General features: G+C 53.7%; 173 protein-coding genes and 8 pseudogenes. 49 read left to right on the forward strand and 132 right to left on the reverse strand.

The genetic code is table 11. The annotated features are described in order from the left end of the window. The 12 genes from AC1MDE_RS12845 to AC1MDE_RS12900 form a co-directional block, all read right to left on the reverse strand. The coding region (locus AC1MDE_RS12845) for an IS4 family transposase (protein WP_480344589.1) at positions 1–996 on the reverse strand (996 nt) is incomplete at its 3' end. A gap of 129 nt (positions 997–1,125) precedes the next feature. Then, on the reverse strand, positions 1,126–1,443 hold the full coding sequence (locus AC1MDE_RS12850; protein WP_034830884.1) for a HigA family addiction module antitoxin: 318 nt from the start codon (positions 1,441–1,443) through the stop codon (positions 1,126–1,128). Beyond that, complete coding sequence (locus tag AC1MDE_RS12855; RefSeq protein WP_034830883.1) at positions 1,443–1,724, reverse strand: type II toxin-antitoxin system RelE/ParE family toxin; 282 nt, start codon at positions 1,722–1,724, stop codon at positions 1,443–1,445. Before AC1MDE_RS12855 ends, AC1MDE_RS12850 begins: the two co-directional genes overlap by 1 nt. Before the next feature lie 70 nt (positions 1,725–1,794). Further along, a complete protein-coding gene (locus AC1MDE_RS12860) occupies positions 1,795–2,544 on the reverse strand; it encodes a plasmid SOS inhibition protein A (RefSeq protein WP_480344590.1) in 750 nt (249 codons plus the stop codon). Further along, positions 2,541–2,987: a conjugation system SOS inhibitor PsiB family protein gene (locus AC1MDE_RS12865; RefSeq protein WP_480344591.1), complete on the reverse strand. Its 447-nt coding sequence runs from the start codon at positions 2,985–2,987 to the stop codon at positions 2,541–2,543. Before AC1MDE_RS12865 ends, AC1MDE_RS12860 begins: the two co-directional genes overlap by 4 nt. Positions 2,988–3,085: 98 nt before the next feature. Further along, positions 3,086–3,532 (reverse strand): RadC family protein, encoded by a 447-nt coding sequence (gene radC, locus AC1MDE_RS12870; RefSeq protein ID WP_480344737.1) that lies wholly within the window; start codon positions 3,530–3,532, stop codon positions 3,086–3,088. A 1,177-nt stretch (positions 3,533–4,709) separates the two neighbouring features. Then, a complete protein-coding gene (locus AC1MDE_RS12875) occupies positions 4,710–5,153 on the reverse strand; it encodes a DUF1380 family protein (RefSeq protein WP_480344592.1) in 444 nt (147 codons plus the stop codon). Positions 5,154–5,170: 17 nt separating this feature from the next. After that, positions 5,171–5,608, reverse strand: coding sequence for an antirestriction protein (locus tag AC1MDE_RS12880; RefSeq protein ID WP_480344593.1), 438 nt, complete (start codon positions 5,606–5,608; stop codon positions 5,171–5,173). 439 nt (positions 5,609–6,047) lie between these two features. Further along, on the reverse strand, positions 6,048–6,281 hold the full coding sequence (locus AC1MDE_RS12885) for a hypothetical protein (RefSeq protein WP_480344594.1): 234 nt from the start codon (positions 6,279–6,281) through the stop codon (positions 6,048–6,050). Between the two features lie 17 nt (positions 6,282–6,298). Beyond that, the gene (locus tag AC1MDE_RS12890; RefSeq protein ID WP_100701659.1) at positions 6,299–6,943 is read right to left on the reverse strand and encodes a DNA methyltransferase; all 645 of its coding nucleotides are present in this window, start codon (positions 6,941–6,943) and stop codon (positions 6,299–6,301) included. 349 nt (positions 6,944–7,292) lie between these two features. Next, on the reverse strand, positions 7,293–7,535 hold the full coding sequence (locus tag AC1MDE_RS12895) for a hypothetical protein (RefSeq protein ID WP_346303314.1): 243 nt from the start codon (positions 7,533–7,535) through the stop codon (positions 7,293–7,295). 34 nt (positions 7,536–7,569) lie between these two features. Then, on the reverse strand, positions 7,570–8,499 hold the full coding sequence (locus AC1MDE_RS12900; protein ID WP_480344595.1) for a DUF1281 domain-containing protein: 930 nt from the start codon (positions 8,497–8,499) through the stop codon (positions 7,570–7,572). Positions 8,500–9,190: 691 nt separating this feature from the next. Between AC1MDE_RS12900 and AC1MDE_RS12905 the strand changes: the two genes are divergently transcribed. After that, entirely contained in the window at positions 9,191–9,448 is a 258-nt protein-coding gene (locus AC1MDE_RS12905) for an XRE family transcriptional regulator (RefSeq protein WP_480344596.1), read from the forward strand. Positions 9,449–9,784: 336 nt separating this feature from the next. On the opposite strand, the gene AC1MDE_RS12910 is transcribed toward AC1MDE_RS12905, so the two are convergent. Then, positions 9,785–10,045 carry a helix-turn-helix transcriptional regulator gene (locus tag AC1MDE_RS12910; RefSeq protein ID WP_480344597.1) on the reverse strand — a complete coding sequence of 87 codons (261 nt, stop codon included), beginning with the start codon at positions 10,043–10,045 and terminating at the stop codon, positions 9,785–9,787. A gap of 492 nt (positions 10,046–10,537) precedes the next feature. Here AC1MDE_RS12910 and umuD point away from each other — a divergent pair, with 492 nt between their 5' ends. Beyond that, positions 10,538–10,954 (forward strand): translesion error-prone DNA polymerase V autoproteolytic subunit, encoded by a 417-nt coding sequence (gene umuD, locus AC1MDE_RS12915; protein WP_407075079.1) that lies wholly within the window; start codon positions 10,538–10,540, stop codon positions 10,952–10,954. 8 nt (positions 10,955–10,962) lie between these two features. After that, a complete protein-coding gene (umuC, locus tag AC1MDE_RS12920; protein WP_480344738.1) occupies positions 10,963–12,237 on the forward strand; it encodes a translesion error-prone DNA polymerase V subunit UmuC in 1,275 nt (424 codons plus the stop codon). Positions 12,238–13,435: 1,198 nt separating this feature from the next. On the opposite strand, the gene AC1MDE_RS12925 is transcribed toward umuC, so the two are convergent. From AC1MDE_RS12925 to AC1MDE_RS12940, 4 genes are all read right to left on the reverse strand, one after another. Continuing rightward, positions 13,436–13,672: a plasmid partition protein ParG gene (locus AC1MDE_RS12925; protein ID WP_480344598.1), complete on the reverse strand. Its 237-nt coding sequence runs from the start codon at positions 13,670–13,672 to the stop codon at positions 13,436–13,438. Positions 13,673–13,704: 32 nt separating this feature from the next. Then, complete coding sequence (gene parA / locus AC1MDE_RS12930; protein WP_480344599.1) at positions 13,705–14,325, reverse strand: ParA family partition ATPase; 621 nt, start codon at positions 14,323–14,325, stop codon at positions 13,705–13,707. Between the two features lie 382 nt (positions 14,326–14,707). Continuing rightward, positions 14,708–16,996 carry an AAA family ATPase gene (locus tag AC1MDE_RS12935; protein ID WP_480344600.1) on the reverse strand — a complete coding sequence of 763 codons (2,289 nt, stop codon included), beginning with the start codon at positions 16,994–16,996 and terminating at the stop codon, positions 14,708–14,710. A gap of 369 nt (positions 16,997–17,365) precedes the next feature. After that, positions 17,366–18,928, reverse strand: a complete 1,563-nt coding sequence (locus tag AC1MDE_RS12940) for an alpha/beta hydrolase (RefSeq protein ID WP_480344601.1) — start codon at positions 18,926–18,928, stop codon at positions 17,366–17,368. Positions 18,929–19,447: 519 nt separating this feature from the next. Between AC1MDE_RS12940 and AC1MDE_RS12945 the strand changes: the two are divergent. Both AC1MDE_RS12945 and AC1MDE_RS12950 read left to right on the forward strand, forming a co-directional pair. Further along, positions 19,448–20,185, forward strand: a pseudogene (locus AC1MDE_RS12945) (tyrosine-type recombinase/integrase). Between the two features lie 31 nt (positions 20,186–20,216). Continuing rightward, complete coding sequence (locus tag AC1MDE_RS12950) at positions 20,217–20,867, forward strand: hypothetical protein (RefSeq protein WP_480344602.1); 651 nt, start codon at positions 20,217–20,219, stop codon at positions 20,865–20,867. 759 nt (positions 20,868–21,626) lie between these two features. Here AC1MDE_RS12950 and AC1MDE_RS12955 read toward each other — a convergent pair. From AC1MDE_RS12955 to AC1MDE_RS12970, 4 genes and pseudogenes are all read right to left on the reverse strand, one after another. Then, positions 21,627–22,511, reverse strand: a complete 885-nt coding sequence (locus tag AC1MDE_RS12955) for a RepB family plasmid replication initiator protein (protein ID WP_480344603.1) — start codon at positions 22,509–22,511, stop codon at positions 21,627–21,629. Between the two features lie 750 nt (positions 22,512–23,261). Then, entirely contained in the window at positions 23,262–24,812 is a 1,551-nt protein-coding gene (locus tag AC1MDE_RS12960) for a KAP family P-loop NTPase fold protein (RefSeq protein ID WP_480344604.1), read from the reverse strand. Between the two features lie 38 nt (positions 24,813–24,850). Next, entirely contained in the window at positions 24,851–25,825 is a 975-nt protein-coding gene (locus AC1MDE_RS12965) for an Abi family protein (RefSeq protein WP_480344605.1), read from the reverse strand. 762 nt (positions 25,826–26,587) lie between these two features. Further along, positions 26,588–26,754: pseudogene (locus AC1MDE_RS12970) on the reverse strand (phage integrase family protein); the annotation flags it as partial. Between the two features lie 46 nt (positions 26,755–26,800). Between AC1MDE_RS12970 and AC1MDE_RS12975 the strand changes: the two are divergent. Then, the gene (locus AC1MDE_RS12975; protein WP_480344606.1) at positions 26,801–27,337 is read left to right on the forward strand and encodes a hypothetical protein; all 537 of its coding nucleotides are present in this window, start codon (positions 26,801–26,803) and stop codon (positions 27,335–27,337) included. On the opposite strand, the gene AC1MDE_RS12980 is transcribed toward AC1MDE_RS12975, so the two are convergent. Further along, complete coding sequence (locus AC1MDE_RS12980) at positions 27,269–28,102, reverse strand: GIY-YIG nuclease family protein (protein ID WP_480344607.1); 834 nt, start codon at positions 28,100–28,102, stop codon at positions 27,269–27,271. The two genes, AC1MDE_RS12975 and AC1MDE_RS12980, sit on opposite strands and share 69 nt — an antisense overlap. 309 nt (positions 28,103–28,411) lie before the next feature. Here AC1MDE_RS12980 and AC1MDE_RS12985 point away from each other — a divergent pair, with 309 nt between their 5' ends. Continuing rightward, positions 28,412–32,815, forward strand: a complete 4,404-nt coding sequence (locus AC1MDE_RS12985) for an ATP-binding protein (protein ID WP_480344608.1) — start codon at positions 28,412–28,414, stop codon at positions 32,813–32,815. 237 nt (positions 32,816–33,052) lie between these two features. Here the strand turns inward: AC1MDE_RS12985 and AC1MDE_RS12990 are convergent, their stop codons facing one another. Beyond that, positions 33,053–34,711, reverse strand: coding sequence for a hypothetical protein (locus AC1MDE_RS12990; RefSeq protein WP_480344609.1), 1,659 nt, complete (start codon positions 34,709–34,711; stop codon positions 33,053–33,055). Between the two features lie 378 nt (positions 34,712–35,089). Between AC1MDE_RS12990 and AC1MDE_RS12995 the strand changes: the two are divergent. The 5 genes and pseudogenes from AC1MDE_RS12995 to AC1MDE_RS13015 all read left to right on the forward strand — a co-directional run. Then, a pseudogene (locus AC1MDE_RS12995) lies at positions 35,090–35,605 on the forward strand (IS3 family transposase); the annotation flags it as partial. 184 nt (positions 35,606–35,789) lie between these two features. Then, on the forward strand, positions 35,790–36,881 hold the full coding sequence (locus AC1MDE_RS13000; RefSeq protein WP_480344610.1) for a protein kinase domain-containing protein: 1,092 nt from the start codon (positions 35,790–35,792) through the stop codon (positions 36,879–36,881). A gap of 12 nt (positions 36,882–36,893) precedes the next feature. After that, positions 36,894–38,558, forward strand: coding sequence for a tetratricopeptide repeat protein (locus AC1MDE_RS13005; RefSeq protein ID WP_480344611.1), 1,665 nt, complete (start codon positions 36,894–36,896; stop codon positions 38,556–38,558). A gap of 140 nt (positions 38,559–38,698) precedes the next feature. After that, positions 38,699–40,162 carry a hypothetical protein gene (locus tag AC1MDE_RS13010; protein WP_480344612.1) on the forward strand — a complete coding sequence of 488 codons (1,464 nt, stop codon included), beginning with the start codon at positions 38,699–38,701 and terminating at the stop codon, positions 40,160–40,162. 496 nt (positions 40,163–40,658) lie between these two features. Further along, positions 40,659–41,687, forward strand: a complete 1,029-nt coding sequence (locus tag AC1MDE_RS13015; RefSeq protein WP_480344739.1) for a tyrosine-type recombinase/integrase — start codon at positions 40,659–40,661, stop codon at positions 41,685–41,687. Positions 41,688–41,951: 264 nt separating this feature from the next. On the opposite strand, the gene AC1MDE_RS13020 is transcribed toward AC1MDE_RS13015, so the two are convergent. The 3 genes from AC1MDE_RS13020 to AC1MDE_RS13030 all read right to left on the reverse strand — a co-directional run bounded on the left by AC1MDE_RS13020 (position 41,952) and on the right by AC1MDE_RS13030 (position 44,894). Next, positions 41,952–42,737: an SDR family NAD(P)-dependent oxidoreductase gene (locus AC1MDE_RS13020; RefSeq protein WP_480344613.1), complete on the reverse strand. Its 786-nt coding sequence runs from the start codon at positions 42,735–42,737 to the stop codon at positions 41,952–41,954. 128 nt (positions 42,738–42,865) lie between these two features. Beyond that, positions 42,866–43,348: a hypothetical protein gene (locus tag AC1MDE_RS13025; protein ID WP_480344614.1), complete on the reverse strand. Its 483-nt coding sequence runs from the start codon at positions 43,346–43,348 to the stop codon at positions 42,866–42,868. Between the two features lie 28 nt (positions 43,349–43,376). Next, positions 43,377–44,894, reverse strand: a complete 1,518-nt coding sequence (locus AC1MDE_RS13030) for an efflux transporter outer membrane subunit (RefSeq protein WP_480344615.1) — start codon at positions 44,892–44,894, stop codon at positions 43,377–43,379. A gap of 89 nt (positions 44,895–44,983) precedes the next feature. On the opposite strand from AC1MDE_RS13030, the gene AC1MDE_RS13035 reads away from it, so the two are divergent. The 3 genes from AC1MDE_RS13035 to AC1MDE_RS13045 all read left to right on the forward strand — a co-directional run bounded on the left by AC1MDE_RS13035 (position 44,984) and on the right by AC1MDE_RS13045 (position 49,859). After that, positions 44,984–45,598, forward strand: coding sequence for a TetR/AcrR family transcriptional regulator (locus AC1MDE_RS13035; RefSeq protein WP_480344616.1), 615 nt, complete (start codon positions 44,984–44,986; stop codon positions 45,596–45,598). 75 nt (positions 45,599–45,673) lie between these two features. Then, complete coding sequence (locus AC1MDE_RS13040; protein ID WP_480344617.1) at positions 45,674–46,789, forward strand: efflux RND transporter periplasmic adaptor subunit; 1,116 nt, start codon at positions 45,674–45,676, stop codon at positions 46,787–46,789. Further along, positions 46,782–49,859: an efflux RND transporter permease subunit gene (locus AC1MDE_RS13045; RefSeq protein ID WP_480344618.1), complete on the forward strand. Its 3,078-nt coding sequence runs from the start codon at positions 46,782–46,784 to the stop codon at positions 49,857–49,859. The genes AC1MDE_RS13040 and AC1MDE_RS13045 overlap by 8 nt, the downstream gene beginning before the upstream one ends. Before the next feature lie 274 nt (positions 49,860–50,133). Here the strand turns inward: AC1MDE_RS13045 and AC1MDE_RS13050 are convergent, their stop codons facing one another. Both AC1MDE_RS13050 and AC1MDE_RS13055 read right to left on the reverse strand, forming a co-directional pair. After that, positions 50,134–50,649 (reverse strand): GrpB family protein, encoded by a 516-nt coding sequence (locus AC1MDE_RS13050; protein ID WP_480344619.1) that lies wholly within the window; start codon positions 50,647–50,649, stop codon positions 50,134–50,136. Between the two features lie 77 nt (positions 50,650–50,726). Then, complete coding sequence (locus AC1MDE_RS13055; RefSeq protein WP_480344620.1) at positions 50,727–51,185, reverse strand: GNAT family N-acetyltransferase; 459 nt, start codon at positions 51,183–51,185, stop codon at positions 50,727–50,729. Between the two features lie 287 nt (positions 51,186–51,472). Here AC1MDE_RS13055 and AC1MDE_RS13060 point away from each other — a divergent pair, with 287 nt between their 5' ends. After that, a complete protein-coding gene (locus AC1MDE_RS13060; protein WP_480344621.1) occupies positions 51,473–52,330 on the forward strand; it encodes a DUF4365 domain-containing protein in 858 nt (285 codons plus the stop codon). Between the two features lie 197 nt (positions 52,331–52,527). Here the strand turns inward: AC1MDE_RS13060 and AC1MDE_RS13065 are convergent. After that, positions 52,528–53,129, reverse strand: a pseudogene (locus AC1MDE_RS13065) (tyrosine-type recombinase/integrase). A gap of 125 nt (positions 53,130–53,254) precedes the next feature. Here AC1MDE_RS13065 and AC1MDE_RS13070 point away from each other — a divergent pair. Then, positions 53,255–54,364: a hypothetical protein gene (locus tag AC1MDE_RS13070; protein ID WP_480344622.1), complete on the forward strand. Its 1,110-nt coding sequence runs from the start codon at positions 53,255–53,257 to the stop codon at positions 54,362–54,364. A 203-nt stretch (positions 54,365–54,567) separates the two neighbouring features. On the opposite strand, the gene AC1MDE_RS13075 is transcribed toward AC1MDE_RS13070, so the two are convergent. From AC1MDE_RS13075 to AC1MDE_RS13120, 10 genes are all read right to left on the reverse strand, one after another. Then, positions 54,568–55,545 (reverse strand): FRG domain-containing protein, encoded by a 978-nt coding sequence (locus AC1MDE_RS13075; RefSeq protein WP_480344623.1) that lies wholly within the window; start codon positions 55,543–55,545, stop codon positions 54,568–54,570. Positions 55,546–56,050: 505 nt separating this feature from the next. Beyond that, positions 56,051–57,406 (reverse strand): C4-dicarboxylate transporter DctA, encoded by a 1,356-nt coding sequence (gene dctA, locus AC1MDE_RS13080; RefSeq protein ID WP_480344624.1) that lies wholly within the window; start codon positions 57,404–57,406, stop codon positions 56,051–56,053. Positions 57,407–57,476: 70 nt separating this feature from the next. After that, positions 57,477–58,418 (reverse strand): D-2-hydroxyacid dehydrogenase, encoded by a 942-nt coding sequence (locus AC1MDE_RS13085; protein ID WP_480344625.1) that lies wholly within the window; start codon positions 58,416–58,418, stop codon positions 57,477–57,479. Positions 58,419–58,429: 11 nt separating this feature from the next. After that, positions 58,430–58,813 carry a VOC family protein gene (locus tag AC1MDE_RS13090; protein ID WP_480344626.1) on the reverse strand — a complete coding sequence of 128 codons (384 nt, stop codon included), beginning with the start codon at positions 58,811–58,813 and terminating at the stop codon, positions 58,430–58,432. Further along, positions 58,810–59,793 (reverse strand): hydroxymethylglutaryl-CoA lyase, encoded by a 984-nt coding sequence (locus AC1MDE_RS13095; RefSeq protein WP_332959577.1) that lies wholly within the window; start codon positions 59,791–59,793, stop codon positions 58,810–58,812. Before AC1MDE_RS13095 ends, AC1MDE_RS13090 begins: the two co-directional genes overlap by 4 nt. Beyond that, on the reverse strand, positions 59,790–60,977 hold the full coding sequence (locus tag AC1MDE_RS13100) for a CaiB/BaiF CoA transferase family protein (RefSeq protein WP_480344627.1): 1,188 nt from the start codon (positions 60,975–60,977) through the stop codon (positions 59,790–59,792). The genes AC1MDE_RS13095 and AC1MDE_RS13100 overlap by 4 nt, the downstream gene beginning before the upstream one ends. A 193-nt stretch (positions 60,978–61,170) precedes the next feature. Continuing rightward, a complete protein-coding gene (locus AC1MDE_RS13105) occupies positions 61,171–62,091 on the reverse strand; it encodes a LysR family transcriptional regulator (protein WP_480344628.1) in 921 nt (306 codons plus the stop codon). Positions 62,092–62,634: 543 nt separating this feature from the next. Continuing rightward, positions 62,635–63,168 (reverse strand): aldo/keto reductase, encoded by a 534-nt coding sequence (locus AC1MDE_RS13110; RefSeq protein ID WP_480344740.1) that lies wholly within the window; start codon positions 63,166–63,168, stop codon positions 62,635–62,637. A gap of 200 nt (positions 63,169–63,368) precedes the next feature. Beyond that, the gene (locus AC1MDE_RS13115; protein WP_480344629.1) at positions 63,369–64,196 is read right to left on the reverse strand and encodes a universal stress protein; all 828 of its coding nucleotides are present in this window, start codon (positions 64,194–64,196) and stop codon (positions 63,369–63,371) included. Positions 64,197–64,214: 18 nt separating this feature from the next. Continuing rightward, positions 64,215–65,693, reverse strand: a complete 1,479-nt coding sequence (locus AC1MDE_RS13120; protein WP_480344630.1) for a SulP family inorganic anion transporter — start codon at positions 65,691–65,693, stop codon at positions 64,215–64,217. A 569-nt stretch (positions 65,694–66,262) separates the two neighbouring features. Between AC1MDE_RS13120 and AC1MDE_RS13125 the strand changes: the two genes are divergently transcribed. Together AC1MDE_RS13125 and AC1MDE_RS13130 are read left to right on the forward strand one after the other, a co-directional pair. Next, positions 66,263–67,165 carry a pyridoxal-phosphate dependent enzyme gene (locus tag AC1MDE_RS13125; protein WP_480344631.1) on the forward strand — a complete coding sequence of 301 codons (903 nt, stop codon included), beginning with the start codon at positions 66,263–66,265 and terminating at the stop codon, positions 67,163–67,165. Positions 67,166–67,453: 288 nt separating this feature from the next. Further along, the gene (locus AC1MDE_RS13130; RefSeq protein WP_480344632.1) at positions 67,454–68,167 is read left to right on the forward strand and encodes a biotin--[acetyl-CoA-carboxylase] ligase; all 714 of its coding nucleotides are present in this window, start codon (positions 67,454–67,456) and stop codon (positions 68,165–68,167) included. A 184-nt stretch (positions 68,168–68,351) separates the two neighbouring features. On the opposite strand, the gene AC1MDE_RS13135 is transcribed toward AC1MDE_RS13130, so the two are convergent. Together AC1MDE_RS13135 and AC1MDE_RS13140 are read right to left on the reverse strand one after the other, a co-directional pair. Further along, positions 68,352–68,615, reverse strand: coding sequence for a hypothetical protein (locus AC1MDE_RS13135; RefSeq protein WP_480344633.1), 264 nt, complete (start codon positions 68,613–68,615; stop codon positions 68,352–68,354). Positions 68,616–68,749: 134 nt separating this feature from the next. Further along, complete coding sequence (locus AC1MDE_RS13140) at positions 68,750–69,913, reverse strand: alpha/beta fold hydrolase (protein WP_480344634.1); 1,164 nt, start codon at positions 69,911–69,913, stop codon at positions 68,750–68,752. Positions 69,914–70,022: 109 nt separating this feature from the next. On the opposite strand from AC1MDE_RS13140, the gene AC1MDE_RS13145 reads away from it, so the two are divergent. Continuing rightward, positions 70,023–70,919 (forward strand): LysR family transcriptional regulator, encoded by an 897-nt coding sequence (locus tag AC1MDE_RS13145; RefSeq protein ID WP_480344635.1) that lies wholly within the window; start codon positions 70,023–70,025, stop codon positions 70,917–70,919. Between the two features lie 194 nt (positions 70,920–71,113). Here AC1MDE_RS13145 and AC1MDE_RS13150 read toward each other — a convergent pair whose 3' ends face one another. Next, the gene (locus AC1MDE_RS13150; protein WP_480344636.1) at positions 71,114–71,881 is read right to left on the reverse strand and encodes an AraC family transcriptional regulator; all 768 of its coding nucleotides are present in this window, start codon (positions 71,879–71,881) and stop codon (positions 71,114–71,116) included. A gap of 107 nt (positions 71,882–71,988) precedes the next feature. Between AC1MDE_RS13150 and AC1MDE_RS13155 the strand changes: the two genes are divergently transcribed. Then, positions 71,989–72,777 (forward strand): sulfite exporter TauE/SafE family protein, encoded by a 789-nt coding sequence (locus AC1MDE_RS13155; protein WP_480344637.1) that lies wholly within the window; start codon positions 71,989–71,991, stop codon positions 72,775–72,777. 169 nt (positions 72,778–72,946) lie between these two features. On the opposite strand, the gene AC1MDE_RS13160 is transcribed toward AC1MDE_RS13155, so the two are convergent. From AC1MDE_RS13160 to AC1MDE_RS13170, 3 genes are all read right to left on the reverse strand, one after another. After that, the gene (locus AC1MDE_RS13160; protein WP_480344638.1) at positions 72,947–73,759 is read right to left on the reverse strand and encodes a hypothetical protein; all 813 of its coding nucleotides are present in this window, start codon (positions 73,757–73,759) and stop codon (positions 72,947–72,949) included. Between the two features lie 96 nt (positions 73,760–73,855). Continuing rightward, entirely contained in the window at positions 73,856–74,203 is a 348-nt protein-coding gene (locus AC1MDE_RS13165; RefSeq protein ID WP_480344639.1) for a hypothetical protein, read from the reverse strand. Positions 74,204–74,629: 426 nt separating this feature from the next. Beyond that, positions 74,630–75,855, reverse strand: a protein-coding gene (locus AC1MDE_RS13170; protein ID WP_480344640.1) for an IS3 family transposase whose coding sequence is annotated in 2 segments (ribosomal slippage) — positions 74,630–75,513 and positions 75,513–75,855 — 1,227 coding nt in all. Because the reading frame shifts where the segments join, the coding sequence is not laid out codon by codon here. A gap of 270 nt (positions 75,856–76,125) precedes the next feature. Between AC1MDE_RS13170 and AC1MDE_RS13175 the strand changes: the two genes are divergently transcribed. Then, a complete protein-coding gene (locus AC1MDE_RS13175) occupies positions 76,126–77,001 on the forward strand; it encodes a RepB family plasmid replication initiator protein (RefSeq protein ID WP_480344641.1) in 876 nt (291 codons plus the stop codon). Between the two features lie 962 nt (positions 77,002–77,963). On the opposite strand, the gene AC1MDE_RS13180 is transcribed toward AC1MDE_RS13175, so the two are convergent. After that, on the reverse strand, positions 77,964–80,102 hold the full coding sequence (locus AC1MDE_RS13180) for an AAA family ATPase (RefSeq protein ID WP_480344642.1): 2,139 nt from the start codon (positions 80,100–80,102) through the stop codon (positions 77,964–77,966). Between the two features lie 453 nt (positions 80,103–80,555). On the opposite strand from AC1MDE_RS13180, the gene uraH reads away from it, so the two are divergent. Next, positions 80,556–80,969 carry a hydroxyisourate hydrolase gene (gene uraH, locus AC1MDE_RS13185; RefSeq protein ID WP_480344643.1) on the forward strand — a complete coding sequence of 138 codons (414 nt, stop codon included), beginning with the start codon at positions 80,556–80,558 and terminating at the stop codon, positions 80,967–80,969. A 283-nt stretch (positions 80,970–81,252) separates the two neighbouring features. Here the strand turns inward: uraH and AC1MDE_RS13190 are convergent, their stop codons facing one another. Further along, a complete protein-coding gene (locus tag AC1MDE_RS13190) occupies positions 81,253–81,816 on the reverse strand; it encodes a hypothetical protein (protein ID WP_480344644.1) in 564 nt (187 codons plus the stop codon). 323 nt (positions 81,817–82,139) lie between these two features. Here AC1MDE_RS13190 and AC1MDE_RS13195 point away from each other — a divergent pair, with 323 nt between their 5' ends. Beyond that, complete coding sequence (locus AC1MDE_RS13195; RefSeq protein WP_480344645.1) at positions 82,140–82,841, forward strand: hypothetical protein; 702 nt, start codon at positions 82,140–82,142, stop codon at positions 82,839–82,841. Between the two features lie 89 nt (positions 82,842–82,930). Beyond that, positions 82,931–83,419: a hypothetical protein gene (locus AC1MDE_RS13200; protein ID WP_480344646.1), complete on the forward strand. Its 489-nt coding sequence runs from the start codon at positions 82,931–82,933 to the stop codon at positions 83,417–83,419. 575 nt (positions 83,420–83,994) lie between these two features. Here AC1MDE_RS13200 and AC1MDE_RS13205 read toward each other — a convergent pair. From AC1MDE_RS13205 to AC1MDE_RS13215, 3 genes are all read right to left on the reverse strand, one after another. After that, positions 83,995–84,405, reverse strand: coding sequence for a hypothetical protein (locus AC1MDE_RS13205; RefSeq protein WP_480344647.1), 411 nt, complete (start codon positions 84,403–84,405; stop codon positions 83,995–83,997). A 386-nt stretch (positions 84,406–84,791) separates the two neighbouring features. Next, positions 84,792–86,021 (reverse strand): MFS transporter, encoded by a 1,230-nt coding sequence (locus AC1MDE_RS13210; protein ID WP_480344648.1) that lies wholly within the window; start codon positions 86,019–86,021, stop codon positions 84,792–84,794. A gap of 505 nt (positions 86,022–86,526) precedes the next feature. Further along, positions 86,527–86,736 (reverse strand): CsbD family protein, encoded by a 210-nt coding sequence (locus AC1MDE_RS13215; RefSeq protein WP_480344649.1) that lies wholly within the window; start codon positions 86,734–86,736, stop codon positions 86,527–86,529. A 264-nt stretch (positions 86,737–87,000) separates the two neighbouring features. Between AC1MDE_RS13215 and AC1MDE_RS13220 the strand changes: the two genes are divergently transcribed. Further along, positions 87,001–87,669, forward strand: a complete 669-nt coding sequence (locus AC1MDE_RS13220) for a hypothetical protein (RefSeq protein WP_480344650.1) — start codon at positions 87,001–87,003, stop codon at positions 87,667–87,669. Positions 87,670–87,893: 224 nt separating this feature from the next. On the opposite strand, the gene AC1MDE_RS13225 is transcribed toward AC1MDE_RS13220, so the two are convergent. Next, entirely contained in the window at positions 87,894–88,763 is an 870-nt protein-coding gene (locus AC1MDE_RS13225; RefSeq protein ID WP_480344651.1) for a tyrosine-type recombinase/integrase, read from the reverse strand. 265 nt (positions 88,764–89,028) lie between these two features. Between AC1MDE_RS13225 and AC1MDE_RS13230 the strand changes: the two genes are divergently transcribed. Beyond that, complete coding sequence (locus AC1MDE_RS13230) at positions 89,029–89,241, forward strand: hypothetical protein (RefSeq protein WP_480344652.1); 213 nt, start codon at positions 89,029–89,031, stop codon at positions 89,239–89,241. Between the two features lie 549 nt (positions 89,242–89,790). Here the strand turns inward: AC1MDE_RS13230 and AC1MDE_RS13235 are convergent. From AC1MDE_RS13235 to AC1MDE_RS13245, 3 genes are all read right to left on the reverse strand, one after another. Beyond that, a complete protein-coding gene (locus AC1MDE_RS13235; protein WP_480344653.1) occupies positions 89,791–90,576 on the reverse strand; it encodes a hypothetical protein in 786 nt (261 codons plus the stop codon). Between the two features lie 1,247 nt (positions 90,577–91,823). Then, positions 91,824–92,729, reverse strand: a complete 906-nt coding sequence (locus AC1MDE_RS13240) for a glutathione S-transferase C-terminal domain-containing protein (RefSeq protein WP_480344654.1) — start codon at positions 92,727–92,729, stop codon at positions 91,824–91,826. A gap of 166 nt (positions 92,730–92,895) precedes the next feature. Next, positions 92,896–93,438: an NADPH-dependent FMN reductase gene (locus AC1MDE_RS13245; protein ID WP_480344655.1), complete on the reverse strand. Its 543-nt coding sequence runs from the start codon at positions 93,436–93,438 to the stop codon at positions 92,896–92,898. A gap of 108 nt (positions 93,439–93,546) precedes the next feature. On the opposite strand from AC1MDE_RS13245, the gene AC1MDE_RS13250 reads away from it, so the two are divergent. Beyond that, positions 93,547–94,434, forward strand: a complete 888-nt coding sequence (locus AC1MDE_RS13250) for a LysR family transcriptional regulator (RefSeq protein ID WP_480344656.1) — start codon at positions 93,547–93,549, stop codon at positions 94,432–94,434. A 196-nt stretch (positions 94,435–94,630) separates the two neighbouring features. Here AC1MDE_RS13250 and AC1MDE_RS13255 read toward each other — a convergent pair whose 3' ends face one another. The 5 genes from AC1MDE_RS13255 to AC1MDE_RS13275 form a co-directional block, all read right to left on the reverse strand. Then, entirely contained in the window at positions 94,631–95,266 is a 636-nt protein-coding gene (locus tag AC1MDE_RS13255) for a GntR family transcriptional regulator (RefSeq protein WP_480344657.1), read from the reverse strand. 136 nt (positions 95,267–95,402) lie between these two features. Then, positions 95,403–96,335: a sugar kinase gene (locus tag AC1MDE_RS13260; RefSeq protein WP_480344658.1), complete on the reverse strand. Its 933-nt coding sequence runs from the start codon at positions 96,333–96,335 to the stop codon at positions 95,403–95,405. Between the two features lie 58 nt (positions 96,336–96,393). Continuing rightward, positions 96,394–97,050, reverse strand: coding sequence for an RraA family protein (locus AC1MDE_RS13265; RefSeq protein WP_480344659.1), 657 nt, complete (start codon positions 97,048–97,050; stop codon positions 96,394–96,396). Positions 97,051–97,075: 25 nt separating this feature from the next. After that, positions 97,076–98,035, reverse strand: coding sequence for a C-terminal binding protein (locus tag AC1MDE_RS13270; RefSeq protein WP_480344660.1), 960 nt, complete (start codon positions 98,033–98,035; stop codon positions 97,076–97,078). Between the two features lie 117 nt (positions 98,036–98,152). Beyond that, positions 98,153–99,493 (reverse strand): MFS transporter, encoded by a 1,341-nt coding sequence (locus AC1MDE_RS13275; protein ID WP_480344661.1) that lies wholly within the window; start codon positions 99,491–99,493, stop codon positions 98,153–98,155. A 741-nt stretch (positions 99,494–100,234) separates the two neighbouring features. Between AC1MDE_RS13275 and AC1MDE_RS13280 the strand changes: the two genes are divergently transcribed. Next, entirely contained in the window at positions 100,235–101,470 is a 1,236-nt protein-coding gene (locus tag AC1MDE_RS13280; RefSeq protein WP_480344662.1) for an L-dopachrome tautomerase-related protein, read from the forward strand. Between the two features lie 41 nt (positions 101,471–101,511). Here the strand turns inward: AC1MDE_RS13280 and AC1MDE_RS13285 are convergent, their stop codons facing one another. Then, positions 101,512–102,852 (reverse strand): MFS transporter, encoded by a 1,341-nt coding sequence (locus AC1MDE_RS13285; protein WP_480344663.1) that lies wholly within the window; start codon positions 102,850–102,852, stop codon positions 101,512–101,514. A 212-nt stretch (positions 102,853–103,064) separates the two neighbouring features. Between AC1MDE_RS13285 and AC1MDE_RS13290 the strand changes: the two genes are divergently transcribed. From AC1MDE_RS13290 to AC1MDE_RS13310, 5 genes are all read left to right on the forward strand, one after another. Further along, entirely contained in the window at positions 103,065–103,703 is a 639-nt protein-coding gene (locus AC1MDE_RS13290) for a bifunctional 4-hydroxy-2-oxoglutarate aldolase/2-dehydro-3-deoxy-phosphogluconate aldolase (RefSeq protein WP_480344664.1), read from the forward strand. Positions 103,704–103,877: 174 nt separating this feature from the next. Further along, entirely contained in the window at positions 103,878–104,417 is a 540-nt protein-coding gene (locus tag AC1MDE_RS13295; RefSeq protein ID WP_480344665.1) for a 2,4'-dihydroxyacetophenone dioxygenase family protein, read from the forward strand. Positions 104,418–104,487: 70 nt separating this feature from the next. Further along, positions 104,488–105,819, forward strand: a complete 1,332-nt coding sequence (locus AC1MDE_RS13300; RefSeq protein WP_480344666.1) for an MFS transporter — start codon at positions 104,488–104,490, stop codon at positions 105,817–105,819. Further along, a complete protein-coding gene (locus AC1MDE_RS13305) occupies positions 105,803–106,528 on the forward strand; it encodes an SDR family NAD(P)-dependent oxidoreductase (RefSeq protein ID WP_480344667.1) in 726 nt (241 codons plus the stop codon). Before AC1MDE_RS13300 ends, AC1MDE_RS13305 begins: the two co-directional genes overlap by 17 nt. A gap of 55 nt (positions 106,529–106,583) precedes the next feature. Continuing rightward, positions 106,584–107,300, forward strand: coding sequence for an IclR family transcriptional regulator (locus tag AC1MDE_RS13310; RefSeq protein WP_480344668.1), 717 nt, complete (start codon positions 106,584–106,586; stop codon positions 107,298–107,300). On the opposite strand, the gene AC1MDE_RS13315 is transcribed toward AC1MDE_RS13310, so the two are convergent. Further along, a complete protein-coding gene (locus AC1MDE_RS13315; RefSeq protein WP_480344669.1) occupies positions 107,297–108,196 on the reverse strand; it encodes a LysR family transcriptional regulator in 900 nt (299 codons plus the stop codon). The genes AC1MDE_RS13310 and AC1MDE_RS13315 overlap by 4 nt on opposite strands. 54 nt (positions 108,197–108,250) lie before the next feature. After that, the gene (locus AC1MDE_RS13320; protein WP_480344670.1) at positions 108,251–108,946 is read right to left on the reverse strand and encodes a type 1 glutamine amidotransferase domain-containing protein; all 696 of its coding nucleotides are present in this window, start codon (positions 108,944–108,946) and stop codon (positions 108,251–108,253) included. Between the two features lie 271 nt (positions 108,947–109,217). Between AC1MDE_RS13320 and AC1MDE_RS13325 the strand changes: the two genes are divergently transcribed. Next, on the forward strand, positions 109,218–109,730 hold the full coding sequence (locus AC1MDE_RS13325; RefSeq protein ID WP_480344741.1) for an SRPBCC family protein: 513 nt from the start codon (positions 109,218–109,220) through the stop codon (positions 109,728–109,730). Positions 109,731–109,733: 3 nt separating this feature from the next. Here AC1MDE_RS13325 and AC1MDE_RS13330 read toward each other — a convergent pair whose 3' ends face one another. Next, positions 109,734–110,600 (reverse strand): LysR family transcriptional regulator, encoded by an 867-nt coding sequence (locus AC1MDE_RS13330; protein WP_480344671.1) that lies wholly within the window; start codon positions 110,598–110,600, stop codon positions 109,734–109,736. Positions 110,601–110,693: 93 nt separating this feature from the next. Here AC1MDE_RS13330 and AC1MDE_RS13335 point away from each other — a divergent pair, with 93 nt between their 5' ends. Together AC1MDE_RS13335 and AC1MDE_RS13340 are read left to right on the forward strand one after the other, a co-directional pair. Then, entirely contained in the window at positions 110,694–111,194 is a 501-nt protein-coding gene (locus AC1MDE_RS13335; RefSeq protein ID WP_084931136.1) for a lactoylglutathione lyase family protein, read from the forward strand. Next, complete coding sequence (locus AC1MDE_RS13340) at positions 111,187–112,161, forward strand: alcohol dehydrogenase catalytic domain-containing protein (RefSeq protein ID WP_480344672.1); 975 nt, start codon at positions 111,187–111,189, stop codon at positions 112,159–112,161. The genes AC1MDE_RS13335 and AC1MDE_RS13340 overlap by 8 nt, the downstream gene beginning before the upstream one ends. Positions 112,162–112,680: 519 nt before the next feature. On the opposite strand, the gene AC1MDE_RS13345 is transcribed toward AC1MDE_RS13340, so the two are convergent. Further along, a complete protein-coding gene (locus AC1MDE_RS13345; protein ID WP_480344673.1) occupies positions 112,681–114,468 on the reverse strand; it encodes a tannase/feruloyl esterase family alpha/beta hydrolase in 1,788 nt (595 codons plus the stop codon). A 501-nt stretch (positions 114,469–114,969) separates the two neighbouring features. After that, the gene (locus AC1MDE_RS13350) at positions 114,970–115,638 is read right to left on the reverse strand and encodes a DUF3313 domain-containing protein (RefSeq protein WP_480344674.1); all 669 of its coding nucleotides are present in this window, start codon (positions 115,636–115,638) and stop codon (positions 114,970–114,972) included. A gap of 123 nt (positions 115,639–115,761) precedes the next feature. Between AC1MDE_RS13350 and AC1MDE_RS13355 the strand changes: the two genes are divergently transcribed. After that, a complete protein-coding gene (locus AC1MDE_RS13355; protein WP_480344675.1) occupies positions 115,762–116,256 on the forward strand; it encodes a hypothetical protein in 495 nt (164 codons plus the stop codon). A gap of 449 nt (positions 116,257–116,705) precedes the next feature. Beyond that, complete coding sequence (locus AC1MDE_RS13360; RefSeq protein ID WP_480344676.1) at positions 116,706–117,011, forward strand: hypothetical protein; 306 nt, start codon at positions 116,706–116,708, stop codon at positions 117,009–117,011. 310 nt (positions 117,012–117,321) lie between these two features. Here the strand turns inward: AC1MDE_RS13360 and AC1MDE_RS13365 are convergent, their stop codons facing one another. Continuing rightward, positions 117,322–117,939 (reverse strand): TetR/AcrR family transcriptional regulator, encoded by a 618-nt coding sequence (locus AC1MDE_RS13365; protein WP_480344677.1) that lies wholly within the window; start codon positions 117,937–117,939, stop codon positions 117,322–117,324. A 237-nt stretch (positions 117,940–118,176) separates the two neighbouring features. On the opposite strand from AC1MDE_RS13365, the pseudogene AC1MDE_RS13370 reads away from it, so the two are divergent. Together AC1MDE_RS13370 and AC1MDE_RS13375 are read left to right on the forward strand one after the other, a co-directional pair. Next, a pseudogene (locus tag AC1MDE_RS13370) lies at positions 118,177–119,532 on the forward strand (IS3 family transposase); the annotation flags it as partial. A 327-nt stretch (positions 119,533–119,859) separates the two neighbouring features. Beyond that, positions 119,860–120,207 (forward strand): annotated as a pseudogene (locus AC1MDE_RS13375) (PIN domain-containing protein). A 130-nt stretch (positions 120,208–120,337) separates the two neighbouring features. On the opposite strand, the gene AC1MDE_RS13380 reads toward AC1MDE_RS13375, so the two are convergent. The 4 genes from AC1MDE_RS13380 to AC1MDE_RS13395 all read right to left on the reverse strand — a co-directional run bounded on the left by AC1MDE_RS13380 (position 120,338) and on the right by AC1MDE_RS13395 (position 128,664). Beyond that, entirely contained in the window at positions 120,338–121,960 is a 1,623-nt protein-coding gene (locus AC1MDE_RS13380; protein ID WP_480344678.1) for an HNH endonuclease, read from the reverse strand. Between the two features lie 58 nt (positions 121,961–122,018). Beyond that, a complete protein-coding gene (locus tag AC1MDE_RS13385) occupies positions 122,019–125,036 on the reverse strand; it encodes a hypothetical protein (RefSeq protein ID WP_480344679.1) in 3,018 nt (1,005 codons plus the stop codon). 72 nt (positions 125,037–125,108) lie between these two features. Continuing rightward, a complete protein-coding gene (locus AC1MDE_RS13390; protein WP_480344680.1) occupies positions 125,109–128,396 on the reverse strand; it encodes an autotransporter domain-containing protein in 3,288 nt (1,095 codons plus the stop codon). Between the two features lie 19 nt (positions 128,397–128,415). Further along, positions 128,416–128,664 (reverse strand): hypothetical protein, encoded by a 249-nt coding sequence (locus AC1MDE_RS13395; protein ID WP_480344681.1) that lies wholly within the window; start codon positions 128,662–128,664, stop codon positions 128,416–128,418. 346 nt (positions 128,665–129,010) lie between these two features. Here AC1MDE_RS13395 and AC1MDE_RS13400 point away from each other — a divergent pair, with 346 nt between their 5' ends. The 3 genes and pseudogenes from AC1MDE_RS13400 (at position 129,011) to AC1MDE_RS13410 (ending at position 130,291) form a co-directional block, all read left to right on the forward strand. Further along, positions 129,011–129,571 carry a glycoside hydrolase family 19 protein gene (locus AC1MDE_RS13400; protein ID WP_480344682.1) on the forward strand — a complete coding sequence of 187 codons (561 nt, stop codon included), beginning with the start codon at positions 129,011–129,013 and terminating at the stop codon, positions 129,569–129,571. Positions 129,572–129,711: 140 nt separating this feature from the next. Further along, positions 129,712–130,131 (forward strand): annotated as a pseudogene (locus AC1MDE_RS13405) (Rpn family recombination-promoting nuclease/putative transposase); the annotation flags it as partial. Between the two features lie 22 nt (positions 130,132–130,153). After that, complete coding sequence (locus AC1MDE_RS13410) at positions 130,154–130,291, forward strand: hypothetical protein (RefSeq protein WP_480344683.1); 138 nt, start codon at positions 130,154–130,156, stop codon at positions 130,289–130,291. Positions 130,292–130,426: 135 nt separating this feature from the next. Here the strand turns inward: AC1MDE_RS13410 and cspG are convergent, their stop codons facing one another. Together cspG and AC1MDE_RS13420 are read right to left on the reverse strand one after the other, a co-directional pair. Beyond that, positions 130,427–130,639 (reverse strand): cold shock protein CspG, encoded by a 213-nt coding sequence (gene cspG / locus AC1MDE_RS13415; RefSeq protein WP_224234541.1) that lies wholly within the window; start codon positions 130,637–130,639, stop codon positions 130,427–130,429. A 793-nt stretch (positions 130,640–131,432) separates the two neighbouring features. Then, on the reverse strand, positions 131,433–131,603 hold the full coding sequence (locus tag AC1MDE_RS13420) for a hypothetical protein (RefSeq protein ID WP_480344684.1): 171 nt from the start codon (positions 131,601–131,603) through the stop codon (positions 131,433–131,435). A gap of 477 nt (positions 131,604–132,080) precedes the next feature. Between AC1MDE_RS13420 and AC1MDE_RS13425 the strand changes: the two genes are divergently transcribed. After that, complete coding sequence (locus tag AC1MDE_RS13425; RefSeq protein ID WP_480344742.1) at positions 132,081–133,082, forward strand: IS110 family transposase; 1,002 nt, start codon at positions 132,081–132,083, stop codon at positions 133,080–133,082. Beyond that, positions 133,012–133,827, forward strand: a complete 816-nt coding sequence (locus tag AC1MDE_RS13430) for a metallophosphoesterase (protein ID WP_480344685.1) — start codon at positions 133,012–133,014, stop codon at positions 133,825–133,827. The genes AC1MDE_RS13425 and AC1MDE_RS13430 overlap by 71 nt, the downstream gene beginning before the upstream one ends. 241 nt (positions 133,828–134,068) lie before the next feature. Here the strand turns inward: AC1MDE_RS13430 and AC1MDE_RS13435 are convergent, their stop codons facing one another. After that, entirely contained in the window at positions 134,069–134,590 is a 522-nt protein-coding gene (locus tag AC1MDE_RS13435; protein WP_480344743.1) for a GNAT family N-acetyltransferase, read from the reverse strand. A 195-nt stretch (positions 134,591–134,785) separates the two neighbouring features. Further along, complete coding sequence (locus tag AC1MDE_RS13440; protein ID WP_480344686.1) at positions 134,786–135,475, reverse strand: B3/B4 domain-containing protein; 690 nt, start codon at positions 135,473–135,475, stop codon at positions 134,786–134,788. Positions 135,476–135,518: 43 nt separating this feature from the next. On the opposite strand from AC1MDE_RS13440, the gene AC1MDE_RS13445 reads away from it, so the two are divergent. Further along, entirely contained in the window at positions 135,519–136,115 is a 597-nt protein-coding gene (locus tag AC1MDE_RS13445; protein ID WP_480344687.1) for an XRE family transcriptional regulator, read from the forward strand. Positions 136,116–137,462: 1,347 nt separating this feature from the next. Here the strand turns inward: AC1MDE_RS13445 and repA are convergent. The 18 genes from repA to AC1MDE_RS13535 all read right to left on the reverse strand — a co-directional run bounded on the left by repA (position 137,463) and on the right by AC1MDE_RS13535 (position 155,048). Next, positions 137,463–138,329, reverse strand: coding sequence for a plasmid replication initiator RepA (gene repA / locus AC1MDE_RS13450; protein ID WP_480344688.1), 867 nt, complete (start codon positions 138,327–138,329; stop codon positions 137,463–137,465). Continuing rightward, positions 138,322–138,393, reverse strand: coding sequence for a RepA leader peptide Tap (gene tap, locus AC1MDE_RS13455; RefSeq protein WP_071825190.1), 72 nt, complete (start codon positions 138,391–138,393; stop codon positions 138,322–138,324). Before tap ends, repA begins: the two co-directional genes overlap by 8 nt. Positions 138,394–138,624: 231 nt before the next feature. Then, entirely contained in the window at positions 138,625–138,879 is a 255-nt protein-coding gene (locus AC1MDE_RS13460) for a replication regulatory protein RepA (RefSeq protein ID WP_480344689.1), read from the reverse strand. 142 nt (positions 138,880–139,021) lie between these two features. After that, on the reverse strand, positions 139,022–139,555 hold the full coding sequence (locus tag AC1MDE_RS13465; protein WP_480344690.1) for a phospholipase D family nuclease: 534 nt from the start codon (positions 139,553–139,555) through the stop codon (positions 139,022–139,024). A gap of 149 nt (positions 139,556–139,704) precedes the next feature. After that, the gene (gene trbC / locus AC1MDE_RS13470; RefSeq protein ID WP_480344691.1) at positions 139,705–141,921 is read right to left on the reverse strand and encodes an F-type conjugative transfer protein TrbC; all 2,217 of its coding nucleotides are present in this window, start codon (positions 141,919–141,921) and stop codon (positions 139,705–139,707) included. Continuing rightward, the gene (locus tag AC1MDE_RS13475; protein WP_480344692.1) at positions 141,908–143,023 is read right to left on the reverse strand and encodes a thioredoxin fold domain-containing protein; all 1,116 of its coding nucleotides are present in this window, start codon (positions 143,021–143,023) and stop codon (positions 141,908–141,910) included. The genes trbC and AC1MDE_RS13475 overlap by 14 nt, the downstream gene beginning before the upstream one ends. Before the next feature lie 10 nt (positions 143,024–143,033). Then, positions 143,034–144,203, reverse strand: a complete 1,170-nt coding sequence (locus tag AC1MDE_RS13480; protein WP_480344693.1) for a secretion/conjugation apparatus DotM-related subunit — start codon at positions 144,201–144,203, stop codon at positions 143,034–143,036. A gap of 146 nt (positions 144,204–144,349) precedes the next feature. Next, positions 144,350–145,018 carry a plasmid IncI1-type surface exclusion protein ExcA gene (gene excA, locus AC1MDE_RS13485; RefSeq protein ID WP_480344694.1) on the reverse strand — a complete coding sequence of 223 codons (669 nt, stop codon included), beginning with the start codon at positions 145,016–145,018 and terminating at the stop codon, positions 144,350–144,352. A gap of 66 nt (positions 145,019–145,084) precedes the next feature. Beyond that, positions 145,085–147,220 (reverse strand): DotA/TraY family protein, encoded by a 2,136-nt coding sequence (locus AC1MDE_RS13490; protein ID WP_480344695.1) that lies wholly within the window; start codon positions 147,218–147,220, stop codon positions 145,085–145,087. A 71-nt stretch (positions 147,221–147,291) separates the two neighbouring features. Next, positions 147,292–147,585 (reverse strand): hypothetical protein, encoded by a 294-nt coding sequence (locus AC1MDE_RS13495; RefSeq protein WP_480344696.1) that lies wholly within the window; start codon positions 147,583–147,585, stop codon positions 147,292–147,294. Positions 147,586–147,660: 75 nt separating this feature from the next. Next, on the reverse strand, positions 147,661–147,864 hold the full coding sequence (locus AC1MDE_RS13500) for an Hha/YmoA family nucleoid-associated regulatory protein (RefSeq protein WP_024082761.1): 204 nt from the start codon (positions 147,862–147,864) through the stop codon (positions 147,661–147,663). A gap of 87 nt (positions 147,865–147,951) precedes the next feature. Next, positions 147,952–148,368: a hypothetical protein gene (locus tag AC1MDE_RS13505; RefSeq protein ID WP_480344697.1), complete on the reverse strand. Its 417-nt coding sequence runs from the start codon at positions 148,366–148,368 to the stop codon at positions 147,952–147,954. Positions 148,369–148,388: 20 nt separating this feature from the next. Continuing rightward, positions 148,389–148,802 (reverse strand): hypothetical protein, encoded by a 414-nt coding sequence (locus AC1MDE_RS13510; RefSeq protein WP_480344698.1) that lies wholly within the window; start codon positions 148,800–148,802, stop codon positions 148,389–148,391. Positions 148,803–148,814: 12 nt separating this feature from the next. Then, positions 148,815–149,387, reverse strand: coding sequence for a conjugal transfer protein TraX (traX, locus tag AC1MDE_RS13515; protein ID WP_480344699.1), 573 nt, complete (start codon positions 149,385–149,387; stop codon positions 148,815–148,817). After that, complete coding sequence (locus tag AC1MDE_RS13520; RefSeq protein WP_480344700.1) at positions 149,384–150,145, reverse strand: prepilin peptidase-dependent protein; 762 nt, start codon at positions 150,143–150,145, stop codon at positions 149,384–149,386. The genes traX and AC1MDE_RS13520 overlap by 4 nt, the downstream gene beginning before the upstream one ends. 18 nt (positions 150,146–150,163) lie before the next feature. Beyond that, the gene (traW, locus tag AC1MDE_RS13525) at positions 150,164–151,387 is read right to left on the reverse strand and encodes a conjugal transfer protein TraW (protein WP_480344701.1); all 1,224 of its coding nucleotides are present in this window, start codon (positions 151,385–151,387) and stop codon (positions 150,164–150,166) included. Positions 151,388–151,405: 18 nt separating this feature from the next. After that, positions 151,406–154,456, reverse strand: coding sequence for an ATP-binding protein (locus AC1MDE_RS13530; RefSeq protein ID WP_480344702.1), 3,051 nt, complete (start codon positions 154,454–154,456; stop codon positions 151,406–151,408). Then, positions 154,428–155,048 carry a conjugal transfer protein gene (locus AC1MDE_RS13535; RefSeq protein WP_480344703.1) on the reverse strand — a complete coding sequence of 207 codons (621 nt, stop codon included), beginning with the start codon at positions 155,046–155,048 and terminating at the stop codon, positions 154,428–154,430. Before AC1MDE_RS13535 ends, AC1MDE_RS13530 begins: the two co-directional genes overlap by 29 nt. A gap of 281 nt (positions 155,049–155,329) precedes the next feature. Here AC1MDE_RS13535 and AC1MDE_RS13540 point away from each other — a divergent pair, with 281 nt between their 5' ends. Then, positions 155,330–155,866: a hypothetical protein gene (locus AC1MDE_RS13540; RefSeq protein ID WP_480344704.1), complete on the forward strand. Its 537-nt coding sequence runs from the start codon at positions 155,330–155,332 to the stop codon at positions 155,864–155,866. Here AC1MDE_RS13540 and AC1MDE_RS13545 read toward each other — a convergent pair. The 33 genes from AC1MDE_RS13545 to mobA form a co-directional block, all read right to left on the reverse strand. Then, positions 155,861–156,226 carry a hypothetical protein gene (locus AC1MDE_RS13545; RefSeq protein WP_480344705.1) on the reverse strand — a complete coding sequence of 122 codons (366 nt, stop codon included), beginning with the start codon at positions 156,224–156,226 and terminating at the stop codon, positions 155,861–155,863. The two genes, AC1MDE_RS13540 and AC1MDE_RS13545, sit on opposite strands and share 6 nt — an antisense overlap. 10 nt (positions 156,227–156,236) lie before the next feature. Beyond that, the gene (locus tag AC1MDE_RS13550; protein WP_480344706.1) at positions 156,237–156,608 is read right to left on the reverse strand and encodes a hypothetical protein; all 372 of its coding nucleotides are present in this window, start codon (positions 156,606–156,608) and stop codon (positions 156,237–156,239) included. A gap of 105 nt (positions 156,609–156,713) precedes the next feature. Then, complete coding sequence (locus tag AC1MDE_RS13555; protein ID WP_480344707.1) at positions 156,714–157,151, reverse strand: hypothetical protein; 438 nt, start codon at positions 157,149–157,151, stop codon at positions 156,714–156,716. Next, positions 157,148–157,537 (reverse strand): hypothetical protein, encoded by a 390-nt coding sequence (locus AC1MDE_RS13560; RefSeq protein ID WP_480344708.1) that lies wholly within the window; start codon positions 157,535–157,537, stop codon positions 157,148–157,150. Before AC1MDE_RS13560 ends, AC1MDE_RS13555 begins: the two co-directional genes overlap by 4 nt. Positions 157,538–157,601: 64 nt before the next feature. Continuing rightward, complete coding sequence (locus AC1MDE_RS13565; RefSeq protein ID WP_480344709.1) at positions 157,602–157,988, reverse strand: DUF6750 family protein; 387 nt, start codon at positions 157,986–157,988, stop codon at positions 157,602–157,604. A 77-nt stretch (positions 157,989–158,065) separates the two neighbouring features. Then, entirely contained in the window at positions 158,066–158,605 is a 540-nt protein-coding gene (gene traQ, locus AC1MDE_RS13570; protein WP_479397835.1) for a conjugal transfer protein TraQ, read from the reverse strand. 9 nt (positions 158,606–158,614) lie between these two features. Continuing rightward, positions 158,615–159,388, reverse strand: a complete 774-nt coding sequence (gene traP / locus AC1MDE_RS13575) for a conjugal transfer protein TraP (RefSeq protein WP_480344710.1) — start codon at positions 159,386–159,388, stop codon at positions 158,615–158,617. Beyond that, positions 159,381–160,694, reverse strand: coding sequence for a conjugal transfer protein TraO (gene traO, locus AC1MDE_RS13580; protein ID WP_480344711.1), 1,314 nt, complete (start codon positions 160,692–160,694; stop codon positions 159,381–159,383). The genes traP and traO overlap by 8 nt, the downstream gene beginning before the upstream one ends. 2 nt (positions 160,695–160,696) lie before the next feature. Then, complete coding sequence (locus AC1MDE_RS13585) at positions 160,697–161,632, reverse strand: DotH/IcmK family type IV secretion protein (protein WP_480344712.1); 936 nt, start codon at positions 161,630–161,632, stop codon at positions 160,697–160,699. 7 nt (positions 161,633–161,639) lie between these two features. Next, complete coding sequence (locus AC1MDE_RS13590) at positions 161,640–162,332, reverse strand: DotI/IcmL/TraM family protein (RefSeq protein ID WP_480344713.1); 693 nt, start codon at positions 162,330–162,332, stop codon at positions 161,640–161,642. Between the two features lie 10 nt (positions 162,333–162,342). Further along, complete coding sequence (locus tag AC1MDE_RS13595; RefSeq protein ID WP_480344714.1) at positions 162,343–162,690, reverse strand: conjugal transfer protein; 348 nt, start codon at positions 162,688–162,690, stop codon at positions 162,343–162,345. Positions 162,691–162,715: 25 nt separating this feature from the next. Next, positions 162,716–168,163: an LPD7 domain-containing protein gene (locus AC1MDE_RS13600; protein ID WP_480344715.1), complete on the reverse strand. Its 5,448-nt coding sequence runs from the start codon at positions 168,161–168,163 to the stop codon at positions 162,716–162,718. Positions 168,164–168,192: 29 nt separating this feature from the next. Beyond that, positions 168,193–168,483, reverse strand: a complete 291-nt coding sequence (gene icmT, locus AC1MDE_RS13605; protein WP_480344716.1) for an IcmT/TraK family protein — start codon at positions 168,481–168,483, stop codon at positions 168,193–168,195. Next, on the reverse strand, positions 168,480–169,646 hold the full coding sequence (gene traJ / locus AC1MDE_RS13610) for a plasmid transfer ATPase TraJ (RefSeq protein ID WP_480344717.1): 1,167 nt from the start codon (positions 169,644–169,646) through the stop codon (positions 168,480–168,482). Before traJ ends, icmT begins: the two co-directional genes overlap by 4 nt. Beyond that, a complete protein-coding gene (locus AC1MDE_RS13615; RefSeq protein ID WP_480344718.1) occupies positions 169,646–170,470 on the reverse strand; it encodes a type IV secretory system conjugative DNA transfer family protein in 825 nt (274 codons plus the stop codon). The genes traJ and AC1MDE_RS13615 overlap by 1 nt, the downstream gene beginning before the upstream one ends. Further along, positions 170,467–170,946, reverse strand: coding sequence for a DotD/TraH family lipoprotein (locus AC1MDE_RS13620; RefSeq protein WP_480344719.1), 480 nt, complete (start codon positions 170,944–170,946; stop codon positions 170,467–170,469). Before AC1MDE_RS13620 ends, AC1MDE_RS13615 begins: the two co-directional genes overlap by 4 nt. 318 nt (positions 170,947–171,264) lie before the next feature. After that, a complete protein-coding gene (gene pilV, locus AC1MDE_RS13625) occupies positions 171,265–172,539 on the reverse strand; it encodes a shufflon system plasmid conjugative transfer pilus tip adhesin PilV (protein ID WP_480344720.1) in 1,275 nt (424 codons plus the stop codon). Beyond that, positions 172,539–173,195: a prepilin peptidase gene (locus tag AC1MDE_RS13630; RefSeq protein WP_480344721.1), complete on the reverse strand. Its 657-nt coding sequence runs from the start codon at positions 173,193–173,195 to the stop codon at positions 172,539–172,541. Before AC1MDE_RS13630 ends, pilV begins: the two co-directional genes overlap by 1 nt. Positions 173,196–173,213: 18 nt before the next feature. Further along, positions 173,214–173,678, reverse strand: coding sequence for a lytic transglycosylase domain-containing protein (locus tag AC1MDE_RS13635; RefSeq protein ID WP_097098525.1), 465 nt, complete (start codon positions 173,676–173,678; stop codon positions 173,214–173,216). Between the two features lie 92 nt (positions 173,679–173,770). Then, entirely contained in the window at positions 173,771–174,376 is a 606-nt protein-coding gene (locus tag AC1MDE_RS13640; RefSeq protein ID WP_480344722.1) for a type 4 pilus major pilin, read from the reverse strand. A 24-nt stretch (positions 174,377–174,400) separates the two neighbouring features. Then, positions 174,401–175,516 (reverse strand): type II secretion system F family protein, encoded by a 1,116-nt coding sequence (locus AC1MDE_RS13645; protein WP_479414288.1) that lies wholly within the window; start codon positions 175,514–175,516, stop codon positions 174,401–174,403. After that, positions 175,509–177,035, reverse strand: a complete 1,527-nt coding sequence (locus AC1MDE_RS13650; RefSeq protein WP_480344723.1) for a GspE/PulE family protein — start codon at positions 177,033–177,035, stop codon at positions 175,509–175,511. The genes AC1MDE_RS13645 and AC1MDE_RS13650 overlap by 8 nt, the downstream gene beginning before the upstream one ends. A gap of 5 nt (positions 177,036–177,040) precedes the next feature. Next, positions 177,041–177,607, reverse strand: coding sequence for a type IV pilus biogenesis protein PilP (pilP, locus tag AC1MDE_RS13655; protein ID WP_436363691.1), 567 nt, complete (start codon positions 177,605–177,607; stop codon positions 177,041–177,043). Then, positions 177,594–178,901 carry a type 4b pilus protein PilO2 gene (gene pilO2 / locus AC1MDE_RS13660; protein WP_480344724.1) on the reverse strand — a complete coding sequence of 436 codons (1,308 nt, stop codon included), beginning with the start codon at positions 178,899–178,901 and terminating at the stop codon, positions 177,594–177,596. The genes pilP and pilO2 overlap by 14 nt, the downstream gene beginning before the upstream one ends. 9 nt (positions 178,902–178,910) lie before the next feature. Beyond that, positions 178,911–180,545, reverse strand: coding sequence for a PilN family type IVB pilus formation outer membrane protein (gene pilN, locus AC1MDE_RS13665; RefSeq protein WP_480344725.1), 1,635 nt, complete (start codon positions 180,543–180,545; stop codon positions 178,911–178,913). 26 nt (positions 180,546–180,571) lie between these two features. Continuing rightward, the gene (gene pilM / locus AC1MDE_RS13670) at positions 180,572–181,009 is read right to left on the reverse strand and encodes a type IV pilus biogenesis protein PilM (RefSeq protein ID WP_480344726.1); all 438 of its coding nucleotides are present in this window, start codon (positions 181,007–181,009) and stop codon (positions 180,572–180,574) included. Next, a complete protein-coding gene (locus AC1MDE_RS13675; protein ID WP_480344727.1) occupies positions 181,009–182,046 on the reverse strand; it encodes a TcpQ domain-containing protein in 1,038 nt (345 codons plus the stop codon). Before AC1MDE_RS13675 ends, pilM begins: the two co-directional genes overlap by 1 nt. Before the next feature lie 337 nt (positions 182,047–182,383). Further along, positions 182,384–183,004 carry a hypothetical protein gene (locus AC1MDE_RS13680; RefSeq protein ID WP_480344728.1) on the reverse strand — a complete coding sequence of 207 codons (621 nt, stop codon included), beginning with the start codon at positions 183,002–183,004 and terminating at the stop codon, positions 182,384–182,386. 40 nt (positions 183,005–183,044) lie between these two features. Next, entirely contained in the window at positions 183,045–183,428 is a 384-nt protein-coding gene (locus tag AC1MDE_RS13685) for an HNH endonuclease (protein WP_480344729.1), read from the reverse strand. Positions 183,429–184,160: 732 nt separating this feature from the next. Then, the gene (locus tag AC1MDE_RS13690; protein WP_211729424.1) at positions 184,161–184,376 is read right to left on the reverse strand and encodes a TraY domain-containing protein; all 216 of its coding nucleotides are present in this window, start codon (positions 184,374–184,376) and stop codon (positions 184,161–184,163) included. Between the two features lie 227 nt (positions 184,377–184,603). Next, positions 184,604–185,167, reverse strand: coding sequence for a hypothetical protein (locus AC1MDE_RS13695; protein WP_480344730.1), 564 nt, complete (start codon positions 185,165–185,167; stop codon positions 184,604–184,606). Positions 185,168–185,276: 109 nt separating this feature from the next. Then, entirely contained in the window at positions 185,277–187,241 is a 1,965-nt protein-coding gene (gene traI / locus AC1MDE_RS13700) for a TraI/MobA(P) family conjugative relaxase (RefSeq protein ID WP_480344731.1), read from the reverse strand. After that, a complete protein-coding gene (gene mobA, locus AC1MDE_RS13705) occupies positions 187,241–187,582 on the reverse strand; it encodes a plasmid mobilization protein MobA (RefSeq protein ID WP_480344732.1) in 342 nt (113 codons plus the stop codon). The genes traI and mobA overlap by 1 nt, the downstream gene beginning before the upstream one ends. Before the next feature lie 243 nt (positions 187,583–187,825). Between mobA and AC1MDE_RS13710 the strand changes: the two genes are divergently transcribed. Further along, positions 187,826–188,149 carry a hypothetical protein gene (locus AC1MDE_RS13710; RefSeq protein WP_480344733.1) on the forward strand — a complete coding sequence of 108 codons (324 nt, stop codon included), beginning with the start codon at positions 187,826–187,828 and terminating at the stop codon, positions 188,147–188,149. A 39-nt stretch (positions 188,150–188,188) separates the two neighbouring features. Here AC1MDE_RS13710 and AC1MDE_RS13715 read toward each other — a convergent pair whose 3' ends face one another. The 7 genes and pseudogenes from AC1MDE_RS13715 to AC1MDE_RS13745 all read right to left on the reverse strand — a co-directional run. Beyond that, positions 188,189–188,644 carry a DUF5983 family protein gene (locus AC1MDE_RS13715; protein ID WP_480344734.1) on the reverse strand — a complete coding sequence of 152 codons (456 nt, stop codon included), beginning with the start codon at positions 188,642–188,644 and terminating at the stop codon, positions 188,189–188,191. A 1-nt stretch (position 188,645) separates the two neighbouring features. Further along, positions 188,646–189,056: a hypothetical protein gene (locus AC1MDE_RS13720; protein ID WP_479397781.1), complete on the reverse strand. Its 411-nt coding sequence runs from the start codon at positions 189,054–189,056 to the stop codon at positions 188,646–188,648. 11 nt (positions 189,057–189,067) lie between these two features. After that, positions 189,068–189,415 (reverse strand): hypothetical protein, encoded by a 348-nt coding sequence (locus AC1MDE_RS13725; RefSeq protein WP_436363709.1) that lies wholly within the window; start codon positions 189,413–189,415, stop codon positions 189,068–189,070. Between the two features lie 87 nt (positions 189,416–189,502). Beyond that, a complete protein-coding gene (locus tag AC1MDE_RS13730; RefSeq protein WP_480344735.1) occupies positions 189,503–190,075 on the reverse strand; it encodes a hypothetical protein in 573 nt (190 codons plus the stop codon). Next, a complete protein-coding gene (locus tag AC1MDE_RS13735; protein ID WP_211729416.1) occupies positions 190,072–190,221 on the reverse strand; it encodes a succinate dehydrogenase flavoprotein subunit in 150 nt (49 codons plus the stop codon). Before AC1MDE_RS13735 ends, AC1MDE_RS13730 begins: the two co-directional genes overlap by 4 nt. A gap of 368 nt (positions 190,222–190,589) precedes the next feature. Further along, positions 190,590–190,841: pseudogene (locus AC1MDE_RS13740) on the reverse strand (DUF905 family protein); the annotation flags it as partial. 437 nt (positions 190,842–191,278) lie between these two features. Next, positions 191,279–191,680 (reverse strand): hypothetical protein (locus AC1MDE_RS13745; RefSeq protein WP_480344736.1); only part of this gene is annotated, 402 nt, incomplete at its 5' end.

The following is a 191,680-nucleotide window of genomic DNA, read 5'->3' on the forward strand; positions in this document are numbered from 1 at the left end:
GCTTCTCAGCGTCAGCTCATTATTCAGCAGGTGTTGTTTCATCTCGCGGAACCCATGCTCTATTTCCCAGCGATGGCCGTATAAATCCACGACATCTGCTTTGGGATACCTCAGGGGGTCGCACATGGATGTCAGGATTTGAACCTTTTTTCCGTTGAGTTCTTTGCTGATAAGCCTTGCCGTCAGCGTGTCCGCAGCACCCTGCCATTTTTTCTTCGCCTGCGGCGACAGCTGTAATTCCACCAACTCCTGCCCGGCCCCTAAGCTACGGATTACACGGTACTGTGCTCCTTTGCGCAGCGGCAGCATCCAGTGTCTTTCCGTTCCCGCTGACTGCCAGGCGTGCAGCAGACCCAGCGCATAAAAACCTTTATCAAAGAGGGTCAGAGAGTGGTCGGGGGTCTGTGGGATAAGCTGAGCGGCAAGTTCGGCTTCGCCGGCAGCTGAGACGCTGTCGAACGCTGCTGCTGACAGCAGGTGACTGGTGACTTCCATCTGACAGACCATGCGCACCTGCGGCCACTCAGAGCGCTTATTAATATTGGCCGTTCGCCCGAAGGCGGCATCATTCTCTGGTGTGTCAGGGGTGCGCCATACGGTGCCATCCACCGCCATCAGAGTCAGTCCGTTCCAGTGCGACAGCGGTGTCTTTTCAAACCACAGGCGCTGCGTTTTCTCAAACATTAACCGGATAACATCTTCTCCAAATCGCTGTCGGGCCTGCACAACCGCGCTGGGCGCAACAAAGGGCCTTTTCCCCGGCAGAAGGATATCCAGGTGTGAGACGAGCTGGGTCATCGAATGGGAGCGAAAAAGTGCCATGCCGGTCACAGCCCAGACCATCATTTCCATCGATAACCGGCGCTTTCGTAACGTCACTGTGCCGGTATCAGCAAGACACTCATCAATGAGCTCAGGAGAAAGGAGATCAGAAAGCGTCGAGAATTCCTGAGGCGTAAAGTGATGAACGATATCGAGAGCCTGACTGAGAAGCATAAAAAAAATCCGTAATCCCTGAGAGATTACGGATTTTTGCAGAACTGCCGGATCGTTCAACCGATCATTTTTGTCTTAACTGATCGGCATTACGCCTGACGGCGCGGTATAAAGTTATCTTTCGCAGGGCTACTTGCCGGGCCGATCCTGGGCGGAAGCGGCCAGCACGCCCGGATGCAGGTGCACGCCGGAAACGTCTGTGGTGGCACGCGCTTTGTGCAGGTCGCAGGCGGCCTGCATGGATAACCAGAGGCGCGCCGCAATGCCCAGCCCCGCCTCCAGCCGCACCGCCATTTCCGGGCTGACCGACGCCTTACCGCTGGCGACCTTACTCAGCGCCGCTGCTGACACGCCCAGCTCTTTCGCCAGCACGCGCAGGCCGATGTTATTATCTTCAATGTACTCGGTGATCAGGCCGCCCGGATGCGGGGGATTGAACATGGCCATCAGTGGTAGTCCTCCAGGTTGAGAATATAGGCATCACCGTCCGTGAATTCGAAGGTAATGCGCCAGTTAGCCCTGACCGTGATGGAAAACAGGTTTTTCCTGTCGCCCTTCAGGGGGTGAAAACGAAAGCCCGGATAGTTCCTGAATTCATCCGTGGAAAGCGCCTCATCAATGACCAGCAGGCGAAGCCGGATGCGTTCCGCGTCCTTTGCCTGTACGCCGCTGATATCACCTTTCTCAAACAGCTTCTGTAATCCTTTGTGCTTCCAGCTTTTAATCACTTTTCGGCTCCGCGTTTCCTGTTGAGAAACAGTATACCATATGTTTCGTCACGCGAAACGCTCTGTGCTGTTATTTTTCATCGCCCTGAGAAAGGGTGTTCATGGCCGTCAGCTTGTTTGGCACCAGCCAGCGGTTCATGCCCTTCTGGGCGCTGTCCATGTGCAGCGATCGCAGGTGAATTTCTCCCGCCACTTCACAGGCAACGTCTCCGGCATACGGCTGCAGGGTTTCCAGGCCGTTCAGCGACGGAAAGCGCCGCGCCCACGCGGCGATCATGTTCTTCAGATCGTTTTCCGGCACGCTGTCACACCAGGCGGCGAACCAGCTGCGCAGGGTCTCCGGCGTGCGAAATGCCAGCTCGGTTTCAGCCTGACGGATGCGGTTCTCCATCTGGCGTTCCTGATAGTCAGCGGCCTGCCGTTCCCGCCGCGACGCGTGGCTGACGGACTTATCTGCAGCGTGTTTTGCACGTTCTGCCCGGCGGAAAACGGCCTCCGGAAACAGCGTGGTGGCCAGTTCGCCCGGCAGCGGCAGCGGGCACACCTCCCCCGCCGTGCTGAGGAACATCTCCAGCGCGCCTTCCCACTCCGGCAGCGGCGCGCGCTTTTCGCGCGGGCGCAGGTAAATGCCCCGGATGCGGTTCAGTGCCTGGACGCTGACGCGGCTCCTGCCGCTCAGCTGCTTCATAAACGCGGCGGCGTAGGGATGGCGGGCCAGCCGCGCCCCCCGCTGCTGCGCGTGCTCGACCGCCGCGATAGCCTGCAGGGCGGCCTGACGTTCCGGCAGCAGGGTGACCAGAGAGAGTGATTTCGGGATCATGCGGCGTGCCCTCCCATCCGAAGCGCGGCGACCAGCTCACCGGCACCGGTGAAGCCCGCCCGCGTGTACTCTGCGATTTTTTTAAGCGTGGAGCGAAGCGTCTCAGGTTCAAAGCGATAGCCAGCGCTCAGCGGGACGCGCGACCGGGTGCGCGCATCCGTCAGCACCGCACACCACAGCGGCGAATCAGCCGAAGGGCTGAGCAGCTCGACGGCAAGCCCGGCGGCATCGGCGCGGGTCAGCCGCAGGTGTACGGGATAGGCTCCGCCCCACTCGCCGCGCATCTCGCAGTCTGTGCGCCAGCTGTCCGGCAGCTGCAGCGCGTTCAGCACGGCACCGCTCAGGCGCTGGCGAAACGCTTCGCCCCGGTTGCGGTAGGCTTCAAAATCGCAGCCGGTGAAGGCCTGCAGGGTGTTAAGCGTGAATTTTTCTTCCTGGGTCATGATGTTCTGCTCTGTCTCGGGGTTCGGTTTTCCGGCCCGTTTGGCGGGCCGGTGCGGTGTCCGGCAGGGTCTCCCCTGCCCTGGCTCACAGTCCCGGGTTACCCGAGGAGATGTCCCTGCTCAGCCAGCGATTCCGTTCTGTTCCCCGCAACAATGATGTGGTCAAGAAGTCGCACCGCGACCAGTTCAAGCGCTTTCTTTAGCCGTACGGTCACCGTAATGTCAGCCCGGGAGGGTTCTGTTTTGAATGACGGGTGGTTATGACTCACAATCACCGCGGCGGCGTTCAGTTGCAGCGCCCGGTAAACCACCTCACGGGGGTGAATCTCCACACTTGAAATAGATCCCTGAAACAGTTCTTCGTAAGCCAGCAACTGATTCTGGTTATTCAGAAAAGCGACCGCGAACACTTCCCGCCCGAGCCCGGCAAGCTTCGCCCTGAAGAACTCTTCAGATATCTCAGGTGAGGTAAAGCTTGTGCCGGTCGGGTAACGGTGATCGATGGCGCGCACGGCCTCCTCGAGGATTTGGCTCTCCGTGGCCATCACGTAATTTCCCTGCGCATCACAAATCTGCAGGCGGGTTAAAAAGCGAACGTTATCACTGAGGTTTGCAACCCGTGGTGCTGTCGATTCAGACGCCGTATCGTTGTTGTCTGACTTTTTTTTGCGGATCTTCTTCTCGACCGGCGCACGGTCAGTGGTCGCATTGGGGGTAATGTTAACGAGAGTGTTTTGCATGGTATCGCTCCTTAATCCGGCTGAGTGGGTGCAGCACGCGCTGCGGACCCGAAAAAGACCTTCTCTGACGCGGGTTTCTTCTTTCCGGTCTGGCCTTTCGCGGCAAAGGGCAAAGGAGCAACGACGAAGTGAGGGCATAAAGGGGCGACGACAAAAAGTTTTTGCGGCCCTTGGCGAAAAGTTTCTGGCGGCGTGCACTTCACCCCTTTTTGCCTGAACCGGCGGTGCTACGACCAGCCCTCCGCGCAAGGGCTGGCCGGAATGCAGAGGAGCGTCAGAAGGGACGTTGCAGACCGCCCCGCGGGCTGGCCTTGAAGGCCCGGCGGTTTTTTGCCGGGACGGTGAACGCGACGGCGAAGCCGGCAGCAGCCGTTGACCTCAGCCATCAGACCCTAGCCGTCAGGCACGGAGCGCGGCCCTTCGCGTTCCGGCGGAGCTTACCGGCTTTGCCGGTTAGCGCAGTAGGGCTCGACGACCCGGCTTGCCGGGAAGCCGAAGGGGGCCATGTCCCGGAAGTTTGTTCATATTTTGAGTGTGTTTTCAGTGATTCTGCCCGAGCCGGCGCTGGTTTGACTCCAGAAGTACTTGCCTGTCACGCTGAAAAAATTCGGGATAGTTACGAATTATCACAAGCATGAAAAAATGTATGCAATTGAATTTAATAACAAATAATGTGCCATCACTCTCTGTTAAGGTTCCGCAGTAAACAGACTGGCCAGGAATTCGAATAAGGCCACCGAGACCGGCGCCGCAGGCGCGGGAACCGGGGCCGCCGCGAAGGCGGCAGAGGTTTTTCGCCTTTACCGGGGCACCATACGAAACGAAAAAAAGCGCTATAATTCAGACGGACATAGAGCACTGCCTTTCTTCTTTCTGGTTAAGGATTAACCCGTAGCCGTTGCCGACGTTCCGGTTCCGTTATGAAGCGCCCCTGTCACGGGGCTTTTTTTTCTAGTTATCCGGGCTTCCGTGCCCGCCCCGGTTAACCCTTCAGCGCGTCCATCACTTTTCTGATGGCTTCAAGCTCCTGCGGGAAAAACCGCTTTGCGCTCCCCTCGCCGTTCTGCGCATCTTCAAGCCGCATAAAATCACCCGCAACCCGCAAAATATGAGTCAGCGCAATTACGGGCACGCTGACCTCCCGCGCCTGCTCCTCCTCATCGCGCAGGTTGTTCAGCATTTCGCGGACACGGTCCTGGCCTATACCGTATTCAAAGTGATACCCCTCATCCCCAATGGCGCTGAGCACCCTGTCCGCCTCGTCCTCCGTCATATCCATACATTCGCCACAGTTCATCACATCGGCTTTTGTCCAGACCAGAACGGCGACTGACTGCTCATTGCCGAAATCATCGGTCAGATTTTTGCAAACATCGATAACGCTGCCGTGCATCATGTATTTTTCTCCTGTTAACGGGGCGGCCATGACGCCCCGTGGATTAATCAGTCCAGCGCGGCAAAAATCGCTGCGGCTTCGGGGTGGGCAAAGGCGTAGTCGGTCAGTTGGCGGTGACGGCGGCAGTACAGCGCGCACAACTCTGTGTCATCGTGGCGGTCATACATCCAGCTGCGGTGGTTCAGCACCAGTGAGGTGATCACGATGCCCGCCGCCTCGCTGCTCAGGCGCACATCGCTGTGGTTTGCCGGGTTAACGAAACGCCAGGTTTCCTCCGCTGCGGGCTTCATGAAGCCACCGCCGGAAGGCAGCTGCGCGAAGTCCCACACGCCGCCGTCGTAGTCCGTAAGGTAACGATCGGCGTACAGGTACACGTTGTTTTCGGCGCGCATGAAATCGTCGCCGAACAGCGCGGGCAGGAAACGCAGGCGCACGTAGCCGTCAAGGACGCGCGCGGACTCAAAAGCAGGGGTGGCAGTATTCATCAGAAATCTCCGCAGTCAGGGTGGGTAACAGTTCCGGCCTGTGCCGTGACTGAATGACAGCCCGGCGAAAAGCGGAGTGTTCAGGAGCGGTGACGAGGCCGCAGCGCAAGCGAACGGAGGCGGGATTACGGACGGCGCAGACGCGAAGCATGAGCGGAGGCGCGACGGGAGTAAGCGCGCCAGAGAGAGTGCGAACGGGGGAGGAGACGAGCTTGCGCCTCTTGAACACGCAGCGGCCGGGCTAAAGTGAAGTCACGGCACAGGCCGCAGACCGCACGGTTTTTATTCCCCCGCCGCAGGCGGCATCAATGAGGCGCGCAGCAACATCCCTATTGTCTTGTCCACATCCGGGGTGCATATCCGCCCCGGAACCCTGTGGATAAAACTGGCCCTGCCGTGCGCCGGCAGGGGTGCAGAGCGCTGTTCGATTTTCAACCAGTCACGCCCTCAGGTGTTTCTGTATCACGGCCGCGCGGCGGAACAGTTCAACCAGGTCATTATCGATCCCCTCAATCAGCAGGCCGGCCATGCGCTGCTCGCGGCTGGCGCCCTGCCAGAGGTGGCGCGCAATCATGTCGCGCAGGCGCAGATGAAATTCGTACAGCGACTCTTCCAGGTCGGCCACGTCGGCCGCCAGGGTATCGTTATCAGGGTGCATAGTGTGATCGTTCATCGTGTTCTCTCAGTTCATCAGGCCGCGCGGGCGTCGCGGTGGGCATACAGGCGGCGCAGGCCGGCCGCGTGGTACTGTTCCATCAGCTCGATACCAATCCAGCGGCGGCCGCACTCCTGGGCGGCCACGCAGGTCGAGCCGGAACCTGCAAACGGGTCCAGAACAATGGCGCCGGGCTGTGTGAAGGTCTCAATCAGCGGCCGCAGGGCGCTGACCGGCTTTTCGGTCGGGTGATGGCGGTTGCCGGTGTACTCCCACGGCATCACATCCGGCAGCGGCTTCGCCGGCAGCGCCGGGCGCCCTTTGGCCAGCACGTAGGCGCTTTCGTGCTGGTAGCCGACGAAGGCCGATTTTGAGGCGTAAGGCTTGGTAAATACGATGTGGCCCACCACGCGGAAGCCGGCCGCCTTCCACGCCTGCATAAAAATGTCTATCCGGTTCCAGCCGTAGAAGCTCACCGCCAGGCTGTTGTCTTTCAGCACCCGGAACATTTCGTTGCTCGCCGGCTGGACCCACTCGCTGTTCACGTCGTTGGCAATCGAACGGCCGGAACGGTCCTTAAAGCCGACGAGGTACGGCGGATCGGTGAGGATGAAATCAATGCTCTTGTCCGGAAATCCGCCCATAACCTGTACGCTGTCGCCGTGCATGAATCGAGACATAGTGATGCTCCTGTGTATGAAGGGGGCACCGGTAGTGGTGCCGTGACCTCCACACAGACGGGCGAACAGCAGAGCAAACGGGGGCGACACCGGAAGCCGCACGCGCCGCCGGAGCGGACTGAATGTCCCGCGCACGGCGGGGAACGGGTGAGGATGGCGGCGACAGCTTACCTTGTTTGCGAGGCCGCCCGGCTACCGTGAGGGCACGGCACTTTACGCCCGCCGTCTTCCGGCCGCAGGACGGAACACGGCATGAAAGCGGAGCGCAGCGACAACCTTTTTTCATTCCTGAAGTGATGCCGCCGTGACCGGCGACATCAGAGGATCTGCAGCTGCATACCGGGCAGCGCTATGCCCCTCCCTTCTCCAGCAAGACAGCATCGATGGCCATCTCCAGATGCCACCAGTTAAATCCCTCGTTTGCATCATGATGGTCTTCGGCATACTCCATGGCCGCCGCAATCTCATCCGGCGTCATGGCCGGGTTAATGCCCAGAAAGTCCTCTGCCAGCCAGAAGGTGCCGCAGCACAGCTCGTCATCGCCGACTGCGGCCAGCCGCGCCCTGAATTCCCGTACGGTCATTGCTCTCATCGCTTATCCGGCGGGTCGCCCCGCCGCCTCCGGTTCAGCCGCCGTAGCTGGGCACGTTATCGATAATCCACTCCGGGCCGGTCACGTCCCGGTACCCGTCCTCATCCGCTTCCTCGCTCCATTCCAGCGTCTCGCAGCGCTCATCCAGCTGAAGGCCGCCTGAGTAGGTCGCCCATCCGCAGTAGTCGCAGCCGGCTTCGGCATACCAGTGCTCAGCGGTGACGCCGTAACGTGCGGTAAGGGCGCACATTACCTCAGGTGAGGGTGGCGACCAGGGCGTATCAAAGTCGGCGTTAAATACTGTTTCGCCGGAATACGACAGGTTAAGGTCGTGCGCGTGTGGCCACTTCGTGCCGCAGCGGTCGACGGTGTCCGTAAATCCGTCGGGGACGCCTTCAAGCAGGCGGCCGTTATAGCCGTTGATTTCAGCATCGAGGCGCGGCGGGAGCAGCTGCAGCATGTCGAAAGGCAGGGTTCGGAGGGGAAGCGCCTCTTCAAGGCAGAGTCCGTCCCATTTGTCAGTCACTGCCTGCCCGCTGATTGTCCAGTGCCAGTCACCCTTCTTTTTCTCCCACAGCGCGCTAATCGCCGCCTGCTGCTCTCCGGTCAGGGACACCCACGTCATGTACTGCAGACCGCTGGCCAGCCACAATGCGTGCAGCCGCTCGCAGGTCTCCGGCGTCAACACCGCGCCGCTGCGCAGCAGTTCCAGCCACTGCGTAAACGCGCGGTTTTCCGGCGTGTCGCTGCCCGCCGTCACGGTCAGTGCCGGATAGGGCGCATATTCGGTTACGGTCGTCGGCCGCAGCAGCCCGGCGCAGCCCGCCAGAAAAAGCTGAATCCCCTCCCCCGCAGCCCGCACGTATCCGGGCGCGCCAGCGCCCCCTTCCATCAGCGCCTTCACCTTCGATACTTCCTCTGCCGGGCCTGTGACCCGCAGCCTGTTGGCACACCAGTTCGGCATGTCGACTCCTCCGTTAAGGGTTGCACGGTGCCATCTGCACCGTGCCGCCACGGAAGCCGGGCAAACAGCTGAGCAAACAGGGGCGACAACGCAAGCCGCACGCGCCGCCGGAGCGGACTGAATGTCCCGCGCACGGCGGGGAACGGGTGAGTATGTCGGCGCAGCTTCCCTTGTTGGCGAGGCTGCCCGGCTAAGGTGAAGGCACGGTGCGGTTTTCTGGAACTGAACCGGCGCTGGAAAGCAGAAGCCTGAGAGGCGTCCGGCGAAGCAAAGACGCCTGAAAGAAGCGGAGCGGAGCGACGTCCGTCACTGGCACGGCGCAGGGAAGTCAGCTTTTTTGCTTAAAAAGTAACCCCGCCGACTATGATGATGAGAGAACTCACCGGTCTCGCACTCAGGGGATATGTTCGCGTCGCATATCATGCGTGGGCATACCTACTGTCCCTGAGTTCGGGCAGTGCAGCATACTGTTATTCGGGCTCAGAAGAGTCGACCCTCCTGCTGCTCAAAGCGGTCTGCCTGAGTGCCGGCATCGCGGGAATGTCCGGCACGCTGCTTTCACGCACACTTCGCGCATGACGGTAAATATCAGGTTTTCCTGACGGTCATCGGGACAGTGAAACACCATAATTTTGGCATAATGGAAAAGTGCAGTAATTGCACTTTTTTCAGATATTTAAAAGGATATCACATGACAGGATGGTATCTGAGGCTGTGGCGCAGAAGTATGCTCTGGAGTCGGGAGCGCGCGGCGGCAGAGCTAGGCGTGAGCCTGCGTACGTACAAAAGCTATGAAAATGCAGAAGAGATTAAACGTTCGGTGGCCCCGGCAACGGTGACGCTTTCACTTACCGGGATGATGCCTGCACTCAGATCTCAGCAGCTGAGCGCAGAACGTCTGCTGCAGCTCCTCGGCGAGATGACGGAAAGCGTCAGTAAGGAAGTCTGACCGGGCGGCGTGAACTGACCGCGGATGAAGAACAGGAAACAGCGGATAAAAAAATCCCGGGCGAGTGGCCCGGGAGCAACAGGAGTGAGCACTTCCGGTCTGAGGCCGGCGATGTTGGATCCTGAGAGCATGTCAGCTATTGCAATACGTCACACTGGTGTTGGCACGAGGAATAACACACGCGATAAGCATAGCGCCCGACGCGTTTTTATTTGCCGGGAAGCGTCTGATTTAACAGGGCGAGGTGCCGGTACGGTTACAGTTTATTAACCCCCTGGTGAAATCGGGGTGAGAAATTCCGTACCGGCACTGGAAAATTTAGCACACTCACCGCGTTCAGGTATCGCGGTCTCCGGGCAACGGAACACCCTCCCGCCACAGCTGCCACATGGCCTGCCTGATGCTCCAGAATCCGGGCGAGTAAAACACGCGCCCGAGCTTTTCTGCCATGGCCGGCGTCACCGGCTTACGATCGCACAGCAGTGACCAGACATCCCGCTGTGCCAGACCGGATTTCAGGCAAAGTGATTTTACCGTCATGTCATGTTCAGCGAGCAGGTAAGCGAGAAAGCGGCCGGGCGAGGTGCGGCCATCCATATAGCCTCGGAGTCCGTGAAGGTGATAGCCCGAGCATAAGAGGACATCGGCAGCTGCACAAGATCTGTACCATTTATTGTGAGAAATCCGCTGCAAAACTCACACCGGGGGACAGAGGTGAGATTAAGGTGTGGCGAAAGTGGGATAGCAGGCTGCAGAAACAGAAAGGCCCGGAATAAATCCGGGCCATCTGGAACCAGTGTGGCGTCATCCTGACACCGAGCTTGCGAGATAACTATAGCTGGCGCTGCGCTTTTCATCCGTCAGGATAACGAAAATATTTCATTATCTCTCAATGCACTGAGTGGCTGGGAACCGGTTCATTGCAAAGTCTCACTTGTCACAGAATTCAGCCTCATTAATACTGTACATATAAACAGTATATTTAAGAGGAGGATTTATGTGTCATATCATGCTGATTTCAATTGTTCCGGCAGCGCTCTGCAGAGGGCCGCAGTCGTGAAACCCGCGGAATACGCACCTGGCCTGACGCTGCTCTGGCTACCCGTTTTCACACCGCGGGTACGCGTGCCACTTTATGCCGAGCCGTGTGCGGCGGGATTCCCCTCACCCGCCGCCGATTATGTCGAAAAAGAGCTGGACCTGAATGAGCTCTGCATCCGCAGGCGCGCCTCTACGTTCTTCGTGCGCGCCAGCGGCAGCAGCATGGAGGGCCTTGGGCTTTATGACGGCGACGTCATGGTGGTTGACCGGGCCGAGGAGGCGTCGCACGGTGACATTGTCATCGCTGAGGTGGAAGGTGAATTTACGGTTAAACGCCTGCAGCTGCAGCCCCGGCTCGCGCTGCTGCCCATGAATCCGGCCTACCCGGTGATTTATCCGGAAGAGCTGCAGCTGCTCGGCGTGGTCACCTGGTGGTTCAACAGCACGCGTGCGCGCCGGAGGTAACGATGCCTATGTTTGGCCTGGCAGACGTGAACTCGTTTTACGCCAGCTGTGAGGCGCTGTTTCGTCCGGACCTGCGCGGTAAACCCGTTGTGGTGCTTTCGAATAACGACGGCTGCGTGATCGCACGCAGCGCCGGTGCCAAAAAGCTTGGCATTAAAATGGGTGCGCCGTGGTTCCAGATAAAGACGCAGGATTTTACAGAACGCGTACACGTCTTCAGCAGTAATTATGCGCTATACCACAGCATGTCGCAGAGGGTCATGACGGCGCTTGAAGAGCTGACGCCTAAAGTCGAGCAGTATTCCATTGATGAGATGTTCCTTGATTTGACCGGCATTGACGGGTGCGAGGACTTTGAGCACTTCGGTAGACGCCTGCGAACGCACGTGATGGCCACGACCGGACTGACAGTCGGCGTTGGTATGGGTCCCACTAAAACGCTGGCCAAAAGCGCACAATGGGCCAGCAAAGAGTGGAAACAGTTCAGGGGCGTACTGGCCCTGACACCAGGAAACCCTAAACGCACCGCCACGCTTCTGCTTAACCAGCCGGTTGAGGAGATCTGGGGCGTTGGACGGCGTATCGCTAAAAAGTTAAACATTATGGGCATCGAAAATGCCCTGCAGTTATCGCGCGCGCACCCTGCCCTCATTCGCAAAAACTTCAGTGTGGTGCTGGAACGTACCGTACGCGAACTCAATGGCGAATCCTGCATTCCGCTCGAAGAGTTTGCGCCCGCGAAACAGCAGATTGTGTGTTCACGATCGTTCGGCGAGCGCATTACGTCAAAAGTAGCAATGCAACAGGCTCTGTGTCAGTACGCGACGCGTGCATCCGAAAAGCTACGGGGTGAACGTCAGTTTTGTAGACGAGTGGGTATTTTTATTCGAACTTCACCGCACGCACCCGGTGAAGTCTTTTACGGTAACAGCGCCGGTGAAAACCTCAGCGTCCCGACGCAGGACACCCGGGATGTAATCGCAGTAGCAATGCGCTCGCTTGATCGCATCTGGCGGGAAGGCCGGCGCTACATGAAAGCGGGCATTATGCTCGATGACTTTACACCCAATGGCGTCAGTCAGCTGAACCTGTTCGATGAGAACGGCCCCCGACCAAACAGCGCGAAGCTCATGAAGGTCCTGGACGGGATTAACCAGTCAGGGCTTGGAAATTTGTGGTTTGCAGGTCAGGGCATAAATACTGAATGGAAGATGAAACGTCAGATGTTGAGTCCAGCCTGGACAACCAACTGGAAAGACATCCCGGTTGCGAAGGTATGCTGACTTGAGAATTAATACTCAGCATGCCCTCCCCCACTGATTTGGCGGTAACTGAAAATAGCAAACTCATTTAAGTACATGAGTAAATACTCAAATGGGTATAGTTGCAAATGAGTAAAAGGTCAGGCGTTCAACTGTCGAATAAACAGAAGTTTGTACCTTAAAACTGAGGGATACATTTACTCAGATGTGCATTTACTCAAAAATGATACATATAAACAACACAAGCTCTTGGGCAGGGTTCAATCCTTTCGCCCGCACAGCAGATATCTCAGGTGTACTAAATATTGAGCTATCCATAAGTTCTAAAATCGAGTGTAGTAGAAGCCCCTCACACAAATGAGTATTAACTCAACTGAGTTTTTACTCATTTGAGTAAAATTATAATCATTCAATAGCGCGACCCACTTGTCTCCAAAAAGCAAATGAGCAAATGAGCAAATGAGCATAAAATTAAACACGCATTTACTCATTTGAGTGATTGAGTAATTTAACACATCTTCGAGATTTGCTTTGCTGGGCATGCAAGGAAAGGCGCAGGGGTGATTTTTTGGCTGTAGAAGTGTAAACTGAACAAAACCAGAAAGTTAGGTTACTCAACCCCTCAAATACTCATTTGAGTATTTGTGCAAAGTTTCAAATGAGTATTGACTCAATTTTAATACTCATACACAACACAAGATCTTAGGAAGTGTGTAATCCTTTCGCCCGCACAGCAGATATCTCAGCTGTGCGAAATATTGAGCTACCCATAAGTTATTAAATCGAGTGTAGTACAAGCCCTTCACACAAATGAGTATTAACTTAATTAAGTTTTTACTCATTTGAGTAAACTCAAAATCATTCAATAGCGCGAACCACTTATCTCCAAAACACAAATGATCAGATGAGCATAAAATTAAATACACATTTACTCATTTGAGTAAATGTGTGATTGAGTGATTGAGTGATTGAGTAACTTAACACATCTTCAAGATTTGCTTTGCTGGGCATGCAGGGAAAAGTGCGCAAAGATGACTTTTTTGTTAGTGGAAGTGTGAACTGAACAAAACCATAAATTTAGGGTACTCAACCCACAAATACTCATTTGAGTATTTGTGCAAAGTTTCAAATGAGTATTAATACAGGTGTTAAATGCGCACGTGTTTACAGCCGAGCGAACATTAAATGAGAGCAGACAAGTAAATACTCAAAGGAGTATTTACTCATTCTCCTTCAACCAGTCGTCTACGAGGCTACTGAGCACGTCCGTGATACTGATGCCTCTCTTGGCACAGGCTGCCTTAAAACGCGTATGCTTATCTTCATCGAAGTTAACGTTTACTCGCTTTTGTTTGCCAGAAGCAGGGGGCATTGCCTGGGATGGAATAATTTTTCCGATATCTCTGTGCGTACCAAACGTCATCGTTGGTGACGAGTGTTTCTTCTCAAGTGCCATAATAGTCTCCTTTCATTTGAGTATATGAGTAATTACTCAAAAAGAGATACAATTTCTTTAGTAAGGATCTGGATTTCACCCTGAGCAGCTTTATCCGAGGTATCGAAAACGCTTCCGCCTTCAAGAACGGATCTAACGTAACTCTGGCGCTGAGTAATCGCTGTTTTGAGAGATTTGATTCCAGTCTGACTGATGCTTTCTTTAAGCACACCTAACATGGTTGCCTGCTCAATCTTACGTGTGATCAGGAATCGCGCCTCAACAGGGCGATTATAAGCTTGAGCTTCAAGAACGGTGACAACTGAACCTGCTGCAGAAAAATCGAGCGGACTCGGCGTTACAGGAATCAGAATTAAATCGCTGACCATGACCGCAGCTGACGTGATCACGGAAAGTGAGCCAGCTCCGTCGATGATGACGTAATCGTACTCACTGAGTTCTTTGCGAACCTGATAGACATCTTTCTCAGATGACGCAGTGAAAACATCAAATGCAGCTTTTCCAGCGCTATTCCAGTTTGTCAGACTCATCTGCGGATCGGTATCAACTACTGCAACTTTTTTACCGCCACTCGCTAAGCAGGAGCTGACATTGATAGCCGCAGTGGTTTTACCAGAGCCGCCTTTAGGATTCAGAAACGAGATAATCTTCATACTCAAAACCTCATTTACTCATAAGAGTGAAAGTGCATATGAGTAAACCACATGTGAGTAAAAGCGTAAAGCATCAAACACACAATTTATCATTTACTCAAATGAGTAAAAAATCATTAGTCTATGTTTCTGTTTAACGGAACTATTGAAAAAATCTAAGGAGAAATTGATATAACTCGTGTTAATACGATAGGGGAGGGGGGCATTACAGGTACAAAAATATCCTCAGCGGTGCTTAGTCAGTATGTCGTAAGACCTCTAATTGAACGGACTGTTTTGGAGGATACTTACAGGTGACGGTCAGAAATTATCAACTGAGAGTGCGATCGTTTCTTACAGCCACCTGATGAATCAAATGAATGGTGCTTTATCAACTTCGGTTCTAAGCGACACGACCACCATAAACAACCGCGAGTGCTCGGCGTGAGTAGGCACGCAATTCACCGGGAGCAACCATTTCTGTTCCGGCAGAGGCGTTGGTATCATGATGAAACTTCCCGGCATAAGTGTTGATTTCTGTAAGCTCTTCTACCAACTCGCGCGCATGGTAAAGAGGGCTGTCTTCTGCAGCAGCTGAAATCTTCCTGACGATTTCGCCGAACAGCAACCCGGCAGGAACGTGCCCCGGATAACGTCGGTGAAGATACCCTTCGAGAAGAGGCCTTATAGCCGTGGCTACATCTCTCTCAACATATGCCTCACCTGAAAGATAACCGCTGACCATCCTGTGGTTACTGTAATATGCGGACTCACACTCCCTATCAATATCTAAAGCCGAAAAATCACTGTGATCGCCATGCAAATGAACGATCCGCAGTGACATTACATTCTGCAGTTCTTTTTTTCTTTCAAATTCGTCGCGAAGTGATTTTAGAAAATACATGTCATGGGCCATGACGATAAGTTGATGGCTTCTGTCATAGATCTTTTTGAGGACATTGAGGGTCTGAGTGCGGCGATGCCTGTCAAGGCTACACATAGGATCGTCTATAACTACAATTTTATCCTGTAACTCTGCATCATTCATTACCACTGCAATAAAGAATGCAAAGGCGAGAGTGCGTTTGTCTCCTTCGCTCAGTGATGTGCGGAACGAAGCGACTTCGCCGCTGAGGGCGAGTTTCTCACCTTTGAGCTCAATGACGTATTCCGATTTAGGTTCGCCACCACCACTGTAGTTGTAGCTGATTTCCCGAATCTGAAACCTTGCACCAAAGCTGTCCAGAAGAGTGTTTATGGCCTGCTCATACTGCCCCAAGGTGTTTTGCATTAATGTGTTGAGTTCATCTCTTAACGCTTCTTTGTTTGCCAGGGCGGATTTCTCATCATCTTTTGCTTTAGCAATTGCCTCAATGAGAAGGAGCACTTCTTCGGAGAATCTTATCTGCCGATCCCGAAGTTCAGTCAGGCGCTGGCGATATTGAACTACAGGGAGTTGAGTTAACTGCTGACGATAAGCTGTAATACTGACATTAGCGGTTTCTACGCTCTCGTTGTAGGCGGCAACATAGTCATTAATGGATTTTAAGAGCGTTAAACACTTGCCAGTAAGTTCAGCGTCTACGGCTGTTAATGGTGACGATTTTTTAAGCGCGATGAGTTCTGTCAGTAAGACCCCCATCTGGTCGTGAAGCTGTTTAATTTTCGCCTGATCCGGAAACACAAGTTCCAGGTGCAGTTCATTAGCCCAGGTGTTTTTTAAGGAATCAGCTTGCTCCATCAGGCTTTGTAGAAGGGGAAGATTGAAAGAAGATAATATCTTTTGCTTTAGTTGATCCAACGTTGCTACCTGAATTGTCAGGCGGTTATACGCATCATCGAAGCATTCTTTATAATATTCAATAATTTGTACACCAGAAACACTTTGTTTACAGAATGGACAGCATTCATCCTTCAGGTACTCGAGACCGCTGTGTGCCCATGCCCTGAAACCAGATATGCCGATATGTTCAACATGAGCCTTAACAATCTGCTCGGCCTCTGAACTTAATTGTTCATGGGTCATTGCAAGAATAGCCATCAGGCCATCAATGTCAGGAGAAAAGAGGGGAAGTGGCAGGAAAATTTTACGAGTTTGCAGAGAGGACATATTGTCTGCCTGACGCAATTGCTTCTCAAGATCAGCGATTTCTTGAATAGCATTGGGAATATCTTTAAGTTTAACAAATGCAGAGAGTGTTAATTTACCTCGATAACGCTCAAGTTTTCCCTCTGCTAATTTCCGAATACTGGTCTTTTCTGTGGCAGTATCAGTAGCATCTTTAAAAGCTTTCATCGCGGAAACAGACTGTTTTCCTAAAGCAAAACTCAGCAGACGCTTTCGATGAGCTGCATTTATCTCCCCGCCGGAGTAAACACTACTTTCAACAAAATCAAGATCATATACATGCACTCCTGAATATTGAGCACTCCAGCCCGCGCCGTCAAAAGCCGCGCGGTTCCCATGAGAAAAGAGCAATTCGATATTCTGTGGAAGTGTTGAACCGATAGTTCGGCGGTTAGTCAGGAGTTGTGCATTATTCTCACCGTATGATTTAAACAGAGCTGCCAGCGTAGACTTTCCTCGACCATTATCACCGTAAATCATCGACAGTTTGCGAAACTGAAAACTGGCAGGGCGGATGTCAGAAAAAAGGCCGATTGAAGTGATTTTTTGTATTCTTTCTAACACATTAATATCCTTATCATTCGTATTAAATTAATTATCTGAGCATAATACTCAGCAGTGAGAAATAGATTCTGAAAGAGTGGCGAGTTCGGGATAATAGAGATCCCAGAGCCGTGTAAACTTAAAACTTCCAGCCATCGGAGTTTTTTGCGCCCTGTACGTCAGGCGCTCTACACTCATATATCGGCGAAGTTTAACTGCATATCGAAAGGCTATCAAAATTTAGCCTTCGGTAAACTGGGTACTTACCAGTTAAAATCCAGCTATATCATCATTCTTCAATGCCATAAATCTCATTGTTTAATAAATCACTCCTATAGAACAGAACTGCTTGAAAACCACCTGAGAAGCCTGACATGAAATTTTCCAATCTCATTTAATGAAATAATATTTCAAGTCAGCATTAAGTTGAATATTAACCCTCTGAATTACAGGAATATTTCTTATCAGATAGTACATATCAGTAAATACTTTGATAGTCTCAGCATAATAGCTATGACCTAATGAAAAGATCGGCCTTTTTATTTCACTTACATCGATCGTCTCAATGTTATTGAAAACACAAGGTGGTTGGGAATTTCCAGCACGTTTGTTGTCATGTACGAAATCTGATGCACTAATCGCTAGATCCGTATCAGAGGAGTACAGAGTTACATTTTGGTATTTTGCGAAGTTTGATTCGATTTTCCTGATAATATCAACATCCACATCTGGTGCAGCAAGGATCAACGTATGCACTTTATTTATCCCTTCCGGCCATTTCTCAACCAAATCTATTAATGCACGATTTCCCATACTATGAGCGACAATATGAAGTTTATTAATTCTATCATCTGATAAAATAATATTTAGTAACTCCTCAAGGTGATGTTTACTCCACCGGATAGTTTCTTCATCAGAAGTGTACCTCAAGACTTTCGCACGAGAAGCCCAGTTAAAAGAAAATGTAGGACCATTGAACTTAAGGTCATATTTTAGTTGTGCAGCCCGGTATAAGGCATCATCAAAGCTACAGTTATATCCATGAATGAATAACAATCCTTCATTTTCGTGATTTTCGCTCATGAAGGCTGATACCCAATCAGATCTACTCATAATCTCTGAAGAATGTATTACGATATGGTCATTAATATTTTCTTGCTCTTTTTTAAATATACCCAGCCAACGCTTTGGTCGTTCAAGAGCACCCACATCATGTTTTTTTGGTATCGTAATACTTGAACGTCCAACACGGAGTTCTTCTGCAGAATTATTATTCCTCTCATCAGTGAACTCAAATCCAAGAGGAGTAATTACGCTTGCTCTGTTTGTTCCCCAGAATATATTTACCTTCGTAAAATTTTCCTCAACCAATAAGTTGAAGTTTTCTTTTTGTCTTCTTCTTTTTTCTTTCCCTACTGAATGTGTAATTGCTGAGCTTATATTTTCACTTGGATCATCTTTGAATAAAAACACAGCTTCATTGATGGTTCTATCTATTACTTTCGAATCTGTATCTCTATAAAATCTCTTAGTATTTCTAATCAGATAATTATATACACTATCTGATTTTGAAGAACCTTCTAACCATGGCATCTGTCCGCTGACTAATTCCCGGCCATTAGCTTTTAGCACGTCCAATTTAAAACCATTCGATCTGATTATATGATATCTTAAAAAAGAATCATTCGAACCTATCGACATTATTTTTAAAAGACGTTCGACAACCTCACTACCAGGTTGTGCCTTGTGGTTTTTTTCATATAAAAACTCATTTAAGAGTTCATAGTCTTTTCTTCTGACCGTGTATTGAATTTGGTTATATTTATCATTATTTGATAAAGAATCGAATATTTTAACATAACTTATGCTGTTTGTATTTTTGTAAATCCCCATTACCTTCAAGTACAGCACTGAAAGAATTAAATCTAGGTTTGAAGAGTTTTTAATGTCCATTTATTACCCTTTATCTTGGTGAGCTAAACCCGTTTACAACCAGATGGTGAGCGGAGAATTGTATTTAAAAAACGAACAATTTTCGACCAGATTTTCATTGAATGTGGAAAATATCAACAAAACCCATGTTCAAAAGTGGATCTGATAAGTCCGGTCCTGATATGACTCTTGGAAGCAGCCGAACTTGTAAAGAGTCCTGCCAGTAAACAAAAGAAATTCATTTTACCCAAAAGCGTCAATCGGTCCAGACGTTGCAAGGGGGCGCAGTGTTGTTTCTTTTATTGGTATTACCCCATTTATACCAAACGGCGGGATCGGGCCCGCAGGCCCTGTGCCGCAAGGAAAAGGGCGGTTTTCCGGGAAAATGGGACCCTTTACGGGGTTTGGATAACCCTCTAATCTGAGGGTAAAACCAAATATCGGATCCTTCTTCCGCGATTTATTGATCTGGTTCCCGAACGTCCACCGGGCGAAAATAGCCATATATATGAACAGACATCGCTACGTGAAAATTAACGGATGAACAGTCTCCATTCCTCAGCAGAACTCGCCAGAGCGCGTCACCGCGCTCGCCTTCGCGCCCGGTGCCGATTTTGCTACCGCGGTGGCGCTGCGGCGCATGGCCACCGCTAACGGCGCCACGCCTTTCTATTTACTGTCGCCCGAAGTCGCCGCGCTGCTTCACTACATGCCGGACCGGCGCCACCACTTTCTGTTCAGCACGCTGTGGAACATCGGCGCGCGGATCGGCGAGGCCTGCAGCCTGACGCCCGAGTCGTTTGTGATAGACGGCCCCCGGCCGTTCGTGAAAATTCTGTCTGAGAAGGTCAGGAGCCGGCGCGGCCGTCCGCCTAAGGACGCGGTGCGGCTGGTGCCGCTCACCGATCCCGCCTACGTCCGTCAGGTCGAGGTCTGGCTCGCGAGCGAGCGGCCGAGGCGCCGCGAGCCGCTCTGGCAGGTGACGACGAGACCATGCGCAACTGGCTGAAGGCAGCGGTGGCGCGCGCCGCGGACGACGGCGTGCACTTTTCTATTCCGGTGACGCCGCACACGTTCCGTCACTCGTACATCATACACCTGCTGTACCACCGACAGCCGCTCAAGGTGATTCAGGCGCTGGCGGGACACAAGGATGCGCGATCGATAGAGGTATACACGAGAGTGTTTGCGCTCGACGTGGCGGCCACGCTGAACGTGTCGTTCAGCGGGCAGGCCGTGGAAGCGGCGGCGGTGCTGAGAAGCCTGCCGCCGGGCTGAATACAAATATCAGATAAAGGAGTAACACAGAATGCCTGCAGGAATAATTGAAGCCGTGGAGCTGTTTTTTAAATTGGGCTCTCAGGTCTGGCTGGTGATGGCGGGATTGATGATGGCGACGCTTATATACGCGTGGCTGGTGAAAGCCGATCCGTCCGGGTTTATACGCGACCTCCTGAACCGTAAAAAACAGCGTCTGGTACACATCCGCACAATGGAATACCTGAGTGATGAGGCGAAGGAACTCGCAGAGCGTGAACTAAAGCAGCTCGCACTGCATCCGCTTACAGGAATATTTAATCACAGGCTGCAGCCTCTGGCGGTTGAGTTCTGTCACCGGTTTAATCAGCGGCCGCGTTACCTGGCAGCATGGCGCAGCTGGCTCAGCGAACATGACGGTCAGATCAGTTTTGATAAAAAATGGTGCCGGCGCGCATGGTGGGGGTATGCATACGTGAACCTTCCCCTGTCGTTCGGCCTGGTTCTGGCGATTTCCGGTCTGACAGGGTGGAAGGCCGGGATTGAGTACATTGCACCGGCAATCTTGCTAAATATGGTCACCTGGTGTTTTCCGTGGCTGATGTTTTCATCAGTGCCAACACCAGCCATGACCCGGGTCATGGTGGCTGATTTGGAAGCATTTAATAACCGGGAGACGGGATCTAGTGATGGGTGCAGGTGACAGGCTTCACCGGGGAAAAGGGGACAGTGTAGCAACATGGGAGGGGTATTTACTTTCATGATTAACGGTGAAACGGGAAAGTCCTGACAGACTGAAACCTAAGTCCTGCATGAAAGTGAATACCTTCTCACGATCCCCGGTTCCTCCATGCGGCCTCAGGCAGAAATTATGCTCAACCCAGTCTGCCGGATTGTAGCTCAGGGTTAACGTGCCTGGTATACCTGTCATTGACAGTTTGCAACCACTCACTTACATACTTTTAAATCATGTAGGGGGCCGTAACCCGATGGAAGGTATTTACTTACATGATGAAGGAATCTACTTGCATTAAACCCGACCTCCCGGGGAATTGCTAACATGAAAGAGTATTTACTTTCATGCTGCAGTCCATAAACACAGCCTGAAAGGTATCTGCTTTCATGAAGATACACCGATCGCCCCTTAGAGAGGTATCTACTTTCATGAACAGTTACGTGACGATTGCGCGTTTTCCATGAAAGTGGATACCTTTACTACGGGATAATCATGAAAGTAGAGACCTCAGCGGATGTCTGTATTAAAGCAAAGACCGAAAAACGTCCAGTGACGTCAGGGGTGGGCGACCTTCCGACGGGATACATGAAAGTAAATACCCTGAGTGCAACAGGTATGCCATAAGTTTCCGCCAGACTGTCATGAAAGTAGATACCTTTGACGTTCACCTCTTGAAAGCAGAAGCTTCTGAGCCGTCTGCATGAAAGTGAATACCTTTGGGGGAGATTAGTGACCGGGTAACGCCTGAAGCTTGGGAGAACGGCTGTTGATGACAAACTGAATCTCACGCCCTTTTTTCAGCTCGGTATAATCGATGTAGCCTATCTTCTTCAGGTCAGCCATAGCACGCCTGATGATGGAGTTCTGCAGCTTGACGGGAGAGCCCATCGCCAGACGCTCTCTGAGGCGCTTCATGGAGATGTAGAGCGTACCGCCGGGCATGCTCTCAAAATAGATATACAGTGACTGTGCGGCTTCCTTACGGGACAGTTCGGACAGCGCCTTGAGGCCCAGCAGGACTTTATGATCGTAGCGATACAGTTCCCACAGATTGCTGTCCGCCGTGATCTCCACCGTATCCGTGTTCATGTTCAGCACCGCACGCTGCACTAGGTGTGAGAACATAGATTTCTTGCCATCCTTACTGCTGAAGGCGAGCGTCACGCTGGAAATGCTGAAAAGCGAATCGTGCAGGCGCTTGCGCGAGCGGGCGTTGAGATCCGCGGACTTGATGCCGCACATCTTGGCGAACTCGGTAAAGGGGAGGCGAATGGTTTCGCTGCTGTAGCCATAAGTAGAAAAGGCCATAATGATGCCAAGCCACGTTTTGAAATCCGTGGACATGCTCAGCTTGGCGCCCTGGATCTTGATATCCGTATAGCCTTCGCGCTTTGCGACTTCCAGACTGGAGAGTTCGTCTGATGCGTCGATCAGAAAGTCACGCTTTCCTTTTTCCTTTGGCGCCACGGGTGTGAAGACGCTCAGACGCAGCAATGCCACCGGCTGAACGGTTTTGTTGCTGTTCGGCTCCAGTAGATAAACTGTTTCTGAATCCTTTTTTACGATCGCAAAAGGATTCTTTATGTCTATGACTTTGTTGTCGTTTCCCACTTATCCACACCCACAGGTCAGTAAGATCGCATCATCATGAAAGTAGATACCTTTATAGCATGAAAGTAAATACCTTTTCCATGAAAGTAGAGACCTTTTCCATGAAAGTGGATACCTAACACATGAAAGTAAATACCTTCCTCATGAAAGTAGATACCAAAAGTAGTGTTTTTCCTAGTTAGATCATAAAGATAGAGCGCTGGTGATCTCCTTTGATCTTTTAATGATCTCAATATGATCTTCTTATGATCTTAAAAGAATTGATCTATCCAGTGGATATGTTGATAAAACCAAAAAACTGCCGCGCCTGATGGCTTGCCCAACGCCTCACGACCATACAGTAAACAGTATGGCCGCTCACCGTTATATTCTGTTTAAATCAAGTCCATTTGAACGCGCATGGAACAGAGCCAGTTGCCGGATCGCATCGTGTCCATTACAGATAAGTGGTTTATGGAGTAACTGCGCAGTACATTGCAACCTTTAAACCGAAGCGCAATAAACCACTGTGGTCCGTAACGGTATCATCTTTCCGCTTACGGCCTGCCAGGGGCTTTATTGTATTCATTTGCGATGCGCCTGTTCTTCAGCTACAGGCACAAGAAGGGGAGTCTACTGTCATCAACGTGCAGGTGTTTGCGCTCAACGTAGCGGCATACAACCAGGAGAAATTTACGTAGGATAGGATAACACGCGCAAGCTGCTGCTTGACGCAGGCCGTGCCTCCGCAGGCAATCAGCGCCACGCGATTTATTCTAGATGCGTAGCCAGACGGCATAGCGCATAGTAGTCGCCGAGCGTGAGGTGGTTTTCTGCATGCCTGAGCCTGAGAATGTGCGTCACCTCCTGATGGTAAGCGTTGGCGGTACTATCTCCCTGATGAACCGACGCCCTCGGGTGCTGATCGCGGAGATAATCGTTGAAGCTGTTTCTGAGGAACGCCGCAGGGTCGGTTTGTTTCCCCCCGGAGTCCGTCAGTCCTGCCCTGAGCGCCAGAAAGTAGTGCACCATACCGACTTTTGAGTTAAATATCTGCACGAGCCGTCCGGCATAGCGCTCCCGGTCGACTCCGATATGCTCTGCACAGGCGAGGTAATTCCAACGCAGCTGCAGCGTGAAACCTTTAAACGGAAGTGCTTCAGCTGGCTCAACTCCTGGCGTGGCAAAAATGAGGCGTCCCCGGGCCATCTCTTCGAGCCTGTCAGGCGCGTGCGTCTCGATCGCCATCAGAAACGCCAGGAAAGGCACATCCGGCTTTTTCGTGGAGGTCGCAATGGCCGCTGCAAGGCGGTCTAGCCAAAGGTCGACGGTGCGCAGCGGCATGGAAAATCCGTCCGCGATGCCGGTCAGGATTTCAATAACTGCGACCTCCCGATTGGGGGTGTCCTGGAGCAGAATGGCGCAGGGATCGCTGGCGCAATAGTGCCGCAACGGCGCCAGCTGGTCATAGCGCTCCTTAATGAACGATTTCCGGCTGACCTCATTGAGAGTCACTGAGCGGTTAAAAAAGCGGTCCAGATACAGACGTGAGTCAAAGCCGCCACCGTAGATCGCCCTGATGGAGTGCTGCAGCTGAGCCTTGTCGGTGGCGATGACGAACACTACGTGATCAATGCTGAAGATGTGCTTGATGGTCTCTAGCATCTCAATGGCGTAAGTAGGGCGGCAGCGGTCCAGCTCGTCGATGAACACAAATAATGGATAGCTCAGCGGCGGGGATGCGGTATTGATAACGGCCCGTAGCCAGCCTGCTATGCCATCGCGGAACTCCTCCACGCTGCTGCCGGCCTCTTCGTGCGCCTGCAGCGCGGCTTCAACCAGCTTTGCGCCGACGTCGGCTGAGCCATCGTCACTCAGGAGTTTCGCCAGCGCCTCTGTTTCAATACCGAACCGGCTTTTGAGCAGTGCTTTGGTGACTTCCGGCGCGACGGCTTTGAAAAGACGCCACGTGCCCTTCAGCAGGCGTGAATCCAGTGACGCTTTATCGGTGCGGGCAATAAGGCTGCGCCGGATTTCAGCCACCACGTTCAGCAGCGGATCCTGTAGGTGATCGTTTTTCCAGGCGTCCACGTAGACGGTCGGATAGACGTGACCAATCTCGGCCTGCCAGCGGCGCAGAAACCAGGATTTGCCCGCGCCCCAGCCGGCGTTGAGGTTCAGTACGTAGCTGCCCGTTTCGCTTTTTGACAACAGCAGAGTAGTCAGGAACCGCGCGTGTGATGCGCGATCCATGGCGTCGGCCGGCAAATCAGTCTGCGGCATCGACCAGTCGAATCTGAGGCTTTCAGGAAGCGTTTTCATTGTCACCTCACGTCATGTCGGACGGCCCGGCCGGCTTATTAGCCTCCGGTCTGATCCGGATGAGCGCTTTGTACGGGTGGATTCACAGGCCGGGCCCATAGAGGATCGCGCGCCCAGTTTTCGGGGAAGCCCATTTTATCCCACGTGACGCAGGCCGGAGGCTGTGTCATAAGCGTTTCAAGCTGCTCTTTAAGCCCGTCACTCCAGGAAACCTGATCCGAAAGATACTTGAGGATAGCCAGCCTGCAGTAAAGCGTATGCTTGCGCTGAGCAAAATGATGCTCACAACCATTGTTATGCATGGGTGCAAACACCATGAAGTGCCGGTTCCATACCCTATTATGGTGCGCGCACAGGTTGCGCAGATGCGAAAGCGTGTGGAACCAGGATCCCAGTACGTCATGGCTGTTAAGACTGAACATGCGAGCAATCGCGCGCTGATCGCTGACGGGAATACTGGCATACATCGCCGACCAGGTACCAAATGTCATGACCTCGGTAATCATCCAAGACGGCGGACACACGGGCGTGCTGTACCGTTCCCGATAGTGCTGAATAAACACCTCTTTGGCACCGGCTATCTGACGGAAAAACTCCTGATGATCGTAGTCAGGCCGCATGATGGCCAGATTCATAAACCAGTGGGCGCCGTAGCGGGCAGACATGTGTTCTGACAGGCTGGTGCGCAGGGCCACTTCGACCTTCTGGATCTGTTCCAGAATGATGAGCCTGAGGCGTCGGTCAAATTCATACAGATCGATGACCTGACTGAGAGTAGTGCCGGAGAGAAACTGTTTGGGTTCGCATACATGAGGCACGCGCTCGTCCGTCATCCGGTAAAAAGGATAGAAGTAACCACGCAACCGGTAGTAGCCTACGAAGCGGAGCGCATTTTCGGCAACGTGTTCGTCCTCAATGTGCAGCCCGCGCATACGCAGCTTGGTAATCAGATCCCCGGGCAGGCTTGTCGGTTTTTCATAAGCGATTTTGCTGCGTGATGCTCCCCTGGCCACTGATCACCTCACCGTTCCGTGGAAAAGCCAAAAAAAAACCCGCCAGTTTGCGCATAATCTCCTGAGAGAACATAGGCGAGGCAGGTGTTGTTAAGATTAATCTATCAACGGCTTGTATATAGGTCAACCCTTTTTGCAGGCTGCAGGGGTTCAGGCTTCTTCCAAAAGCCAGATGCTTCGCGGATCAGGCAAGAAGCTTTGAGGTATGTCAACGGCAATAGGCATACCTTTCAGCAGGTTTTTGCCGCGGCGGCCGCACCCTATATCCGACTGGCTTTGCGAGCCGGATATAGGCTTTGATACAGCTGCCGTCTTAAAACCTAAATATGCCGCTGTTTATGGGGTTGCACATCATCACTTTAGGTCTTGTGTTCTGGTTCAATAGGGATCGTAGTTTTAACCGTTCCAAAGGCAGAAAAAAGCGTGACGTTTTGCGGCTGGCCGGTCAGCGTAAAAAGACTATTGCCTGCTGAGTCCATAGAGAAATCATTACCGAGAAAATATTTGCTTGCATCTACCCACTGTACCAAGTTCCGGCAATCAGATGCAGCCGTTCAGAAAGGTTAAACGCTGCAAAATATCTCTGTGCTTCTGCCATAGCGCGTTGACGTATTCCAGGATGCAGAGAACGGTTAAGTCCGGCGCTAAATCGTCAGTTTTTAATATTCATCTCCGAACCAACATATGAATAGCCACTAAAACGTGAGTGAGAAAAAATATCTATATATTATCAATCACTTAATAAAATAGACAAAACGGATGTTATGTTGAATCGTTCCGGATCGATTTCAACAAATTTACCGCTTCACTGCCCGGCATCTGAAACTGTACCCGGTGCCGCGCTGCCACGTCCAGTGCAAACATCCGGGTATAGATCTCCGTTGAATTGGCGCTTTGTAGCGGAGCAGACTCTGCAGCGCCTTGAGAGGCGTCAGTCCAGAAGCCTTCGAAGAGGCCTCGTCGTGAGGACAGTGAATGTCTACAGGAACGGGGTCACTCCAGTTCAGTGACAGTGGTCCTTTCGGACTCGCTTCTAACCTCCCCATCGTTCCGGGTACGCCTGTAGTTGGGGGCTCTCTGGTGACCCGAGGTGGCTTAACCTTCATCGCTGCATTACAGGAACACACTTTCCGGGCATTTGAAATGACAACGGGGAGACAGCTTTGGGAGTCGAGGCTGCCGGGCGGAGGAAATGTTGTGCCAATGACTTATAAGGCTCCCCGCAGTGGACGGAAGATAATTGTTATTGCAGCCCCGGGGAATGCGGGTCTCAAAGCAAAACAAGCACTAAACTCGTCGCTTACGCGTTGCCAGAATAAACGCAATATGTGTGTAGAAGCTGAGGAACAGACAAACGGCTGTCATGGTGGCGCAATCAGGCCATGGCAGCCAGAAGGAATCCGTCATGCCAGAATAATGCACAGAAATCCTGTCTTCAGAGCTTTAGTTGTGGTTATAACCGAGACTACGACTCAGCAATATGTTCTTCCAGTGGGATTCCCGGGAGAATAACTCCTCTTTAGTGGCATTCGGGTCCATGACTTCAAGAATTGAGAAGCTCAGGCCGCGAAGTCTTTCGGGGGAGGCTCCGCCTAGCTCTTTGATAAGTCCTACATTACCGCCGTGAACAGAAGTCATATAGTTGCTCCATCTCCCCCAGAACCCCTCGGCGCCGCCTGCAATACCGACATAAAGCATACCGCTGACGGTGTCAGTAATCAGATAAACGCCCGTCACATTTTCAAGCGCAGTTCGCCATGTGGAGAGATCGTTTCGGATGATGAGAGCCAGCTGGTCTCGCGTCAGTACCAGGTTCTTGTAGCCAGGAAAATCACCAAATGTCAGTTTTACGGGGGTGATTTCCGCAATCTCAAGATCTGCGTCAAGCGTTTCAGCATTCAGAAATGAGGTTCGGCCTTTATAAACTGAATGCACATATAAACGCCCCGCATAGCGATCCCCTTCGGGTATTCTTTCCAGGTTATATCGATAGAAATCTTGCTGCCAGGACTCATCCCTTAACTGCTTATCTTCCACACCTGCAACTCTATAGGTACCAGCATAAAGCCATCGTTGAGAGTGTTTTGCCTGAACAAGAGATACAACATATGGGCGTGAAAAGTTTCGTTTTGACTGCCACCTTTGCCATTCATCAAAATCACCGGCAATATAAACATCCAGGGGATCGTCATGCCCATTATGACGAGCCAGATGAATTTTGGTGACATCGGGTGAGATGCTGGGGATAAGCGTTTGCAGATAAGCCATCAAGAGCATTTTTTACTCTTCCTCAATAAGTTTTCACTCAGCCATGGCACGTTCTGATCAGCTGGGGCTGGCATGATGAATTTGACTGCCATGCCAGCGATAAGCAATGACCTGTTCAGATCAGGGTGCCATGTTTAAGCCCGTGCTCTATATAATGCCGCCGAGAGCTGATTTATTGATAACAGGAAAACCACGGTTTAATTTAATTCAGAAATGCTTTCTCCCACACACAGTGTTTTAGTGAGAGATTTTAACAAGAGACATAACGGTGAGTTCTCTTTAGTATCTTCGTCATGATATTTTTATAAAACTACTCTCATGTCTGAACTCATTAAGAACACTGCAATTACCTCTGCCGGTTACGTCTACCAGACTCGACAGGGTTTGAAAATACTCTGTGACTGGCTGGATAACCCACACCGGTACCAGCGCGTTAAGTTCGAGTGCGACATCGAAAATGAAGCCCCTCAGGCGCTTGACGATATTGTTGCAGTACGGAGTGACGGCAGAATCGATCTGATGCAGGTAAAGTTCACGCCCAACCCGGATGCACACCTGCTGAGCTGGGACTGGATGCTGGAGAGGTCAGGCAGAACAAACAGATCCCGCTCAATGCTGAAGAAATGGTTCGATGCGTTTAACACGCTTGATGTTTCCTCCATTGGAGAAATTGTGCTTCTGACAAATCGCCGGCCAGATGCTGAGATTGAAGCCTGTCTTGTCAATAACAAGTTCTGCCTTGATAAAGTCACAGATGAAACTAAGAAAAGATTGGTGGAAGCACTGGGATCTCTTGATGCCTGCTCGCGTTTTTTCCGCCATCTTTGTGTCAAGCACAGCGATAAAAATTATGAACGCCTTGAACAGGAAATTGAATCCCGATTGCTTCCTCATGGGACACCGCAGGGCATTTTTCATCTGCAGAAGGTTGCGATTGACTGGGCCATTCGTCAAAACAATCCCCCACCTGATGGATGGATCCATCTGAAAGACGTCCAAAATATCCTGCAGGCACAACCTCCAGCCCCGCTGCCAGAAAACTTTTATATACCTGAGGGGTACTGTGTACCTGATGAAGATTTTCATCAGAATTTCATAGCTGGCCTTAATGAGGAAAGCCAAAACGTAATCGTTTTATCCGGGCCTCCCGGACGTGGAAAAAGCACTTACCTCAGTAAAGTTTGCGAAGAGTTATCTGGCCGGGGCGTCCATTGTGTTCGCCATCATTATTATCTTTCTACGACGGAAAGGGGCAGCGACCGCATTCATAGTTATGCCGTAGTACAGTCGATTCAGTCGCAGATAATGCAGATCCATCAGGAGTTAAATCACGGTGGTAATTTTCGGGGCGTACTTGAGCATTGTGGCAGATGGTGCAAAGCACGCGGAACCGTGTTTGTTTTGATCATTGATGGCCTGGACCACGTCTGGCGAACCAATGCTCGCGACAAACGACCTCTCGATGACCTGTTCTGCCAGCTGCTGCCTTGCCCGGAAAATGTCGTGCTGATTGTGGGAACCCAGCCTGTTGAAGATGCACAACTTCCTGTTGAATTGTTAGTTCATGCCCCCAGGAGCGCTTGGGTTACGCTCCCTGCCATGTCTGAATATGCCATACGGTTATACCTGGAAAAAGTGGTGAGTCAGGGAAGAATATCAACATCGGGCAATGAGCCAGGGCAACAGGAGGCTGACTTAGCGAAGACCGCCACAGCTCTTCGTGAGAAGACCAATGGTCACCCCTTACACGTTATCTATGCCACAGAAGAGCTGATTCATGCCGGCGGTGTGCTTACGGCGTGGCGAGTGAACGATCTGAAAGGGGATCTCAGTAAAGATGCCAGAACGTACTATGCCTCGCTGTGGTACGGTCTTCCCCCCAGTCTGAAAGATATATTGCGCCTTATCAGTGCATTTCCTTTTTTCTGGCCAGATAAAGCATTTCCGGCCATAGCGAGAGCGTCCGAGACGGCTTTCCCCGATATCCCCGCGGTCGCCCACTTGCTGTATGAATCCCCGGCGGGGCGCAAAGTCTTCCATGAGAGCCTCGCCGTTTTTGTACGTGAAACCGATGAATTTGATGCGCGCATTCAGTCTCTCCTGCCGCACGTCATACACTGGATTGAGAATTCAGCGCCTGACTCTCTCCGGGTTAACTGGTTATGGTCCGTTCAGGCGCGCGCCGGGAGCCCCGATAATCTCATTACGGGTTTAACGCGTGACTGGGTGATGTCGCGCATTGAAGAAGGCTTCCCGGAGACGCTCTTCAAAACTTTGCTGAGTGATGCGCTGGAAGCTGCGCTTGATACCGGGCGCTTTGCTGACGCTTACCGGATAGAGCATTTGAGTAATCGAGTGTTACATCGGGACTCCCAGATTCAAAGCGATGACCAGGCCAGGTTGCAGGGGTATACCTTAGCTCTGACATCCCTCGACAGTGTCCTTGATGAGGCATTTTCATCGCGTCATGAAAGCAATATTCTTGAGGTCGCCGCGTTAGGACTGGCGTTGCAATTCAGAGATTGTCAGTATCAGGCAGACCAGTGCGGTGAAGAGATCCTGCACCGCTTAAGAATGTCCTGCCAGTCATCGCAATATTATTCTACGCGCGCCGGACGTGAGGAGTTTCACTACCTTTTGGAAGTACTTTCCAGACTTGGGTTCATGAGCCAAGAGTACATCAATCTGCTGAGCTTTATTGAAGACAATGACAGAGCAGTATGGATGCACCCGATTCGCTTAATTGTTGAGAGCGGGGAGGCAGGCACTCTTTTTGAGCTGATAATGGATATTAAGGATCAAGGGAAAAGAGCGATTTTAACAGATTCTTATATTCGTGCTTTCATCTATTCAAATGTCGATGATACTGCGTGGGATGACGCGGAAGGTCTGGTGATGACCCCCTTTCTGGCAACGGTTCAGGTATTAATGGGTAATAATGCGCATTCCCCTGCGCAGCCAGTGCCCTTTACCTGGATGAAGGGTGATTATGAAGAAATAAATGAAAGGTTCACTGATTACGCACATCACTGGTTTTTCAGTTCGTTATACCTCTCTCTGTCTAACAATAAAGCACCAGAAATCCTGTTCTCATTCCTGCCAGCTGAAAAGGTCAAGCTTTATGACAGGTTACATAACTATCTTGATGCCCTGACCGAGGTGGCTCAAAAAGTTGCAGAGAAGTGGCAAGCTGGCGCAAGGGTCGGCTTCGAAGAGATATATGAGCTTACTGGTGAAGCGCTCTTTTATTTCGGCCGTTACGCCAGGCAAAAATATGCCGCTCGGTCCGAAAGCGTTTTCCTGAGCGCCCTGCATCTCATTGCCTGTGATGTCTTTCTCATCGATTCCATGCGGGCTGGCTCAGTAGATCTATCTTTGAGCGCAGAGGCTCTGAAGAAAGCCCAGCAAAGTGACTGGTTTAGCCAGGGTGATTTCAGGTATCAGTATGTGAGGAAAATGCTGGTACCTTTATCTGAAAACGCAGCAACAGAATATATTCAGTCAGAGCGTGAGCGCTTCAGAGACATTGCTGATGAGGAAACCAGCGTTCGTCTAGTTATGCCTCTTGAGCTTTGTGAAATCGCACTCAGGCATGGTTTACTGGCTGATGCCCGGGAGCTGTGTATCCAGGTCTGGGAACTTGCCGTGGGCTACGGCCATCGCAAGGATCATACGCTCAGCCTGACGCTTGATGGATTAGAGCATCTGGTTAGTGCAGCGCCCGATGACGCCATGAGGCTCCTCCAAACAGTCGCTCCTCAGGTTCATCATGTTCTGGATTATACGGACGGAAGAGGAACGCGTCAGGTCCTGGAACAGGCGGACTGGCTGCTGGCTAAATTGCACACACCGGCGCTGCTGACAAAATATGAAGAGCACGCGCTCGCTAATGAAAAATGGCAGGCTGAAAATAGTCTGAGAATTCATATTAAGCAGGGCGTAGAGAACCAGATGTCATTGGCTGAATTGTTAAAGTCGGCTCATCTGGCCATTGTCAGGCCACACCTGATTAAGTTATCCGAAGCGGGCTCAGAGCATGCAACACGTCTTCTTCATGAGGTGGCTCAGGGGGGAGAAGGAATTCCACTGGTGGCCGAGTCCGAGGCGACAACAGACAAGACGCCAGTCCCTGTCCCCTTCAGTATCAATGTCGCTGATTTTGGCCCTGCCGATTTTGATAGATTAATTAACAAAATAACTGGGGACTACGCAGTAAGAAATAAAATCCTACATGAGTGGTATTCGTACTGGCAGCAAAAAGGCCATGACCGGGAATTAGTGCGCTCGCTGGCGGCCTTGCAATCTGGGGATCAGGATAATCATGCGAAGGAGCTTGCTGATGATGTCATCTTGTCCTGCCTGAAGTTGCGAAGAACAGCGGAAGCGTGGAAATTGCTGGTAAAGGCACAGATTGCCAAGGGCGGGTGGTATGGAATTATTGAGAATAGCGGGCAGACCCATCTCAGGCTCGACCAGGTCTCTAAACACTATAAAAAACGTTGCGATGAATTTGTGAAGTTAACTACGTTCAGTATGTTTCCTCACTCGGATCCGAAACGTATAGCGCCAAAAGACAGTATGGTTTATTTCCTTGTAAAACAGGGGCGGGTTGCTGATGCGGTGAACTTCGCTGAAGCCATGGTGAAGTGTGTGTTAGAAGATACCCGTACCTTACAGTTATCGATGCCAGAATGGGCCAGAGTCTTGCCTGTTGATGTCTGACGCTGGCTCGGGATAAGGTAAGGGTGGTAAGAGGCGAGGGAAAGCCAGTCAGCTACTCAGGATGACTTCTCTCTTTCCAGGCAACCTTTGGCGCAGCCATCACTTTATAAGAAGTAATGGCTGTACAGCGCCATTACTTCTCTTTTCTGATGGGCATCCTGAGTGATACCCAATTGTTCAGGTTTTCCGCTTTTGCCTTTTTTACGGAAGGGTAATGGCATTCTTCGGCCAAATGTTTCACTGCGCGATATTTTCCTCTGTAGAAGGCTTATCGCACTTAAACACCTCTCTACACTCACTTCCGTCACCTATTAAATGATGAATCACAAGGTGGTTTTCTTCAGTATCAAATGTCATACCTTCGACAAAGCATTCTCGTGTAATGGCTGGGTATTTTTTGATAAGCGATGCCAGATTCAGTCTGACCCATTCAAGCAAATTAATGTGCAGATTTCGCCATGTTTCACCGTAAAGTTCATCGTGCTCTGAAGGTTTGAATCCCAAAACATTAAGGCAGAATCCCAGAAGTCTTACGCTGTCCAAATTTGGGAAATGCTTTATTTTATTCAATATATCGTTGTGAACCTGTTCCAGGATCGCCAAGCCATTCTCTTCCCGTAATTCAGGAGAATTTAAAATATCGTCCCAGATTCGGGTGCTCTGGATCCTCCTTGATACTTTCCGGGGTTTGCGTACGGATGATGCTGCCTCAATCAGAGAGAAGATGAGATCGGCTAAATCTTTCGTAGCGTGACCTACCGGTTGTTTGAGGCCATTAATTACGACGACCATGTCTTTTATCTGCGTGCCCAGTACACGTAGTCGCATATCCAGTTCGTCGTTGAGCGTTAAGTCTGTTAGCTGAAGGTCTTCCGTAAGATCGGCATAGATTTTTGCCATTTGTCGGTATGCAGAATGCAATGAATTAGGTTTATTGGCTTTACCCCCACCGACATGAACAGTAAACGCCTCGAGTACAAGGCGAAAATATGCCTTCCATTGTTCAATATCCCATGGTGCTCTTCGTGAATATTCCGGGCTGAGCAAGGTATCAACAGCTCTGATCATTTCCGGTCGCTGGCATAAAGCTGTGGTGACAGGGCGGGTAACTCCTTCTAAACCGGATGCATAAAAATCCTGTTCGCTATACAAAAATGAGTTGCGGTTTTCAATCGCAGCAGTGACAAGATTCTTGGCTATGATCTTAAACTCTACGCTGTACCTGCCTTGATCGCTTACTGCGTTGAACAGATTAATGATTAGCCTCGGAGATCCTTCAACTACAGCACGGCAAAACTTTGGGCTCCCCATAGCCAGAAGCAGCTTGAGTGCATGCAATTGCGTTTTTGTTAACTTATCTGATGAAACGGCAGTTGGTGCATGGCGCACGATGTTTGAAACCGAGCTGGCCAGTTCGTCGCCAATAATCGTGAGCTCGGAAGGTGAACCCCGCAACAGATACATCTCAACACTTGAGGAAAATTTAGCGCAGTTCCAGTGACTGAATCTGGCCGGACGGAAAAAAGCCAACCAAAACCAAAGCACCATTATCAGAAAGAAGGCTCCTCCCAGCAGCAGTTGCCAGGATTCGGGTGTCAGCCATCCACCGGCCGGAACACGCGACTGACTTGAACGCCAATAGTCGGTCAGTAGCGCGAGTACACCGACTACAGGGGTGATCACCAGCGAAGCCCCTCTTACCGGAAGCCATGTAGTATCTATGCGAAATTTATAGCGAAGATCTGCAACTGTCCAAACGACTAATGTTAAGGCGAGCCCACTTATGAGTTCAGCGAATCCGAAGTACTTTGGCGCATTTTTATCCAGAGCAAAACAGTCGAATGCAAGAAAGGCAAATGAAGTGAGATTGAAAGGGTAACATTGTTCTATGGTCATCTTTACATCCTGTTGCGGGGCCATATCGGGCTACATGCAATTTAAATAAGTAAAAGCTCTGCTACAACAGAATATGTTATACCTAAACCTGCAGGCTGCGCGCTGCCCGGGACACTTTATATATCTTAAGATTTCACGAGAGCATGAAGCCGGCTAGGGGACGAAAAGTGGTGTTCAGAAGGATGCCAGCTCTGCCTTCATGATGAAATGAACACATGGAATGTTCTATTGTCCCATAAAATTTCATTGTTCAAGCTTAAATGTGCGATCAAATGCCATTGGTGTAACCATCCGCATCTCCCCGTACGACATTAGCGTTTGGAGTAACACCCAAAGGGCGCGAAATACTTATTATGTTAAATGTGGGGCGATTGCCACAAGAAGCTGCTCGCTGAAGGCAAGCTGGGTAAGGAGGCGCTTTAGGTTGCTTTTGGCCGAAAGTTCTGACGACAGACCAGAAGCGTAAAGTCGTGGAAGTCATATGTGAACAGGTCTGTCACAATGTCATGCCTGTCTGTTGGCAGTCTTGTCCCTGTCGACCTGCCGTTATTTGGCTAAGCATACAGCTGATGACGCGCAGCTGTCTCTAAGCATCACTGAGCTGGCACTTGAACGCCGCAGCTTTGGCTACCTGCGCATCTGGCAGTTACTGCTTCTGGAGGGCCTTCACGTCAACCATAAACGGGTATACCGCATCTATCATCTCAACGGCCTGAGCGTAAAACGCAGACGGCGTCGTAAGACGCTGGCGACTGAGCGGCTTCCGCTTTTTCGCTCGGATGTGTCGAACCTGACATGGTTGATGGATTTTTCAGGGGTGCACTTGCCAGCGGCCGCCGGATTAAGTGTCTGACCTGCGTGGATGATTTCACGAAGGAGTATATGACGATGACAAACATTTCAAAATGATTCATGAAAACAAATCATTTTAAGTAGGATGTTTCTGAATGTATATTAAAGTTTCTGAGTGGTTTTCACACTATTTTAGTAATTATTATTGGGAGCTGGCCCACCATGATAGCTTGCCTAGCAGCGATACGTCAGATCCCTGTTTACAGCAAATTACTTAGGGGTATACATGACAGGTATGCAGGTTTTAGATGAAAGCCCGGCTAAGCGCCTTAAAGGATTGCTACTTGATGAAAAATGGGTAGTTGGTGAAAGGCTTATGGTAGGAGTTCAAGCCGGAGGAAATGGCACAGGAGGTCACTTTTCTGTTTCATATAGAGTAAGCAGTCTTGATGGTAAAACACATGCGTTTCTAAAAGCTTTCGACTTTCATAAAACACTCATTGATTCTCTTAAAGGCCAAAACTTTATGGAAGTTATGGCGAGTGTAATGGGCGATTATCAATTCGAAGACAAACTTAATGATATTTGTCTAACTCGCCGCTTTAAAAAAGTTGTGAAAGTGCTAGATAAAGGGCAAGCAGTGGTTGATGGCAACTACCTAAATATCGTCCCTTATTTGATTATGGAGATGGCTGATTGCGGGGATATACGTGCCTATGTAGATATATCTGGCGAGTTATCTCAGGCTGCAAAACTTGAGTATCTAAAGGATGTCACGACTGGTCTAAACCAGTTACATAGTGCAAGGATTTCTCATCAGGACCTCAAGCCTTCTAACGTAATGGTTTTTACTGAACATGGTGCCAAAATTGGTGACCTGGGTAGAGCCAGCCTTCAAGGGCATAATCACTGGTATGATGATGCAGATATAGCAGGCGATATGTCCTACGCACCCATTGAACAACTTTACGGATTTAGGGCTAATGAATGGATAGATCGAAGAGAACGTTGTGATCTCTACCAACTTGGATCTGTAATTTGTTTTCTGATGTTAGGAACGACGCTTAACGCTATGCTGAAACAACACATTCCACAGAGTGCTGCGCCTCAATACTGGGGTGGCAAAGGGGACTCATTTTTAGAGGCTCTGCCTCATTTAGAACATGCCTTCAATTTGTCCGTTGATCAATTCACATTAATTGAACCAGAGTGGCTGGGGCAAAAGTTAAGAGACATTGTTATAAGGTGTAGCCACCCAAGGGTAGACCGACGCGGTGCAGTTCAAACAATTGGAATGAAAAAGCCAATATTAGGTCTGGACAGACTGATTAGTGAATTCGATTATCTTATTAAGCAACTACGCATCAAAGGGCACTAAGCCGGAGTATTAATGAGCGCCACAACTAAAATCGAAGATCGAGTGGTAATTCCTGCTTGGTACCAATCTTACGAAGCAGCAAGATCCCCTGAAATCCAATCTCTTTCAGCTAGTAAACCTTCAGAAAAGGCGCATAGTTCGTTAACTGGCGTGCATACGGATTTTCTTCAGGCACCTGAGTTGGGGAAAGCAATTGATCTGCTTAACATTGCATACATTCAGGGAGATGTTGAGAAAGCTTCCTTAGCAGCAAATTTTGTGTTGCGTACAGGAAAAAATCTTCCTCCAGCTTTAAGTAGCCTTGCTAGATTAGTAGTCAATCAGATCGAGTTAAAAGAGTTTCTGAATCCGGGTATGAAAGCCGCCCACCAGATTCGGAATAAACGAATCTGGTTGAAATCTCATCCTACAGATAGCTTGAGTTGGATCGACTTATCACGCCTTTACATGAGCATTGGCGAAGTTAACGCTGCTGAACGTGCAATTAGAATTGGCTTAAAGCTTGCAAATTCTAATCGTTGGGCAACGCGTGTAGCTTCTCGTTTTTACTACAACCTTGATGAATTTGATAAAGCCCATGTCCTCCTCCTCAAACATCCCGACATTAAAACAGACCCGTGGCTATTGTCTGCAGAATTAGCTGTGACCAGTGGTGCCGGTCGCCCATCTCGTCACTGGAATAGTGTTAAACGTGCGCTTGAATTTGGTTTTGATGCTCGCCACGTATCTGAGCTACAGAGTTCTGTAGGTTCTATGGAACTTATGTCAGGTGCTCTTAAAAAGGCTAAAAAACTCTTTAAAGAATCACTTAATTGGCCAAATGCGAATGTACTGGCTCAGGCGAAGTGGGCTGAAAAAAAAGGTCGAATTGGGCTTGTTAATGCAGGTACTCTTGAAAAGCAAAACAAGGCCTATGAAGCAAAGTTTCTGGATGCATATGCACGGCAAGAAATGGAGCTCGCTCTAGAGTATGGGATGAAATGGATCGAAGAGGAACCTTTTAGTGCAGAGCCAGCAATACAGGCATCTTATATTGCATCTTTGCTGGATAAATATGAGGAGGCCGCTGAAATTTCTATTAAAGGATTAAAAATTAACCCTCATGATGAGACACTTCAGCTTAATCTAATATTTTCTCGGGTTGCATTAGCCGAAATGAATGATACAGGCGCTGATCATGAATTTGTTAAAACTGCACTCCACCGTATTGAATCAATGCTCAAGAGTGATAATAAGACTATTGTGGGGCACGCCCTAGCAAATCTTGGCCTAATACATTATCGCCAGCAGCAAATCGATGATGGAAAAGTTTTCTATGAGAATGCGATTGCCATTTTGAAATCTCTTAACCATCCTTCAGCTGTATTAGCTGAACTAAATCATCTGCGTGAATCCCTGATAGCTAATGCTCCTTGGAAGGAAAACTTATTCATCAAGTTAGAGTCGCTAGCAGGATCAGGAGGCTTCTGGGATGAGCCTTCAGTATCATTTTATCTTAGGAAACTTGGGAAAATAAGAATAAGTTCCAGTGACTGGAGAAAACTTTTAACTGAATTAACGCCAACTGTTACTTCTGTTATAGAATCCGATGAAAATAAAGATCCTTCAGAAGAATACCTCTTCGATTTCGACCCAAAGAAACCTACGATCTGGCTTCCTAGGAATAGAAGGAAATAATACATATGGGCCATAGTTTAATTTACTTTTGATTTATTTTCGTGAATAATATTTTATTATTCAATATTTCTGTTTAGTTGAATGTTAACTGAAGTTTCTACCTATAACTAACGCATGATATAATTTAAAAGGAAGTTGTTATGAGAGTAAGTGATTACAAAAAAGTTTTGGATAAGAATTTTATTCTGCTTTTAACTTCTAATAGTAAAGAAAAAGCTGCTATAAATTCAATAATAAATAATATTCATAAAGTAACAATCGATGGAAATAATCGTGGTGCTTACCTAGGAATGATTGGTAATATTTTTGTTTTGCATCTTAGCGGTGAAAGTGGAACAATTAGCAAGTTTTCAATTGTTAATGTATGTAAAGCTTTTATTTCAAACGATATAAACCCCGAACCGACCTTAACTATCCTGTCAGGAATTTGCTGGGGTGATCCCAACATTACCAAGTTAGGAATGACTATTGTTTCAGATGAGCTGTGTACGGCAAATCAGCAGACAGTAACAAACGTAGGATCTACACCTAACATAAGAACTTTCAAGTCCTTAGTTTCAATTGATCAGGCTACATTTTCAGATAATGATAATGTAATTATCGGAAGGCTTTGCTCAGCCGAACTATTAATTAAAGATGCGGATTTTAGAACTAAATTGTTGACCTCTACCGCTGGTTGCTATGGCGGAGAGATGGAAGGTTTTGCATTAATTCCTGCTTTAAGAGACGTTAATTGGCTTATCATTAAGAATGTATCAGATTTTGCAGACGATGACACTTACTCCCGAGATGGTCAATTAGATTTTTGCAAAATTCTCGCTACAGATATTGAATATATAATTCCCAAAATCAAAACATTTTTAGATTTAACTTTCGACGTTGAGTCGGATGATGCGTTGTTAATTCGAGATGTCATCTCTGGTCCCTCCATTGAATTCAATATCAATGATCTAGATTGTAAAGAAATGAATACTCTGCTTAATGATAGCTACGGCAAAGTGATTTTACGAAAGCTTAGGAATTACATTGATGGTAAAATATTTAAAGACGACTTCATGTATGATATGGCTGACTTAATACTGGAATTAGTACAAAACGAATTTAGGCATAATAATTCCATTAAAATCACTGTTAAGTTTGACAATAAATCTATTCTTTTCAATTCGGAGCGTGTTTTTTATGATATTTCAGCTATTAAAGGTGATAATGGAGGAGCTAGAGCATGGCGCCGCATTCTTAATAAGTATATAAACTCATGCGATATTAAGTATTTTTATAAAGAAAAGAGCTTAGAGTTTAAGCTTGAAAGTTTTTTGGATAAGATTAATGGTATAAAATCAAAGTGTAAGATAACGTTAAATAGCTCAAAGTCTGGATTTTCACGCTACAGGCCTGCCCTTGAATTTAATGAAACATGCTCCTCGGTTTATTATGATATGCGAAATGAGATTATGACATCGAGAGTTATTGGAATATTCGAGCAAATAGAAGAGATCGTTAAAAATGGTAGGGTAGTTTATCTATCGGTTCGCGACCAATATCAAAAAGAAAAATACGTTGAGCTATTAGAGGAATATAAAGATATGATAAAATTTATAAACTAAATATAATCAACTTGAGAGTGATTTATGGGCTTTATTTAATATACTTTAGGTCAGTTTTGATGTGTGACGTCCGCAATCCAGTCTGTCTGAGTCAGCAAAATATAAAAGGCAAGGATAGTTGTCAGTCCTCTTTAAGAAATATCTAGATTTCACTAAACCGTAAAATAAAAAAGCTTGTGCCAATCTTTTTCATAGTGGAGTTCTCTAATAAATAGCCAACCATTTATGCACTCACTATATATCACTTCTGTTATTAATGGTTTTTCTAAATCTATCCTAACTTCATATAATGGGGTTTATATGAAGCTGGGATCCGTTAAAGGATCCGCGTATGATAGGGATCTTCATCGCGATCGTGCTCTTAGCAAATCTGCACCGTGCGGAGCTGGTGATTTAAACGGCAGCGCTACGTGAATTCTGCAGGGTTACAGCCCTGCACGTATCGCAGAATTCACACAGCAACGCCTCCCTGATGACGGCTGATAAACCGAACGATATGAACGAAAAACACCCTGCTTCCGCACTGATCCTGGCCTCCGATAGCGACATTGCCCACCGGCTGCGCGAGTTCGTGCAGGATCGTGAAGCTTTCTCAGATAACACGTGGCGTCAGCTGCTCAGCGTGATGCGGATCTGCGCAAAGTGGGCAGATGAAAACAGCCGCACTTTTCTGCCCATGTCCTCCGCCTGTCTTCGCGACTATCTCCTGTATCTGCAGGCAAGCGGTCGCGCCTCTTCAACAGTATCGACGCACGCCGCGCTGATTTCAATGTTACACCGTAACGCCGGACTGGTGCCGCCGAATACCTCGCCGCTGGTTTTTCGTGCGGTAAAGCGCATCAACCGCACCGCCGTTGTTCAGGGTGAACGTGCCGGCCAGGCCATACCGTTTCGTATTACTGACCTGCTGAAGCTGGATACTGCCTGGTCTGGTTCCGATCGTCTTATGCAGACGCGCGATCTGGCTTTCCTGCACGTGGCTTACGCAACACTGCTGCGCATCAGCGAGCTAGGAAGGCTCAGGGTCCGGGACGTTACCCGGGCATCCGATGGGCGCATCATTCTGGACGTGGCCTGGACCAAAACGATCGTGCAGACCGGGGGCCTCATCAAGGCGCTAGGCGAGTTGTCAACGACTCGCCTGACGGAATGGCTGACTCAGTCCGGGCTGATCTCCGAGCCTGACGCCTACATCTTCGGGCCGGTGCATCGTTCAAATCTGGCCGCCGTCAGCACCGTTAATCCCCTCTCAACCCGCGCCATTGAGGATATTTTCGGCCGGGCGTGGCGAACTGCCGGATCTCCGGGTGAGGTGAAAGCCAATAAAGGGCGGTACCGGGGCTGGACCGGACACAGCACGCGCGTTGGCGCAGCGGTCGATATGGCCATGAGGAATTACAGTACCGCGCAGATCATGCAGGAAGGAACCTGGAAAAAGCCCGAGACGGTAATGCGCTATATCCGCCACGTGGATGCGCACGCCGGCGCCATGGTTGATTTTATGGACAGCCATCTGTCAGGCTGAAACTGGCCAGTTACGTGCTGACGCCAGGGCGTGTGAGAGCTTAGGGAGAGACAGATGCCTGAAGCATCCTCATTACAATTTATGTTTCCGACGCCGGCGCCCTCTATCTTACCTGAAGGAAGCGGCCCCTCCGTCCCTGAGAGGCATTGAGACGACTTTTATCTTATTATTCAGGAGCCGTTCAGCATGCCTGACATTTTCAGGAAAATTTTCTGGTACTCCCTGCTTTCATGCATGTACAGGCTCTTTCTGTGGCTTTGAACATTACATACCCATAACATAGGACATGATCGCCTGATGAAGCCGGCGGGGTGTAGCCCATGTCAGGAATGCAATGGCCTTGTTTCCGAAACCGGGTATCACGCTCATTTTACCGGCCTCAAGCGCATGGATACCGGCTTTAACTACGGGTTCTGGTTTCATCATGACATTTTTCAGCAGTGGAGTGAGCTTCATGCGCGCTGCCTCAGCAAACCCGGTGTCTGAGATGCCTGGGCAGAGGGCCGTGACGGTGATACCCTCAGATTTCAGCTCCTGATGGAGGGCATCCGAAAATTTGAGTACGTAGGATTTTGCGGCCGAATAGACGGCAAAATTTTTAACGCCCTGGTATGACAGGAGACTGGCCACCATCAGAATACGGCCTTTTCCGGCGGCCTTCATATCCTCTGCAAAAATACGGGTGACCGCTGTAAGGCTGGCGATATCGAGAGTTATCATGTCCAGCGACTCCGCGAGTGACTGCTCCAGAAAGCCACCCTGCAGGCCGTAGCCTGCGTTATTAATTAACGTGTCGACCGTAATATTCTGTGTCCTAAGTCGCCTGTGCAGATCGCTGACAGCTTCCGGTTGGGAAAGATCAACCTGCTCAGTAATGACGTCAGTTTTAAAACGCTGACGTATTTCATACGCCAGAGATTCCAGTTTATCGAGCCTCCTTGCCACCAGAACGAGAGGCCTTCCCTGTGCAGCGAACTGCCGTGCAAACTCTTCGCCAAATCCGCCTGAGGCTCCGGTGATAAGAACCCATTTACTGTCTGATACTGTCATACGAGTTGCTCCTGCATTGATGCTGTTAGACGAGGTTGCCCCGGGAAATTAAGCTATTGTGTAGTCAGTGCGTTTACTTAATATTGAAAATAAAAAACATCATTATCTTGTATTTTCGATGATTTAAATCACAATGACTGAGTTATAAAATTGAACTGATGTTCTTCCGCTGTCATAAGATAAAACCCCGCCTGCTCAAAGAAACGCTGAAGATGCTGACTGCTTCCAGTGAGAATCGCGATCGGCTTGGTGTTCTCTTCACGATTGATAATCGCCACCCGGATGCACGTTTCATAATGGAAATTCAGACGTAACTGCTTAAGGGACAGGTCCGGCACCAGCGAAGCCATCACATGAACATTTCTGGGTTTTTTCCAGTCCGATGACGACTCCATCTGAGAGACAGGCATACTGAGAAAAACTATCTCTGCTTCGTTCGCTACAGACTCGCAATCATCCAGCGTCCGGCAGGGATAGTCTTTTGCCATTTTCTGGACGTGGCTGCAGCCTGAGGGGTAAAGAAATACCTGCGTCTCAGGCAGGCTGCGGTAAATTGCCGTAATGATGCTTTCAGAGGAGGCATTGAGGCCTATAAATCCTATCCTGTTCATGTTAATCCCGGTCTCATAACGGCGATGTTCAGTGCTGCAAAATTGCGTCTTTAACGCGGCCGTGACGGCAGTCATCTTTCTGAAACTGCAGAGGTGCTTCACCGTCAGTCTCAGGCGGCTGCCAGCCTCCGCCGAGCGCCCGGAATGCGGCGACCGCTGCGCGAGCGCTTTGCGTCTGAGCCTGCGCTCTGGCGTCAGAAGCCTGCAGAAGATTTTCATCATCATGCAAAACATCTATCAGGCTTGCGGTACCCTGTTTCCATGCAATAAAAGACGACTGACGTGCGCCGGACAGCGCTGTTACGCCTCTGGTCAGCGCTGCAGTCTGTATTTCACTGTTAATCAGAGACGAGAATGCGTTTTCGACGTCCTCACTGGCCCGCAGTACCGACAGGCGATAAGCAGCGAGCGCTTCGGCTTTCTGGCCCTGAGCCTGATCTATCTGAGCATTGATGCGTCCGAAATCGAAGAGCCGCCAGCGCAGGCCCAGCACCCCGGCATACTGGCTGGCACCGCCGGAGAAGAGGTTTCCGCCCGATACGGATGTTGCGCTGCCGAGTAATGCACTGAGAGAAAGCTTCGGATAATACTCACTGACGGCAACCCCGATACGCGCATTTGCGGCAGCGAGATTGCGCTCCGCCACAATAATATCGGGTCTGCGGCGCAGGAGATCAGCAGGCGTGCCTGCAGCGGATATCTGCGGCGCCTGCGGAATGGCTCCCGGTAAAGTCAGCGCACTGCGGTGAGTCCCCGGCGGAGAACCGAGCATCACGTCTAACGCATTCATGGCGGCATCAAGCCCTGTCCGGAGAGCCGGCACGGTGGCCTCAACCTGCGCCAGTGCACCTTCAGTCTGCTGAACCTGATACCCGGGAGCCAGCCCTTTTGTCTGCAGGAGTTTCACCTTTTCCAGAAGCGCCTGCTGCGTCCGCACCTGTTTCTCAGCGATGTCGAGCCGCGTCTGTAAACCGCGCAGGGTGATATAGAGTTCAGCAGTCTGGGCAGCCACCACGAGGCGGGCAGCGATCACTCCCGCTTCAGAAGCCTGATAGTCAGCCAGAGCCGCCTCGCGTCCGCGACGCAGCCCCCCAAACAGGTCAATCTCCCAGCCTGCGTTGAGATCGGTTTCATAGCTGTTGCCGAAGCGACTGAAGTCCGGGGTGGTGCTGAGAACCTGACCCAGCGGGGTTTCGGCAGACTGATAAGCTCGCCCCGCCTGACCGCTGACGTTTGCCGATGGCAACAGCGCTGCGGTGGCCGTACCCAGTCCCGCCCGCGACTGTGCCATCCGGGCGGTTGCCTGCGCGATATCCAGATTCTGTGCCAGCGCGTCCTTAACGAGCTGACTCAGCAGCGGATCGTTGAAGCCCTCCCACCACACGGCGAAGCTGGCGGGCCGCGATCCGGCTCTGCTAACCACCGCCGGATCAGCCATGTAACGTTTCGCATGCGGCGCCTCCGGTCTGTGATAATCTGGTCCGACGGCACAGCCCACCAGGATGCCGGTACTCAACACCAACGCTAACGGACGTAAAGGGAACATGAAAATTCCTTGAGACACTTTTGAAGTGTGACTACATTACCAATTAGTCACTCGTTGTCAATCTGCGTCTGCTGCGCTAAGCTGGAAGAATGAATAAACCTATGACTACTCACCCCGTCAGGGGCCCCTCAGAACACGCAATCCGCGATCAGGTCGTCGCAGCCGCGACGCAACACTTCGGGCATTTTGGTTATGAGAAAACCACCGTATCCGATCTGGCAAAATCGATAGGGTTTTCGAAGGCTTACATTTATAAGTTTTTCGATTCTAAACAGGCTATTGGCGAGCAAATCTGCTCTGATCGCCTGAAAATGATCATGGATATTGTCCATGCAGCCATCACTGCAGCACCGACGGCGTCTGAGAAGATGAGGCAGATGCTCAGGGCGCTGACGCAGTCGGGCAGCGACCTTTTCTTTCACGACCGAAAGCTCTACGACATTGCCGCTGTCGCCGCGCGCGATCGATGGCCGTCGGCAGCTTTACATGAAGAAAATATAAGACAACTTATTGAAAGTATTATCCTTGAAGGAAGAGGCTCCGGGGAATTTGAGCGTAAGACGCCGCTTGATGAAGCCACACAGGCCGTTTTTCTGGTCATGAGGCCGTATATCAGCCCGGTTATGCTGCAGTACAACCTTGAAACTGCAGAGTCCGCTGCGGTGCTCCTTTCGTCACTCATATTGAGAAGCCTGGCTCCCTGAGAAAGTGACCATTGACATTAACGGTCACTAGAATGAGAATGCGGTTACCTTCCTTTAACGATAATCTGGTAACCCATGCTCAGGATCAAACCTGCCACCTTAGCTGTCTGCCTGCTGCCGTTAGCCCTGGCGGGCTGCGGCGACACTTCCGGCACCGATGACCCACGCACGCAGCCCCCGCTGGTCAGGGCGGTAAACGTGGCGGAGTCTGACAAGACTGCCCGTTCCTTCACCGGCGTGATTGTCGCCCGCACACAGAGCGACCTGGGCTTCAGGGTGTCGGGTAAAATCCTTGAACGTCTCGTTGATACCGGTGATACGGTGAAACACGGACAGCCGCTGATGCGCCTTGACCCTGCTGATCTGAGTCTTCAGGCACAGGCTCAGCAGCAGGCTGTTGCGGCTGCGCGCGCGCGCGCCAGGCAGACCTCTCTTGATGAAGCGCGTTACCGGGGTCTGGTTGCAGAGGGTGCGGTATCAGCATCAGCTTACGATCAAATCAAGGCCGCCTCCGATACCGCCAGAGCTGACCTCAGTGCCGCACAGTCCCAGGCTGACGTGGCACAGAATGCAAAAAGCTATGCCGTGCTGCTGGCCGATGCCGATGGCGTCGTCATGGATACGCTCGCTGAGCCGGGTCAGGTGGTCAGCGCGGGTCAGCCGGTTATCAGGTTAGCGCGGGCCGGGCAGCGTGAAGCCATTGTCCAGCTGCCTGAAACGCTCAGGCCTGCCCCTGAAAGCCAGGCTGTTGCGACGCTTTACGGCGACAAAAATCAGTCCGTTAATGCACGACTTCGCGTGCTTTCTGATGCGGCCGATCCGTTAACCCGCACTTTTGAAGCACGATACGTGCTTGAAGGTGCGCTGGCGAACGCACCGCTGGGGGCGACCGTCACGCTGCAGATTCCGGATGAAGAGGTGCCACATAAAGCAACCCAGGTCCCCATAGCGGCGCTCTTTGACGCCGGTAAGGGCCCGGGAGTGTGGGTCATTACCGGTCAGCCCGCCCACGTGGCCTGGCGGGCGGTGCAGGTAGAGGGCCTGAGTGACGATATGGCAAAAGTTTCCAGCGGAATCAGTGCCGGCGATGAGGTGGTTGCGCTTGGGGCTCACCTGCTGCACGAGGGCGAAACGGTCCGCGTTGCACGCCAGGGCGATGGCAGCATTGCCGGAGGCCAGCCGGATGAGTAACGCCCGTTTCAATCTCTCTGCGCTCGCCGTCCGTGAGCGCTCGATTACCTTATTCCTGATCATTCTGATAACAGTCGCCGGCATTCTGTCATTCTTTGAACTCGGCCGGGCAGAAGATCCCCCGTTTACCGTCAAGCAGATGACAGTCATCACCGCGTGGCCGGGGGCGACGGCGCAGGAAATGCAGGATCAGGTTGCTGAACCGCTTGAGAAGCGCCTGCAGGAGCTTAAATGGTACGACCGGAGTGAAACCTATACCCGACCCGGGATGGCGTTCACCATGCTGTCGCTGCAGGACATCACGCCGCCTTCGCAGGTGCAGGAGGAGTTTTATCAGGCGCGTAAAAAGCTGGGCGATGAGGCTAAGAATCTGCCCGCCGGCGTTATCGGGCCCATGGTCAATGACGAATTCTCTGACGTCACCTTTTCCCTCTTTGCGCTGAAAGCGAAAGGTGAGCCTCAGCGGTTACTGGTGCGGGATGCGGAAGCATTGCGCCAGCGGTTGCTTCATGTGCCGGGCGTAAAAAAGGTCAACATTATGGGCGAGCAGGCTGAGCGCATCTTTGTTTCTTTTTCCCATGACAGGCTGGCCACGCTGGGTATCTCTCCTCAGGACATATTTTCCGCGCTCAATAACCAGAACGTCCTGACGCCGGCAGGCTCCATTGACACTCAGGGCCCCCAGGTATTTATCCGCCTTGACGGGGCGTTCAGCAGTCTCGAACAGATCCGCAAAACGCCCGTCGTGGTGAATGGCAGAACGCTGCTGCTGTCGGACATTGCCACTGTTGAGCGGGGATATGAGGATCCCGCGACGTTTCTCATCCGCAACCAGGGTGAACCGGCGCTGCTGCTGGGCATTATCATGCGGGAGGGCTGGAACGGCCTTGAACTGGGAAAATCACTGGATGCGGAAGCGGCCATTATTAACGCCTCCATGCCGCAGGGCATGACGCTGACGAAAGTCACCGATCAGTCAGTCAACATCAGCTCTTCGGTCGATGAATTTATGGTCAAGTTCTTCGTTGCGCTGCTCGTGGTCATGGTGGTCTGCTTTGTCAGCATGGGCTGGCGCGTGGGCGTGGTGGTGGCGGCTGCCGTCCCGCTGACGCTGGCAGTCGTTTTCGTGGTCATGGAGGCATCAGGTAAAAACTTTGACCGCATAACCCTGGGTTCACTGATTCTGGCGCTGGGACTTCTGGTGGACGATGCCATCATAGCGATTGAGATGATGGTCGTAAAAATGGAGGAAGGCTACGATCGTATTAAAGCCTCCGCCTACGCATGGAGCCACACTGCCGCCCCGATGCTGGCCGGGACGCTGGTGACGGCCGTGGGCTTTATGCCCAACGGCTTCGCACAATCCACCGCCGGTGAATACACCAGTAACATGTTCTGGATTGTGGGTATTGCCCTGATAGCGTCGTGGGTGGTCGCTGTGGTGTTCACACCCTATCTGGGCGTGAAAATGCTGCCAGAGATCAAAACGGTGTCAGGCGGCCACGCCGCCATTTACGACACGCCACGTTACAACCGATTTCGCCGGCTTCTGGCCCGCGTCATTGAACGTAAATGGGCAGTCGCCGGGACGGTTATCATCATCTTCACCGTGGCCGTTCTTGGCATGGGGCTGGTCAAGAAACAGTTCTTCCCGACATCCGATCGTCCGGAGGTGTTAGTTGAGGTTCAGATGCCTTACGGTACCTCAATTGAGCAGACCAGTGCGGCCACGGCGAAAATCGAGAGCTGGCTGAGAAAGCAGAAAGAGGCCAGAATCGTCACCGCCTATATCGGACAGGGCTCACCCCGCTTCTATCTGGCGATGGCACCTGAGCTTCCTGACCCTTCATTTGCGAAGATTGTGGTCCTGACAGACAGTCAGGATGCCCGCGATAATCTTAAGACCCGGCTGCGTGAAGCCGCCGCCAGCGGGCTGGCTTCTGAAGCACGTGTTCGCGTGACGCAGCTGGTTTTCGGTCCGTATTCACCTTATCCGGTGGCTTACCGGGTGATGGGGCCTGATCCGGATAAACTGCGTGCAATCGCAGGCGAAGTCCAGGCCATCATGCAGGCCAGCCCCCTGATGAGGACCGTGAATACGGACTGGGGCCAGCGCGTGCCGACGCTTCAATTTTCACTTAATCAGGACCGACTTCAGGCCGTGGGACTGACGTCAAATACCGTCGCGCAGCAACTCCAGTTCCTGCTGTCCGGCATTCCTGTTACGTCGGTTCGTGAAGACATCCGGTCCGTGCAGGTTATGGGGCGTGCAGCCGGCGATATCAGACTTGATCCCGCCAAAATAGCCGGCCTGACTCTGGCAGGCGGATCAGGTCAGCGCATTCCGCTGTCTCAGATAGGCGATGTTGAGGTAAGGATGGAAGACCCCGTGCTGCGACGTCGCGACCGCACCCCGACCATTACCGTAAGGGGAGACATTGCAGACAGCATGCAGCCGCCCGACGTTTCCACGGCAATCCTCAAACAGCTGCAGCCTGTCATCGCCAGGCTTCCTGCCGGATACCGTATTGAGCAGGGAGGCCCCACTGAGGAGTCCGGAAAAGCGACGAAGGCCATGGTTCCGCTCTTTCCGGTTATGATTGCCATCACGCTGTTGATCATCATTCTGCAGGTCCGCTCAATGTCAGCGATGGTCATGGTGTTCCTGACGTCACCACTGGGGCTGATTGGCGTGGTACCGACATTGTTGCTTTTCAGTCAGCCTTTCGGAATCAATGCCCTGGTGGGACTGATCGCGCTATCGGGCATTCTGATGCGTAATACGTTAATCCTGATAGGACAAATTCATCATAATGAACAGGAAGGACTCTCGCCCTTTGAATCAGTGGTTGAGGCGACGGTACAGCGTGCCCGTCCCGTCTTACTGACGGCAATGGCCGCCATCCTGGCCTTTATCCCCCTGACGCATTCTGTTTTCTGGGGAACGCTGGCCTACACGCTGATTGGCGGAACATTTGCCGGCACCATTGTTACACTGGTTTTCCTGCCAGCAATGTATGCCATCTGGTTCAGGATACGGGATGATAAAAATCCCGATAAATCTGTGTAGTAATAACCATAACACTAACGGCAGGGGAGCATTTTCCCCTCCCGTCCAGCTTATTATCGCTGCACAGTCTGGTCAGGACTGCGCGTGGCTGAATTGGGTATTTGCATTTTACTTGACTGCCTGTTTGCACTTCTCTTGGTCATCTGCAACAGAAAATAGAGACAGTTTCCTACCGAGTTGACCGGCAGCTATGAGCGATCAGCAGACGTAGACTGATGACTACTCAGTGAATTAATCATTATTGAACATACCCTCCCGGCAACGAACTCAATCTCTATCGTTTTAAGACAGCTAGCGCTAGTTGTTGATGACGCACTATAAAGTTCGCTTTGAGGGCACTGTAGCGATGAACATCGTTCCAGCTGAGTAATGCAGCTGCATGTTTTATCTCAGCATACTCTTCTGCAATGTCTTTGTTTCTTCGAAGATAATCACGGAAAGCAAGATGTCTTAATACCTGCGTATCTCCGACTGCAAACGCATGAACTTGATGACTACGCTGATCACCACCCTTAATGAAATATCTGCGCCCCGCAATCCCGTTCTCACCGCGAGCAACATACCCGGCGTGGGCCATTGCAGAATGGTACTTATCCAGTTCATTGATGTCGGAAACTTCAAGTAGCATATCAATTACGGGCTTTGCGGAGAGACCAGGAACTGACGTGCTCCCAATATGATGGACATCTTTCGCCACTCCACCACCGAGCAATGTCTTTATCAGTAAGCTTTCAGCTTCAAACATCTCAGGCCATCTATCATCGTATGGCACAACAATAATTTTCCGCATAAACACATCCTCTCTGTCGGGGTTATTTACCATCACAGCACTGTTTCGGCCTTTCCTGGCATCCTGATAACGTTAAATTATCTGATTTTTTTGCACATAAAAACACTCAACGGGTCTGCTGCATATGGGGGGAATGCATCGCATATCTCGTAACCACAACTACGATAAAGTGCTATAGCCGGTTGCTGGAGAATCCCTGTCTCAAGCAACAAGATGCCCGAATTATTTTCTGAAGCTATCGTCTCGATTGCAGTGACAATTTTTTCTCCGAGCTTCCTGCCCCGGTATTCCGGTCGAATATAAACCCGCTTAATCTCTGCTGAGCCATTTTCCTGAAGAAGCAGAGCGCCACAGCCTACAGGTGAGCCACTTTCATCACGCACGATAACGCACCGGAGTTGCTTGTCACTAACTGTTGAAAGATCCAGGCAGTGATTACTCTCTGCAGGATACAGTTGGCTTTGAAAGGCATCTAACTCGCTCACCAGACACGTTAGGTCAGAATCACTTTTATCTACTTCTGAAATGCTGAACATTCATTATCCTCGTTTCAGTTTTAACTACGGAATCTACCATAGTGTTCCACCTATTTTGGCATTCAGTATTTAACATACGGGTTCGTATGCAAGTTCCGTTGTTGGCACGGAGTGGAAAAACAAAGGTCCGATGTGATCGAAAAGCGGAAGTAGTCACTTTTGTGGTGTGCTCTCACGAAAGTGACTACAGGAACAGTTGCAATTCATATTAACCATTCAGTTGGCAGACAATTAGCTAGGGTGTAACCTGTCTAACTCAGCGAAAAGGAAGAGCTATTAGCTAAGCCATGAAAAAATACAAAAGCACCGGAGTAACAGGACGAGCAGGTGAGCTATATTTTGCTTATTGGATAGTTCGCTATTTTAATTGGCCTTGCCGATTGCTTGATATTGATGTTGGCATAGATGCTCAAGTTGAAATTTTTGAAGATGAAATATCAACTGGGGACTTTTTTGCGGTTCAAATTAAATCAACGGTTGGAAACACCCCTGATATACAGATCGATCTATCTGACTTTAGGTACTGGCAACAGTTGGAAACTCAAGTTGTTTTGGTCTCCATCGTAATGGCGGATGGCCATAATGATCCTGAGATGTTCTGGAAGCCATTTTCAAAAGAATGTCTGGATGAAATAGTTCAAGAAATAACCTCAAAAGGACACCAGTCCAAAAAAGTCACCTTCACAGATTCAGATAAATTATGTGTTGAATCCAAAAATTCCTGGAGGATGGCAATGCTTTCAGAATCCGACAAAGATCTGATAAGGCTCGCCAAATCATTATTAGATGATTTAGAACAACATGACTTAGATAATTTTGTAGAGGAAGACTATTACCTCCAAGATGAACACAAGGACTATATAACTTTTAATAGCGAAATTGACATATTCAACCATCATTTCATCGATTATGAAAAGCTGAAAGATGCTGTATCTCATGATAGAAGGCTGGTGCTAAGAGCTCCCTTTATAGAAGAAGCTATCGATTACTTTGAGAATAACGAGGCGATATTGCTTTATATGTTCAACCATGCTTTTAATTGGATTAAGGGCGACCGAACTCCAAATGAAATACTGCCCCAAACATTGAGTCGTGAAATTAGACGGCAGACAAAAGATTGGGTTTATCACATGACGGGTTATTGAAGAGCGCAGTTGCGCCCTAATTAATTAGGCCGCGTTCTGCATCATTATTTCAGCAATCTGATGTCGATATTCACTTACACCACTAAATATTTGACACATGTTTAACAAACATGTGACCATCTCACCATAAATTAATATATCGCGAGGTAAGTAACGTCTGTTCCTGGCACAGGACTGCTGTTGCAGCCCTGACAACCTTAGACTTCAATCGATTCAGATGTCTCTAACGCATCATCGACTTCGATGCCCAGATAACGGACTGTGCTTTCCAGTTTCTTATGGCCCAACAGAAGTTGGATCACCCGGAGATTCTTGGTTTTCTTGTATATCAAGTAAAGTTTTGTTCTTCTCATGGAATGTGTGCTGTAAAGCGAAGCTTCGAGACCAAGCTTTTCTACCCACCCATGAAAAATTCGGCTGTATTGTCGGGTTGATATGTGCCGGTTAGTTCCGATCCGAGACCGAAACAAGAAGTCTTACTGTGCAAATTGCCAAGCTTTATCAATGCAGCAACAGCTTCTCTTGTCCCTTTAGTTATCTCAAATTGCACAGGGCTACCGGTTTTCTGTTGCAGCACCGTAGCTCTGCTTGAAACCGAGCTACCATATACAACATCAGATACTTTGAGGCTCACCAGATCGCAGCCTCGTAGCTTACTGTCTAAGGCCATATTGAACAGAGCTAAATCACGCGTTTTACCTTCCAGTTCAAGTCGGATTCGAATCCCCCTGATATGAGATATCTGAAGTGGTCTTTTTTGGCCTATGATACGGTCTTTATTCCACGGTGACGTGTTCATACTCAAATCTTCTGCAATGTGGGAGATTTGAGTATGGTTGTCCCTTATGAGCGAGGAGCAGACAGGGGCCGTTGGTTGTTGTATAACGATTTCATTTAGATTGACAGTGTGATGAGAAAGGAAAGATGGGCAAAGAAAACAGAGATGATTTTTCTTCCAAGACTAAGCAAGCTTTAGCAGCAAGAGCGAATTTTAGATGTTCTTTTACAGGCTGTGCGCAGATTACATGTGGACCCAGTCATGAGTCTAGTTCTGCGGTGAATAACACTGGCGTTGCTTCTCATATTTATGCTGCAGCTCCTGGCGGCAGGCGATACAGAAGTGATATGACCTCTGAAGAACGTTCCGATATCACTAATGGTATTTGGTTATGTGTAACCCATTCTGTAATGATTGATAGAGATGAAGTAATATTCACTCCCGAAGTATTGCTTCAAATGAAAGAGGAACATGAACGTAAGATTCAACATGAACATTTAAAATTACCGGAAGAATCCAAATCCGAGTTGTTTAGGTTAGGTAGTCAACTAATTTTTACTGGAGAATTATTATCAGTTGAACCCACCACATGGAATATAAAACTTGATGAATACATTTCTGGTGATAAGTTTGACATTTTAAATGTGATAAATTGCTTCGACGACCTTACTAATGAAGGGAAATGTATAATTTCAGAATCACTTAGTGATGCCCGTTTACTCAGAATTCCCCCTAGAATGGTTTTCACATCTACTGGCCTTATTTTAGAGTTAAAAATATCACCAAGAGCCAAACGAATTAGTGGTCGTAATCTTGGGAGTGATTTGGCTTTAGATGATACTGGTGATCTTCTTATTGAAAATGGTGATATTAAGATCATTTCAGGCATAGATAGACTATCACAGCATCTCATGATCTGCTTATCAACGCAGAAAGGAGAAGTTTACGGACAGCCTGTAATTGGAGTAAACCTTTCTGAATATTATAATTTGTTCAAGTGTACTACTTGGCTAGAGCGAATTTTAAAACTTGAAGTGATTTATCATTCGGCTTTAGGCCCAGAAAACCATTTGCCAGTGGAAAGGCAAACCACTCTTGAGTGTATTGATCGAGTAGAAGCTTTTTATGTGGTCAGTGACATTTTAGATAAAGATTTTTTTACTGTCTTTATCGGTGTGCAGGTAAAAGATTATGGGCATTGGGAAGGTGAAGTAAAAATCTATCTCGATAAAAATGCTAAATTGCTATCAATTTGACCGACTAGCCTCATAGACTGATAAAACCACATATAAACTTACGCCAATGGCTGTAATTGGCACAAAGCGGAACCAGGAACGGGCTGATGTTCAGCTATGAGCGAAGAGCAGAAGTTCTGCGTTATAGTATAATAATGCAATGCCTTAGCAAAGGTTTCAATACTCGATGAAACTTCCTCCGCAGATGAAATTATAATAAATCCCTACAGAAGAAATTTATAATTTACATTCGCATGATTAAACTTTAGTGTTTGGGCCAAACCAGAAATAGATGGATATATTTTTGATGTAACAAAACCCAATTGAATTAACTCGGTTTTTATTGCATATGGATTCTCTACTTCAATTTTTATTAGGCTTTCAGAATGTAATGGTTTGAAGGGTTCTAACAATTTATTCTGGAAGGTAAACATGCATTCTTGACCATCCATTCTTTTATCAAATTTAAAATGAGTAATAGAAATTGGATGACCTGGGATGAACTCCAGTTCTTCCACTGCCAACATCCTAAATTTGCAAGATGAAACTTTCCCCGCCTGCATGAAATCGAAGTTATCACGATCTTTATTAAAAATAGAATCTACTATTTCTTTGCAATTAACATCGAATCCATATTGGAACCCTTGATAAAACTCCTCTCCTGTTAGAGTACTTTCACCAGTATAGCTGAATACAGCTGCTTTTTCCTTTGTGTTAGGCCCGGAGGATTCAACTGCAAAATAAAGCGCTACTAAAGGATTTAGGCTCCAATCAATGAATCTTGTTGGCAATCCATAATGCTGAGCTAACAATAACAGTGATAGATCTGAGTTAAGAATAAATTCTTTGTTTTCAACCTCGTTGAGATATGGAGGCAAAAGATTTTTAAAATTAACATATCCAGAGTGTATTGGATTTAACTTATCACTCATCATTTTTTTAAGTGATTCATTTTTAAAGATATCTTCAAACCTTTGTGAGTTTAATTCTATATTCCCGTACTTTTCTTTTATTTCATCGATTGAAGGAATAATGCTTCTGGTAAGAGATGACAATATAGGCCATTCAGTATTGCCTTGGCCCCTGAATAAATTCCCATAAAGCCACTCCCCATTGGATTTTTTAACAAGATTCAGAAAATCTGCGACACTACTGACAACTCCAGTACAAGCGGTGTTATCTTTTGAATAGAGATCTTTCATTAATCACCTAGCATTAGTTATGTTTTAAAGTCATTTTCTTTTTGCAACTTAATGTTCAATGATAAGAAATGCAAGCATATCTTAAGACTTGATTCTTAGCTAAGAAGCGTCTGCTATTGGCACAGGGCTGCTGTTGCAGCCCTGACAACCATTGTCGGAGTGACACGCGAAAATCATATCGCCTCTCGCCGCGTTCTTGAAAAAGCAGGTTTGCTGTTTACCCAAAGGGTGGACAATCCTAAGGACCCACCGGCTAACCTGATGTTCACTCTGACTATCGAGCAATGGAAGAGGTTAAAACGACAGGCTTGAGGCAGGGTTAGAACTTTGAACTAATTAATATTATGTCCTCTATGAGCGAAAAGCTGACATTTATAGAAAGAGTCCGCGCAACTGATGCGACATGAGAAAGCGTCATGTAATCAATGTCGGTAAAATTACTTCTAAACAGGAGACTAATGATAAGCAGAGATCAAGGTTCAGACCTCTGCCTGATTGAACATGATCAGCTGTCTCCTTTATAATATTTTTGTGCACTTACCGAGGAGATATAATCAGACTGAATAGACTTTTTCGCATCAGAGCTTCCCAGCTCGCTGTTGAGTTTCGCTATATCAAGTGACCCGTTCCAGCGAGAAATAACAAGAGTAGCAATCCCATTGCCAATAACATTAATGAGTGCGCCCCCCTCTGAAATAAAGCGATATACTCCAAGAACAAGTACCAGACCCGCAGCCGGGACACTGTTCAATGATCCCAGCGTGGCAGCAAGTGTGATAAATGCGCCACCGCTGACACTTGCTGCTCCTTTTGAGGTCAGTAAAAGAATGACCAGCAGAGATATCTGATGTTGAATTGAAAGATGAATGTCCAGCGCCTGGGCAATGAATACCACCAGTACCGTCATATTGATACAGCTGCCGTCGAGATTAAAGCAGTAGCCAGAGGGCACGACCAAGCCCACTACAGGCTTGTCACAGCCAAGCTTTTCCAGCTTAGTCATCAGTCGGGGCAGCGCTGATTCTGACGATGACGTCCCCAGTACAAGCGCCAGCTCTTCACGAATATAACGCAGGAAGCGCCATAAGCTGAACCCACAAAGCTTAGCCACTACGTTAAGGACTATAAAAACAAAAAACAGGCCGGTCAGGTAGTAACATACCAGAAGGGCACCGTAAGAGGAGAGTGATGCCACACCATATTTACCGATGGTAAATGCCATGGCGCCCATTGCACCCAGCGGGGCAACATACATCACAATCTTGAGCATGCGAAAAAACGTTTTTGCGACCAAATCAATGGTATTAAGCAATGGCTTACCTGTATCACCAAGCAACTGAAGCCCAAAAGCAAACAGGATAGAGATAAAAAGCACCTGCAGGATATTTCCTTCAGCAAACGCGCCAAAGACGGTTTCAGGAATAATATGCGTCAGAAAACCGGTTACGGATTGCTCATGCGCTGCTTTGGTATAAGAAGCGATAGCTCCTCCGTCCAGCGAAGCGGGATTAATATGCATCCCCTTGCCAGGCTCCATCAGGTTAACACCAATTAAACCTATAATGAGAGCCAGCGTAGTCAGCACCTCAAAGTAGACCAGTGATTTCCAGCCTACCTGACCGACACTCTTCAGACTTTTCATGCTGGCAATACCACTGACAATTGTGCAGAAAATAATAGGCGCGATTAGTAGTCGGATAAGCTTTATAAAAGTATCCCCAAAAGGTTTCAAATTCACGCCAATATTTGGGTAGAAATGTCCTATTCCTATACCAATAATAATAGCAATGATGACTTGTATATAAAGGCGTTTATACCACTTTACATTATCTTTTTTCGAGGCGCGGATGCTCTGAGACATAATAATTCCTCGGAGTGATGGTGCAATTGTAGGGTCAGTAAAAGGCGTGTCATAGCACGCCCTTTGTTATTCAGACAACACGATTTTTTATTACACCTGCAAAGAAACCAGCCAGATTATAGTTAATTCCTTTTATTAGGTTATTTACCCCGGTCTGACTTGCCCAGGCAATATGGGGAGTAATCAGCAGGTTTTTATGCCGAACGTGAAGAAGCTTATTTTCAGGGGAGGGCGGCTCTTTAGCCAGTACATCCAGCGCTGCGCCAGCTATTTCTCCTCTGGTGAGGGCATCGGCCAGGTCGTCCTCATTAATTAGCGCACCTCTGGCCGTATTGATAAGCAGAGCGCTGGGCTTCATGCGTGCCAGCACATCCTGATTAATGATCTGATGCGTTTCAGCGGTCAGAGGGCAATGCAGCGTCAGGATATCGCTCTGAGAGATAACATCATCAAATAGCGTGTAACCCTCCCGCACATTATTTTGCCCGGGCCGTTCAGCAAACAAAACATTGATACCAATAGCTCTGGCAAGGCGGGCAACGGCACAGCCAATATCTCCGCGTCCGATAATGCCCAGAGTTGCTTCCTGAATGTCACCGATTGGGGATTTATGCAGGCAGAAATGTGAGGAAGGACTCCATTCGGTATGTGACGAGCAGCAGTACTCAACAAGGTGGCGCCTCAGGGCAAAGACAGAAGAAATCACGCTTTCGGAGACGCTACGAGTCGAGTAACCAGGAACATTACTGACCACAATCCCGCGCTTACGGCAATAGTCTGTATCGATACAGTCATAGCCTGTAGCCGCAACGCAGATAAAGCGCAGAGAAGGCAGTTTTTCCAGCGCGGATTTACGTAACGGTACTTTGTTAGTGATGACAATTTCTGCGTTATCCAGGACAGAGACAACATCCTCTTCCCGCGTACTTTCCCGGTAAATCCAGTCATCACAGCGCTGGGGTTTTTCTAACTGTACGGGCAACGTCCCCGCATCAAGCGTCACAATTTTCATACCGCCCCCTGTTACTGGTTTTTATAGCGTGATATCTCAATGAGATTGAGGTCGGGATCACGAAGGTAAAATGACGTAATGGGACCGCATGCACCCGTGCGGGTAACCGGCCCCTCAACTAGCGCCACGCCACATCGCTCTAGGTGCTCCTTTATTTTTTCAGCCGGATAAGAACTGATCAGGCAGATATCAAGTGAGCCCGGCACAGGAAGATGCGCTTTAGGATCTATTTCCTTACCGTATTCATGAACATTTATTTTTTGCTGACCGAAGGTTAAAGCAACTCTGTTATCACCAAACTGGTTTAGTTTCATGCCAAGTACGCGAGTATAAAAATCGATGCAGGCTTTAATATCCCGCGTAGTAATTACAATATGGTCAATATGGTCAATCATGTCGGACTCCCTGTTTTATCTAATCTTTTAAAATTTTGTTCGAGTGATACGGGCATCTGATGTAAGTCAGAGCGTTGACCGGCTTTGACAATCGCACCATGAACTTTATGGCCAATAAGTGGCTCAAGATCACGTGATATACTGAGGAGAGCAGGCAGATCTATGTTGGTCTGATAACCCATCAGCTCAAGCAAATGCACCATATCCTCTGTACAAACATTGCCGCTCGCGCCCGGGGCGTAGGGGCACCCACCGAGCCCACCTGCCGATGAATCAAAGCGATTAACGCCTTCACTCAGTGCTGCCACGGTGTTTGCCAGCGCAAGCCCGCGGGTATCATGAAAGTGTAAAGTGATCTCTAAATCCGGGAAGTGTTGCTTCACTACACGACTCAGTGAGGCAACCTGGGTTGGATACGCCATTCCTGTCGTATCACATAACGTCACGCCGCGAACGCCCAAGCTTGCAAAACGGTCTACAAAATTCAGAACCGTATTTTGCGGTACGTCGCCTTCGAACGGACAGCCAAAAGCCGCTGACAGAGAAACGTTAATCGCAACAGGCGTATTACTCAGCTCGTGAATCACCTGGCTTAGCTGCGAAAAAGAGGCCTCTCTGCTCATGCGCAGATTCGTATTGTTATGGCTTTCACTCGCCGACATGACCAGATTGGCTTCATCAATCTGGCAGGCCATGGCACGTTCCGCGCCACGCAGGTTCGGTACAAGTACGCTGTATTCAACGCCGGGCACTCGACGAATTCCGTACATCACCGCTTCAGCATCTTTTAGCGTCGGTATTGCTTTAGGGGAAGTAAATGATGTGACTTCCACCTTCGAAAAACCGCACTGACTAAGGCGATCAATCAATGCAATTTTGTCCCGCGTTTCTACAAAGACGGCCTCATTCTGTAAACCATCACGTGGACAGACTTCCTGCATATAAATGCGGCCAGCCGGGAATTGTCGCTGTAGACTCATACAGCCCCCTTTTCTTTCAGCATCATGCGCTGTATTTCATCAATTCCCAGTTCTGACAACACCTCTTCCGTGTGCTGACCCAGTTCTGGTGCCGCATGCCTGATGCTGCCGGGTGTAGAGAGCAGTTTAGGAACGATACCAGGCAATATAACCGGCGTGCCGTCAGGTAACTGCGCTGATAACAGCATGTCGCGCGCTTTATAATGTGGATCATTAGCGATGTCTGCAGCGTCGTAAATTTTTCCGGCCGGAATGCCGCCTTTATTCAGGGAGGCCAGTACTTCCTGCAGGCTGCGCTGACTGGTCCATTCTCCGATCGCTGCATCCAGCATTTCGACATGTTTCACACGTCCGTCATTGTGTGCCAGTGCCGGATCGGCTGCCAGATCCGGACGCTCAATAATCTGCATCAGACGCTGAAAAATAGAGTCGCCATTTCCGGCTACCAGCGCGTATTTGCCGTCTTTACAGCGGTAAGCATTGGTCGGCGCGATGCCGGGCAGGCTGCTGCCAGCGGGCTGGCGGATATGATCAAACACAGAGTATTCAGGGATCAGGCTTTCCATCATGTTAAAGACGGATTCATACAACGCCACGTCTATCTGCTGTCCCTGACCGGTCGTTTCCCTGCTTCGAAGGGCGAGTAAAACGCCGATGACGCCGTGTAGGGCAGACAGAGAGTCGCCGATTGAAATGCCGACGCGCACCGGCGTTCTGCCGGGTTCGCCCGAAAGATGACGTAACCCTCCCATCGCTTCGCCAATCACGCCAAAACCAGGTCGATCGCGATAAGGACCCGTTTGTCCATAACCTGAAACACTTAAAACAATAAGTCCGGGGTTATTCGCATGTAGGGTTTCCCAACTGAGCCCCCACTTCTCCAGCGTTCCGGGACGGAAGTTTTCAATCAGTACATCAGCCGTGTTGAGCAGTGATAGGGCAATTTGCTGACCTTCAGGCTGTCGCAGATCCAGCGTGACCGAACGTTTATTGCGTGACTGCGCAGACCACCACACAGACGTACCGTCATGAAGCATGCGCCACTTACGTAAAGGATCGCCTTTGCCTGGTGGCTCAATCTTTATGACGTCAGCGCCAAACTCCGCCAGCATCCTGCCAGCCATTGGCCCGGCAATAAGCTGGCCCATTTCAATAACGCGCAGCCCTTCGAGTGGTAAAGCCATGCTTCCTCCATTCACTTTTACGTAACATGAGAAAGCATTGCTCCACGTGAGGGATATGGGAATTCACATTTTTTCAGCGACCCTTTCCTGAATGGAAAGTCAAAATAGAATTTGTTTTTATATTTAAATTAAACAACTGATTTAATTAAATTTAAAATAAAAACCCTTTATTTACCTTGTGAATAAAGAAAGCTTAACGTGTTTCAGCAAACGCTGAATCTGGGACGTCCATCAAAAACTCCAACAGCTTACTGGCCTCAGGATGCGGACTTTTTTTGGCATTTATACCAATGCGCAGCGTGCGTATCGCCCAGTCATCTTTTAGCGTGATGGCTTTAAGCGTGGAACCAAGAAGAGCTGGCGTGATGGCTTTCAGGGGTAAAATACCTATCCCCAGCCCGGCCTGGATCATGCGACACACTGCATCAAAACTGGTGACCTGAATGCTGACCTTCAGCAAACGGCCTGCGCTAACAGCCGTGTCCGTTATTCGTCTGAGCAGTGAGCTTCCCTGATTCAGCGCTACATAATCCCATGCAAGGGTATCGTCAAACCATATTTCATCATTCAGGGCAAGAGGATGAGCTGTCGGCACTAACAGAACAAGTCTGTCCTGGCGCCATGGAAAGGTCTTGAGCGCTGTCGCGTCAACGTTATCTGCAAAGATGCCGATATCCACGCGGCCAGAGTCAACTGAATCAACTATCGCATCGCTCAACGCTTCCTCAAGATAAATTCTGATGCCAGGATTTGAGTGAAAGAAGGCGGCCAAATCTTCAGGCAGGAACTGAATAACGGCTGAAACGTTCGCCGCGACGCGAACGTGACCGATCGCGCCGCGCGCATAGTCATTCAGTTCGCTGGCCATGGAGTTAACGCTGTCCAGCAGGGACCGGGCATGACGGAGTAGCCCTAAGCCAGCGGTCGTGAGCTCAAGGCCGCGAGGCTGCCTGACGAACAGCTGGCAGTTGACATTACGCTCAAGTTCAGTAATACGCTTGCTGACCGCAGAAAGCGTGATGCTGGAAATTTCAGCCGTTCTGGTCAGGCTTTTGCAGTCCGCTGCAGTAACGAACAAACGCAACGTATTTAAATCAAAATGACTGATGTTCATCGGTTTTTTTCACTGGTTGCGAGATCAAAAATGAATGTTAAACCAGAATCATCATCCTCCTTCCAGACGGGCAGGTCATTAACTAAATATGGTTCGCTCTAATCCAAAATTGATTTATGCGCGGTTGCCAAAAGTGAAAGCCCGCTTCTGGCATAAAGCGGACTGACGTCAGGCCAACGTCTGCGATGAGCGAAACACGGATGCTGTATTAGTACCAATTAAAAACGCCAGACTGATGCTGTCCATTTCCGGTCCGGAGACTTGATTGAATGAAGCTATGCAAATCTCTGTCAGATTTCGTACGCCCAGGGTAAACGCGAAAGCACCACAGGCTGCATTCTGAATGGACCCATTCAGGAAACTGATTCGTGCAGAGTAAGGTTATCTTCAGATGTCAAAAGCTTCTGTTAACCTGTTATCGAAGTTGTCCGGAAAGTAAGAAAAACAGGAGTGCCCCGTAAGACTGGTTATCAGAAAACCATGTCGGTGACACGATTTTCTGATGTCTAAAAGAAACTAACGGAACGTTGCCTAAATGTCAGATCACCACAGCAAGGGAGCTCTGCCCGGAGCGGATGCTGTAAGGGCGCTTACTTCATCCAGCGTCCGGATTTGCTCATGCGTCAGCTGTAAATCCAGTGCCCCCAGATTATCATCAAGCTGGCTGAGTGAACGAGGGCCAATAATCGGCACCGAACCGTGTGTGCCTGCCCAGGCGATAGCAACCTGTCCCGGACTGGCCTGATGTTCCGCAGCAATGGCCAGCACGGTATCAAGAATCTGTGAGCGCTGCGCCGAGTTTTCCGACTGAAACACGCGACCACCAAAGCCTTCCGCTCGCCCTTTCTCTCCCTGCCGGTATTTGCCTGACAGCATGCCGCCACCCAGTGGCGACCATGTCACGATGCCAAGTCCCAGATCAAATGAGGCAGGGAACAGGTCCGCTTCGGGTTCACGGCGGACGAGGCTGTGTTCGAACTGGGCCGCGGCAATGGGGACTGCACGGGTCAGTTCAGCCAGCGTTGCCGTCCTGGCGAGCTGCCATGCCGAAAAATTAGAGAGTCCGGCGTAAAGAATTTTTCCTGCCGAAACTCGACATCGCCATCAGTATCGCGCCAAAGTCGAGATGGCTGCCGTGCTGATACATAAAGCGAAACAGCTGACGCATGGTATTTCCTGAGCGCGGCTGACAAAGGTGCCGCGCAAATGAACTGCTCCGGAGCTGATGTTCCGGAGGCGCGTTATGAAAAGGATCTGCGATTGCAGGCCCGTGAAGTTCACCGCAGCATCAGCAGGGGATGACGGCTTTCTGCCAGCATTGACGTGGTGTGGCTGCCGATAAAGAACCGGCGCAGCCGGGAGTGTCCCCAGGCCCCCATCACGATCAGGTCCATGTCGTTCTCTTCCGCGTAACGACACAGCCCGCGAGAAACAGATTCATCCTGAATTATCCGGGACTCTGTATCAATGCCGGCTGCCTGCAGGATCTGCTGAGCATCAAGAAGTGAAGCATCGTCGCCGTTCACCATCACAACATGGCAGTTCAGACCGCGAAGCAGCGGGCTCACGGTCAGGCGGGTCAGGTTTCTGCGGCTTGCCTCGCTGCCGTCCCAGGCAAAAAGCACCCGGGATGGCGCGCTGAACGTTTCCGGCACGACCAGCACGGGCTCTTTCTGCAGGCGGATGACGCTTTCCAGCTGACTGCCCACGGTGTGTTCCGCACCACGCCGGCCAAGCAACATCAGCCTGACGTCATCCAGCCCGGCAAGGATTTCATCCAGCGCGCCGTGCAGCTGCAGCTGGCGCACTTCCGGAATTCCCTCACGGGCAAGCCGCTCCGCGCAACCGGCCAGAATGGCTTTACCCTGCGCCATGAGCAGGCGGCTGCGCTCACCCTCCACGCGCGCAAGCTCTTCGGTCAGCAGCTCTTTGCTGTCGATGCCAATGCTCCCGCTCAGGTCAGAGACGGCAGGATGACCGTCTTTTTCCAGCACGTGCAGCAGGGCCAGCGGCGCGGAAAGGCCGGCGGCAGCCCACGCCGCGTAGTCACAGACCGGCAAGGTTGACGGCGAACCGTCCACGCAGGCCACAACGGTATTGTTCATAGCTTAATCTCCTGTCGCTTAGTGACCGCCCATCAGTTTTTCCGCTTCTTCCGGCTTGTCATGCACGCCGAAGCGGTCAACCAGGGTGCGGGTGGCGTCGTTCATGCCCAGTATTTCCACCTCAGTGCCTTCGCGGCGGAATTTGATTACCGCCCTGTCCAGCGCGCTCACGGAGGTGATGTCCCAGAAATGGGCATGCGTGACGTCAATGACCACGCGCTCTGCTGCTTCGCGGAAGTCGAAATGGCTCATAAAGCGATCGGCGGAGGCAAAAAAGACCTGGCCGATCACGGTATAGGTCCGGGTCTCGCCCTCCAGTGAGGATTTGACAGTCATGAAGCGCGCCACTTTAGTGGCAAAGTTAAGCGAGGCAATCAACACCCCGGTCAGCACGCCGAAGGCCAGATTGTCGGTTGCCACCACTACCGCTACGGTTGCCAGCATGACCACGCTGGTCGACAGCGGATGGCGGCGCAGGTCGGTAATGGAGCGCCAGGAGAAGGTGCCGATGGAGACCATGATCATGACCGCGACCAGCGCCGCCATCGGGATCTGCGATACCTGGTCACGGAGGAAGATAATCAGGCAGAGCAGCACCAGCCCGGCCGTCAGGGTCGAGAGGCGCCCGCGCCCGCCGGACTTCACGTTAATCACCGACTGACCGATCATGGCGCAGCCCGCCATGCCGCCGATAAACGCCGTGCAGACGTTGGCGATGCCCTGCGCTTTGCACTCGCGGTTTTTATCGCTCGGCGTATCAGTCATATCATCCACAATAGTGGCGGTCATCATGGATTCCAGCAGTCCCACCACCGCAAGGCCGGCGGAGTAAGGCAGGATAATCATCAGCGTATCCAGGTTCATCGGAATGTCCGGAATGAGGAAAACCGGCAGGCTGTCGGGCAGTTTTCCCATGTCGCCCACGGTGCGCACGTCCAGGTGCAGCCACATGGAGATGGCGGTCAGCACCACGATGCAGACCAGCGGAGAGGGAATGGTTTTATTGAGGTACGGAAAGAGGTAAATGATTGCCAGACCGGCGCCGGTGAGTGCATAAACGTGCCAGGTCACGTTGGTCAGCTCCGGAAGCTGCGCCATGAAAATCAGAATGGCCAGCGCGTTGACGAAGCCCGTTACGACCGAGCGCGACACGTAGCGCATCAGGCTGCCGAGCTTCAGGTAGCCGGCTATCAGCTGGATGACGCCGGTCAGCACGGAGGCAGCAAGCAGGTACTGAAGGCCGTGGTCTTTCACCAGGGTTACCATCAGCAGCGCCATGGCGCCGGTCGCGGATGAAATCATGGCGGGGCGTCCGCCAAAAATGGCCATCACCACGGGAATACAGAACGCCGAGTAGAGGCCGACCTGCGGGTCAACTCCGGCAATGATGGAAAACGCGATCGCTTCAGGAATGAGCGCGAGCGCGACGACAATACCGGCGAGCACGTCACCGCGGACGTTGCCCTGCCAGTCCTTACGCGTCGAGGACAGCAGCATAGTAATTTCTCAGATTTTGAATACAGTCAGCCCGTGGGGGCAAAAATTTCAGATACGAAAAAGCACATCCGCAGACGGGATGTTTTTGAGTGCGCGACTGGGATTACTCAGTGCGACAGAGAGGGGGTACTACTCAGGGTGGCGTAAGACGCATGGTTTTTTAAATTCTCCCTTATGGCAAAAGGTGCGTTAAGGACTGGATTATGCCAGCGAAATCCTGTGAAGGTGCGCTGACAGAGAAGCCTGATCTTGTCAGAACAGGGGCTTAACTATAAACGAAAGCAAAAAGAGATCAATGTTTCACCATTCAGATCATTGCCTCGGAAGAGATCAAAAAGGCGATACTGCTAACGTCCCCTCCTGACACAAAGCGGACTAACTCACTGGACACAAGGTCCGCTCTGAGCGAAAAACGGTCGCACTTTAGTCTTGTCTGGACGGAATTGTAACCGGCACTTTTATTACCCATTGTATCCATCCCTTTACGCTCTAACCCATTATGATAAATCTATTTCTAAACTTGGAATGTTTCTCGTTTATCACGGGAAAAGATAATAAGGATCTTCCTCATGGCAATAAGTATACAAACCCCTCTTATACATTCACTGCCCTTAAGCCAGCATTGTGGATGCCTTGTCTGGCTTAAAATGGAATCTTCCCAGCCGACGGGATCGTTCAAGCTCAGAAGTGCAGAGAACATTTGTCGCCATTACGCGGAAAGGGGCGCAACAGCTTTCATCAGTTCATCGGGCGGCAATGCAGGCATAGCGGTGGCACATTGCGGCCGCAAACTGGGGCTGCCGGTCACTGTGGTTGTGCCGGAAACCACGTCTGACAGGGCAAAACAGCTTATTGAACAGGAGGGTGCAAGAGTTGTTGTGCACGGAAAAGTATGGAGTGAGGCGAACGACTACGCCCTGTCACTGGCGACGGATGACATTATCTGTGTACATCCCTTTGATCATCCACTTTTGTGGGAAGGTATCAGCACAATCGTGGATGAGGTCATCAGCGAAGGGGTAACGCCTGATGCGGTAATTCTTTCTGTTGGCGGCGGGAGCATGTTGTCCGGTATCGCTCAGGGACTGGTGAAGCATCAGCTTGGTCATATTCCGGTTTACGCCGCAGAAACCCAGGGTACGGCCTCTCTTCGCGCCTCGCTTAATGCCGGCAGGCTGGTACGTCTTGATAAGGTCAGCGGCATAGCCACGACGCTGGCCGCAAGCCAGGTGTGCGAAAATGTTTTCAATGTGGCCAGCCGTATGGACGTCAGAAGTGTGCTGGTTTCAGACCAGGAAGCGCTGAATGCCTGCCGGTGCTTTCTCGATGACCATCGGGTGCTCACTGAGCCTGCATGCGGTGTATCACTCTCACTTTTGTACGACAAAAAAGTCTTATTCAAGCCGGCTGATAATGTACTGGTCATCGTATGCGGCGGGGCCTCTGTCACGCTGGAAGGAATCGCGAGCTGACAGAAGAGCGCATTTATCCTGCCAAAGTTTATGAGCAAAAGGATGGGCGAACTGCCCGGTTAATTAACTTGTTTTAAAGTGAGTTATGCCCTCTTTGGCACAAACAGACTGGCGCGTGGGTCAGGTCCGCTATGAGCGAAAAGCAGAAGTTATTGACCCAGCAAGATCAATAAAACAACTATAAGATGATCTGACATTATTTTAAGAACGACGGAAGCGTTGTAAACCAAACTCGATATTTTTTATTGACATTGGTAAGATGGACCTCTGTCTATGAGGTATCCGAGCATGAAAATAATCACATTAAAAACTACTGATAGCACTAATAGTGAGGCAAAGCGCCGGGTTGAGAAGACCGGGGAAACCTTTTTTGCTGTCTCAGCCGGCATGCAAACTGCAGGTAGAGGCCGTTTTGGAAGAGCATGGCAAACTCCTGAAGGAAATGTTGCTGTTACAATCGTAGTTCCACTGCCAGAAGAAACTTCCGCCCTGCCATCCGTTTCCCTGATGACCGGGATTGCTATTCATGATGCATTATCATTTTTTGTTAAAAATGCTGATATTCGTATTAAATGGCCAAATGATATTCTCATCAACGGAGCCAAAATTAGCGGCACGTTAATTGAAGCTGATAGCAACGCACTTTACGTTGGTATAGGCATTAATCGTATAGCCACTCCTGTAGACGTGCCTTATGCGACAGCTACTTTAGAGCAGTTTACATTCAAGGAGTCATCGGAGGTAGTCGAACTACTGGTAAAACTTTGGTGTGATTATTTTGATACGTGGCGAACCTTTGGGTTTGTTAGCCTTAAAAATTCATACACAACACGCATGAGCCGATTGAATGAACGTGTAGAAGTCGCTTTTGATGCCCAAAAATTAAACAAAGTCAGCGGGACATGTCGTGGGGTTGATGACTTTGGTAATTTGCTTATTGAGAAAGATAGCGGTGATATAAAGGCATATAATTATGGTGAGATACAATATATAGAGTCTTAGTAGATTCTGATATCTATGCTCTATAGCTGAACTTAAATTGTAAGAGATTCAATCATTCCTAAACTTCGCTTTCTCTCTTCGTTAATTACATCAGACCTTGTGCACGACGTCCGCTTCTGGCACAGGGCTGCCCACCATCAAGTTAAGTAGGGCACCTGTGAGCGAACACCGGACCTCGCAATAATTAATTATCTCCTTCCTTGATACCATAATTGGCAGGAAGAGACCTGACGTAATCAGCAATTTTTCCATTGTAAAGATTCGATATACTTTCAAAGACATTCGCTATATCTTTTCGGTCAACTCCATCAAGGGACTGAAGAGTTCCTGCAATACTCTCCTGCATCTCAATGGCCACATCAGGATTAATTAGAGTCTCGTCGGTAAATTCGAGTGCGATGGCTATATCAGCTATGACTTTAACTAATTGTTTAGATTGTGATGACATATGAACCCCCTTCTTAGCTTTTGATTGGATCCCTGAGCATCAACTTAACATGAAATTAGCTACTTCCGCTTCTGGCACAATGCGGAATTCAGCAGGCTAGTGTCCGCTATGAGCGAAAAGCGGACATTAACCATTCAGATAATTCCAGTCGGGTTTGAAATGCGTATCCGCCAGCCCTTATCCGCTCCTTGTTCCATCACCTGTGTAGCGATACCGCAATCACATTTTTGAGTATCATCATCTGACGTCGTAGTCATCGACCATTTTATGATGGCGAGAATAAGGTCACCCGAAGGGATGAGAGCCTGGATTTGGTTTCTGATAATTGGCCTCGATGCTATCAACGTGTTTAAAGCCATACGCAATGCAACAGGATCACTTTCGATGACAACATTGCTGGGCATTCTCATCGTGGCACGATTACTGAAAACAGACATTAATGCGTCAATTTTTCCGGCATTAAATGCCTCATCAAATGCAGCAATGGTTTCAGCTGGCGATCTATGGACAGTGTCGTGTTTCTCAACCGAAGCGGCGAAACTGGATATGTAGCCTGCAATTTCTTGAGGTGATTCCAGAGGTGAAAGATGGCCTGTGTCATCAATGATCATCATTGCTGCGTGAGGAATGCGAGGCAATAGCTCTCTTTGCAAGGTTTCTGGCGTATCGACCCGATCCAGCTCCCCTGTTATGACTTTCACCGGAACATTAATGAAAGCAACTTCACGGGTAATGTCTTCGCGCATCGCGATGTCGGGCCAGGCGGCTTTCGCTTCAGTACTGGCGCTCAGACTGTCTTCAATGACCTGCTCACGGATCGCCGGGCTAAGCGGCCTCGACGTCAGAACATTGTCGATAACAAACTCGACTGATTCACGACTGCTATATGCATTGGCAAGCCTGTCGCGATCTTCTTTAAAAAGCATCATGGGCGAAGGAGGAGAGGGTGCAATTAACATGAGCCCTTCAAGGCCTTGAGGCCGGCGGGATGCCATCAATTGGGCAACTTTTCCTCCCATTGAGTGGCCAATCAGGATATAGCGCTTGAGCTTTAGGGCGGCAATCACGCCTTCAGCATCACTGGCAAGGTCCTCAATCCGGTATCCGGACTTGGGAGCATCTGATAAACCCCAGCCACGGTGATCGATAGCGACCGTGTGGTAATGATCAGGTAACTGAGCTATCACGCTCTGCCACGTTCGGGATGATCCGCCATAGTAATGCAGGAACACCAGTGCAAGTTCACCGTGACCATGTTGCTGTACATTAATACCAGTATTGTTCACTGTAATTTTCATTGTTTCATTCTCCTCATGGTTTAAAACAATGTTAATTACAGTTCTTATAAATGATAATCGACTCAATAGTATTTGCAGTCGATAACCATATTATCGAATGGTGCATGTAATGGACAAGTTTATTAGTATGAGGATTTTTATCGCGTCAGTTGAGGAAGGCAGTTTTGCTGCGGCCGCAAGACGTTTTAAGCTTTCATCTGCCATGGCAGGAAAACATGTCAGTGCTTTAGAATCTGATTTAAACGTGCGGCTTATTCAGCGCTCAACACGCCGTCTGAGCCTGACGGATGCTGGTCAGCGATATTATGACCGCTGCAAAGTGATTATTGAGGCTCTGGATGACGCGGACAGAGAAGCCAGTGACATTCAGGCTACTCCCCGGGGAATGTTACGCATCGCCGCCCCTCTTGCCTTCGGTGAAATGCATCTGGGGAAGATTGTGTCACGCTATCTTGAGCAATTTCCGGAAGTCAGTGCGAATGTTGTTATTGAGGATAAGTATATTGATTTGCTTGAGAAACGGATTGATGTAGCCATACGCATAGGAAATCTGGACGATCCGACGCTTGTCACCCGACGTCTGGCACCATGCAGAATGGTTTTTTGTGCATCAACAGGCTTTCTGAACAAATACGGCATGCCTGAAACGCCAAAAGACATCTCGCGTATGCCGCGCCTGGCGTTCAGTCAGGCCATTTCTGCCGGAGACTGGACAATCTATGACGCAGATAACAGGCCGTACACTGTTGAAAGCCGCTGCCGGCTCACATCAAACAATATCCATTTGTTGATGGACGCAGCCCTGGCAGGTACAGGGATTGTGTATGGTCCCTGTTTTGTTTTTCAGGAGCACATAAGGCAGGGTCAGCTGATTGAGCTACTGCCAGATTACAGAACATCCGAGCTTACCATTCAGGCAGTGTATCCGAGTGCGCTCCGGATTCCTTTTAAGGTTCGCACCTTCGTTGATTTTATTGCTGATGATTTGAAAGCTATACCGCTTTGAGACGCAAGTAATTGAACAAGAACGGGATAATGTCCGCATTTGGCACAACCCGGACGTCATTGTTCAGGCACTGTTTTTACCCTGGCTGTACAGCGCTTATTCTATCTTTAAAACAACAATTGCCATGCATCTGTTCAGTCAGTGGCGCTGTTAGCTTACAGGCAATGAACCAGTGCGAGGGCAAAGCTCCCCTGTTAAGACGGATGATAAAATGAAGGGGGCTGTCCCGTAACGCGACGGAACATCGTCGCGAAGGAAGAGCCATTGTCATAACCGAGAGACAACGCGACTTCATTTACCGGTGTGCCCGTTAGCAGCATTGCCAGCGCGCTCACCACACAGGCTCGCTGACGCCATGTTGAGAACGACATGCCGGTTTGCTGCCGGAAATGGCGACGAAATGAGCTGCCGCTCATGAACATCGCCTTGGCCCAGCGTTCAGCCGGATCGTGAATGGCTGGGGCGAGTAAATAAGCCTGACATAGCGTTAACAGCGCGGGCTGCTGTGGCAAAGGGATCTCGAACGCGCACACTGGCATTAACGCCACTTCAAGCAGCATCAAATCTGTCAGCGCCCGATCACGTGCGCTCTCGTAAAGCGGCGGCAAGTCCACTGCCTCCAGCAGTAGCTGCCGCAAGAGCGGCGATACGGCCATGACTTCGCAGCGGCTCATGTTACGCAATCTGGCCGCGCATGCGGGTTCGATATACAGGCTACGTGTCGTGACGCCTGCAAACCTGACAGCATGCAAGGTTTTGGGGGGGATCCATACTGCATGCTGAGGCGGCACCACCCATTCCCCGTCACGGGTTGAAACGTGCATCAGGCCGGTTGCGCCATACAGAAGCTGCGCACGGCGGTGCTGGTGTTGCGGCAGGACAAATCCCTGCACATAGTCGTTGCCGAGCGCTACCACTTCGCGGTCCAGCCGATCTAAATCGTCAATTTTCCCGTTTCGCACTTCCGCCCCCATTTGACCAGTTTGCAAGGGTAATTGAGCGCTGCGCGAATGGGAAGCGTAGCGCTGGCGAGATAAGCTGCTGCTTCATTTATAGGCGGGGTATCTCCTTGAACGAATTATTCATTATCGCACTTGCCGGTTTTACTACCGGTATAACCACGGTCCTTTTTGGCTTCGGCGGCGGCTTTGTTGTGGTGCCTTTTGTTTACCAGTTGCTGGTGCGGCAGCCTCAGCTGGCAGGCAATGCGATGCATATTGCTGTGGGCACCTCGACAGCGGTGATGATTTTCAATGCGGGCTGGGTCAGCTATCAAAACTGGCGCGCGGGCAGGCTTTCTTCATCCGTCCTGTTTCCGCTGATGTGGTTCATCGCTACAGGCGCGGTAGCCGGTTCCTGGCTGGCGGGAATGATGAGCGAGGCGCTGATTCGCGCGCTCTTTATCTTCTATATGCTGGCGACGATTGGAGACTGCCTGTTGCGCAAAGGCTTCTTCAGCAGCAATGCGCCGCGTCATATGTCACTTTTGACGAGCACTGGCGGAGGTTTTCTAATCGGCATGATAGCCGCCTTGCTGGGCGTGGGCGGCAGCGTAATGACGGTACCGCTGTTACGACGACACGGACATGCGATGCGTGAGTGTATTAGCGCGGCCAATCCGCTTTCCCTGCCGGTAGCGCTGTGCGGTGCAATGAACTATGCGATAAGCGGCTGGCATAAAATTCCGTCAGACGGCTTTGTGGGATTTATCAGCCTGAAAATTCTGGGCTTGCTCCTGGTGACCGGCTGGACAGGTGTTATATTCAGCCGCCGGGCGCTCCCCGCCGTCCCCGATGTCTGGCACGCGCGAATCTACGTGATGCTATTGTGCATGGTGCTGATGCTAATACTGCTTTAGTAAAACCCTGTTTTGCGAATTGTTTTGATTTTACATAGGCAATATCTGTATGAACATCCGTTGCTGGCAAAGAGCGGACAGATTAACTTAGTGTTAGTCCGCTATGAGCGAGAAACGGACGTTAATGCCTGAATCAGGTTGCACCGTAGGCGTCACTTGGGTTTACTAGTTAGACAATATTTGGCACTTTATCTTTTATAGTTTTTTTGTACATATCGTAAGGATACATTCCATTAAACTTCATGTTTTTCATACCCGGCAATGACTCTGTAGACGCATGAACAGCAACAGGTGAAAACTTGAATTTTGTTTCATTAAGTTCTATCTGTTGGGCAGGAAATATTTCTTGGATGAGATTCATCTCGGATGCGCCATACTTAAGCATAAGATGCCTTGGAATTCCTTGAGATTTCATTAGCATCCTGATTTCAGGACTGATAATGTCTTCTATAGTTGATGTTGTTTTGACAGCATTTTTTACCATGATAATTTCAGGGATATAGTTTTTTTTAGTACCTGTGTATGGTTGCTGCTTCAAGCTGATATCCACTATAGAGAATGGTGGAGCAATTACCCAAGCATGTCCTGCGGTAAATTCACCATGGTCTAATGACCAGTAGTATGTTGTTTCCTCGTTAGACTTTTTTGGAAAATCAATTGTACAAGAGCCTTTAATGCAAGCACACCATATACCTTTACGTTCCAGTATACGAGCAAGAATTACTGATATATCCACGCAAGCACCTTGACGACCATCATCTAATAGCTGCTTGCTTAAAATTTTTGCCACATCAGAAATTATACTCTCTGCCTTTTCTAGATATTCATTAGTGTATGGCTTTTCTGCTACAAATTTTGCAAACTTAATCAAGTAGCTTGGATCTCGTTGCTCTTCCTTAATAAAGTTTGGATGATCATAAAAATCTGGTTTATCTGTAGGGATCCCTTTTTTATGAAATTCCTTTTCTAATTCACTGAACATAGATATTTACTCTGATTCACCTAACGTCGCTAAGACGTGCAGGTTTGTAGTGGAGGCGAAGCTTCAACGAATAAACTGTCGCCGTGATTGGCATTGTTATGCCCCGTTTACTTTAACTTGGATTTTGAGCCCGGCACTTTGGACTGATTGTTGTTGATCAGCTTGTGATAGAAATTCACAGTTACATGGATTGTTGATTTGGTTGACCGTGTAACCATGCTTTTTACTGTAGCCTTCCACCCAGCTAAGCGCATGAGCAAACGCAGCTTTGGAATCTTGAAACTGCTGATGAAAACTAACCGTTGATGTAAAGGATGGATTAAATTCAGAGTCGTAAACAAACACCTCTATAAAAAATGGTGCAGTTCCTGTTGGAGAAATAATATGCAGCTTGTAGAAGACTTTTTTATCCGTGTGAAAATCAATTTCTTGGATTGGAACCATCTGGATTCTCCTTTTGGGCATAATGTTCGCAGCACAGGCGAAGAACTTGTTGCAAGTTAAACACAAAGAATATGCTATATTTCCTGCGTTTGCTTGGCTAATTTTCGACCTGAACGTTCTAAAGCGGCCAGAGTTTGTTTTTTGCAAATAGGGTGAGACTGACCTCCCCCCCAGTATTAGATATATACCATAGTTAGCAATATCTTGTTGTGACCATGACTCCTTTGGCTAAGATAAGTCACTGTAGCAACGTCCGCTCCTGGCACACAGCGGTCGTTCAGGTGTAAGGCCTCACGCCAACTAAACCTAATGGGGCAGATTTAGTTGGTGATGGTCAGGTAATCTGCAAATAGTCGCCAAGTAAAATGCAAATGGGTAGTCAAGTCAGATGCAATTATGGAGTTGCCCCCGCTAAAACGGACACGGTTAATTTACAGCTAGCAGCGAACTTCTGTATTCCCTTGGTGACTGCATTTTCAGCCCTTTATGGGGATGCCAGTTATTATAGTCTTCCATCCATTCCGTCAGTTTTTCCATTACGGTCACCGCATCCGGCAGGTCATTCACATACACGTAGTCACGCTTGAACGTTTTCACGAACGATTCCGCCATCCCATTGCTCTCCGGACTGCGCACCGGCGTCGTACACACGATGAACCCGAGTGAGGCAGCGAACGTCCTTGTCGCGTCCGCTATGTAGCAACTGCCGTTATCGGTCAGCCACTCAACGGCATGTGGCAGGTAAAGCGTATTGCCAAAGCGCTTTTCCACACTATTTGTCAGCAGATCCTGCACCATAACGCTGTTTATTCCACCTGTTGTCGCCGACCAGCAGATGGCTTCGCGATCACAGCAGTCAAGGCTGAACACTACCCGCACAATTTCCCGATTCCAGCAGCGGATTTCAAAGCCATCTGAACACCAGCGCGTATCCGGCTTAAGTGTCACGACGTTGCCGGTATGACTGCGCTCTGGCTTTTTATGGCCAGATTTTGCCAGCAACAGGTTATTCGCCTGCATGATCCGGTAAATACGTTTGGGGTTAACCCGCCAGTCTTGTTCCTTCAGCGCACGATTGAGGTGTGCCGTCACGCGACGATAGCCGTTTGTCGCCCGCTCGCTGCATATCTGGCGGATAAGCGGTAACAATCGGGCGTCATCATCTTTGCTATAGCGGGCTGGCCGCTGCTGGCGCGTCTTTAGCAGCCGTTCATAAAGATTCGAACGCGATACGCAGAGCACTTCTGCTATTCGGATGAGGGGGTATCGTCCGGTGGCAGCAATGGCATGCGCGATATCAACTTTTTTGCCTGGGCTATCTCAAGCGCGTCCCGAAGGATTTCGGCTTCCATCGTTTTGCGGCCCAGCATTTGTTCAAGCTGTTTGACTTTTTTCTCCAGCGCTTTGATCTCGGAGACGCTGACCACCTCGTCGCCAGCGGCGATCGCAGACTTTCCACCCTCGTTCATGAGCCGTTTCCACTTAAAAAGAAGACTGGGTGTGATGCCATATTGCCGGGCAACGAGTGAGACGGTGTAGCCGGGCTGCATGGCGAGCGCAACAAAACGGGCTTTCTCTTCCGGAGTATAACGACGGCGTTTTTGCTCGCCAGTGATCACTTCGATTCTTTGCACAGGACACTCCTTAAACATATCTCTATGACTATGTCTTACTGGTGAAGTGTCTGGTTTAAACGGGGGCTATTACACAAAGTTAGATCAATAAAGAATAGGATCCTTGCTAACCCACTGTTTTCAAGGGTCTCAGAGAGGACGGATACACTGTGCCGGGGAGTACATACACTGTACCGGGTGAGTGATCCACTGTGCCGGGTAAATAGTACACTGTGCCGGGTGGTATTGATCCACTATGGCGGGTACTATAAAGATCTTATCCCTACTGGTCAGAAATGAATAATATCTATGGATAACAGTAATTTAGGGCTAGTAATCAATGAGGAAACGAAAAGTTCAGGTGAAGTTATACATCTGATCCCCAATCTTCGTCAGACGATCCAGCCAAAAGTTTTGCTCCGACTGGGAGTCTTTGTTCCCACTCTTAAATCTACTGGAAAGGGTGGAAGAAAGAACCACAGCGTTGATGCAACTGACTCCCTGTCCAGATTATCCATTGTAGAGGGTGAGGGATATAATCAGATTCAGATTTATGGGCCAAGACTCGACATGGATACGGATTTCAAGGTCTGGGTCGGTATCGTCTATGCCTTATCCACTAAGAAGATGGATAAAGATCATCAGCTGGAACTCAATTTTGCTGACTTTGCCAAATACTGTGGTTTTGATACCAAACGCATTGATAAGCAGCTTAAAGAGCGTTTTGATGCCTCTCTCACGCGCATCGCACGAACTAACATCAGCTTTGTAAAGTCACTACCCGGCACAGACGATCGTATAACCATCAACATGCACCTCGTTGATTCAACCTACTACGACAGCAGCACAGGTAAAATATTCATCAAGCCCAACCAGAAGCTCAATACATTGTACCGGGTAGATGGCAAAACTCGTCTGTACCTTAAAGCGTTACAGGTGTTGTCTCGGAAGGAATCTGCCCAGGCATTGTATCTCTACCTGGCAGAACTGCCCCCTAACTTCTACCGTATTGGTTTTGACCGTTTACGTGAGCGTCTCCAGTTGACTTCACACTTGGGTAATCAAAACGCCACGATTAAAAAAGCGTTGCAGCAGCTTAATGATATTGGCTTTCTTGAATATTCCGTGGAAAAAGAGGGCAGTGATTACGTCCTCAACATCCTAAAACGTAATCCAAAGCTATGATCCACCCGGTATAGTGGATATCCACTATACCGGGTAACTACCCTGTGCAATGGACTTTGACCTTCCTGCCAAATGGAAATCATAGTCTCACTTATTACTCCCCCATCTAATCTTTTTCCAGATCCCTCACCGCTAGAAAGGATTGCGTGTTTTGAGTCCCCGTTACAGTGGATGCGATAGGCCATATGCTGATTTGAAACCTGGTTACTAGGTCCTTCACTGAAAGCCCTTGTTCAGAATGCTGCATCATTTTTGCCAGATTCATTGATAAGTTTGTTAGTACTTACTTTCTGATTTTGGTCGCTGTTTTCGCGTTCCTATTATTCTGATATTGATATAGATACTGGGAATACTTTTGCGTCATCCACTATAACGGGTGGTTTGCCTGTATCTGCATCCACTGTAACGGGTAAACTTGACCTGCGTATCCACTGTAAAGGGTGGAAATAGAGGGCGGTTGATCCACTGCACCGGGTATGTAGTTTTGCATTAAGTTCTACATGCGAAGTGGACCCGGTACAGTGGAGCGCGAGGTATGAATTTTGGCCTGACTGGAAAGAGGAGATGACAACGCCATGTACTTTAGAGAGTACAAAACCTGATGAGACTCCACTGTACCGGGTAATTGGCTTTCTGACGATCCACTGTGCCGGGCAAATATTTTGTACCACTCCACTAAACCGGGTAACAAAGCCGCAGCAGTCTTAACTGGTTGTTAGGACCACATGTGATGGCATCCCTATTCCCCATCAGTCAAAAAATACGGGCACAGGTGCCCGTATCATAAAAAACGTCTGGAGGCGGTGCATCTGCAAACGTTAACCCGGCAGCAGGTACTGCGAATGGTATGAATCGTACTGAGTAAACGCTACCCATGTATCACGACCGAATTTTCAGGCCACTGCGGATGAGTGCCACTATTCCTGACGCGATACCGCATTCCGCCTGTAAAGGGGGGCGATTCAGGCTATTTCCTGACCTGCTTCATCGTTCGCAGCCTCTTCGGTCAGCAGCAGCCTGTCGCACTCAGCGATTACGTACTCAGGGATCAGGTCGAAACGGGTAGGATCGAGCTGGCAGATAAATTCATTCTCAATATGGTAGGTTTCGTTCACGAATTTACGGATAACGCGGTTATCGGCCTCCGGCTCAAGCAGCCTGAACACCTGGAGCTTTTCATAGCCATTAACGCAGCGGTGATACAGCGCCAGGATATGCTGATAGCTGTTCAGGAGAGCCAGCATACGGCTGTAGTCAAACCCCGGGATACGTTCAGCCACTTTACCGCAGCCTCTCTCTATCCGGACCGAATCCATTAAAGGGTAACCGCCGCCTTCGGCTAAGGGCTCGCGCGAGTCGGTCGGGATCTCACGGTGATGAAAAAGATTAGAGAGTACCTGATAGGCATCGCCGCGATCGTCCAGAATTTCATAATGCCGGCGCAGATAGATAAGCTTAATCATATCATCACAGCCGGAGACTGTTACACGTTTGCAGATTTGAGTGAAGGTCATAATATCGCTTTCGCGGATAGGCAACTCTGTAATAACTCCGGCGCTGTATCGCAGATAGGAGGCAGTGACCTGATTACTGAATAACTTTTTCACCGAGCGCAGAGTATCAATGATTGGCTCAACATCGTGCGTCAGCATCAGCACCGTCAGGTTTTTCAGACATTCACCTGTATTGCGGCGAAACAGCATTTCTAGAATGGCAAATTTTTTGTTTTTATCGAATGAAGAAATGGGGTCGTCGAGCACGACCAGACCTGGTTTACGCGCAAGACATTCATACATGAAAAGGACGATGGCAAAGGCATTACGTTCGCCGTAGCTCAGGTGCTGGCTCCCCCCGCTCAGATAATCGCCATAATCGATGTGACGAAGTTTCAGACGGCACTGTTCACCGGCGCCGGAGATATCGACCTGATAGCGGTATCCCGCATACGCCAGGAAGGTATTGATGTCTTTTTTGTGCTTTTCAATCAGCCGCTGCATTCCCGCGCGCTGCCTGCTGATTTGTCCCTGCAGCTGGCCAGCCTGGGCAATAAGCCCTTCCAGAGAAGCGTTAAGGCGTTCCGTCACTTCACGCGTTTTATCTGACTGCAGATCGGGAAAATAGGTGACATCCAGACGAAAGGCGGCAAGCGAGGCGCGAATATTACCGGCATCGTTAAAGGTAAAACCGTTGAGCGTTTTCAGGGTCATGAGCATGGAAAGCAGGTTTTCAGTCTGCTGTTTAACGGTGATCAGGTAGTCTTCATGCTTTTTTTCCAGGCCTGCCTGCAGCGTCGTGATTTCCTGAAGTCGTGTGCGGGCTTCTTCTGAAAAATATGCTCCCAGCTTCTCCAGTACCGCGATAATCCCGACCAGATTTTTGATTACAGCCTTATCATACTCGGCACTTACTTTACTTATCTGTTCAGCTTTATCGTGAGAATCACCGGTGCAGAAGGGGCAACAGCCCGCCGAGAGAGTAGAGAAGTTTTCATACCCTTTTGTCTGCCACTCTATCCACTCAACATTGCGGGCACTCTGAATAAACGGCTGATAAGGTTCAAGACCCGCTGGAATGTGCTGCAATTTATTACCACCCGCCAGTCCCTTCATCCCAGTAGAGGACTTTGACAGGCCTTTGTTTGTGAGTTTGAACGCGCCGCTGAGCTCCTGTAGGTGCATGATAAACTGCTCAAGTTCATCATTTCCGCTGAACTCCTGCCGGATGGCTAACACCATCGCGTCGATCTCACCTTCTGTCTGGCTGTAAGCTTCCGTCTTAATAAAGATATCAAAGCTGTTACTGACCAGTTCCTCGGGCTGAAAAGTGAACTGAGAAACGTATTTTTCATCAAAACATAGCACATCCTGAATCTGTTCAACTCCTGACACGCCGGGCTGTAGACCAGAGGGGTTTGCAGTCCGGAGCTTGAATGGAAGAAGGCTGGCCAGCCCTTCTGCATCATCGGTTACGCCGTAAAGAATAGCGCGGGAAATGGTGCTTTTTCCGGTGCCATTGGGCGCAAACTTAATGTTTAACTTATTTTCTGAAAGCGAAATGTGGGCGCTATCAATGTTATTGCAGTTAGTGATTTCAACATCCATCTGAAATTCCTTCTAATGTCAGAATTAGGTAAAAGCTGCATCGAAATCTTCAGAAATAACCTTGCTGTTCCGTGCTCATATAATCACCAATTCTTTAGGGCGTAAATGAATATAGATTAATAAATTTTATACTTATCAGGTGGTGGTCGAAGCTGAGCATTTCTCCACTGCACGAATAGATTGATGCGAATCCCGCTGACTTATCAGACAGATATCATCAAATTACGGGAATAGTCTGCAATCTGACCGGTTTCCCACAAATGATTTCAGCAATTCCAGCAGGCAGTAACGTTTTCCGCTGATGTAGGGTATAAGAGGCCAGTTTGAAATAGCCTGACGCTTGCAAAAGCGTCATCAGCTATCTGGGAAATTTCAGATATTTCAGAGAGATGTGTTCGGCTTTATGCTGTCTGGCTTATCCTTCCCGGGTCCGTAAACCAGAAGGAAGATAAGATGAAATTGCAGCATTATTTACTGGGTGGCGCGCTGAGTGTGATAAGTGCGACCGGCTTTGCCGCAGAGATGAAGAATCCTCTGAGCGTGCACGTGCTGAATCTGCAGACCGGCGTGCCGACGGCAGGTATCGAGGTCGAACTGGACAAAAAGCAGGGTGAAGAGTGGGTCAGGCTTGCCCGTGGAACCACTGACGCGCAGGGACGGATTGCTGCGCTTTATCCGGCGGGGCAAAAGGCACAGTCAGGCATATACCGAGTGATTTTCAAAACCGGCGACTATTACAAAAAAAACGCTCAGCCCACCTTCTTCCCGGAGATCCCCGTGATGTTCAATCTGACCAGTACTGATCAGCACTATCATATCCCACTGCTTCTCAGTCAGTACGGTTACTCGACCTATCGCGGCAACTGAGCACAACCGGCGGTAAATAAGAAATCAGGCGCTGTAATGTCAGATAACTGAATCATGGGAGAAGTGTGTGTTTTAGTTTGGACAGCATGCAGACACACGAGTCCTTGCGTCAGGCTTCTGAATAAAGCACCGTCTCTCGTCTGGCCGGCATAGCTGACCCGTGAGATCACGGGTCAGCTGGGCTGAAAAGGTATAAAAAGAGACCGGACTATGGGAAAAGTCCGGCCGTACACCAGTGTTTGCCCGGAAGCCCGGATGAAAGACATGCGGATAGCGGTGATCTTCAGCTTCCGCCGATTAGGTGCTGACACCGGTTTTTGGGATCCCAGTTCAGCGTCAGAGGGGTTTTGAAATCTGAGAAAACTTTGGCGGGTTTGGTGTCAGCTGCTACCGGATAGCCGGACGGAATTTCTCTGACACCCAGTGCGGGATCCAGGAAATAGCGCTTACCCGGTTCCGGAATGAAGGCAACCCAGCGCGATTCTGTAAATCCGTCTTTATTGTATTTCATTTTCCCTTCCACCACGGCCAGCTTGCCTGCGGAGTAGAGCTGTTGCAGAGCCATGAGCCGTCCGGGCCTGACTCTGGCGGACATCAGTCGTCCTTCAGAAGGAAGGACATCAGACCCCAGTTCGTAGCGCTCGGTTCTGTCGAAGCAGGTCTCCTTCTTTTCATACACGGAAAGATAGAAGGTACCGACAAAATCCTGAGGATCCTGTGCATATACAGTCGCTGCGTCCTGACCTTCATAATTCGTATAGTCAAGGGGCAGCAGGGCAGAGCAGCCCGCGAGAAACGCAGCAGGCGCAAGCGCGATTAACGCTCTGCTATGACGAGAAAATGGCATCGTTCACATATTCCATATACTGAAAACATGACGCTATATCGGCTGATAATAAAAGAAGATGAACGCTTTACGTCGGATAAACATTTTCCGTACAAAAGAGGAAAGAGAGAAGAGGGCTTTCCTCATCCTCCCTTTTCCGGAGCGCGCTGATTTGAGCCGGCGTTGCCGGCGATGTAGAGATCCCTTCTGAAATCATTCAGCATTTCCGGTACAGAGCCGATAATCATCCGAAGACAGGTCGGATTGCTCCTGAATCTGCCCGTGCCGGAGTGAGGGGACGATGCCTTAAGATTCGCGTAAAACATCAGGGAGGGAAACAGGCAGTGAAGCTATATGAAAACGTGGTCATTGGTAATTTTCTGTACGGACTGGGCGTCTCTGTGGGCGCGCGCCTGGGGGGGAACGTGCTGCCGGCCTCCGTCAACCTGCTGCAGCAGACGCCGGAAGACAAGGCGCTGGGTGACGTCCTGCTGTCCTTCCCCGGCACGCTGCGGCTGATTGAGTTCAAATCCTCGGCTAACCGTTCCGGTAAAGAAGAGGCCCGCCACAGAAAGCTCTCAAACGCGCTGGATGAGGGACAGAGAGAAGTTTCTCACCAGGTCCACTGGTACGTCGAAACCACACCAGACGTTCTGGCGGGCGTGAAAACCTACTTTTCGAGCTACCTCAGCGCACTTTCCCTACCGGCCCGTCAGGCTGAGCCCCTGAACCTTGAGCACTTCATTGCGCAGACAGCTCGCAGCATCTTTTCGGCTCACAGCGATGCAGAAAACCCGGAGGCCGTCAGTGACTATCTGAAGCTGGTCAGGGTGTGCCAGGGGGTGGATGAAGAGAGCAGCGCGGGCGCGCTGATCGTCGTGTGTGACGGAAAGGGCAACCTGCGGTACGCAGAGCTGAAGAATATTATGGAGCTGTCAATGACACATGAGCAATGGATCGCTTACAGGCAGGAAATGGAGCATCAGGCAGTGCTGGACAGAGAGCACACCATCGATCGCGACACCGGATGGGAGCTGAGCTGGTGAAAAATACAAACGCCATCAGCGAAGGCGACATACGTCTGTTTTTCGACGCCGCAGACCGGCTTCTTCATGCCGCACAGCTACAGGGAGATATGGCAGAAAGAGCGACGTCAGCGCTGCTTAAGGTCACCGCCACGCATGAAAGGCAGACGCGTGATGTCAGGGATGAGGTCATCAGTACCGTCACGTCCATGGCCGGGGCAACGGCGCAGGAGTCTGCTCGGCTTCTGGCGGAGCACTTCCGCGAAGCCGATCGTGCAGCAGAGAAGGCTGCCGACCGCTATGAGCGCGCCTGCCGGTCGCTAGGTTGGCGCAACTGGATCTGGTTTATGGTCGCACAGGGGATGATGTGCCTGGTGGCCGGTATGCTTATCGTGACGCTTGTCCCCTCGCTGGATGAAATACACGCGCGGCGGGCAGTGCTGGAACAGCTGCAGGAGGAGGCTCAAGGCTACCCGCTGCACTGGCATGATTGCACCGCTGAAGGGAAAGCAAGGCGTTGTTTCCGGACGGATGACAAGGCCGGTGTACTGACGCTCGATGATGGCAGCACCTGGCGTGTTCCGTGGAGCAAGCCATAACCTCTGCAGACTTGGAAAAGAGGACCTGCACATCGCTGCAGTATCTGGAGGGGCGGGTTGAACCGGAAAAAATCCCCCGTAAGCAGGGGGATAAAAATTACCAGTAATGGGACTGAACCTGTTGCCAGTACTTTAGCTGTTTTTCAAGCTTCTGCACCGCTAAATAATTCATGCCTGCGCCACGGGCCACCCAAAGCGCCAATTTCAGCCTATTACTCATAAATTCTTATGCTCAATGTCCGGTCTTGGCACACAGGGGATATTCAGTAACGCTAGGTCAGGGCCGGAGTAATCGCCGGAATGGGCGTACCGGTTATTCTGTCCAACGCGGTTAGCTCCGCTACGACTTAGTCGGTAATGTTCGGCATCTAAACGGCAGCTATGAGCGCAGGCTGTGTGAAAACCCTGAACGAAAACTGATGTGCGCGCATCTACGCAAAATCTGGAATCGTTCGACTGGTTAGCTGAGCTAAATTTTACGTATAAGTGCAGTGTTGAACCCTGTATTTGACAGTTAAAACGACCAAAACAGTTTTCACACAGCCTGAGCCAGGAGTGGAAGTTCAGCTGATTTTTTACACAGTTAGTTTTCGAATCGATTTTAATTCTTTCGCAGGAGAATGAGCCTGGCTCCGACCATAAGCGACGGAAGAGTAACAGCGACCAGTATCATCAATTATCTGACAACAGCACTGAAAAGCCTCACCTGATGTTGAGCATTCATGCAACTGTTCGTGTTTATCATTTACGTTAAAGTCGATCGTAATGCGAGCCTCACTTACCCAAGAATCAGGAAGTTGCTGCTTTGTTAACAAATGTTCAAGCATGTCTGAATAGTGGAGTACAACATAATTTATCAGGTTAGAGTGGGGAGCGTATTTAGGTGGAGTAAGATGAAACACCATTGTGTTGAGGTTGTTATTGATAGCTAATAACTTTAACTGACCAATAGTCCAGAATCCCTCGAAATCGTTGTTGCGACTCACGAAGCTCTCATTAAGACCATTAGCTATACCCCGTAACTCAGCCCTGCGTGCCATTGTTATTCCCTGATCGCTTACTACAAATCATAATAGTAACTGTACCCTCTACTGATACCCCGGGCCAACCTTGAGTGTGCTTTTCGTGATTATTAACCGCCACCAATAATTATTATGCCCGGCGCTTTACAACATCCGCTATTGGCACACAGCTGCCGGTCACGCAATGCCAGGTCTACCCCCTCAGCTCCAGTGGCGATTTTTTGTTGTCAGTGGTCAAGTAAAATGCAAACGGGTAGTCAAGTGAATGCAAATACCCCATAAGTGTCTGCATTCAGGCGAAGACCGCTTTATACCTGCGGAAAACACGCAGACAACCGGACAGGCGCAGGTCAGGTTTCTCTCCGTGACGGTGACTCCGGAGCTCCTTGACCCAGCAGAGAGGCGCGCTGCCCTGCCAGCCAGACTGTCAGCGCAAGCACGGCCAGGGCTCCCATAACGGCAAACGCGGCTGAATAAGAGTAACGTGAAATCAGTGTCCCCGTTATGGCCGGACTCAGTGCAGCCCCCGCCCCCTGCATGAGCAGAATAAAACTCTGGCCGGCATTGGTGTGCCCTTTTCCGTTAAGCACCCTGACCACGAAGACCGGTACGGCGACGCCAAGAAGGCCGGCCGCCATCCCGTCCAGAATCTGTATCACGGGCATGAACCAGATGCCGTCACTAAAGGACGCCACGGCGGCCCGCAGGGGCAGAATACACAGTGCCGTTGTGATCAGTGAAAAGTAGCCGGCACTCTGCGCTTTGCGTGCGGCGTACAACGCGACCGGGATCATCACGGCCTGAGAAATAATCACGGTGGCCGCGGCAAATACGCCCGGGTTCACCTCTGCGCTTTGCGAAGCCGCCACCCTGACGCTCAGCATCGGCAGGAGAGCAGCGTTGCCCAGATGAAACAGCAGGACGGTGATGCCGCCGATGATCAGCGCGGGTTCGCGGATGAGCACTGACAGGCGCGGCAGGGAAGCGCCCTGGGCGCCGGGCGTCAGTCCGCGTGCAATCCGGTTGTCGATGTCGCGATCGCGGATCCTCGCAACACAGGCCGTGGCCAGCAGAGCCATGACCGTCATCAGGACAAATACGGCTCCGGTTCCCCAGAACCAGACAGACGCGCCGGCTATAACGGCTGCAGTCATGTTTCCCGCGTGGTTAAACGCTTCGTTCCTCCCCGTCTGATGGCCAAACTTTTCGGGGCCAGTCAGGCCCAGCGTCATGGCCGTCATCAGGGGGGCAATAACTGCGGCCGCCAGTCCGGTCATGACCTGTGAGATAATCGTGACGGAAGGTACGGGAAAATACCAGAGCAAAAGCGTAGCCAGGGTAATGGTTACGGTACCGGCAATCAGCATCAGCCGTTTGTTGCTGACGGCATCCGCCATTATTCCTGCCGGCAGGGTGACGGACAGGCTGGCGATACCTGCCGCTGACATCACCCAGCCTATAGCCTCTGGATCCCAGTGATGTTCTGTCATGAATATTCCCAGAAACGGCCCTAGTCCGTCTCTGACGTCTGCCATAAAAAAGTTAACCAGGCAAAGTGCCTGGAGTGAGCGCAGTGGCATAATTTCCCCGGAAAGGTAAGCGAGCAGTCATAAAGATGGCAGATAAAAGGGGAATGACCAGCTGGGCGGGCATCATCTCGTGCTGACCAGGCTTGTAAACTGCCGCGCGGTAACTCTTCCGTCCCACACGGCAGCGTTCAGACTACCCTGAGTATGCTGAACCGGCCTGCGGCAGCAAACCCCAGCACATCCTTTATTGGTCAGAATGAAAGCGTCACGCGGTTAACGTAAGCGTCGGCCGGTAAGAGGCTGCGTCCGGCCTGTGTACCCGAGGGCTGCAGGAATAAGCAGGCAGGACAAACTGCTCCGGAGCTCAAGCCAGACCGGATGATAAAGCTGGTATACGGAAGTTTGTTTATCAGGCGTATTCCGCGGCGGCGGCAGGGCTTACCGCTGCGGATAAGCGCACCATGACCGGCAGATCTCAACAGAAGAGATTTCGGTGGCGACACACGGATCATATTTCCGGCCGGCGGCCAGCCGGTTTTTCCTGTGCGCCTGATATCTACCATTTGTACTGGTTGGAGTCTTCCCATTCCCTGAGTTCTTTTTCGGCCTGATCCTTGCCGTAGCCATATCGCTCCTGAATGCGGCCGACCAGCTGGTCGCGCTTTCCTTCCGCCACGTCCATATCGTCATCGGTAAGCTTGCCCCACTGCTCCTTCACTTTGCCTTTGAACTGCTTCCAGTTTCCGCTGATACGATCTTCGTTCATGCCGGTGTCCTCAGTTGACTGACGGGCTGCTGCGGACCCTCCGCATGCAGTGCTTTATACTGAAAAGTATGGCTCATACAGGAAAATTTTCCTGCACGACGTTACATTTGCGGATTTTTCCTGACGTCCTGACAGCAGGAGCTGACTCCCCCTTCTCTCTGCACCAAAATCACAGGGCGGTACGGGCGCGCGGCTAAAGGGTGCGGTGTGCGGTAAGGGTCTGTTATATTGCTTTTCTTTCAGATAATTAGGGTACTTTATCCCATGCTCAGCCAGCCCGAATGGATCCCCGTAAAAATAAGAAATCATCCCGTAGTGAGCTGGCTCATCAGCAGCGCCATACTGGTGATGGCGTCTGTGAGTCTGACCTGGTACGCGCTGAACGCCACCACGCTGGGTGAAAAGGAGGGGCGGATCGCGGGACTGACTTTGCAGAATTCGCTACTGCATGAAGAGCTGCGGACCGCGCAGAGCCGCTACGATGCCGCACAGGCCAGCCGTGAAAACACCATCAGTCAGCGCGCCGGCGAGCTGTCCGCCGCTTACCGGGAGAGCATGAAAAGCCTGGAAGTGCGGTATGACCAGCTCCTGCAGGAAAATGCGGACCTCAAAAGCACGCTCACCGCGCTGAACAGCGGAGAGCGCCGGCAGGCCACAGAGCGGAAAGAGGCGAGGATCAGCGAACTGAGTGCCGAACGGGATCTGATTAACCGGAAGATGGCGGAGGCTCAGCAGCTGCTTTATGAGACCAGCGCCAGCGCGGGCTATGACAGGGCGTCATGTAACAGGGAAAAGCAGAATTTCTATTCGAATGTCTGTGAGCATGCTGCAAAGGAGGAAGCGCAGGTCCGGGCCCTGCAGGAGAAAATCAGTCTGCTGGAGAGGCAGGGGGAAAGCCTGAGCAATCAGATGACGGCGCTTGAAGCAGGGTAATGGCACCCGCTTTTAGCCGGCCGGACTGAGAAGATCCCCCGGCACCCGTTCGGGCCGCAGGACATTATCTCAAAGATAAAGAAAAGCCGGAGCGGCTACAGTTTATTTAAGCCCCGCGTTCAGTCGGAGAAAATATCCCGCTCCGGCAGTGTGAACTATAGCAAAAGCAAACCGCGGCAGGCCAGCCCACTCTGTCAGTGTAAAAAGTCCACGGGCAGGCGCGATCAGCGTGAAGTCAGGGAGCCGGGCAGCAGCAGCCTCTGTGCCTCACCCGCATCCATGGAGAACCGCACGCCGAGCTGGCGGGTGACGTCCAGCGCGAATACCCGGGTATACCACTCGGTGGACTTCGCGTCCTTATGGCCCATCAGCGTCTGGATCACCTTCTGCGGCACCTGGTGCTGCACGAGGTGCATCGCAAACGAGTCCCTGAACGTCTTGGGCGTCACCGGCCGGATGGAGAACGTGACGCCGTCACGCTCGGCGGCCGCCACCGCCTGCGAGATCCAGCTGCGCGCCGTATCCTCGCTCTTTATGTCCCACAGCCGCGCGCCCGCCGGCGGGCTCACCGTCGCAAACCACTCCCTCAGGCGCTGCACGAATCCCGGGTCGGTGAGCGGCACCGCGCGCGGCGGATTGTCTTTAATTTCCGCCTCCGCGTCGCGCTCCGCCTGCTGCTCCTCCTTCGTCGGGCGGCCGCGCCGGCGGCTGCGGTTTCTTGCCGCCTCTTCCAGCCCGCGCTGCTTGAGGGTGCGCAGCACCACGAACGGCGACGACAGCGGCGCGCCGGTGAGCGGGGAGTCCAGCGCGAAGTCCTCTCTGGCCAGCGGCAGAATTTCATTGAGACGCCCGCCGGTGTTCCACAGCGCGTCGATGAACAGCCGTTTGCGGAGATCGGTCACCTTAGCCAGCAGCACCGCCACCTCGGGCGCGAGCAGGTAGCGGGGCATGTCGGTGCCGTAGGCGGCGGCGAGGTTGCGCAGCGCCACCGCGCTTTCGTAGTCAAAGTAGCGCGCGGCGCCATGATCGTGCAGATTATGCTCAGTGACAACGCTGTGCGAATTCTGCGTCAGTTCGCGGGGAAATGTGCCCAAACTTTTAATCTCCGTTGTCTGGCGGGGTGGAACGTATTTTCCCCTGTCTGTCCAGCGAAAACCACGGGAATAAATCGATCCTGGCCGGATCCGGTTTCGATCCGGTTTCCGGCTTTTCTCCCGTATACGGAGAATAACCTGGACGGCACGGAATAAAAAGCAGGGCGATCGGAAGCGGTTCCGGCGAAGGACGTCACCTAACTCACTGACGGTAAAGAGAAGTTCGGGAAAAAGGCGGGGCAGGGCGCGTACCAGGCACTCTAGGATGCATACCTGGCTGACAGGGGATAATCGGTCAAGCGCGCTGTCGATTACTTTTCAGCACGGCGTTAATCAGGAAAACAGTCAATCCCGCCTTCGCAGGATCCCGCAAATCCTGCTCACCAAAATGAGCCAAAGGCAGAAGCGGCATCTTCCCGTCACCGCCATGCATTTTTCAGGCGGGACGTTAACAGAAGTACTGAAAATTAATACATGAGTTTACTGGCAGCGGTAATAAACCACATCTGCGCAGTTAAAAACTGGGCGAGAACTTCACAAAGGATATGAATAACATCCGTGGGTGATACGGTATTGGAAATTCGGCTCATGCTTGAAAACGTTATTTTTACCCGAAAAGAACAGAACAGAACAGAACAGAACAGAACAGAACAGAACAGAACAGAACAGAACACTAATATTTCAGGTAGAGGGATAAAATAAATAATCTTTGCGCATTAATTTTTATTCAGAATGATAGATTTCTATGAGGCCGACCGGTGCTTTATCACTACTGGAATAAAAGAGAGGTTATACGCGACAGTCATAATTCTCCTACAGCGAATATAATTCTGCCGACATTTCCGTAATAAAATTTAAGTAAGAATCTTGATTGCCTATGGGGATTTATATAAAAATTATGACTTTAAATGAGTCAGGTAAAGTATTACCTGAAGGTCATCCTGCTGAAATATAATGCAGGATGACCTTCTTAAGTGGTGAGCGTTAATATTTCAGTAAACACTCCACCCACAGTTAACGTCAGAAATTATTTCACATTGTCCAGTACTACCGGAATCTCACCACTGAAATCGACCCAGGGGTTGGTTCCGAGAAGATTTGCGTGTGGTACATTGCCTGTGTAACGCATAGTGAATTCCGATGGGCCATGTACGTAAGCCACGATAAGTCCCTGCTTTGCATCCATCATCCCTGCGTGCATTCCGAGTCCGTGATAGCTTACGCGCACTGCCTTGTCACTTAACCCAACTTTTTCTACCTGAAACCGCGCAATGCTTCCATCATTCAGGGTAAATGCCCAGCGGAACGGTCCGCCATTGACGACGGTCATTACTTCGTCCACATCGCTTCCGCCATCAGTTGAGTTTACGTGCATACGTCCATATTTCTCGAGCACTGCTTTGCGGGTCGTTTTATCCAGAGACAACATATCGTACACCTTGGGATACGGACCAAAGCCTGTTTCTTCAGTCAGGACACCTCCGCCTGCCACTGACGGCGTACGTCCGGCAAATTTTATCTGCTCAAGGAGTTGCTCCTTATTAAGGCTAAACTGCTGGATCAGTAATTCCTGTTCCTTTTTTGTCAGAGCGCGTTCTTCAGAGACTTTGAGAATTGGCTTTGCTGATTCAGGAACATCGATGGTCGTCACATTAATTCCCACGGTGTTCAGCACGGCGTTGACAGCCACGATGCCTTTTATATCCGGACGATCATCAGCAAACTTTAGTGAAACAACATCTTCAGACAGGGCATTCATGGACGCTACTAAAGACATAGCTGCTGCCATTGAAGGGGGGGTAATAAATCCCATTTTTTAGCTCCTCATTGAAATGTACAGAAGAGTGTAAACCTCAATGCAGCTTACTAAAATCCAACTATAATGATAATACAATTCACCTGAAGTAATTAATGACTGAATTATGTTGTCATCATTAATTGTAATGGGTTAATTATATTAATTAGCATTGATATTAAAATCTGTTTAAATAGTTCACACGGCATGTTCAGGGATAATCTATCAAAAGCTCATGTCCATGAAATCTGCGCAAAGTCTGAACTGACCGGACATCATTGTTCGTGCACTATGGCAACCGCAAATATTTCTGGTAAATCAGACAGAGAGTATAGGCAGGTCATAACGAGAATATTTTAAATATTATTTGGAAAATCATGATTTTGTAACAGGCTTTCTTTAGCGCCAGCCCCGGATCTTCTGATGAATATTAGCCTGGTGGATTCCAGATTGTGGATATCCACTGGCGTACCTGACCATTGATTTGTGGTATGCTTACTCTTTACAACTCTGCGTTTTACTGTAAATTAAGCGCCGCTATGTATTGTAATCTTTACCTTGCTCCTTAAGCCGGAGTGCTGCACGAATTATGATAACCTGAATTGAATTCTGCGGATTATCCTGTATCAGACGGCTTGTCGTTTTTAAAAAATGGTAACTTCCCGAATAGCTCTCCGGATGGCTGGGGAGAAATTTAACATATCGCACGATATTTTCCAGATTATATTAAAAGATGAGTACCGCAGGATAAATTATGTCTGAAGCATCCATTCTGACTGATGCAAGTGAATTTAAAGGGTGTATTCATCATTCTCTGAATAGAGTGGAAGAGATTTTACTGTTGATACGGAGGCGGGGCAGTTAATTTACTTTGAAAAAAATATCTCATGCTTAAACATCTATCGAAAAACAATAAGGATAATTGTCCGGACGTAAATGAGAAGAGGCTCCACTCGCCTGATGGTTCAGATTCTCCGGAGGTATTGTTCAGTTTTTTCGTGGAGAAGCTATAAAGACAGGGAAATCTGCTCAGGCTTAAAAATTGATTCACGCATCTCTTTTAAACTTTCTGGAAGACAAAGCATCAAAAATCCAAATAAATTCAATCAAATCATAACCAATATTTTTGAAAATTTTGATATATACTAGCCTTGGGAATTATTGAAGAATTTTAGTGACTGAATTAGCTGATTAGTTCACCCGCCGGTATTAATCCGGCGGTGAAAAAATCTGATTTAACCTTCACAGAACGGAAATTGCGTCATTCAACTGATTAACTCAAAATTATGCAGCCACCCCGGGCGTGGACCGGCAGGAATGATCCCTGCCGGATTGATGTGCCTGTGTGATAAATAGTAGTGCTGATGAATGTGGTGCATGTCTATGGTCTGGCGAAATTCTTTCCTGGTAAGAAGATTCAGCATATAACGGTAAAGTGCATCAAATGCCCTTAATGGCCTGATGTTTGCGCGAAAATGTACTGCATATACGGTCTCAAATCTTACTAATGAAGGGAACAGGAACAGATCGGATAAAGTAAGAGTATCCCCGAAGAGATACATCGATGTGGTCAGCCTGTCGTTTAGCGTTCCAAGGGCATCAAACAGCACAGCGATTTCGCTGTTGTATTCTTCCTGACGGGATGCAAAGCCAACCTGATATACCCGACGATTGATATAGGTGTGTATCCAGGAATTGAGCGCCTTGATTTCCATTTTAAGCGAAGCAGGTAAAAGATCTGTTCTGCTACGCGCCAGGCTTTGCCACTCAGTCGCAAGCCTGACTGCAATTTTTGCCGAGTCGTTGCTGACGATTTTGCCTTCCTTTTTGTCCCATAGTACCGGCACTGAGACCCGGCCGGTAAAGTCCGGTAACGAGCACAGGTACAAAGATCGCAGCCAAACCTCATGATTAACCAGATCGGGGTTTTCATCGCTGAAGGCCCAGCCGTTGTCATCCCGGACAGCAGCAACCGATGAAACAGAAATTGCGTCATTAAGTCCCATCGCCTGAATGACAAGCCAGGGTCTGTGAGCGAAAGGACAGGCACGTGAAACATAAAGGTGATATCGTCCGGCCTCCGGGACGATATCATTTGTGAAATGATCTTCATGCGTCAGAGTATCGGCGGATTTATTTGCGTACCATATACCGTTTTCTAAAACAGCCATTCTCACCTCCGGGCGGTCAGGGCAAAAAGGGTTTGTCAGATTAGAATTTTCTGTAGTAGTACGCCCTGAAACATTCATTATTACGGGCGTCTGTGGAAGCAGAAAATCGAATTCTAAAGCTGATTAAAGAATATTTTTTGGGGGAATGTTCGTTAATGTCTGATTATCAGATACGGGCTTCGAACTGAGCAACCAGCTCCTGTAGCGCGACTTCGGTGTCAGGGTCAAAACTACCGTTCAGGTATTTCTGGTAAAAGTCGCCGATGCTGTAGGAACCCACTACCTCACCACCCCACCATGGCATCAGTTCGCCCAGATATTTCAGGTTAGTAGCGCCACCATTTTTTCCAGGGGAGGTGCTAAGAAGGAGAATCTTTTTAACATCGTTACCAAAAAATGACTCTCCCTTTTCACGAGTCCGGGAAAGCCAGTCAATAGCGTTCTTTAGACAGGCCGGCATCAGGCCGTTGTGTTCAGGAGACACGATAACCAGTGCAGCAGCACTTCTAACGGTTTCACCAAGCCTGATGACTTCTGCCGGCAACGCATCTTCGAGAGCCGGTTGATACATCGGCAACGAATGTTCATGTAACCCAGTCAGATAAACTTCATGACGTGTAAAGCGGGCAGCCACTCTCCGAGCCAGCTGCCAGTTGATGGAATCTTCGGGGCTGGTGTTACTACCATTCAAAATAAGAATCTTTTTCATGAGGATTACCAAAATATTAACGTGTCCGTAAAGTAAGTCCTTAAAGAATGTGAATAAAGCCATTCGTGGTGATAAAATAATTCACTCTCAGTAAATTAAAGTGGTCTGATGAACAAAATAACGGCACTCAATGTGTTTCGCCGGGTAGTCGAGCTGGGGACCTTTAAGGCCGCTGCTGACGATCAGCATCTCTCTCAGGCGGCCGTCAGTAAAAATATCAATGAACTGGAGGATCATCTCGGTATAGCGCTGATAAACCGTACCACGCGGCGGATGAGCGTAACGGAGTCCGGTATGGCCTACTATCGACAGATTTGTAGCGTTCTCGATGCGCTGGCGTCTGCCGATGAGTCCGTAATGTCATCCTCATTCACTCCCCGAGGTCGGCTGAGGATCAGCGCCCCGATGTCATACGGTATTATCAAAATTAATCCTTTAATTTGTGATTTCAGACATCTATACCCAGAAATAAGTGCTGAGGTCATTTTGAGCGATACCTATGACAATCTGCTAGATAAAGGGATTGACGTGGCCATACGGGGAGGGGGCGCGCTGATCGACTCCTCTATGCGCTCCCGACTGGTTTCCACGGTTCCCCGGGTGCTGTGTGCTTCTCCTGCCTACCTCAGCCAGTCCAAATCTTTAACACATCCTGATGTACTGAAAGAACATGACTGTCTGGTTTACAGCCTTTCCTCCTCTCCCCGAAAATGGATATTTAACCGGAAAGACGAAATTGTTTCGGTGGACCTCACGCCATCGAATTATTCGGTTAACAACGGAATCGCGCTAAAACAGGCGGCAGTCAGCGGGTTGGGTATTATTCTCATCCCGAGGGAGTTTGTTCGCCCTGAGCTTGCATCAGGTGAGCTGGTAGAAATTATGCCAGAGTGGGTGCCCGATACTCATTCGCTATATGCCGTGTACCCTTACCATAAAGAGCAGTCGCAAAATGTCAGGCTATTTATAGACTTTATGATGTCGGCATTTAGGTAGGATTCGCGAGTTTCGCTCAGTAAACGACCATAATTTTACGCAATTCGCATGGAGTGCCGGACACCGAACAGTATTGTTATACTGGCAATACAGACAGGCTACCCTGCTAAATATACGGCTGCTTTATCGCAGGGCGTTCAGTTTATATAATCCGGAGCATATCCATAATCTGTTAATTCACTCTGGCTAATAGGTATCACAGCAGACCCCAGTAAGCCCCGTACTCAGGCAAAATATGGCCCTGTAAGGCTTCTATTGCGGTATCGTAATCATTACCACGCAATGCTTTGACGATAGTGACATGCTGCTGGTAAGAGCGATTCATGTGTTCTTCATTGCTGCCCATATAGTGGCGGATGGTCGCCATGCGTGAAGAGATCAGTATGTAAGCCTGGGTCAGATAAGGGTTTTGGCACCAGTTAAACAGGGCCTCATGGAACAGATTATCCAGCCGGATATATTCAACTGTTGATCCGTTACTGATGCAGTAATCCATGTTATCGAGAATGGCTGAGATCTCCTGAACCAACTGCTTGGGATTCTTTTTCAGCGATAGCGACATGGCTTTTGCTTCGACATAGAAACGAAACTCCAGCAGATCCTTGAATTCCACATCACTCAAGCTAAACACAAAAGTGCCACTTTTGGGTTTGATCTGCACCAGGCCTTCACTTTGCAGACGACGCAATGCATCGCGCACTGGCGCTTTACTGGCTGCGAGCCGGGTCGCCAGCGCGGATTCTGATAGTTTGCCGCCCATAGGCAACGAGCCATTAATAATCATGTCCTTGATTCGCTTATACACTACATCTTTCAGAAGGTCCTGCGCCATGCTCTGTTACTTCTCCATTGCCTGCGGATTGCCAAAACGGCAGAAGCTGTCTTTATACCAGATAACCGCATGGTCGGACATGCACTGAAAGGGTATCGCGCATCCATCGGGATGCGCGTGATCAACTAAACGAATTTCAGTTGAGGGAATGTACAAACGCCTCAACACTGGCACGGGTAGGGATAGGGGCAACCGCACCGTAGCCCGTGGTGGTAAGCGCTGCCGCCGCATTAGCATAGCGCAGCGCCTCAGCAGGTGCGTTTCCAGCCAGGTACTGGGTGAGGAAGGCGCCTGAGAAGCAGTCTCCCGCGCCGGTGGCATCAACCGTTGCCACACGATGTCCGGCCACGCGCAATCGCTGTTGCGGGCTGGCATACATCGCCCCTTCACTTCCCATCTTCAGTACCAGATGTTTAATCCCCAGACCAAGATAGAAATCAGCAATCGCATCGGCATCTTCAAGCCCGGTGAGAAGCCTGGCTTCATCAAGGCTCGGCAGGCAGATGTCGACCAGACGTGCCACTTCATGAATCACGGCGCGCGCACGCGCTAGCGGCCACAGTTTTAGGCGAAGATTGGTGTCAAATGAGACCTGTGTGTCAGATTGACGTGCCAGATCGATAGCCGCAAATACACTGTCACAGGCAGAATCACTGATAGCGAGCGTAATCGCTGAAGTATGCAACAAATGCGCCTGCTGAATGGCGATCGGCGGCAAATCACTGGGGCGAATAAGAGAGGCAGCGGAGCCTTTACGATAAAACGTAAAATGATGCCCCTCTGCATCATGGGTAATAAAGTAAATCCCGGTCGGCTCATCATTGTGGCGAAGCACGAAGTCGGTATTGACGCCTTCTTGCTGCCACAAGGCGACAAACTTATCGCCAAAAACATCTTTTCCCAGCTGCGTCAGCATGGCGACTTTCGCGCCTTGTCTGGCGGCACTGACCGCAAAATTCGAGGTGTCGCCACCAAAACCGCTGAGATACTTAGTAGGGATTTCACCTTTAGGCAGCTCGCTAAATTCATAGAGCGGTTCGCCGAAGGAGAGAATATCAATGGTTTTCATAACAGAGATCCTGTGGAGAACGCCCTGAAGATTTTCAGGGCGTATAAAGGCAGGGGTATTAAATACGACCGTACTTCGCCAGGCCTTCGCGCAGTGAGCCAGACGCAATGATCAGTTTGGCCTGTTCCAGTTCACGGCTGTCAATGGAAACAGAGAGCTCCAGGACGGCTTCAACATGCTCTTGTGGTACACAGACTACGCCGTCCACGTCGCCAATGATTAAGTCGCCAGGATGGACGGTGACATCGCCCATCTGCAATGGCATGTTGGATGACAGCGTTTTAAATCTGCCCAGGGTCGTGCCTGGTGTTACCGTTTTGGCAAACACGGGGAAGTCGTAATCACGACGGATTTCAATCAGATCGCGCACGCCACCCATCAGCACGGCACCTTCATGTTTATTTGCTACCGCACCCGCTGTCATTAAACCGCCCCAAACCGCAACCGTTTCCAGCGCAGCGGCACCGCCAATCACAATGACAGACCCTGCTTCAGATTCATCAATCGCATCAAGTGCATGCTGAGGTGGGAGTTTCTCTTCAGTTACGTCTTCAAGAATAGTGACGGCTGGACCAACGATTTTCTTATCGTTGATGCGGTTCTTTACTTCGAACGGCAGGAACATGGTTTTGCCCACGATCTGGTCGCAAGCATCGGCAATGGATGCGGTTGAATAAATGGCGCGATAACCGTCAATGATTTCTTTGCTGTACATTGTTGACTCCTTAGAGATCGAAAATTTACGGGTTAACCCAGTTCAATGGTTTGTTGCCTTCGAAAATACGCAGGACTTCCTGCGCGGCTTTCCGCTGTAGTTCGGTCACGGACTCTTCCGTGAACCAGGCGGTGTGATCGGTGCAAATAACGTTCGGTAATGTGAGGAGAGGGTGGTCCTGGCGCACGGGTTCCTGTTCGAACACGTCGAGACCCGCGGCGTATAAGCGGTTTTCAATCAGCGCCTGATAAAGGGCAGTCTCATCAATCAATCCCCCGCGTGAGGTATTCACCACGATGGTTGTGGGTTTCATTAAGGCCAGTTGTTTTGCGCCTATCAGGTGACGAGTTTTCTCTGACAGTGGGACATGGAGGGAAATCAAATCCGATTGCTGGCACAGCTGCTCAAGTGTGACCTTCTCAACACCCGTAGCCATGGCTTCGGCATCATTTAACAGCGGATCGCAAACCAACATGCGGCTAAATCCAATGCCGCTGGCTTTGGCGGCCAGGCAACGTGCAATGCGGCCAAAACCGACAATCCCGAGCACTTTGCCACTCAGACGATACATCGGCTCTGCCTGACCAATGTTCCACTGGCCTGCATGGACCTGCGTGTTACGCGAGGTAATACGTCGAGTCGCCGCTAACAGCAGAGCCAATGCGTGCTCTGCAACGTCTTCTGAGCCGTAGTCAGGCACATTGGCGACATAGATACCTTTCTCCTTCGCCGCTGCTAAATCCACGTTATCGACCCCTACGCCATAGCGCACAATCGCCTGGCATTTATCCAGTAAGGCGATGTATTCCAGCGGCAGCGGTGCTTCACGAATCATCAAGGCATCAGCCTGTAACAGGGCTTTTGCTCGTTCTTCCTGAGAAGCGCTTTTAGGCACAACAATGAATTCAGGATTGAATGCAGCGAGTACTTTGCTCTCTTCCTGGTAGTGCTCATAGCCCGGTTCGAGTACCACAATCTTTTTCATGATCATCTCAATCTGACATGTTAGTTTAAATTTATGGTGACGAATTTACAGTGAGGTAACAAGCTTTGTTACCTTAAATGGTGATATCCATCACATTTAAAATCCTAATCTGAAATGTTAGTTTGTTACGGTTGTAGCCGTGGATGGCGCGTCTTTGCGCTGCAACCATTTAATGATCATGACAGTACAAAGACCGCCAACCAGCATCACAATCGCCAGATAGATCATCGGAGCAGATGAACTTTGCATTTGATCGCGCACCAAAGGGATGGTGTTTTGCGCGAAGAACCCACCCAGGTTTGCCAGTGAGTTAATTGCGGCTAACCCAGCGGCAGCAGAGGCACCAGAGAGAAATTTCGCCATGTTCCAGAAGCAGGGTTGAATCGCAAACACCGATAGCACCACGCCACAGATAAAGGCAAAGCTGATGGCGGGTTGTGAAAAGAAGTAGACCGACCCGACCAGACACAACGCGGAGGTAAACATTGGCATTGCAACGTTAATGTAGGGATTGTTCGTGCGGTCTGGATTCTTCGTCAGCCAGCGCAGCAGCAACATCACCAGTGCCCACGGGATCATATTGAGGAAGCCGTTGGCCATATCAGAGACGCCGAAAGATTTAACGATGGTGGGCATCCAATAGCTGATGCCGTAAGCACCAAAGCAGATGAAGCCATAAACCAGTGCCAGTGCTAATACGCGTTTATCGGTCAGTGATTTGAACAGTGTATCGACAGACTTATCCGCCTGCTCACGGCGTTCTGATTCCAGACGGCCGATTAACCATTTTTTCTGATCTGCAGACAGGAAATTTGATTGCTCAGGTGTACCCGGGAAGAAGGCGAGTACGGGGACCACTAAAATCAGAGCCAGCACACCCGTGACAAGGAACAACCACTGCCAGCCTTCATAGCCCATGATACCGTGCATGCTGAGCAATGAGCCGTTGAGAGGAGCGCCAATCATATTGGCAAACATGCTGGCGGTGACCAGGAAGCCGACAATGCGGGGACGATACCTGGTTGGGAACCACTGCGTAGAGTAGAAAATCAATCCTGGATAGAAGCTGGCCTCTGCAAGACCCAATGTGAAACGCAGTGAATAGAACATCGTGAGGCTTTGCGTGAAGGCTAATGCAATAGTAATGATACCCCAGGCGCAGAGACTAAGGGCGAACCAGCGTTTCGCCCCCACTTTGGAAAGAATTAAATTCCCTGGCACGCTAAATAGCAGGTAGCCAATAAAAAACAGTGAAGAACCCAATCCAAAAGCGGATTCGCTCCAGCCCAGGCTGCTCACCATTTGCAACTTCGCAAAGCTGATATTTTGTCGGTCAATGTAGGCCACTACGTACATTGCCAGCATCAGTGGCACCAACATCATGATGGTTTTTTGTATCGTCGATTTTTCAATTTCATCAACGCTGTCAGGCGCTGACGGGTGTGTAAATGAACTCATGGCGTTAACCCTGTTTCTTATGTTGTTTGAGAGCTCAGAGGAAATGATGAACTGAGCCGCCGCATCGGTGGTGCTTCTGGATGTCTTTAAAAAAATCATAAATCAATCTGACATGTTAGATAATCTATCACCGCGATAACGTTGCGCATGGTGATTGTTGTTTTTTTGTAATAATGATCACAACAACACTTTGAATTTGAGTGTTTCTGTGATCATCATCTCAGTTGGGTGGGCATCTGGCGTACAAATTGCTAACACCTAAAAACCAAATCACTATTTTCATGTGACATGTTAGTTTTTATTGAGGTTAAAATGATATCTATCAATTGATTAAAAATACTTTGGCGATGATTGAGAGTGATGGTGGAGAGTGGCTATGGGCTGTGAAAAGTATCTTTAGGTGGATTAAAGTGAAGAAAACTTACCTGAACTGAAAATTTCACGTGATATAAATTAGCATTATATCCACAATAAAATTTTGTGATATTAAGTTTCCCCACTAAAAATTATTATGTAATTGATATTTAAATGATTAAAATCATATAGATAAGTTGTATTTCAAGATTGTGTACCTCTCTCATACCGGATATTAACGCTTCTATAGAAGGGGAGTTGATTTCATTAAGAATATTTTCTGTGAAGCGCTGAGCGTTTTCTAAAATTGAGTATCGAAAGAATAATCTCCGTGATGCTAAATTCTGACATGTCAGAATGATCTGGCTTTAGACAGGGGAACATAAAATGGTCAATAACAAATTTTCAGCGCGCATTGCACTCTTACCCATGCTGGTGGCAGGTGTCGTCTCCGCCATGCCGTTGATGGCAATCAGTGCCACGCAACCCAAGCTGGAGGTAGTCGCAGAATGGAATCGTTTGCCTTACGACTTGGGCAATGCTGATGCCGAGGCTGCGTGGCAAAAGAACGATACTAAAGCGATGCTGCACGGCGTCAAAGTGGATGCCAAAGGAAACATCTATGTCAGCACCGCGCGTTGGGGGGGGGCAGAAGTACCGGCTACCTTATCGCGCTTAGTGAAGAAAGAGGGCAAGTGGCTGTTACAGCCTTTCCCCAGTGCAGAAATGAACGACGTGAAGAATCCATTGGGATTGAAGGCCGTACTCGGCTTTGAAATCGATCGCAACAATGTGATGTGGATTCTTGACCAGGGGCACATTGCAGGGGCACCAAACAAAGCGGGTGATGAGAAACTCATCGCCTGGGATTTAAACAGTAACAAGGAGGTTGCTCGTTACACCTTCACCAATGACCAGGTCGATTTCACCTGCTCATTCCTGAATGATGTGGCGGTTGATAACGATCGCGGCGTGGTATACATCACCGATTCCGGAATTATGTGCCATCCACTCAAAGGTGCGCTGCTGGTCTACAACATGAAAAGCGGCCAGGCGAAAAAAGTGCTGACAAACCCAGAATGGGTCAACGACCAGCCTGGCTTCACCTTCAGCATTCATGGCGAGAAAGTCCTGAAAGATAAAGAGGGTAAAGCTAATCCAATGCTGACGGGCGCGGATGGCATTGCATTATCGGGTGATAAGAAAACCCTGTACTGGACCAATCTTACCGGCAACCGCCTGATGAGCGTGCCAACCGCACTGCTGCGTGATTTCTCCAACAGCGAAGCGCAGATTGAAAAGGGTATTAAAGTCGTCAATATCCTGCCTTCAAACACGGATGGTATGACGGCAGATCGTGCGGGTAACCTTTACATGACGGCACTCACGCTGAATGGGCTGATGAAACGTGATGCGAAAACCGGCAAGGTTACACCTTACGTGACAGATGAAGCCATTGCCTGGCCGGATACCATTGGCTGGGGCGGTAAAGGCGATCTCTATTTTGTCAGCAACCATCTGAACTCATGGGTGGGGGGTGACATGAATTTTGATAACCCGGCAGTGCCAAACTTCCGTATCTATAAAGTCCATGTCGGTGGACAACCGTATACGGCAAAGTAATTAAAAAGAAAAGGCAGGGTAACCTGCCTTTTTTTCGCTTGTTACAGTTCACTCTGCAGGGGCTGAGCCGCTCCAGCTAAGCATTCACCTTCGCGTACAATGGGTTTTTTCACCAGTAACCAGTAACACAAGCCGCTCAGTGCTGCGATCACGCCGCCGCTGATAAATGCCATAGCGTATGAGCCGGTGGAGTCGGCGATGTAACCGGTCACCAAAGGTGATAACGCACCGGCAAAAAAACCGCCAAAGTTCTGAATACCGCAAACGGTCCCTACAATATCATTCGATGCCACATCACCGGGAATGGCCCAGCAGGTACAGGAAACTGCGGACAAAAAGAACATCGCAATGGTCATCATCGCCAGCGCCGCCACCAGTGAATCGCAGAAGGTAACCGCAACCGTGGTAGCACCGCTAATTAAGGCCGCTACCATGATGACGATTTTCTTGGCCTTAAGCGGTTCGGCGACGCGCAGGCCATCGATCAGCCATTTGACCGCGAATCCTCCCAGCGCTGCGCCAACAATACCCGCTAAATAGGGGATGCTGGCGTAAACGCCCATGCTGCTTAGCGTCATATTCTGTGTTTTCATCAGGTAAAGCGGTAAGAAGGTGACAAAAATGTTGAATAGCCAGATGTAGCAAAACCAGCCCAACATCATGCCCCACATCGATTTGTAACGGAAAAGCTCAGCCCATTTCACCCGAGATCCTGCAGGCTGTTGCGGCAGACTGCCTCCGCCATCCGCGAGGATATAGTCACGTTCGGCCTGTGTCATGCTGGGATGATTTTCTGGGTGACGATAGATGAAAAAGAACACCACACCAAAAATAACCCCCAGGCTACCTGCAAGATAAAACAGGGCTCCCCAGCCAAAGTGGATGCTCATGAACACCAGCAACGGTGGCGCGAAAGCTAAACCCCAGCGTGATGAAGCATCCCAGATCGAACTGGCCAGTGCGCGTTCTTTACGGGGGAACCAGATAGAGGTGATCTTGGCCGAGGTAGGCCAACCTGGGGCTTCGGTCATGCCCAGCAATCCACGGGCGGCTAACAGCGCGGGCAGCGTACTGCACAGGCCTGTCAGCATGGTGGATAAACCCCATAGCGTTGCCGCAGAAGCATATACCTTACGAGGACCAAAACGGTCGGCCAGCCAACCGGCAGGCAGTTGGCTAAAGGCAAAGCAGAGTGAAAACACCGAGCCCATTAAACCAATATCGGTATTGGTGAGATGAAGATCGCTCATCATCGAGGGGGCGGCTACGCCGAGACTGGCCCGATCGAGATAGTTGATAAACCCACCGACGAGCAAAATGAAAGCCACGCCCCATCGTTTATTACCACGATGTGACGGGGGAGAAGGATTGAGAGGTTTCATTATAGGATCCTGTTTTAATATGCCATCTGACATGTCAGAATAAGTAACATTTGGCGGTATTAATCCAAAAGAGATTTCTTCAATTGATTGGGTTTTGATCACATATATCGATTTTATCTGCAATTATGACTTGTTAAGTCGTCAATTTGAGGTAAGGAATTGCAGAGTCACAGTTATTAATGACATGTCAGATTTTACGGGAGAAAGTGCAAATGCGAGTAGCTCAGATAACGGCATTAGAGGTGATGCAAGCAGGTCCAGTGATTCCGGTACTAATGATCGAAAAAGTCTCGCAGGCAGTGCCCTTGGCCAGGGCGCTCATTGCTGGCGGGATCAAAGTACTGGAAGTCACATTAAGAACGGAATGTGCGCTGGATGCGATTGCGAAAATCGCTGAACAAGTGCCGGAAGCCATTATTGGCGCAGGTACGGTGATCTCGCCCAGTCAGTTTCGAGACGTTGAAGCGGCAGGTGCCAGATTTGTCATCAGTCCAGGCGTGACGGACTCTTTATTACGCCATGCAGAAACGAGTGGAACGCCCTTTATACCCGGTATTAGCACGGTGTCGGAGTTGATGTTGGGGATGGAAAGGGGACTGACAGCGTTTAAGTTCTTCCCAGCAGAAGCCAATGGCGGCGTCCAGGCAATCAAAGCGGTTGCTGGCCCTTTCTCCACCGTGCGTTTCTGTCCTACCGGTGGCATCACCCCCACCAATGCCAGCCAATATCTGGCGCTGCCGAACGTAGTCTGTGTCGGGGGTTCCTGGCTGGCGACCCCGCAAATGCTGCGTGAGGAAAATTTTGCCGCCATCACCCAATTAGCGCTTCAGACCAGCCGACTCAGAACCTAATATTTTAATCAGTGCGGTACAGACTGTGCCGCATTTCCCCACAAACATCCTGCTCAATTAGTGATCTATTCCGCACTTCTTTTCAAGAATGATTGCCAGCTTGTTAAATTTTGACGTTAATGAATTCATATTGTGGACTTAATGTCCATATTGTGGAGTAGTTGCGAGGTGATAATGAGCAAGTCTAAAACAAATCTGGATGCTGAAACGCTGCGTCGTATGCCTTATCAGTACGACCAACCGGGAGATATGGTGCCGGATTTAGTGGTGACGAATGCTGTTCCCATTGATGAACGTATTTGGGTTCCGCAAGCAGAGAACGTCTGGTTTCGTCCTCTGTGTCTGAATCGATCTGCCGGATATTGGATGAATCTTTTACGGGTGAGGAAATCGGGTGTGCTGAGCCGCCACCGCCATCCGGCACCGGTTCACGCTTACGTCATTAAAGGGCGCTGGCGTTATCTCGAGCATGAGTGGGAAGCCCTAGAGGGAGGGTACGTCTTTGAACCCCCTGGTGAGACGCACACCCTGGTGGTTGATGAGGATGTTGAAGAGATGATCACAATGTTCCAGGTTCATGGCTGCATGTATTACGTCGATCCCTGGGGCAATCATATCGGGTTTGAGGACGTCTTTACCAAAATAGATATGTGTCGCAAACACTACGAATCCGTTGGCCTTGGGGCGGATTTCGTCGATCAGTTTATCCGCTGAACCCCGGCAATGTGAGCCCTTAACCCTACAGTCTCAATCACCTGTACCAAAATAATAAGAGACGACTCATATGGCTATTCATGCAAAAACGCCCGCTGTGGCAAGAATACAGCTGGTTGCTCTGCTGTTCCTGACAGCAGCAGGCATCATTAACTATATCGACCGCAGCGCACTCTCAATCGCCAACACGGCAATTCGTGAAGAGCTGCACATGACACCCACTGAAATGGGTTGGCTACTCTCAGCTTTCTCACTCTCCTATGCTTTCGCGCAGCTACCCGTCGGCGCGCTGCTGGATCGCTTTGGCTCACGCGCCATGCTTGGGCTGGGCATGTTCTTCTGGTCTCTTGCTCAGGCTGCCTGCGGGTTGGTTAATAATCTGTCGATTTTCCTTATCTCGCGCGCGGTGCTGGGAGCTTGTGAAGCGCCGCTATTTCCCGCCGGCGCCAAGGTGATCAGTGAGTGGTATAACCAGCGCGAACGAGGAACGCCAACCGGTATCTTTATCGCTTCCAGCTGCATTGGGCCCTGTATTGCGCCGCCGCTGTTGACCGTGATCATGTTAACCATCGGCTGGCGATGGATGTTCATTCTCACCGGTGCGCTGGGCATGCTGATGGCAATCGGTTGGTATGTGATTTATCGCAATCGCAACCAGGTGCAGCTTTCTGTCGCGGATGAAGCTTATCTGCAAGAAGGGGAGCGTTTTCAGCACAGCGAGAAGAGTATTAGCGGTAAAGAATGGCGCGGCTTGTTCGCACATGCCACCACCTGGGGGATGTTAGTGGGGTTTATGGGCGTCATCTATATGGTGTGGCTCTACCTCACCTGGCTGCCCAGCTATCTTGAACATCAGCGTGGCCTGTCAGTGGCGCATACCGGTTGGCTGGTCGCTGTTCCGTATCTGTTCGGTATGGCGGGCATGATGGGCGCTGGCCGCATTGTAGATTTTCTTGCCGCACGGGGTATGCCGCTCATCTTCAGCCGTAAGTGGCCAGTGTGTGTGGGATTGCTGGGCGGTGCCGCCTTTACCATTCCGGCCATTTTCGCCAGTAGTAATGGGGTCGCCATCGCCTGTATTTGCCTGGCGATGTTTTTCATCAATATGGCAAGCGCCGCATGCTGGACCATGGTGAGTGTGATCGTGCCCAAACGCCAGGTTGCCTCCCTGGGCAGCATCCAGAACTTTGGTGGTTATTTTGGCGGTTCTTTCGCGCCGATTATTACCGGCTGGGTCGTAGAGCATACGGGGCGATACGACAACGCGCTAATGGCCAGTGCGGTTATCGCGGTGATTGCGGCATTGGTCTACTTCCTGTTAGTGAAAAAACCGCTCCCCGAAGATGCCGATTATTCCCTTCAAACTGATAAAGAGAGAACGCACTATGACGTTTCGCGCTGATTTATTTGCCGGAAAAACGGCCCTGGTAACGGGTGGGACGACGGGCATCGGTGCCGGCATTGCCAGCACCCTCGCAGAGTTGGGGGCTAACGTCATTGCAGCAGGCGTGCAGAGTGAAACCCACCAACTGCCTGCGGCGCATCACATCGCTGTTCAGGAGTTAGATGTGCGAGACAACACCGCGATCCTTAACGTTATCAATGCGCTGCCACAGTTGGATCTGCTGATTAACTGTGCAGGTATTATTAGCCGCGAAAAAGAGCATCAGGTTGACGTGTTTGAAAACGTCATTGATATTAACCTCACCGGCACGCTACGTTGCTGCTCAGCTGCACGCAAAAAACTGGCGCAAAGTCAGGGATGCATCGTCAATACGGCTTCAATGTTAAGCTTTTTTGGCGGAGGCCTGGTGCCGGGATACAGCGCTAGTAAAGGTGGCATTATGCAGCTCACAAAGTCCCTCGCGATTGCTTATGCCGCAGAGGGTATCCGTGTGAATGCGGTAGCCCCTGGCTGGATTGCGACTACTTTAACGCAGTCGCTGCAAGACGATCCATTGCGTGCGGAACCTATTTTGTCCCGCACACCGCTCAAGCGCTGGGGAACGCCAGCAGATGTAGCGAAGGCCGTGGTCTTTCTGTGCAGCCCTGCAGCCTCGTTCATTACCGGCACAATTTTGCCGGTGGACGGAGGTTACTTAACGGCATAACTGATTAATGGAAAAAAACGCTGCAGTTCCGGGGACCGCCGCTTTTCAGAAATTTATGCGGGCTTTGCAGGTCGTTTCTGACCAGCCTCATCAACTTACTATTGGCACGCTGGCGAAAACGCTGGCGTTGCCACGTCCGACGACGCACCGCATTGTCGAGGCGCTATTGGCAGAGGGTATGCTGGTGAGTGATCACTTGGATCGCCTCGGACTGGGGCCGCGCTTTGTGGCACTGGCGTGGCGGTCGCTGGAAACCAGTGATATCCGCGCGGTGGCACAACCTTGGTTAACGCAATTGCGTGACGAGCTTGATGAGACAGTCCATCTGGCGATACGCAATGGACTGGAAATGGTCTACATCGACAAACTTGAAGCGCATCGCACGGTACGTATGGCTTCTCGCGTGGGTACGCGGGTAAGCCTGTATTCCAGTTCTGTAGGGAAAGCTTGGCTTGCCTCACAATCTGCAGACGCACTGGATGGCTGGCTTGAGCAACTGGACTTGCAACCTTTTACTGAGCACACGCGCACCACCCGAGACGCTATTCATAAGGAAATCGACGTCACTCGCCAGCGCGGTTACGCAATAGACGATCAGGAGAACGAGTTAGATATCTGCTGTTACGGCAGCGCAATCCTCGATCCTCGTGGTGCCGTGGCAGGGTGCATCAGCGTCAGTATGCCGACGTATCGTTTTGTGGAGAAAGATCAAGTCACCACGCTGGCTCTGATTCAAAATTGTGTCAGCCAGATTCAGCAGCGTCTGATTTAAAGGGCGGTTGAAAAGAGCAAATCACGTAACCAGCGATGTCCAGCATCGCGGTGCGTGCGCTCATGCCAGACCACAATTTTGCTGAAGCCCTGAATATCGAGGGGGGGCGGTAACACAGTGAGACCGGGCAGGTCATGGGTCAACCTTTTTGGCACCACACTGATCAAATCACTCACGAGCAAAATCTCTGGCAGCACCAGGAAGCTGCAAACAGAGAGCGTGACGCGTCGTGTTCGACCGAGTGAAGCCAGTGCCTCATCGGTGACACCGCTAAAGTTGCCTCCCACATAAGACACCAGCGCGTGGTCGTGTTCACAGAAAGTATCCAGCGTTAAACCTTCCGGCTGAGTGAGTGGGTGGCTTGCCCGCAGTAAACACACATACTCTTCATCATAAAGCGCTCTGGCATGCAGGTCTGGCGGGGCGGTCTCTGGCGTTATCAGCGCAAAATCAACGTCGCCACGCTCAAACTGCGCGCTTAGCTGTTCGTTATTCACCGGTAACACCGCCACGCGAATACCGGGTGCCTGTAATCGCAAAGCTGCCATAAACGGCACTATTACGGCGCGCAAGGCATAATCCGTTGCGGCAATCTTCACCGTCATCTCAGCGACAGCGGGTTCAAATGCCTTGGGCTGCAATAATTCACTGACTTCAGCCAGGATTGATTTCACCGGCTGCGCCAGTTCTAACGCCCGCAATGTTGGAATGATGCCGCGCTGAGTGCGTGTAAAAAGTGGGTCATTGAAACACTCGCGCAGGCGCGTCAGCATCCCGCTGACGGCAGGTTGCGTGAGTGACAGTCGCTCAGCCGCGCGCGTCACACTACGTTCATCCAGCAGGGCATCGAATGCCTTCAGCAAATTAAGATCTAGATTACGTATATCGGTTTTCATAAGCCCCGGTAGTGACAGGCAAAAGTGAATTTATGCTGAAAACGACGTTGCGTGTTATCCCGCCAGCAGCTGCTGGCAAAGCGCTTTACCAACCTCGGAAGCTGACTGTGGGTTCTGACCGGTAATCAGTACGCCATCGGTCACAACGTTGCATTGCCAGTTTTCAGCCGCCTGATGGAGTGCCCCGCGTGCTTTCAGCGTGGTTTCCAACATAAAAGGTACAGCTCCCGCCAGACCTACTTCCATTTCTTCTGTGTCGGTAAAAGCCGCAACACGTTTACCTTTCACCAGATATTGCCCATTGCTGAGTTTCACGTTGACCAGTGCAGCGGGACCATGACAAACGGCAGCGATGGGCTTATTGCACTCAAACATGTCACGGATAAGTGTTTTAACCGCAGCATCATCCGGGAAGTCCCACATAGTGCCATGCCCACCGACAAACAGTACGGCACTGTAATCATCAATTTTGGCTGCGGCCAGCGGTAAGGTGTGATTGAGTTGCTGATGGAAATTTCCATCCTGCCAGTATCGTTGATTAATTTCATCATCGCCGATGCCATAGACAGGTGGTTTTCCGCCTTTAATGGAAGCAAATGCGACCGGCACGCCTGCCTGAGTCAGCACATGGAGGGGATGCGTTAATTCCGGCAAATAAAAACCTGAAATATCATGCCCGTTCACAATGCCGCGATAGCTGGTAAGTACCATCAGCACCGGCTTAATCATTTGGTTCTGGGCGATTGCCATTTCATATCCTTAAGATTTAAAAAATGAAATTACGCGCCATTGCCAAATTTTTGACAGGCTCCGCGCCCGGTCAGATTAGCGGATGTAGCTATAATGAAAACATGCGTTCACTTATGAGGGTGATAAATTATCGTTATAGCCAGCGCGAGGTAATATTTCTCAGATATCAATAATTTTAATATCAAAGATAATTAGAGGCGATTGGTGTTATTTCTCCAGCAGACAGATACTTCATCTGTCCCTTATCACTTTTGAGAAATGACCAATGAAAATGAACGCGATTGACTGGCCGGAAGGCTTTGTTCCAGGATTTGCCGATAACTACTGTTCAAACGAAGTCATTGTTGCAGGCTTAAGCACACAGGATATCTGGCCGTTGCTGAATACCCCGTCTCTGTGGCCGACCTATTATCAGAACTCGGCTAACGCCCGTTTCTATGACAACAAAGGCCCAGAACTGGAACAGGGCGTACGTTTCTACTTCGAAACGTTTGGCTTCCCCGTTGAGGCTCAGATCACAGAATATGTCGCGCCTGTTGCAGGTGAAGCGGCCCGTGTTTCCTGGCACGGATGGGCGGGTGAAGTCGGCAGCGATGAGCGCCTGGACGTATTACATGCCTGGCTAATTGAAGATATTCCTGATAACCGCGTGCGCATCCTGACCCAAGAGACGCAAAACGGTAAGCCTGCTGTGAAGCTGGCAAATGCAAAACCTAATCCAATGATTAACGGTCACCAGGATTGGCTGGATGGACTAGTAGCAACAGCTAAAGCCCGTCAGTAAAGGTTACATCTTGGCTTCCAGCCAGCTGAGTGCCTGCTGTGCCCGCGCAGAAAGAGGCCACTCCGCGCGGTGAATCAGCCAGATGGTATCCACTAATGCGTTACCTGCCTCGATTACCTGAATGCATTCCTGGCGGTGAAATGCCATGCGGGCAAAGCGCGGCAACACAGTGAAGCCTAGCCCACGCGCTACCGGCTCGAGAATCAAGCTGATCTGATTACTGAAGCCGCGCTGTGGCAGGTTGCGCACGCCCGGATGACCGGGAAAGCGTCGGCTCAGCAGACGCGTCGCCATCGCCTGACCATCTGGATGATCAATAAAACCCAGGGCTTCAAGATCTTCCCATCTTGTGGCTGCTGCGCCTGCTGGCACAACCAGCTCTAAAGGTTCTTCAGTAAATTTCTGTGCCGCCAGACGTTTGTCATCGGGTTTTTGCGTCATCAGGCCCATCTCAAACCGGTTGTGTAGCACGGCATCCATCACCTCGCAGTCCGGTGCAAAACGGTGACGGATGGTTAAATCAGGATGATGTTGCTGCAAAGCAAGGAGCAGGGGATAAAGCCGCAACCCGATACTGCCGGGGGAGATAAGACTGACTTCCCCACAGGTCACGTCGCCTTCACTGAGTCGCAATGCCAGGTGGCGCTGGGCACGATCTACATGCTGGCAATAATCCAGCAGTGCCCGACCGGCGGGTGTCAGTTCCAATGGACGCTTACTCCGCAGAATCAGCGGGCCGAGCTGTTGCTCAAGGTGGCGAATATGTTGGCTGACGGCCGCTTGCGTAATACCCAGCCTCTCAGCGGTAACCGTGAAGCTACTCACTTCGGCCAGTGTGGCAAAAGATTTAAGCCATTGTGGATTAAGCATAATGAAATTTTATAATTACCATAATTGAATCACTGTTTTCATTATACCCGTATCGCCGTAGCCTGTGGATCTTTCCATCAGAGGAGATGAGCAATGAGTACTCCCTATCCACGTACGTTTTCCCACATCGGTCTGTCAGTGACCGATCTTGATGCCGCTGTAAAATTTTATACTGAGGTCATGGGGTGGTACCTGATTATGCCTCCGACTGAAATTCAGGAAGATGAATCCGCCATCGGTGTGATGTGTAGTGATGTATTTGGTGGTGGCTGGCAAAAATTCCGCATCGCTCACCTTTCAACTGGGGATCGTGTAGGTGTCGAAATTTTTGAGTTTAAAGCCGCTGAAAAACCAGAAAATAACTTTGAATACTGGAAAACAGGTGTCTTCCACTTCTGCGTGCAGGATCCAGATGTTGAAGGATTAGCCGAGAAAATCGTGGCCGCTGGCGGAAAACAGCGTATGCCTGTGCGTGAATACTTTCCTGGCGAGAAACCGTATCGCATGGTGTATATGGAAGATCCGTTTGGCAACATCATTGAGATTTACAGCCACAGTTATGAGTTGACGTATTCGGCAGGTGCCTATGTCTGATCCGGCGTTATCTATACCTGCAGACTGGCGTGGCTGGGTCTGGCACGGAGGTCATTCGCCGCTGGATTTACAGGAGCGTAATTTCAGCGCCATACCACTGCAGGCGGGAGACATTCTGGTGCAGAACGCGGCGATAGGACTTAACCCGGTCGACTGGAAAGTGCTCAGCACACAGCAAGAGCAAGTTCCGGGTGTTGATGGTGCGGGGACGGTGGTGGCGATAGGGTCAGGGGTTGAGAAAAACCTCCTGGGCAAACGTGTGGCGTATCACCAGAACTTACAGCGTAACGGCAGTTTTGCAGAATACACCGTGCTGGCTGCACAGGTTGTCATGCGGATCCCCGATGATATTGATTTTGCGACGGCGGCCGCCTTCCCTTGTCCAGCATTGACGGCCTGGCAGGCCATTGAAAAAATTCCGGTTCAGCCCGGCGCGCCGCTGTTGATTGCCGGAGCAGGCGGCTCTGTTGGTCATTATCTGGTGCAACTGGCCATGTCGCGGGGTTTTGAGGTCATAACCTTGAGCAGTGAGCGCCACTGGTCACGCTTGCATGCACTGGGTGCAAAGCGCTGCCTGAATGACAGCCAACTTACGACAGAAGCGGCGCATCGTCGTTACTTCGCCGTGATTGATGCGGTGGGGGCAGAACATGCTGCACAGCTGGCAGATACTCTGCTGGCAAATGGTCACTTAGTCTGCATTCAGGGTCGTGTTGCGGAGTGGCCATGTGCCGCATTTGGTCGCGCGCTTTCTCTGCACGAAGTGGCGCTGGGCGCACTTCACCAAACGGGTAATGCTCAACAGTGGCATGCACTCACGCAACAAGGAGAGCGCATGCTGGCGCAGATAGCCTCCGGGAGTATGCAAAGCGAGTTGCTGCTGCATTTCCCTTACGATCAACTGCCTGCACAGTTACAAGCATTACGGCATCGTAATTTCAGTGGCAAGCAGGTCATTTTGTTTTAGTTATCTCAAGTGGTGGTTAAGAAAAGTTTTTTATTTCTCATTCTGAAAGATATTACGCTGCACAATCGTAAAGCGTTACCACAGATGTGCCAGTACCGTGCACGATGTCAGTAATGAATGTTACCGTATGCATTACAACAGTCTGGCACGGGGTAGTGTGGGGCAGGTGCGACAATGTTGTCACCAGAACGTCTCATCACACCGGCTTTTCCCGGCATCTGGAAAGACGCTCAGGTGGGAAAACTCGTACAGATTGCGCGCGTAACCAAAGCACAAGGCGCAGTGCCGATTTTTTACTATATGGTTTCGTATCACCTTATAGAATCAGTTACGGGAGGTCGAGCCCAGCACTGGGGCGCAAGAGTTCTTTATCAGTAATTAGGTATAGCCCATGCCCCTCTGCATTAACCAGCGCTGATAAAGGTATTTATGTTTAATCAGAAACAGGGTTTATGGATTGTCAGATGGTCTTATAATCATTAAAAAAACTGTGCTGCAGTTAACTCTGCAGCACATCTTTTATTGTTTTGACACGGATAATTCCCCATCTTTTACGGTGTAATTTTTCTGATTATCTGGACCTAAAATCTCACGGATGGGACTGTTCAGGCTAATTCTTTCGTAAGCTTCTGACTTTATTGCGTGATAGTTTTCTGGATCTTGTCTATCACCTCTACCATTATATTTAGCAATATACGGGTAAGGAAACACTGGACGTGCATACAACTCCTTATCTGCAGGTGCTGCAAAAGGTTGGCTGGATTTCATAGTTCCGTGAAACTTTATGGAGGCATCCTTCACAGAAGACGTTTGTACCTTTTGTTCCTGCGAAGGCTGAATATCTGTATTTTTTATTTTACCGGCATAGAGTCTAGCCGGAGCCTCTCCCTGTTCGCTCCAATTCATCAGGGCTGACAGTAGATCAACCTGGTCAGGGCCCTCACCGTTTCCGCAGTGCGCCACGCCTGGGAGAAGAAACAGACGCATGAAACTCTTGACGCTTTCCACTCCCATGAATTTCTGAACACCTTTAAAATAAGCGATGGTACCAGCTGGAGAGATTGAGTCATCGGCCAGACCGTGCCAGATAATCAACTTGCCACCTGCGGCTCTGAAAGGTTTAAGGTCAGTGTTTGTTGCGTTATAAAGAGATGAAAGTTCAGAGACCTTGGCGAAATTCTGGTTATTTAGCGAAAAGTCGGACAATTTCTTCAGATTCGGCTTTGCACCGTGCAACAAAACATATTGCAATGCTGGCAGGGCCATCATTTCAGACATTGAGCTGCCTTTTACAGTTGAGGGAACCGGCCATCGAAGCTCAGATCCCAGCGGAAGTCCACCCGGGACATACTGCTCACCGTTTTTGCCGCCTGCACCCTGATAGAGTTTCTCGACCACATCCAGCTCCTCAGATGTCAGACAATTACTGCTATCACTCTGATCAGGCTTACACTGCTTGATCCAGCTACGAGAAAAAGTACAGGAGTAGGGGTTTTGCAGAATGCCATCTTCAACACCTGAAAGAGTCGGACAGTGTGTTAAAGCAGCCTCATGAATAACAGAAAGTCGGTTTTGAAGAAGTACAGGGGTGCCATCTGCGCGCAGATTAGCGACCACGTTCCAGCCGTGAAAGAAGGAATTCTGCTGAGAAAACCATGCGGCGGGCGCGCCTGCGCTAATACCATTAAAATCGTTCGGATAGCGTTGCGCTTCTATCAGAGCTTCGCGACCACCGTCTGAACAACCCATAAAATAGGCATATTTTTGCGCTTGTCCGTAATAAGCCCTGATGAGTGCTTTAGTGAACTGAGCAGTAACGTGATTCGCTCGATAGGCAAAATCTATGCGTTTTTGAGGATCTTCGGCCCATGAGGCATCCATCATGCTACCTGTATGCCCCATATTAGTCGCGGCGACGACGAACTCGCCATTCACTGCGGGGGCACATCCGCTGGCATTTGAAATGCTGAGATTTATATCGCCGCAAAGACCACCACAGCCCACCTGAAGCATTCGTTGTGTCCAACGCGACTGGGGCAGAGCGACCTCAACGCCAATTTCCGGAGACAAAGTGGCATTTATTTTACAAAATGTACCCTGCTGAGTTTTCAAATCTTTTGCGCCTGTGATTTTGACGTGTGCATCAATGCCTTCATCAAAATTAGTTGATCCAAGCTGAGCGCACGATTTAACCGGCTGTACCACTGACAAAGGCTGAGCGGCAGAAGCTGATGACAAAAGTAAAAAAAGAAGACTTAGTGCAAGTATTCCCAAAATGAATTTTTTAAATCCAAATATTAAGCTCATGAATACCTCCAAAAAAAACAATGTTTTATTTTAGATGGTTATAAGCTCCTATCGCTGCAGGTTTTTGTAAGAAAATTGACTGAATCTCGAAAATATTGAAGAGCAAAATGTTATGTGAAATTTATTTCATCAGTAAGTGTCGCGTCAGAAATGTTAAACCCGAATAATTGCAGGAAAGTAGAATTAAAAAAATTTTTCATTTCTAATTCGGGCTTTCCTGCACGAAATTTCTGTTTCAGATTTCGCATCTTAACCTGACTTTTCACCTTACCCAAGCGATATGAGGAAAGTTTAAGGAAATTATGTTTGCTGAAATTCTGAACTCTATCCTGCGCTAAAAAAGGGCATATATAATGTTGTATATTGTCACGATGAAATCTGACACCAAGTCCGGTCTGTTCATTTAAGTGCTCTACTGAACGGCCATAAATACGCGGGCTGTCATTTCCGCAATTGTGAAAATGACATTCCCGTAGCAAAGAAAAATTGTCTGGTGCTACCTCAGCGAAGCTTCTCCATTAGCTGCTCTGCGCCCTTATCCACCCCTGTCTCTGCCGCGCTCATAGAACCAAACGTCGCGGCCACGTTCATGGCGTTCGGATACTGCTCCGCCACGTAAGCCAGCAGAAGCTCACCGGTAGCGGCATCCTTTACCTCCACGGCATAGTTAACGTATCCGCTCATCAGTCCGCGTCCGCCGCGCACCGACTGAACGATGTTATAGGGTCCGCCGGCCAGGTCAAACTTCGTGAAGGTACCCACGACCTGTGGCGTGGTGTCCGCGCCGGTCAGCGTCAGCCTAAGCCGGAGAGCCGGGGCGTTACCGCCGGGTGCGTTGACGGTAAACTTCTGCGCCAGCACTTCGGTAAACTTCTTCTGCATATAGTCTGCCAGATTGCGCCGGTCTTCCTGAGACAAATCATTAAACTGTGCGTCGCTGCCGCCATAAATTCCGACGGGTTCCACGGTGATGCTGCGGTATTTACTCCAGTCAACAGGCGCAGCGTAGCGGAAGGGTATCCTGTCGCTGTCATCAGCCGTATTAGGCGTCATCCGGGACGTGGCCTCAATACCGGAATATTTCACCGGTGAAGTCGATGAACACCCCGCGGCGGCAATGGCGGCGGTCAGGATAAGCGAACGCGACAGCTGTTTTGTCAGGCAAACCATAAACGTATTCTCCGGCAATTTTTTTAATTAATGAACTGTACGGTATAGTTAATATGGATTATTATGGCTCTGTCAAGAAAATGTTTCCGTTCGTGTCTGTGAATTTCCAGTGAGGAATGCGACATGTTTAACCCTTACCTGAAGTTATCGTCTTCGGGCACCACCACCGGGCCAGAGCCCGGCCAGGTCACGGCACCGCCACTCAGCGGGGATTTAACGCCATTTAAGAGGGAGGTAAGTGCTGAGCGTGCCGTTCTGATGTGGAGCCTGCCGCTCCGCTATTCCGGCCTGCCGGTAAGGAGGAGGCTGATAAGAATGATGCTGACGCTGCAGAGATGTGGCGAAGCAGCGGGAAGCCGGGAGCAGCGGGGGCAGGACGCATATCTGCCGGCTATGGATTATGCACAGAGCGTTATTGATACGGCGATGCTGCGTGGCGAATTACGCTGCCGCCCCTCCGGCGAAATGGCGCGCGACTACCTGAAGCAGGCAGAGGGTCTGCTGAGCCTCATGAACAGCACTCCTCAGGATAAAGCGTTTCTCCGCAGAGAGGTCCGGCGCAGAACGGCTGATTTTCTGCGCCGCTATGCGCCGGTTGCAGATGCGGGCTGGTGCTGATGTTCAGGGCGGCTCCCGCGCTCATGTCTGATGCCGGCGGCGTGTGTGGCGTATCCGATGCGGGGACATCCTGATGGATGGCTTGTCCGTTGGTGAGGCGCTTGAGAACACGCCGCTGCGGCAGTGGTTTGAGTATGGAGTCATGCTGGTAATCGTGGTATGCGGCCTGATGAGAACCGCCGGTAATATTAGGGAATTGCACCGGCTTAGCCGTCCGGGCCGGGGGCGAGCCGGATACTATGCCATCAGAGTATGGAGAGCCCCGCCGGGACCGCTGCGGATATTACTTACGGTGGAATGCCTTGTCGTGATTGTGCTGTGCGCGCTGCTGATGCTGGCACTCAGCGACGCCTCCCTCTGAAGGGAGCAGCTTTCAGCATCAGGAATGGCTTACAGAGTTACACGCCTTTAACCGGGTATCAGCAACAACTTTACAGGAACGGGAATAAATGTTTGAAAGGCTGTCAGCGGTGTACGGGGACGTTTCCTGGATGGACGGGTGCATGATAAGCATCCTGATTTTATTTGGCACGACCGCCGCTACCGTTGTGATTATGTGGTGGCGCATCATCAGTAACATTACCGAAGTTGTCCACATCTGGCGCCTGAAAGCGAGGCGCGGGCGAAAGTATGCGGAAGGGGCCTGGGGCGCGCGTCAGCGTTCGCTGATGGCGCTGCTTGTCTCAGAAATTCTGGTGGCGCTGGTCATCAGCGCCTTGGTTGTGCTTATGCTGACGGGGACGTCCTTTTATTAGCCGGGCCTGGCCGCTTAATGAGTGCCCGCCGGATGGCGGGCTGAGGTTCAGATGTGGCTCCCGATGGAAAGGCACCCGGTCAGCATCAGCAGAGCCATACCGGTACAAAGACTGTAAACAAGACGCATATCCGCTCCTCAGAATAATGAAACGCAGCCGCTCAGCAGAATTGTGCCTGCGGCCAGACCTGCCACCATAATTAACCGGATAATCATTAACGCACCCCCTTATATAAACTGTACGTATCAGTTTATATAAGTTTCAGGGCTAGTCAATCCTGCGTGGTGAAAAAAACGGCTTTACCTGATTTTCAGCGTGGTGACGAACCCGATATAAATACCTCCACGGCGCTTTTCACCATGGCGAAGACATTTTCCCGCGTGTAAACCGGCATCGTGTGACGGAGAAAGAGCTCGTCCGCCTCGGCCGTCACCAGCGCAGAAAACTGTTTTGCCCTCAGTACGGGACTGGCGGGGTGCAGGTCGCCAGCCTCTATATGCTGCTCCATCAGCGCCGCCAGAGCGTTCATACTTTCCCGGACGCCGGACTCATAAAAAATATCGCCAATCGAAGAATGCCCCGCCTCACCTATCACCATGCGATAAAGCTGAAGCCCCTTCCAGTCGGACGTCATGGCACCCAGCATCCCCTCGCCAAAGCGCTGAAGCCTGTCAGGTAAAGGCAGGTCACGGCACTCCTGACTGTAGACATCCTCTGCAGCGCGGGTGAGGAAGTTGGTTCCGTATGCCCGGACAACGGCATCCAGAAGGCTTTCCTTGGAAGAGAAATAGTTATAGAGCGTGGCTTTGGAGCACTCTGCCGTTCTGGCTACCGCTTCCATGGAAGCACGTTCGTATCCCTGCTCCAGAAAAACAGTCGTGGCGGCATTAAGGATTTGAGTTCGTTTTTGTTCAGTCAGCGTTCGCATGCGGTCTCTCCTTATAAACATGTTTACGATAACAGAACTGTATGGTTCATTAAAGACGTGTGGTTTTAAGGTGCAGCAGAGTGTGGTCGTCAACGCGCTGAATGATGCCGAGCCGGTATAGATCTTTATCTGTCATGGTCACCAACATAAAGTCTGCATCCTGAGCTGAGCCTAAGGAGATCTAAGGTTAGTTCAGGGGGGGGGCGGACGATTTCCTGGACCTTCAGGAGATAATTCATGCACTCATATGAGGATCGTATCCGTGCCGTCGAGCTTTACTTCAGATATGGCAAAAGGCTGACCGTTGTTGTCAGGGAGTTGGGCTATCCGTCCGTTAAACAGCTTGGCCGGTGGGGTCGGATTTTTGAGGAATACGGAGACTTACCCAGGGAATTAAAACCCAGAAAACGCTATTCACACGCGCAAAAAGTCGCTGCGGTTGAGCATTACCTCACGCACGGCGGTTGCCTAGCCTATACGCGCCGCGCCATTGGCTTTCCCAGCAACGAAGTACTCAAGAGCTGGATCGAAGAGATTTATCCATGACGGCGGCCCCTGATTATTCGCTCAAACACCAATAAATGCTTCAGTCAGGAAGAAAGAATTCAGGCTGTCCGCGAGCTCTGCACCCGACGCGGAACGGCACTTAAAGTTGCACAAAAGGTAGGTGTCAGCGTTCCGGTCCTGTACAAATGGAAGAAAGACCTGATCGACGATGAGGCTTATCAATCCATGCGTAAACGTAAATCTGCTCCACCGGATAAGCTGCAGGATGCATTGCTCGATGAAGTACAGCAGCTTAAACAGCAGGTTCATCAGCTACAGCTTGAACGTGACATCCTGACAAAAGCGAATGAACTGATAAAAAAAGACATGGGCATCAGCGTCCTGACCCTGAAGAACAGGGAGAAAACCCAACTCGTTAATGCTCTTAAGGAAAGTTATCCTGTTGCTGAATTGCTCAGTACTCTGCAGCTTGCACGAAGTTGCTATTTTTATCACAAAGCGAGCCTTCGTCTGCATGACAAATACGCGGAAATACGCATAACCATGGCTAAGATCTTTGAGGAAAATTACCGCTGCTATGGTTACCGGCGTCTCCACGCGATGCTCCGTGAAAACAATACGTACATCTCAGAAAAGGTTGTCCGCAGGCTGATGGCTGAAGAGCAGCTGATAGTTAAGCGTGCAGGGCGGCGGCGATACAGCGCTTACTGCGGAGAAATCGGTCAGGCACCTGAAAATCTTCTCGCCAGAAATTTTCGCTCCTGCATGCCAAATGAGAAGTGGCTGACCGATATTACTGAGTTCCAGCTTCCGGCCGGCAAGGTCTATCTGTCGCCAGTCATTGACTGTTTTGATGGCAAAGTGGTGAGCTGGACCATAGGAACACGGCCGGATGCAAAACTGGTGAATGCCATGCTGGATGATGCGATCGATACGCTCAGCGAACATGAAAGACCGGTGATACATAGCGACAGAGGCAGCCATTACCGGTGGCCGGGATGGCTGGATCGTATCAACGCATCGGGTCTTATAAGGTCCATGTCGCGCAAAGGTTGCTCGTCGGATAATGCAGCGTGTGAAGGCTTCTTATCAAATTGGACTCTCACATGAGGTGCGCATAATGCTATTTATGTTAAATAACAGTGAGTTAAATAAAAATTTGCGTTAATGTTTATCCCCCTACTTGCTCAGGCCACCCAGAACACTTCAGGTTGACTGAGCCCCTTCCCTGCTTCCGGATAATTACCTTCTGGTCATATGAGATAGCTGCCAGACCCGGGGCTCGCTTACAAAGGCCGATACAGACTTTATAGCGGAGCGCGAGAGCGTCGTCAGCGATGAAGGACGATGTAACCTGTGCAGGAATCAAAAGGCCGGAACAACATGCCCGACCCCTAGCTTTGTTAATTCATCATGCGCGAGCAGCCGGAGAGCGTGATAAACGCCTGAAGCAGAGGGTGCCGCGCAACAAACACGTCGTGGTCTCAGCCACTACCGCGATTTGGCGCCCCGGGTCCTCACCACGCGCTGCTGATTCAGGCGTTTTGCGCGCGCCCCGACGCCCTCCTTGCGTGAGACCGCCCCGCGATGGACGCCACCACTCCTATCAAAGTGGCTCTGAGGCTGGCCGTCACACCGATCAGCCAGAACGACATGGACATCGCCGGGCACGCGATGGCTGCAGGCGCTAGCCTGGTGACCAGTAACATGCGGGAATTCACGCGTGTACGGGACCTGATGCTCGAAGATTGGCTAAGATAACGCCACCGGGAGATTTCAGCAAATTTATCCAGCTCTCCGGTTATCTTTATAAAAAACTCGCTGGTCCAATGTGTATTTGAAACACCCCGTTCTCACCTGAAATTATATAATAATCGTCATTATCAATAAATCAGACACTTTTCATTTTCAGTCCAATGGCTTTTAAAGTAGACTTGAGCTCACCTTCTTTAAATAACAAATCCAAGGAGGAAATAAAAAGCCTTATTCTTTGATTAATAGCAAAAGGACCAATACCCTCTGGAACTACAATATGTTTCTTAAGTACATAAGCCTGAATTCCTTTGACAATATCAATCTTAAAATTCTTAGACAACGAAGAATTTATAATCAGGTCTTCTAGTCCTGAAACATTAGTTCGCTCCAGTCTGCATCTAACACGATCATCCAGAAAGTCCAAATTAAGTTTTTCAGCGCGCTTTTTGTTATTGCAACCCTGACACACAGCGAGAAGGTTAATACTTTTGTGAAACTTTTCTTCCTTAAAGCTGGGGTCAATATGGTCAATTTGAAAGGACTGTGTAGGATAAAAGCCGAGACAGTAGTAGCAGCAGTGATACAGCGATATTCCATCTTCAGTAAATCCCTGTCTGGTTGAGAGAACCTTTCTCAGATCTTTTCCACCCAGCAATATCTTTTGTTTCACTTCAGCGCTGTTTTTTTCAGCTGTAGCCTTCGTCAGTGACTTAGATATTTCTTTTATGGTGCTTTTATTTTCGTGGGGATATTCATAAGGGTCCCTGAGCCTGTCATCTTCTACACTGAATGAGTCGGGAAAACTGCTGACAGGTAAAGGCGCTTCTACAGATGACATATCATCCTCGCCTGCCCTTTCAGAAGAGCTATCCGAATAAAAAATCTCTTGTTTTTTTATCGTAAACTCAAGAGTGTTATGAAATTTTTTCAACACAGTTAACAAACTATTTTCATAGAAAATTACCGGCTTAATGTATTTTCCAAGTTCTTTATTATTGGGATCGTTAATTACAGATCTTGAGATACCTTTTTTTTTAGGCTTCGACGGTGTACTGTAATTCCATAAATACACTAACTTTGTGCATCCGGTTTGCTTACCTCTACCCTGAATCTCATTTGTGCCGGGCATGCAACGAATTTGTGACAGCCAATGAACGACCTCGGTGATATCCACATCTTCTGTACGCCCCCGAAAACTCGTATAGGTTCGATTATCCATAAGTTTAGCAACTAAAGCCTCCGGACTGACAGCGCCGGAATCTATTTCCCAGTAACATCCCACCGTACAGTACAGGGATATATAAACCGGAAGGTTACTTTTAATGTCTTCGGCTATCTTAAGGGAATTGATGAAATTTGTTCCGTCAACTCCCCTCTCCTTACAACTACTGATGGCATTTTTGATTTTATCCGTATCGAGCCTGTTTCCTTTCGATGTATTACACCCTGTGCAACAAAGGCAGAAGTTCTCGTGGTTAAATATATCCTCATTGAGCACTGTATAAACCGACTTTTTGCTGTCTTTCAGAAACTGATAGCGCGCATAGGTTTTGAACGGAATAATGTGGTCGACAGCAGCATGTTCAGGATCGATGGGACCATTGCAGTATGGGCATAATGACATCGATTTTTTCTCTTCGAAGAAAAAAGCAAGCTTGTTAAGGTATCCTTGCCTTTCTATATCAGTAAACTGCTGATCTGACTTGTCATCCATTCCAAATTCATTTTTTACAAATTTATAAATTATTGGTTCAAGCATGGCAGGCCTCTATCTTCACAACATACTGGTGACAGCCAGAAAGCTGTCACCAGTATAATTATTTTTTTGTTAATACTTTAGGCGCAATGCGCGCTGCATTCCCGGTTTTATTCCCTTCATAATGAAGGCCGAGGCCGGCGATGCCGGGCCCACTGATTTTCATTACTTCTTTGCCTACCTCCACATAGCCCGGCTGCCATTCTGTGAGGGTGCTGCCATCAGGGTTTGCTCCGACCCAGTCGCTTTCTTTCCTCGGTTTATATTCGAAGCAGAGAACGTTTTTCACGCCCCGCCGGATGGACAGGCGCAGTGAGTAAATGGGCCAGTCGGGCAGGAAAATCATGGCGGTCTCAACGTATACCGGTGACAGCTCCTTAAACAGCTGATTATCGCTGTTGGGGGCCCCGTTATGTTGAATTTTTTCTTCTCCGCCGCCCGTTCTCTGCGTTTTCAATCGCATTTGTAAGGCCCAGCCCTCGCCGAATCCTATCCCCGGTAAACCTGGCAATATCGACACGTTGTACGTTTTACGGTCAACAGCGAACAGGCTGATTTCACGGATATATCCGTTAATCACCAGCTCCCTTGAGTCCACCGTAAACACCTCCTCTTTTTCTGCAAATGCTTTACTGGTCAGCTGGTCATATTCCGCCTCGGGGACGATCTGGTTTTCTAAGACCTCCTCCATTTTCCATGCGGTATCGGCATCTGTTTTCTGCACGGTCAGAAATACGGGCTGGCTTCCGTCAGACTCGACGCTCACTGACAGCATCTTGTCTGCCAGTGGCCCGCTCGCCGGCATCAGATGGCCGTTAACGTTGTTTTTCCAGCGCTGGGTCAGTAATGCATCATACGTCGTGGCAACTGGATAAGGCGCCCCGGCATTGTCCGTGGAAGACAGGTAGACGTCCTTTCCGGTGGCCGTTTTCAGACAGGAGGTAATATTCCCCGCCGCGTCTTGCTGCCAGAGCTGATGCGGTCCGCCGGTGTAGGGCTGCGCGCAGACAGTGTAATGTTTCCCGTCTGAAAGCTCTTTCTGGTATGCACCTTCCAGCACCGACAGCGCCAGCTTATTGTCCTTACAGGTGAACCGGATCCTGCGTTCAGCAACAACCGGCGGCTTGCTGTCAGAGACCTCTTTCTCCGATAATTCCTGAAGAGCCCACAGCTGGGTCAGATCTGACCCCGGCGTCTGTTTTGTCAGTGTCAGTTTCTCACTGCTGCCTGCAGTCAGGACAAACCGGTTAGCAGCATCAGATAAGGCGGTATTAATAATCTCACCCGCCTCTGTGCATTGCCATTGCTGAAGCGGTGAGGATCCCGCTTTACTGAGCAGCACGTCATAGCCCGAGTCATTATTTCCCGCTCCTGCGGTCAGGGAAAAAGCGATGTCATTACGTCGGCCTGTCGCCCCGGGTTGGACCCTGATATAGCTGATGATTTGCCCGTCTGCAGTGAGATGCCACATCTGCGCCTGACTGAGGGATGGGTGTGACAGCACTGCTGCATCCCCCTGCCGCGGAGGAGTCAGCCCCAGCGATACCGCGGCGGGCCTGGCGAGGTTCTGAATGCTGAAATAAATTTCCCTCGCTTTTGAACCCGCTCTTTCTCCATATTCTCCGAAGAATAAAAACGAGGCATCCTCATCATTCAGAAGAGAACGCTTATCACTGACGTGCGAAAACTGTTCCAGCACGCGCCAAGCCTCATTTCTGAGCGCCTCCGGCAGCAGGTTGACGGTAGGCACTAAATTTTCACGCTGAATGGCAGACCAGCGGCGATAATCCGCCAGGGAATCTGCCCACAGGCTGGCATTCTGAACTGCCGACCCCTCCCCGCCGACTGCCTGAAAAATAAGGCGCTGAGCTTCTCTTGCCGTCTCATCTGACGAGGACGTCTGAACCGAGTTTTCATATTTCATGCCCGCGTCAACGCTGGCAGCCGGGTGTGAGAAACTGGCTTTGACAGCGACCGCAAAGCGCTCGGTCAGGTCGGTGCTCTGTTCCTTCGTCGTCAGCAGCTTCTCCTCGGTAGCATACAGACGCCCGCCCACCCGGGTACTGAGCGGCACAAAATGACCGAATGTATCGAGCACCTTTTTCAGCCGCCTGAACCGGGCTTTCAGCGCCTCGCTGGCCTGCCGATCCGTCAGATCTGCGTCTGTTTCTGCCGGCGCATCGTCTTTAGCGGGCTCCGCTGAAACTGGAAGGGGGATTGTCAGCGCGGTCCGGCAGGCCCGGATAAATGCCTTGCTGGCGCACACTTCTGAATCATCGAAAGATAATTCGATCATGGGCAGATAAAAACTGGCCGTCGTGTACAGCGTCCTGTTTATCCCTCCCGCGGTGACCCGACTCTGGCTTGACGATCCGTACTCGGATCCAACCGCAGCGCTTTTAATTGACCCTATCGCGACGTTCAGCGATAAGGTGAGATTGGTCACCCCGTTTTTCTGCATCTGATGGACAGATTCATTGCTGGTATGGTTATTTTCAAAATAACCAGAGAAGTTAGGCCGGCGGTAAAATAGCGTGGCGGGGACGCTCTCGCAGTCCTCATCTGCCGTGTCCGACGGGTCGTCAGGACGCCTCAGAACTTCCCGAAAACCGGACTCCACGGTATTCGCCGAGGTCTGGTCCACGACCACCCCCCGGTAAAATCCGATGCGATCCAGCAGGTCATTTCGCTGCGCGGTATTCAGGTCGTAAAAATCTTGCAGGGGGTTCAGGGTTACGCCCGTTGCATTTATCAGGGCAATCGCATCCCGGCTGGAAAAATTTCTGTCTCGTGAGGCCAGCGCCTTCATTTCCTCAAACAGTTTCGTACTCAGATCGGGCGTGCTGACCCGGACCGCATTCAGTAGCGCAGACCGCCTGTCGGCCGTCTCTCTTTCGTCAGCCTTTTTGCGTTCTTCCGCGTCTCTCTCCGCTTTACTGAGTCTTATCATCTCATCACTGTTTTGGAGTCTGGCCAGCCTTTCCTCCGGGGTTCTGCCATGACTGTCTTTATGCGGAATGTAAGCGGTGATGTGTGGCTTACCGCTTTCTTCGCCACTGCTGTCGTTTTCAGGCACCATCTTGCTGAGCTCCCTCTGGAAGTGATGAAACTGCGTGATGCAGGCCCCGTGGGGGGCCTGCTTATTCTGTCGTCAAAAACCAATGTTGACCCGGATCATCACCATCTGATCGCGCGTGCGCTGTGCATCCAGTCCCAGGGTTCCCTGGTAGGCAATTCCCGGCGTGATGCTATATGGCAGAAGAAAATCCATGCCGGTGCCGACCGTCATCGCCTGCCGGCTCGTCTCCGTCAGCGCCACGCGCCAGGTGTCGTCAGCGGTGTCCGCATAACCGACGCGCGCGGTGCCGCTGTCGCTGAGCGTCTGCGCGTACTCAATGCGCCCCTGCAGGCGCAGGACACCCCAGCTGGCCTGCACGATGCGTTCACCCCGCAGGCCGGCGGTCGTTACAACCTGTGCAACCGTCTGGGGGGCGTAGGCAAGGCTAAACGCCCCGGCGCCTGACTCGCTGAAGCCGTCCAGCCATGTGCGGGTATACTGCAGACGGGCGTAGGGTGAAACAAGGCTGTCTGCTGTACGTAACTCATAACCCGAGGTCAGCGACGTAAAGACCTGACGGCCCGAGCGGGAACCGCGGGCCACCGCGTCGGAATCCGTGACCGCACGATGGCTGTCAAAGCTCAGCGTGCCGTGTCCCAGCAGGCCATCAAGGAAAAATGCGCCCGGGTGATAGCTGCCGTAAAGGGCGGCGCTGAGCGCGCGCCCGTTCGTGCGGGTGCCGCTGTCGCCAATGTCGCTGACGTCGCGGCCGAAACCAATGCCCGCGCCGCCGGTAAAGGTCCCGGTAAAGCGGTAGTCGGCCCCCGTGGTGACGCCCACGGTGGTGTGACTGAAACGCACCCCGCCCGCTTTATCGCCGCCAAAATCAACATAGCCACCGGTCCAGTACGACAGCCGTTGCGGCTGCTGTCGGCCGGCAAAAGGGAGTGCGGGTGCGTCCGGGCGGTTCCGCTCATCGTTCAGGCCCTGTTTCTGCTGCTGCCAGGCCGTGGTCCACATATTCCGGTCGGCGTCGCGCTCATGCCCGGAAGAGGGCATGGAAAAACGAACGCCGGTCATGTCAGAGGGCAGGTCAGCCCCGCGGTGCAGCTGCTCCAGCCGATCGCTGAAGTTGCGCAGCTGCGCGCGGGCAAAATTCTGTGCGGCCTGATACTGCGCACTCACCATGCCGATGACGTCAGCATCTTTTGAAGGGTCGGGCCGCGCGGTGATGGTCAGGGTAATAAGCGCTGGCGATGTTGATCCGTCACCGCTGGTCAGAACATAGCGGAGCGTGAGGGTTCCGCTGGCCTGCGCCGCGGCGGTGAACAGCAGCTGATAATCGGTGCCGGAAGCCTGGACTGAAGCCTTACCCAGGCTGCTTTCCGGCTGCTCAAGAAGTCGGGCGCCGGTGAACGGACCACCGGTCGCCCCGCTGCTCAGGCTGACAGTCACCGACTGACCGGCGGAAACCGTGGCGGCGTGATCTGCTGCGGACGGCGCCGCTGCGCCAATCTCAAGCGTGTAACCCGCCTGCAGGGACCTGCCGGTCGCATCAGTCACCAGAACGCTGAAAGTGCTACGCCCAGAGACCTGCGGGGTGCCGGTAAGCTGCCCCTCTGTAAAACTCAGGCCGCGCGGCAGGGCGCCGCTCAGCTGCCAGCGGTAAGGGGCGGTGCCGCCCGTGACGCTGAGTGCCTGAGAGTATGCCTGTCCGGCTTTCCCCTCTGGCAAAGCTCCGCTCACAGGCTGGAGCTGCAGGGAGGTAGGTGCGGCGGCGCTGACCGCCAGTGAGTAGCTGGCCGTGCCGCTGTTGCTCAGGCTGTCGGTAGCGGTGACCTGGAAACTGTAGCTGCCCGGGACGGAAGGCGTTCCTGTCAGGACACCGGTTGTCGGGTTCAACGTGATCCCGGCGGGCAGCGTCGTGGCGCTGAAGGAATAGGGCATGCTGCCACCCGACGCCGTCAGCGTCTGGCTCCAACTGCTGCCCGCCGTGGCCGCGGGCAGTGCACCACTGCCCGGTGACAGCGTCAGCAGTACCGGCGTCACGGTCAGCGACACGCGGGCGCTGGCTGAGGTGCCGCTGCTGTTGGTGGCAGTGTAAGTAAAGCTGTCGCTGCCTGCATAACCCGTGGCCGGAGTAAAGGACACCGTTACGCCCGATACGGCCAGGCTGCCGTGAGCCGGCGGGCTCACGATACTGATCGCGGTGGCCGTCCCGCCCGAGAGACTGAGCGTGATCGGATTACTGCTGCTGTTTGCAGCCACGGAGGCCGTGCTGTCGCTGGCCTGCGGCGAGGCGGCGCCGACGACCAGCGTATAGCTGGCGCTCCCGGTCGCACCGTTCGCATCCGTAGCGGTGACCTGAAAACTGTAGCTGCCTGCGGCGGAGGGCGTTCCGGACAGCTTGCCAGCCGATGCGTCAAGAGTGATCCCAGCGGGCAATGCGGAGGCAGACCAGGTCCAGGGAGAGGTGCCGCCGGAGACCGTCAGACTCTGTGACCACGCGCTCCCCACAGTGGCAGCGGTCAGATTACCTGATGCCGGCGTCACCGTCAGCACCGGAGGGGTAACGGTCAGAGACACGGTGGCATCGGTCGAGGTGCCGCCGCTGTTAGACGCATTCCAGATAAAGCTGTCGCTGCCGGAATAACCGGCTGCGGGCGTATAAATCACCGAGGTCCCGCTCACCGTCGCGCTCCCGTGAGCCGGGGTGGAGACGAGTGTCACTGACGTCGCGGTTCCGCCGCTCAGGGAAAGCGTAATGACGTTGTTCGTACTGTCAGCCGCGACGGTTGCGGTGCTGCCTGATGAAACCGGTGCGGCTTCCGCGCGGGTGACGCTGATCGTATATGCCCGGGTCATTCCGTCCTGCGCCGTGACGACGACGGAAATGCTGGTCGTGCTGCCGGATGTCAGGCTGACGGACGGAGATGCCGAGCCGGATGCGACGGCGATGCCGTCCACGGTCACGGTGGCGTGGCTCTCGGTGACAACAGGCGTGACCGTGACGGATGACACGCTGCTGGCAACCGAGGCGCTGTAGTTGCTGGTTGCGGCGCTGAACGTCGGTGAAAGCGTGCCTGACGAAAGCGTCAGGCCGGAGAGCGTGGCATCGCCGGAGACAGACGATGCGCTGGTGCAGCTGAACACCAGGTTGCTTATCTGGCCATTCGACGTCGTGGCGCGGATGGCGACGCCGTTTGCCTCAAGGCTGCCTGACGGCACGGTGATGCTCACGGTCTGAGACGTGTTACTGGTGGCACTCGAGGCGTAATAGGTCTGGAAACTGGTTAGGCCGTAAGTCGATATGCCGACGCTGTCAGAGGTTAATGGGCTTCCACCGTATGCCCCCCCGCTGTCGGTAAAGCTCAGCGTCAAGGCATCACCGGCCGCAAAGTCAGACGCCGGATAACGGTTTGCGCTGAAGGACAGGCTGGATGAACCCGACAGAGCATTGACCGCGGCGCAGCCACTGGATAGCGCGAAGGCGGCGGGCATAGAAGAAAATATGACTAAAGCGGTGGTCAGGCCGACAGTTGTCCGCCTGAAAAAGCTGGCACAGCGCATGGTTCACCCGGAAGCGTTTTGTTAGATTATTTTTAAGATTTATCCTATAAGGTAAATTATCATGAGAAATTACTGCCATAAAGAATCCCGGGCGAATGTAAGCGCCCCCGGCCCCTCCCATCAGATTCCCAGTGAATCCTCCTGATGTACCGGGATTGCATAATGATAAGCACTGCTTAAGATTAAATTTATCAGCTTAATTAACTGCTTCCCCGGAATGCCCGGACACGCTTATTGCGGGTTTAAAGGCTGAACAGAACCGAGATTCCCTGCAAATTTTCTGCATCTTAGTTACATACGAAACCACCGTTGCAAAATATTTAACCCCATAAGGAAATAAGCCCATGAATGAAGATGATTTCCGGCGGTCAGCCGGCCTCTCAATGTAGCTCGCCGAGAAATGGTTTGAACCCCTGCAGGCCGCAATGAAAGAGTTCAGCATCAGCACGCCCCTGCAGCAGGCGCACTTTATAGGTCAGCTGGGTCATGAATCGAAGGGCTTCGGCCGCATCAGCGAAAACCTGAACTACAGCGTCAGCGGGCTGAAAATTTTTGGCAACCTGCTGACGCAGACGCAACGTGAGCAGCTGGGCCGGAAGGACAATGCTCCCCCACTGTCATCTGAACAGCAAAGGGCGATTGCCAATCTCATTTACGGCGGGCGATTCGGTAACCGCGCCCCCGATGACGGCTGGCGATACCGTGGGCGCGGGCTGCTGCAGATAACCTTCAGGGATAACTACCTCGCGTGCGGTCGCGGCATCGGCCTGGATCTGGTTGCCGAGCCCGACCTACTGCTGAGGGAAGCCGTCGCAGCCCGTTCCGCTGGCTGGTTCTGGAAAACACACGGGTGCAACGCCCTCGCTGAGGCCTGCGATGTGAGGACCATGACGAAGAAAATTAACGGCGGTGACAATGGCCTTCAGGAGCGTACGGCCCTGATCCAAACCGCCCGGATTATCCTTTGCAGCAAGCCGATCGCGTAAGTGATATCCGGTCAGATTAAGGGGCGATTTCAGAGCATTCACTACACGATGCTCAGGAAAAGGAGACAGGTCGGTAAGTCGCGCGCCTCCGTAAGGTGGCATTAGCCGCATTACGCCCTCTAAGCCCTGAGCAATCGGATATCCCGGACGATGAGATCATGAATCACCGCAGCATGGCCGCGCTGACCCTGCTGCAGAAGCACATCCACCGGCGAGACCTGGCTGACCTGCTGGACCGGCTGGCCGCCACCCTGATGGCCGGTCACCTCACGGGACAGCAGCTGGTTTCGCTGATAAACTAACTCGTGCAGGCGGGCGAAACCGACGACGCCGAAGCCTTCGTACGCAACCTGGCGCAGAGAGTGCCGCAGCATGAGGACGAACTGATGACGATTGCACAGCAGCTGGAGCAGAAGGGACTGGAGAAAGGGCGACAGGAAGGACGTCAGGAAGGCAAAATGGAGGTCGCCCGCAACCTGCTGCAGAAAGGCATTCCGCTGGAATCGGTGAGAGAGCTGACCGGTCTGTCGGATGACGACCTCGCAAAAATTCGCCACTGACTGAAAACAGGATAACGAAACCATGGCTAATGAGCTGACGGGATTACTGGACGGCGGCGCGCAACTGCTGTCGTCCTGGCTGCCGACTGGATTTCTTTTTGTCACCATCATTGGGTTTGCACTATTTGGTTTCATTTTTTCACTCCAGCAACTGCAGTAAAATGATCGTCATCCTTGTTGCATGCCATCCATGAAACACAAAAACCCGCTCAAGGCGGGTTTTATATCACGTTCACTTATCTGCTCAGGCCAGAGCCGTCATCGCTGTCGTAAGCGTCTGTGTCGTTATCAGCAATTAAAGCGCGACAACATTTCCGGCAGCCGGACCTTTAGCACCATTCTCAATCGAGAACTCAACCTTTTGGCCTTCATCGAGCGTTTTGTAATCGTTGCTCTGAATGGCAGAGAAATGAACAAAAACATCTTTGCTGCCGTCAGATGGCGTAATGAAGCCGAAACCTTTGTCAGAGTTAAACCATTTTACTAAACCAGTCATTTTATTAGACATAGATACTTCCTTTAATTTTCCTGAGCCACACGTTGTGGCGAACATGGCCTGCTTGCAGATGAGGACTTATTGGGCACTTAGGAGGAGGCTCATGCAGAAGAGTATCTAAGGATAACGCTTGAAATGAGGACTGCTTTACTAAAACTGCTTTCATAAGGTCTGTATGCCAAACCGATGACGCATAGTGGACTGATATGGGTTGATAAGCAAGATTATTTTTGTCAGTAATCTATTGGGGAAAATTACAATTCAACGGAGGCAATAATCTTAAAAGCCCTGACTGATGCAGCCAGGGCTTTTAAGGTACTTCAGATTTAACATTGATGGACTTAATAAATTGATACTGCTATTTATACTGCTTTCAAATGTACCCGTTCACTACAGATAATATTGGGCATTAATACTAAAAAGGCTCCCTCTATTTATCTCGTTTTACACCTCCAGCGCTTCCAAAACCTAAGCGTGGCAACTTAAACAAGCACATCCCCCATCGCGACATATACTCTTTGATGCGTTGCCCTTTGCTGATACGGTTACCATCAAAAAACGAAACCGTCAGCATCAACTAAAAAAAACAAGGCCTTACATCGTCGCGCTAACACTACCATTTTGCGAAGCAGCACAATCACTACGAGGCCTGAAAGCTAACTACATCCCAAACAACAAACTTCGTGGCCTGTAAAGCAAAATGGCTTAACCCGGAACTTCTTTCTATTAACTAACTGACTAACCACTTTCATTGTGCTGCTGTGTACTAATTTACTTATTTGAGATTTGCGGTCAATACTGTTTTTTAAAACATGTTTTTATAAACATCGATAGTGACTGCGCTGCATCCCGCGATTAATTGTATCGAACTACTGGCAACGTCCCACTTGATTAAGGATAGCGTTGCATCGACCCATTGAACTTTTATTCCGGCACCCATCAGCTGCGCAAACTCTGCTTCTTCGATGTCGGTCATACATCCTCAGAGGAACTCATCAAAAATACGCAGGCAGCAGTGCATGCTGGCCACGATCTCAAATAAGCATTGTAGTGCAGCCTGTCCTGGCAGGATATCGGATCTGATACCGGGGCGGGCGAGCAGTGCGCAGCCTGCCCCTGAATGCCGCGTCAGCGGCATGGAGGCGCCAGAAACCGTTAAGGACGGCTCTCAGGCCACCGGGCGCCGTGAGCCCGGCAGAGCCGGTTACAGGCTTAAATATGGCGTAAGCCCAACCCCTCCCTTGTATCTAACATAATGTGGTGATTAGCTACCATCACACGAAACAGAGTGAGCCAGTCCCCTCCCTGAGGACGATTTCCGATCCTGTCTGGCAGCTTATGGCCCTCTGTTTCACCTTTCACGCCAGCACATTTTGTTGAACGGTTACCGGGAGCACGACTCCGTATGTACAAGGCGAACAGGCGTGACTGTCACTGTGAGAGGAGAATGATGATGTTTCCTGTAGGCATAGACGTAAGTAAAGACACCCTTGATCTCTGCATGCTTTATGACGGCATAAAGGGACGAATTCGAACAAAAAAAATAAGAAATGACCGCACCGCCGCGGCTAATATTTTTCGCTGGCTGCGTCTGCAGCACTGCGGCCCCGGTGACGTTCATCTGATTATGGAAGCGACGGGCGTTTACCACGAACGCCTTGCATTTTCTCTGCATGAGGCAGGAGGATACGTTTCACTGGCTAACCCTCACCGCAGCCGGGATTTTGCGCGGGGCATGGGCATTCTGACTAAAACGGACAAAGTGGATGCTTACATGCTGGCCTGCTATGCATTACTGAAAAAGCCCCAGCGCTGGTTGCCACCTTCAGATGAAGTCCGGTATCTCAGCGCGCTTATCCGCCGTCGTGATGCGTTGCTGAGCGACGCCGTACGTGAAGAAAATCGGCTGGAAAAATACCAGAGTACGCATACGCCACCTGACATTGTCAGCTCGTGCCTGCGGATGGTCAGAATCCTCAGGGAAGAGGTGAAAGCCACTGAGCAGCTGATTAAAACGCACATTAAAGCGCACGAATCGCTGCAACGAGACTATGACCTTCTGACTTCTATACCGGCAGTGGGTCCTCAGCTGGGCATGAACATGCTGATCGTATTGCGGAGCCATGATTTCGGGTCAGCAAGCCAGGTTGCCGCCTTTATGGGCGTGGCGCCCATTGAAAAACGATCGGGGACGTCCGTGCGTGGTAAAGCCAGGATGTCTAAAATCGGACCACCTCAACTGCGGGCAAAATTGTATATGGCGGCACTCTGTGCCAGACGCTGTAATAAGAGGATGCGCAGCTTCTATGAAGAGCTTTTACTGCGGGGTAAGCCCAGAATGGTGGCAATCGGGGCAGTGATGCGAAAGCTGGTTCACTGGTGCTATGGCGTACTTAACTCCGGAAAAATTTTCGGTTCTGATGCTGAATTCACTGCCGGTATCGGCTCATCGTGAGGTATTCATGCTGATAGCGCAGATAACAGATATCCACGCCGCTCCCGATAATGATCACCTTGAGCGCCTGGAGCAGGTGCTGTCGTGGCTTGAACAGGTGGGGCCGGACATAATGGTTCTGAGTGGTGACCTGACGGAGGGGGGCTGGGATGAGGGATACGTCCGGATAGCTGCGCAATTGGAAGAACAGGCTTACTCCACCCTGATACTACCTGGTAATTCAGACGATAGAGGCTGTATGCGAAAGACGTGGGGTACCGAACGCTGGTTACCTGACTCACAGGGAGAGTTGCTGCACTTCAGTCACAACGCAGGCGGGATTTGCCTGGCGGGCGTGGACTCAACCGTCAGAGAACAGAATTATGGGTCACTTTCGGGACGCATGGGATGGCTGGAAAATCAACTTGGCGAGACTGATGATGCTCCGGTTCTGCTGTTTCTTCACCATCACATTTTTCCTTCCGGGATACCTACTCTGGATGAAACGATATGCAGGGGACTCAGTGAGTTTGAAGAGCTGATAAGCAGATACCCGGACAGGCTGCTGGGTGTTTCTTCAGGACACGTTCACCGCCCTGTTAGTGGCACCTTTGCGGGGATCCCGGCAAACATCTGTGGGTCGGTCTGCCCTGCCAATCCATTATGGTTTGGGTCGGTAAGTGTTCCTCCCGTGCGTGAAAGCCCCATGCTGATGATTCACCGTTATGAGCGTGAGAAACTTAGCAGCCATCATGTCTGTGTCTGAGAATTTATAGTTATCCGTAAAATGGGATCTGCAGCATTAGCCATAACTACTATCTCAAAGCTGTCCGGGTTGATGTTGATGCCCGCTATGAGCGAAGAACGGACGTTCTGTTTGGAACTGGGGTCAAAAGAGCTTCGAAAGGAAAGTGCCAGTCAGATTTTTACTAACCAGAAGCGACGAAGATTTTTAAATGATAATTCCTTCAGTGACCCGTTTAAATATACATTTATGGTTTGATTAACTACTGGCGTACAAGCATGCGTACCTGCTTACCGCGATAGTTAACATAATCTTGAAACTTGAAACCAAAACGCTCAGCCAGATAATTGGAACGCTTATTTTCTTCGTCAATTATACAGCATACTGGAGAGGAAAAATTCTGGTCCGCCCATAGTAAAACGGCGGCCAGTGCTTCAGACGCGTAGCCGTTGCCACGAACCTCAGGAATCAGCGTCCATCCAGCTTCAGGGTATTTTAATTCAGGGGTGATATCACGATGAGCATCCTGGAAACCAAACGAACCAGCATAACGGCCTGTTGTTTTCTCAAAAACTGCCCAATAGCCATATCCCAACGCGTGCCAGTGCCCGATATAACGTAATAAGCGAGTCCAAACCATTTCTGCCGTTGGATTCTCACCGCCATTGATTTTAGCCATTTCAGGAGTGCTCCAGCACGCCATAAGCGCTGGAAAATCACTGAGCGTAAATTGCTTTAAAATCAGTCTTTCTGTTTCAAGTCGAGGCGCTTGCTGAGCAGTCATCATTTCCCCTGGTTTTCGCATATTTGATGTGGCTGAGTTATCACCACGCACGGTTCGTCTTTCAAGAGCAATCTAACTGTACCAATGTCCGCTTCTGGCACAATGCGTACGCTATCCAGCCCAATGTCCGCGGTGAGCGAACTGCAGACTTTCATAAGGTAATTCCGGATAATGATCTGCCGGATTAAAATTAACTTAGAGCGTTTCAATTAATGAAACATGGGACTGAACTCCTGGCATCATGACTTCAAGCCCCTCTGTTAGCATTTTCCCGGCCTCATGCAGAGCTTCAATTGGCATCTGTGGCAGACTCTCCAGAATGAACCACATGTGTTTATCTGAAGAGTTCAGTCGCGTTCTTACGCCCTGACGCCAGTTCCAGCGTCGGCAGGTAACACCTAAGTCGTCACACCAGACTACTTCTCCGGCATCGGGCTGTTCCACGAAGGGACGACCATCTTTAAGGGTGTCAAACGGTTCACTGCCGTCTGAAATAATAAGACGGGGCATACCATGATAGGCTTCCAGATTTTCACCACCCACTGGAACGGCATAGCGCAGACTTACTGCGTTATAAAGATCTACTACCGGATCAAGAGCCGTCAGTAACCCGTCACGTAAAACACGTTTGCGGAGGGCTTCGGCTGAGCAAGGCGTACGCTTAGGCTTCGCACCGAAAGCGCGAAATTTATCAGACCATGCATTCAGATGCGCTTCTGCCCATAGAGGTTGTCCGTTGAGTACCTCTTCACAGGCTTTGCGTAGCGCTTCCTCCCCTAAGCTGGCGTTAACCAGCGGAGCAGCAGTGACACTGATACTGAGAGCGCGAAAACCCGGTGCCAGACGTGCAACGTCGGGACTGATTGACGGATAAGCTGAAAACATAGAATAATCCTGTAATGACCGTTTTAGATTATGATAATGACCAATGAACGAAAAAGTCAATATAATGACCGGTGCTGATGCTTCCAGAATTAATGAGGCTCTTTCTGCTTCCCTGAAGCAGTATCGTAGCCAGAAAAAAATGTCTCTTGACGAATTATCGCGTCTTGCTGGTGTTAGCAAGGGAATGCTCGTTGAGATTGAAGCATGCAGGGCGAACCCTAGCATCGCAATCCTCTGTAAGCTGGCCGCAGCGATGGGCGTCTCGGTAGCAGACATCGTCAACGTTGCCAGTAAACCCAACGCACATCTCATTGCTTCAGAAGATATCCCATGCCTATGGCGCGGCGATAGAGGCGGTACTGCTCGGCTTCTGGCCGGCACCAGCGGACCGGACATGATCGAATTGTGGGAGTGGAAAATGCACCCTGGAGAGATTTTCGATTCTCAAGGACATTCAGATGGCACTTGCGAACTTTTACATGTAGTGCAGGGCTCTCTTCTACTGACCTTAGGAGATGAGCGACTGAGTGTTAATGAGGGTTGCTCAGTCATTGCCAGAACGGATTTACCGCATAGCTACGCATGTAATGAGGGCGGCCCGCTTAAATTTACCATGACGGTGAGCGAACGAGTTCGCTGACGTAACTGAACGATAAAAATCATGGGTTTAAGTTAAATTTTGGGTTAGCTGATGCAGTAATTCAAATTGATAAAAGTGATGCTGTTAAACGAGGAGCGAATCTCAAGAGTTTTGTCGTTTATAGTTCGCGTTTAAGTCGCATGATCAACGTCCGCTGTTGGCACATAGCGGACATCATGTAATACCTACATAACGCAACTCCGGCGGGCGAGCAGTGCGCAGCCTGCCTTCTGAATGACGCGCTAGCGTCATGGAGGCGCCAGATAATGGTGCTTATGACTCAGAAGTCAATCGGCGCCGTACGCCCGGCGTAGCCGGTTTCTGACCGCTATATACTACGAATCCATCCCTCGCCCTGATTAGCCCAAACCAACTTTCAGCAACGAAGAAGTTTATGTAACCCCTTTTAACCCCGGTGAGCGGGCTTTACGGCGCTTGCGACGTAAAGGGCGTGATTTCCGGGGCCTTGGCGACGGCAGCTTGCTGCTGACGCTTAGGGGGGTGTTAAACGCAACTTTAAGCGATAAGCACGGAACTTAACACGGTAGCTGCCAGACGCCGTTTAAGCAGCGGCCTTTCAGGCGCGCATAAGCCTGATGGTCGCAGACGAAAGATATGAACCGCGGGCCTCAGTCTTACCGCCACTCCTGACTTTAAGTACAACATCCATCTTTAAAGCGACTCTGTTCCGGCCCTCCGGGCCGGGGCGGCGGCGCTTTTCAGGTGGGTTTCGCTAGGTGCTGTGTGGCGTCCTGAGCTGATGGCTGCTCGGTCGGTGAAAAGGGCTGAAGGGTATATGCAATTGTGCTCCCCTGCCCGCCGTTTCTGGCGGGAGCTACCCCTGACGCGAAGCGGCTGAACCGAACCGGCGCGGACGTAGTCCGCTGCAAGGGCGGACATTATTCACCTGTCCACAGGACGGGTGGCGAATAGGTTTTATTTTTAAAGGTAAGTGATAACAGTTCTTTAAAAGAATAAAGATCGGGTGTTTAAAAGGAACAGCGCGGTTTGGAAAAAATCCGGACAGGGGTTAAGCGGTTCTCCGGTCAGGGGTTTAAAAATGAGGTCTCTCGTAGTTAATGTGGATAAGTCATCCATGCGACTGCGGAATGGCATTTTTCTGTGACTCTGATGCGGGCGATGATAAGTCTTATGTATGATGTAACTACTATTGGTAAGTATGTAATCATTTTGTGTTTCCTGCGGGCGAGCAGGAGCCTCCGGCGATAACCGGATAGTTGGCTTCAGTCGGTGGTGAGAACAGGGCCGGCTACTGAGGCCGGATTACAGGCAGAGGAAAATCGGTACCGGAGTACCGTGCGTTCAGGCAATGAATGGGCGGGCCCGTCAGGTTGTGACCCGCAGATCGTCACCGAGCCGCGCATACCTGCCCCGTGAAAGCTTCATGCGCTCCGTGACGCGCCGTTCGATTTCGGCTTTCACCGCGTCCAGACCGCCAAAAAAGCGGCCCCGGATAATATCTTTATTCAGCTGCGTGCGGACCAGTTGTTCGATGTCTTTGCGGGTACGCGGCGCGTCTTTGCGCGCGCGGTGGCGCTTAATGCCGTGCTCGCGGCGGGATTTCTGGTACTCGCGAAAACGTTCGCGGACGAACGCCCAGGCGGCATTGATGAGCTCGCCGGCGTCGGCGCGCGGCAGGCCCTTCTTTTCGCGCTGACGATTTTCCCACTCAATGCGGCTGCGGCGGGCGGCTGCGACGGCTTCTTCCGATACGTCGAGCACCTGCCACATCAGCGGCGCGAAGGTGATGTCAGTGGGGATATTACAGCCGATGTCTTTGTCGTATTCAGTGGTGTAGGTGAGGAGCTTCAGCTGCGCCAGGAACTGCACGGCGCCGGTGAAACGGGTGATCGAGAGGCGTTTTTTCTCTGTGGCCAGACCGCAGCGGATGCTCATGGTCGTGAGAGAGGCCTCCACTCGGTTGGCCAGCGGGTTGTAATAGTGGCAAAGCGCCTGCAGCGCAGCTTCCAGCGCACGGATGCGGAGTTCAGGCGGACGGCGCTTGCGTGCTCCGTGGGCGATTTCCATGGCCACCAGTGCCTGGAACTCGATGCGCTGCGTAAAGCCCGACGCTTTTTCACGGATTTTTTCGCAGAACGGCAGTGTTTTTTTACCTTTTTCCGGGATGAATTCCGGATTCGGGTTTTTTACCTGGCGGTAAAATGATGAGTTATCAGTTACCTGCTTATTCAAACCTTCCTGCGCTTATGTTGCACAGAAGGAGCAGGCACCGAAGGTATTGCAGTTTTTCGGGCATGAAACTATACTCCCCGCATAGAGCAACAGCTTCTATGCAGAATAAGTGAGCCCCGTTAGTCTTCTCCTGAGTCGCCAAACCTAGGAAGATTATCGGGGTTTCGTTTTTTCTGGCCTTAACTAATCAGTCAGTACCAGTCCTCTGCCACCTTTCGGCGTGGCCCGCCAGAATTCATTACGGTTTGCAATCTATCACTTCAACTGACATACGACAAGAAAGTAATACCATTACCTATTCATCGGTATCATTAAATGCTTGTTGCAAAAGACGCTCAATGTACTCAGCCTGAGTCACGCCTTCCTTTTCACACTCAATCAAAAGCCTGTCTTTAATCGGATTTCGCACGAATATCTTGATTTCTTTATGCGTCAGCTTTTTTCTGGCAACAGCAGCCTGCTGTTTTTCAGACGCACTCAGAGGGTTACCTTTACGATAGGTCCGCTTAGATCCTGGTGAGGAAGTGACTTCGTTATCTGACCGCGACATATCTGCCTCCTCCACTAAATTCAGAACGAATTTCGCCGAGAATACTACAATTCACTTAAATCAGCGACTTAACTTTAATCAACGGCATGAGATGCGTTGGCGCGCATCTCACCTGGCAGGGAAGAAAGTCGGGTTTCAGATATCAGTAAGTGGAGCGCCAGTCGGTGCCGCCGTCCCATCGAGACTGCCAGTGCGCCAGATAGGTCTGCGCCAGCGATGGTACGCCGCGCACAACCACTGCGTTTTCGGAGTTTGATTCCGCCGCGCTGCGTGAGTAGTTGAATGAGCCCAGCTCCACGTTCTGTCCGTCCGTGATGATCACTTTGTCGTGCATGATTTTGTACTGGTCGTTAGTGCGCAGTGGAATACCAGCATTCACCACGACGTTCATCGCCGCCTGGCTAGCTTTGCTGCGGTTGCCCTTTTCGTCCACCACGACCCTGACGTCTACGCCGCGGCGCTTTGCCGCGACCAGCGATTTAACGATTTCAGGTGAGGTAAAGCTGTAGCCCATCAGCCGTATACTCTCGTGCGCATTATCCAGCGTGCGGAGGACCAGCTGCGGCGCGCTACCTTCAGGAGAAAATCCGACATCAATCGAAGGAACGGTCGCAGACACGGACGTGGCTAAACTCAACGCGATCGCCACAGCGATTGCGCCTGATATGAATTTCATAGCGGATTCCTTAGCGGAAAAGAAAAAAAAGGGGCCTGAAAAGGCCCCTGAAGGGTTCTGCACATATACCACAAATGAATTCTTCACTATTACATTGGTAGGGCTGTGGAGCAGCCTTACTTATTGTATCGGCAATGTTTTCAGAAACTTTAACTTTCGCTCCACTGATGGCCGGAGTGGCTTGGCTGCCTGGGAAGTTCATATGCAGGTGCTACGTAGTTCTGCGCCGCCCGCTCGATGGCCTCGCGGCCCGCGCCCAGCAGACGCGGCTCGCGCAGGCGCACTTTATATCCGCGCCCCCGCGCCGGCAGGCTGGCCAGCACCATATTCCAGAGAACCGCTGAACGCACCGCGGCCGACGGCGATCGCTTCCAGCTGTATTCACACTCCAGGTCAAACTCACAGACGGTGGCCAGCGCCGGGTCGGTAAGCACCAGGCGCTGTGTATCCTGCGGACCCGGTGCCGAATCGAGCACGCGCAGGAGATGCTGCACGCGATCGGCGCGCACGTAGCTGCGGCGCTCGCGGAACGGCATGGTGGCCAGCAGCTGCTGCTCAGAAGGTACACTCACCTCCACGAAGCGGTTTATCCGCACGGCGTCCTGCGCAAATTTGTCGGCATCCTTAATGTAAAGCGAGCTGCCGCGGATGACCTTCCCACTGAACAGCGTGACGTTCTCCCCCTCCTGCAGCGCCTGAACTTCATCAACATCGACCTTTTTCTTCTCGCTCACCTGCAGACGGGTGTCATCGTTCCAGCCGCCAAGGATGCCGGCCTGCTGCACCATGCTGCCCATGTGTGCGCGATACTCTGTGCCGGCCATCAGCTGCAGGATTTCCAGCGTATCTTTCGGATCCATGATTTTGCCGGTGATGCGTACGCCCATGTTGGCAATCAGCGTCCAGACCGCGTCGCCTGCGGCCGTTTTCAGGCGCTGGACCTCCTGACCGGCCAGCAGCAGGCAGTAGCCCAGCGAACGGATCTGCGTGGCCAGTTCGCCGAGTTTTTCGCTGTAGCCGGCGCCAACCTCATCGATAATCCAGAGCAGCGGAAAGCGGTCTTTGAATTTCCGCACCTTCATGTTGTCCTTCGCCCGGCCTTCCAGCTTCTCGCCGAGATCCTGGCTTAAAATCATGGCCAGCTGTGACTGGTAAAGTCGGCCGAGCGTGGAGCTTTCACTGGAGGAGAGCTCCAGCGCCGGCACCAGCACAATCAGGATGCGGTCGTTGTGCACCACGTCGCGCAGATCGATGTCGCCGGCGTCGCGCGCAAACACGTGGCCGTAGGTGTCGTTGAACAGGCTGAGCATGCGGGTGAACTGCTGCATCAGGTAGCCGTGCTGGCGGTTCGCTTCGGGATCCCATTCCGACGGCGTGGCCACCTTATCGATGTCAAACCCGGAGAGCGTGTCGAGGTAGTTCTGCAGCACGTGGCGGATTTCCTCATGCCACTGCTCCTCCACCGCCTGAATGTACAGGCCGGCGATTTTGCGCAGCGGCAGGTGCTGCTGAATGGTGCGCTGGGACAGCGTCGTGCCCTCCCGGCGGCACTTGTAGACCAGCGCAAAAATCAGCGCCTGGTTCATCGCCTTAGCCTTTTCCTGCCACTCACCGCCGCTGCTGCCGGTTTTGGGCAGCATGGAGTCCATCAGGTTGACGATGTAGGTTTCCTGCGCCAGCCCGAACACGGAGGTGGTGTTGGTCTCCGGCCGGCCTTTGACGTTGTCCAGCAGCTGCTGCGCGCGTGAGGTCCCGCCGGTGATAAAGTTCATCACGCGCAGGTCGTCCTCCCGGCCGAAGCGGCGCGCCATGGACATCATGGCGATCGCCACGTCGTTCTGCGCCTTATGGTCAGAGAAAATAACCCCCTTACCCCAGCACAGTGCGTTGAACACCCAGCCCAGCAGAGTCTCCGTTTTACCGGCGCCGGTGGTGCCGAACATCAACACGTGCCGGGTCAGGTCGTCCATCGAGAGCCACAATTCCCGTCCGGCGTCCTTGCCGCGTAGGTAGCCGGCGTACAGGATGCCGGCCGCTCGGCCGGTGTGGATGCGGATGCTGGCCACCGGCAGAAAGCCCAGCACCTTCGCCGGCACCTGGCGTTCGGTGGAGGGGTCGTCGCGGTTCATGTCCGTCGGCATGCGCATCGGCATCTTCCAGCGGCCGGCCGGCGCCACGACCATTGACCAGACCATCAGCACCGGCAGGCTCAGCAGCAGCGTGGCGGGCCAGACGATCCCCGCGACCACTGCCGCCGGCATGGCCCAGAACAGCGTGCCGCCTTCGCTGAGCATGTCCGTCAGCCAGGAGCGACCGACGTGCCGGTTAACGCGCGCGCTATCCAGCGTGGAGTTATTGTCCGACATAATCCCCTCCATTCAGAAACGCCGTCAGCGCCGCTGGCGAACTCAGCACGCTCTGCGGCACGTAGCGCCCGTCGTCAGCGATCGTCCACGGCGTGCCCGGCAGGCGGTAAGCCCGGAAAGCCACTTCGTTGACGCCAATCGCCCCGCGGGCCGTTTCGGCCTTCGTCTCATCCGTCACCGCCGGCGCGCTCTGCGCGGCGCCCGGCACGCCGATGCCGGCATCGGCCGCAAACAGCTGCTTCCATGCGGCGGCACGTTCGGCCTCCGGCAGTGCCATCACCGGCGTCAGCGCGTTCAGTGATGCCTCGCGGCCCTCAATGGTTACGGGGAAAATCACCACGTTGACGGCGCCGGCGGCGGTTTCAAAGTGACGCTCCATGCGCTGACAGTTCGGGCAGGCAGGGTCGGCAAACACGTAAATCGTGCGCGCGTGGCCTGTGGACAGCGGCACGCTGAACAACCCGCGCCCGGCGGCTTTTTTAAGATTGCCCGGCAGCTCCGCGCGCACGTTCTGTGGCAGGCTCCAGCCGTTGTCGTTCGTGGCCACGGGAGGCTGCGGAAACGGTGCCGGGCGTTCGGTACGCAGGCCATTGTCATAGGACGGCATTACCGGTGAGGCGACGGGCACCGCCGGGACAGATGGCGGCAGAACGGGACGCGACGCATCCACTGTAGTGAGCAGACGGCTCTCTGGCGCCGGTATGAGGCCGGAAAGGGCGACGGGCTTAACAAGCAAAAATCCTGCCACTATCAGGGCTGTCGCGACATAACCGTACTTCCGGTGCCGCTGGCTGCGCAGGCGCTTACTCTCTACAGTGGTCAGCAGGCCGGTAATGCAGTGCAGCAGCTGCGCGGCGTCATCGCCGCGGTAGAGCGGCGTCAGGGCATCCCGGGCGTTCTGCACGTACAGGCCCTCACCGTGCATCACAAACCACGGCATCTCTGCCAGCGGCAGGATGAACAGCGGTTCTGATACCGCACGGGTATGGAAATGTGCGCCGTTCATTCCGTGTCCCTCTTCCGGCGTATGTCGGCGGGCGCTCATAAGGTCGCCGTGGATTTCGGTAGTGAACGGGCCTTCTCTGCGTGTCATGCTCATCATCAGTTCCTTATCAGCGCACGCCGGCGCCGTCGGTGAATTCGTTTTCGCCCGCGTCGGGCAGGTACAGTGCGTCCGGGAACGGCACTTCGCGCTGTGGTTTTGCACGCTGAGTACGCGCATCGCGCGGGTAAACGAGGCCCAGCGATTCAAGCTCGTACTGGAGCCCTGCAATCGCCTCGTCCGTCATCAGCGGCGGACGGGGCAGGCTCAGCTTCATGGCCATCTGCTCCGCGCGCGCCTGCGCCACGATGCCCGCCCCTTCGACAAACACCTTGGCGGTGTCGGCGCTGTGCAGGCCGTACCACAGCGTGCGGTCACAGCCCTTCAGCCAGCGAAAGCGCGCCGGCGGCAGCCTGAGGTCGCGGCCGTAAAGTCCCGCCAGCGCGGAGCGCACCGTGCCGTGCCTCTTCAGCCACTCGCTGACGCCCGGACAGGCGAGCACCCGGGCGACCTGCGCTTCGGAGACCTTCCAGTCGGGGACTCTGCGGAACTCCGGCGCCCGGAACAGCCGGCGGGTCATGCAGGACCGGTTCAGGTCGTCCAGCAGCGTGGTCGCAGCCGACCGATCATCCGCAAACACCTGCAGCCCGAATACGGCCAGCAGCGCGCGCTCGTGCGGCTGCCACTGGTCCGGTGACGTCATGGCCGGGCCGGTCTGTGCGTCAAACGCCGCGCGGGCCGCGTCGCGGTCCAGCACCCGGCGCTTTATCAGGCCGTGCTGCTCAGCAAACTCCTCGGGCTTCAGTGCCCAGGCGTTTTCTGCAGTTTTGTCGTTCATCAGCCCGTCGCCGCGATGCCCGGCCAGCACCGGAATAACGGAAGGCGCAAAGGTGGCCATCACGCGGGGCAGTGAGTGAATGTCGATCGCGCGACGGCTGCGGAAGCCCAGCGCGGGGTGACGCGCAAGCGCCCAGTTGGTCACGGCTATCAGCGGCACCAGCGGCACGAACAGGATGCCGGCAGTGGCATTAAGCACGCCTTGCCATTCGCTGAGGGTGACCGCCTCGGCGCCGTTGCCGGTGGCGGCCAGCAGGTTAATGCGTTCGGCGGCGTAGCGATGGATGGCCGGAAAGTCGGCCATGCGCCACAGCCAGTAAAGAAACCAGCAGCTCCAGCGCACGAAGTCGGCAAAGTAGAGCCAGCACAGCAGCGCCGTGAGGCCAAGGGTGATCAGCACCATGGCCGGCTCGTTATTGCCGGCGGCGTTAGGATGTTGGGAGTACATGTGAGAGTGTCCGGAAGCGGAGACGGGAGGCCCGTCAGACTGCAGATAAGAAAACACCGGCGCGTGGCCGGTGTCAGAGGAAAAGCGTCAGGATGTCAGTATCAGGCCAGGTTGGCGGCCTGCGGGACCACCACGTTGTGCTCGTATTCCACAAAGCGGCTCTGGATGCCAACGTGTAACGGCCAAGGTTCTTGAGGGAATGATTCAGAATAGCCATTACCATCCATTGCGCCAAGAATATCAAACAGTTCTTTAGCGATGAGAGGAGGAGCATTAATACTTAACACTGGTAAATCAGTATTACGCGTATACAGCCGCAATGCGCTGCCTTCTAACTCACGATTAGTCCAGTCACTCATAGTTAGGCCAATAACATCAACCAACCCTTTTTTGACCATGTGAATATATAAAATATTTCCGCTTTTAGTATCTATTCCAAGGTATTTACCATGAGCTGCGTTAAAAATTTCTTTTTGAGGCGTGAAGCGCTCAACAGAACTAAGCAAGGTAACTATTTTTTTGATTTTATTCCGACGAGAATTAAGACTCATTCGGCGATAAGTGAGCGGAACTAAAATCGTTGCCCACATCAAGCCTAACAAGAAATAATCTGTCGCATATAACGTATATCTGTATGAGCTACCGAGTCCAACAACAAGAGTAATTGCTGCAAATATCAGGGCACATGGTAGAACAATGTAATAGTAAGCTGAACGAGTTAAAGCCCAAACTAAACCAAATGAGTTATCATGACGCTGTACATTTTTCATGGCATCCTCCTGCCTATTTCCCTCTGTTTAAATTATACGCACCACTGTAGATAAAGCCAGGTATAATTACTTCACACCATCTTCTTTTAATGGTTCCTGTCGATTAGGCATATTTTTTAACCCTGGAGCCCTGCGAGAACCGCCACCTGCTGCAGCAAACATCCCTTTGACGTCATCGACCATTCCGCCCATGATTCCAGCCATACCTGCACCACCCAAGAACGTGATCACATAGTCAGCCAGCGTGGCCTGCAGCCCGAATACACGAGTGACGCCGAATGTCGCAATGCGGGCATAAATCATTAGCCACCCAACCAATTTAACTAACCCCATCAAAGAATCGGCGTTAGCGTTAGCAACAGCGGTACCAAACATTATGTTTAGAAGCGTACCTCCAGCCATAACTGCTACTGATGCAAAAAAGAACCCCAGCACCATCAGGGAGGGGCGCAGCATCATATCGATCAGGAAGATATAGCCGTATGCACTTCTGCTGCCCTTATCTTCTTCAGCTCCCAAGTGTGTTGCAGACCACATCGGGCCCGCTGCACATCCCACCATGACGCTGACAATCCAGTTAAATACCCCGACCATCCAGTACAGGAAAGGTACCGCTGGAAGGAATACGGCCAGTGAAAAACCTACAGCGAATAACAGCAACATCACGAAATAAAACGGAGGAGATAATAAGCCCAATATATCTTTTATCGTTCCTGCTGGGTTTTGTGTTAACTCACCAAACTTCCCTACTAGTGAATGATCAACAGCAGCAGCTGCGCCGTAAGCTGTGACATATGCAGTAAGCGCTAACTCTGTAGACCCTAATGTGTAGTCACCAACAGTTTGCATTTTAATTAGTGGATTAACCTGATTTGAGAAGTTAGCTTCAGTCCCTGTCATGCCCGTTGCAAAAACAGTCGTAAGTCTCTGAATGGGACTTTTCAATAATCCAACAAAAACTGCATCTGGGTCGGTTGAGTTCGAAGCCGCCCCGTCATCCTTGGCCGTCTGCGATCCCAGCGGCGCGGTATAAATACTGTTCTGTACCTGCGACCGGTAGGCCGTAAACACCTGGTGATACAGGTCGCCAGTGCCCGTTTCGCCGTGCAGACTTGCGCCTGACGTCATCGGGGCCGCGTTGGCCACCTCGTTCGTTTTGCTGTTGGCCGTTGCAAACGTGTTGTACCAGGCGCCCAGCGAAATCCAGCCGTAGGTTTTGAGCTGCGAGGTCAGCTGGCTCTGCAGCGAGTCCTGATAGTTGAGCTGGTTCAGCGCGTTGTTGACCGTGGTTTCATAGGCCGCGGCCGCGTTCTGAATCGTGGTCTCCGGGTCGCTCAGCGTGCCAGTGTCCTGGTCCCGCTTGCTCAGGTACGCGTCGACATAGGCCTGCGCCGCGGCATCGAGCGTGGACTGCATCGTATCCAGCGCCCCACGCTGCGCCGTGGTCACGCTCGCCGTGTTCACCGCCGAGCCGAACAGGCTGTCGAGTACGCCCGTTGACGGCTCCGGGATGCGGGCGCTGCCGCACAGCGCGCTGCCGTTGCCGGTGGTGTAGTCGCCGTTGCCACCCTTCGTCTCCATCAGCGCCGTGCGCGCCTGGCCGTCCTGGTACAGCGAGGACAGCTCGCGGTTGGTGGCGTACTTGCACAGGTTCATCTCAAACACCGCGCGCGCCGCCGATCGCGTGGACGGCGCCGTGGGCTGCACGACCAGCGACATCCCGCTGCTTATCATGTCTGCGGCCTTGTCGGTGAGCAGGTTAGCGCTGCCGATACCCATGGTGGAGGCCGCCCACAGCATCACCAGCTGCGACAGCGACCATCCGGATGCGGTGGGGATAAGCGTAATAAAGCCGGCAAAGCTCATCACGGGGTGCAGCATCGAGCGCCCGGCGCTGAACACCTTACCGTCCTGCCCGCCCTTGAACAGCGTTTTCAGCGTCACGATAAGAAACCACACCAGCGCCACCGTGCACAGCACGCCGTTCAGCAGCGCGAACAGCGAGCCGATGAGCGTTGCCTGCCCGGGCTGAAACGGCGAAATCACCACGTCCCCGAATATCATCACCAGCGCCTGCCGGGAAAGGTCTCCGGTCTTGCTGGCGGCGTCGCTGATGGTCTGATAGTCCACGCCGTCGGCGAGCGCCGGGCAGGACGCGGCGCACAGCAGAGCCGCCGCCTGAATTTTTGTCAGTAGCTTCATGGATTACCTGCGGGTCAGGAGCTGACCGGATGGAATAAGTGAGGCCGCAGCGCGGCGGTATTAGGGCGTTATCAGCGACCGCACGGCAGCGAGGCCGCGTCGCGCAGGATGAGTGCAAGGTGCGTTTTTAGCGCACGAACGGCAGCGGAAACCACGCTGAACGCAACGAGCATCGCGACGGCAACCAGCGCCAGCGCAAAGCAGGCGGCGGAGAGCAGAGAACCAGTCAGCACCATCCATTCCACCGGTGTCATGTTCCCTGACTGTGCGTGGTCCCGGAGAGTAATGATGTGTGGCCACAATGTGTAAATGAAGAAGACGGCCATGCCCACCCGGGCGATGACGCTCAGTGTTTTGTTCAACATGATAGGGGTCTCTGAGTGCGCCGGTGCTTCACCGGCGGGCTGACGCCGCCCGGTGAAAGGCGGGGTCAGAAGGGTTTACTTCACGTACTGCCAGACATGCTTAGGCACGCGGTCAAACAGCTTGCCGGCGGCGAACTCGGCTTTGCGATGGTCATAGGCCGACGTCATCGCAAACTCTTCCTGTGCGTCACCGGTGTATTGCAGGTGCTCGTAAACTTTCTCCAGCGTTTCCAGATTCTGGTATCGCCGGAACTTCAGCAGCCATTCGGTTCGGGTCATCGTATTCTCACTGGTGGGATAGCAATGCGGAACGGGATAATAACGCAAACAAGCGGAGCGCATTATCCTGAATATACTGAAATTGAATCACTTTTTTGCCTGAAGATTGTGGTATGACGTTACAAACTTTTCCACTGCCGCCAGTTCAAACTTCAGCTGACCGCCCTCTTTCAGGGCCACCGGAACACTGAGCCGGCGCAGGCGTTTTCCGCCGCTGGCCGCCTGCCACAGTACCAGCGGGGGAATGCCTGCCCGGCGCGCGAAGTCATCAAGTGGTATCAGATTTTCTCCGGATGCCGGCGGCGCCGCGCCGGGCTCCCGGGCGTGCCAGCGCCGGGCGAACTCCGTGGCCTCAGCCTGATCGAACATAACGGCCGCTCCCCGCACCTGATGGCGGGCAGGCAACGCCATGCCGTCCAGCTCGCCGCCGGCGCGCACCGCGTGAAGCAGCTCGCCGGGCCTGACTCTCAGCAGGCCGGCAAATACATCCAGCCGGATATACATTTCAGTTCCTCCCGATACTTTCAAAGCTGCAGCAGATGGCGCGTGCTCCAGACCACCGCCCCAATGGCCAGCGCCAGGCCGGCGGGCAGTAGCACAAGGAGCAGCAGAACGCGCCATACCAGTGATTCCGACATCAACAGGACGCGCTGATCGGACTGAACGTCCTCACACACCGGCAGGAGCAGCTCCACGGCGTACTCCAGCGGGGTCAGGACATGCGCTGACGCGCCGGCCATCCGCAGGCTGTGACGCGCCTTGCGCAGCTGACTCAGGGCATCAAGGCAGTGCTGTCCGGACCTGAAGTCACGCGCCCGGCTGGTCTGCCGCGCGCTGTGCAGGAGGTGCAAAATAGTCTTACGCCGCTCGCCCAGCTCCGCATCGTCCAGCAGGGTGATCAGGCGGATCATGATTTCTTCACGCTGTTTATTTCGCATGCGCCCTTCCCCTCATAATAGACCGCCGCTCAGCACCTGACGGCACCAGCGCGTCTCCTGCAGGTACGCCTGAAAACTCCCCGCTTCTGACGCCGATACCCGCTTCTCCGTTAGCTGCCACAGGCGGTAGCTGGCCTTCAGCGCCTGCACGAAGCCGGTGGCCGCGAGCAGCAGCAGCACCAGCACCACGCAGCCCACGCGCAGCCAGCCGGTGCCGCTCACGCTGCTGCCGGCGGCCGTCAGCATCAGCAGAAAGCCGGTGGCGGGCAGACCGGTGAGCCACATCAGCCCCCACCAGATCCAGCGGCTGACGCGGAAGTTACGGGCAAGGCGCGCGGGCGTCATCCCGCTGTCCGCCACCGCCTGCGACCAGTCCGCGGGGCGGTAGTCGCCGGCGCCGCGCCCGGCCGTCACGTCGCGGATGCGCTGCCAGAGGCGCGAGACGTTGCGCCCGGCGTGGCGCGTCACGCTGGACACCTCCCACGCCGGGAGCACCACGTTCAGCGCTATCCAGCCCACGCGCTTCGGCGTCAGAAAAGACTTTTTCGCGCCGGTCTCCGGGGTGCGGTTATCAGACTGCGTCATGGTGCGTCTCCTTCCGGGATAATTACGGGTTCAGCCAGTGAAAACGTGACGTGGTGCAGCGCGCCGAACGCGCGCAGCGCATCGAGCAGGAACGCGTACACGCCGGTGAGTTCGGCGCTTTCCATGCAGCGGATGTCGGGCGTCAGGAAGATGACCTGACCGGGACGCTGGCGTAAGCGGCGCAGGTCAATGCCGGCGCCGCCTGTAAAGATCTCCGCCACGTGCGGATGGTGAAAGATGGCCATACGGTCGCGGACAGCCCGCCCCGACTCGCCCGCGCCGTCCTGCGTCAGCAGCGCGCGCGCCGTCTGCAGCGCCGGGTGCTTCTCATACAGGCGGCTCCAGCGTGCAATGGCAGTCCAGAGGTCGTCCGCCCACAGCTGCCCGGCCAGCCCGCCGAGCCCGGCGCTGCGCCCGGTGAAGTGGCCGGTGTCGTCCGCAAAGGTCAGCACGCAGGTCATGAGCTCGCGGGTGAGGTCGCTGTGGTCATCAGCCGGAAACAGCGCGGTGGCCAGCGCACGGCAGCCGTCTTCGTCGGTCACCTGCCTGAGCGCCCCGAGCACGTCCCAGACGTCGCCCTCCTGCGTCTGTCCGGGCGCCAGGCGCCACGCCTGCCACGCATTTTTCCAGCGCGGCGACTGCCAGAAGGCCTCCCACAGCGCGCCGCAGGGGTCCAGCACCAGCACCGGGCCCTCGCCCGCGTCCAGCAGGGATGAAAGCGCGCCGGCGTCCGGCGCGAAGGTACCGCTCGTTATCATTGTTGTCTCCGTGGGAATTTACTGTGCGCTCACGCCGGCGCTCAGCTGGGCAGAGAGCGCCTGCAGCTGCGGGGCGTATTCATTTTTGGCCGCCAGCGCCAGCTGCTGGCCGGCGATGATGTTGGCCTGACGCAGCTCGTTTTTGATGCCGAGCGCCAGCCAGTTGGCCAGACTCTGCTGACGCGCCATTTCACGCGCCAGGTTGTCGCCGTCCATCGCCTGCAGGTCGGTGACCCACGCGGTGTTGGCGTAGCGGCGCCCGACCTCAAACGCCTCAAACTCGCGCTCGCTCATGGTGCCGGTCTGCTTCGCCTGCGCGGACGCGGTCTGCTGGAAGTAGCTTTCCGCCGACGGCGCCTGACGGGCCTCGGTGAGCGCCGCCTGCGTGGCGTCCTGCGGCTGGCTCGCCGCCACCATGTCCAGCTGCGGCTGCATCGCAGCGCTCTGCATCGCCTTGTACTGCGTCAGCAGGCCCTGATACTCCTGCCCGGTGGCGGTCTGAATTTCGCCCTTGCCCGGCGTGCGCCCGGCGTCAAGCTTCGCCGAGTTGTTCACGTAGGCCATGGCCGCGTCCGTCTGGGCCTGGGTGAAGGTCAGCTCCGGGTCTTTGCCCGCAGGCCCCGCCCCGTCGTACAGCGATCGCGCCTCGGTGTCGCCGCCCGGAAGCGCCGAGACCGACGGGCACAGGCCCGTGCCGCCGTAGAGCTTTGCCTCGTCCGCGGTGCAGTAGGCCGCATGAATGAGCGCGCTGCGGTAGCCGCCCTGCCGGGGCGTGGTGGGCAGGCTTGCCAGCGTTTCGCGCACGACCGCGTTCGATACCCCGCTGCCGCCAGCAAGCTTCGACGCCGCCGCACGGGTTGCCTGGCTCACCTGCGCGGCCGTGCCGGAGGCCGACTCGGTGCAGATGCTGTCCGGCACGGTGTAGGCCGCGCGGGCCTTTTCAAGCCGGTCGGCCTGACGGTTGAAGTTCTCCGCCTCGCGCTGGGTGCGCGCGGCTTCCGTAACGGCCGTGGTGACCTTGTCGGCGTTCTGCACCACGGCCGTGCCGGTTTCCGTTTCGGCGGAGAGGATTTCGCCGAGCGTGGCCTGCATGGTGCCCAGCGCAGGCTGGATAACCGTCTGCACCGGAATACTGGTCATCACTTCAACGGGATAGGCCATGACGCCGGGTGAAAGCGCTGCCAGCACGCAGGCGGCAAGCAGCCGGCGCCCCGCGGGGCGCCAGTGTGTGGATGGTTGCATATCAGCACTCCTGGAGGGTCAGAGGTCGTAGCCCTGTTTATCGATAAGCTCGGTGGCAAGCTGGCGGATGACGCTGTCTCCGCGTTCCTCACCGGCGGTGCGCCGGCGATGCTCGATGACTTTTTCGGCAGAGCCGTTCGGGAAAAAGCGGCCGAGAATGCGGCGGGTGGTCGCGGCGCCGACGTCTTTCTCCAGCGTGCGGCGCAGCGCCATGTCCACCGGCGTGGTGCTGTGCCCCCACAGCTCCTCCGGCCCCACCGTGTTCTTCATGATGTGGGCAATGGTGCTGCCCCCTTTGATGCGGAAAATGCCGAGAAACGGCACGCCGCTGCCGTCCGCCGACGGCCCGCTGCCCATGCGCTCAAAGCGGTCCAGCGTGACGTCCGGCACCTTAAATCGCTCTTTAAGAAGCCGGCGGTCTTCCGGATCCACGCCGACCATATAGACGGAGTTGGCCGACTGGCGCAGCGCCTCGGGCATGTCGCGGAAATACTGCGAGGCCAGCACGGTGCGCACGCCGAACTTGCGCTGCTCGCGGTCAGCGGTCTCCAGCATCGGGAAGATAAAGGGGACCCCTTTCGCGTTGTGCAGCTCATCGTACTGTTTGGTTTTAACCTCTTCGTCCAGCTGCTGTACGCGGGCGCGATGCAGGGCGTGCCAGCGTTCGTGCAGCGCGGGAAAGAGCTCGTCCTGATACTGCGGCAGCACGAAGTCACCGCCCGCGATGTGCCCGGCGAACAGGTACATCATCCCGGTCTGCAGGTAGCCCGCCTTGGACTTGTCCCCCGCCACGTACTGGATATCGACCGTAATCACGCGCGCCTTAGGGCTAATCATGAAGCGCGTGCGCCCGGCAAACATGCGGTACTGGCCGCAGGCGTCGCTCAGGCAGCGGGCGATATAGCCAATCAGGGCCTCACTGCTGCCGTCGCGCTGGATGGTGCCGTACATGCTCTTATAATCCTCGCTGAGCAGGCGCGGCGACATATCGGCAAGCTCCGGCACGGCCTGAAACTGCGCCCGCTGCGCGGCGTCGGTTTTGCCGGCATCCTGCAGCAGGTCGCACACCTCATACCAGGTGGCGTTGTCGCGGTATTCCGGATGCGCCTCCCAGATGGCGGCCTCCTCCAGGGCGGCGTCAACCTGCGGCACCAGCCCGGGCTCATAGCGGCGCGGATCCTCGCGTGCAGCCTTAAACGAATCGCTGACAAGCCGGCGCAGAATCGCGGGGGTGTCACGCCCGTTAGGCGGCTCGCCGGTCCCGGGGTCAATACACAGGGCTGCCAGCGCATTTTCCATAAACTCAGCTTCGTAGCTGAGCGGTTTTCTGAGCCCCAGCTGGATATCGAACAGGTTTCGGCAGTATTGCGCATCGTTGCGCAGGATGATGCTCAGCACCTCGTCCTGACGCTCGGGCGGCAGACCCGCCCGCAGTATCGAGGTCATGCCCGTTGCACTGAAGCCTTTCTCAATCCCCGCAAAGAAGGGCAGCTGCCGCTGTGCAGACATGGCCAGAATGATGGGCTGACGGTTGATAAACACCGATTTACCGCCCCCGGATTCGCCGGCGACGATGGAGGTTTTCTTGGTCTGGTTGGAGGCCGCCAGCGCCACCGGCATCAGCTTGCCGTCCGGCCCCACAAACTGAGCATCGCCCTCCTCGTTCCACGCCGTCGTGGGCCGCGAGAGCGGCAGCAGGTTCAGCGCCTCCGACAGCGGCGGGAACATCAGGCACGGCCCGCTTGCCGCCGAGGACCCGGTGAGCGTGGCCACCCACGCCTTAACCGGGTCGCCGAAGGTCTGCGTGATGCCGCAGATGCCCCAGGAGGTCAGCGCCTGCTGCAGCAGCGTCAGGTTACGCGTCACCGTCGCGGGCGAGTCTCCCCAGGTGGCCGCGGTAATGGTCATCACGCACACCGGCTCGTGCATCTCGCGCGCGGCCAGCATCGAAATCGACTGAAAAATAGGCCTGAGGCCTGGCACCCATTCGCTGAAGCTCAGCACGCCGTGCTTGCCGCTGAGGCGGCGCATGCCGCCGGGCATCAGGTCCTGCCGGATGCGGAACGGCACGCTGCGGGGAATCAGCTCGCGCAGCTTCGCAAAGCTCTGCGGGTTCTGCGGGCCGAGGTTCACGGCGATCGTGCCATGCCACACGCCGCTGATTTTCAGCAGGTTGTTCTGGATTTCCTGGACGTTCGTCCCCATGACCTGAAAGTTCAGCCAGGGCGCCAGAAACGGCGTGGTGTCGTCGCCCTGACGTACGCCGCGGGCCATGATGCGGTCGTCCGGCAGCAGCGGCTGCCAGTGCTCGCCGGTGCCCGGGTCGACCTGCCTGCGCAGCACGCGGCCCGCCTCGTGGACGTCCATGCGGCGCATCAGCACGCCCTTGCCGCTGTCGCCGAGCGCGCGCTCCACCTGAGAAAGAAAGGCGTCATGGCGGATTTTCAGGCCGGGCAGCTCAGTCAGCAGCGGGTTCTGGCCAAACACGGCCGTCGGGCTGCCCTTAACCAGCTCGCTGATACGCGCGTTTTCATCGCGCAGTTCGTGCCCGGCGAGCACCCCGCGGCCGGTGTAGCACACAAGCCAGGTGCGCTCGGCGTTAACCCAGGGCGACAGCTTTGTCACCTGCTCGTTCAGCAGATAATCCAGCTCCAGGCCCGTGCGCTTCAGCGACTGATACTGCGGTTTGAGCAGCCGTCTGACTTCGGCCTCTCCGCCGTCCGGATCGCACTCGTGCACGGTACTGAGTTTGTGACCGGCAAAGCGATAATGCGCGGTCAGCGACTCGGTCATGCGGTCAAGCCGGCCCTGCCAGGAATCATCGTGAGTGGCCGGCAGATTTTCGTCCGGCTCGCGGTAGCTTCCGGCCACTTCATACACCGTCACAAAGTCGCCGTTCTGGGTAACACCGATATAGGGGGCCTTCAGCTCCGGATGGCGGATGCGATCGTCGTCGCTGAGGCGCACCACGGTGTGCAGGTCGCAGTAGTCGGGCAGGTCGCGCGACACGGCAAAGCGCGTCGCGGCGGTAATAATCTCTTCAGTCCAGCGGATGAGGCGGTTTGGCATACAGGTCGCTCCGGGTATAGGTATTCCAGGCCGGGGTGTGCACGGCGCTTGCGGCGGTGCGGCCCAGCGGCAGCAGCAGGGTCAGGTCGGTGAACACGTCGTGAGGCAGGATAAGCACGCAGCCTTCCAGCCGCTGCTGCAACCCCGCGCGCTTCGCCGGCGGCAGCTGACGGAAGGCCGCCGCAAACTCGCTGGCGCGGGAGGTGCCCCACATGCCCTCCACCTCGCGCGCGTGGCGGGCCAGCCAGTTCCAGACTCGACGGGACGTTTTGCGCACCGCTTTGCTGTCGCTTCGCAGCCCGATAAGGGTCCGGCGCTGCAGGTTGATGATGTCCGCTGCCGGCGCATCCGGCAGCCAGGCGAAATGCCCGTGCGCGGCGGTGGGGCTGTCGAGGTTCAGGGTCAGCCAGCACAGCGTGCAGAGCGGCTGTGCATCCGGCCCCTGCCACAGGCGCTGCGCCCGCGTGCCGCAGCAGCGGCAGGGCGGTCCGGGTTCAACAGAAACGGGCCTCGGGGGCACGTCCTCACCGCTCACGTCCGGCACGAGCGGCAGCAGCCCGCCCGCCTGAGCAGGTGATGAATAAGCAGACATAGCGGGTCCTTACAGGCAGGGCCTGATGGAGATTAAAAAGCTTGAGTGATGGAAAATCAGAGAGGTTTGTAGCGGTGATGCAGCGTCAGTCTGATGGCGGTTAACAGAAAACGCCCTGTGATATTGTGAGGCACACCCAGCGCCTGACAGGATGGCGCGGGCTCGCTGAGTAACCGGTATCTGTGCGGGTCAGTCACTGGCCCGCGCCGTCGTTTTATACTCAGGGCGTGCGTAATACATTCAAAATAAGCAGCTCTTGATGATGATCAGGGAGAGGATTCATGAATAAACAAACGGCGATGACCTTCTTTCATGCAACGACGCAAAATCGGGGACAAAAGATTCTGGCATCAGGAATGATATCGCCGCAGGCACCGCCTGCTGTGGAGTGGATCCAGCAGACATCGCCGGGATGGGTATATCTTTCAGATCATGTTGACCATGCCGTCCACTGGGGTAACAAAGTTTCACTTCTCAATAATGAGAGTGAGTTGTTTTACATTTTCAAAATTAACCTCCCTCTTTCTCAATGCCACCCTGATATTGATAACCTGAATTATGAAGCAGATATGTCACCCGATGAAGCCGCTGAAGTCGATCTGGCATCGTGCCTGATGAAGTGCCATTCATGCCGGACGTCGAATGATTTAATCGTATCTGAGCACGTGGTTGCGTACTGTACTCTCCCGGTGAACGATTACCGTAACGAATCTCACCCACTATCGGATGTCGTCAGGAGTCTCATCGGCCATATCTCACCGCATGAGCATATTTTGTATGAAAAGCACCGGAGAATGATGCACTGGACGGCATTATGAGCGCCCGGGAAGTAACGAAAGCCTGATACGCTTACCGTCACTGTTTTTCGATTCAAGGCCTGGGGGGACAGTCAAAATCCAGGCATCAATAACATAAAGGTGCAGCTGCTTTTTTTGTATACAGCCGGAAAATTCAATTCTGGGTTGCCACTCTCCGACCCAACCGTGCGCCGCCATTTTCGCACTCCGTGACACCATGGAAAGCAGGTGTAAAAGTCCCCCGGCCAGCGTACCGTCATCTCCCTTCAGAAAACGCCTGAGTTGCACTTCAGGCTGTGACTCATGGAGGAAAGTCGTGCCGGAAAGGTGTCTGATGACCACTGACATCATCTCTTCGGGCGATATAATATTGATTTTCATGTACCAAACCTCAGCATGGGTCTGCGTCAGCGCCATTCTTCAGAAAATGGAAGCAGATGAACTGTTGACGACGGATAAACCAGTCATTGAATCCGGGAAGAGGCACCTGTTTAAGCCCTTTGACGACAACCGACATCCAGGACGAATGCCTGTCAATATCAATGAATAGCGATACGGTTGAATATTCGCTGTTCGTCGAATGGCGTCTGAGCAGACCGCAATTCAACAGCAGCCAGCCCCCGGTATACTCCGGCCAGCGCGCAATAAATTGATGAATGTGGGCCTCCTCCTCAGAAACGGGTGGCACCTTTGTAAGAGCACGGACAACAGCCGCCTGAAATTCCGCGGGAGTGGTATGGATATATTCACCGTTGTAGTGCATCAGTCATTACCTCTGCAGGACAATCGGGCGGTTTTTGATATTACTGACATAGCGACGCCTTACAGGCAGGGCCTGATGGAAGTTACGAAGGTGGAGCGATAAAACTCAGAGGAGTTTGTAGCGGTGGTGCAGCGTCAGTCGGATGGCGGTTAACAGAAAACGTCCGGTGATATGCCGGTGTGCCCAAAGCGCCCTGCGGCAGGGTGGCCGCGTCAGTGACTGACAAACATCGGTGCCCGGCAGCCTCGCTAGATAGCGCCCCAGCAAGGAGGCCGTTTTGATGCCGGGCGGGTTGTCATCGTTGTAAAGCCCGAAAAGTCTGTCGAGCGGCATCCACTCCACGACCTCTTCGGCCGTCAGCTGCCGACCGGGATAGCGCCGTTCGAGCGCCTCAACAGCCCCGTGGACGCATCGACTGCTGAGCCCGGGCTCTGCCGTATGTCCCCGCCTGAGCAGAAAGCAGAGCACGCTCCATAAACTGTCCGGCAGCGCATCATAGTCTTCCGTGATAATGATGCCCGTGTGCCGCTTAAAGAATTTCATTTCACCGGTCCTCCGTACTGGCCGGTTATGCCCGGCCCCTCTTCCGAAACAGGTCGCCACTGTGGCCAACCGGTTTTGGGCTGCACGCCGCAGGCGGACGCATGACCGGCGACCGTGGCGACGGCGTCCTGGCTAAAGGCTTTACCGTCCAGCCAGCAGGTGCCGTTCTGTGTGTTCTGGTCCTGCTGGTAAAGGCGCTTCAGCACTTGCTGCAACCGCATATTTGTTTCTTTAACGCTCTCATTTGTTTCCTTAATGCTGTCAACGATCTCGCTTAGCTGAGTCACCATGTAGGGTTCCAGCGGGCCGGCAAAGACCGGTGCACTGGTGCTGAAAGCCGAAAATAATGCAGCAGCAGCCAGCGCCATACGGGAATGTTGTTTCATGGAAAGACTCCGGGAAAAAATAGCAGAGGAAGATAGCCGCCCCGCTGCGGGGCGGCATCCGGACTTAACCCACGCTGACCGGCGTCATGCCCATCTGCGTCTGTCCGCGTTTGATCATCTCCGGTATGCCCAGCAGCAGCAGGCTGGTGACCAGCCCCAGTGCGACCATCCAGAGTTTGATCTGCGGGTTGTTCTTCATCCCCTTGGCCGCAAAAATGCTGCCGATAACGCCGCATACTCCAGCCAGTTGCACCATTCCCAGCACGCTGGTCGTGCCGGCCTTGGCGCCTTCGGCAACGCGGTTCGCCATATCAGCGAAGTCCCCGTCGGCCATGGCCATCGGGGAAATGAAAGCAAGCCAGGCGGAGAGTACGCACAGCATCCGGCGGCGCAGAGTTTCAGACAGCATCAGGGCGCGCGCGTACAGCGCGCAGTAAAGGCGAGTCATCATGGTGTTTTCCTTTAAAAATGAGTGTGGCCGGATGGCCGGTTAAATCGTCCGTGAGGACGGAGTTTCTGCAGCCTGCGTCAGTGCAGGCCGAGCGTTTTCTGAATGGCGTCAAGCAGGTAGGGGTTACAGACAAACATCACGCCAATGATAAATTTCGCGGTGCCGGTGTTCACGTCGTTCCCGGCGGTCAGGCCGGTGTGGCCGTCTTTTTTCGAGCGGCGCCACAGCAGCACGCCGGAGAGCGCAAACCAGACGCCAATCATGCGCAGCAGGGTCAGCAGGGCGTTGGCCGCCACTGCCCCCTGACCGAACGTGCCCTGGTCAACGTAGCTGATGGCGTCAAACGAGACCTGCCAGCCCACCTGACGCGCGCCCGCGCCGATAAGCTGGTCGAGTCCCGCCAGGCCGCAGCAGAGCAGCACCCAGGCAATGACAGCGCCGCCGCTCGCCGCCTGCCCCGGCGCCTTGCGGGCAAGCCAGGACTGGCGGGCGAGAAAGCCGCTGGAGCCCATCACGGCAAAGAGCACGCCGAGCGTCAGCGCAAGGTTAATGCCCGCGCTCAGCAGCCCCGAGGCCAGGTTTGACAGCATGGTGATGCCGTCGAGCGATCCTCCCATGACGCCTCCCTAGCGCAGCACGCCGGCGCTGGTCGTCACGCTGCGGTCGTCCGTATTCACCTCACGCACCGTGACGCCGCCGAGGCTGTCGCCCGCCTGCACCGCCCACGTCTTGCCCTGCCAGCTGACCCACGCCATGCCGTTCTGCAGGCTTTCCAGCCGCATCCCGGACAGCGCGGAGCGCGTGCGCTTCTGGCCAGCCGCAGCATGACCCGGCGAAGCGTCCGGCCTCACGGCCAGCACGGTAACCAGATTACCCAGCCGGGTGTTTTCTTTTTCCACCCCGTCAAGGCGCTGCTGCAGCGTGGCCAGCGCCCTGCTCTGCGCGCGCACCGTGTCCGACAGGCGGGTGATTGCCTCACGGTTGGCCGCCTCAAACTCGCGGCCCTCACGGATAAGCTTCACCACGTCATCCGGCACGCTGCCCCCGGATGCGGGATCGCTCAGGGCGCCGGCCGGCACGCTGAGCCCGCCGGTCTGTGGCGGGGCGGGCGCAGGAGCCGGCGTGACCGGGGTGGCCGCCGGGGCTGGGGCAGGCTGAACGCTGCCAAAGCCCGGGTCCTGCCCGAAGGCAAGCTGTCCGGCGTCCGGCGCGGAGGAGGACGGCACGAGCAGGAACCAGCCGGCGGTAAGGATAACGATCGCCCCGCCGGCGAGCCACGGCAGCGACTGCCCGAGCCAGAGCTTGCGCGTCAGCAGGCTCTCTTTTTTCTGTACCGGCGGCGCGGGCGCCGGCGCGTTATCGGCCGCGCTCACCGCCGGCTGCGGATCGAATTCATTCACGTGGGGTTCCTCTCTGTTCGGCCGCGCGGATGCGCGTCTGTGTTTCCGCGCGCAGGTCCGCAGCGGTCGGGGTCGGATTGCTGCTCAGGGATGCGGGTGCCGTGGTGGACGGGCTGGCTGCGGACTGAGTTGCACCCTGCGGGGGAAGCGCATCCGTGCTGTACACCGCGCTCATAAACTGGATGGCCACCACCTCGTTGTTTTTCACGAAGACGGTGCGGTCCGGCAGGCGGGAGGCGTCACTGGTCAGCACCTGTCCCGCACGCTGGGCCATGCCGCCGAGGATTACGCCTCCTACAGCAGTAGGATCGGGCAGTCCGGGACGGGCGGTGACGGAGTTAAAGCCGTTGCTCAGTAGCTGCGTGTTGGACTGCGCGTAAAGCTGGCCCGCTTCGCCGGCTCCTCCGAAGATTGAGGGCAGCACGATGCGCCGGACGTAGTGATGGTCGACGTCGGTCGCGATGTTGGCCACGAGAGTTTTGTCGTCGAGCGCGTAGGCGTCCACTTTGTAATCCTGTCCGTTCAGCGTCATGGTGGTGAAGTGAATGATGACGCCGTCGCCGGAGAGCTTCGCCCCCTCAGGCGCCTTGAATTTCGCACCTGCATACGGGCCCGTCTCAATGCATCCCAGCACCGGCGTGGCGCCGTTGTCGGAGTCCACGCCGGTACAGATTTTCCCCGGTCCGCGCCAGTAAGGCGCCACCACCACGGTCGCCGGCGGTGTGTTCGCCGCGTCCTGACGGCTGCGTGCCGCGGCCTGCTGCACATAGCTGCCGGGCAGCGAATCGCGCCACTGCGTCCAGCCGCCGTCCTTGCCGCCCAGCAGCTGCGCCGTGGGCAGTTCACCCGTTTTGGGCTCCGCCTGCATCTTCGCCAGCAGCGCGGCCAGCGACTTCTGCCGCGCCTCCGCCAGGGCCTTTTCCTGCTCCGGCGTGCGCCCGCTGCTCTGCGGGCGGGGAAGCGTCTGTGCCACCGTGACCGGGGCCGGCCTTGGCGGTTCAGCCGGCGTCGTCACGTCCTGCTGCAGCGGAATGCTGGCGATAAAGCTCTGGTTTGAAGACGCCGCCGTCTGCGCGCCGCGGGCGTTATTTTCCCGCAGCAGTTCGCGATACGCCGGCTGCTCCTGCGCGCGGGTCTGGGTGGTGCCCGTGACGCGGGCCAGGTCCACGCGGGAGACGGCGGGCGGCGGCGTCGCCAGCCAGCTCCACAGCGCGTAGCCGCCCCCCACCACCGCCACCAGGCCGCCGGCAATCAGGCCCATCATCAGGCGGATGTTGCGCCCGCCGGTGTTCTGTTGATCGCTCATGATTACTCCAGGGCAATGCTGAGGGCTTCAGTGCGCCCGTCAACGGAAAAGGCCACGCGAGGCGTCAGGGGCAGCTTCCAGAGATGCGTGCCGTCGGCCGAAGAAAGCGTGGTATCGAACTCGTCGCGGATGTCCGCGCGCGAGCGAATATAGAGGTCGTCGCCCTGCTGCCACACCGCCGTGTCCGGCACGCTGCCGGTGGTTTTCAGGCGCTTTGCGCCCGACGGCGGCACGCCGTCCAGGAACGCCTGCAGCACGTCGTCGTGCAGCCCGATGCGGGAAGGGCCCGGCGCGTCGGGTGCCGCTCCCGGACCGCGACGCGGAATGCGCAGGTCAAGGCGCGCGTCCACCGTCCAGGTCTTCTTCGCGGTGTCCGCCTCGCCGCTCATTACGCTCAGCTGAATCGGCACCTCCAGCCCTTCCAGACCCACGGTAATAAGCGTGTTCACGAAGTCGCGCTTTGCCGTGATGACCATAAAGGAGGCTCCGGGCGTCCAGTCCACCGTGATATCCGACGAGCCGCTGTGCGGTGCCCCGATTATCTTCCAGGGCGCGCCGGTACTGTCGATAAAGCTCACCGAGGCCGGGTAGTTCACCGCAGTACGCACCAGCGGCAGGCTGGCGCCCGGCTGCAGGCTCACGGTCTGCGCGCTGATGCGCGGCACGGCCGTAATGCCCGGCGTGGCCATCGCCCGGTCCTGCTCGGTCTGCAGCGCGCGCAGGCGGCGGATTTCATCGGCCGACAGCGGCGCCACCGTGGCTTCCGCCTGGTCATAGGCGACCGATGACGGCGGCGGCAGCGGCTGGTTGGGTAAGGGACCGGCGGGTGCGGCAGCCGGTTGTCCAGATGCGGCGGTCGTGGCGGTGGCAGGCACCGCGGCGGCGCCCGCGCTGCCGCACAGCGCCAGCCAGAGTGCCAGCGTGCGAAAGTGGCTCATAGCTGTCTTATCCTGCGTTGTTGGTGATGGTCTGGGTGACCTCAAGACCGCGCGGCTTGAGGCGCACGTCGGCCTGCTGAATGCGCAACGTGAAGATGTAGCGCAGCGGCGGACTGCTGCTGTTCTGCCCCTGCAGGCGCATCGTGACGGGATACTGGAACTCCCACGTGTAGCGCCCGCCAATCACGCCGCGTCGGGTGATAACGCCCGGCTCCACGGTGTTGGTGAGGTTCATACGCTTGTCCTTTACCAGCGACAGGATGTTGGAGCCGGTGGTCAGCGCCTGGTTGTAGCCGGTGAAGCCCTCTTCCGAAAAGTCCGGCGAGGCCGCCGTCATCTGGTCGCGGTAGTGCACGAAGTCCAGCGTGAAGGCCTTGCTGATGGTGTCGGCACCGAACTGGCGCACGTCGCTCTCGCTCCACACCGGCTTGTCCGTTGGGTAGAACGGCGTGATGCGGCCGTTTTCGGTAGCCAGGTAATGACCAGGCATGTTGACCAGCACATAAATCAGCACGCCGATCGTAATGGCCAGAATCCCGTTAACGATGATGCTCCACACAGCGACGGTCAGGCAGCGGTGCGCAAACCGGGCGCCCAGCGTTCGCTCGTGCTGGGCTTGTACCGCGTGCTCGTAAATATTCGGGTCGGTCAGGACCACGGCCGCCTCCTCAGGCGGCACAGCGGGTTGAGGGTTCTGCATGCGATGTTCCTTACAGGCCGTAGGACTGCCACGGGTCGATACTGGTGGGCAGGTTGCTGTTGACTTTGTCCGTCAGCGCCCCGCAGACCTTCTCTGACGCCTGGTTCATGATGTCCTGCAGGCTCGGCAGGTTGGGCAGACTGATGGAGATATTGCGGATGCCGGACAGGCAGTTCTGCAGCTGATCGGACGTCTGGCTTTCGCGGGCCGCCCATGCGTCACTGGCCTTCTTCGCGGCGTTATAACCCGCCTCGCTTCCGGTCTGCGCCGCGCTGCCCGCGCGGCAGGTCGCGGCGCCGGCACCAAAGGTGGTGCAGCAGAAAAAAACCGCCACGAGGGCGGTCTGTGTTTTATTCATGTCAGTTCTCCTGTCAGAAAATGGCTTACGCCGGGCGGGGTGGGGTGACCGGCGCTGCCTGGAGTGCCGCCGCCGGTCGATCCTTTGGGGCCGCAGCTTCTGCCTTATAACGCTCGTCATAGCCGAGACGGGCGTGCAGCGCGGCGGGCAGGTCGGCGGGCGCGTCCAGCTTCGCGATGCGCAGCTGATCGTCTCCGGTCATCCTCACCACCACGTGCTCGCGCGGCACGGGCTGGCCGTTTGAGCGGTTGATGCCGTTGCCGCTGCCGATAGGCTGCGCACCCTCCGGGGTGAGCAGGTTAATCACCATCGGCGGCGACTCCTTACTGTCGGGCAGGCTGACCAGCACGTGCTGATACGCACCGTCCCGCCGCACAACGCCCTGCAGGTAGTGGCCGTCACCCTGCACCAGGTAGAGGTCCGGCCGGCCGTCATCGCCCCACGCCGACATCACCGCCGTGCCGGCACGGTCGTTATGTTCCGGGCGCGGCGCCGAGAGCGGGTCACCCGGGACGCTGCTACCCTGCCCGTCCGGCTTCACCCAGAACAGGCCGTCCGCGGGCTTCGGTGGCGCAGGGATATCGAGTCCGAGACGGCTCACCAGCACGTGCTGAATCTGCGTGTAGCGGTTCACGTCAACGGCCGCGAGCCGCACCATGTCCTCAGCGCCGGTCTGCACGCGGGTGCCGCCGACCGGGGCCAGCGACCACTGATTGCGACGGGTCTGTACCTTTTCATACTGACCGCTGAAGTTGCCCTGAGAGTCCTTTATCGGCTTATTGACGGTGACCGGCTGTTCACCCATCCACTGCAGCGTGACCATGCGACCGGGCTGCAGGTGCGTCTCACGCAGCAGACCGGCAAGCTCCTTACCCCAGAACGTCTGAGAGCCTTCTTTCGTACGCAGCGTAATAAAGGTGCTTTCGCTTGCGTCCTTTTCAAAGCGGAAGGGAGCCTGCCCGCAGGCGGTGACCTTACCGGTGACCGGCTCCCGGGCCTTTTCTGCCGGGGTGTGCACCGCCGGAGAAATCTTCGGCGCGGCGGGCTCAGGGGCCGGTGCAGAGGTTCGCTGAGGTGACGCTGTCACGGGTGCGACGTTCTGTACTGGCTCGCTGGCCCGCGCGGCCGTCGTTACGGGGGGAACCTCAGTCGCGCGCGGAGCCTGCGGGTCGCCGCGCACCGCATCGGCGGGGGCGGCTGGCGTGACGGGCTGACCCGCAGCCCGGCGTGCTGCATCGAGGTCGGCCTGCTGGCTGGCGTTCTTCATACTCACGTCCAGCTTGTTGGCCACGATGACACCGATCGCAAATGCCTTGAACTCGTCGCTGCCAGTGAGTTCGATGCGGCCCTGATAGTGATTGGCGGCGGTCAGCAGCGCGGCAAGCACCTTCTCTTCGTGCGCGCTGGCGCCCTCCGCCATGACCAGGCGGTTACCGCGGTCTATAAACGCGGGCTCGCCGTCCAGCTTGTACACCACGCTTTTGCCGTCCGGGTGCCTGTCATGCGTGACGCGGCTCAGCAGCTTATCGGCATCGATGCGGGAAGACGTCGCCCCGGATGAGGCGGGCATATCCTCTTCCTGCGATGCCACGCGCGGCGCGCCGACCAGAATGGCGTTTTCCTCACCAAAGGATGCGACCGCAGGTGAAGGTGGCGCGTCAGAACGTTGCGCCAGCTCTGCGCGCAGGTCGGCCTCCAGCGCCTCGCTTTCCTGCGAAGGCCAGCGCGCATTTTCAGTATCGTTACCCTGCGACCACATTTCCGTCAGCGCGATCCGCTCATTAATGAGCGCGCCCGTCCGCATGGCCAGCACGTCCGTGTCCAGACTGGCTGCTTCGTCTTTCAGCGCTCGCAGGCGCTGACTGATGTCGGCAAAACCCGCGCTGAAGTCCGGGGTGCCCGCTGTGGCGGAGGAGGCGGCAGCAGCCGGCTGTTCTGCACCGGCAGGCAATGCCTGTGGTGCCTCAGACGGCTGAACGTCAGGCACGTTCGGGGCCGGTACAGACTCAGCGACTGCAGCAGGCTCTGCCACGGCCGGTTCAGGAGCGGTCGTGACCTCAGCTGCGGTAACCGGAATGGCCGGCGCTGCCTGTGGCGTTGCTGCCTCCTGAACGGGCGCCATCGGCTCAGGGATAACAGAGGAGGCGTCAGGAGAAACTGCTTTTTCTGGCTGTACCGCCGGCTCAGGTGCGGGCGTGACCTCCGCTGCGATACCCGGAGTGGTCGGTGCTGCTTCTGACTTAGCCGCATCCTGAACCGGTGCCATTGGCTCAGGGATAACACGGGAGGCTGACGTCTCAGGCTGTACCGCAGGCGCCGGAACGTCAGCGACCGCCGGAGCTGCTTCAGCAGAGGCGCGGGACGCAGCCAGTGCGGCAACGGCTGCGGTCACGGCCCGGCCTTCCGTCTCGCCGGCAACCATATCAAGGCGCCCGAACGCCGCCCACGATGACTGTACTTCTTCGGTCGACTGCTGACCGGACAGCTCGGCGCGGCGCAGGTCGTTGCGCACCTCCCGCAGCGCCTTTTCCAGCTGAGGCCGCGACAGCTCGCCGTCCGCCAGACGGGTGTAAAGCGACTGGATCTGCGCCGGGATGGTTCGCACATCTGCCTGCCCGCTGCTGCGCAGAGACAGCGTGGTGTCGCTGTCCTTCAGACCCGCGGCGCTCAGCGCGCGGCTGAACATGCCCGGGCGCTCGCTGACCGCCAGCCCGTCACCGGTCAGACGGTCAAACACCGCCTGCGTTTCGCTGACGTAAGCGTCGTTGTAGGTGCCGGCCTCGCGCACCTGGTTAAGTTCGCGCTGCAGGCGATCGGTGGTGTCCTGAAACTCTCCCGGGGTGATGCTTCCCTGAATCAGCGCGGACAGCGCTCCGCGCAGCTCGCCCTGAATCGCCGGCGGCGCACGCAGGATATCAGCATCAGCTGCGGGCGCGGCAACCCGCGTTGCAGGTGCCGGCTGCGGGTCAGGTACGGCAGGCGCTTCTGCCTCTGCGGCTGTGGCTGCCGGAACGACCGGCTCTGACGCGACAGCGACTTCAGGGGTCGCAGCAGGAGCCGCCTGCGGCGCGTCGGGTGCCGGACTGTCCTGGACTGCGAGCACCGGTTCCGGCGCGGGTTTCTGGTCGGGATTCATATTGCTGACAGCGCTGTCGACCAGCTGGCCCAGCCGGGCAGCACTGTCATCGTATTTCAGATCAAGGCTTCTGACCGCTTCCGCATAGAGCCGGTTTAACGGGGTGATCGCCGTTTTCCTGTCAGGGGGGTTATCAGCCGTTTCAACCAGCGTATGCCTGAGCAGAGCGGTCAGCCTTTCTGCTTCTTCCGGCCTGTTCTGCGCGCCGGCCAGGCTGACCAGCTCTGAACGGATGGCGTCATAGTGAGCCGACACATCCGGTTTTTCCTGCAGGATTTCCGACAGTCTGGACGCGTCCTGAGCGGCATGGCCTGACGCCCTTTCAACGTATTGCGCCATTTCGGCTCTTGACGCCCCTTCTGCAAAGCGCAGCCGGACGTTATCGATGAGATCTGTGTTGACGATGGCGATATAGCTGTTGTCTTTCAGGGCATCAATGCCTGCCTCTTTCAGAATACGCATCCCTTCAGGGCTGCTGGCATACTGAAAAAATGGCGCATCGATTTTCTCGCAGCCGGCGAGCAGGTCTCCGTACCCCAGACGAGAGGTCTCCCCTTTGGCTGTCAGCTCCTGATCGACCGTTTTCCCGGCCTCTCTTATCCGGTCCCGCAGGGCATCCGTGAGTGAGGAACTGTCCCAGCGATCCAGGATCACCGAATGAGAAGGTATCTCCAGTTCATACACGTGATAGTCCGGATGGTTGATCTCCTCCATCGCATATTGCACGCCCGTCACGGAGTTATCGGTATAAAATCCGCGACCCATGAAGTTCTGACCCAGGCCAATTTTTTCAGGGTCAACGGCGCTGAAGGTGGCCGGCGAGCCGTGGTACAGGGTGATCGTGTCACGCACAGGCGCAGCGGGTAAATCATTCGCCCTGCTGCCCGGAACGTCACCGGCAGCCGGCGCTGGCGGTGTGGCTGGCGCGGCTTCAGGCTGCTGCGCCTTCAGGATGCGATAAACGCTGGTCTGCCCTATACCGAGCTGCTCCGCAATCTGCGCGGGCTTCAGCCCCTCATCGCGCAGCTTCAGAATTTCATCCGTTTTCTCTTTGGCCGCACCGGGGCGGCGTGCCGGAGTGGAGTCCGCTGCGGCGTCCGGGGACGCGGCGGGAAGATTATCCGGCGCTGGCTGTGCGTCGTCAGGTGTGTCCATGGGGGCATCCTTATGGTTGAGCTGCTCAAGAGCCTGAGCAATGTCGGGAAGCAGCGTTTCGCGCAGGCGATCGGCGCCGCGGAACAGGTGCAGGTCGTTAAAGTCGGTAAAGCCGCGCTCGATTTCGGCGGCCGTCAGGTCCGGCAGCAGCACGGCACCGCCGGTGGCCGCCGCGGCGCGGTGTGCCGACAGCACGCCTTTGTTAACGTCTTTGGCATGGTCAACGTCGGCCATAAACAGGTGCGGGCTGTCGGGGTAACGGCCCTTCAGTACGTTTGCCACCGTCTCCATGTTGCCGGCGTCGATGGTCATCACCACGGGACGGCCGGTGACCATGTACAGGCTGCGCGCGGTGGCGTAGCCCTCCGCGTACAGGACGGGTTCGCCGTTTCGCAGCTCACCGCCCTCCACGCGGAAGTGCCCGGCCTTGGGGGCGTCCTTAAACAGGTACTTCTCACCGTCGGGCGGAATGTACTGCAGCGTGCGAAACGCGCCGTCTGCGTCACCAAACGGCACGACCAGCGCGCCGTTGCGCGTCTGGCGCACGTCATCCGCCACCGTGATGCCCTTGCGCACCAGATAGCCGTGCGCCGGGTCGGCCGCCGGCAGCCGCTCATATAGCGCCTTTGCCTTTGCCGTCTGCTGCGCATATAGCGCGGCCTGCTCGCGGGCAAAGTCATCCTGCGACTGACGCATCACCGCGCGGATATGCACGCGCGCCAGCGGGTCAGCTTTTCCTGCTCCGCCGCTGCTGGCCCTCCAGCGCGTGATGTCCTTATCGTTCTCGGCGCGGTGGTAGTTGATGAACCAGCCGCCGGGCTTCACACCGTCGAGAAAACCGCGATAGACGCCGTCTTTGTTCCCTTTTTTCCCGTCCGCCACCGGCACGCGGTGTCGCCGCCCGTCCATCACCGGCAGGCCGTCCAGCACCAGACCACCGCTGGTCAGCGCGTCCAGAAACTCCGACTGCGGGTCGCCGCCGCCGCTGCTGCGGATGCTGCGGTCCGGCAGCCACTTCTGCAGCCGGCTCAGGTCCGCGCCCGGGCGGGCGTACCAGAGCTGGGCTTCTTTATCCCACGTGATGGCGTTGCCCCCGTCCGGGTGCTTTCCGGCGTCGGCGCGCGCGGCGTCGCGCTGGTCCGGCAGGACCGCAAGCCATACCGGGTAGTCAGCTGTACTCATGATGCCTCCTGTTACAGGGTCAGAGACGGCTACTCACCGTCGGTGTAGCGCCGGTACCACCAGGGACGGCCGCTCAGGCTTTTGCCTCGTGCAATGCGGGCAAGACGCGTCAGCAGCTCGGTGACGCCCCAGCCGAAGGCCTTCAGCAGGCGGAACACGGCGATGATGCCGGTCACGACGTAAATCGTGTTCATGGAGGGAAAGCGGAACCAGAAGAGATAAAGCAGAAACAGCCAGGCGGGGATGCCGAGGAAGCTCAGCGGGCTGCCCGCCCACCGCCAGAACCCCGGCGGGTAATCCTCTTTTTTGAATTCACTCACGCGATGCCCTCCTCAAACTCACGGCGCTGAGGCGGCGACATCACCACCGCCAGCTCGGACTCTGCGATGCGCCCGGTGCGGAACAGCTGCCAGGCCTGATCGACAATGCGGCGCTTTTCCAGCCGGATGATGCTGTTGATGTGCGCGCCCCACTGCGACCACGGCATGCCGGCGAGCTTCTCGCGCAGGTAGTAGTCAAAAAGGATGTACTCGCGCACCGCCACGCGCTTTCCGTCCGTGGTGCGCAGCAGCGTCTGCACCACCACGTACTGCAGCACGCCCAGCAGCGACCAGGCCAGAGAGTCGCGACTCTCGTGCGGAAACTCGTTGATGAGGCGGGGAAACGCCTCGCCGGGTGAATCGATGTGCGTGGTGGAGAGCGTCAGGTGACCGAGCTGCCCGGCGCGGATGCCCACGTCAATGGTTTCGCGGTCGCGCATCTCCCCTACCCCTATAACCGACGGCGCGCGCCTGAGGTCCGCGCGGATGCCGCTGGCGAAATCGGGAATGTCCTTACCGACCTGCGACTGCAGCGGCGGCAGCACGTCGTCCGGCCGTCCGAGGATGAACTCAATCGGGTCCTCTTTGGTCGTGACCTTGCGGTCAGGATCCGTGTCCAGGCAGTAGCGGTAGGAGGCGGCCAGCGACGTGCTCTTGCCCGAGCCGGTGATGCCGCCCCAGAGCCCCATGCCCTTGGCCGGCAGGAGGTTGGCCATCAGCTCCGGCTCCAGACCCAGGCTCTCCAGCGGCGGGATTTCGGAGGGGATAACGCGCATGGTCCAGCCGATGGTGCTGTCCTGACGCCCCGCCGTTCCCTGCAGCAGGTTCACGCGAAAGCGGATGCGCTCGCCGCGGTTCAGGCCCCAGCGGCCGCTCATGTCGCCGTCGAGCTGCATCGCGCGGTCAATGGCCACTCCGCCGCGCACCTTCGGCCGCAGCTCCGGGGTAAACACCTCGTCCATCAGCTTGGACAGGGTGTCGTCCGCCACCGCGAAGGGGCTTGCTCTGAGCAGGCGGCCGTAGCGCCCCACCACAAAGTGGTTGTCGCCCTGCAGGTGAATGTCGCTCACGTTGTTGCGCGCGCACCACACCATAAAGCCGCGCAGCGCGTCGGCGTTAAGGCCGCCACCAAAGTCGAAAAATTTCAGGTCTGAGGCTGACATCAGCGCTTCTCCGTGTTGATGACCGGCTTCCACTTCGCCTTGTCGGTGACAAAGCCGGCGTGGGACTCCAGGCGACGCTCGCGGTCGCCGGTGGTGAGCTTGTTGCTGTCGCCGGTGACCGTCTGCTGACGCTCCGAGACCACCGGGGCGGTGATGAGGTTCTGACGACGCAGCAGCACGTACTGCAGCATGCCGTTGTAGTCGCGCGTCAGGCGGTTGACGTTAGCCTCCAGCGTCTCGTCGGCGCTCTGCCGCCCTTCCGCCCAGCCCTCGTTCACCGCCGCCTGCCAGATATCGCGCTGCACGCCGTTCTCCGGGATGAGCCCGCCCTCTGGTTCATCCGGCGGCACGGTGCTGAGGCCGGCCATCAGCCAGCCCCGCCACGTCGGCGGATTGCTCACGAAGCGTTCGGGCTGAACAATTTCATACACGTGGCTCGCGGTGCGTATCTGATCGGGGGTGACATGCGCCACGTCCACAGCCTCGGTGATGACCGGCGGCAGCCAGCCGCGGGCGCTGATTAGGGGACGGAAGTCATAGGTGGCGTCCAGCTGCTTCGCGCGCGCCTCCAGGTCACGCCGGAGCTCCCATGCGCGCTGCGCCTTGCCGCCGCGAAAGCCGGTGGTGCGCCCGCCCTCGGTCAGCATCTGGCGGCGGTTGTCGGACACGTCTGACGTGTCGCGCTTCTGCGGCGAGAGGTAGGCCTCCGAACCCGGCGGCGGTGCGCCGTCCGGCCCGGGCGCGGGGGCCGCCTTCGTGAAGTGAAATCCCGCGCAGCCCGCCAGCAGCGCGGGCAGCAGCAGGACGGTGAGTCGGGCTTTCATCGGCGGTTCCCCTTCGAGTGGCGGGTCTGAACGGCTGGCAGAGACGGCATGAACTGCAGCACCATCTGCCCCGGGTAGGTGACGATCGTGGCGCGCCAGGCGGTCTGCATCTCAATCATGCGCATCGCGTTGGCATAGGTAACGCCCTGCACGTCGATGTTCACGGGTAGCGGCAGGCGCACGCCCGTGTAGCTGAAGGCCTGCCCGCGCGCCCGGGCGAGCTGGCTCAGGAGCTCCACCGCGTCACCGTCCCAGCTGAACGTGACGCGGTCGCTGTCGGCCCGGATGGCCGCGACGGGCAGCGGCGACCCTTCACGCAGGTCGCCCTCCATCCACAGCTGCGTCAGCTGTACCGAGGTCTTCGGCGGGGAGGTGACCACCTGTGCCGGTGCGGACCCGGTCGCGTGAGGTTGAGATTGCAGCTGGCAGCCGCACAGCAGCAGCGCCGGCAGCGCGGTCAAAATGCTTTTTTTCATGGTGTCTCCGGGGGTTGCCGGTTATCAAAAGGGGGGCAGGCGGCGCTGTTCAGCGGCCGGCCAGATGGAGCAGGTGCTTATCGGTCATACAGCATGTGCCGGGGAAAAAGCGGCCTGACGTTGCAACTGCCTGACCAGATAATCGACAGGCAGTTGCAACGTCAGGAGGGATATCAGGGGTAAGTCAGCCCCTCAAAAAAGGTTGAATCAATACCTTTACGGGCATTGTGCCGATCTACGCCTGAAGGTGTGACCATCCCTGACGCAGACTGCGTGGATGAGAATTACGGACATAACCGCCAGCAGGGTGTATGACGATTAGCGACAAAGCACTGTGTAAAGGTCAACATCACCGCCCTGATTACGTAATCCCACCATGACAGTCCCGTCCGGACACATGGCCAGCCCATCGGCTCCCTTTGTGTCATGGTATGAAGTCTGGCCACCGTACTGCACCGAACCTAACGAAAGGCCAGCGTACCGCCACACACCGTTTTGGCAGGAAAGTATGGCTCCAGCCGCATCACGGCTTACCAGCCCGTTCGGGGAACAGCCTGTGCCAACCGTATTGATACCATCGAGCTGCAGAACGTCCCCGGTGGAAAGCCGTCCGTCTGATCTGACAGTCCCTCCTCGCACCTGCCCGCCGGTATAAATATTCTTGTTGTTGACCGAACGCACCCACTGATCGTCCGACATGTAAAAGCCGCCGCCATAGGTTTCGTTAAGCCAGCCCTTTCCACCACGAGTAATGACCCATCCCGTATTACTGCGAATATCATTGTTAGCGGTGATACCGTTACTGGCTGTCACATTACCGTTTGCCGCTACATTACCGCCTGCCGAGACGTTGGTGCCGGCGGACACCTGACCGGTAAAGGCACCGGTGGCGGCATTGACCGTGCCACCGTTGTTAATGTTGTTGCCGTTCATATCGATGGCAGTGTGCATGCGGTTCAGGTCCGGGCGGCCGTTGACCTGATAGCGGTACAGCCTGTCGCTTTCGTTCGCGTCCGTGCCCAGCGCGTCGGCGGAGAGAAATGCTGCCAGGCGCCCCTGCTGCCCGCTGAGTCCGTAATCTCCGAGTTTCGCCTGCCACCCACCGTCCGCACCCACTGCAGTGTTGGCGGGCCACACGTAGCCGCCCATGCCGTCCGTGTCAGACGCTATCTGACGCAGCCCTTTGTACGGGATTTCGCTGCCGCCGGTGGTCAGCACGAACGCGACCAGCTGTCCGGCCTGAGCGGGGTCTTTCGCCACCGCAAGCTGGTAGGTCTGGCCGCTGTCGTTGGTTAGTGAAAAGCCCGCGGGCAGGTAGCCCTGCGTGCGCAGCGTGGCGCCGGTGATGACCACCGGACCGCCCGCGACCTGGGTCAGCAGCGTGTCACGATTGTCACGCACGTAGCGCTTGCTCGCGTCGCTCACAAAGCTCAGGTGCGAGGCGGTATTCGTCCAGACTTTTTCCTGCTGGTAGCCGGCGTAGCGATCGATGGCGCCGGGCGTGATGATCAGCACTATGGCCAGCGCAAAGGTCGCCTGAAGCAGCATGTTACCGCTGTGAACCGGACGTTTTTTTCGTTTCAGCAATTTCATCAGAGCACTCCCGCCAGTTGTTGGGGAAAGAAAAGGCACACGCCGCACAGGTAACCAAACAGCGCGGGCGCAAAGGGTTTTGACGGCTTCCGTGTCAGAAGCGCGCACAGGCCACAGAGCAGAAGCCCACCCGCCGCGGCGTACATGGCGCTGCGCCAGGGCAGCCACGCGCACAACCCGGCCATCAGGTACACGTCGCCGAGGCCGATGCGCTCCTCTGTCTGACGAAAGTTGGCGAGCCCGCGAACCGCAGCGGCCAGCACGAACGCCACCAGGCTTGCCGTCAGTGACGCAGACCAGGGCATCACGGCGGCGGGCATTGCGGCAGAAAGCAGGCCGCCCGCCCAGAACGACACCGTGTAGCGCATCGGGAGCCACTGGCAGCGCAGGTCCGTCAGCGTCATGGGCAGCGCCAGCACCAGCAGAACCGCGCTTCGCCATATCGTGGGCTCAGGCAGCACCGACAGCAGCGCCATGAGCCAGCCGGCGGTCAGCATATAAATCAGGGCCACCGGTATCAGTTGCGGCCACGTCAGCGGCGGCCCCTCATACAGCTGCAGAAAGCGACGGGCCCGGAAGGCCTGCAGCAGGAACAGCGCCGCGCAGCCGGCGAGCCACAGCCCGGCGGTCACACTGTAAGTGAGTGAAGTCATCATGTTTCCGTGTCAGGGGGGTCAGCGGCGGGCCATGTAGTCGGCGTATACCTTGCGGGCGTAAAGCATGCGGCGGGCCGTATTGTCATCGGCGAAGCCGGCGTTATAGCTGCCGAGACATTCCCAGGTGACGCCGCAGACCTGCAGGTGGCGCGCCAGTATCCAGGCCCCCACCATGACGTTCAGGCAGGGTTTGGTCAGCAGGTCCTGCTCGCTCTGCAGCACGCCCATCGTGCGCAGCTGCGGCACGTGCGTGGAGTTAATCTGCATCAGGCCAAAGTCACGGCTCGTGACCTGACCTTTTTTATTGCGGTTATAGCCAATGGCGCCCGGGTTGAAGCCACTTTCCACCTTGCTGATGGAGCGCAGCAACTGCGGGTCAACGTGATACCGTGCGCCCGCCTCGTTATAGCAGAACGCCATCGCAGAGCGGGAGGCGCACAGCAGTAGTCCGCCGGCGATCAGCAGGGGAAAAAGTTTCTTCATGATGCGTACCGTGAAAATGACAGAGGGCGGAATGAAGGGGACAGCGCGCGTGCGCTGAGCCCCTCAGTGCCGGGGTTGCCCCCGGTCTGCCGTCAGGTGTTGCTGGTGAAGACCAGCGTGTTGGTGCCGGTCGACCCGCTGTCCGCCGTGCACTGCGAGCCCGCCACCGAGCTGCTGACCACGCCGCTGGTTGTGCTGCCGTTAATGCTGGTCGACGCCACGTTGTTTGCGTCCGAAAGCTTCTGCGACATCTGCGCGCAGGCCTCCTGCGGTACCTGCGTGTACGTCAGGGAAAACGCCGTGTTCTGCCCGCCGTTCGTGCTCACCGGCGTGACCGTGACGGTGCCGCCCCAGCGGTTGTTCAGCGTCGCGCTCCCGGATGACTTGGTGCCGATAATGGCCATGCTGCCGGGCGAGCCGCCAAACTGCACGAGCGCCCCGGTCATGGTAGCGGCCGAGCTGAAGTCGTACACGCCGCCGGTTTTCAGCATGCTGCGCGTGTTGGTCATAATTTCACTGACGTTGGACATCTCCTCGTTGTAGTCCGCGCTTTTGAAGAGCCCCGCCCCCCCGGCGTAAATGGCCACGATGACGAGCAGCGAAACGGCAGTGACGATAATGGCTTCGGGCAGGTTAAGGGCGCCGCGGTGAACGGCGGAACGTCCTGAACGACCTGAACGTGTTGAAAGCAGTGACATAGGTAAATCCTCTCGGTATTGAAATCAGCGGTTGCCAATAATGGAGCCCAGGTCCTGAGTCGCCAGGAACGTGAGCAGGAGATAGCCGGCGGTGGCCAGCATGCCGGCCAGCTGGAGCACCTGGCAGACACGTTTGATGCGCCCGATGGCCTTTTTCAGCCACATCCTGGCGAAGTTTTCGATATTGTCCTCGCCGCCCGGGCCGGCGGTCAGGAGCATCAGGCGATCAATGGCCTCGCGTGAGGGAAACGCGTAGCCGCTGTCCGCCAGCGCCAGTCCGAGGTGCTTGCCGCGCGACACCTGGCGGCGGGTGGCCGTCAGGCGCTCATACATCCAGGGCGTGGCGCTGCGGCTCAGCATGTCCAGCGCCTCCTCCGTGCGCAGCTGGGCGCGCAGCAGGGCGCTGAGGTTCAGCAGAAACGACACCCCCTGCACTTCGCGGTACAGGCTCCATGGAAACAGGTGGTCGAGCACTCTGGCGCGGACCGGACCGGTAAGGCGCGGCAGCGACCAGATGACCCAGACGGCAAAAGCCGCCAGGGCGCCGCCGAGGAGATAGCGGTTATCCACGAAGAAGTGCGTGATGGCACCGAGCCACCACATCCAGCCGGTCCAGCTGTCGGCGGGGCTCATCTGCTCCAGCCGGGGCAGAAAACGCTCACTCACCATCTGCATCATGTAAAACGTCCCGCCCAGCAGCATCGCCGGGTAGGCCAGGTTGAGCAGCGCGGTGGACTTCATTTCCCCCACGCCCTTTACAACCTCAATGGCCCGCAGCAGGGCGCCCCGCAGGTCTTTGGCCACGCGCCCCGCGCGCAGGATGGTGGCCTCCTGCGCCGGCACCCAGCCGGCGAGTCCCGCGTCGAGGCCCCGCCCGCGCGTGAGCGCGTGGTGCACGTCGTTCAGACACAGCAGGACCGGATCGTTTTTACGCCGGCGCGTGCGCTGCAGGCCCGCGATGGCGTCTTCGGTTTTCTGTTTGTTCTCCAGCAGAAACGCCAGGTCTTCATACAGCGTCATGCGGTCTGTGGTGCTGAAGGTCTTCTGCCCTATCCAGCGCCCCAGCCCCTCAGAGCGGGTACTGCCCGTGGCAAGCGAGGCCTTCAGCCGGCCCCGCAGCCGGTTAAGCAGGTCACTCATGGCCACCTCCGCTGAGAAACGCCTGGACGGCCTCCGGCGGCAGCAGGTTCAGCGCGTCCTCGTCCAGCGGGCTCATTTTGTCCGCGTCCAGCGGGTCGACTTCACCGGCTGCAATGTAGCGCTGCAGGTGCGCCCCGCGGGTAATGCCGTTCATGTGATGCACCCAGTAACTGCGTGCGGCAAGCTTGCCATGCACGCGGTAGAGCTGCATGAAGCGGGCGTCAGGACGGATGACCTCGGCAATGACCTTTCGGCCCGTGATACCTTGCCAGCAGCCCGGTGCGCTGCAGCCGTCGTGATGACGGAACGCCACGGTGTCGGTATTGCAGTAAGTTTCGATCAGCTCGCGATCGTCCTCCGTCAGCGTATCCCTGACGTCAGACCAGCCTTTTTTGCAGGCCGGACAGAGCGTCTGCACCAGGCGCTGCGCGATGAGTCCGATAACCACCTGCGGATCCATCACCATGCCCGGCGCAATGCCCAGCGTATCGGTGAGGCGATCGATAATGCCCGTCGCGTCATTGGCGTGCGTGGTCGACTTGACGAGCGTGCCGCTCTTGGCCTCGCTGATGCTGGCATTGCCCGACCAGGTATCACGTATCTCGCCCACCACCGCAGCGTTGTAATCAAGCCGCTTAAATGCTGAAAGGCGCCGTTGCCAGGCCCGGGTGACGGAGTCGGGGTCGTTGCGGTCGGCAATGATGGTGGTCTGCACGGCACCCGGCACCTTGCCCTCGACCGGATCCTCCACCGTTAACAGCCGGCGCTTGCCGCCGGTGAGGTCAACGTACATTTTACAAAAGGTGCGCAGCGTGGTGCTTTTACCCGACCCGGTCGGACCGCCGGTGATGATCAGCCCCTCCGGTCGGCGCAGCATGCGGTTGATTAGCTTCTGCTGCTCCGGCAGGTAGCCCAGCGCATCGAGAGAAGGAATGTCCTCGCTCTCATCCAGAATCACGCGCAGCACCACGTAAAGGCCGGATTCGGTGGGCACGGCCGAGTAGCGCGCGGCGTAAAGGCCCAGCGCCTTCACGAACTCGTTGCGCAGGCGCCCGTCCTGTTCGTCCGTCTCGCTGAACTGCTGCGGCGCCGCGTCGCACATCGACATCACGATGGTCGCGGCGAGGCTCATGCCCTCGTCAATGGACAGTTCGGCCTGCAGCGCCAGGTCGCCGTGGATGCGAAACACCACGGCGGTCAGGTTCTCCATGCCAATCAGGATATGAATATCCGACGCGTGGGCCTCGCCCGCGCGACGCATAAAATCCACGACCTTATTCTGCTCCGGCGACCAGCTGCCGGCAGTGCCGGTCACCCCGGCGCGCTGCAGTTGATGCCGGCGCAGCTCGCCCAGGTGCACGTGCTCCACGTTCAGACGCGGATAATGGCGCATCGCGCGGGCGATGTCGGACTGAACGGCCGGATCCGCGCGGTGCTCGGTGGACACGTACAGCCGCCCCTGCTCGGGGTTGCTGTTGTCCAGGTGCAGCCAGTTCACGGTACTTTCGGTAAATTCCATGACGTTTACCCCGCAAAGGCCAGTGACACGAGGCCGCCGCCGGCGCTGCTGACGGTGACCTCACTGAAGGTGATTTTCGTGACCGTCCACCCGGTGCCCGGGATGCGGCTGCCCGCCTGCACCCGCACCTCGTTGCCGCCGTCAAGCCGCAGCGTGGCGGAGAGCTGCTGGCCGCCGGAGATTTCCACAATCAGCGGCGGCGCCTTGCTTTCCTGTGCCGGCTTCGCGTCGGCATTGTCTTTCACCGGTGCCGCCGGCTGCGGGTTGAACGGGCCGCCCAGCACCGCGTCATAACCGTTTTTCTGCAGCTCGTTAAACGCCTTGGCCTGCGCCAGCTGCGCCTCATACAGCAGGGTTTTGGCCTGAATGTCCTCCAGGCGTCCCATGCTGTTGTCCCGCCCGCCGGTGTCGGTGACGACAACCGTGGCGGCCGGCGCGTGGCCGGACGGCGGGGCTTCGTTACCGGCCCCGCCCTGCGGGCTGAGGCCGTCCGGTGTCGCCGGGCCGGCCACGGCCATCTGGCCGCTGAGCAGCGCGGGCAGCAGCAGGTAACGCCACTTATTTCTCTGCATAGAGTGTTCCTTCCAGGGTATAGGTCAGCCGGCTGCTGTGCAGTTCGGCCTTCACGGAACTCAGCCGCAGCCCGTTACCCGGGAAGCGCGATGCGTCAAACAGCCGGTCCGGCGGGATATCGGTGATAAAGGTGAAGCTGTAGCGCTTCCACGGCAGCGGGATCCGGTCCTGCCCCACGGTCTGGGTCAGCACCACCGGCTCACTGAAGCGCAGGTTGGCACGCAGTCGCTGCGCGTAGCTGGTCATGCGCCGCAGCTGCTCGTCCCCGGGCAGCAGCGTTTCGGCCGGCGCAGGGGCAAAATGCACAGCCTCCTTAAAGGACGCGTCGTCCGAGGGGCCGGGCATGTTGAACGTGACCGGCGTACTCGGGCCGTAGAGTTCCGGCAGACGGGCGGCAAAGTCGCCGACCGTGCCGCCGTCCGGCAGGGCATAGTGCAGCGTGAGCTGCCCGGTGGACTCGCACATCGCCTGGCGGAATACCCAGCCGGCGATCGACAGCGGCGCCTGACGCCACTGCTTCACGCACGCGCTGAGCATGCCTGAAAAATCAGGCTGGCCACCCCACGGCCGGGCGAGGCTGCCCGGCTTTGACGCCGCGGCGGCTTTTGCCCGGACGAGCTCCGCCTGCACCCAGGCGTCGTGTTCGGCCTTTTTCCTGGCCTCCAGCCAGTGGTTGCCGTACCAGAGCGCAGCGGCGCACACCACGCCCAGCAGCAGCAGGCGGGAGGCCGTGCGGCTGTCGGTTTTTTGCAGCTTCGCACGCGCCGGCACGGCGGCCGGTATCAGGCCCGCCAGCGGGTCGCGGCGGGCGTCAGTTACCTCCAGCAGGCTGTCCGGATCGAACACCGTCCAGCCCGATGTCGGCGCAGGCGCCGTGGTGCGGAACCGCTCTGATGCGCGCAGCACCGTGGCCGCGTCCCCCACCACGTCGCCGTAGGGAGAGGGATGGCCGCCGGTGACCGCCATAAACCAGTATTTGCCGCTGGGTAGCAGAAACACGCCCCAGCAGTCCGCGGGCACGCTGCCGAGCACCGCCGCCGCCAGCGACGCGGGCCGTTTTCCCTTAGGCAGCACGTCCGCTTCGTCGGTGAGGCAGCCCAGCCAGGTGGCCGGGTCGTCGCCCGTGCCCGCCGGCAGCGCCAGCCAGTGGCTCGCCAGCTGGTCGCGGGCCTCAATGCGCATGCGCCGTCGGCCGCGCGCGGCCACCCACTGCCAGTGCAGCCCGGCGACCAGCGCGGCTTTGCCCGCGGGCACCACGCCCACCACCGGTGCCGGCGTCAGTTCTGACGTCATAAAAACTCCTTAACCCAGCACCACGGGCGTCACGAGGATGATAAACATGCGGCGGCTGTCGTCACCGCGCGCGCCGCCGCCCAGGCCAAAGAAGTTGTAGCTTCCAGTGCCCTGACGGTTGGCAGAATCGCTCAGCTGCTCGTAGCCGCTCAGCACCAGCGTCTGGCCGGACTGCATAATCACGCGCTGGACGATGGTTTTCGGCGTGGTCTTCGCCAGCTGGGCGTTCTGTCCGCCGGAGGTGAAGGCCGTGAACGTCGGGTCATCCGACATGCTGATGGAGAACTCCAGCTGCATCTTCGGCGAGTTCGGGAACAGCAGCGGCAGCGCCGTCATGTTAAAGCCGGTGGTGATGGTCGCCGTGGTGATGGAGGTGCTGGTCCCGACGTTCGCCGTCTGGCTGGTGCTGATGTTCGGCACGTAATCCTGCTGGATGGCGTTCTGCACGGGCACGGCGGACAGGTTGGTGGTCAGCGCCGAGGCGGAGGTCACCACGCTGAGCTTCGCTTGCTCGTCCAGCGCCTTCAGAAACGTCTGCGTGCCCTCTCCCTTACCGTCGAGTATGGCCACGCCGCCGCTCAGCGCGTCGGAGGCCGCGCCCGTAAACGGACTGGTCAGGGACAGGCCCACGCTGCCGGTGTTCAGCACCGCGTTCCAGTCGATGCCCAGCTGGTTCTGGTGCCGGTTCTCCACGCTGAAGACCTTCACCGAAATCATCACCTGGCGGTTCAGCTCGCGGTTGCGGTCGTCAATGTAGCGCCCGATAGCGTCCAGCACGCGCGGCGTGTCGGTCACCGTCAGCACGCCGGCGGAGAGGTTCAGGCGCCCGGAGCCCGGCGTCAGCATCGACTTCACCGTATTTTCGACGTCCTTGAAGATGTTGGACTTGATGGTCGCCGTGGTGGTCTGACTCGTGCTGTTGTCGCCGGTGTTGCCCCCGCCGCTGCCGCCGCTGGTCCCGGTGGAGGTCGTGGTGCCGCTCACCGTTTTCGACACGAAGCTCGCGTCGCTGTCCATGAAGTTAATGGCGAAGTTGCGGGTATCGAGCCAGAAAATGGCGATGTGGCCGTACTCATAGCGCCACGACAGGCCGAGGCGCGTGGTCACGTTGTCCAGCAGGCCGCTGAGCGAACCGTTCCAGCTGACGCCCCGCAGACCGCCCTCGCCCTGCGGCACGGCGACCGGCCGGCCTGTTGTCTGCCCCATGGCGGCCAGCGGCACCATCCCGCTGGCGTCGGGCGCCGGCAGTGTACCCGGCATCTTCTCGGTCCGGCCGCCGGCATCGCCGCCGCCGGCCATCGCGGCCTGCGCGTCAGGCGTCACCACCACCGGGATGCGGCACTGGTCGGTAATAAAGGCGCTGACATACGCCAGCGTGACGGTGCCGGGGCGGTTAATTTTGACCGTGCAGGGAGGCAGTGCAGGACGCTGCCCGGCCACGCCGTTAATCGGCACGGGGTTGATCCACTGCGAGGTCAGGTCGCGCACGACCTGCCCGCTGTCGAGCGCGCGTTTGTGTTCGGCAGCCTGTGCTTCGGCAGCGCCCGCCCGTTTTTCCGTGGCGCCGACGCGGTCCAGCGTGCTGCAGCTGCTGGCCAGCAGGCAGAGCATCGCCGCCGCGGTCAGCCGGTGAGGTATTTTCATTACGGTATCCTGTCAGGAAGAGAGAATCAGTTGACCCACACCACGCTGCCGTCGGGAATGGCGGCGGGGACGGTGATCTGCATGTCGGCACCGGTGCCGTCGAGCAGGCGACGGGAGGCCACCCGCCCGGCCAGCGCTGACCGGTGCGTCTGCGTGAGCAGCGCGGACATCAGTCCGGGCTGAGCGGTGCGCCAGACAAACGTCCGGCCGCCGGAGATGAGGTTGTTCAGGCCGGCAACGCTTTGCCAGCCGGGCAGCTGTGCGTCCGTCACGCTGACGTTGTCCGCCGCGGGGTTGCTGTACCGCCAGTCGTTGATGCGGTTCATGTAGCGCACCATCTGCGCGGCCTGCAGGCTCAGCGTCTGGTCCTGCAGCTGCCCCGCCTGCTGAACGGCGCGCGGGTCAGGCGTGAGCCCTGCCAGAAGCGCCCCCAGAAACAGCGCCAGCAGCCAGTACATGAACATTACTGCACCTCCTTATCGTCCACGGTTACCACACACTGCGCGGCGCGCACCCCGGCGTAAAGCGGCACCTTCGCCGTGCCGTACAGGGTAAAGAGCCGGTTAAGCATCTCGCGGAAGCTGCCGTCAAAGTTCAGCGGCGCATCCACCCGGTAGTTGGTCGGCGTGAGCCAGGCAATGGTCCAGGTTTTGATGCCCGGTACGGCGCAGGTCTCCGCGGCGGCCTGGGTGTAGAGCCAGTCCTTCACGGTGCTGCCCGTCTCGATGCGCCAGTGCCGCAGCTGAACGGCGGCAGGCGCAATCGCCGGCGCGGAGGGGATGCGGGGTGCCGGTACAACCGGTGAGGCTGAGGCCGGGGCGGCACCCTTATCGCCACGGAACGGGTTACGCCCGGTAGCCTGCGGCGGTGCTTTCGCCTCGCCGGAAGCCGTTGCCTTCGCGGGCGCAGCAGGTGGCACCGGCGGTGATACGCTCTTGCCGGACGCCGGCGCGTTCTGCGCGCGCTGCGCCGGTTCAACGGTCACCGTCCGGGTCTTGTCGTTCAGGGTGGCCTTCAGACCGTGCGGCGCCAGCATTTTGTCGGCGACGTACTGCCAGCGATCGTTCCCGGTCCAGCGCCACAGCTCCGGCGCGTCGGCGGAAACCGCCTTATCGAACGCCACGGTCTGCCCGGGCGGCACGATTTTGCGCAGGGCTGCGCGCAGCGTGGGGGCAGCACCGTCCTGCCGGATAAAGCCGTCACTCTGTCCGGCGCCCGGCGCGGAGGCCGGAGGAGAAGACGCGGGCTTTACCGTCAGCGCGGAAGAGCCTGTGGCGCCCGGCGCCATAGGCCTGACGGGTTTGGCGGCGGGTGAAACCGGACGCTGCGCCGAGGGCCCGGTCTGATGCACCCGGTACTGCATGGCGCTGATGTCGGCCGCGCTGCGCGAGAGCATGCTGTCGACCACGCTCCCGGAAGGCGGCCCGGTGTAAACCGTCTGCTGCGCGCAGCCGGTCAGCAGCAGGACCGGTATCAGCCCTGCCCGTTCGGTAAATGACATAGAGAGAACTCCGGATAACTCAGGGCTGCACCGTCTCTGCGGCGGCCGGGGCCGGACCGGCAAAAACCGTGCGGGAAGGCAGGCGAACCTGCCGGTCAGAAGCGAAGTTGCAGCGCCGGGTGCCTCCCGGTGCACTGGCCAGACTGACAGACGCCAGAACGGCATGACTTAGACTTGTCGCATCGCATTAATGAGTAATAAGACGATGTCAGTCTGACCGCGTGCGCTGGCCGCAGGTCCGCCACAACGAAAAGCACACTGGCCGGTCAGGGCGAGTGCGCTTTGCGTTGTGAAGATAAGTGTTCAGGTTCAGCCCGGTGTGCTTCCGGGCTCCGGATCAGTTGGCGCTGATAATCCAGATCAGGAATCCGCTACCAGTCTCACTGATGCTCATGAGGGCGCCTTTGTCAGGCAGCAGCACACTCCCCCCGCTGGCATAACGCAGCGGGCCACGCTCATCGGCTACCTCACCACCTATCGGAGAGCGCTCAAGGCTGGTTTTAAGCGAGTAATCAACGATCAGCGCGGGTGGAAGTTGCCTGACGGAAGAGATAAAACGAACCTTAAGACTGGCGCTGAACTGTTTCCCGGGATACGCAGAAAACGCTCCCGCTCTGCCGTCATTGCCCAGAGGCCCTCGTGTGCGCAGCTGTCGTCGGACCTCACCATATTTCTGAAGAACGTTCATGACATCCGCTCTGCCTGGGGCATCCAGAACGTACTGAGCGCTCCCACCTTCACCATCCCCCCGGGGCGTTAAGTGCATGTCGCTGATAATGGTGCTCATGGCGTCAGGGTGCGTGGGCTTATATATCAGCGCGGTGATTTCATAACGGTCGAGTACCTGTTCATAGGCGGCGCCGAAGTCACCTCCGGCATCGGAAGACAGGGCTGAGCCGGTCACGCCTGCTATCAGCGCAAACGCAATCGCCGCGCGCCCCAGAAAGGAACGGTTCATAATGGGTATCCATGCTAGGTAGGGAGAATATAACCCGCCGTCAGGCGGCGGATGCGGTGTTCTGCGATGTGATCAGAGTCGGAGCGGATGAAACGGCAGGAGATGACTCAAAGTGTTCAAACCAGAACACAACGGGTTCGGCTTTAACGTGACAGAGCCCGAACCGTTCCGCTGTACGAAAATTAGCGCTGTGTCGACGTGCACGCTCCACCTGTTCGGCCAGTAGCGCGCGAAATGCTTCCGGCGAGGCATTGCCCTTGGCGGTGCGGCATTCCTTACACACTGGCGCAATGCCACCCTGCACATAGTCCTCGCCAATAAATTCTGCATGCCACTCGCGGGCAGGCAGCTTGCTGCCGCAGAAGGCGCAGCGCCCTCTGAACTGCTCACGCAGCGCTTCCCGTTTTCGTTTTGTAAGGTTCATGTTATCCCCTGATTGTCCTCTGAATACGTCCCGCATCTCACAGATGCCTGTTATGTAATATCAGCTCGGCCAGAACCGCACCGGGCTGACCCACTCCCGAAGGAGTGAGCCCGCACAGACTGCTCTGCGTCATCTTTGCGTATGTGGCGTATTACGGCAGGGAAACCCGTTCGCGCCTTCAGTTCCCTGAGGGGCTAATCATCACCAGTTGCAGGGGGCCCGACGGATCGCCCCGGGGCCTGCAGTGGCTACGTCGAACTGATTCGCAGGGAGAATAATATGAAACTGGTTAACAACCCGTTCGCTGCTGCGCGTGTGCGCAACGCTAATACACTCCGGAAACTGAATTTCCGGAAACCGGCACCGCGAATCCCGCAGGTGAATCCAGAAAAGGTGTATCGAACTGATTCGTTGGGATATGGACGTACTACCCGACATTCCGACTTTGAGTTGTGCCCGTCAGCGAAATAAGCGACCTGAAATGCATGCCTCAGTCGCTTATAACCTGCCCCGTATTGCTTTGGGTTCCCCTGATGTGATTCTGGCCATGACATAGCCACCGGACGTCTTCCGCGCACCAAAACTGCATGCCGGCAAGAGAGGACCTTGAGATCAGGGTTTCGGGCACATTGTTAAAGAGCGGAGGCAGTTTTCGGGCAAAAAAAAGCCCTGCGCGGGTGCGCATAATTTCATTAAAAGGAAAGCCAGCAGTAGCTGATGCTGGCTGATAATTTAATTGTTGGTTGCTTCGCTGTTGTCAGCGCTAAACCGGCGCCCTGGTGTGGCTAGGTCAGTAAACGACTTAAGGTGATCTTCAAGACGCACAAGTGCCTCTTTGGTATTGCTGCGACCGGAACGGTCTGCGGCCTGGCTCAGCATAGCGGTCATCTCCGGGGAGAGGCGCAGCAGGACTTGCATTCCCTTTTCTTTGTTAATGTGAGCAGGCATCTTTGTTCTTCCGTAACCGAATGTATGGATCGTGTTAGCAATGTAAGCATTAAATAAGATTGGTCCTAATATGCGCAATAACCTAAATGAGGTCATTGACAAAATGCATAGGGGATGCATCGGGATGAGCTTTCTCTAAGTGCAGGTTAAAATCCAAACTTGCAGAATAAAAAACTGAGATAAAAAAAATGTGGCCCATATTCAATTGGCCACATTTATTAGAAAAATTAAGATATTGTAATACTGGCTAGATAAGACTCGAGCCTTACTAAAACAATTATCCTGAGAGTCTGAAGAGAATTAATGTTCATTATCCGTAGAAAGTTATCAATGGCCTTCTGCACCTGACTATCATTCACTAAAAATGCGGAACAGATGTTATCCATCGTCTCACCTGAACAAAAAGCGCACATCAGCAGGGAATGGTTGATATCAAGCTCAGGAAAAAGTCTGAAGGAATTTTGCTCTCCGCGAGTTGATGAAAGAAATGTCTCGATATCGAATTTGAGAGATGAACTTCTCTTTTTACCTGTTCTGATAAGGTAAAAAGCATTGAACATGAGACGAGTTAAAAAAACCGGGCGGATATTCTGCACTGTAAAAAGCTCAAGATTGGCCTGTGCCTTCTCAAGGGTTTTTTTTATAGAAACAGGCGATTTTCCCCTTATTTCTGACACCTCATGATATGTAGCACTCGTTGAGAAGATAAAACAGTTTTCAGCCTGAGTTTGAGACAGTTGAGGAAAAAGGTTGATCGCTTTCTGAAAATGAATAGGATCCACGGCAGCCATGGCAGCCTCCCTGTAAGGTTGTTATGGTTAGCTGGTTGTACAGGGGTCCAGCCTGTGCAATCAGCGACTAAGTACTTCAATTTGGCTTATGTCTCTTCTGTTAATCTCCTCATGGTCGTGGTAAATCTCTGATAACGCGAGCAGGAGCGTTCTCCGGCTCATTTGAATCATAACGAGGCACTGACTCCATCTCCGCAGCATTGTTGCGATACTTCTCACGGAACCACGCCTCGGTGACGTCAATTCGTTCCTGCTGAGCTTTATTGCCCACGCTGAACCGGTGGACTGCATTATTAGCATTCAGTACCGCGCCGCTGTCCAGCAGGCGGGTCACCGATGTTTGCTCACCATTGATCACTGCATTATCGCCTGAACGACGTGCGGTGACTGCAGCGGCAAGCCACCAGGTTTCCTGATCGGCTTCATTTCGCGGATACACTTCCACCCTGTCACCATAATCAGCAACCTCGGTTATTCCGTTGCGCTGGTATTCCACGCATCCGTCTTTGCTGAGTCTGACATCATGTGTCGGGTTACGAAGAAGCGGAGCATCATCACCCGGGCCAAAGGAGACAACGGCGTCAGGAGAATGATGTTGAGATCCACGCTGTTTTGCATTGCGTTTCTCACGGTAAGCCCAGCCACGCATCTGACTCAGTGCAGCAACGTCACCTTTCACCGCTTCGCGTTCAACCCACGACTTCCAGCTCAGCGGACGGTTTTCTCCGGTCTCTTTGAGAGCCTGACGCTCCTCACGCAGCTGCAGGCGCAGTTCGGCCATGGCCTTCATCTTTTCAAACTCGGCCACGCGGTACATCAGCTTGCGCATCAGCGGATCCCTCACGCTTTCGCGGACGTGAGCTTTGGCCACCACGCAGTGAGACGCAATCTGACGGAACCGCTCGCCTGCACGCAGGTCAGGTTTGTCCCAGCCAGTTCGGTAAGCATCGTAACGTGCGCGCAGTATGTCACGCGCGACCGAGCGGGCTTCCCTGCGTTCACGACGTGCCTCCTGATCGCGCACATGCAGCTGCGGCATATAGAATTTATCAACGACCAGTATCCCGGCTTCATGATTGTCAGGATCGGATGCTGGAGGGGCCGGTTGATAATTACCCCAGCGCTTAACCATGGACGCATGGCTGATAGCAGGATGTACGTCAGACGCTTTCACACTGACGCCTTCCGGGTTAAGAAGATCGTAGACTGCGAGCCCACCCTGCTGCTCGCGAAGACCGAGTCCGCGCGTATAAAGCACGTTATGAACCAGCGGCCAGTCCAGACAATCCTGTTCTGCAAAGTCATTCAGCATCTGACGGGTTTCGCGAACGGCATAACCGTGCAGGCTTTCTTTATCAGAGAAGATTTCACGCTTAGCCGCGCCGTGTGGAGCAGAGGGCATATCGCGACGGGTACGGTGAAGATCACCATACGCATCCATATGCCAGCTGCCGTTATCGACTTTAAAGCCGAACTCGCGCTCCAGCACGCGGCAGCACTTCTGCAGTTCGTCGGCGTCGTTCCACATGTTCTGCGCGCGGAACGTGGTCGGGTGTACGCGGTTAGCCGACACGTGGCAGTGGATGTTGTCCGTGTCGCGGTGAATGGCGGCCACGTACTGATGTTCTTCCATACCCAGCTGTTTCAGGCTGTAACGCACGGAGCGGAATACCGCATCCGGTGACGGGTCTTCGTCGCCCTGCCAGGACAGAATAAAGTGATACACCGCATCTTTGCAGTGGCGGTTCTGCGAGGCCGTCAGATTCATTTCTGACGCGGCGGTATCCAGTGAGAAGCAGTTGGTTTCACACAGCACTTCACCGGAGAGCACGCGCTGAATGCCCTCGGGTGAAATGCTGACGATTTCTGTTGCAGGTGCGGCGCGCTTACGTCCGACGTAATCAACCAGCTGACCAAATCCCGGCGTGGCGACGTACTCATTACCGGCAGTATGTCCCGCTTCGTGCGTGACGGCTTCACCCGGTTTCTTTTCCTCGCGCGTGCTCACGTAGCTGACCAGCTTCTTAAAGCTGGTCTTCCTATCGCGACGCTTTGGCGGGATGATCACGTTCATTAGTCTTTCATGTCCTCGACCGGTACTGGCGTCATGTCCAGCGCGTTAATGGCGTGCTTGATGCTGGTCAGCACCTCGGAAAACTGGTGGCTCAGTTCGGTGGTCATGTTCGCCTGCATCTGGGTGAACAGGTGTTTCTGCAGCCCACCCAGACGCAGCAGCTCGTTCATCATGCGAATATCGGTACGGACCGTAATACGGCGGTTAAGTGCCGTACGGCGCAGGTACTCCGAAGTCGTCAGCCCGGCGGCGACGGCTTTCTTGTTGATGGCCTCGTACTCCGCATCTGTACAGCGGCACTTGACCAGTTTTTCCCTCTGACGCTTTTCGCTTTTCGACATAACTCAACCTTGGCACATTACCCGGGTCTCGGGGCGGAGCCCTGAGCAGGTCGTTTTGGGAATCACTGCCAGCGTGCTGGCGGTGGTCACAAAACATTTCCTGTCCCGTGTTTTAATCAACTGTTCGTATTTTGCCACTTAGCTGCTCAGAAGTAAACCAGCGTCATGCGAGGTGATGGGGGTGGAAATGATGGTAAAAATCCAGCAAAATCGGGTCTTTACCATTGCTAAGGAAGAAATGAGATGGCGGTACGTAATGTTTTCACGCAGGAGCAGCTGGATGAGGCGCGTAATAAGCTGGAAAATCTCCCGGATTTGACGCCGCAGCGCATCACCAGAGAGGCGGCGCTGGATAATCTGAAGGACACCATTCTGGTGCTGGCGAAAGAGAAGGGTTACACGGTTTCGGATATCAAGTCGGCGCTGGATGCCATGGAGTTTCGTTTCAGTGAAAAGGCAATTTCCGCTGTGGTGAACGAGGGAAGTGGAAAGAAAAAACGGACTCCGCGTAAGGCGGAGGCAGTACAGCAGAAAACCACGCCGCAGAACAATCAGCCTGCATCATGAAGAATTCCGGCAGGTTTAATGCGTGCCTGCCGGAAAGTTTTACCAGTTATGGACGCTGAATCCTTCAAGTATGTCAGCATCAGCGTCAAAGTGAATCATAGAAGCCTGTCTCTTTTCAGACAGAAAGGTGACAACGTGACAGAAGTCTTCAGACAGCCCTGCCCCCCTCAGTATCCCAATCGCGTCCGAACTTGCTGAAAGGCGGATCAGAAAGCCGTATCGCGTGGGATGTATCCAGTGACAGGCACCCTCTTCACCGCTCAGCCTGGGTGATAATGATTCCAGAATCTCAGAATCGTGCTGCGTCATGTGCGCATTACTGATAACCGCACAGCGACAGATTTCCGGTTCATTTGGCTGGCTTTTAATTTCATTTAATGAAGTCATTTGTGCATACCGTCTGAATAACGGCTCCCGATATTTTGTGATTTTATTTTTGCTTTGTTCCGTAAGCAGGCTCGCTTTTCGCCCGCTCACGGCAATGCTGTTTTTCATTTCAGGAACGTATGATCGTGAAGCCGATGTCGAAATCACAGACCGCATACGGATAGCGATCACGCAGGTAAATTTTACGCCCTTCCGGTTCATCGGTGGGCTCTTCAATGACGGTCAGTGTCTCAAAATCATTCCCCTGAATACCGCCCGGTCCGGTGAATACGCCCCAGCGACAGATGTAGTCAGAAAGGTCGTTGAACTGCTCCTGCGTGATCGGTTTATCATCCGCAGTTTCGCTGTTTTCCAGCTGCTGAACCGCATCAGAAATGGCGCGTTCGGTGATGTTATAGATTTGCGTGTACTCCTCACTGCTCAGCGGGCGGCCGAGGCTGAAGGAAACAGAGTCTGCAACCAGGTCGGCATAGCCTTCGTGCGAACTGTTCATGCCTTCCGTAATGTCTGTGATGGTCATATTCATTTCATTCAGTCCCACTGTGCATGTTCATCGGATTCTTCATCGAAGTGCATCCGGGCGGTATTGAGTATGCTTACAAATGTGATGGCACCATCAACCGGCCAGCAGTGCGCACACAGGTGCATAATGTCTGTCAGAAGATCGGTGACGGCGGTTTCTGCGGGTTCGGTGCTGTCACCGATCCCCGTATGCTCCGCGAAACCCAATAGTGCGGATGCCGCCAGGCTGATGCGGCGGGCGTTATCGTTCACCTCTTCAGAAGCTTCCGCACGCTGCGACAGCGCCTGTAAATCAAGGATGGTGAACGTTTCTTCAGAAGGTGAAGCGGTCAGTGAGTTAATAGATTCGGATTTCATTGTGACGACCTCTGTAATGCTGTGACGCTCAGAACGGGACGGAAAAACAACGTCATGAGGCCGGTTTTTCTCCGGCCCCTCGGCGCATCAGGCGCAGATTTTCCGGTTATAAATCACCTTTAAATCGGTGTATCCGGAACCCTCACGCAGTGGTTCCAGCCGCACCACGTTCTCCGCCACGCCGTTCATGGTCAGCACGCGCTCGATGCCTGCGTGCCAGTCTTCCTCCTCGTTCAGCGGAAACCAGAGGTTATTATCCATTCCGCTCAGCAGCGGATCGGAGCAGACGTGCACGCCGCGACCGTGTCGGGTATTTTCAGTGACAGTTACGGTCAGTTCGCCGCGCACCTGACGCGTAAATGACGCGCGTACCAACTGCGTCACCACGTCGTCCCAGCTCCACTCCTTATCATCCGGCACGGGCAGTTCGACGGAGCGCAGGAATTTGCACCCCGCGCGCGCCATGCTCTGCGCCAGCCCTAATACGGAAGGTTCGCCGCAGCTCGCGTCCGCGCCGGTGATCCAGTTGCCGTGGTGATAAAACGCTTCGTCGCCGTTATCCAGGCGGATAAAGGTGTATTCGCCCAGCACGCGGATGATGTCGTTCTGCGTCACGGGTGCCAGCGCGAAAGATAAATTCAGGGGCGTTGCGATGCTCATGGCTGCGCCTCCATCAGGTTGTTTACGGTGGTCATGAACTGCTGCCACAGGGCAAAGGGCATGGCGGGCACGTGCGCCAGCTGGCCATTACGCAGGGCATTTACAAAAGTCAGTGCGTGTGCGACGATTTGCGGGTCAAAATTCATACCTTCTCCTTAGTGCAGATTTTGATGAGGCAGCCAGGTGGGACTGGCCGCCGTAATGAAGCAGGGGCAACCCTGCTTTTTTACGCCTGTACGTTACTGCCCTGCTCCAGCTCTGCGGTCAGCCACTGGCTCGCCTTCAGGAATGCTTTTTCCCCCTGAAGCCCGAAGTGCGCCAGCGCGATGCGCCCAGCCTCTTTCCACACTTCTGACTCGTCAGCCGGAAGCATCACCTGATTTTCCGGCACCCGCTGCGCCACGGCCCCGGCCAGGTTGTTCAGGATATGGGCCATAAACTCCCGGCGCTGGGTGAGCGTGATCACGACGTCATTCAGGTCGGTCAGCGCCGTCAGCTGGCCACGCAGGGACTGGCGCACGCCCTGGCTGTTGATGTACCTGCGCAACCAGTAGCCCGCATCATGTTCAAAATCAAACGAGCGCCAGATAAGCGCGCCTGACGGCTCGCGCACGACCAGGCGAAAGTGGCTGCCCTGATCGTCCTCAATGAAAACATTGCTGAAAGCGGCCGTGACGTGAGTGGCCTGCTCGCGCGAAAATGCGCCGTCGCCCAGCGCCGCGACGCAGCGCATTTCGGTGGTGGTGCCCGTCTGGGTTGAAGTCATGATGTGCTCCTGTCTGAAATAAATGGTCCGGCTGACCGCCGCGCGGTGCCTGAAAAGCCCTTCTCTGACGCGGGTTTCTTCTTTCCGGTCTGGCCTTTCGCGGCAAAGGGCAAAGGAGCAACGACGAAGTGAGGGCATAAAGGGGCGACGACAAAAAGTTTTTGCGGCCCCTGGCGAAAAGTTTCTGGCGGCGTGCACTTCACCCCTTTTTGCCTGAACCGGCGGTGCTACGACCAGCCCTCCGCGCAAGGGCTGGCCGGAATGCAGGGAAGCATCAGAAGGGAAGTTTCAGACCGCTACGCGGGCTGGCCTTAAAGGCCCGGCGGGGTTTTGCCGGGACGGTGAACGCGACGGCGAAGCCGGCAGCAGCCGTTGACCTCAGCCATCAGACCCTAGCCGTCAGGCACGGAGCGCGGCCCTTCGCGTTCCGGCGGAGCTTACCGGCTTTGCCGGTTAGCGCAGTAGGGCTCGACGACCCGGCTTGCCGGGGAGCCGAAGGGGGGCATGTTGTTGTTGTTGTTGTTGTTGCTGTTGCTGTTGCTGTTGCTGTTGCTGTTGCTGTTGCTGTTTAAGCATATTTTTATGCGGCGGGAAGTCAGAACTGACTGCAGAAAAACAGAAGCTGAACCGGGTCGAAAGATTACGGCCATACGCATTCGGGCGGAGAGGACCGGTGCGCCAGCACCGGTTTTCCCGGCCCGCAGGGCGGCGGTGTTGCCGTTCCGGGCAGGCAGAAAGCACAAAGCAAAACCGCGCCTGACGGCGTAATGCTTGTCAGTTAAGATCTTAATGGAGGCCGCAACGGATAACGTTGCGGCTTCTTTTTTACCGCCCTTGGG

The sequence above is a fragment of the Pantoea folii genome, from assembly GCF_056678875.1.

Bases quoted from the DNA above. Each gene is read 5' to 3' on its own strand.
- AC1MDE_RS13010 (WP_480344612.1), top strand. From the start codon at position 38,699: ATGAGAGTAAGTGATTACAAAAAAGTTTTGGATAAGAATTTTATTCTG.
- AC1MDE_RS13680 (WP_480344728.1), bottom strand. From the start codon at position 183,004: ATGAACCGTTCCTTTCTGGGGCGCGCGGCGATTGCGTTTGCGCTGATA.
- AC1MDE_RS13140 (WP_480344634.1), bottom strand. From the start codon at position 69,913: ATGAAAATTACAGTGAACAATACTGGTATTAATGTACAGCAACATGGT.
- cspG (WP_224234541.1), bottom strand. From the start codon at position 130,639: ATGTCTAATAAAATGACTGGTTTAGTAAAATGGTTTAACTCTGACAAA.
- AC1MDE_RS13325 (WP_480344741.1), top strand. From the start codon at position 109,218: ATGAACGCGATTGACTGGCCGGAAGGCTTTGTTCCAGGATTTGCCGAT.
- AC1MDE_RS12925 (WP_480344598.1), bottom strand. From the start codon at position 13,672: ATGGCACTTGAGAAGAAACACTCGTCACCAACGATGACGTTTGGTACG.
- AC1MDE_RS13075 (WP_480344623.1), bottom strand. From the start codon at position 55,545: ATGAAAGATCTCTATTCAAAAGATAACACCGCTTGTACTGGAGTTGTC.
- AC1MDE_RS13420 (WP_480344684.1), bottom strand. From the start codon at position 131,603: ATGACCGACATCGAAGAAGCAGAGTTTGCGCAGCTGATGGGTGCCGGA.
- AC1MDE_RS13335 (WP_084931136.1), top strand. From the start codon at position 110,694: ATGAGTACTCCCTATCCACGTACGTTTTCCCACATCGGTCTGTCAGTG.
- AC1MDE_RS13260 (WP_480344658.1), bottom strand. From the start codon at position 96,335: ATGAAAACCATTGATATTCTCTCCTTCGGCGAACCGCTCTATGAATTT.
- AC1MDE_RS13380 (WP_480344678.1), bottom strand. From the start codon at position 121,960: ATGCTTGAACCAATAATTTATAAATTTGTAAAAAATGAATTTGGAATG.
- traJ (WP_480344717.1), bottom strand. From the start codon at position 169,646: ATGTCAGCCTCAGACCTGAAATTTTTCGACTTTGGTGGCGGCCTTAAC.
- AC1MDE_RS13015 (WP_480344739.1), top strand. From the start codon at position 40,659: ATGAACGAAAAACACCCTGCTTCCGCACTGATCCTGGCCTCCGATAGC.
- AC1MDE_RS12890 (WP_100701659.1), bottom strand. From the start codon at position 6,943: ATGTCTCGATTCATGCACGGCGACAGCGTACAGGTTATGGGCGGATTT.
- AC1MDE_RS13475 (WP_480344692.1), bottom strand. From the start codon at position 143,023: ATGATGAGCATGACACGCAGAGAAGGCCCGTTCACTACCGAAATCCAC.
- trbC (WP_480344691.1), bottom strand. From the start codon at position 141,921: ATGTCGGACAATAACTCCACGCTGGATAGCGCGCGCGTTAACCGGCAC.
- AC1MDE_RS13545 (WP_480344705.1), bottom strand. From the start codon at position 156,226: ATGAAAATCAATATTATATCGCCCGAAGAGATGATGTCAGTGGTCATC.
- pilO2 (WP_480344724.1), bottom strand. From the start codon at position 178,901: ATGACGTCAGAACTGACGCCGGCACCGGTGGTGGGCGTGGTGCCCGCG.
- AC1MDE_RS13270 (WP_480344660.1), bottom strand. From the start codon at position 98,035: ATGAAAAAGATTGTGGTACTCGAACCGGGCTATGAGCACTACCAGGAA.
- pilV (WP_480344720.1), bottom strand. From the start codon at position 172,539: ATGAAATTGCTGAAACGAAAAAAACGTCCGGTTCACAGCGGTAACATG.
- AC1MDE_RS13240 (WP_480344654.1), bottom strand. From the start codon at position 92,729: ATGGCTGTTTTAGAAAACGGTATATGGTACGCAAATAAATCCGCCGAT.
- AC1MDE_RS13100 (WP_480344627.1), bottom strand. From the start codon at position 60,977: ATGGCTTTACCACTCGAAGGGCTGCGCGTTATTGAAATGGGCCAGCTT.
- AC1MDE_RS13550 (WP_480344706.1), bottom strand. From the start codon at position 156,608: ATGCACTACAACGGTGAATATATCCATACCACTCCCGCGGAATTTCAG.
- AC1MDE_RS13160 (WP_480344638.1), bottom strand. From the start codon at position 73,759: ATGTTCAGTGAATTAGAAAAGGAATTTCATAAAAAAGGGATCCCTACA.
- AC1MDE_RS13650 (WP_480344723.1), bottom strand. From the start codon at position 177,035: ATGGAATTTACCGAAAGTACCGTGAACTGGCTGCACCTGGACAACAGC.
- AC1MDE_RS12895 (WP_346303314.1), bottom strand. From the start codon at position 7,535: ATGAGAGCAATGACCGTACGGGAATTCAGGGCGCGGCTGGCCGCAGTC.
- parA (WP_480344599.1), bottom strand. From the start codon at position 14,325: ATGAAGATTATCTCGTTTCTGAATCCTAAAGGCGGCTCTGGTAAAACC.
- AC1MDE_RS13315 (WP_480344669.1), bottom strand. From the start codon at position 108,196: ATGAAAACCGATATACGTAATCTAGATCTTAATTTGCTGAAGGCATTC.
- AC1MDE_RS13300 (WP_480344666.1), top strand. From the start codon at position 104,488: ATGGCTATTCATGCAAAAACGCCCGCTGTGGCAAGAATACAGCTGGTT.
- pilP (WP_436363691.1), bottom strand. From the start codon at position 177,607: ATGCAGAGAAATAAGTGGCGTTACCTGCTGCTGCCCGCGCTGCTCAGC.
- traI (WP_480344731.1), bottom strand. From the start codon at position 187,241: ATGAACGTGATCATCCCGCCAAAGCGTCGCGATAGGAAGACCAGCTTT.
- AC1MDE_RS13630 (WP_480344721.1), bottom strand. From the start codon at position 173,195: ATGATGACTTCACTCACTTACAGTGTGACCGCCGGGCTGTGGCTCGCC.
- AC1MDE_RS13095 (WP_332959577.1), bottom strand. From the start codon at position 59,793: ATGAGTCTACAGCGACAATTCCCGGCTGGCCGCATTTATATGCAGGAA.
- traO (WP_480344711.1), bottom strand. From the start codon at position 160,694: ATGAGCGATCAACAGAACACCGGCGGGCGCAACATCCGCCTGATGATG.
- AC1MDE_RS13715 (WP_480344734.1), bottom strand. From the start codon at position 188,644: ATGAAAAACAGCATTGCCGTGAGCGGGCGAAAAGCGAGCCTGCTTACG.
- AC1MDE_RS12860 (WP_480344590.1), bottom strand. From the start codon at position 2,544: ATGATCCCGAAATCACTCTCTCTGGTCACCCTGCTGCCGGAACGTCAG.
- AC1MDE_RS13105 (WP_480344628.1), bottom strand. From the start codon at position 62,091: ATGAACATCAGTCATTTTGATTTAAATACGTTGCGTTTGTTCGTTACT.
- AC1MDE_RS13345 (WP_480344673.1), bottom strand. From the start codon at position 114,468: ATGAGCTTAATATTTGGATTTAAAAAATTCATTTTGGGAATACTTGCA.
- AC1MDE_RS13480 (WP_480344693.1), bottom strand. From the start codon at position 144,203: ATGGTGCTGATCACCCTTGGCCTCACGGCGCTGCTGTGCTGGCTCTAC.
- AC1MDE_RS12910 (WP_480344597.1), bottom strand. From the start codon at position 10,045: ATGGATGGCCGCACCTCGCCCGGCCGCTTTCTCGCTTACCTGCTCGCT.
- pilM (WP_480344726.1), bottom strand. From the start codon at position 181,009: ATGTTCATGTACTGGCTGCTGGCGCTGTTTCTGGGGGCGCTTCTGGCA.
- dctA (WP_480344624.1), bottom strand. From the start codon at position 57,406: ATGTCTCAGAGCATCCGCGCCTCGAAAAAAGATAATGTAAAGTGGTAT.
- AC1MDE_RS13250 (WP_480344656.1), top strand. From the start codon at position 93,547: ATGAACAAAATAACGGCACTCAATGTGTTTCGCCGGGTAGTCGAGCTG.
- AC1MDE_RS12950 (WP_480344602.1), top strand. From the start codon at position 20,217: ATGCCTGCAGGAATAATTGAAGCCGTGGAGCTGTTTTTTAAATTGGGC.
- AC1MDE_RS12990 (WP_480344609.1), bottom strand. From the start codon at position 34,711: ATGACCATAGAACAATGTTACCCTTTCAATCTCACTTCATTTGCCTTT.
- AC1MDE_RS13235 (WP_480344653.1), bottom strand. From the start codon at position 90,576: ATGGGATTTATTACCCCCCCTTCAATGGCAGCAGCTATGTCTTTAGTA.
- AC1MDE_RS13330 (WP_480344671.1), bottom strand. From the start codon at position 110,600: ATGCTTAATCCACAATGGCTTAAATCTTTTGCCACACTGGCCGAAGTG.
- AC1MDE_RS13055 (WP_480344620.1), bottom strand. From the start codon at position 51,185: ATGTTCAGCATTTCAGAAGTAGATAAAAGTGATTCTGACCTAACGTGT.
- AC1MDE_RS13620 (WP_480344719.1), bottom strand. From the start codon at position 170,946: ATGAAAAAAAGCATTTTGACCGCGCTGCCGGCGCTGCTGCTGTGCGGC.
- AC1MDE_RS13285 (WP_480344663.1), bottom strand. From the start codon at position 102,852: ATGAAACCTCTCAATCCTTCTCCCCCGTCACATCGTGGTAATAAACGA.
- AC1MDE_RS13555 (WP_480344707.1), bottom strand. From the start codon at position 157,151: ATGAAATTCTTTAAGCGGCACACGGGCATCATTATCACGGAAGACTAT.
- AC1MDE_RS13255 (WP_480344657.1), bottom strand. From the start codon at position 95,266: ATGGCGCAGGACCTTCTGAAAGATGTAGTGTATAAGCGAATCAAGGAC.
- AC1MDE_RS13675 (WP_480344727.1), bottom strand. From the start codon at position 182,046: ATGTCATTTACCGAACGGGCAGGGCTGATACCGGTCCTGCTGCTGACC.
- excA (WP_480344694.1), bottom strand. From the start codon at position 145,018: ATGAAAAATGTACAGCGTCATGATAACTCATTTGGTTTAGTTTGGGCT.
- AC1MDE_RS13600 (WP_480344715.1), bottom strand. From the start codon at position 168,163: ATGAGTACAGCTGACTACCCGGTATGGCTTGCGGTCCTGCCGGACCAG.
- AC1MDE_RS13340 (WP_480344672.1), top strand. From the start codon at position 111,187: ATGTCTGATCCGGCGTTATCTATACCTGCAGACTGGCGTGGCTGGGTC.
- AC1MDE_RS13180 (WP_480344642.1), bottom strand. From the start codon at position 80,102: ATGGATGTTGAAATCACTAACTGCAATAACATTGATAGCGCCCACATT.
- AC1MDE_RS13530 (WP_480344702.1), bottom strand. From the start codon at position 154,456: ATGCCAAACCGCCTCATCCGCTGGACTGAAGAGATTATTACCGCCGCG.
- AC1MDE_RS13425 (WP_480344742.1), top strand. From the start codon at position 132,081: ATGTTTCCTGTAGGCATAGACGTAAGTAAAGACACCCTTGATCTCTGC.
- AC1MDE_RS13490 (WP_480344695.1), bottom strand. From the start codon at position 147,220: ATGAAGCTACTGACAAAAATTCAGGCGGCGGCTCTGCTGTGCGCCGCG.
- AC1MDE_RS13020 (WP_480344613.1), bottom strand. From the start codon at position 42,737: ATGACAGTATCAGACAGTAAATGGGTTCTTATCACCGGAGCCTCAGGC.
- AC1MDE_RS13265 (WP_480344659.1), bottom strand. From the start codon at position 97,050: ATGTACAGCAAAGAAATCATTGACGGTTATCGCGCCATTTATTCAACC.
- AC1MDE_RS13510 (WP_480344698.1), bottom strand. From the start codon at position 148,802: ATGCGAAATAAACAGCGTGAAGAAATCATGATCCGCCTGATCACCCTG.
- AC1MDE_RS13295 (WP_480344665.1), top strand. From the start codon at position 103,878: ATGAGCAAGTCTAAAACAAATCTGGATGCTGAAACGCTGCGTCGTATG.
- AC1MDE_RS13360 (WP_480344676.1), top strand. From the start codon at position 116,706: ATGTTTGAAAGGCTGTCAGCGGTGTACGGGGACGTTTCCTGGATGGAC.
- AC1MDE_RS13130 (WP_480344632.1), top strand. From the start codon at position 67,454: ATGAAAATAATCACATTAAAAACTACTGATAGCACTAATAGTGAGGCA.
- AC1MDE_RS13430 (WP_480344685.1), top strand. From the start codon at position 133,012: ATGGCGTACTTAACTCCGGAAAAATTTTCGGTTCTGATGCTGAATTCA.
- AC1MDE_RS12865 (WP_480344591.1), bottom strand. From the start codon at position 2,987: ATGACCCAGGAAGAAAAATTCACGCTTAACACCCTGCAGGCCTTCACC.
- AC1MDE_RS13320 (WP_480344670.1), bottom strand. From the start codon at position 108,946: ATGGCAATCGCCCAGAACCAAATGATTAAGCCGGTGCTGATGGTACTT.
- AC1MDE_RS13710 (WP_480344733.1), top strand. From the start codon at position 187,826: ATGGCGGTACGTAATGTTTTCACGCAGGAGCAGCTGGATGAGGCGCGT.
- AC1MDE_RS13400 (WP_480344682.1), top strand. From the start codon at position 129,011: ATGAAAGAGTTCAGCATCAGCACGCCCCTGCAGCAGGCGCACTTTATA.
- AC1MDE_RS13645 (WP_479414288.1), bottom strand. From the start codon at position 175,516: ATGAGTGACCTGCTTAACCGGCTGCGGGGCCGGCTGAAGGCCTCGCTT.
- AC1MDE_RS13615 (WP_480344718.1), bottom strand. From the start codon at position 170,470: ATGAAAGCCCGACTCACCGTCCTGCTGCTGCCCGCGCTGCTGGCGGGC.
- AC1MDE_RS13585 (WP_480344712.1), bottom strand. From the start codon at position 161,632: ATGAGCCACTTTCGCACGCTGGCACTCTGGCTGGCGCTGTGCGGCAGC.
- AC1MDE_RS13290 (WP_480344664.1), top strand. From the start codon at position 103,065: ATGCGAGTAGCTCAGATAACGGCATTAGAGGTGATGCAAGCAGGTCCA.
- AC1MDE_RS13115 (WP_480344629.1), bottom strand. From the start codon at position 64,196: ATGAACAATACCGTTGTGGCCTGCGTGGACGGTTCGCCGTCAACCTTG.
- AC1MDE_RS12940 (WP_480344601.1), bottom strand. From the start codon at position 18,928: ATGGACATTAAAAACTCTTCAAACCTAGATTTAATTCTTTCAGTGCTG.
- traX (WP_480344699.1), bottom strand. From the start codon at position 149,387: ATGACGCAGTCTGATAACCGCACCCCGGAGACCGGCGCGAAAAAGTCT.
- AC1MDE_RS13735 (WP_211729416.1), bottom strand. From the start codon at position 190,221: ATGAATTTTGACCCGCAAATCGTCGCACACGCACTGACTTTTGTAAAT.
- AC1MDE_RS12880 (WP_480344593.1), bottom strand. From the start codon at position 5,608: ATGAATACTGCCACCCCTGCTTTTGAGTCCGCGCGCGTCCTTGACGGC.
- AC1MDE_RS12900 (WP_480344595.1), bottom strand. From the start codon at position 8,499: ATGCCGAACTGGTGTGCCAACAGGCTGCGGGTCACAGGCCCGGCAGAG.
- AC1MDE_RS13410 (WP_480344683.1), top strand. From the start codon at position 130,154: ATGGCTAATGAGCTGACGGGATTACTGGACGGCGGCGCGCAACTGCTG.
- AC1MDE_RS13125 (WP_480344631.1), top strand. From the start codon at position 66,263: ATGGCAATAAGTATACAAACCCCTCTTATACATTCACTGCCCTTAAGC.
- AC1MDE_RS13310 (WP_480344668.1), top strand. From the start codon at position 106,584: ATGCGGGCTTTGCAGGTCGTTTCTGACCAGCCTCATCAACTTACTATT.
- AC1MDE_RS13505 (WP_480344697.1), bottom strand. From the start codon at position 148,368: ATGTATATCCGGCTGGATGTATTTGCCGGCCTGCTGAGAGTCAGGCCC.
- pilN (WP_480344725.1), bottom strand. From the start codon at position 180,545: ATGAAAATACCTCACCGGCTGACCGCGGCGGCGATGCTCTGCCTGCTG.
- AC1MDE_RS12960 (WP_480344604.1), bottom strand. From the start codon at position 24,812: ATGAAAACGCTTCCTGAAAGCCTCAGATTCGACTGGTCGATGCCGCAG.
- AC1MDE_RS13720 (WP_479397781.1), bottom strand. From the start codon at position 189,056: ATGACCATCACAGACATTACGGAAGGCATGAACAGTTCGCACGAAGGC.
- AC1MDE_RS13215 (WP_480344649.1), bottom strand. From the start codon at position 86,736: ATGAACGAAGATCGTATCAGCGGAAACTGGAAGCAGTTCAAAGGCAAA.
- AC1MDE_RS13145 (WP_480344635.1), top strand. From the start codon at position 70,023: ATGGACAAGTTTATTAGTATGAGGATTTTTATCGCGTCAGTTGAGGAA.
- AC1MDE_RS13135 (WP_480344633.1), bottom strand. From the start codon at position 68,615: ATGTCATCACAATCTAAACAATTAGTTAAAGTCATAGCTGATATAGCC.
- umuC (WP_480344738.1), top strand. From the start codon at position 10,963: ATGTTTGGCCTGGCAGACGTGAACTCGTTTTACGCCAGCTGTGAGGCG.
- AC1MDE_RS13190 (WP_480344644.1), bottom strand. From the start codon at position 81,816: ATGCCATTTTCTCGTCATAGCAGAGCGTTAATCGCGCTTGCGCCTGCT.
- AC1MDE_RS13090 (WP_480344626.1), bottom strand. From the start codon at position 58,813: ATGATTGACCATATTGACCATATTGTAATTACTACGCGGGATATTAAA.
- AC1MDE_RS13230 (WP_480344652.1), top strand. From the start codon at position 89,029: ATGCATACCTGGCTGACAGGGGATAATCGGTCAAGCGCGCTGTCGATT.
- AC1MDE_RS13210 (WP_480344648.1), bottom strand. From the start codon at position 86,021: ATGCCACTGCGCTCACTCCAGGCACTTTGCCTGGTTAACTTTTTTATG.
- AC1MDE_RS13595 (WP_480344714.1), bottom strand. From the start codon at position 162,690: ATGAATAAAACACAGACCGCCCTCGTGGCGGTTTTTTTCTGCTGCACC.
- AC1MDE_RS13635 (WP_097098525.1), bottom strand. From the start codon at position 173,678: ATGAAGAAACTTTTTCCCCTGCTGATCGCCGGCGGACTACTGCTGTGC.
- AC1MDE_RS12980 (WP_480344607.1), bottom strand. From the start codon at position 28,102: ATGCTCTTGATGGCTTATCTGCAAACGCTTATCCCCAGCATCTCACCC.
- AC1MDE_RS13695 (WP_480344730.1), bottom strand. From the start codon at position 185,167: ATGGCTGCCGTGGATCCTATTCATTTTCAGAAAGCGATCAACCTTTTT.
- AC1MDE_RS13435 (WP_480344743.1), bottom strand. From the start codon at position 134,590: ATGACTGCTCAGCAAGCGCCTCGACTTGAAACAGAAAGACTGATTTTA.
- AC1MDE_RS13690 (WP_211729424.1), bottom strand. From the start codon at position 184,376: ATGCCTGCTCACATTAACAAAGAAAAGGGAATGCAAGTCCTGCTGCGC.
- AC1MDE_RS13175 (WP_480344641.1), top strand. From the start codon at position 76,126: ATGGATAACAGTAATTTAGGGCTAGTAATCAATGAGGAAACGAAAAGT.
- AC1MDE_RS13590 (WP_480344713.1), bottom strand. From the start codon at position 162,332: ATGCAGAACCCTCAACCCGCTGTGCCGCCTGAGGAGGCGGCCGTGGTC.
- AC1MDE_RS13385 (WP_480344679.1), bottom strand. From the start codon at position 125,036: ATGGTGCCTGAAAACGACAGCAGTGGCGAAGAAAGCGGTAAGCCACAC.
- AC1MDE_RS13200 (WP_480344646.1), top strand. From the start codon at position 82,931: ATGGCAGAAAGAGCGACGTCAGCGCTGCTTAAGGTCACCGCCACGCAT.
- AC1MDE_RS13280 (WP_480344662.1), top strand. From the start codon at position 100,235: ATGGTCAATAACAAATTTTCAGCGCGCATTGCACTCTTACCCATGCTG.
- AC1MDE_RS13465 (WP_480344690.1), bottom strand. From the start codon at position 139,555: ATGAAATTCATATCAGGCGCAATCGCTGTGGCGATCGCGTTGAGTTTA.
- radC (WP_480344737.1), bottom strand. From the start codon at position 3,532: ATGGCCACGGAGAGCCAAATCCTCGAGGAGGCCGTGCGCGCCATCGAT.
- AC1MDE_RS13035 (WP_480344616.1), top strand. From the start codon at position 44,984: ATGAATAAACCTATGACTACTCACCCCGTCAGGGGCCCCTCAGAACAC.
- AC1MDE_RS12985 (WP_480344608.1), top strand. From the start codon at position 28,412: ATGTCTGAACTCATTAAGAACACTGCAATTACCTCTGCCGGTTACGTC.
- AC1MDE_RS13725 (WP_436363709.1), bottom strand. From the start codon at position 189,415: ATGAAATCCGAATCTATTAACTCACTGACCGCTTCACCTTCTGAAGAA.
- traQ (WP_479397835.1), bottom strand. From the start codon at position 158,605: ATGGGAGGATCGCTCGACGGCATCACCATGCTGTCAAACCTGGCCTCG.
- AC1MDE_RS13000 (WP_480344610.1), top strand. From the start codon at position 35,790: ATGACAGGTATGCAGGTTTTAGATGAAAGCCCGGCTAAGCGCCTTAAA.
- AC1MDE_RS13365 (WP_480344677.1), bottom strand. From the start codon at position 117,939: ATGCGAACGCTGACTGAACAAAAACGAACTCAAATCCTTAATGCCGCC.
- AC1MDE_RS13005 (WP_480344611.1), top strand. From the start codon at position 36,894: ATGAGCGCCACAACTAAAATCGAAGATCGAGTGGTAATTCCTGCTTGG.
- AC1MDE_RS13165 (WP_480344639.1), bottom strand. From the start codon at position 74,203: ATGGTTCCAATCCAAGAAATTGATTTTCACACGGATAAAAAAGTCTTC.
- AC1MDE_RS13560 (WP_480344708.1), bottom strand. From the start codon at position 157,537: ATGAAACAACATTCCCGTATGGCGCTGGCTGCTGCTGCATTATTTTCG.
- traW (WP_480344701.1), bottom strand. From the start codon at position 151,387: ATGCAACCATCCACACACTGGCGCCCCGCGGGGCGCCGGCTGCTTGCC.
- AC1MDE_RS12875 (WP_480344592.1), bottom strand. From the start codon at position 5,153: ATGGCCGCCCCGTTAACAGGAGAAAAATACATGATGCACGGCAGCGTT.
- AC1MDE_RS13350 (WP_480344674.1), bottom strand. From the start codon at position 115,638: ATGGTTTGCCTGACAAAACAGCTGTCGCGTTCGCTTATCCTGACCGCC.
- AC1MDE_RS13050 (WP_480344619.1), bottom strand. From the start codon at position 50,649: ATGCGGAAAATTATTGTTGTGCCATACGATGATAGATGGCCTGAGATG.
- AC1MDE_RS13495 (WP_480344696.1), bottom strand. From the start codon at position 147,585: ATGTTGAACAAAACACTGAGCGTCATCGCCCGGGTGGGCATGGCCGTC.
- AC1MDE_RS13030 (WP_480344615.1), bottom strand. From the start codon at position 44,894: ATGTTCCCTTTACGTCCGTTAGCGTTGGTGTTGAGTACCGGCATCCTG.
- AC1MDE_RS13460 (WP_480344689.1), bottom strand. From the start codon at position 138,879: ATGTCGCGGTCAGATAACGAAGTCACTTCCTCACCAGGATCTAAGCGG.
- AC1MDE_RS13245 (WP_480344655.1), bottom strand. From the start codon at position 93,438: ATGAAAAAGATTCTTATTTTGAATGGTAGTAACACCAGCCCCGAAGAT.
- AC1MDE_RS13085 (WP_480344625.1), bottom strand. From the start codon at position 58,418: ATGAAAATTGTGACGCTTGATGCGGGGACGTTGCCCGTACAGTTAGAA.
- AC1MDE_RS13220 (WP_480344650.1), top strand. From the start codon at position 87,001: ATGCTCAGCCAGCCCGAATGGATCCCCGTAAAAATAAGAAATCATCCC.
- AC1MDE_RS13040 (WP_480344617.1), top strand. From the start codon at position 45,674: ATGCTCAGGATCAAACCTGCCACCTTAGCTGTCTGCCTGCTGCCGTTA.
- AC1MDE_RS13070 (WP_480344622.1), top strand. From the start codon at position 53,255: ATGGGCAAAGAAAACAGAGATGATTTTTCTTCCAAGACTAAGCAAGCT.
- AC1MDE_RS13500 (WP_024082761.1), bottom strand. From the start codon at position 147,864: ATGACCCGAACCGAATGGCTGCTGAAGTTCCGGCGATACCAGAATCTG.
- AC1MDE_RS13640 (WP_480344722.1), bottom strand. From the start codon at position 174,376: ATGTCACTGCTTTCAACACGTTCAGGTCGTTCAGGACGTTCCGCCGTT.
- AC1MDE_RS13685 (WP_480344729.1), bottom strand. From the start codon at position 183,428: ATGAACCTTACAAAACGAAAACGGGAAGCGCTGCGTGAGCAGTTCAGA.
- AC1MDE_RS13395 (WP_480344681.1), bottom strand. From the start codon at position 128,664: ATGGCAGTAATTTCTCATGATAATTTACCTTATAGGATAAATCTTAAA.
- AC1MDE_RS13025 (WP_480344614.1), bottom strand. From the start codon at position 43,348: ATGAACAGGATAGGATTTATAGGCCTCAATGCCTCCTCTGAAAGCATC.
- mobA (WP_480344732.1), bottom strand. From the start codon at position 187,582: ATGTCGAAAAGCGAAAAGCGTCAGAGGGAAAAACTGGTCAAGTGCCGC.
- AC1MDE_RS13540 (WP_480344704.1), top strand. From the start codon at position 155,330: ATGAATAAACAAACGGCGATGACCTTCTTTCATGCAACGACGCAAAAT.
- AC1MDE_RS13535 (WP_480344703.1), bottom strand. From the start codon at position 155,048: ATGTCTGCTTATTCATCACCTGCTCAGGCGGGCGGGCTGCTGCCGCTC.
- AC1MDE_RS12885 (WP_480344594.1), bottom strand. From the start codon at position 6,281: ATGAACGATCACACTATGCACCCTGATAACGATACCCTGGCGGCCGAC.
- AC1MDE_RS13305 (WP_480344667.1), top strand. From the start codon at position 105,803: ATGACGTTTCGCGCTGATTTATTTGCCGGAAAAACGGCCCTGGTAACG.
- AC1MDE_RS12850 (WP_034830884.1), bottom strand. From the start codon at position 1,443: ATGGCCATGTTCAATCCCCCGCATCCGGGCGGCCTGATCACCGAGTAC.
- AC1MDE_RS13355 (WP_480344675.1), top strand. From the start codon at position 115,762: ATGTTTAACCCTTACCTGAAGTTATCGTCTTCGGGCACCACCACCGGG.
- AC1MDE_RS13730 (WP_480344735.1), bottom strand. From the start codon at position 190,075: ATGAGCATCGCAACGCCCCTGAATTTATCTTTCGCGCTGGCACCCGTG.
- AC1MDE_RS13120 (WP_480344630.1), bottom strand. From the start codon at position 65,693: ATGCTGCTGTCCTCGACGCGTAAGGACTGGCAGGGCAACGTCCGCGGT.
- AC1MDE_RS13275 (WP_480344661.1), bottom strand. From the start codon at position 99,493: ATGAGTTCATTTACACACCCGTCAGCGCCTGACAGCGTTGATGAAATT.
- AC1MDE_RS13520 (WP_480344700.1), bottom strand. From the start codon at position 150,145: ATGATAACGAGCGGTACCTTCGCGCCGGACGCCGGCGCGCTTTCATCC.
- AC1MDE_RS12905 (WP_480344596.1), top strand. From the start codon at position 9,191: ATGACAGGATGGTATCTGAGGCTGTGGCGCAGAAGTATGCTCTGGAGT.
- uraH (WP_480344643.1), top strand. From the start codon at position 80,556: ATGAAATTGCAGCATTATTTACTGGGTGGCGCGCTGAGTGTGATAAGT.
- AC1MDE_RS12975 (WP_480344606.1), top strand. From the start codon at position 26,801: ATGTCTACAGGAACGGGGTCACTCCAGTTCAGTGACAGTGGTCCTTTC.
- AC1MDE_RS13060 (WP_480344621.1), top strand. From the start codon at position 51,473: ATGAAAAAATACAAAAGCACCGGAGTAACAGGACGAGCAGGTGAGCTA.
- AC1MDE_RS13045 (WP_480344618.1), top strand. From the start codon at position 46,782: ATGAGTAACGCCCGTTTCAATCTCTCTGCGCTCGCCGTCCGTGAGCGC.
- AC1MDE_RS13445 (WP_480344687.1), top strand. From the start codon at position 135,519: ATGAACGAAAAAGTCAATATAATGACCGGTGCTGATGCTTCCAGAATT.
- AC1MDE_RS13440 (WP_480344686.1), bottom strand. From the start codon at position 135,475: ATGTTTTCAGCTTATCCGTCAATCAGTCCCGACGTTGCACGTCTGGCA.
- AC1MDE_RS13565 (WP_480344709.1), bottom strand. From the start codon at position 157,988: ATGATGACTCGCCTTTACTGCGCGCTGTACGCGCGCGCCCTGATGCTG.